Origin of the sequence: Methylobacterium sp. BE186 (assembly GCF_031457035.1) — a bacterium.
Classification (GTDB): domain Bacteria; phylum Pseudomonadota; class Alphaproteobacteria; order Rhizobiales; family Beijerinckiaceae; genus Methylobacterium; species Methylobacterium segetis.
Map to the genome: position 1 here is coordinate 1 of NZ_JAVDVV010000006.1, position 230,686 is coordinate 230,686.

The following is a 230,686-nucleotide window of genomic DNA, read 5'->3' on the forward strand; positions in this document are numbered from 1 at the left end:
CGCCCCCTTCACCGAGGTCCAGAAGGTCCTCTCCGCCTTCTCCGCCGCCTCCGGCCCCATCAGCGCCGCCGCCGCCACATACGCCTACACACGGTGAAGCCAGGGCGGCGCGTCAGTTCAGGGCGCGCCGCCGCTGAGCCTTCTCGAGGCGGGCGAGTTCGCGGCCGATCTCGTAGAGGGCCACGTCGATCAGGGTCTGCAGGACGGAGTTGCTGCCCGCGAGCGCCTGGCGGGCGGCCATGCAATGGTCGGCCGCGCGCTCGAGCGGATGGGCGTTCGGATCCTCCATCGTCGCCACGTAACCCTGGCCGTCCGCCCGGCTTTCCGTGATGTCGATCAGGATGCCGTGGCCGAGGACCGGCTGGCCGTCCGCGTTGCGCTCGATCCGGCCCCGGCTGAGCAGCCAGCGGTCCTCTCTGCCGGGCGGCCTGACCCGGTACTCGCAGAGGAACAGACCACCCGCGCTCCCAGCGTTGCGGATGTAATCCGCGACCCAGGCTTGATCGTCCGGATGGATGCAGGTCGTGACCTCGTCGATGGTCAGCGGCCTGCCCGCAAGGCGGGAATCGCCCGCAATCAGCCCGGCTGCGCCGTCATCGAGGATCACGCGATGGCGAAGCAAGTCCCATTCCCAGACGCCGACGACGCCCGATGCGTGCAGGGCGGCCCGCAGATCGGTGTCGGAGGTGCGCGCCCGATCCGTCGCTCCTGAACTCCCCATGTCCGCTCCCATCCGCAACCCTGACCCATCGCGGACCAAGATTGCTCATCATAACAGGATCGGGAAGAACAGAGAGCAAAATTTGTGTATCTCGCGGCACCCTGGCGCTCGCTTTTGGTAGAGCCGGCCCAGGAAACAGCATCAGATGCATCATTTCGGCGCCCTCGGACGTCCGATGGCAAAAAGTGATCACATGCGATTGCTGGTTGCAATATTGCTGGCGCCGGCGGAGGGCCGCGGCGAAGCCAAAGCTTCGGCGAAGCTCCGCGCCCCCTTCCGAATACACGCATAGGTAGAAGATTCGTGGCCGCACCGGTCATGCGGGGGCCAGGGGCATCCCGAGGCCGGACCCGGTTCGGGTGCCGGCCGATTCGGCTCCGGCACCCGAATCAGCGGAGCCTTCGGGCTCGATCCGCCCGGCGCTCAGCCGCGCTTGGCGAGAAGCTGCTCGATCAGCGAGCCGCCCTTCTCCATCTCCGCGAGTTCCTCGGCGATCGCGTGGACGGTCGAGCGGATCTGCTCCTCCGTATGCTCGGAGGTGAGGAAGAAGCGCAGGCGCGAGGCCCGCTCCGGCACCGCCGGGTGGATGATCGGCTGCACGTTGATGCCGCGCTTGAACAATCGGTCGGACAGCGTCACCGACTTCAGCGAGTCGCCGATGATCACGGGGATCACGGCGAGCCCGAGGCTGGTGCCGACATCGACCCCGCGGGCCTTCGCGCAGGAGAGGAACAGGCTGCCGTTGCGGCGCAGCCGCTCCACCCGCTTCGGCTCGGCATGCATCACGGCGAGGGCAGCCTCGGCGGCCGCGGCGAGGGGCGGCGACATGCCGACGCTGTAGACGAAGCCACCCGCCGTGCACTTAAGGTACTCGACGAGGGCGCCCGGGCCGCAGATGTAGCCGCCGCAGGTGGAGAGCGTCTTCGAGAACGTGCCCATCCAGATGTCGACGGCGCTCGGGTCGACGCCGCAATGCTCGAACAGGCCGGCGCCCGTCGCGCCGAGCACGCCGAGGCCGTGCGCATCATCGACCATCAGCCACGCGTTGTAGCGCTCCTTCAGCGCCACGAACCCGGCAAGGTCCGGCGCGTCGCCGTCCATGCTGTAGAGGCCCTCGATCACGATGAGGGCGCGGCGGTGCTCGTGGCGGGTCGCGGCGAGCAGGCTGTCCAGCGCGTCGAGGTCGTTATGGGCGAAGGAGCGGCGCTGGGCGCCCGAGAGCTGCGCGCCGGTGACGATGCTGTTGTGGATGAGCGCGTCGTGGAAGATGACGTCGGCCGGCTCCAGGATCGCGCCGATCGTGGTGACGTTGGTGGCGTGCCCGCTCACCATCACGACGCAGCCGTCGGTCCGGTAATGCTGCGCGAGCGCCTTCTCTAGGGCGATGTGGCCCGGCCGCTCCCCGGCGACCACCCGACTCGCCGAGGCCGAGGTGCCGTAGGCGTCGATGGCCTCGCGAGCCGCGGCATTGATCGCCGGGTGCCCGTTCAGGCCGAGATAGTCGTAGGACGAGAAGTTGACGAACTCGCGCCCGTCGATCCGCGTCGTGGCCCCGGCCTTGGCGTCGTGGACGCGGAAGAACGGATTGCCGAGGCCGATCAGGTCGGCGGCCGAGCGCTGAAGCTTCAGCTCCCGGTAGCCGGGCAGTGTCTCGAAATCCTGGACACCCGCATCCCCCGATTTCGGGCGCGGTTGCCCCTGCGCCGGCCGCGCGGGAGCGCGCCCCATCCGGTTGGTGACGAAGCCTGCGAGCGCGGCGCGCCCGTCGTCCGGTCGAACCGGCTGGGTCATGGCAGGATCTCTTTGATCTCCAGGCTGTTCTGCTCGACGAGCGTCTTGAACGGCTCCAGCTTCTCCGCGTCGATGTCGCCGACGTGCTTCTGCGCGAGGCTGAGGGCGACGCCCGCCGCCTCGTCAACCGGCGCCGAGATCGACTGGATCAGCGTCTCCGAGAGCTCGTTGACGGTCAGTCCCGACGAGATGCCGGCCGGCGGCGCGTCGAGGGCGAAGCGCTCCTGCAGGCTCGCGCCGAGCTCGACGCCCATCAGCGAGTCGAGGCCGATCTCGGAGAGCTGGCGCACGCGGCTGATGTCGTCCTTCGGCAGGCGCAGGATGCGGGCGATGTCCTCGACGATGGCGTCGGCCACCGTCTTGCGCACCGTGTCGATATCCTGCGTCTTGAGGAGGCTCGCGATGTCGATCGTCGCGACGCCGCCGGCCTCCGCCTGCTGGTCGGAACCGAGATCGGCGTAGCTCGGCGAGCGCATCGTGGCGAGGCGCTCGCGCGCCTTGCCCCAGTGCATCGCCGCGATGGCGACGACGGCCTCGTCCGGGCTCGAACCCTGGCCTTCCAGCGCCTCCTGCATCAGGTCGAGGCAGCGGCGGGCCTCCATCGGCGTCACGCCGACCCGGCCGGCGAGCGTCTCCATCACCGCCTTGTTGCGGGCGAGGACGCCGACATCGCCGATGGCGCCCCAGGCGACCGCCATGGCGGGCAAGCCGAGGCGGCGGCGCTGGCGGGCAAGGCCCTCCATGAAGCCGTTGGCGGCCACGTACGCGCCCTGGCCGGGATTGCCGATGAAGGTCGTGGCCGAGGAGAACAGCACGAAGTAGTCGAGGCTGCGGTTGCGGGTCGCCGCGTCGAGGTGCTGGGCGCCGACCACCTTCGGCTGGATCACCGCGTCGAGCGCCGCGGCGTCGAGGTTGGCGATCAGCCCGTCCTGCAGGACCATCGCGCCGTGGATGATGCCGGCGAGCTTGCGGCCGCCCCGCTCCACCTCAGCGAGCAGGGCGTCGACCGCACCGCGGCTCGTGATGTCGCATGCCTTCGCCTCGACGGTCACGCCCCGCGCCGTCAGCTCGGCCACGAGGGCCTTCGCCTCCTCGCTCGTCGCGCCCTTTCGGCCGACGAGGACGAGGTTGCGGGCGCCCTTGTCGGCGAGCCAGCGCGCCGCCTCGATGCCGAAGCCGCCGAGGCCGCCTGTGATGAGGTGAACGCCGTCCTGAGAGATCGCGAAGTCGCGCTTGGCGTGGGCGAGCACCCGGCCCGGGGCCGGCGGCGCGATCACGATCTTACCGACATGCCCCGATTGCTGCATGAGCCGGAACGCGTCCGAGGTCTCCTCGGCCGTGAAGGGCTGGTAGGGCAGGGGCTTGAGCCCGCCGTCGTCGAACAGCGACATCACCTCGCGGAAGAGGCGGGCCCCGTCTTCGCCCTGGTGCTGCAGCACTTGGTCGAGATCGACACCGAAATAGGTCAGGTTCCGGCGGAACGGCCGCAGGCCGATATGGGTGTTGGCGACGTAGTCGCGCTTGCCGAGCTCGACGAAGCGGCCGAACGGCTTGAGCGCGTTGAGCGAGCGCTCCATCGCCTCGCCGAACAGGCTGTTGAGCACCACGTCGACGCCCTCGCCGGTGATCCGGCGAACGTCGTCCACGAAGGCGAGCGAGCGCGAATCGAGCACGTGCTCGGCGCCGAGAGCCTTGACGAGCGCCCGCTTCTCCCGGGAGCCGGCGGTGGCGATGACCCGCGCACCCTTGAGCTTGGCGATCTGGAGCGCCGCGAGGCCGACGCCGCCCGCGCCGCCATGGACCAGCACCCACTCGCCCTTCTTGAGGCGCGCGAGGGAGACGAGGCCGTAATAGGCGGTGAGGAAGGCGACCGGCACGGTCGCCGCCGCGCGCGGGTCGAGCCCGGGCGGGCTCGGCGCCACGACGAGTTCGGGCACCACGATGTGGGTCGCGAAACCGGATTGCGCGAAGGCAACGACGGGATCGCCGACCTTGAAGGCGCGGACACCCGGCCCCACCGCGACGACGCGACCGGCACATTCGAGGCCGAGGCGAGGACCGGCGAAGCCGTCCTCCAGGATCTCCTCGGGCAGCATCGAGAGCGCCCAGAGAACGTCGCGGAAGTTGAGGCCCGTCGCCTCGACCGCGATCTCGACCTCGCCCTGGCCGGGCTTGCGGCGCTCGGCCGGCCCCCAGACCATCTCGTTGAGGCCGCCCGTGTTGCTGCGCTCCAGCCGCGCGGCCGGGGCCGCCACGGCATCGGCGGAGGCGCGGCGCGGCGCGATGCCCGGCGCGAAGCGGATCACGCGGGTCCGATCCTCGTCGAGGACGATCTCCGTCTCGGGCGTGCCGGAGAGGATCAGGTCGCAGAGCCGCTCGGCCGCCCGCTTCGAGAGCATGGCGGGCGAGAGATCGATCCGGCGGACGTCGAGATTGGCGATCTCGTTGGCGAGCGTGCGGGTGAAGGCCCAGACGCCGGCTTCGACGGAGGCTGTCGAGCCGCCGCGCTCGCGGGTCGCCCCCGGCGCCACGACCCAGAGGCGGGTCTGGCGGCTGCCGAGATGCTCGACGCAGCGCTTGAGGCTGAGGCAGCGGTCGCGCAGCCGCTCGGCCGCGTCCCCGCCGCGTGTGAAGGCGCCCGCGAGGAACACCACCGTGTCCGGCGTCTCGCGCTCCAGCTCCAGCAGGGAAGCCTCGGAATCGAGGATGATGGAGACGTGGACGCCGTTCGCCACGAGGAGCGTCGCCAGAGAGGAGGCGGTCTCCGCGGCGAATTCGTCGTCGGAGCCGATCACGAAGGCGAAGCTCTGGGCCGGGGCCGGCTCCGGACGCTTCGGCGCCTCGGCCGTCAGCAGCAGGTCGTTGCCGTTGCCGGTCTTCGCCTTGTCGGCGGATACGCTCACGAGACCGCTCGCGCTGAGCGAGCGCTGCCAGCCGGTGACGTCATCGAGGCGGCCAACCGGCATGTCGTCGGCGGCCGTCTCGAACCAGCCGGGGGTGAGGCCGAAGACAAGGTCGCGGAACAGCGAGGCACCGGGCTCCACGGCCACGAGCACGCCGCCCGTGGCGAGCGCCTCGGCGAGCCGGCCCATCGCCTCGCGCGGCTCGCGGTGCAGCACGCCGCTGGCGACCACCACATCGAAGGAGGCCGCACCCAGAGCCTCGGCCTCCTCGACCACCGCGACTCCGCGGGGCAGGGCGAGGCGGGCGCGCTCGGCAAGGCGCCGGTCTGTCTCGAACACGGTGAGGCGCGCTTCCGCGCCTTCCGCGAAGGCGGCGGCCTGGGCAGAGAGAGGCCCGAAGCCGACTTGGAGCAGGCGGATCGCCCGGTCCTTCGGCAGATGCTCGACGCTCTCGGAGAGGATCGCGGCGGCGACATCCGCGGAGGCGCGGGCGGTGGCGCTGCGCAGGGTGAAGGCGTCGAGCGCATTCTGCGGCAGGGAGGGGGCCTCGGTCAGTTCGCCCGCGAGCAGCCGGTCGACCAGCGCACCGACATCGGCGATGAGCACGAGCTCGGCCGACAGATCCGGATGATCCGCCGCGATCCAGCGCATGATCTCGTCCGGCGCGGGCAGGGTCACGTCCTGGCGCAGGGTCCAGGTCCGGCCCTTCAGCTCGGCGAGCCCGCTGCTCTCCAGCCCGTACAGGGCGTTGATGAGCCATGCGCTCATCTCTCGGGGCACGCGTTCGTTGATCGCGATCATGCCGCCTCGTTCCAGCCCCTTGGCGAGCCGGTAGGCGAGGGAGGTCGCCCAGCCCTCCAGAAGCAGGTGGCCGGGCGAGAGCGGCGCATCGGCCGGGGCACGGGCGGCACGCGCGCGCGCGCCGATCGCGGCGGCGATGCCGGGACCGCGCTCAGTCGGGATCGCGGTCGGCTCGGTCGCGAGTTCGGGCCGCTGCGTGATCGCGTAGGCGGCGAGCTCGTTGCCGCTCTTGGCGCGAAGCGCCTGGAAGCGGCCCTCGCGGATCGTCGCGATGACCTCGCCCTCGGCGTCGAGCACCGAGAAGTCGGCCAGGATGCTGCGCTCGTTGCAGCGGCGGGTGCGGATGACGGCCTTGGCGATCACGGCGCCGGGGCGCAGGAGGCGCACCTCGCCGAAGCGGACCGGGATGTAGGCCTTGGTCGAGTTCTCGCCGAGAAGGTCGGTGAACAGCAGGATCAGGCCGTGGAAACAGGCATCGAGCCTCGCCGGCACGAGGCCGTAGCGCGGGTCGGCATCGGCAGGAACCAGCTCCGAGACGATGGTGGTGTCGTCGAGCCTCGCGCTCAGCGCCACCTGCCGGAAGCTCGGGCCGAAGCCGAGGCCGGCGGCGACGGCGCGGGCATAGAGCTCCTCGCCCGTCACCGCGTGCTCGGCCGGGATCTCGACATCCTCGCGGGCCGGCAGGGCGTAGGTGCCCTCGACGATCTTGGCGGAGGCGTGCAGTTGCCAGGGCGCCTGGGTGAGGCGCGGGCGGCTCAGGATCTGGAGTTGGTTGCCGCTGCCGGAGAGGCGGATTGTGGCCTCGCGCAGGGCCTCCTCGCCGAACACCATCGGCCCGTGGATCTCGAAATCGGCGAGCACCACGCTGTCGCTGCGCTGCGATTCGCGGGCGACCGCGAGCGCCATCTCGACGAAGCCCGCGCCCGGCATGATGGGCTGGCCCTCGATGCGGTGATCGTCGAGTTCCGGCACCGTGACGACGTCGACGTAGCCGTGCCAGTCGAGGCCGTCCGCCGCCATGCGTGAGCCGGCAAGCGGGTGGTAGGGTCGGGGAGCGGTCCCGCCGACACCCTCGTTGGTCTCGGCGAGGCGGAAGCTGCGGCGCTGCCAAGGGTAGGACGGCAGGCTGACCGCGCCCTTCGGCGCGTCGCCGAAGACCCGGGTCTCGTCGACCGCCGCGCCCTGGACGAGGGCGGCAGCGAGCGCCTTGCGGATCGGATCGCCGCCCGCGGCCTTGCGGTGCATGACGCCGACCACGGCGTTCTCGATGCCGAGCGGCTCGATCGCGTCGCCCACATGCGACATCAGGGTGGCGCGGGGACCGACCTCGACGAAGACGCGGGCGCCGAGGCGGGTCGCCTCCTGTACGGCGGCGCAGAAGCGCACCGGCTCACGGATGTTGCGCCACCAGTAGCCGGCACCGAAGGCGTCGCCTGCCAGAACCTTGCCGGTCACGGTCGAGACCATGGCGGTGTGGCCTGCGCCGGGCTTCAGCCCGGAGAGATCGCGCAGCAGCGGCTTCTCGGTCGGATCCATGATCCGGCCGTGGAAGGGGTAGGCGAGATCGAGCTTGCGGCCGCGGCGGCGCTTGCGCGAGGCGGCCTTGAGCGCCGCGTCGATCACGGCCTGGGGTCCGGCGATCGTGATCGCCTTCGGGCTGTTATAGGCCGCGATGTCGAGGGTCGGGTAATCCTTGAGGAAAGCCTCGCTCTCCTCGACGGGGGCGAGCATCACGGCCATCGTGCCCTGGCCGCGCGTCGTCTCCTGATGGTGGCTGCGGTAGAAGATGACCTTCACCGCCTGTTCCAGGCTCAGGATGCCGGCGGCTTCGGCCGCCGCGATCTCGCCGACGCTGTGGCCGAGGACGTAGGACGGCTTCAGACCTTGCGCGCGCAGCGCCGTGGTGGAGGCGCTCTGGATCGCGAAGATCAGGGGCTGCGACACGCTCGTCAGGATCAGGCGCTCGTCGAGATCCTCGGCGAACATCGCGTCCTTGAGCGACCATTGAGAGAGCGGCTGGAAGAGCGCGTCGATCCGGTCGAAGGCCTCGCGGAAGGTCGCGTTCTCGGCATAGGCCTCCTGGCCCATCCCGGCCCACTGGCTACCGTTGCCGGAATAGACGAAGGCGACCTCGGCCGAGCGGTCGACGGCGGTGCCGACGAGGGCCGCATCGGTGTCCTCGGCCTCGCCGATGGCGCGGAGAGCCGCAACCACGTCGGTCTTTCCGTCGAGGGCGACCGCCGCGCGGGCCGGCAGGCGCTCGCGCCGATGCGCCGCGGCGGCCGCGATGCGGGCGGATTCCTCGCAGGAGGCCGCCTCGAACCGGTCGGCATAGTCGAGGGCGAGCTCGTTCAGAGCCGCGCGGCTCTGGGCGGAGAGAAGCAGCATCTCCGGCGCGCGGTCCGGCGCGGCGTCGGCCGCCACGGGCCGCCCGTCCGTCAGCACGACGTGAGCGTTGGTGCCGCCGAACCCGAAGGAGTTCACGCCGGCGAAGCGCTCGCGGGAGCCGCGCTCGATCGGCAGCGGCTTCTGCAGGACCGAGAGGTTCAGATCGCCGAACGGGATCTCGGGGTTCAGTTCGGCCGCGTGCAGCGAGGCCGGCACGAGGTCGTGCTCGAGGGCGAGGCTCGCCTTGAGGAGGCCCGCGAGACCCGAGACCGGCTCGGTATGGCCGATATTGGTCTTGATCGAGCCGATCGGCAGCGGCGCCTGGCGCAGGCGCCCGAGCCGACCGCCGATGGCGCTGGCCTCGATCGGATCGCCGACCGGCGTACCCGTGCCGTGCGCCTCCACGAAGGCGACGTCGTCGAGCGGGATCTCCGCCTCGCGGTAGACCTTCTCGAGGAGCGCACCCTGGGCGTAGCCGGAGGGCAGGGAGATGCCGGTGGTGCGACCGTCCGAATTGACGCCGCTCGCCGCGATCACGCCGCGGACCGTGCTGCCCTGGCGCTGGGCGGCCTCGGCCGATTGCAGCACGAGGACGACGCCGCCCTCGGAGCGGACATAGCCGTCCGCGCTCGACGAGAAGGCCTGGCAGAGGCCGGTCCGGGAGAGCATCTGCGCGTTCGAGAAGCAGATGAAGTTGAAGGGGCTGGCGAGGAGGTTCACACCGGCCACGACCGCCGTGTCGACCCGCCCCGCACGGATCGCCGCCACGGCGGCGTCGAGGGCGACGAGGGAGGAGGAGCAGGCGGTGTCGACCGTGAAGCTCGGACCCTTCAGGTCGAAGATGTAGGAGATGCGGTTGGAGAGGATCGAGAGCGTATTACCGGTGGCCGCGTAGGCGTCGCCCGACGAGGCGTCGAGGATGCGCAGGTTCCCGTAATCGAGGGAGGAGGCCCCGACGAACACGCCGATGTTCTCGCCCGCGACCGCGGACGGGCGCAGGCCCGCATCCTCGAGCGCTTCCCAGGTCAGTTCCAGCAGGAGCCGCTGCTGCGGATCCATCTGCTCGGCCTCGCGGGGCGAGATGCCGAACACCGCCGGATCGAAGGACCAGATGTCGTCGAGAACACCCGCCGCCCAGGTGTAGCTCTTGCCCCGCTCCTGCGCCCGCGGATGCCCGAACCGGTCGAGCGACCAGCGGTTGTCGGGAATACGACTGACGGCGCAGCGCGCCTCGGTCAGGAGTTGCCAGAGCCCGTCGACGCTGGGAGCGCCCGGGAGCCGGCACGAGCGACCGACGATCGCGATGTTGGCACGTTGTGTCACGTTCGATTCGCACACGCTCGTTGACGGGGGACGATTCGGATTGCCGACGACGGAACAATCAGGTCCACCCTTAGTATGGCACTATCGTGGTGTCCAACCTGCCACCGGTACATCCGCATGACGCGGTTGAGATGGCAGCAGGCTGTGGCACGTATTCATCACACCCGGCTGATCACGACCCTGCGGCATCGGAATGTTTGCCGCATGTGATCTCCACCCAATCCACAGTTCAGCACCCAGAAAACGCCACAATTCGCATCCGGCTGATGGAACTGGATTTGTCCGCGGCTTCGTGCGCTGCACGTCACCTTGTCAGAGCCTGGAAATTCGGTCCGGCCACCCGCTCATCATCGATGGAGCTGTGTACCGGATCGTACAGCCTCTTTCGGGAGGCCCGCTTTATCCATCGCTTTCGGGCAGCAACGCGGCGTCATCCGGGCGGATCGGCACAATCAATCTGTCCGATCCTGGGCGCGCCCCACGCTCACGTAGCGCAGGCCGCGCCTGGCCATATCCTCCGGCCGGTAGACATTGCGCAGATCCACAACCACGGGTGCGGACATGATCGTCTTCAGCCGGTCGAAGTCGAGCGCCCGGAAGGCATCCCACTCGGTGATCAGCACGAGCGCGTCCGCGCCCTCCGCGCAATCGTAGGGGTCCGACGCGTAGGCGATGTCGGGCAGGAGCGCTCGCGCCTGCTCCATCCCTTCCGGATCGTAGGCCCGCACCCGGGCGCCCGCATCCTGCAAACCCGCCACGATCGAGAGGGAGGGGGCGTCGCGCATGTCGTCGGTGTTCGGCTTGAAGGTCAGGCCCAGCAGCGCGATCGTCCGGCCCCGCACCTGACCGCCGCAGGCGGCGATCACCTTGCGCGCCATGGCGCGCTTCCGCTGGTCGTTGACCGACACCACGGTCTCGACGAGCCGCACCGGGGTGCCGGCATCCTGCGCCGTCTTGACCAGCGCCAGGGTGTCCTTCGGGAAGCACGAACCGCCGTAGCCCGGCCCCGCATGCAGGAACTTGCCACCGATCCGGTTGTCGAGCCCGATGCCGCGGGCGACCTCCTGCACGTTGGCGCCGACCTGCTCGCAGAGATCCGCGATCTCGTTGATGAAGGTGATCTTGGTGGCCAGGAACGCGTTGGCCGCGTATTTCGTCAGCTCGGCCGTGCGCCGGCCCGTGACCAGGATCGGGGCGGCGTTGAGGTACAGGGGGCGGTAGACCTCCCGCATCACCTCGGCCGCGCGCTCGTCCTCGGCACCGATGACGATGCGGTCGGGCCGCTTGAAGTCGGAGATCGCCGCCCCCTCGCGCAGGAACTCGGGGTTCGAGACCACCGCCACCTCGGCGCGCGGTGCCACCTCGCGGATGATGCGCTCGACCTCGTCGCCCGTGCCGACCGGCACGGTGGATTTGGTGACCACCACCGTGTAGCCTGACAGGCTCTCGGCGATCTCGCGCGCCGCGGCGAACACGTAGGAGAGGTCCGCGAAGCCATCGCCGCGCCGGGACGGCGTGCCGACGGCAATGAAGACGGCGTCGGCGCGGGCCACCGCGTCCTTCAGCTCGGTCGCGAAGGTGAGGCGCCCCTGCCGGACGTTCTCCGCGACGAGCGCCTCGAGCCCCGGCTCGTAGATGGGGATGCGGCCGTCCTTCAGCGCGGCGATCTTGGCGGGGTCCTTGTCGACGCAGACCACGCTGTGTCCGAAATCGGCAAAGCACGTGCCGGACACCAGCCCGACATACCCAGATCCGATCATCGCGATGCGCACGGATGTCATCCCCTGCCGGCCCCGACCTGACCGGAGCGCGTCTTCGCTGCATTGCACCCTTAGCGGGGATTCACGTGGGGGGAAACCGAGGCGCGCTATCCTTGACAGGTGATCTCAACCGCTGAGGTTGCCGTCGTCGCCCGTCTGCGTGCCCTCCCGGCCGGCCGGACGCGTCGCGCAGAGGGAGATGGCCGGACCATTCCCGTGGGTCCGCCAATCATAGTGGATCGTGATCTCGAAGGACGAGCCCAGTCCCCGGCGGCATCATCGTGAGACACTCGCCGGCGAACAGGTCGAGGACATTCTCATGGGAGGGGCGGACATCGACGAAACGACGCCACGACATCGCCGGCGACACGATGCCTGTCGACCGACACAGCGCCGCGCCCGATCGTCATCGCAGCAGCGGGCGTGATCCAGAACCGGATGATGTCGCCACGGTCGAAATCGACGAGGAATCGCATTCCCTCTCACTGCTGTTTCGGCTGATCTGACCCGCCCCATCGTGGCCGGGCGGGTCAGCGCCTTAGCGCATTTCGCGAGCCGTTGCAGCGGTCACGCGACGGGCGGACGAGACGTGATGCGAAATCACCGATCTTCGGCTTGCGCACCCACTCGCCAGAAGCTATAGCCGCGGCCTCACCGGAGCGGAACGGCTTCGGACGGGCGCGTAGCTCAGCGGGAGAGCACTACCTTGACATGGTAGGGGTCACAGGTTCGATCCCTGTCGCGCCCACCATCCAAGTTTCCGATGTCACAGATTTCGATCTGCGGAGACTTGAACAGACTTTCGATACATCCCCGGCTCAGAGAACGACACCGCGAGCCGAACGGACGCTCGGCCGGGATGCCAATCCGGTTCGGCCACTCTCGGTATCGTGACGCCCGCGGCCGGCGCAGGGCCGCCTCCCGCTCGGCGAGGCCGGTATCGCCCCCCCGCACAGATGAGGTCGGGGGTAGGGCCGCTTTGTATGATGCGAAGGCGCAGGCCCGATCGTTCGAGCGTCAGCCTCCTCGCCGCATCCAGAACGCCCCGGCATGCCGCGACACACCCTCGAATTCCGGCGCGTCGAACAGATCCGCGAGTTCGCCCGCCCGCTGCACGGAGGCATGCAGGCCCGGAAACACCACCGCGTCGCCGTCGGCCCCTCCCAGCAGATAGGCGATGAGCAGGTATTGCTCGTTGTAATACCGATCGAGCCATTGTTCCGGGTAATCGGCCGGAAGGAAGATGTCGTGGATACCGTAATAGGCGCCGGCCGGCAAAGCCGGCAGAAGCTCCGTGAAGAAGACGGTGACATCGGAGTTTTGAAACGCACGATGTGAGTTGTCGATATAGACGACGTCGCCCTCCTTCAGCGTCGGGAGGTAGCGATCGATCGGAACATCCTCGAAGGGTTGGCGAACGACATCGTCGCAGAGAGCATCGACGACGGCCCGGGGATAGGGATCGATCGAGATGATCCTCGTGCTGAGGCCGGCGTCGCGGATCGCCTTCGCGACGAACTTCGTCGAGTTCCCGGATCCGACCTCGAGATAGGTCGCGGGTTTCAGCCGCCGGATCATCGCGTAGAGCAACATCCCGTCGAGGCCGGGAATCATGCCGTTGTTCCAGTAGGGTTCGGGGGCCTCCGGATCTCCGGAGAAGGAGATCGCGCGCAGGGCGGGAAGATGGTCGCGCACGGTCGTGAGCCAGCCGGATACGGACTCGTCCGCGCCATCGCAGAGGGCGCGAATTCGGCGCCCCCCCGCACTCTCGGAAAAAGCCCGCACCCGCGGCCGGATCGGGTAGTCCGTGACGATCACCCGTCCTTCGGCAGCGGCCCGAGCAATCGCACCAGCCTCCTCCTCGCTGCGGGCAACCTGAGGCGCAGAGGATGGATCGAGCATATCGAGGCTCCCAGATGCTTGATCCAAGGCCGAGAACTCGCCACGAATGGCACAGCTGCCGGTTTGCGCCATCCCTGGACGATCTGCAAGCCGAGCGGACATTGCGCGGCCGGGGACGAAGCCCCGCAGCCATTGCAACACTGACCTCATCATCCCTCTACAAGTCCGGCTTATCCAAGCAGGTTAGCACCGAATGATCTCCGTTGAAGAAATCCGGATCGCGCTCCAGCGGCGAGATGCGTCGCTCGCCGATCGGCTTCGCCAGCGCAGAGATGCTGGAAACCTCCATGAATTCGACGTCGGCATCATCGATGCGCAACTGATCGCCTTCGATCTGAGAATCGAGGAAGCCCGAGATTATCTGACCGCGCTCGCCGATCGATTTGAGCTGGCCAAGCTCTCATGGGCGCACAAGCGGGTTTTTGCGGCGGCCTGCATGGTGTGCGGGTGCCCGGAACTCGGCATGGACGCACTGAAAGCCGATCTCGGCATCGATTTCGATGTCACGTGGACCCTCGATTATGTCAGCCCCTTCAAGCACCGGGAGGCTGTCCACGTCACGCTCGGCGCCGGGCCGGCCTGCGTCATCGCCGTCAACCAGCATCTCTACAGCTTCGTTCATGCCGATGAGATCTTTGGGCGATTGATCGACTGGCTTCCGATCATCCAATCCACGATCTCCAAGGTCGAGGCGGCATCGACGGCCGTATTCGCCCTCGGAGACGCCAGCATGCCCGGCGCGATCTCGGGGTGTTCGAACGACAGGAAGACGTTCTTAATCCCCGATCCGATCTTCATGTACAATCGCGCCTACCAGAACTTCCGAACCATCGTGCACACCAAGGCTCTGGATTGGGCCGAACGCCGGGACGTGGTGTTCTGGCGCGGGTCCGATACCGGCCTTGGCCATATCTGGCAGGAACTTCCCCGCGTCGTCCTGTGCCAACGCGTCGACGAGGCGAATCGGCCCGACATCTTCGACGTCGGGATCTCGCAATTCGTTCAGGTACCGGGTGCTTCGCGCGATGCCATCATCGCCAAAGGCTACCACAAGCCTTACGTGAGCAACGAGGAGCTGATCAACTATAGATACCATATCGACATCGACGGCAATACGAACTCCTGGCCGGGTCTCTTCCTGAAGCTGCTCTCCGGCAGCCCGGTGTTCAAGGTCGCCTCCCCGCACGGATTCAGGCAGTGGTATTACGATCGGCTCGAGCCCTGGATCCACTACGTCCCGGTCGAACCCGAGATGAGGGACTTGGTCGAGAAGGTTCTCTGGCTGCGACAGAGGGAGGATCGGGCGCGCTCGATCGGCCAGCGCGCTCAGCAACTCGCCTTCGGGATGACATTCGAGACGGAAGTGCAACGGGGCAGCGAAGTGGCCGTGGCGGCCTACCGCGCCCATGCCGGGCTCGCGCTCGCCGATCTACGGTTCGGCGCGGAGGGCAATGCGCGCGCATCCCTTCGCCAAGGGTGGGCAGGGGACGCCTCGACCACCTACGAATGGACGCTCGACGATCACGCCGTCATCGAACTCGCGAAACCGCCCTTCCGATCGGACTTGATCCTCCATCTTCAGGCTTTCGGGAATGTCGGACCCGACCTTCCCGCACAGCGAGTAGCCGTCATCGTGAACGGACATCATCTGAAGGAGATCAGTGTCGCGCACGAGGCGAGTTTCACGATCCCGATTCCGAGCGGCGTCGTCGAGGCTCGACCCAGGCTCACCCTACTTCTCGTGATTCCCGATGCCGCGAGTGCGAACCGGACGGGGCGTTGGGACGATCTCCGCATCCTCGGCATCGCCGTTCAGCGATTGCGTCTCACCGTCGCGTAGCCGGATCGAGCGGACGAGGCGTGGCCGGGGCGCGGCGCTCGCGTTCTGCCCGCCGACGGACGCTCACTCCCCGCCGCGGCTGTCGATCGTCAGCTTCTGCACGCCGCGAGAGGACAGGACGGGCTTTCTGGCGCTGATGATGCGCGAGTTCACCCCCGTCCAGCCGATCTCGCCCGACAGGCGTCCGTACTCGATCTTCGGACAGCGATTCATCACGACGGTGAGGCCCCGCGCCTCGGCACGGGCCGCGGCGGCGTCGTTGCGCACGCCGAGTTGCATCCAGATCACCCCCGGCGGATCGGGCAGCGACAACGCCGCGTCGACGAGGGGACCGGCGGCCTGCGCGTTGCGGAAGATCTCGACCATGTCGACACGGCGTCCGAGATCCGCGAGCGAGGCGACGACCCGCCGCCCGAGGAGCTCCTGGCCGGCCAGTCCGGGGTTGACGGGTACGACGTCGTAGCCGCGGTCGAGGAGGTATTTCAGCACGATCCAGCTGGGTCGCGCGGGGTTCGCCGAGGCGCCGACGAGCGCGATCGAGCGCGCCTCGCGCAGGATTTTCCGGATCAACGCATCCGGGTAGCTGTCGTGGCGGGTCGGGAGGCCCTCGGGCCGCGCATCGGGAGTCGGGATCATGGCGGGACTTGTCGGCCATCCCCGCCCATGCTGCAAGGCGGCCCTGGACAGCGACGGCGCTCCGCGCGAGCGGCGCAGGGCAGGGGTGAGGCGGGGATGTCGGGATTGCGCGAAGTGGAGGGCGGCGAGCCGCGCATGTCCCTGGCCGAGGTCACCGCCTTCCTGGAGCGCGAGTTTCCGCAGATCCATCACGGCGGACGCACCTATCACCTGGAGGCGGTGGGCCGCCTCTCGGCGCGCATGCGGATGGACCATCACGAGCGTCACCTGCGCCCCGGCGGCACGGTGTCCGGGCCGTCCATGATGGCGCTCGCGGATCTCGCCCTCTACGCGGCGATCCTCTCGCAGATCGGCCCCGTCGGTCTCGCGGTCACCACCAATCTCAGCTTCAACTTCCTTCGGAGACCGGGGCCGGCCGGGCTCGTGGCGGAGGCACGGCTGATGAAGCTCGGCCGGCGTCTCGCCGTCGGCGAGGTGCTCATCACGGCGCGGGACTCGGACGATCTCGTCTGTCACGCGACCGGAACCTACTCGATCCCGCCCGGATCTGCGGTATCATGATACCGCAATGACGAAGCACCTCTGAAATCTCGCGTTTTCGGCTCTTGGCTGCCCGCAATTGCCTTGACGCGGGGCGAAGAGACCCGTATGGGAGCCGCCGTACGCCGCTGCGTTCCCCCGAACGTGGCGGCACTCGTTTTCGAGACACCCCACGTCACACCCCCAAGTCACGGGTTCGGCCATGAAAACAACTTCGCTGAAGCCCGCCGACGTCGACAAGAAGTGGGTCGTGATCGATGCGGAGGGCTTGGTCGTCGGCCGGCTCGCCTCCATCGTCGCGATGCGCCTGCGCGGCAAGCACAAGGCCGCCTACACGCCCCACGTCGATTGCGGCGACAACGTCATTGTCATCAACGCCGAGAAGGTGAAGTTCACCGGGCGGAAGTACAACCAGAAGGTTTACTACCACCACACCGGCTATCCGGGCGGCATCAAGGAGCGCTCGGCCAAGTTCATCCTCGAGGGCCGCTTCCCCGAGCGCGTCGTCGAGAAGGCCGTGGAGCGCATGCTCCCGCGCGGCCCGCTCTTCCGCCAGATCCTGGGCAACCTGCGGGTCTACAAGGGCACCGAGCACCCGCACGAGGCCCAGCAGCCGCAGTCGCTCGACGTCGGCGCCCTCAACCGCAAGAACGTGAGCGCTTGATCATGGCGACCCTTCAGTCCCTCGCCGACCTCAACCGGACCAACACCGCCTCGGACAACCAGAGCGACGCTCCGGTCCATGTCCAGAAGCTGGATGCCCAGGGCCGGGCCTACGCCACCGGCAAGCGCAAGGACGCGGTCGCCCGCGTCTGGATCAAGCCGGGCTCCGGCAAGATCGTCATCAACAGCCGCCCGGTCGACACCTACTTCGCCCGGCCCGTGCTGCGCATGATCCTGCGTCAGCCGCTCCAGGTGGCCAACCGCGTCGACCAGTACGACATCACCGTGACGGTGGCGGGTGGCGGCCTCTCGGGCCAGGCTGGCGCGGTGCGCCACGGCCTCTCGAAGGCCCTGACCTACTACGAGCCGGAACTGCGCTCGCCGCTGAAGCGCGAAGGCTTCCTCACGCGCGACTCCCGCGTCGTCGAGCGCAAGAAGTACGGCCGCAAGAAGGCCCGCCGCAGCTTCCAGTTCTCGAAGCGCTGACGGCGACGTCGGCTTCGGCGAACGAACAGGGCGGGCCCGCGAGGGTCCGCCCTTTTTTCTTGAGGTTGGCCGTGCGCCCGGGACGCCGGCACGGCGGTTTCAGGCGTGGAGCGCGCGCTCCAACTCGCCCTTGGACATCTTCGAGCGTCCGGGAATGTTCTTGGCCTGCGCCTTCTTCATCAGGTCCGCTTTCGTGGAGCCGGAGGCGCTGACACCGCTCTTGCGCGACGCTGCGCCCTTGCGCGACGCTGCGGCTTTGCGGGCCACGTCCTTCGGCTGCTTCGAGAACTGCTTGCCCTTCGCCGTGTCGGCCCTCTTCTTGTCCGAGGAGCGCGCGTACTCGGCATCGGACAGGGTGTTGCGGGTCTTCTTCGGCAGGTAGCGCTCGCCCGTATCGGCACTCTTCCGACCGGATTTCGTGCCCCATTCCTCATCCGTCCATTGTTTGAGGTGGTTGTCGCCGCCCTTCTTGCCGGCGTAGCCGCCGCCCTCCTTCTTGTACTCGGACGTCGCCATCTGTGCCTTCCGGGCGGACCATTGCCCCGGCTTCCCGCCCTTCGAGGATTGGGTGACGCGCTTCTTGACCGTCTGCCACAGCTTGGGGTCGGTCTTCTCGGCAGTCTCCGACATGTCACTCGTCTCCGAATATTGAGGATTGGGCGGTCAACCGGAGGCGGAGAGGGGAGTTCCGGCCTGCCGGCCGCGACATCGGGACAGCCTGTGGACGAGGGCCGGCCACGACGGATTGTCATGTTCGTCCGGCAACATTGACTTGCGCACCGCTCCCCTCCACCTCGCGGGGCAGCGACAGCGCGGGAAGGCGACAGGCGATGGCGGACCGGACCAGCCCGGACAGGAAAAGGGTATTCATCGACGGCGAGGCCGGCACGACGGGTCTCGGCATTCGTGAGCGCTTGGAGCGGGACGGGCGCGTCGAACTGCGCAGCATCCCGCACGAGAGCCGAAAGGACGTGGCGGCCAAGCGCGCGCTCCTCGGCGAGGTCGACCTCGTGGTGCTCTGCCTTCCCGACGACGCGGCACGGGAAACCGTGGCGCTCGCGGACGGCCTCCCCGGGGGCGGCCCCCGCATCCTCGACGCGAGCACCGCGCACCGGGTCAGCCCGGGCTGGGTCTACGGTTTCCCGGAACTCACGCGGGAGCAGGCCGGCGCGATTCGGGTGAGCCGGCGTGTGGCCAATCCCGGCTGCTACCCGACCGGGGCGATCGCGCTGCTGCGCCCGCTCGTCGACGGCGGGCTGATCCCGCCCGACTTCCCGATCAGCATCAACGCGGTCAGCGGCTATAGCGGCGGCGGCAAGAGCATGATCGAGGCCTACGAGAGCGGCGCCGCTCCCCCGTTCCAGCTCTACGGCCTCGGTTTCGCGCACAAGCACCTGCCCGAGACGCAGACCTATAGCGGACTGAGCAGGCGGCCGATCTTCGTGCCCTCCGTCGGCAATTTTCGGCAGGGGATGCTGGTCAGCATCCCGCTGCATCTCGGAAGCGTGCCCGGCACCCCCGATGCGAGCGACCTCGAATCCACGCTCCGCGACTGGTATGCCGGGCAGAACCTCGTCCGGGTCGTTCCCGGCGCGGCCACCGGCGCGCATCGGGAGCGCCTGGAGCCGGAAGACCTCAACGATTCCGATCTTCTCGAATTGCGGGTCTTCGGATCGGACGAGCACGCGCAGGCCGTCCTGGTCGCCCGCCTCGACAATCTCGGCAAGGGCGCGTCCGGCGCGGCCGTGCAGAACATCGGTCTGATGCTCGGCCTCGACTGATCCGCGCACGCCAACGCTGCAGACACACGAGAGGCGGCACCGGCAGGGCTCTGCCGGACGATGCCGTGCGCGCCGACGAATCATACCGCGCGGTCGAGCCGAGCGGCACCGTCCGGTCGAGGGCGCGCCGGCACGCCGCCGGCGTTTCGAGAAATGTCGATGGCCCTGCGCTGTTGAGCGGCGCCTCGCTCGTCCCCGAACCTCGCGCTGAGCTTCGGAACTCAGGGTTCAAGCCTGAAGATCGATGCGCGTGAGCGTGCGGGCCATGAAGAGCTTTTGCGCAATCCTGATAAGACCTTGCCCGGCATCAGCCCGCGCAGAACTCGCATCCGGCGATTTCGGTGATGCGTTGGAAAAGCGCGCACGAAGTTCGAGTCCGGACGGTCTTTCGGGCCGGCAGCCTGCAAAATCGGTGGTAACCATCCACATTTATCGTCGTTTTTCGGACGTTCTCGTCCCCAAAACATCTTGCCGGTTGCCGGTGCTGAGCTTACGGTCGAGAATATCATCAACGCACGATAATATGGCCAATGAGCATGAGCGAGACAGAGACCGACAAGGGGCACCTCATCACCCTCGCGGCAGACATCGTTTCGGCTTACGTCAGCAACAATCATGTACAAAGCGCGGAGCTTCCGAAGCTCCTCAGCGACGTACACGAGGCGATCCGCACCGTGTCCGGGAACGGCCGGGCGAGTGCTGAAGCGGGTCCTCCGAAAGCGACGAGTCAGGAGATTCGCCGTTCGGTCACGGCCGACTATCTGATCAGCTTCGAGGACGGCAAGCAGTACAAGACCCTGAGGCGGCACCTCACCTTGCGCGGGCTGACGCCGGAACAGTATCGTGCGAAGTGGGGTCTCGCGCCCGACTATCCGATGACCTCGCAGAGCTATTCGGAGCAGCGCTCGGAGCTCGCTCGCGCCCTCGGCCTCGGGCAGCAGCGCCGCAAGTCCCCGGCAAAGGGCGCCGCGGACGAGACCGTCGAGTCGGCTCCCGCCGAGACTGCCGAAGCGTCAGCGGACGAGGGCGAGAAGAAGCGCCGGCCCGGGCGCCGGAAGAAGGAGGCCTGAGGGCCGCAGGCAGCCCGCGCTCGGGCGCACTCTCGACGGTGGCGGCATCGGATGACTCGTCCCATGCCCTCTGTTAGAGAGGCGCCGGCCGTGGCCCCGTAGCTCAGCTGGATAGAGCAGCCGCCTTCTAAGCGGCAGGTCGTAGGTTCGAGCCCTACCGGGGTCGCCACGCCGGATTCGGCCAGACAGGGATACGGGACACGTCACCGTGCGGACCTTCCGCCGCTCCGAACGCCCGCGGGGCGGTCATGAATCATGATGGAGAGAGACCTCTGGATCTCGCTGGATCGGGGCGTGTCTCCCGTCGTCCTGTCGGCACGCGGAGCGGCACTCGGCCTGCGCGGCTTCGTCCACGATCGCGCTGAGCGCGTCGCCTCCCTGCACCTGCGCCTCGTTCAGGGTGGCCGGACCGTCGAGGCCAGCCGCCTCTTCCTCCAGGACGGTCTGCTCGGGCCGACGGAAGCCGGAATCGGCGATCGCATCGACGGCGGCTTCTACCTCTCGGCGGTGTTTCCGCCGGACCCGGGCCTGAGCAACGGGGCGGCGTTTCTCGAAGCGACCGTGCATTGGGGTGACGGAGCTTCGAGCGAGATCCGCCTCGCCGCGGTCGATCTGATCAGGGCCGAGCCGGTTGCGGAACCCACGGGAGAGAACCGCGCGCTGGGACGGGTCGGCATCGCCATGGCGACCCACAACCCCGATCCCGCCCTGTTCGCCCGGCAGATCGCATCGATCCGCGCGCAGACCCATCGCGACTGGATCTGCGTCATCTCGGACGATCAATCGAGGCCGGATGTGCTGCGCGCGATCGCCGAGACGATCGGCGGCGACTCGCGGTTCCACCTCCTGCCGCCCGGCCCCAGGCTCGGCTTCTATCGCAATTTCGAACGGGCCTGCGCGTCCCTTCCGGACAGCTGCGGGTTCGTCGCCTTCAGCGATCAGGACGACGTCTGGCTTCCCGAACGCCTCGCCCGCCAGGTCGCGGTTGCGGAGGGCGTCGATCACGCCTGCTGCTACTCGGATATGGAGGTCGTGCGGCCGGACGGCAGCCTCATCTCGCCGACCTACTGGGTGCACCGGCGGCCTCGATATGGAAGCCTCGGCGGCCTCCTGCTCGCGAACGTCGTCACCGGCATGACGATCCTTGCGCGGCGGGAATTGATCGAGGAGGCGCTGCCCTTCCCGGCCGCACCCGGGCTGACCTATCACGACCATTGGATCGCCCTGCTGGCTGCCCGCCGCGGCAGCCTGCGCTACCTCGCCGAGCCGCTGGCGCGCTACGTCCAGCATGGAAGCAACCACACCGGAGCCCTGGTGCGGTGGAAGAGCTCGCGCACCGTGCTGCGCGAGAGCCTCGCCCGTGTCTCGCGATTCACGCGGCGCGGCATCTTCGGGCATCGTCTGCGCAGCGCCGCGAGCGAGCCCGGCATCGTGAAATGGATCGACACGGAGCCGGTGCGACTGCGCATCCTGGTCGACCGCCTGACCGAGATGCCAGGCGGCACCAAACGGTCGGACCGGGCCCTGCGCCGCCTGAGCCAGAGCTTCGGGCCCTTGCGCCTGCTCGCCAGCGGCGCCGATTGGAGCGACCGGTACCGGAGAGGCATCGCGATCGAACTCGTCCTCGGCGGCCTGTTGAAACGGGTCCTCAACCGCAGCCGGCGCGCCATGCGGGTCGCGTCCGATGGCCCGGAAGCCGATCGACGCGCGGCCTGAGCCGACGGCGCCGGTTCACCCCCGGTTGAAAAGCCGCTAAGCCGCGCCTGGAAGTCGGCGTTCACGGGTCGGACAAGGGCATTGCGTCTCGTCAAGAATCTGAGGAGCCTCGCGACGGGCGGGCAGCGGTGGCTCGCGGCGCGCTCCGCCGCACGCCCGTGGTTCACCCTCTACGGCAGCGGCGTGCTGGTCGGCATGCCGGCCGCTTCGCCGAATGCGGAGGTCCGGGTGTCGCTGCGCGCGCCGGGAGAACCGACCCGCACGTTACCGACGGGGCGCACGCTCACGCTCGGGGGCACCCGCTACGCGCACGCACTCTTCGATCCTGCTCTTCTTGCCGGCCACAGCACGCTCACGGTGAGCGTCGCGATCGGCGCCCGCACGCTCCGCCGCAACTTCGAGGTCGGTCCCGGCCGCTATGCCGGCCGCATCGACGGCGTGCGCAACTACGCGGTCGAAGGGTGGGTCTCGCCGCTCTTCGCGCCACGAGGAGGGGAGCCGCCCCCTCTCGTGCGCCTCCTCGTCGATGGGGTCGAGGATGGGGCGACGTCCCCGGACCAATTCCGGCGAGAGCTGATGTTCGGCGGCGTGTGGGGCGGCTGGAACGGGTTCCGGCTGCCGGTGCCGCCCGCGGCTCTCGACGGTGTGCCGCATCACCTCTCCGTCCGCGTCGCCGACACCACGATCGAGTTCGGCCCATGGGCGGCCAAGCCCAAGTTCCACATCGACGCCGCGAGCCCGAACCGCGTCGCGGGCTGGTTCTTCGATGCGGCCTCCCTCGATGCCCCGACCTCGATGCGGCTCGTCTCCGGTGACGACACCCTGGCCGAGGTCGCGACCCATTTTCGGCCGGACCTGAAGGCCGCGCACGGGCGCGAGGCGACCGGTTTCGCCTTCTACGACCTCGAGATCGACGGAGACCTCGACCTCGTCGCAGGGCCGAAGGACGGGGGCGTGCGCATCGCCCGCTTCGCGACGCGGACGCTCGCCGCGCGGATCGCCGAACGGCGGGCCGAAGCGCGCGCGGCGCTCCTGTCCGAGCCCCTGCCCGAGACCACGCTGGAGACCCGGCGTGCGGTCCGCGCGAAGATCGTCGAGGTGGAGCGGGCAGACCCGGAGGTCCTGCTGGCCGAGCGGCGCGACGCGGCGCCGCCGGCTCCGCGGAGCCTCGCCCCTGCAACCCCTCCGCCGGTCTGTGCCATCGTGCCCGCCTATAACGGGCTCGCCGACCTGAAACTCTGCCTCGCCTCGCTGATCCCGCACTTGCGGCCGGGCCGGATCCGGGCGCTCGTGATCAACGACGGCTCGCCGGACGCGGCCGTCGGCGCCTATCTCGCGGAGGTCGCGGCGGCGGCCCATCCGGGCCTGACGATCCTCGAGAACCCGCAGAACCTCGGCTTCATCGCGACGGTCAATCGCGGCTTCTCGCTGCTGGACCCGGGCGAGGACGCTCTCCTCGTCAATGCCGACACGATCCTGCCGCCCGGCGTCGTCGAGCGGCTTTCGCGGCACTGCCACGCACGGCCCGGCATCGCCAGCGTCACGCCCCTGTCGAACAACGCCACGATCCTGAGCTTCCCGAGCGTCACGGCCGTCAACCCGCCGGCCTTCGGGCTCGACGTTGCGGAGATCGACCGGGCCTTCGCGGAGACGGGGGCGCCGCCGGTCGAGCTCCCGACCGGCGTCGGCTTCTGCATGCACCTGAACCGGGCGGCCCTCGACGAGGTCGGGAGCTTCTCGCCCGATTGGGGACGCGGCTATTGCGAGGAGGTCGATTGGTGCCTCACGGCCCGCGATCTCGGCTGGATCCACCTCGCTGCCCCCGACGCCTACGTCGTGCACGAGGGCTCCGTCTCCTTCGGCCCCGCCAAGCGGCTCGAGATCCTGGCCACGAACCATGCCCGGCTGGAGGCGCTCTACCCGGAATACGTTCCCGAGGTCGAAGCCTTCGTGAAGGCCGACCCGCTCGCACGGACGCGGATCGCCGTGGCGCAGCGGCTGCTTGCGGGCCGCTTCGATCGGCTGACCCTGCATGTCAGCCACGGGCGGGGCGGCGGCACCGAGCGCTACGTCCGGGACATGCACGGCCTGTCCCGCGATCCGCGTCACGCGCTAGCCGTTCTCGCCCCGCTCGACGACGAGGGTGAGGATCCGCGCCTGGAGATCCGCTTCGACGAGGACGGATTCGCCCTCACGCTCGGGACGGCACAGGTCGAGGATTTCCTGAAGGGCATCGAGGCGGCCGGCGTCGCCATCGAGTTGCACATCAACTCCCGGCTCAATTTCGACAGCGGTCTCCTGCGCTCGCTGGTGGCGTCGCGCCCCTACGACGTCATGCTCCACGACTTTCAGTGGTTCTGCCCGCGCGTGCACCTGATCGACGGGCGCGACTTCTACTGCGGTGAACCGCCTCCCCAGGTCTGCCAGATCTGCGTCACGGGTGGCGTACCCTACAGTTTCGGCGATCAATCGGCGCTCATCGAGGACGACCTCGCGACGTGGCTCGGGTTCAACGCCGGGATCCTGCGGGGAGCCCGTCGCCTGATCGCGCCCTCCCGCGACACCGCCGCGCGCTACGTCCGCCGCTTCGGCCTGCAATCGGTAACGGCCCTGCCGCACCCGGAGCCAGAGCCGAAGGGAACCACCCGGGTGATCGGTCGGCGCGCCGAGGGCGCCCGGGCCCTCACGCTCGCGGTGGTCGGCGCCATCGGCTGGCACAAGGGCTACAACCTGCTCCTGCGCACGGTCCAGCAGGCGGCTCTGGAGCGGGCGCCGCTGCACGTCACCGTCGTCGGCATCACCGCCGACGACGCGCGCTTCATCCGGCACGGCAACGCCGCGGTCTCGGGGCGCTACCGGCCCTCCGAATTGCAGGCGCGCCTGACGGCCATCGGGCCGGATTTCGTGCTCCTGCCGAGCGTCTGGCCGGAAACCTACTCCTACGTCCTCTCCGAGGTCTGGGAGGCGGGCTATCCGGTGGCGGCCTTCGATTTCGGTGCGCCGGCGGAGCGGATCCGCGCGGAGGGCGGCGGCTTCCTGATTCCGCCGACGAGCGATCCGCACGAGCTTCTGGCTCATCTCCTCGCCGCCCGGGGGCGCCTCGCGAGCGTGCAGCCCCACGCGCCTGCGCGGCGAGCGCCGCTGACCCTCGCCGACTATGCCCGCGCCGGCGAAGCGGTCACGCAGAGCGATGTGGCCGAGATCCTCGGGGTTTCCGACGGACGAAGGTCGCATTGACGCGGGAGCCGAAAACCGCCTCCTCTGCCGGACCGCACCCGCTTCGCGAGAGGAACGCCCGTATGACCGACCTGAAAACCCTGCGCGACCTCTCGGGGCTGGGCTCGAGCCCCGGCACCCTGAAGGGCTCGGCCCTCGTGCTGATCGATCTCCAGAACACCTACCGCGAGGGGGTGATGCGGCTCGACGGCGTCGAGGCGGCCGTCCGCGAAGCGCGGGAACTCCTGGACCGGGCCCGGGCGGCCGGCATCCCGGTCATCCACGTCCGCCACGATGCGGGACTGGGCTCGCCCTACGACGTGACGGCGCCGATCGGCCAGATTAGCGACGAGGTCGCGCCGCAGGGCGACGAACCCGTGATCACCAAATCCTATCCGAGTTCGTTCGTCGGCACCGACCTCCAGGCTCGGCTGGAGGCTGCGGGCGTGAAGGACGTGGTGCTGGCGGGGTTCATGACGCATATGTGCGTGAATTCGACCGCCCGCAGCGCCTTCAACCTGGGCTTCCGCCCGACCGTGGTGGCTGCCGCCACCGCGACGCGGGATCTGCCAGCGCCCGACGGCAGCGTCGTGCCCGCGGCGCAGCTCCAATCCGCGAGCCTCGCCGCCCTCGCCGACCTCTTCGCGGTCGTGGCGCCGCGCGCCGCCGACCTGAAGGACTGAGCGCCCACGCACCTTCCGCAACGCAGCGGAACACGGCTCCGCTTCATCGGTTCGGACAGGAGCGCATGCCGAGCCGGGAACCGGGCCATGACCATCCACAACGTCGCCGATCTCGTCGTCGAGACCCTTCAGGAGATCGGCGTCGCCCGCATTTACGGCGTCGTCGGCGACAGCCTCAACGCGATCACGGAGGCGATCCGCTCGCGCGGCCGGATCGAATGGATCCACGTCCGGCACGAAGAGGCCGGCGCCTTCGCGGCGGGAGCCGAGAGTCAGATCACGGGCGGGCTCGCGGTCTGCGCGGGGTCCTGCGGGCCGGGCCACGTCCACCTGATCAACGGCCTCTACGATTGCCATCGGACGCGCACGCCGGTGCTCGCCATCGCGGCTCACATCCCCTCGGCCGAGATCGGCTCCGGCTACTTCCAGGAGACGGACCCGAAGCACCTGTTCCGCGAGTGCTCGCATTACTGCGAGACGGTCTCCGACCCCTCGCAGCTTCCCTTCGTGCTCGAGAATGCCCTGCGGGCCGCCATCGGCCAGAGGGGCGTGGCCGTCGTCATCATCCCCGGCGACGTCGCGGTGAAGAATGCGCCCGTCCGCGCGGTCGGACCCATCCGCGGCCTCATTCCGCCCAAGCCGGTCGTGCGGCCGGCCGAGGCGGAGCTCGACGCGCTCGCCGACCTCCTCAACGGCTCGAAGCGGATCACGCTGCTCTGCGGGCGTGGTTGCGCCGGGGCGCATGCGGAGCTTCTTCGCCTCGCCGAGACACTCAAGAGTCCGATCGTGCACGCGCTCGGCGGCAAGGAATTCGTCGAGTACGACAACCCCTATGACGTCGGCATGACGGGCCTGATCGGCTTCTCGTCGGGCTACGCCGCGATGCATGCCTGCGAGACCCTGCTGATGCTGGGCAGCGACTTCCCCTACAAGCAATTCTATCCGAGCGGCGCCAAGGTCGCGCAGGTCGACCTGCGGCCGCAGCAGCTCGGCCGGCGCTGCCGGCTCGATCTCGGCGTCGTCGGCGACGTCGCCGCGACGATCGAGGCGCTCCTGCCGAAGCTTCAGGTGAAGAGCGACCGGAGCTACCTGGACGCGAGCCTGAAGCACTACGCCAAGGCGCGGGAGGGGCTCGACGAGCTCGCGACCGGCAAGCCCGGCCGCAAGCCCATCCACCCGCAGTACCTCGCCAAGGTGGTGAGCGACGCGGCCGCCGAGGACGCGATCTTCACGGCGGATGTCGGTACGCCGACGATCTGGGCCGCGCGCTACCTCCGGATGAATGGGCGACGCCGGCTCCTCGGCTCCTGGGTGCACGGCTCGATGGCGAACGCCATGGCGCAGGGGCTCGGCGCACAGGCCGCGAACCGCAAGCGCCAGGTCGTCTCCCTCTCCGGGGACGGCGGGTTCGCCATGCTGATGGGCGACCTGCTGACACTGCGGCAGGAGAAGCTGCCGGTGAAGATCGTCGTCTTCAACAACGGCTCGCTCGGTTTCGTCGAGATGGAGATGAAGGCCGCGGGCTACCTGGAGACCGGGGTCGAACTCGAGAACCCGGATTTCGCGAGCCTCGCCCGCGCCGCGGGCATCCACGGCGTCCGCGTCGAGGATCCGGGCGAACTGGAGGGTGCCGCCTCCGAGATCTTCGCCCATGAAGGCCCGACGCTTCTCGACGTCGTGGTCAACCGGCAGGAACTCTCGATCCCGCCCAAGATCGACGGCCAGCAGGTCAAGGGCTTCAGCCTCTACGTGCTGCGGGCGGTCATGAGCGGGCGGGGCGATGCGGTCCTCGACCTCGCCAAGACGAACCTCATCCGCTGAGCGGCAACGCCCGCGGCGTTACGATCGGTGCCGCCTCTCATCGGTCGGGGCGGTTTGGGGTGGCAGAAGCGCCGCGTTCTGCGTAGACCCACAGCCTGACCTTTGAAGAGTTCCAGTCTGGCGCGATTCCGTTCCGCCGGACAGCGGTGAGACGCTCCCATGCGCATCGGACTGTTCGTGCCGTGCTACGTCGATGCCTTCGAGCCGGAGGTCGGCATCGCGACGCTCGAGCTCTTGGAGCGCCTCGGCCTCGACGTCGAGTACCCCTACGACCAGACCTGCTGCGGCCAGCCGATGACGAATACCGGCTGCCACGCCGAGGCGGCAGCGACCGAAGCGCTGTTCGTGAGGAATTTTTCCGGCTTCGACCACATCGTCGTGCCCTCGGGCAGCTGCGCCCATCAGGTCCGCGCCCACCTCACCGCGATCCCGCAGACGGACGAGGTTCGGCACGTCCGGGCGAACACCTACGAACTCGTCGAGTTCCTGCACGACGTGCTCAAGGTCGAGGCGTTTCCCTGGGCGGAATTCCCGCACAAGGTCAGCTACCACTCGAATTGCAACGCGCTCCGCGGCATCGGCCACGCCCGCCCCAGCGAGATCAACGCACCCTTCTTCTCGAAGCCGCTCGATCTCCTCGCCAAGGTGAAGGGCCTGGAGGTCGTCGAGATCGCGCGGCCGGACGAGTGCTGCGGCTTCGGCGGCACCTTCTCGGTGTTCGAGCCCGCCGTGTCGGCCAAGATGGGCTACGACAAGGTGAGCGACCACGCCCGGGCCGGCGCGGAATACGTCGTCTCGGCCGATTCCTCCTGCATGATGCACCAGAAGGGCTGCGCCGAGCGCCTCGGCGTGCCGCTCAGGTTCATCCACATCGCCCAGGTCCTGAACGGAGCCGCCGCATGAGCGAGCCAAACGACCTTCGCGTCCATGACGGCGCGAGCCAGCGCGGCGGCCTGATCCATCCGGACGTCCGCCAGCCCTCCGACGAGAGCGAGCGCGGCCAGGATGGCGGCCGGCTGCAGCACGCGGAAGCCGCTTCCCAGCCGATCAGCGCTGCGCCCAAGGCGGCCCGCACCCGCGAGCCGCAGCCGCGGGGCGCCAAGGTCAAGGGCAACCGGCCGATCGATCAGGCGGAGGCCGCCGAGCGCTTCATCGCGGCGCCCCTGCACCTCAAGGCCCACGACGAGCGCCTGTGGGACCTGCGCAAGAAGCGCGACACGGTCGCCCACGGCATCCCCGAATGGGAGGCGCTGCGCGAGCTCGCCTCGCAGATCAAGGCGCACACCCTCTCGAACCTCGACCGCTACCTCGAGGAGTTCGAGGCCAATGCCAAGGCGAACGGCGTCCACGTCCACTGGGCGGCGGATGGCGCGGAGCATAACCGCATCGTCCACGGCATCCTGAAAGACCACGGTGCGAGGACGCTCATCAAGTCCAAGTCGATGCTCACGGAGGAATGCGGCTTTCGGCACTACATGGCCGCACAGGGCATCGAGATCATCGAGACCGACCTCGGCGAGCGCATCCAGCAGCTCGACAACGAGGACCCGAGCCACGTCGTCTGCCCGGCCGTCCACAAGACCCGCCTCGACGTGGCGGAGGTCTTCGCCCGGACGCTCGGCACCGATCCCGAGAACGACGACATCCACTATCTCGCCGAGAGCCAGCGCGAGACGACGCGCCCGCACATCCTCACGGCCGATGCCGGGATGACGGGCTGCAACTTCGCGATCGCCGAGACCGGCACGGTGGTGACCTGCACCAACGAGGGCAACGCCGACCTCTCGGGCAACGTGCCGAAGCTGCAGATCCACTCGATCGGCATCGAGAAGCTGATCCCGCGGATCGAGCATCTCGGCGTGTTCATCCGGCTGCTCTCCCGCTCCGCTCTGGGCTCGCCGATCACCCAGTACACCTCGCATTTCCGCGGGCCCCGCAAGGGCACCGAGATGCACATGGTGCTCGTCGATAACGGCCGCTCGGCCCGCCTCGGGATGGAGGAGTTCTGGACCTCGCTGAAATGCATCCGCTGCGGGGCCTGCATGAACACCTGCCCGGTCTACCGGCGCTCGGGCGGCCTCTCCTACGGGGCGACCTATTCGGGACCGATCGGGCTCATCATCGACCCGACCTTCAACAAGCGGAAATACTCGACGCTGCCCTTCTCCTCGACGATGAACGGCTCCTGCACCAACGTCTGCCCGGTGAAGATCAACATCCACGAGCAGATCTTCGCGTGGCGCAAGGTACTGGCCGAGGAGCACGAGATCCCGCTCGTCAAGAAGGGCATGATGAAGGCCGCGGGCCAGGTGCTGAGCCGCCCGGCCGCCTACCGGGCCGCGATCGGCGCGGCGGATTCGGCCCTGCGGGTGCTGCCGCGCTTCGCCGTCTACAACCCGGTCAACACCTGGGGGAGGGGACGCGAGATGCCCCACACCCCGCGCCAGAGCTTCCACGCCTGGTACCGGCAGAACCGCATGAAGGCGGACAAGACGGGAGGCGAAGCGTGAGCTCGCGCGAGGCGATCCTCGGGGCGATCCGGCAGAACCGCCCCGCGGGCGCCTATCCCCTGCCGTCCCTGCCGGATTTCGCGCCCCTCGTCGGCCCGGATCTCGTCGCCGAGTTCGCGGACCGCCTGAAACGCATGGGCGGGCGCGTCGCCGAGGCCGAGCCCGGCCGTGATCCGCTGGCGCCGGTGCGCGAGCGCCTCGCCGCCGCCAGGGTCGTGGCCTCGGCTGTGCCGGAGGTGCAGGGGAACCGGGATCTCGCGCAGGTGGAGAACCCGGCCGACCTCGCCGATGTCGACGTCGCGGTGGTGCGCGCGGTCTTCGGCGTCGCGGAGACGGGCTCGGTGCTGTTCACGCAGGACGAATTGCGGGTCAACGCGGTGGCCTACCTGGCCCAGCACCTGATCGTGCTGCTCGATCCCCAGGACATCCTCGTCAACATTCAGGCGGCCTACCGGCGACCGGATTTCGCGGGAGCGGCCTATGCCGTGCTGCACACGGGCCCCTCGGCCACCGCCGACATCGAGGGCGTGCTGATTCACGGGGCGCAGGGCGTGCGCTCGCTGACCGTGGTGCTGATGCCCCGGACTTGAGGACACCTGCGCCCGACATTCGGGGAGGGCTTGCTCGATCCCCAGAATCGCCGGGCGCGGTCCTTGCACCGGGCCTGTCGTCCCCCCGCGCAAGGAGCCGCCGGTGCGCTACACCCTGGGCTGCAGCCTCTCCTACGAGATCCTCTCGGACACGCTGTTCATCTTCAATCTCGAGGTGGCGCGGCTGAAGAGCCTTCACATCGTCAGCGAGAGCCTGACCCTCTCGCCGGACCTCGCGCGGCGCATCTACGTCTCGCCCGACTTCCAGAACCGCTATCTCGGCGTGACCGTGCCGACCGGGGCGTTCTCGCTCGAGTACAATGCCGAGGTCGACCTCACCGTTACCCGGGCGGACCCGGCCGGGATCGACGAGACGCCGCTCGCCGCGCTCCCACTCGACATCCTCCCCTTCCTGCTGCCGAGCCGCTTCGTCTCCTCCGACCGGCTCACCCCCTTCGCGCAGGCCGAGTTCGGTGGCCTTTCCAAAGGGCATCAGCGGGTGAACGCGATCTGCAATTGGATCCACGACCACATCGCCTACGTGCGCGGCGCGAGCGACGAGGAGACCACCGCCGACGAGACCCTACTCGCCCGTGCCGGCGTCTGCCGGGATTTCGCCCATCTCGGCACCGCCTTCTGCCGGGCACTCGGCATCCCGGCCCGCTTCGTCTCCTGCTACGCCTACGGCCTCGTGCCCTGCGACTTCCACGCCGTCTTCGAAGCCTATCTCGACGGACGCTGGTGGTTGTTCGACGCAACGCGGCAGGCGAACCTCGACGGCCTCGTGCGCATCGGCGTCGGCCGCGATGCGGCCGAGATCGCCTTCTCGACGCCCTACGGCAACATGCAGCCCAAGGGCATGCAGATCCGCATCGACCGTGCGGACGGGCGGGACGAGACGGGCCAGCGCACGGTCGACGCGATCTCGACGGAAGAGCCCGCCCCGCATGCGGGCGCGGCCTGACCTCTTCCGGGATCACGGGATCGCCTGCGCTTTGACATAACCGCGCCGTCGCGCATCCTCTGCCTGTCGTGACCGAGCCGGAAGACCTCGCGGGATGGCCTATCGCCACATCGTCGGACCACGGACCTGGGCCTTCGCCGATCTCGCGACCTTGATGGCCAAGGCGACGCCGCCGCGGTCCGGCGACCGGCTCGCCGGCATCGCCGCCGAATCGGCCGAGGAATGCGTGGCCGCCCGCTGGTGCCTCGCCGAGGTGCCCCTCTCGGAGATCCTCGCCCGGCCGCTGATCCCCTACGAGGAGGACGACGTCACCCGGCTCATCCTCGACACTCATGAGGCCAAGGCATTTTCCGAGATCGCGCATCTGACCGTCGGTGATTTCCGCGAGTTCCTGCTCGGCGCCCCGCCCGAGACGCTGACGCGGATCGCGCCGTCGGTCACGCCCGAGATTGCGGCGGCCGTCTCGAAGATCATGCGCAACCAAGACCTGATCCTGGTCGCCCGCAAGGCCCGCATCGTCACGCGCTTCCGCAACACGATCGGCCTGCCCGGGACGCTCGCGGCCCGGCTGCAGCCGAACCACCCGACCGACGACCCGGCCGGCATCACGGCCTCGATCCTCGACGGGCTCAGCCTCGGCTGCGGCGACGCCGTGATCGGCATCAATCCGGCCTCGGACTCGCTCCAGGCGCTGGGTCGGCTCCTGCACCTCCTGGACGACGTGATCCGGCGCCTCGACATCCCGACGCAGGGATGCGTGCTCACCCACATCACGACGACGATCGAGGCGATGAACCGGGGTTGGCCGGTCGACCTGCCGTTCCAGTCGATCGCGGGCACGCAAGCGGCCAATGCGAGCTTCGGCGTCACCCTGGCGCTCCTGAAGGAGGCCCGCGAGGCGGCCGTCGCGCTGAGGCGCGGCACGCTTGGGCAGAACGTGATGTATTTCGAGACGGGCCAGGGCTCGGCGCTGTCGGCGGACGCCCATCACGGCATCGATCAGCAGACCTTGGAGGCCCGGGCCTACGCGGTGGCCCGCGCCTACGAGCCGCTCCTCGTCAACACGGTGGTGGGCTTCATCGGGCCCGAATACCTCTACGACGGCAAGGAGATCATCCGGGCGGCCCTGGAAGACCATTTCTGCGGCAAGCTGATGGGCGTGCCGCTCGGCGTCGACGTCTGCTACACGAACCACGCCGAGGCCGACCAGGACGACATGGACACGCTCCTGACGCTGCTCGGGGCGGCCGGCTGCACCTACATCATGGGCGTGCCCGGCGCCGACGACGTCATGCTGAACTATCAGTCCACCTCCTTCCACGATGCGCTCTACCTGCGCGAGGTGCTGGGGCTGCGCCGCGCGCCCGAATTCGAGGCCTGGCTCGCCCGGATCGGGCTCGCGGACGCGGCGGGATCGCTGCTGCCCGGAGACGGGACCCCGAGGCTCGTCGCGGCAGCGCCGGGGCTCGCTTCATGAGCCGACCCGACGATCTCTGGAGCCGCCTCTCGGCGCTCACCCCCGCCCGGATCGGCCTCGGGCGGGCCGGCAACGGGTTGCCGACGCGGGAGGTGCTGCGCTTCGGCCTCGCCCATGCCCAGGCGCGCGATGCGGTCCACGCGCCGATGGAGGCCGCCGCCGTGGCGGACGCCATCGCGGCCCTCGGATTGCGGACCCTGACGGTCGCCTCGCGAGCGCCGGACCGAGCGACCTACCTGCGCCGGCCGGATTACGGAAGGCGCCTGTCGGAGGAGGGGGCGTCCGCCCTCGCCGCCGCGGCGGGCCCGCCCGCCGACCTCGCCCTCGTCGTGGCGGACGGGCTCTCGGCCCGCGCCGTGCACGAGAACGCCGCCCGCCTGATCGCCGCCTTCCTGCCCTATGCGGAGGCGGCGAGCTGGCGCCTCGCGCCGGTGGTCGTTGCGGAACAGGCCCGGGTCGCGCTGGGCGACGCGATCGGCGCGGCGCTGCAGGCGCGGGCGGTCGCCGTGCTGATCGGCGAGCGGCCGGGCCTGTCCTCGCCCGACAGTCTCGGCATCTACCTGACCTTCGACCCGAGGCCCGGCCGGTCGGATGCGGAGCGCAACTGCATCTCGAACGTGCGCGAAGCGGGGCTGCAGCCCGCGGACGCGGCCTTCCGGCTGAGCTGGCTGCTCGGGCAGGCGCTTGCCCGGGGGCTGACCGGAATCGGCCTGAAGGACGAGAGCGACCGGGCGCTGGAAGGGCCGGAAGCGGCGGCGGGCTTGCCCGCGCGCTGAGACGGCGCGGCTCCCGCCCGGCGTGCCGGCGCCATCCTGGGCCCCCTGTCAGGATCCCCCGAACGCACATCCGAGCGATCACGTTTCGGCATAGGCAGACGTAGATCGCGATCATCGCCTTACCGACCGGAGAGCGCGTCCGGGATACCGTCCCGCGGCTGCCCGAGGCCCGCGCGAGCGGCCCGGCACCGCCCCCCCGGCATCGGCCGCGAAGCGTGGCTGTGGCGGGGTCGCAACACCGTAAAACCATCCCGAGTTTGCCCCGAGACACGCCCTCATCCGCCGCGATCCCGCCATAAACCGGGACCACCTCAGGATCGGCGGTAAAGGGCAGTTCCGACAACGATTTACCGTCTCGTTCCGTGGTCTTTCCGTGAGCGTCAGAAGCCCTCGCCGTGCGCCGCCCCGAGCGGTTCGCGGGGCGATCTCGAACGTTGTTGCGGAAGGGTGCGGGGTCGGGATTTCGGGATCGCGAGATACGGGTATGGACGCGCGTTTGAACGACAAGTCGAAGCTGCCGAGCCGCCACGTCACGGAGGGGCCCGAGCGGGCGCCGCACCGCTCCTACCTCTACGCGATGGGCCTGACCCGCGAGCAGATCCATCAGCCCCTCGTCGGCGTCGCCTCCTGCTGGAACGAGGCCGCGCCCTGCAACATATCGTTGATGCGCCAGGCCCAGGCCGTGAAGAAGGGCGTGGCGGCGGCGAACGGCACCCCGCGCGAATTCTGCACCATCACCGTCACCGACGGCATCGCCATGGGCCATAGCGGCATGCGGGCGTCGCTGCCGTCGCGCGAGGTGATCGCGGATTCGGTCGAGCTCACCATCCGCGGCCATTCCTACGACGCCCTCGTCGGCCTTGCCGGCTGCGACAAGTCGCTGCCCGGCATGATGATGGCGATGGTGCGCCTCAACGTGCCGTCGATCTTCATCTACGGCGGCTCGATCCTGCCCGGCACCTTCAAGGGCAAGCCCGTCACGGTGCAGGACCTGTTCGAGGCGGTCGGCAAGCACGCCGTCGGCGACATGAGCCTCGAGGACCTCGACGAGCTCGAGCAGGTGGCCTGCCCCTCGGCCGGCGCCTGCGGCGCGCAGTTCACGGCCAACACCATGGCGACCGTCTCCGAGGCGATCGGCCTCGCGCTGCCCTACTCGGCGGGCGCGCCGGCGCCCTACGAGATCCGCGACAAGTTCTGCGCCGCGGCCGGCGAGAAGATCATGGAGCTCATCGCCAGGAACATCCGCCCGCGGGACATCGTCACCCGCAAGGCGCTGGAGAACGCCGCCACCGTGGTGGCGGCCTCGGGCGGCTCGACCAACGCGGCGCTGCACCTGCCCGCCATCGCGCACGAATGCGGCATCGAATTCTCGCTCTTCGACGTGGCGGAGATCTTCCGGCGCACGCCCTACATCGCGGACCTCAAGCCCGGCGGGCGCTACGTCGCCAAGGACCTGTTCGAGGTCGGCGGCATCCCGCTCCTGATGAAGACGCTGCTCGACCACGGCTTCATGCACGGCGACTGCCTGACCGTGACCGGCCGGACCATGGCCGAGAACCTGGAGAAGGTGGGCTGGAACCCGGACCAGGACGTGGTCCGCCCCGCCAACGCCCCGATCACGCCGACCGGCGGCGTCGTCGGCCTCAAGGGCAACCTCGCCCCCGAGGGCGCCATCGTGAAGGTCGCGGGCATGCCGCTCGACCGGCAGGTCTTCACCGGCCCGGCCCGCGTCTTCGACAACGAGGAAGCCTGCTTCGAGGCCGTGCAGACCCGCACCTACCAGCCCGGCGACGTGCTGGTGATCCGCTACGAGGGTCCGAAGGGCGGCCCCGGCATGCGCGAGATGCTCTCGACCACGGCCGCCCTCTACGGCCAGGGCATGGGCGACAAGGTCGCGCTCATCACCGACGGGCGCTTCTCCGGCGCCACCCGCGGCTTCTGCGTGGGCCATGTCGGCCCCGAGGCGGCGGTCGGCGGGCCGATCGGCCTCCTGAAGGACGGCGACCTCATCACCCTCGACGCCATCAAGGGCACGCTCGACGTGGCGCTCTCGGACGCGGAACTCGCCGAGCGCCGCAAGGCGTGGACGCCGCGCGGCAACACCGCGACCTCGGGCTACCTCTGGAAATACGCGCAGACCGTGGGAGCCGCGGTCAACGGCGCCGTCACCCATCCGGGCGGCGCCAAGGAGACGCAGACCTATGCGGACATCTAGGACTGACCTTTGCCGGCCGCTCGCGCGGCCGGTCGGGGCCGATCCGGATCGGCCGGTCGCCTCGCGCGCGCGCGCGCGAGCGTTGGCGGCCGTGCCCCTGGCGGGCCTGCTCTTCCTCCTCGCCCTGCCGGTGACGGCGCCCGTCGAGGCCCTCGACGCGGCCGCGCGCACGCCCGTGGCCGAGAAGAGCTATCGCTCGGCCAAGGACGCGCTGCGCACCGGGATGCGCGAGTACAATGCGGGCGACAAGGAAGGCGCCGCCCGCGCCCTCGAATACGCGGCCGGCCAGGGCCACGCCCTCGCCCTCTGGAAGCTCGGCCGCATGTACGCGGACGGGGACGGCGTCCCGCACGACGACCTCAAGGCGTTCGAGTACTTCTCACGGATCGCCGACGACAGCAGCGACGACGGGCCGGACGCGCCGAATTCGGGCGTGGTCGCGAGCGCCTTCACGGCCCTCGGCAGCTACTTCCTCGACGGGATCAAGGGCACCTACGTGCGCGCGAACCCGGAGCGGGCCTACGACATGTTCAACTACGCGGCCTCCTATTTCGGGGACCCGAACGCGCAGTACAATCTCGCCCGGCTCTACCTCGAGGGGACGGGCGTCGAGGCCGACGCGCGCCAGGCCGCCCGCTGGTTCAACCTCGCGGCCGAGAAGGGACACCGGCCGGCTCAGGCGCTGCTCGGCGACCTCCTCGTCAACGGGCTCGGCGGCGTGCCGGTGCAGCGGGCGCGCGGCCTGATGTGGCTCTCGCTCGCCCGCCAGGGCGCGGAGGGGCGCAAGGACGACTGGATCGTCTCGCTCTACGAGAAGAACTGGGCGGCGGCGAACGAGGACGATCGGGCCCTGGCCCAGAACGAGGCCCAGACCTCGGGAACAGGCCGGCGCCGCCGCTGAGCGGCGCCGCTCACCCGTCCGACAGCTCCACCGTCACCGGCACGTGGTCGGAGGGCTTGTCGAGGCCGCGCAGGTGCTTCTGCACCGAGGCCGAGACCAGCCGGTCCGCCCCTTGCGGGGAGAGGAGCAGATGGTCGATGCGGATGCCGAAATTCCGCGGCCAGCTGCCCGCCTGATAGTCCCAGAACGTGTAGAGCCCGGCCCGGGGGTCGCAGGCGCGCAGGGCGTCGGTCAGCCCCTCGGCGAGGAGCATCCGGAAGGCGGCGCGGGACTGGGGCAGGAACAGGGCATCGTTCGCCCAGGCGGCCGGGTCCGCCGCATCCTCGGGATCCGGGATGACGTTGTAGTCTCCCGCGAGCACGAGGGCCGTCTCCGCCTGCATCAGCCCCCGCGCATGGCGGCGCAGCCGCTCCAGGAAGGCGAGCTTGTAGGGGTATTTCGCGCTCGCCACCGGGTTGCCGTTCGGCAGGTAGATCGAGGCCACGCGCACGGGCGCCACGCCCTCGGCCGCGACGACCCCCTCGATGTAGCGGGCCTGCTCGTCCTCCGCGTCCCCCGGCAGGCCGCGGCGCACCTCGCTCAGGCCGAGCGGCGCCCGTACGAGCAGCGCGACGCCGTTATAGGCCTTCTGGCCGTGCGTCTCGACCGCGTAGCCCGCCGCCTCGATCTCGGAGCGGGGGAAGGCCTCGTCCTGGCACTTCAATTCCTGCAGGCAGACGACGTCGGGCTTCGCCTCGTCGAGGAAGGCGAGGAGATGGCCGACCCGCTGCTTGATCGAATTGACGTTCCAGGTGGTGATCCGCATGGACTTCGTATCCCGAGGAGGCGCGACCGTCATCGGGCCTTCGCGCCGGCCTGACAAGGCGGGGTGCCGCAATCGGGACGGGACGGAGGGGGGATGGCGGGAGCGTGGTTCGAGCCGATCCGGGCCTATTGCGAGCGCACGGATCCCGGCTTCTGGGCGGAGCCGCTCAACGCCGCGACGAACGCCGCGTTCCTGGTCGCGGCGGCGCTGGCGGGCTTGCGCGCCGTCGCGGGGGTCGGGACGGGCGCGGGAAACCTGTCCGGCCCTCGCTCGATCCCGCCCGCGATCGTCGACCCGCCCGCGCTCGCCCTCGCGATCCTCGCGGCCTGCGTCGGGGCGGGGTCGTTCCTGTTCCACACCCTGGCGCTGCGCTGGTCGATGCTCGCGGACGTGATCCCGATCGCGCTGTTCATCTACGCCTACTTCCTCCTCGCCATGCGCCGATTCCTCGGCCTCGGCATCGCGGGGGCGACCACGGCGACGCTCTGCTTCGCCGGCGCGAGCCTCGCCCTGGAGCCGGTGCTGAGCCTTCTGGCCGGGCGGGATCTCGGGGCGGCCACGAACGGGTCGATCGACTATGTGCCGGCCCTTCTCGCCCTCCTGGGTGTCGGCGCGGCGCTGCTCGCATCCGGCGCCGCCCCGCATCGCCGGGAGGCGGGACGGCGGATCCTCGCGGTCGCGGCCCTCTTCCTCGCGTCGCTCGCCGTCCGGACGCTCGACCGGGCGGCCTGCGCGAGCCTGCCGCACGGCACGCATTTCCTCTGGCACCTCCTCAATGCGGGCGTGCTCTACGCGCTGATCCTGACGGCGCTCCGCTTCCGCGCGGCGCAGGCGCGGGCGAGGTGACCCTGCGGCGCGGCCCGTTCCTTGCGCCCCTCCGGAAATCGTTGCAGAAGTGCCCGCCGCGCGGATCGGCGGGGCCGCGGTCTCGAGCCTCGCGCCCGCACCGCGCGTCGAGCCGCCGGCGGCCCCAGAGCGGGCACGGCGTGGGATAGGCCGGGGAACAGATCATGACACAGAGCTTCCGCCTCGGCGTCGCCGGTCTCGGGACCGTCGGCGCCGCCGTCGTCCGCATGGTCGTCCGTCGGGCGGACGCGCTCGCCGCCGCCACGGGCCGCGAGATCCGCGTCACCGCCGTCTCGTCCCGCGACCGGTCCCGCGACCGCGGCCTCGACCTGGCCGGTGTCCAGTGGTTCGACGATCCGGTGGCGCTCGCGAGCGCCGCGGAGGTGGATTGCGTCGTGGAGCTGATCGGCGGCGCGGAGGGCGCGGCGAAGGCGGTGGTCGAAGCGGCGATCGCGGCCGGCAAGCACGTGGTCACGGCCAACAAGGCGCTGCTCGCACGCCACGGCGCGGCGCTCGCCCAGGCGGCCGAGGAGCGCGGCGTCGCCCTGGCCTTCGAGGCGTCGGCGGCGGGCGGCATCCCCGTCGTCAAGGCCCTGCGCGAGGGATTGCCGGGCAACGCGGTCGCCCGCGTCTACGGGATCCTCAACGGCACCTGCAACTACATCCTGACCCGGATGGAGCTCGAGGGCCTGACCTTCGAGGATTGCCTCAAGGACGCGCAGGCGCTCGGCTACGCCGAGGCCGATCCGACCTTCGACATCGAGGGCTTCGACACCGCCCACAAGCTCGCGATCCTGACGAGCCTCGCCTTCGGCACCGAGATCGACGCGGAGGGCGTCTCGGTCGAGGGCATCTCGGCGATCCAGCCCCTCGACCTGACCATGGCCAAGGAACTCGGCTACCGCATCAAGCTCCTCGGCGTGGCCCAGCTCTCGGACGCCGGCGTCGAGCAGCGCGTGCACCCGACCATGGTGCCGAAATCCTCCGCCATCGCGCAGGTGATGGGCGTGACGAACGCGGTGACGATCGACGCCGACGCGGTGGGCGAACTGACCCTGATCGGCCCCGGCGCCGGCGGCGAGGCGACGGCCTCGGCAGTGGTCGCCGACATCGCGGACGTGGCGTCCCGCATCGTGCGCCCCACCTTCGGGCGCCCGACCGCGCGCCTGCGCCCGTCCTCGCGGGTCGAGATGCAGCGGCACGAGGGCGGCTACTACATCCGGCTGACCGTGCACGACCGCCCCGGCGTCGCGGCCGGCGTCGCCACCCGCATGGCCGAGCGCGACATCTCGCTGGAGAGCATCCTGCAGCGCCGCACCGAGAGCGCGGCCTCGCAGGATCCGCGCGGGCGCTCGGGCCGGCCGGTCCCCCTCGTTCTCATCACCTACGCGGCCACCGAGGGCACGATCCGCGCGGCGCTCGAGGCCATCGCGGCGGACGGGCTCCTCGCCGAGGCGCCCCAGCTTATCCGGATCGAGCGCGAGTGAGCCCGGCACCGGGCGCGAGTCCTGGGCCGCGTGAGGCAAGACCGTGTGAGGCAAGACCGCGGGGGCAAGACCGCGTGAGGCTTGAGGATATTCGCACGCGGCACGACTCCGCGGCGGAGAAACGCGCTACAACACGGCGATAGGCGCGCCGGGCCGGCTTGTTCGGGAAGCGCCAGGCCGACGAAGCGGCCGCACGTGGGCGAGGAAGGCATGACCGAAGCGAACCCGGAGGCTCCGCGGGGCGGCGTCGTCCGCACCCTCACCCTCGAACTCGCCCGCGTGACCGAGCGCGCGGCCATCGCCGCCGCCCGCCTGCGCGGCCAGGGCAACGAGAAGGAGGCCGACCAGGCCGCCGTCGACGCCATGCGCCGCGAGTTGAACCTGCTGCCCGTCGACGGGACCGTGGTGATCGGCGAGGGCGAGCGCGACGAGGCGCCGATGCTCTACATCGGCGAGCGGATCGGCCGGGGCGGGGGCGCGGAGGTCGATCTCGCCGTCGATCCGCTGGAGGGCACGACGCTCTGCGCGAAGGACATGCCGGGCGCCATCTCCGTGATGGCCATGGCCGAGCGCGGATCCCTGCTCGCCGCACCCGACGTCTACATGCAGAAGATCGCGATCGGCCCCGGCTACCCGCCCGGCCTCGTCGATCTCGACGCGAGCCCGGCGGACAACATCGCGGCGCTGGCCCGGGCCAAGGGGGTGCATCCCGCGCAGATCACCGCGATCATCCTCGACCGGCCGCGGCACATGAACCTCGTCAGCGCCGTGCGGGCGACGGGGGCGGGCATCCGCCTGATCTCGGACGGCGACATCGCCGGCATCATCTTCACGACGAGCCCCGATGAAACGGGGGCCGACATCTATCTCGGCACCGGGGCGGCGCCGGAGGGCGTGATCGCGGCGGGCGCGCTGCGCTGCATCGGCGGCCAGATGCAGGGCCGGCTCATCCTCGACAGCGCCGACAAGCGCGACCGGGCCGCGCGCATGGGCATCTCGGACCCGAACCGGAAATACGAGCTCACCGACCTCGCCCGCGGCGACGTGATCGTGGCGGCGACCGGCGTCACCGACGGCGCGCTCCTGAAGGGCGTGCGCTTCAAGCCCGGCCTGATCCAGACGGAGACGGTCGTCTACCGCTCCTCGACCGGCACCGTGCGCCGGATCCTGGGCGAGCACCGCGCCGAGCGCTTCGAGGCTTGAGGGCCGGGCGCGTGCCGCTCCCCGGCGGGGGCTGACCGGCCCGCCCAATGAAAAGGGCGGGCGCCTCCCGGCACCCGCCCCGAAACGATCCGCGACCCCGAGCCCGTCAGTTGAACAGGGAGCCCACGCCGCCCTGCACGCGGCCGAGGCCCTGCTTGGCGATCGGGTTGCCCGGCTCGATCTGGGCGGCGCGCTGGTAGCTCTCGGCCGCCTCCTTCTTGCGGTTCGACTTCTCGTAGGCGAGACCGCGATAGGCCCAGGAGGTGGCGTCCTTGTTGTTGACGTTGAGCGCCGCGTTGTAGTCCTCGATCGCCTTGTCGTACTGGTTCGTGGCGATCAGGCTCTGGCCGCGGGCGGCGTAGGGCGCGCTCACGAACGGGTTCCGGTCGATCGCGGCGTCGAAATCGGCGATGGCCTGCTGGTTCTGGCCCTGCTTCTGCCGGACGAGCCCGCGGGCGTGGTAGGCCTCGGCCGATTCCGGCATCATGCGGATCGCCATGTTGAGGTCGCTGAGGGCGCCGTCGAGGTCGCCCTGCGCGCGCAGCACGTTGGCGCGGCCGATATAGGCGGGTCCGTAATTCGGGTCGGCGGAGACCGCCTTCGAGAAATCCTGCAGGGCCGCGTCGTTGCGGCCCGTCTGGCGGTAGGCCAGGGCCCGGTTGTTGAAGGCCGAGGCCGAGTTCGGGTCGATCTGGACCGCCTTCGTGAAGTCGGTGATCGCCTCGCCGAACTGCCCGGCCCGGGCATAGGCCGCGCCGCGGGTGTTGTAGGCCGCCGCGTCGTTCGGGTTGCGCTGGATCACCTCGGACAGGGAGGCGATGTTGAGGTTCGTCGCGCCCGTCGTGTCCGCCTCCAGCACCGCGTACTGCTTCGGGCCGGCGGCGCTGCCGACCGTCTCGCATCCGGCCAAAGCCGCGGCGGTCAGCGCCACGGCCGCGACCAGCCCGGCCTTCCGTCCCGCCAAGCTCAATGACGTCATCGCCCCGCTCTCCCTGAGCCCCCGCGCCGTCCGCGCGCCGGGCCCTCGTCCATCCGCCCGTGCCCGCGCGCCCTCGGCGCCCGGCTCGCCCCGGTCTCGACCTGCAGGCGATGAGCCGGGGCACTCTCCCCGATCGCGGTGAACGCCCGCTTAAGGTCGAGGATGATGTCCGCTGAAACGGGTGGATGTGGCGAAGGTATGGCCCCTGCGGGCGGGCCCTGGAAATCAGGCCCCGCCCGTCTCACGCGGCGCTCCGGTGTGGCGGGAAGGACCCAGATCGCGGGGCCGGCCGAGCCCGGCGGCGGCTCAGGGAATCAGGCGCGTGACGTGGCCCATCTTGCGGCCCGGCCGCGCCTCGCCCTTGCCGTAGAGGTGCAGGTGGGCGCCGGGGCGGGCGAGGATCTCGGCCCAGCCATCGGCCTCCGCACCGATCAGGTTGTGCATCTCGACCGCCATGCCGCCGGTGCGCGACGCATCGCCGAGCGGCCAGCCGCAGACGGCGCGCACGTGCTGGGCGAATTGCGAGGTGAGCGCCCCCTCGATCGTCCAGTGGCCGGAATTGTGGACCCGCGGCGCGATCTCGTTGACGACGACCCGCTCCGAGCCGCCCTCCCGCACGAGGAACATCTCGACCGCGAGCACGCCGACATAGTCGAGCGCCTCGGCGATGCGCCGCGCGATGTCGATCGCGCTCCGCGCCGTCTCCGGCGCGATGCCGGTCGCGGGCACGCGGGTGACCGCGAGGATGTGGTCGCGGTGCTCGTTCTCGCAGAGGTCGAAGGCGGCAAAGGACCCGTCCGACGAGCGGGCGGCAACCACCGAGACCTCCCGCTCGAAGGGCACGAAGCCCTCGAGGATCAGGGGCGCGCCGCCGAACTCCGCCATGATCGACGAGCGGTCGACGGGCCCGTCCGCGCGGATCATGCGCTGGCCCTTGCCGTCGTAGCCGAAGCGGCGGGTCTTCAGCACGGCCGGCCGGCCGATGGCGGCGATGGCCCGGTCGAGGTCGTCGCCGCTGTCGACGGCGCGGAACGGGGCGGTCGGGATGCCGAGGTCGTTGATGAAGGTCTTCTCGGCGAGCCGGTCCTGCGTGGTCGCCAGGGCGTGCGCGCTCGGGTGGAGCGGCGCGCCGGCGGCCAGGATCTCGGCGGTCTCGCGGGGGATGTTCTCGAATTCGTAGGTGACGGCGTCGACGCTCTCCGCGAAGGCCTTCAGCGCCGCCGCGTCGTCGTAGGCCGCGACCGTCCGCGCCGCGGCGACGTCGAAGGCGGGGCTGTCGGCATCGGGCGCGAAGACGTGCACGATGAGCCCGTAATTGGCGGCGGCCAGCGCGATCATGCGGCCGAGTTGCCCGCCCCCGACGATGCCGAGGGTCGAACCGGGTGTCAGGATAGGCGAGGTCACGGGTTGATCTCTGTCTCCGGCCGCTCCGCCACGGCCTCGCTCTGCGCCTGCCGCCACGCCTCCAGGCGCGCGGCGAGGCCCTCATCCGTCAGGGCCAGCACCGCGGCGGCGAGGAGGGCGGCGTTGACGGCGCCCGCCCGGCCGATCGCCAGCGTCCCGACCGGGATGCCGGCGGGCATCTGGACGATCGAGAGCAGGCTGTCCTGGCCCGAGAGCGCCTTCGACTCCACCGGCACGCCGAAGACGGGCAGGCTCGTGAGCGCCGCCGCCATGCCGGGCAGGTGGGCGGCCCCGCCCGCACCCGCGATCACCACCTTGTGGCCCGCGGCCCTGGCGCCCTTGGCGAAGGCGTAGAGCCGGTCCGGCGTGCGATGGGCCGAGACGATGCGGGTGTCGTGGAGAACGCCGAGGGCGTCGAGTGTTTCGGCCGCGTGCCGCATGGTCGCCCAGTCGGACTGGCTCCCCATGATGATCGCGACCGGAGGCGCTGCCGCCATCGTCGTCCCGTCCGTGCTGCGAGAGGGCGCCGCCGGCCCGCGGGCGGGCGTTCAGGCGCGATCCCGCCGAATACAGGGGTGCCGCCGGCCGGGCAAGCGCAGGGCGGCGATCGAGGCGGGACAGCGCTCAGGCGATGATGTCGGGGGTGATCTGGTCTTCGAGGTAGGAGATGCGGTCCCGGAGCGTGAGCTTGCGCTTCTTCAGCCTCTGGATCTGGAGCTGGTCGCCGGCCACGTTCCGCTCAAGCGCGTCGATGGCACTGTCGAGGTCGCGGTGCTCCTCCTTGAGCCGCGACAGCTCACCCACGAGATCGACCTGCCCATCCTCGACCAACTCAACAGACATCGTCGCTTGCAATTCCCGGGATGCGCTCGCCACGAGACCATGCGTCACGGCCGAGCTTGCGGCAAGGGGCGGCGCGATGCGCCTGTCCCGAAGCCTCGAGCAGCCTCTCAAGTCCGGCCGGCGAGCGCAAGGTTTCGTGAGGCACGCCGGCCCGAATCGCTTCGACAGCCGGCTCATCCTGTGTCAGTCTACCCGAGTCGGAACGATGACAGGAGACACGACTCATGTCGCTGCAGACGCATCTGAGCCAGCTCACCCGGAAGCACGAAGCCCTCGAGCGTGAGATTCAGGAAGCGATCCTCAGTCCCTCCGAGGACGATCTGCACATTGCCGAACTCAAGCGACGCAAGCTCCACCTCAAGGACGAGATCAACCGCCTCCAGGCCGCATCGGACGAAACGCTGCACTGACCCCGTCCAGCCCCAGATTTTTCCGTTCTGAGTTCGTGGCCGCCGCGCTGGGTCGACAGCGCGGCGGTTTTGTTTCCGGTGCCCGCGCCGACAGGGCCAACGGCTCTGCTATGATCCCCAGGCACGTCAGCCCGGCGCACGGCCGCGAGCGGGCGCCCGAGGACACAGCATGAGCGCCACGCCAGCCACGCCCCTGCCCGGACGCTACGGAGAGGTCTACGCCGCCTCCCTCGCCGATCCCGAGACCTTCTGGCTGGCCGCGGCCCGCGCCATCGCGTGGGAGACCGCGCCGGCCCGCGCCTTCGACGCCGAGGCGGGCGCCTATGGCCGCTGGTTTCCGGATGCGCGCCTCAACGCCTGTCACAACGCGGTCGATCGGCACGTGGCCGCCGGCCGCGGCAGCCAGGCCGCCATCATCCACGATTCCCCCGTCACCGGCACGAAGCGGCGGATCACCTATGCCGAGCTGCTGGACGAGGTCTCCGCCCTCGCCGCCGTTCTGTCCGACCTCGGGGTGGGGAAGGGCGACCGGGTCGTCCTCTACATGCCGATGGTGCCCGAGGCCCTCGTCGGCATGTTCGCCTGCGCGCGCCTCGGGGCGGTCCACTCGGTGGTCTTCGGGGGCTTCGCGGCGAACGAGCTCGCCGTCCGGATCGAGGATGCGAGCCCGAAGGTGGTGCTCGCCGCCTCCTGCGGCATCGAGCCGAGCCGGGTCGTCGCCTACAAGCCGCTCCTCGACGCGGCGATCGAGGCCTCGCGCCACAAGCCCGATGCCTGCCTGATCCTGCAGCGCCCGCAATGCGAGGCCGCGCTCGTCGCGGGCCGGGACCGGGACTGGGCCGAGACGGTGCGGGCCGCGAAGGCGGCGGGGCGGCGGGCGCCCTGCGTCACGGTCGCGGCGACCGACCCGCTCTACATCCTCTACACGTCCGGCACGACGGGAAAGCCGAAGGGCGTGGTGCGCGACACCGGCGGCTACCTCGTGGCGCTCGCGTGGTCGATGGCGAACCTCTACGACGTGGCCCCGGGCGAGGTCTATTTCTGCGCCTCCGACATCGGCTGGGTCGTCGGCCATTCCTACATCGTCTACGCGCCCCTCGTGCACGGCTGCACCACGGTGCTCTACGAGGGCAAGCCGGTGGGCACGCCCGATGCCGGCGCCTTCTGGCGCGTCGCCTCCGAGCACGGCGTCGCCTGCCTCTTCACGGCACCGACGGCCCTGCGCGCGATCAAGAAGGAGGATCCGCGCGGCGAGCGGGTCGCCGGCTACGATCTCTCGCGCTTCCGCAGCCTGTTCCTCGCGGGCGAGCGGGCGGACCCGGATTCCGTCGCCTGGGCCGAGCGGACGCTGGAGCGGCCCGTCATCGACCATTGGTGGCAGACGGAAACGGGCTGGGCGATCGCCGGCAATCCGGTCGGGCTCGGTCAGCTGCCGGTCAAGCACGGGAGCGCCTGCGTGCCGATGCCGGGCTACGCCGTGCAGGTGCTCGACGAGGGCGGCAGGCCGGTCGGCCCCGACACGATGGGCACCATCGCGATCCGCCTGCCGCTGCCGCCCGGTTGCCTGCCGACGCTGTGGGGCTCGGAGGAGCGCATGCGCCGGAGCTACCTCACCACCTTCCCGGGCTATTACGACACCTCCGACGCAGGGCTCCTCGACGCGGACGGCTACGTGACCGTGCTCGGGCGGACCGACGACATCATCAACGTGGCCGGCCACCGGCTCTCGACGGGCGGCATGGAGGCGGTGCTCGCCTCCCACCCGGACGTCGCCGAATGCGCCGTGATCGGCATCCGCGACGACCTCAAGGGCGAGGCGCCCTGCGGCTTCGTGGTGCTCAAGGCGCAGGTGGAGCGCGATCCGGCCGAGATCGAGCGCGAGCTCGTGGCCCTGGTGCGGGAGCGGATCGGCCCCGTGGCGGCCTTCAAGCTGGCCCTGACCGTCCCGCGCCTGCCGAAGACCCGCTCCGGCAAGATCCTGCGGGGCACCATGAAGCGCATCGCCGACGATGAGCCCTGGACCATGCCGCCGACGATCGACGATGCCGGCGCCCTCGACGAGATCGGCGAGAGTCTGCGCGCGCGGGGCATCGGCGGCTGAGCGAAGGCTGGCCAATCGGGATCTTTGCGCCACATGGCCCCCACTCGATGGCCCCCTCCCGGCCCCGGAGACCCGCATGACCGCGCGCCTGTTCGAACCCCTGCAGCTCGACGAGCTGACGCTTGAGAACCGCATCCTGATCGCGCCGATGTGCCAGTACTCGGCCCGGGCCGGCGAGGCCACGGACTGGCACATGATGCATCTCGGGCAGCTCGCCATGTCGGGGGCGGGCCTGCTGACGCTGGAGGCGACCGCCATCTCGCCCGAGGCCCGCATCACGGCCTGGGACCTCGGCCTCTACGACGACGGCACCGAGCGGGCGCTGGCGCGGGTCCTCGGCGCCGTGCGGGACTACGCCCCCGTTCCCGTCTGCATCCAGATCGCCCATGCGGGCCGCAAGGCGTCGAGCGAGGCGCCCTGGATGGGGGGCTCGCAGATCCCGCCCGAATCCCCCCACGGCTGGCGCACCGTGGCCCCCTCGGCGATCCCGCACGGGGAGGAGGAGGTGCCCCCGCACGCCCTCGATGCCGCGGACCTGCGCCGCATCCTGTGCGACTTCGTGGCGACGGCACGCCGGGCCATGCGCCTCGGCATCGACGCGGTGGAGCTGCACGGGGCGCACGGCTACCTGCTGCATCAATTCCTGTCGCCGCTCTCGAACGAGCGGACCGACCAGTACGGCGGCAGCCTCGCCAACCGGATGCGCTTCCCGCTGGAGGTGTTCGAGGCGGTGCGCGAGGTCGTGCCCTCGGGCAAGCCCGTCTGGATGCGGGTCTCGGCCACCGACTGGGTGGAGGAGGGGTGGGACCTCGACGAGACCGTCGAGCTCGCCCAGGCCCTGAAGGAGCGGGGCGCCGCCGCCATCCACGTCTCCACGGGCGGCCTGTCGACCCGGCAGGCGATCCGCCTCGGGCCGGGCTACCAAGTGCCTCACGCCGAGCGGATCAAGGCGGCGACGGGGCTGCCGACGATCGCCGTCGGGCTCATCACCACGCCGGCCCAGGCCGAGGCGATCCTGCAGGAGGGCCGGGCCGACGCGGTCTCGCTGGCCCGCGCCATGCTCTACGACCCGCGCTGGCCCTGGCACGCGGCGGCCGAGCTCGGCGCCCAAGTGCGGGCTCCGAAGCAGTACTGGCGCTCTCAGCCGCGCGAGTTCAAGGACCTGTTCAAGGACACGAAATTCGGCCAGCGCTGAGGCCGCGCGCGGGGGCGGAGCCGTCTCCCGCAGGGCGGGCGGCCGCCACGCGATCGGGCGGCCCATTGGGAATGCCCGTGCCCGGGCCGCGCTCACACGACCCGCAGCGGCTTCTCCAGCACGGAGAGCACCCGCGCGAGGTCGGTGCCGCGCTTCATCACGCGGCCGCTCGCCGCCACCACCGCGTAGGCGCCCTGGCGGCGCGCGAGTTTCGGGTCCTTCTCGACCCGGTAGAGCGGCATCTCGGAGGCGCGGCGATAGACCGAGAAGACGGCCTTGTCGCGGCGGAAGTCGAGGGCGTAATCCCGCCACTCGCCCTCGGAGACCATGCGTCCGTACAGGTTGAACAGGACGCGCAGCTCCTCCCGGTTGAACGCGATCTGCGGTGCGGTCGAGGGGGCGGGGAAGGGGACCACGTGGGCGGTGGTGGCGGCTGCAATGTCGTTCGGTCGTGGCTCGGCGCTCGTCCGCTCGCTCATCGTCGCTCCGTTCTCGGGCCGGTTCGGTTAGCCGGATGATGGGCCGCCGCGCTGCGGCCCGCAAGGGCGGGGCGCGTTGCCCGGAAGCCACGCCCGAGAAACAAAGCATCACGATTTCGCCGCTTTCGCGCCTTTCGCGGGCCTTGTTGCAAGGAGACAACGGTGGGTGAACCTCGTCGGGTCGTGCCCGGTGCGGCGCCCGAAACCCGAGCTCCCCAGCCCTCGGTCGCCGCCTCCGGACTCCACGCCCGACACTCCAGAGGTTTCGAGACCCAAGGACTTCAGGCCGCCGCCCAGGCGGCCTTTTTTCTGCGCTTCGTCCCGGAACAGGCTAGGGAGACCGCTCGCGGACCTCCGCGGCGCGGAACCTGTGACCTGACCGACGTGCCCGCCTTCGACGCATCCTTCCGTGAGACGCTCGCCGAGCTGTTCGCCTGGCGCCGCGACGTGCGCCGCTTCCGGCCCGAGCCGATCGCGGAGGCGGATCTGCGCGCCTGCCTCGATCTCGCGCATCGCAGCCCGTCCGTCGGCAACAGCCAGCCCTGGCGGTTCGTGCGCGTGTCGGACGCTGCGCGGCGGGCGGCGGTCGTCGCGAGCTTCGAGCGCTGCAACAGCGCCGCGGCAAGCGCCTATGCCGACGAGCGGGCCGCCCTCTACCGGACGCTCAAGCTCGCGGGCCTGCGCGAGGCCCCGGTGCACCTCGCCGTGTTCTGCGACGAGGCGACCGGGACCGGGCACGGCCTCGGCCGGGCGACGATGCCCGAGATGCTGCGCTACTCCGTGGTGGGCGCGGTTCAGGGCTTCTGGCTCGCGGCGCGCTCGTTCGGGATCGGGGTCGGCTGGGTCTCGATCCTCGACCCGGATTGCGTCAGCCGCAGCCTCGACGTGCCGACGAGCTGGCACCTCGTCGCCTATCTGTGCGTGGGATACCCGGTCGAGGAGCATCTCGACCCGGAACTCGTCCGCCACGGCTGGCAGGGACCCGACCTCGAAGCCTGCTGCCTGTTCGAGCGCTGAGCGCTATCCTGAACGCCGCCTTTCCCGAAAGGCTCGGGATCGACGCATCCGGGAGGGGCCGTCTTCACCCAGCGAATCAATTCGTCTGCACAAGCTCGACAAAAGCGCAAGCGTCAACCGGAACGGAGGGGTCGGGCGCCGAATTATCGTCCTGCGTATGGTCACGCTTGCGAGGACGGAAGGCGATGTTCGGGAAGTCGGTATGGCGCGGGGCGGCCTTCGGCACGCTGGCGGCGGCAATGGCGGGCGGCGCGATGCCGGCGCAGGCGCGGGAGGTGGTGCCCTACGGCGACCCGAGCGTCGCGCCGGGCTCCGTCGTGATCAGCATCTCACAGCGGCGCCTGTACCTCATCAACGGGGACGGCACGGCGATCCGCTACCCCGTGGCAGTGGGTCGGCCCGGCAAGCAATGGGTCGGCGCCACGCAGATCGACGGCAAGTACGTCGCGCCGGCCTGGTCGCCGCCGGCGGAGGTGAAGCGCGACAACCCGCGCCTGCCGAACCTGATCGCCGGCGGATCGCCCAGCAACCCGATGGGGGCCGCGGCGATGACGCTCGCGGGCGGCCAATACGCCATCCACGGCACGAACCGCCCGAGCTCCGTCGGCACCTTCGCCTCCTATGGCTGCGTGCGGATGTACAATCAGGACGTGGTCGATCTCTACGGCCGGGTGAATGTCGGCACGCAGGTCTACATGACGCGCTGAGCCGGCCCGCCAGGCGACGCTCAGCCCGCGGGCGGAGCCGTCGCCTCCACGGCGGTGAAGGGTTCGAGGATCCGGTAGGTGTGCTCGACGCCGGCCGGAACGACCCAGGAATCGCCCGCCTCCAGACCGATCGTCTCGCCCTTCAGGACGAGTTCGGCGCGCCCGGAGATGACGAAGCCGACCGTCTCGTAGGGCCGGCTGCCCGCGGGCTTGTCATCGGTCGGCGGCTCGTCGCGCCACATCCGCATGGACAGGCGCTCGCCCCGGGCGAGGCTGACCTCGCCGTGCTCGCCCTTCGCCGCGTCCCGGCTCGATACCTTCGTCGCCATCGCCCGCCTCCCGTGCTCGATCGCGTGCGCGCGCACGCAACGAGGAGCCAACGGCGGCTCCGCCGGCGGCGTTCCCGGTCCGCCCCCGCTCAGAAGTCGACGGCGATCCCCTTCACCTCCCAATCCTCGTAGCGCACGGGCTCCAATCCGCCGCGCCCCTGCCTCTCGCGCTGCGCCGCGATCCCGGCAGCGCGCGCGTCGACGGCGGCGCGGCGCTCCGCGGCCTCCGCGAGGGCGCGCTCGGCCGCGGGTGTCAGGGGGCGGCGGGCTTGCTTCTCCGCAGGCGCCTCGGGTTCGGAACCGTTCGAAGGGTCGCGGCTGTTTGGCTCTTGCATCGCGTCGGCTCTGGTGGAAGGGCGTGGCGGCCGGGCCGGACGGCCCGGCCTGGGATGACGGGAAGTTAGGTTTCATGGCGACACGCCGCAACGCGCCGGACGCGGCGGAGACGGGCGGGCCGGTTCCGGGGCTCGCCGCGCGACGGGTCGCGCAGGCCGCGGTGGCCGACCTTCTGGGCAAGGGCCGCGCGCAGGCGCTGGAGGACGTGCTCGCGCAGGGCGCGCGGGCCGCGGGCCTCGACGCGGCCGACGCCGGGCTCGCCCGCGCCATCGCGACGGCGACCTTCCGCCGCCTCGGCCTCCTCGAGCGGGCGCTCGCCGCGCGCATGGCGCAGGGCCTGCCGCGCAACGACCCCCGCCTCGTCGCCCTCCTGGCCACCGGCGCGGCGCAGATCCTCGACCTCAACGTCCCCGACCACGCCGCGGTCGATCTCTCCGTGCGCCTCGCCAAGGCGGAGAGCGGCCTGCAGCATCTCGGCGGGCTCGTGAACGCCGTGCTGCGGCGGATCGTGCGCGAGCGCGCCGCGATCCTCGCCGAGCCGGTCGAACCGCTGGCGGACAACACGCCGGACTGGCTCGCCCGGCGCTGGCGGGCGGCCTACGGGGACGAGCAGGCCGCCCGCATCGCCGCGGCGCATCTGCGGGGCGCGGCGGTGGACCTCACCGTGCGCGGCGATCCCGCATCCTGGGCCGAGCGCCTCGGGGCGATCGTCCTGCCGACCGGCTCGCTGCGGTTGCGCGACGTGCGCGTGCCGGTGGCGGAGCTGCCTGGCTACGAGGAAGGCGCCTGGTGGGTGCAGGACGCGGCCGCCGCCATCCCCGCGCGCCTCGTCGGCGCGGCTCCCGGCGAGGCGGTGGCGGATCTCTGCGCGGCACCGGGCGGCAAGACGGCGCAGCTCGCATCGGCAGGCGCCCGCGTCACCGCGGTCGACCGCTCGCCCGCACGCCTCGAGCGCCTGCATCGGAACCTCGCCCGGCTCGGGCTCGAGGCGGAGGTGGTGGCCTCCGACGCCCTCGCATGGCCCGAGGAGGCCCGCTTCGACGCGGTGCTCCTCGACGCGCCCTGCTCGGCGACCGGAACCATCCGCCGCCATCCCGACGTGGCCTGGACGAAGGGCGAGCCCGACCTCGCGCGGCTGACCGCCCTGCAAACGCGCCTGCTCGACAAGGCGGCCACCCTCGTCCGGCCGGGCGGCCGGCTCGTCTACTGCACCTGCTCCCTGGAGGCGGAGGAGGGGGAGGCGCAGGTTGCCGCCTTCCTCGCCCGGCATCCGGCCTACGAGCGGGTGCCCGTTGGGGCGGAGGAGGTGGGCGGACAGCCCGAGCTGATCGACGGGCAGGGCGACCTGCGCACCCTGCCGGCGCATCTCGGCGGAGGCTCGCCCGAAGGTCTGGGCGGGATGGACGGGTTCTTCGCGAGCCGGCTGCGCCGCACCGCCTGAGGGCCAGCCGCAGGGTCGAGCGCACCGGATTCCGGCTCGGTCGGAGGCGAGGCGGTGTCGAAGAGGGTCAGAGCAGGCCGAGCTGCCCGCTCGGACCGCTCGGCCCGCCGCGAGCGGCGGTCGCCCCGACGATCACGCCGGCTCCGGATACGGAGGCCTTGAACGCCGCGATGTCGGCATAGGCCTGGACCTGTGTCCGGAAGCGGACGGGCGAGCACAGGACGGCGCCGGACCGATCGTCGATCAGGGTCCAGTACCAGAGGCCGCTCGCATCCTCGGTGATGTCGAAACGCATCGCAGGAAACCCACGCGGGGGATGCGAGCAGCCATATCGCGGAATGCCCTCCGAGGGGTAAAAATCACGGGCCCAGCGGGAGTTAGCCGGCATCAAGGGCCCGATTCGCCATCGTTGTCCCCGCAATCACCGCACTTCACATGCCGCAACGCACGAGAAAATGCCGGGGCGATCGGCCACGGGGGCGGAGATCGCGCGGGTTGCAACCTTGGAAGCGATGAGAAGTTGAAAGCCTTCGTGCCGGACATTCGCCGGCAAGGAGATTTCATGAACAAGTCCATCGTCATCGGCGCTCTCGCGCTCGGCCTCGCCACGCCGGCGCTCGCTCAGGATCGCGCGGTCGCGCCCAATCCGTCACCCTCGGGAACCGTCATCCAGGGCCAGTCCAACACGACGGGCAACAGCCGCGACGTGATCATCGCGCCGGGCGCGACGGGAGCCGAGACCATCACCACGAATTCGGCCGCCGGGGGCAATGCGGGGCAGCCCTCCCGGGCGGTGCCCCAGGGCAGCGCCGGCAGCAGCGGCGGCACGAGCGGCGGCCAGTAGCGCTCCCGCCTCTTCCGACTGCGCGGGCGGCCCGGGATTCTTTCCGGGCCGCTCCGGAGCGCATCTCCAGGGACAGCCTCACGCCTCGATCGCGTCGAGATCGCGCAGGCCGGCCCAGAGTTTCCACTGCTCCCAGGCCTCCGCGAGGCAGGCCGCCGCCTCCTCCCGCGAGCCGGCGACGCCGCCGCGGCGAAAGGGCAGGGCGCCGATGTCGAGGCTCATCCCCCAGCCCCATTGCTCGGCCGCGGGCGCGGCGCTGATGCAGTCGATCCGACCGACGATGAGGGCGCCGCTCGTGGCGAAATAGGTCTCCCGGGGATGGTCCTGCAGCCGGGTATAGACGAGTGCCGCCATGCTGATCCCGATGCCGATGCCGATCCCGATTCCCGCGTGGATCGGGCCCGATGGGTCCGGCGCGGCAAACAAGCGCCCCATGACATAGCGTAAACGGACGGTTAAGAGGCCGGTTCTAGCTTCATTCGTCAGAGAGACCGGCCGGGCGCATCGCGCGCTTCGCCGCCCGGTGAGGAGAACGCGTGCTCGGGGGGCCTGATCGCTGGCGCTTCTATCGGCTCGTCGGGCGCGAGGCCGCGCGTTCGGTGCGCGCCGCCTCGGCGCGCCTGACCGCGCCGCCGGACATCCTCGCCCGGGTCCGTGTGACGGGCCTCATCATCGCGCCCCACGACCTGCGCACCAGCGACGCCACCTTCGCCGACGACATCTATGCCGGCCTGTTCGTGTTCGCGGGCCGGTCGCTCGCCGTCAGCGGCGGCTCGCCCTTCGACTACACGCCGCCCTCGCCGGAATGGGCGGAGGTGCTCTACGGGTTCGGCTGGCTCAGGCACCTGCGCGCCGCCGACACGGCCCTCGCGCGCGCCAACGCCCGCGCCTTCGTCGCGGATTTCATGGCGGGACGCGGCGATCCGGCGCTCGCCCGCCCGACGCCCGTGGCGGCGCGCCGGCTGATCGCGTTCCTCAGCCAGTCGCCCCTGGTGCTCGAGGGCGCCGACCGGGCCTTCTACCAGAACTTCCTGCGCACGCTCGCCCGGAGCGCCCGTGAGCTCGAGCGGGACCTGCGCCGGGGCGTGCCGCCCTCCTGGCGGCTGCTCGCCGCGGTCGCGCTCTGCTACGCCGGGCTATGCTGCGACGGGATCCAGCCGATCCTGAAGCGGGCGACGCGGATCCTCTCGCGCGAGCTCGACCGCCAGATCATGACCGATGGCGGCCACCGCTCCCGTGATCCGCGCTTCGCGATGGAACTGCTTCTCGACCTTCTGCCGCTGAGGCAGAGCTACCTCAGCCGCAGCGTCGATCCGCCGGAGGCCCTCCTGAGGGCGATCGACCGGATGCTGCCGCTCCTGCGCCTCCTGCGCCACGCGGACGCCTCGCTGAGCCACTTCAACGGCATGGGCGCCACGGCCGCCGACCATCTGGCCACGCTGCTGGTCTACGACGGCACCCTGGCCCAACCGCTGATGCACGCGCCGCATTCCGGCTACGAGCGCCTCGAGGGCGGCCGCATCGTCGTGGTGGCCGATGTCGGCAAGCCTCCGCCGCTTCCCTTCTCGCGCAACGCCTGTGCCGGCACCTTGTCCTTCGAGATGTCGAGCGGCCCGCAGCGCATCGTCGTCAATTGCGGCATGCCCGAGAGCGGGACCGAACTCCGGCGCCTCGCCCGCAGCACGCCCGCCCATTCCACCGCCTCGGTCTCCGGCGCCTCGTCGAGCCACGTTCTGGCCGGAACCGGCTTCTGGGGCGAGCGCGCCGCCGCCGAGTGGGTCTGCCACCGCCTCGGCCCGATCCTGCTGCACGGTCCGTCCGAGGTGAAGTCGGAGCGCTTCACGGACGGGCCGGCCGAGGTGCTCGCCGCCCGCCACGACGGGTACGTGCGCGATCACGGCATCGTGCACGAGCGGCGCTGGCGCCTCCTGGCCGCGGAGGGCCGCCTGGAGGGGGAGGACGCCTTCCTGCGCGCCGGGGCGAGGCACCGCCCGCAGGAGGTCGCGATCCGCTTCCACCTGCACCCGTCCATTCTCGTGGGGCCGGGCCCGGACGGCGGGCTCTCGCTCGGCCTGCCCCTCGGCGAGGTCTGGGATTTCCGGGCCGAGGGCGCCGCGATCGCGATCGAGGAGAGCGTCTACTTCGCGGGTCTCTCGGGTGCGCGCCGCACCGACCAGATCGCCCTCCATCTCGAGGTTGCCGAGGGCGCGCGCGTGGCCTGGTCCTTCACCCGCCGCGGGCTCGCCCCTGCCGCGTGAGGGGCGCGCTGGCCCGCCCGACCGGATTCATGCTACCGGCGCCGCGACGCCGCCCGACTGCCTGTACGAGTTTCCGATGTCGCATGACCAAGTGCGGATCACCCGCGCGCTCCTCTCCGTCTCCGACAAGACGGGCCTCGTCGAGTTCGCCCGCGCCCTCGGCGCGCGCGGCGTCGATCTCGTCTCCACCGGCGGCACCCACCGCGCGCTGCGCGAGGCGGGCCTGCCCGTCACCGAGGTCGCCGACCTGACGGGCTTCCCCGAGATGATGGACGGGCGGGTCAAGACCCTGCACCCAGCGGTCCATGGCGGCCTGCTCGCCGTGCGCGACAACCCGGAGCATCAGGCGGCGCTCGCCGCCCACGGGATCGGCGCGATCGACCTCCTCGTCGTCAATCTCTACCCCTTCGAGGCGACGATCGCGGCGGGGCGCGGATACGACGATTGCGTCGAGAACATCGACGTGGGCGGCCCGGCCATGATTCGCGCGGCGGCGAAGAACCACGCCGACGTCGCCGTGGTCACCGACGTCTCGGATTATGCCGGCCTCCTCACGGAGCTTGAGGGGGGAGGGGGCGCGCTGAGCGCAGCCACGCGGCGCCGGCTCGCGCAGAAGGCCTTCGCCCGCACCGCCGCCTACGACGCTGCGATCGCCAACTGGCTGGCCGGGGAGATCGAGGCGAACGGGACCCCCGCCTTCCGCGCCTTCGGCGGCAGCCTCGCGCAGGGCCTGCGCTACGGCGAGAACCCGCACCAATCCGCGGCCTTCTACCGGGCTCCCGGGATCGTCCGGGCGGGCATCGCGAGTGCCCGCCAGCTCCAGGGCAAGGAACTCTCCTACAACAACTTCAACGACACGGACGCGGCCTACGAATGCGTCGCCGAGTTCGATCCGGCCCGCGCCGCGGCTGTCGCCATCATCAAGCACGCCAATCCCTGCGGGGTCGCGGAGGGGGCCAGCCTGCTGGAGGCCTACGAGCGGGCGCTCGCCTGCGACCCGACCTCGGCCTTCGGCGGCATCGTGGCGCTGAACCGCCCCCTCGACGCGGACGCCGCGCGCAGGATCGTCGAGATCTTCACGGAGGTGATCATCGCGCCCGACGCGTCGGAGGACGCGATCGCGATCGTCGCGGCCAAGAAGAACCTGCGCCTGCTCCTCGCCGGCGGCCTGCCGGACCCGCGGGCGCCCGGCGAGACCGTGCGCAGCCTCTCGGGCGGGCTGCTCGTCCAGGGCCGGGACAACGCCGTCGTGGACGACATGCCGCTCACCGTCGTGACGAAGCGGGCGCCGAGCGAGGCCGAATCCGCCGACCTGCGGTTCGCCTACCGGGTCGCCAAGCACGTCAAGTCGAACGCCATCGTCTACGCGAAGGGCGGCGCGACGGTCGGCATCGGCGCGGGGCAGATGTCGCGGGTGGATTCCTCGCGCATCGCCGCCTGGAAGGCCGCGGAAGCGGCCAGGAGCCTCGGCCTCGCCGAGAGCCTGGCCAAGGGCGCCGTGGTGGCGTCGGACGCCTTCTTCCCCTTCGCGGACGGCCTGCTCGCGGCGGCCGAGGCCGGCGCCACGGCGGTGATCCAGCCCGGCGGCTCGATGCGCGACGCGGAGGTGATCGCGGCAGCCGACGAGGCCGGGCTCGCCATGGTGTTCACGGGGCACCGGCACTTCCGGCACTGAGGGGCAGCAGCCCTCGCATCCCGGGGAAACGGCCCCGCCACGCTGCCGTGGCGGGGCCGCCTCCCGGCCGGTCAGAGGATGAAGCGGCTGAGATCCGCGTTCGCGGCGAGGCTCTCCACGCGGTCGCGCACGTAGGCGGCGTCGATCGTGACCGTCTCGCCCGAGCGGTCGGTCGCCGTGAAGGAGATGTCGTCGATCACCCGCTCCAGCACCGTCTGGAGGCGGCGGGCGCCGATGTTCTCGACCGAGGAATTCACCTCCACCGCGACGCGGGCGAGCGCGTCGACCGCATCCTCCGTGAAGGCGAGGGTGACGCCCTCCGTCTCCAGCAACGCCACCGTCTGCTTGAGCAGGCTCGCCTCGGTCGTGGTGAGGATCTGCTTGAAATCCTCGACCGTCAGGGGCGCGAGCTCCACCCGGATCGGCAGGCGGCCCTGCAGCTCCGGCAGGAGGTCGGCGGGCTTCGAGACGTGGAAGGCGCCCGAGGCGATGAACAGGACGTGGTCGGTCCTGACCGGCCCGTGCTTGGTGGCGACCGTGGTGCCCTCGATCAGGGGGAGGAGGTCGCGCTGCACGCCCTCGCGGGAGACGTCGGCGCCCGAGCGCCCCTCGCGGGCGCAGATCTTGTCGATCTCGTCGAGGAAGACGATCCCGTTGTCCTCGACCTCGCGGACGGCCTCCTGGATCAGGGCGTCGTTGTCGACGAGCTTGTCGGATTCCTCGGCGAGCAGCGGTGCGTAGGCGTCGCGCACGGTGACGCGGCGCGGCTTGCCCTTCGCGCCGCCGAGCGCCTTGCCCAGCATGTCGCCGAGGTTGATCGCCCCCATCGAGGCGCCCGGCACGCCGGGGATGTCGAACATCGGCAGGCCGGCGGGCGGGCCGGAGGCGAGTTCGAGCTCGACCTCCTTGTCGTCGAGTTCGCTGTTGCGCAGCTTCTTGCGGAAGCTGTCGCGGGTCGCTTGGCTCGCGGTCGGGCCGACGAGGGCGTCGAGGATGCGGTTCTCGGCGGCCGCCTCCGCCTTGGCCTTGACCCCGCGGCGCTTCTCCTCGCGCCGCAGGCCGATGCCGACCTCGACGAGGTCGCGCACGATCTGCTCGACGTCGCGACCGACGTAGCCGACCTCGGTGAACTTGGTGGCCTCGACCTTGAGGAAGGGCGCGCCCGCGAGCCGGGCGAGGCGGCGGGCGATCTCGGTCTTGCCGCAGCCGGTCGGCCCGATCATCAGGATGTTCTTGGGCGCGACCTCGTCGCGCAGCGGGCCCTTCAGCTGCTGGCGCCGCCAGCGGTTGCGCAGGGCGATGGCGACCGCGCGCTTGGCATCGTGCTGGCCGACGATGAAGCGGTTGAGTTCGGAGACGATCTCGCGGGGGGAGAAGGTGGTCATCGGGCTCCTATCGGGTGCGGCAGACGGGCCGCGAGCGAGGGGGGAAGCGCGCGCAGCGTGAGGCGGCGCAGGTCCTTCCAGGCGATGCTCAGGGCCAGCACGAACAGCCCGAGGACGAGGAGGCTGTAGGGCAGGGCCCCGTTGGCGAAACCCGCCTCCCGGATCAGCGTCCCGAGCGCCACGCTCGCGTAGACGAGGCCCGAGACGAGGATCGCCCGCCTGTCGGTGACGAGGGCGACGAGGGCGAGGACCCAAACGAGGGCGAGGACGAGGGAGGCCGTGGCCGGACCCGTCCCGCCCGCCTGGATCAGGCCGAGCACCGGATGGACGATGAGAGGCGCCGCCAGGAGATGCAGCCAGAAGGCGATGTCCGTGCGGCGCGTGACCCGGCCCGGGTCGGACAGGTCGAAGCGCATGGCGAGGGCGAAGACCGCGAGGCCGAGGGCCGCGGCGAGCCCGGAGCGCCCCGCCCCGCCCCAGTCCGGCCGGACCGCGTCGAGGAGGCCGAAGGCGCCGACGACGAGGATCGCGACGCCGGCGGCGACGGTGATCGGGACGCGAAAGCGGCGATAGAGGAGGGCGGCGAGCGCCCCGGCCGCGAGCGCGGCCCAGATCTGGGCGAGCACGCCCGCCTCGGTCGCCGCCGTGCGGCCCGTGACGACGCTCCAGAATCGCAGGTCGGGCGAGATCGCGCTGCCCACCGCCATGAAGGCGGCACCGACGAAGGCCGCGAGGAGGACGATGCTCGGCAACGCCATGCGGCGGCGGCGGGAGAACAGCTCCGCGAGCCCCCAGGCCAGCCCCGCGACGAGGGCCGATCCCGCGGACGGCCCCAGGCGTGCGGTCGCGAGGGAGGCCGTCGTGCCGAGCACCAGGAGGATGCCGATCGTCACGAAGATGTCGGAAAAGCCGGTGACGAAGCGCACGCGCTCGTCCTCGTCGGCGAGATCGGACGATGCCGGGCCGCCCTCGCGGCGGAGCGCGGCGAGGGCGGCCGCCTGCGCCTCGCTCACGATGCCGCGGGCCACCGCGCGCTGAAGGAAATCCGAATCGTCCACCGGCCAAGCCCCTGCCCGCCCTCCCGCGCCGGGGTGGCGGCCGTCCTGCCGGGGATTTAAGCGTCCGCGGCCGGCCCCGAAAGGCACGGCCGCGTCTTTTCGGCCGGGCTCAGGCCGCGCGCACGCCGCTCACGAAGCCGTCGACCTCCCGGCCGAGGGTCTCCGACTGGCGGCTGAGGTCGCCCGCCGCGGCGAGGACCTGCGTCGCCCCGCTGCCGGCCTGGAGCGCCACGCGCTGCACCTGGGCCATCGTCTCGGTGACGGCCTGCGTGCCGCGCGCCGCATCGTTGACGCTGCGGGCGATCTCCTGGGTCGCGACCTGCTGCTCCTCGACCGCGGCGGCGACGCCGAGGGCGATCTGGTGCACCGTGCCGATCGTGTCGCTGATCTCGCCGATGGCGCTGACCGTGTCCCGCGTGGCGTCCTGGATGGTGGCGATCTGCGCCGTGATCTCGTCGGTGGCGCGCGCGGTCTGCGAGGCCAGTTCCTTCACCTCGGCGGCGACGACGGCGAAGCCCCGTCCCGCCTCACCGGCCCGCGCCGCCTCGATCGTGGCGTTGAGCGCCAGCAGGTTCGTCTGGCCGGCGATGTTCGAGATCAGGGCGACGACCTCGCCGATGCTGGAGGCGCTGCGGGCGAGCATCTGCACGCGCTCGTTGGTGCGGCGCGCGCTCTCGACGGCGCCGGACGCGGCCTGCGAGGTCTGGGTGACCTGCATGCCGATCTCGTTGGCGGTGGCGGCCAGTTCCTCCGTCGCGGTGGCGACGGCCTGGACGTTCATCGAGGTCTCGTTGGCCGCCGCCATCACGGCGCTCGATTGCCGGTTCGTCTGCTCGGCGTTCGAGGCCAGGGTGCGGGCCGTGTGCTCCAGCTCGGAGGCCGCGTCCGCGAGGGTGCGCACCAAGCCGCCGACGCTGCCCTGGAAGCGGTCGGCGAGGCCGTTCATCTCGACGCGCTTGCGGGTGCTCGCCTCGTTGCTCGCGAGGTCCTGGTTGCGGCGCAGATCCGCCGTCTCCTGCATCGAGGCCGCGAAGACCTGCATGCTGCGCCAGATCGCACCGATCTCGTCGCGGGTGGGGCTCACCGGCGGCAGGTTGTGATCGCCCTCGGCGAGCCGGCGGATCGCCGCCGCGACGCCCGCCAGCGGCCGCGAGATCTGCCGGTAGCCGACGAAGCCGCCGAGCGCCGCGCAGGCCAGCGCGCCGCCGACGGCGATGAGCAGGAGGAGACGCAGCCGCTCCGCGTAGAGGTCATCGGTCGCCTTGTCGATCGCCTCGACCTGGGCCCGGCTCCTCTGCACGAGGGAATCGACGCCGGCCTGGAAGGCCTTGCGGTTCGCCCGGTTCTCGTCGTTGAAGCCGAGTTCGGTCGCAGCCTTGGGCGACACCTCGACGCCGCGCTTGGCCAGCTCGGACCGCAACGCCGTGAAGGCGGCCGCGTCCTTGAGAACCTGCTCGAAGACGGGCCGGTCGGCGTCGGAGACGAGGGGCGTCCATTCCTTGAGGAGCGCGTTCAGCGCGGCGAGGCTCTTCATGAGCCCGTCGGCGTATTTCCTCGCTTCGGCCGTGTCCGCGGAGGCGTAGATGCCGCGGGATTCCACCACCACCTCGGTCACGAGCCGGTTGAGATTCGCCCCGTTGAGCGCGTGCACCGACGTGCGCTTCACATCCGTGATCGCATCGTTGAACGTGTGCAGCGTGGTGATACTGACCGCCGCGCCCGTGAGCGTGACGAGCGTGCAGGCTCCGACGAAGCCGAGGATCTTGGTCTTGATCTGCATTTTGCAACCTACAGGCGCATTCCCTCCTGCGGACGTTGCAAGAAACTGCTCAAGACACGGTTAACGTGACTAAAAATCAGTCAGTCGCCGTATCGAGCGCTTCGATGACGAGGTTGCCGTTCGTGTAGACGCAGATCTCGGCCGCGATGCCGAGCGCGCGGCGCACGATCGCCTCCGCATCGTGCGCGCTGTCTTCGAGCGCCCGCGCGGCGGCGAGGGCGAAATTGCCACCCGAGCCGATCGCCATGACGCCCCCCTCTGGCTCCAGCACGTCGCCGCTGCCCGAGAGCAGGAGGCCGACATCCTTGTCGGCGACCAGCATCATCGCTTCGAGGCGGCGGAGATAGCGGTCGGTGCGCCAATCCTTTGTCAGCTCGACGCAGGCGCGGGTGAGCTGCCCCGGATATTGCTCGAGCTTGGCCTCCAGGCGCTCGAACAGGGTGAAGGCGTCGGCGGTCGCGCCCGCGAACCCGCCGATCACCGCGCCCTTGGCGAGCCGCCGCACCTTGCGGGCGTTGCCCTTCACGATGGTCTGGCCGAGGCTCACCTGCCCGTCCCCGCCGATGACGACGCGCCCGTTCTTGCGCACCATCAGGATCGTGGTGGCATGCATCTGCGGCGGCTGGCCGGATTCGGGATGGGGCACGGAACGCTCCGGTCGGGGACATCGATACCGCGCTCAGGTAGGCGCTCCGGAGCGGCGCTCCAACCCTATCCCGGGAAGCGCCCGAAGCGGGGCAGCGCGTCGAACCGCTCGAACCAGCCGGGCGCCTCCGCGGTCTGGATTCGGGCCTGCGGGGGCAGGGCATCGGGATCGTCGAGGGTCGCGGTCTGAACGTCGACCTGCCCCGGAAAGATGGATTCGTTCCGGTAGAAGAGCCCCGTGCCGCAGGTCCCGCAGAATTCCCGCAGCGTGCCGGGCGAGGATTCGTAGCGCACGGGCTCGCCGGTGATCGCGAGGCGCTCCTGCGGGAACAGCGCCCAGGCCACCATCGGCGCCCCGGCCGAGCGGCGGCAATCGGCGCAGTGGCAGAGGGACGAATGGGCCGGCGCGCCCTCGGCGGCGTAGCGGACCGCGCCGCAGCGGCAACCTCCCGTCAGAACCATCGCCGATCCTCCTCCCCGCCTGTGTGGCATGCCCGCCCGAGGCCCGGCAACCCGGGCTCAGGTCACGACGGTGATCGCCTGGGCCGCGCGCGTCAGGCCGGTATAGAGCCAGCGGGCGCGGTGCTCGCGGAAGGCGAAGGATTCGTCGAAGAGCACCACCTTGTCCCATTGCGAGCCCTGCGCCTTGTGCACGGTGAGCGCGTAGCCGTAGGTGAACTCGTCGGTCTCCCGGCGCAGGAAGGCCGGGATCTCCTCCTCCGAGCCCTCCATCACGGCGCGCAGGACCTTGATGTCGGTCGGGCGGCGGCGGAGCGCCGGGTCGTCCTCCGGGACCACGTCGAGGCGGACCGTGTCGGGGCGCGGCGGGGCGCGGAGCGCGTGCACCGTCCAGGTCGAGCCGTTGAGGAGCCCCTTCGTCCGGTCGTTCCTGAGGCAGACCAGCTTCTCGCCGACCGCCGGCATCGGGTCGGTCTGCCCGCCGAGTTCGCGGATGCGGTTGTTGTAGAGGCGGCGCGTCTTGTTCATGCCGACCAGGACCTGATCGGATTCGAGCACCATCATCGGGTCGAGATCGCGCCGGGAGATCACGCGGCTCAGGCCGTAATCGCCGCGATCGAGCCGCCCGCCCTCGCGCACCGTCATGGCCATCCGGACGATCGGGTCGTCGGCGGCCTGGCGATGGACGTCGGTCAGCATCACGTCGGGCTCGGCCTCCGTGAAGAAGCCGCCGCCGCGCACCGGGGGCAACTGGGCCGGGTCGCCCAGCACGAGGACCGGCTTGTCGAAGGAGAGGAGGTCGCTGCCGAGGTCGGAATCGACCATCGAGCACTCGTCGATGACGATGAGCTCGGCCTTCGCCGCCGGGCCGGAGCGGTTGAGGGTGAAGGTCGGGCCGCCCTCGTCCGTCTCCTTGGTGCGGTAGATCAGGCTGTGGATCGTCTGCGCGTCGTGGCAGCCCTTCTGGCGCATCACCGAGGCCGCCTTGCCCGTGAAGGCGCCGAACACGACCGGGCCGTCGACATCGTCGGCGATGCGGCGGGCGAGCGTGGTCTTGCCGGTGCCGGCATAGCCGAACAGGCGGAAGACCTGCGCGCCGCCCCCTCTTCGCCACGCGTCGATGGCCTTCAGCGCCGCGTCCTGCTGCGGGGCGAAGCGCGTCGGCAGGTCGCTCACGGCCAGCGGACGGTGGGCGGCAGCGAGGACAGGATCGAGGCGACGTTGCCGCCGGTCTTCAGGCCGAAGATGGTGCCGCGATCGTAGAGCAGGTTGAACTCCACGTAGCGCCCGCGCCGCACCTGCTGCTCCAGCCGGTCGGCCTCGGTCCAGGGCGCGGCGAGGTTCGCCCGCACGATCTCGGGATAGACCTTGAGGAAGGCTTGGCCGACGTCGCGGGTGTAGGCGAGGTCCGCCTGCGGGTCGCCGGTCCAGTGATAGTCGTAGAAGATGCCGCCGATGCCGCGGGGCTCGTCCCGGTGCTTCAGGTGGAAATACTCGTCGCACCACGCCTTGTAGCGGGCGTAATCCGCGGCCGGGGCATGCGCCTCGCAGGCCGCGCGGAGCGCCGCGTGGAAGGCCTTCGCGTCCGGGTCCTCCTGGCTGCGCCGCCGGTCGAGCACCGGGGTCAGGTCGGCCCCGCCGCCGAACCACGCCTTGGTGGTCACCACGAAGCGGGTGTTCATGTGCACCGTGGGCACGTTCGGGTTCCACGGATGGGCGATGAGCGAGATGCCCGTCGCGAAGAAGCGCGGGTCCTCCGCCGCGCCCGGCATCTGCGCCCGGAACTCGGGCGCGAACTCGCCGTGAACGGTCGAGATATGCACCCCGGCCTTCTCGAAGACCCGGCCCTTGATCATCGCCATGACGCCGCCGCCGCCCGGCGCGCCGCTGTGGTCGGTCCGCTGCCAGGGCGTCTTCTCGAAGCGGCCCGCCTCGACCGGGGCGTCCGGATGGAACGGTCCCGACGCCTCGTCCTCGATCGCCTCGAGGGCGGCGACGATCCGGTCGCGCAACGTGGCGAACCAGGCGGCCGCCTCGCTCTTCAGGGCGGTCAGATCGCCCTCGGAGGGCAGGGGGGCGGGCTTCGGAATCGGGGCGTCCGTCATGGGATCAGGCTTTCCCATCCGGCGGGCAAGCCGTCAATTCGGCGGAGCGAGGTTCCGCCGCGACGTGCCAAGTCAGGCCGGCCCCTGGACGATGACGCCGTACCAGCCCTGGCCGCGATAGGTCTCGTAGCCGGGCGTGCGGTGGAAGGCGGTGACCGCGCCGCGCGGATCGGTCGCGACGCCGCTCGCCCGGTCTCCCGGCGCGAAGGGGAGGGTCTCGGACAGAGCCCCGCGCTCGTCCGAGGCCGCGAGCACCCGGCGATGCGCGTCGACCAGCAGCACGCGGGTCCGCCCGCGATCCTCGGGCGCAAGGCGCACGCCCTGCACGATGGCCCGCGCCTGCGGTTCCCAATCGAAGTGCACGGCGAGAACGCCGAGCGTGCGCCCCTGTGCCCGCCCGCCCTCGCGCACGCCGGCCGCAAAGGTGGCGACGGGAGCCCCCCCGAGGCGCGCCTCGCGGGCCACGTCGGCGCAGACGTAGGAATCGCCGTCGCGAAGGCCCGTGGCCTCCCGGAACCACGGCTCGTCCGCGACGCGCGCGCCCCGGACGCGGGGGTAACGGTCGGGCCGGCCGTTGGCGAGCACCGTCCCGTCGGCGTCGCAGAGCCAGATGTCGAGGTAGACCGTGTAGGCGGACAGGATCACGCCGAGGCGCTCGCCCGCATGCGCGGCGGCCTCGGCACAGGGGCGCGCGGCGCAATCCGTCACGGCCGCGTCGGTCGCCCACCAGCGCACGTCGCAGGTCCGTTCGTACAGGTTGCGGTCGATGAGCTCGACCGCGTTGAGCGCCAGATCGACGAGCCGGTCGCCCTGCGCCCGCACCGCCATCGCCCCGACAGCCCGCTGCAACTCGCCGATGCGTCCGGAGAGGTGGGTCTCGAGTTCGCGGGCGATGGCCTCGACCTCCGCCCCGACAGCCCGCACCTCCTGGGCGACGACCGAGAAGCCGCGCCCCTGGTCTCCCGCCCGCGCCGCCTCGATCAGCGCGTTCAGCGCCAGCATCTTCGTCTGGGAGGTGATCTGCTGGATCCGGCCGATCTTCTCGCAGGCGACGCGGTTCACCTCCGCGGTGAGGCGCGAGATGGTCGTCAGGCCCGGCGCCGGGGCGTCGATCGGTGCGATGCCGGCGTCGAGCAAGGGCGCGCCCTTCAGGTCAGACGGCGTGTCTCTACTGCTCAGATAAGCCGTTCATTGACTAAAAATCAGATAACGCCCGCAGTGATTGCTGACTCTGCCTACATTATGACCGTCCAGCCCGCGCATCTTGATCAACTGAGATCGCCGGAACTGTTCAGACCTGACCTTTTCGCTCTCACGCTCCGGCTCCCCCCGGGCCAAGGCGTCGGCAGCACCGCGACGCGTGGTTCAGGTCGTGCCCGGAGGACTGGGAGCGCCCTCCGCGCCCATCTGCCCGCCCGGCCGGCCGCCCGTCTGCCGGATCGCCTCCCCGAGGATCATCGCGGCGCAGACCGCGACGTTGAGCGAGCGCAGCCCCGCCTGGATCGGCACGACGATGCGGGCATCCGCCGCCGCGTGGACGCTCTCGGGCACGCCCGCCGATTCGCGGCCCATCAGGAGGCAGTCGCCGGGGGCGAAGGCGAAGTCCGTGTAGGGCAGGGCGCCGCGCGTGGTGGCGAGGACGAGGCGGTGCCCGGCCCCGCGCCGCCACGCCTCGAACGCGGCCCAGGAGCGGTGGCGGGTGATCGCCACGTGATCGAGATAGTCGAGGCCGGAGCGGCGCAGGTGCCGGTCGGAGACGTCGAAGCCGGCCGGCTCGATGATCTCGACGGCGAGCCCGAGGCAGGCCGCCATGCGCAGCATCGTGCCGGTGTTCTGGGGTATGTCGGGCTGGTAGAGGGCGAGGCGCAGCATCGAACCGTCACGAGGCAGGGACCCGTGCGGCATGGCCGCCCGGTTGGCAGAGCGTCAAGAGCGCATACATCGGGGGGCTCACCCGGAAACCGGTCCAGCCCCATGTTCCTCGACTGGCTCGAGCGCCGCATCGACCCGTTCGCGCCCTTCGACGAGGGGCGCATGCCGCCGAAGACCGTGCTCGGCTTCGCGGCCTTCTACCTGCGGCCGATCCGGGCGGCGCTCCTCGTGCTACTCGTCATCTCCCTCGTGGCGGGCACGATCGAGGCCTCGCTCTACCTGCTGATGCGCTGGTTCATCGACCTGATGAGCACCGCCGACCGGGCGAGCGTCCTGCACGAGCACGGCCTCGCCATTGTGGCGGCGTTCGTGCTCGTGGGGGTGGTGCGCCCGATCTCGATCTGGCTGCACGAGGCCGTCTCGAACCAGCTCGTCGTGCCCCAGGCCACGAACCAGGTCCGCTGGCGCGCCCATCTCTACACGCTCGGCCACTCGCTCTCGTATTTCCAGGCGGATTTCGCGGGCCGCCTCGCCAACCGGGTGGTGCAGGTGGGGCCGGCCGTGCGCGAGCTCGCCGTCGTCTTCATCGACACGCTGCTCTACGTGGCGATCTACGCCGTCACCGCGGTCGGCCTGTTCGGCTCGATCTCGCCCTGGCTGGCGCTGCCGGTCGTCGCCTGGGTCGTGGCCTACGCCGCGCTCACGGCCTGGTTCGTGCCGCGCGCCCGCAAGCGCTCGCACGCCACCGCCGACACCCGCTCCACCCTCGTCGGGCGCGTGGTCGACAGCTACACCAACATCCTCACCGTCAAGCTCTTCGCCCGCACGCAGGAGGAGCGCGCCGCCGTGCGCGAGGCGGTGGACGTCCACACGAAGGCCTACCTGCACCAGTTCCGCCTCGTCACGGCGACGACGGGGCTGCTCGGCATCCTCAACAGCCTCCTGATCCTGGCGACGGGCAGCGTCTGCTTCCTGCTCTGGCAGCGCAACGGCCTGACCACGGGGGAGGCCGCGGCCGGCCTCGCCCTGGTGCTGCGCCTCATCGCCATGTCGGGCTGGGTGATGCAGACGGTGCGCGGCATCTTCGAGAATGTCGGCGTCATCCAGGAGAGCATGCAGACGGTCTCGCGCCCGCACGCGGTCGTCGACGCCGCCGACGCCGGGACGCTCCGCGTGACCGGCGGCGAGATCCGCTTCGAGGGCGTCGACTTCCATTACGGCCGGAGCGACGCCGACGTCATCGAGGACCTGAACCTCACGATCCGGGCGGGCGAGAAGGTCGGCCTCGTCGGCGTCAGCGGCGCGGGCAAGACCACGATCACCTCGCTGCTCCTGCGCCTGCACGACCTCGAGGGCGGCCGCATCCTCGTGGACGGGCAGGACATCGCCGGCGTGAGCCAGGATTCGCTGCGCTCGGCCGTCGCGGTCGTGACGCAGGACACCTCGCTCCTGCACCGCTCGATCCGCGACAACATCGCCTACGGCCGGCCCGAGGCGAACGAGGCCGAGATCGAGCGGGCGGCGCGCCTCGCCCATGCCGACGGCTTCATCCGCGACCTCGCCGACCACAAGGGCCGGCGCGGCTACGAGGCGCAGGTGGGCGAGCGCGGGGTGAAGCTCTCGGGCGGCCAGCGCCAGCGCATCGCCATCGCCCGGGTGATCCTGAAGGATGCCCCGATCCTCATCCTCGACGAGGCGACCTCGGCCCTCGACAGCCAGGTCGAGGCGGCGATCCAGGAATCCCTCGACACCCTGATGGCGGGCAAGACCGTGCTCGCCATCGCGCACCGCCTCTCGACCATCGCCGCCCTCGACCGGCTCATCGTCATCGACGAGGGACGGATCGTGGAGGAGGGGACGCACGCGGAATTGATCCGCCGTGGCGGCCTCTACGCCCGCCTCTGGGAGCGGCAATCGGGCGGCTTCCTCGCCGACCGCAAAGGCGACGGTTCCGGGGACGGTCCGGGAGACGGGCCGGGCGACGCGCAGGAGCGTCGAATTCCTGACGTGGTCCGGCGCTAGACCCTCCGGCCATCGACGCACGCAACGAATCGACGGGCCGGAGCGCCGCCCGCACGCCATCTCGGGATCTCGGACATCATGTCGGCACTCGGCCTCGCGGCGCCCGGCGCGCGGGAACGGGCGATCCGTCGCCCCCGCGGCACGGAGCTTCGCGCCACCCTCGCGCTCGCCGCCCCCCTCGTCCTCACGAACCTCGCCCAGCACGGCCTCGTGACGAGCGACGTGGTGATCCTCGGCCGCCTCGGTGCCGGGCCGGTCGCCGCGGGCGCGCTCGCGACGAGCCTGTACTTCGTGCTGTTCATCTGCGGCATCGGCCTGACCATGGCGGTGGCGCCCCTGATCGCGGAGACGCGGGGGCGGGCGCGGACGGGCGCGGCCGCGGCCGGGGACGCGGACGAGGTCCGCCGGATCGTGCGGGCCGGGTTCTGGGCGGCGACGATCGCCGCCTTACCGCTGATGCTGCTCCTCTGGCACACCGGCGCGCTGCTGCACGCGCTCGGCGAGCCGGCCGAGCTCGCGGACGCGGCCGGCACCTACATGCGCGGCCTGCAATGGGCGATGTGGCCGGCCCTCCTGTTCCTCGTCCTGCGCTCGACCCTGACCGCCCTGCAGCGGCCGGGCTGGCCGCTCGCGGTGAGCCTGTCGGCGCTGCCCGTGAACGTGCTCCTCGCGGTCTCGCTCGCCTTCGAGGGGGGCCTGGGGCTCGGCCCGGTCGGGGTCGCGCTCGGGACCACGCTCACCGCCTTCCTCAGCCTCGCCGCCCTCTGCGCCGTGGTCGTGGCCGATCCGGGCTTCCGGCGGCACCGGATGCTGCACCGGCTCTGGCGGTTCGATCCGGCGCGATTGAAGATGCTCGCCGGCCTCGGCGTGCCGATGGCCGCGACCGGCCTCGCCGAGGCCGGCCTGTTCGAGGCGGCGGTGCTCGGCATGGGCCTGTTCGGCACGGCGCAGCTCGCCGCGCACGCAGTCGTGATCCAGATCGCGGCCTTCTGCTTCATGGTGCCGAACGGCATCGCGCAGGCCGCGACCGTGCGGGTCGGCCTCGCCTACGGCGCCCGGGACGCGGCCGGAATCCGCCGCGCGGGGCTGGTGGCGCTCGGCCTCGCCCTCGGCTTCATGGCGCTGTGTGCGCTGGTGCAGGTGAGCCTGCCCGAGACCCTGATCGGCCTCTTCCTCGACCTCTCGGCCCCCGAGAACGCCGCGGTCCTTCCCACCGCGATCGGCTTCCTGCTGCTCGCCGCCCTGTTCGCGGTGTCGGACGGCGTGCAATCGGCGGCCCTCGGGATGCTGCGGGGGCTCCAGGACACGCGCGTGCCCATGCTGATCGCGCTCGTGGGCTACTGGGGCATCGGGGTGCCGGTCGGCGCCGGCCTCGCCTGGGGCGCGGGGCTCGAGGGAAAAGGCATCTGGCTCGGCTTCTGCGCGGGCCTCCTCGTGGTGGCCTGCCTCCTCGTCGCCCGCTGGTTCCGGCTCACCGGGCTCCGGCGGCCGGGGCGGGCCATCGGGACGGCCCGGTAGAGGCGCCTCGACGCGCCGCGCCGGGCCCGCCACGCGCCCGGAATGCGGCGCCCTCGCCCGGGAGCGGGGGCCGCGGCCACAATCCTGCCGATTGTGCACCGCTGCGGCGCGGGTCAGCTTGACTTCGGGCGACGCGCGGTCGCATTGCACACTTTAGAACGATAATGCTTCGGTCCCCCACGGGCTGGCGTTCCTCACGAGCCTCATAGGTCCCGGCCGCCGGTCAGACGCGGCCGGACCCGTCGTTTGCATGCTTGGAGTTTCCGACCTTGGCAGACACCGCGGCCACAGGCGTTGCCGCCCCGCACGGGGCTGACGGAACGCGACGCGATTTCCTCTTCCTCGCCACCGGAGCGGGCCTCGCCGTGGGCGTCGGCGCCGTGGCGTGGCCCTTCGTCTCCTCGATGGCCCCGGACGCCGCCACCATCGCGGCCGGCGCGCCGATCGAGGTCGATCTCGCCCCGATCCAGGACGGCCAGATCATCAACGTCTTCTGGCGCGGCAAGCTGATCTTCGTGCGCAACAGGACCGAGAAGGAGATCCAGGATCTCCGCGCGGTCCCGATGTCCGATCTGATCGATCCGCAGACCGACGCCGCTCGCACCAAGGAGGGCCACGAGAAGTGGCTCGTGGTCTACGGCAATTGCACGCATCTCGGCTGCGTGCCGGCGGGCCATTCGGGACCCTATGACGGCTGGGCCTGCCCCTGCCACGGGTCCCTCTTCGACGCCTCCGGCCGCGTGCGCCGCGGCCCCGCCCCGAGCAACCTGCCCGTCCCGCCCTACGCCTTCCAGTCCGACACCAAGATCCGGATCGGCGAAGAGGGCGGCGGCAAGGCCGCGGCCTGACCTGAGGGAGATGCGGGTAGCACCATGAGCGCTCACGCCACCACCTACGTCCCGAAGAGCCGCTTCGCGAAGTGGTTCGAGTCGCGCCTGCCGATCGCGGGCCTGATCCACTCCTCGTTCATCGCGTTCCCGGTGCCGCGGAACCTGAACTACTTCTGGACCTTCGGCGCGATCCTGATCGCGATGCTCGGCATCCAGATCGTCACCGGCGTCTGGCTGGCGATGCACTACACGGCCACCGCGACCGAGGCGTTCAACTCCGTCGAGCACATCATGCGCGACGTGAATTACGGCTGGCTGCTGCGCTACGCGCACGCCAACGGCGCCTCGATGTTCTTCGTGGCGGTCTACATCCACATCTTCCGCGGCCTCTACTACGGCTCCTACAAGGCCCCGCGCGAGGTGCTCTACATCCTGGGCGTCATCATCTACCTGCTGATGATGGCCACCGCCTTCCTCGGCTACACCCTGCCGTGGGGCCAGATGAGCTTCTGGGGCGCGACCGTCATCACCAACATCCTGGCGGCGATCCCCGTGGTCGGCGACACGATCCAGAGCCTGCTCTGGGGCGGCTACTCGGTCGGCAACCCGACCATCAACCGCTTCTTCTCGCTGCACTACCTCCTGCCCTGGATGATCGCCGGCGTCGTCGTGCTCCACGTCTGGGCGCTCCACGTCACGGGGCAGAACAACCCGACCGGCATCCCGATCAAGTCCGGCAAGGACGCGGTGCCCTTCACCCCCTACGCGACGATCAAGGACGTGTTCGCCACGGTGGTGTTCATGATCCTGTTCGCGTGGTTCATCTTCTACCAGCCGAACTACCTCGGCCACGCCGACAACTACGTGCCCGCCAACCCCGCCGTGACCCCGGCCCATATCGTGCCCGAATGGTACTTCCTGCCGTTCTACGCGATCCTGCGCGCGGTGCCGGACAAGCTCGGTGGCGTCATCCTGATGTTCGGCGCGGTCCTGATCCTCGCCTTCGCCCCCTGGCTCGACACTTCCCGCGTCCGCTCGACCAACTACCGGCCGATCTACCGGCAGTTCTTCTGGCTGTTCGTGATCGTCTGCATCGTGCTCGGCTGGCTCGGCGCGAAGCCCCCGGAGGGCGGATACGTCCTCGCGGCGCGCATCTGCACCGCCTACTACTTCGCCCACTTCCTCCTGGTGATGCCGCTGGTGGGCCTGTTCGAGACGCCGAAGGCGCTGCCGGGCTCGATCCTGGAGAGCGTCACCGGGCCGGGCAAGCAGGTGAGCGGCTCGGGGCTGCCGGCGGGTGCCGCCGCCGCGCCCACGACCAAGGGTTGAGGACAGGGGACACGAGAGAGACATGAAGACGACACGCGTCCTCGCCGCCTCCCTGTTCGCGGCCCTTCTCGGCGCCTCCGCGCTCCCCGCGCTCGGCGCCGAGGCGCCGCAGCCTCCGCGCGAGAAGTGGAGCTATGCCGGGGTGTTCGGCCGGTTCGACCAGGCCCAGCTCCAGCGCGGCTTCCAGGTCTACAAGGAGGTCTGCGCCGCCTGCCACAGCATGAAGCTCGTGGCCTTCCGCAACCTCTCGCAGGAGGGCGGGCCGGGCTACAGCGCCGCTCAGGTCAAGGCGCTCGCCGCGACCTATCAGGTCAAGGACGGGCCGAACGATTCGGGCGAGATGTTCGAGCGCCCGGGCCGCCCGGCCGACACCTTCCCGCCGCCCTTCCCGAACGACCAGGCGGCCGCCGCGGCGAACGGCGGCAAGGCGCCGCCGGACTTCTCGGTGCTGGCCAAGGCCCGCACCTACGAGCGCGGCTTCCCCTGGTTCATCTCCGACGCGCTGCCCTTCGTCGGCTACAGCGAGCAGGGCGTGGACTACATCCACGCGCTTCTCAACGGCTACGAGGATCCGCCCGAGGGCAAGGAGGTGCCGGCCGGCACCTACTACAACGAGTATTACCCGGGCCACCTGATCGCGATGCCGAAGCCGATCAGCGACGGGCAGGTGACCTACCCGAAGAACGACAAGGGCGAGCCGGTCGTGCCGGAGACGGTCGACCAGTATTCGAAGGACGTCGCCGCCTTCATGGCCTGGGCGGCCGAGCCGCACATGATGGCCCGCAAGGCGCTGGGCTTCCGGGTGATCCTGTTCCTGATCCTGCTCTCGGGCCTGCTCTATTACGTCAAGAAGCGGGTCTGGGCGGATGTCGGCGGGGAGGTTCACGGCCTCCAGCCGGAGCTGCACAAGACCTACTGAGGCGCGCGGCCACGCGAACCTTGCCGGACGGGCCCCGCGCGGGGCCCGTTCTCGTTTGAAGGCCGCCCTTGCGGCGCGCCCCGCGCGCGTGCAGGGTCGCCGGCGCGGGCCGCCGCTCCCGTTCGGGAGAGGCCGGTTTCGCGGGACGCGGACCGGGCGAGGCGTGCGACCTCTCCGGACAGGCTTGATCCCTCACCCCAGCCCTCTCCCGGACGGGAGAGGGGGCGCCACCCGCCTGTCTCATCCGGCGCGGCGCAGGCCACGGGCGCGCGGCGCCCCTCACGAACGGACTCGACGGCATGACGGCAGCGGTGCTCGGGGTGATCGGCGGTTCCGGCGTCTACGACCTGCCGGGCCTGGAGGAGGTGCGCGAGGAGCGGATCGGCTCGCCCTGGGGCGAGCCCTCGGACGCCCTGCGGATCGGGCGCATCGGCGAGACCCGGGTCGTGTTCCTGCCCCGGCACGGCCGCGGGCACCGGCTCTCGCCGTCCGGCATCAACTACCGCGCCAATATCGACGTGCTGAAGCGGGCCGGCGTCACCGATCTCGTCTCGCTCTCGGCCTGCGGCTCGTTCCGCAACGAGCTGCATCCGGGCCTGTTCGTCCTCGTCGACCAGTTCGTCGATCGCACGCATGGCCGCGCCTCGTCCTTCTTCGGCAATGGCTGCGTCGCCCACGTCTCCCTCGCCCATCCGGTCGGGCCCGGGCTGCAGAGGCGGATCATCGCGGCGGCCGAAGCCGAGGAGATCCTGGTCCATCGCGGCGGCACCTACGTCTGCATGGAGGGGCCGCAATTCTCCTCGCTGGCGGAATCGAAGTTCTACAAGGCGCAGGGCTTCGACGTGATCGGCATGACCAACATGCCGGAGGCCAAGCTCGCCCGCGAGGCCGAGATCACCTACGCCACCATCGCCATGGTGACCGATTTCGATTGCTGGCACCCCGGCCACGACGCCGTCGACGTCGCCTCCGTGATCGCGGTGGCCCGGGCCAATGCCGACCGGGCGGCCCGGCTCGTGGCCCGGCTCGCCCGCGACTTTCCCGCCGCGCGCGAGGATTGCCCCGTCGGGTCGCACAAGGCCCTCGACGGCGCCATCATGACGGGGGCGCAGCACCGCGACCCGGCCCTGGTGGCCAAGCTCGACGCGGTGGCGGGCCGCGTCCTGCGCGCCTGAGCGGCGCGTCCCCGCCTTTTCGCCGGCCGCCGATGTGACAGGCGGCCCTTTGATGCTTAGAAGGCGCGAGCCGGCCCTCCTGCCGGCTCCGCGAACCCCTTGAAGGCACGATGCGCGCTGCCAGCCTCAGCCGCCGGACGGCGGAGACCGACGTCACCGTCTCGATCGACCTCGACGGGACCGGCAAGGCCGACATCGCCACCGGCGTCGGCTTCCTCGACCACATGCTGGACCTGTTCGCCCGGCACGCCCTGTTCGACGTGACCGTGAAGGTCGAGGGCGACCTCCACGTCGACCAGCACCACACCACGGAGGATGCGGGCATCGCGCTCGGCCAAGCCTTCGCCAAGGCGCTCGGCGACAAGCGCGGCATCGCGCGCTACGCCGACATCCACCTTCCCATGGACGAGACCCTGAGCCGGGTGGCGCTCGACATCTCGGGCCGCCCGTTCCTCGTCTTCCGGACGCAGTTCCGCGTCGAGAAGATCGGCCAGTTCGACACCGAGCTGGTGCGCGAGTGGTTCCAGGCCTTCGCCATGAATGCCGGGATTACCCTGCACGTCGAGACGCTCTACGGCGACAACGCCCACCACATCGCCGAGAGCTGCTTCAAGGGGCTGGCGCGGGCGCTCCGCGGCGCCGTCGCCGTCGATGCGCGCGAGGAGGGCCGCGTGCCCTCGACCAAGGGCTCGCTCTGAGGCGTGCCGCCGCCCCGCGGGGCAGGAGGACGGGACATGCGAAGCTACACGCTGCACCTGCCGCGGGATGCGAGAGCTGGCGAGTCGCTCGGGCTCGACCGGGCGCAGATCGTGCCGGACGGGTTCTCCTGGGGCGCCTTCGCCTTCTCCGCCCTGTGGTTCTTCTATCATCGCCTCTGGCTCGCGGGGCTCGGCGTGCTCGCCGGGCTGGTCGCGGTGGCGGTGCTGGGTCGCGTCCTCGGCCTGTCGCCTTTCATGGGTTCCCTCGTCACGCTCCTCGTCTCGATCCTGATCGGCCTCGAGGCGTCGAGCCTGCGCCGCTGGACGCTCGCGCGCCGCGGCCGGCCGGTGCGGGACGCGGTCGTCGCGGGCTCGGTCGCGGAGGCCGAGAGCCGCCTGATGGCGCGCTGGCTCGATCCCGTCGCGGCGCCGTCCCGGCCCGTGGCCCCCGCCTTCCCGGCCGGGCCGAGCCGCGGGACCGAGCGGGCCATCGGGATGTTTCCCTTCCAAGAGGGCCGCCGGTGAGCGGCCGCGCGAGCATGAGGACGTGTCCAGCGTGAGCGAGGAGACCGTCGCGATCATCGATTACGGCTCGGGCAACCTGCATTCGGCGGCGAAGGCTTTCGAGCGCGCCGCCCGCGAGGCCGGGCTCGACCGCACCCGCATCGTGCTAACGAGCGAGCCGGATGTCGTGGCGGCGGCCGAGCGCGTCGTGCTGCCGGGCGTCGGCGCCTACGCCGATTGCCGGCGCGGCCTCGACGCGGTGCCCGGCATGGTCGAGGCGATGACGGGGGCCGTGCACGGGCGCGGGCGGCCCTTCCTCGGCATCTGCGTCGGCATGCAGCTGATGGCGACCCGGGGGCTCGAATACGAGACCACCGCCGGGCTCGACTGGATCCCCGGCGATGTCGGGCCGATCCGCCCCGCCGACCCGGCGCTGAAGGTGCCGCATATGGGCTGGAACACGCTCCACCCGGACAGGCCGCACGCGCTCCTCGACGGCATCGCGACCGGCGAGGGCGGCCTGCACGCCTATTTCGTGCACAGCTACGCCCTCAAGGCGGACCGGCCGGAGGAGGTCGTCGCCCACACCGAGTACGGCGGTCCCGTGACGGCGATCGTCGGGCGCGACAACCTCGCGGGCACGCAGTTCCACCCCGAGAAGAGCCAGCGCCTGGGCCTCGCTCTCATCGCCAACTTCCTGCGCTGGCGGCCCTGAGCCGGCGGCCCTCACACCGAGACGAGTCCCCGAACCGTGATCCTGTTCCCCGCCATCGATCTCAAGGAAGGGCGCTGCGTGCGCCTCGTGCAGGGCGACATGGCCCAGGCGGTCGTGTTCAACGACGACCCGGCGGCGCAGGGCGCGGCCTTCGAGGCGCAGGGCTTCTCCTGGCTGCACGTGGTGGATCTCGACGGCGCCTTCGCGGGCGCGCCGATGAATGCGGCGGCCGTCGACGCGATCCTCGCCCGGGTGAGGCTGCCGGTGCAGCTCGGCGGCGGCATCCGGGACATGAAGACCCTGGAGGCGTGGCTCGCCAAGGGCGTCAGCCGGGTCATCATCGGGACGGCGGCCGTGCGCGACCCGGCCTTCGTGCGGGAGGCCGCCCGCCTCCACCCGGGCAAGATCGCGGTCGGCATCGACGCCAAGGACGGGCGCGTCGCGGTCGAGGGCTGGGCGCAGACCTCCAGCATGACGGCCGAGGAGCTCGGGCGCCGCTTCGAGGACGCGGGCGTCGCCGCGATCATCTACACCGACATCGCCCGCGACGGCATCCTGAAGGGGCTCAACATCGAGATGACCCTGGCGCTCGCGCAGGCCGTCAGCATTCCCGTCATCGCGTCCGGCGGCCTCGCCTCGATCGAGGACGTGCACCGCCTGCTCCAGCCGGATTGCGCGATGCTCGCCGGCGCCATCACCGGCCGCGCCCTCTATGACGGCCGCATCGACCCGGCGGCGGCGCTCGCCGCGATCCGCGCGGCGGAGCGGGGGCCGCACTGAGACGGTAGGGAGGCTCTCGTGCTCAAGACCCGCATCATCCCCTGCCTCGACGTGAAGGACGGGCGCGTCGTGAAGGGCGTGCAGTTCCTCGAACTGCGCGATGCCGGCGACCCGGTCGAATCCGCCAAGGCCTACGACGCGGCGGGCGCGGACGAGCTCTGCTTCCTCGACATCACGGCGAGCCACGAGGCCCGCGGCACGCTCCTCGACGTGGTGAGCCGCACGGCCGAGGCCTGCTTCATGCCGCTCACCGTCGGGGGCGGCGTGCGCACGGTCGAGGACATCCGCACCCTGCTGCTCGCCGGCGCCGACAAGGTCTCGATCAACACCGCGGCCGTGAAGGACCCCGACTTCGTGGCCCGCGCCGCGGAGAAGTTCGGGAGCCAGTGCATCGTCGTGGCGATCGACGCCAAGCGCACCTCCGCGCCGGGCGAGCCGGCCGCCTGGCAGATCTTCACCCATGGCGGGCGCACGCCCACCGGCATCGACGCGATCGAATTCGCCCGCACCGTCACGGCCAGGGGCGCGGGCGAACTCCTCGTCACCTCGATGGACAAGGACGGGACGCGCTCGGGCTACGATCTCGGCCTGACGCGGGCGATCGCGGACGCGGTGAGCGTGCCCGTCATCGCCTCGGGCGGCGTCGGCGGGCTCGACGATCTCGTGGCCGGGGTGCGGGACGGGGGCGCCAGCGCCGTGCTCGCCGCCTCGATCTTCCATTTCGGCGAGGCGAGCGTCGCGGAGGCCAAGGCCCACATGGCCGCCGCCGGGCTCGCGATGCGCCTCGGTGTGTAAAGGCCGCCGAGTGTCAGCGGCCGCGCTTGCCGTGCGTCCGGCGTTGACGCAGTTTCGCGCAACATCAGGTGACGACGATGCGCCCCGCAGCCCTGGCGACATGACCGCGACATGAGCGATTTCACCCTCGACGACCTCGCCGCCCTCGTGGCCGACCGCGCCGCGGCGCCGGTCGACGAATCCTACACGGCGAAGCTCCTCAGCGGCGGCCCGGCCAAGCCCGCCAAGAAGCTCGGCGAGGAGGCGGTCGAGGCGGCCATCGCCGCTGTGCAGGGCGACCGGGCGGGCCTCGTCTCGGAAGCCGCCGACGTGCTCTACCACCTCGTCGTGCTGCTGCGGGCCGGCGGCGTCGGGCTCGACGAGGTGATGGCGGAACTCGCAAGGCGCACGGCGCAGAGCGGCCTCGCCGAGAAGGCCGCGAGGCGCCACACGTGAACGCCGTCTTCGGGTCGCAGAATCCGCTCCCCGAGCCCGATCCCGGCCCCGGTCAGGACCCGGTGACGGGGGAGGGGCCGCAGAGCCTCTCGCCCTACCGGCTGTTCAAGCGGGAGGAATGGGCGCAGCTGCGCGCCGACACGCCGCTGACCCTGAAGGCCGAGGACATCGAGCGGCTGCAATCGATCAACGACCCGATCTCGGTGGAGGAGGTCGTCGCGATCTACCTGCCGCTGTCGCGCCTGCTCTCGCTCTACGTCGCGGCCACGCAGGGCCTGTTCAAGGCGACCCAGCGCTTCCTGCTCGCCGAGCGCGAGACCAAGGTGCCCTACATCATCGGGCTGGCGGGCTCGGTGGCGGTGGGCAAGTCGACGACGGCGCGCATCCTCGCCGCGCTGCTGGCCCGCTGGCCGAACACGCCGAAGGTCGATCTCGTCACGACGGACGGGTTCCTCCTGCCGAACGCGGAGCTCGCCCGCCACGGGGCAATGGACCGGAAGGGCTTCCCGGAGAGCTACGACACGGCGGCGCTCCTCCAGTTCCTCCACGATGTGAAGGCCGGCCACAAGCGGGTGACGGCCCCGCTCTACTCGCACCTCGTCTACGACCGGGTGCCCGGGGAGGAGCGGGTGGTGGAGAGCCCCGACATCCTGATCGTCGAGGGCCTGAACGTGCTCCAGCCGGCGCGCCTGCCGCGGGACGGCACCGCGATTCCCTTCGTCTCGGACTTCTTCGACTTCTCGATCTACCTCGACGGGCACGAGGACGACCTGCACCGCTGGTACGTGACCCGCTTCATGAAGCTGCGCCAGACGGCCTTCCGCGACCCGCGCTCCTACTTCGCGAAATACGCCGAGGTGCCGGAGGAGGAAGCGCTGCGCATCGCCGACCACCTCTGGACCTCGATCAACCTGCCGAACCTGCGCGAGAACATCCTGCCGACCCGGCAGCGGGCGAGCCTGATCCTCGCCAAGGGCGCGAGCCACCGCATCGAGAGCGTGGCCCTGCGCCGGCTGTGAGCCCCGCCGCTCACGCGAACGGGAACACCGCCTCCGTCACGTAGGGTCCGCCCCCGGTCGATTCTCGCGCCGAGAACAGCGCGACCCGTGTCGCGGTGAAGCGCAGGGGCTCGAAGATCGGGGCCTGGGAGAGATACATCGCCACCGCCTCCGGGTTCGCCTCCCGGCGCAGCCGCGCCAGCGTCACGTGCGGCGTGAACTTGCGCCGCTCCGGCTCGGCCCCGGCGCGGCGGGCGATGCGCTCCTGCTCGGCCTGCAGGTCGAGAAGATCCAGCCCGGGGGCCACGGCCGCGAACAGGGCCCGCGGCTTGTCGCCCCCGAAGCTCGACAATCCTTCCAGCGTGATCGGGATCGGCCCGCGCGGGCGCGCCTCCGCGAGCCCCTCGCAGAGATCCTCCGCGGCCGCGCCGTCGACGTCGCCGAGGAAGCGCAGGGTGATGTGGTAATCGACGGGCTCGATCCAGCGCGCGCCGGGCAGGCCGCCGCGGAAGCGCGCCAGCGCCTCGCCGATCTCGGGCGGGATCTCGAGCCCCGTGAAAAGCCGCGGCATGGGCGCCTCACTGCGAGGAGGGTTTCAGCTGACCCAGGAAGCTCTCGACGGTGGGCAGGATTCCGGCGACGACGGCCTCGACGCCCTTGGCGTTCGGGTGCATCCCGTCCTCGAGGCTGAGGCCGCGCTCGCCGGCGACCCCCTGAAGAAAGAACGGGTAGAGCGTGGCCCCGTATTTCCGGGCGAGGTCGGGAAAGATCGCGTCGAAGCGGGCGACGTAGTCCGGCCCGAGATTGGCCGAGGCGCGCATCCCGGCGATCAGGACCGGGATGTTGCGCTCCCTCAACCGGCCCAGGATCGCGTCGAGGGCCTTGCGCGTCACAGCCGGATCGGTGCCGCGCAGCATGTCGTTCCCGCCGAGTTCGAGGATCACGCCGTCGGTGCCGTCAGGAACCGACCAGTCGAGCCGGTCGAGCCCGGCCGTGGTGGTGTCGCCCGAAACCCCCGCATTGGCGACCGTGACCGCGTGGCCCTTGGCCCGCAGCGCCCGCTCCAGGGCGGCCGGAAAGGCGGCGTCCGCCGGCAGGCGGTAGCCCGCGGTGAGGCTGTCGCCGAAGGCGACGAGGGTGAGCGCGCGCTCGGCCGGCGCGGCGGAGAGCCCGGCCGGGAGCGCGCCGAGTGCGGCAAAGAGCACCAGCAGCGTCGCCGCGCGCCGCCCGACTTGGCGTTCCGGCCGGGGGCGGCCCATATCCTCCCGGCGTTGCCGCGTCGCCGCAAGACGTGCCAAAGCGCACCGAATCATCCGCTCCGAACCCCGACCTTCGTTTCATGCCCGCTCCCGCGCACAGATCGGACTCCCGCTGATGTCCGGCAAGGCCGTCGCCCTCTCGCAGGTGGATCTGAGCCTCGGCCGGGGCCCCGCCCGCGTCCACGTGCTGCGCGGCATCTCGCTCGACGTCGCGGGCGGCGAAGCGGTGGGCCTCGTCGGTCCCTCGGGCTCGGGCAAGTCGACTCTGCTCATGGTGATGGCGGGGCTCGAACGGCCGGATTCCGGCACCGTCGCGATCGAGGGGACCGATCTCGGCCGGCTCGACGAGGACGCCCTCGCCCGCTTCCGGGGCCGGCGCATCGGCATCGTGTTCCAGGCCTTCCACCTCGTGCCGACCATGACGGCGCTGGAGAACGTGGCCCTGCCCCTCGAACTCGCCGACAAGGCCGACGCCCATGCGCGAGCCCGCAGGGAATTGGAGGCGGTCGGGCTCGGCCACCGGCTGCACCATTACCCGGCCCAGCTCTCGGGGGGCGAGCAGCAGCGTGTCGCCATTGCCCGCGCGGTGGCGCCGGACCCGGCGATCCTGGTGGCCGACGAGCCGACCGGAAACCTCGACGAGGCGACGGGCCGCCAGATCATCGACCTGCTCTTCGCCCTGAAGCGCGACCGCGGCGCGACGCTCGTCCTCGTCACCCACGATCCGGGGCTCGCCCGCCTCTGCGACCGGACCGTGCGCCTGCGCTCGGGCCGCATCGAGGAGCCCGTGGCGGCGTGACCGGCAAGATGAGACCCACTGCGCCGCACCTCTCCCGTTCGGGAGAGGTCGAGTCCGCGATACGCGGACCGGGTGAGGGATCCAGGTTCTTCCGGAGAGGTCGCACCCCTCACCCTGTCCCTCTCCCGAACGGGAGAGGGGACCTGCGCCTCACGCACCGCGGAGCTGCCTGATGCACGGCACCCTTCCGCGAGCGGTGCCCGAGCGGCGCGCCTCCCCCCGCGCCGCCAGCCTACCGCTGACGCTGCGCCTGGCGCTGCGCGAATTGCGCGGCGGCCTGAGGGGTTTTGCCGTGTTCCTCGCCTGCATCGCCCTCGGCGTCGCGGCGATCGCCGGCGTCGCCTCGATCTCGCGCTCGCTCAGCGACGGGCTCGGGCGGGAGGGGCGGCGCATCCTCGGCGGCGACCTCAGCTACAACCTGATCAACCGCGAGGCGACGGTGCCCGAGCGCGCGGCGCTCGCGGCCGAAGGCCCGGTCAGCGTCGTGGCCTCGCTGCGCGCCATGGCGGTGGCGCCGGGCGAGAAGGGCGCCGCCCTCGTCGAGCTGAAGGCGGTGGATGCCGCCTATCCGGCCGCGGGCGAGCTCTCGACCGAGCCCCAGGCGCCGCTTCCCGACCTTCTGGCCTCGCAGGACGGCGCCGACGGCGCGGTCGCCGACCCGGCCCTGCTGACGCGGCTCGACCTGAAGGTCGGCGACCGGATCACGCTCGCGGGACGCCCCTTCGCGATCCGCGCCAGCCTCGTCTCCGAGCCCGACAAGATCGCCAACGGCATCGGCTTCGGCCCGCGCCTGATCATCTCCGAGGCCGCGTTGCGGGCGACCGGCCTCGTCCAGCCGGGCAGCCTCAACCGCTGGAGCTACCGTCTGCACGTGCCGGGTGCGGGCGATGCCGACCTCGTCGCCGCCCTGGAGCGGGTGGCGAAGGCCGCCCCCGACGCCGGCTGGGAGGTGCGCTCCCGCGTCAACGCCGACCCGCGCTTCGCCAAGAGCATCGAGCGGTTCACCCAGTTCCTGACCCTCGTCGGGCTGACCGCGCTCATCGTCGGCGGGGTCGGCGTGGCGAACGCCGTCCACGCCTTCGTCGAGCGCAAGCGCGGCTCGATCGCGACGCTCAAGAGCGTCGGCATGCCGGGCTCGGGCGTGGTCGGTCTCTACCTGACGCAGGTCATGCTGATCGCGGGCCTCGGCACCGCCATCGGGCTCCTCGTCGGCGCCGCGCTGCCGTTCGGGCTCGACGCGCTGTTCCGCGCCGACCTGCCGCTGCCCCTGAACCCCACCCTGGCGCCGGCCGAGCTCGCGCTCGCGGCCGCCTACGGGCTTCTCACCGCGCTCGCCTTCGCGATCACGCCGCTCGGCCGCGCGCACGACATCCCCGTCTCCGGCCTGTTCCGCGACGCGGTCGACCCCGCCCGCAACGGCGTGCGCTGGCGCTACCGGGCGATCCTCGCGCTGGCGCTCGCGGCCCTCGTCGGGCTCGCCCTCGTCACCGCCTTCGACCGGCGGGTCGCCCTCATCTTCATCGCGGCGGCCGGCCTCGCCTTCGGGCTTCTGCGCCTCGTGGCGCTCGGCCTGATGGCGGGCGCCGCGCGGCTGCCGCGGCCGAGGCGGGCGGCGCCCCGGATGGCGCTCGCCAACCTCCACCGGCCCGGCGCCCTGACCTCGGCGATCGTGCTCTCCCTTGGCCTCGGCGTGACGCTCCTCGTCACCCTGAGCCTGATCGACGCCAACGTGCGCCGCACGCTGACGAGCACGCTGCCCGCCCGCGCCCCGAACCTGTTCTTCCTCGACATCCCGGCCGCGGAGGCGGACGCCTTCCACGCCTTCCTCGGCAAGGCCGCGCCGGGCGGCAAGATCGAGCGGGTGCCGATGATGCGCGGGCGCATCGTCTCCCTCGACGGGCGTCCCGCCGGGAGCATTCGCGCGCCCGACGACGCCGCCTGGGTCCTCGACGGGGACCGGGGCATCACCTACGCCGAGGACGTGCCGGACGGCTCGGCCATCGTCGAGGGCCGCTGGTGGGCGGCGAACGAAGCCGGGGAGCGCCTCGTCTCCTTCGATGCGGAGCTCGGCCGGGCGCTCGGGCTGAAGCTCGGCTCGAACGTCACCGTGAACGTGCTCGGGCGCAACGTCACGGCGCGGATCGCCAATTTCCGGAAGGTGGAGTGGCGCTCGCTGGGGATCAACTTCGTGATGGTGTTCTCGCCCGGCACCTTCCGCGGCGCGCCGCATTCGGACCTCGCCACCCTCACCCTGCCCGGCGGCACCGACGCGCGGGTCGAGAACGCGATCCTGCGCGACGTGGCGCGGGCCTACCCGTCCGTCACCAGCGTGCGGGTGAAGGACGCGCTGGAGGCGGTCAACGACCTCGTCGGCAAGCTCGTCCTGGCGATCCGCGGCGCCAGCGGCATCGCGGTGGCCGCGAGCCTGTTCGTGCTCGCCGGCGCCGTGGCCGCCGGCCACCGGGCGCGCCTCTACGACGCGGTGGTGCTCAAGGTGCTGGGCGCGAGCCGCGGGCGCCTCCTCTCGGCCTACAGCCTGGAATACGGAGCCCTCGGCCTCGCCACGGCCCTGTTCGGGCTGATCGCCGGGTCGCTGGCCGGCTGGGTCATCGTCGCGAAGGTGATGCGCCTCGACTTCGCGCTCGATCTCTCCGGGGCGCTGCTCGCGGCCGGGCTCGCCGTCGCCTTCGCGGTGGTGATCGGGCTTGCGGGAACCTGGCGGATCCTCGGGCAGAAGCCCGCCCCCTACCTCCGCCAGTTCTGAGCGCGGCGCGCAGATCGCCCCCGGTTGGACCGTACAATCCAGGGGTGGGACAAACCAATGTTACGCAGTTTTAATCCCTGATTTAACAAAGAAATTCCGCCCCCTTGCGGCGGAAAAACCGCCTCTCGAAGCTCGACCGGCCTCTTGTGTGCGCGAGCGCGACGCAACATATTCAGACCCGAGGCGCCCGTGGGGCGCCAGAGGTTTTGCGTGAGCCTCGTCCTCAACCCCACGCTGAGAGAGCTTCCAAAGGAAACTCCCATGGCATTCGACAACTCTCCCTTCCGGTACGGCGCGCAGGCCCCCGGGTACGCCGGCACCCAGGTCGAGGTCGACCAGGGGCTGCGTGCCTTCATGCTCGGCGTCTACAACAACATGGTCATCGGCCTCGGCATCTCGGGCCTCGTGGCGCTCGGCCTCAACATGGCCGCCACCGCGCAGACCTCGGCCGGCCAGCTCGCGCTGACGCCGTTCGGCCAGATGCTCTACCAGAGCCCGCTCAAGTGGGTGCTGATGCTCGCCCCGCTCGCCTTCATCTTCATCTTCTCGATGCGGATGGACCGGATGTCGGCCTCCTCGGCGCGCCTGACCTTCTTCGCCTTCGCGGCGGTGATGGGCGCCTCGATGTCGACGCTGCTGCTCGTGTTCACGGGCGCCAGCGTGGTGCGGGTGTTCTTCATCACGGCGGCGACCTTCGGCGGCCTGAGCCTCTACGGCTACACCACGAAGCGCAGCCTGTCGGGCATGGGCTCGTTCCTGATCATGGGCCTGATCGGCCTGATCATCGCCTCGCTGGTGAACATCTTCCTGGCCTCCAGCGCCCTGCAGTTCGCCATCTCGGTGATCGGCGTGCTGATCTTCGCGGGGCTGACCGCCTACGACACGCAGAAGCTGAAGGAGATGTACCTCTACAGCGGCTTCGACGCGGAGGGCGCGGCCAAGATGTCGGTGAACGGCGCCCTGACGCTGTATCTCGACTTCATCAACATGTTCCAGTTCCTGCTCTCGCTGATGGGCGACCGTCGCTGAGCGACCCGGAACCGGACGAGCGAGAGACCCCGGCGCGCGAGCGCCGGGGTTTTTCTTTGCGCCCGCCGCGCGTCCGCGACGTGCTGCACGTTAGTGCGGGCGTCCCGAGTTGATGGCAGAGTACCGGCCCGCCGCAGGAGGACGGATCGTGCCGCGCTACTTCTTCGACGTCGTGGACGGCGGGCCGCATCGCGACGACACGGGTTCCGAATGCGCGACCTTGGACGAGGTGCGCGACGCCGCCATCCAGGTGCTTCCCGACATCGCGCGGGAGCAGATCCGCGCCGACGGGGACCGTCGCTTCTTCACGGTCGTGGCGCGCGACGAGGAGGGACGGGCGATCTACACGGCCACGCTCGGCTTTGCCGGCCTGTGGCTTCACGAGCGCCCCTGACGCCCGCGGGCCGGGCTCGTCAGCGGCTCAGGGCGCCGACCATCGGCCCGAGCGGCCGGCTCAGGTCCGATCGGTTGAGGGAGGGCGCGTAGAGGCTCGAGACGCTCCCGTCGAGGAAGAGCGCGTTGCGGCAGCCGAGATCGTCCCGGAACAGCCGCGCGAAGGACCCGAAGCTGACCGGGCGCTCCGAGATCGCGAAGACGGCAACGCGCCCGTCCTCCCGCACGCCGACGCCGTTGCGGATCTTCTGGGAGGGGCCGTCCGCGGAGATCTTCGGGTGAACCTGCCCCTCGATCACGAGCATCGGCCCGGATTGCGTCGCGAAATCGGGCTTGATCTTCGCCTTCAGGTAGCGCCCCGTCTCGGCGACGCCGGCCTTGTCGCCCTTCACGTAGAAGATGCCGTTCGGCTTCAGGTGGAAATTGCCCGGGCCGTTGGCGGTCGAGACGCCCTTCATCTCGCGCCCCTCCTCGACATAGAGCCCGACCGGCGCCTGCCCCTTGTCGTACATGCCCGCATTCATCGCGAAGCTGAGGCGCCCGCCCTGCTTCTCGGCGAGGTTCGAGAGGGAGGAGTAGGGCAGGCCGTCCGATCCCAGCCAGAACAGGCGCAGCCGCTGCCGCTTCAGATCGACGATGCAGACCGTATAGGCCTCGCCCTCGGCCTGGACGGCGCGGCAGGGCCCGGCCTCGGGGGCGGGCTCGGCGTGCACGGCCGTCGCGGCGCTGATCAGGCCCGCGAGCAGGGTCGCCCGCGCGAGACGTAACATCATCGTGAGATCCCGAGGTGAGCCGACGGTCCGGACGGGCCGGGGGGCGTTTCCTCGCCCGAAAACGGGTTCATTTTCAAGCGGGGCGGAGCACCGACGGCGCTCGTACCGCGGAAACGCGGCCGGGGACCGTTTTCTCAATCCGGGCGTTTCTGCCAAGCGGGGGCATGGGTGTTGGGAGATCCTGAGATGATGCGCGTTGCATTGGCATCGGTCGCCCTGGCCGGGGCGCTCGCACTGGTGCCGCTGACGGCCGACGCACGGCCCGGCGGGTTCGGGGGCGGCGGCTTCCGCGGCGGCGGCGGGTTCGGCGGAGGCGGCTTCCGCGGAGGGTTCGGGGGCGGCGGCTTCCGGGGCGGCTTCGGCGGCGCCCGCTTCGGAGGGGCTGGCCTCGGCGGCGGATTCGGCGGATACCGCGGCGCGGGCTTCTACCGCGGCGGCTGGGGCGGGGGCTATCGCGGAGGCTACTGGCGCCGCGGCTACGGCTACGGCCTCGGCGGGCTGGGGCTCGGCGTCGGCCTGGGCCTGGCCGCGGGCGGCCTCTACGGCGGCTATTACGGCTATCCGGGTTACGGATACGGCTACGGATACGCGCCCGCCGGCTATTACGGCGGCTATGGCGCCTACGATTACGGCTACGGCTGCTACACGGTCCCGCGGGTGCGCTGGACGCCCTGGGGCTACCGGCGGGTCTTCGTGCAGCGCTGCTACTGAGCGGCAGGGGCGGGGCGGCTTCGAGCCGCCCCATCTCGCCCCGTCTCGCTCAGCGCCACCTCTCCCGCGCCTCGTCGCGCCGCATCGGCATCGCGTCGATCGTGGCGAACAGGCGCTCCGGCGGGATCGGTTCGGCCGATTGGAGCTTCGCCCCGCCATCCTTGCCGACGAGGACCGCACGGAAGGCGTCGGCCGGCAGGTTCAGCCGACGCCGCAGGGAGGCGGCCTCCACCGAATTGCCCACGGCCTCCAGCGTGACGAGATCGCGCTCGCCCGCACCCGCCCGCGCTGAGGCGAGCGCTTGGCGCTGCGCGCGCAGGCCGGGATCATCGGGGCCCGGCCCCGAGACGACGAGGACGCGCCGCGTCCAGAGATGGGCCGCCAGCGGATCCTCGCCGGCCCTCGCGCCGCCGGCGCCGCCGGCCATCGCGAGGGCGGCCATCGCCATCCGGAGGGGGTGTCGCATCGTCGGTCTCCCACAAGTCTCCCGCTCAACGCGCCAGACCCTCGCTCCGACCGCACCGGGACGATCAACAGGCGATGATCATACGGGCGGTGATCATGCGGGCGATTGCGGGGTCGGCGCCTCCGCCCCATCTCGCCGGAGGAGGAACCGCGAAACACCCGCAGAACCCATCTTCGAGCGCCCGCAGAACCGGAGCCCGCCATGGCCGCCGTGAACCGCCGCATCGTCCTCGCCTCCCGTCCCCACGGGGAGCCGACGCCAGCGCATTTCCGGTTGGAGGAGGGGCGCGTGCCGACCCCGCGCGAGGGCGAGATCCTGCTGCGCACCCGCTGGCTCTCCCTCGATCCCTACATGCGCGGGCGGATGAGCGCCGCGAAATCCTACGCGGAGCCCGTCGCGATCGGAGCCGTGATGGTGGGGGAGGTGGTGGCCGAGGTCGTTGCCTCGAACAACCCGGACTTCGCCGTCGGCGAGCTCGTCGCCGCCTTCTCGGGCTGGCAGGATTACGCCGTCGCCTCGGGCCGGGGCCTGCGCCGGGTCGACCCGAACCTCGCCCCCGCGACGACGGCGCTCGGCATCCTCGGCATGCCGGGGATGACCGCCTATACCGGCCTCCTCACCATCGGCGACCCGAAGCCCGGCGAGACCGTCGTCGTCGCCGCGGCCTCAGGCCCGGTCGGCTCCCTCGTGGGACAGATCGCCCGGCTCAAGGGAGCCCGCGCGGTCGGCATCGCCGGCGGGCCGGAGAAATGCGCGTATCTGCGTCAGGACCTCGGCTTCGACGCCGCGATCGACCATCGCGGCGAGGACCTGCCCGGCCAACTCGCCGCGGCCTGCCCGGACGGCATCGACGTCTATTTCGAGAATGTCGGGGGCGCCGTGTTCGACGCCGTCCTGCCGCTCCTCAACGGCTTCGCCCGGGTGCCCGTCTGCGGCCTCGTCTCCGGCTACAACGCCACGGAGCTTCCGCCCGGGCCCGATCGCTCCCCCGCCCTGATGCGGGCGATCCTGACGAAGCGGCTGCGGCTGCAGGGCTTCATCGTCTCGGATTTCGCCGATCAGGCGAGGACCTTCGCCCGCGACGTCGGCGGCTGGCTGAGGGAGGGACGCGTGCGCTACCGCGAGGACATCGTCGAAGGCCTGGAACAGGCGCCGGACGCCTTGATCGGCCTGCTCAAGGGGCACAATTTCGGGAAGCTGATCGTCCATGTCGCGTGAGCGCGGGGATGGCGTGTCGCGCGCACGGACGTGGGTCGGCCCTTGCGCCGGGCATGGAACAAAGGTAGAACGAACGGCGGATCGCGGCGCGCGTTCCCCAGGTGTGTTTTTCGTGGACCGGCAGCGCACCCGCATTGCGGGCGGCGGCTCACGGCCCCAGAACCTGAGGATGGGCATGCGCCGGTCCGCGACGGCCCAGTGAGATCGACAGCAAGGAGAGAGCGATGGCGGGCAGCGTGAACAAGGTCATTCTGGTCGGCAATCTCGGGCGCGACCCCGAGACGAGGCGCCTCGCCTCCGGCGACCCGGTGGTGAACCTGCGCTTGGCGACGTCCGAATCCTGGAAGGACAAGGCGTCGGGCGAGCGCAAGGAGAAGACCGAGTGGCACTCGGTCGTGATCTACAACGAGAACCTCGCTCGCGTCGCCGAGCAGTACCTGCGCAAGGGCTCAAAGGTCTACGTCGAGGGCCAGCTCCAGACGCGCAAGTGGACCGACAATTCCGGCGTCGAGAAGTACACGACCGAGGTGGTGCTGCAGCGCTTCCGCGGCGAGCTGACGATCCTCGACGGGCGCGGCGGCGGGGCCGAGATGGGCTCCGACGAGGAGGGCGGCGGCCAGATCAGCCGCGGCGGCGATTTCGGCGGCGGCTCGCGGGGCGGCGATTACGGCGGCGGCCGCTCGTCCAGCTCCGAGCGGCGCCCGGCCTCGACCGGCGGCAACGGGAACGGCGGCAGCGGTGGCGGCGGCCGGGGCAATTACGACCTCGACGACGACATCCCGTTCTAGGATCGGATCGTTCCGCATCGCCCGGCGCGCCGCGCCCCCTCTCCCGTTCGGGAGAGGGCCGGGGTGAGGGGTGCGATCGCTCCGGACGAGGCGCATCCCTCACCTGATCCGCGTTCCGACAAACCGACCTCTCCCGGATGGGAGAGGGGATCAGGGCTCCATCCCTTGCGCGGCCCCGCCCCCGCGCCCCATATCGCAAAAAGAACATATCACGAACGGAGCCGCCATGCGGACCGCCGACAAGCAGATCGCCGACATCCTCGTGCGCTACGGCGAGCCCTTCGGGGGCAATGTCTGGCGCGTGCAGGGCACGGCCGTCATCTACCACAAGACGCTGGAGCGCATCGCCGCGCAGGCCGGGATCGTCTTCGATCCGCCCACCCTCATCCGGGCCGAGCGGGACGAGGCCGTGATTCTCGTCACCGGCCGGCTGCCGGGCACCAAGCCCGGGACGGAGCGGGTCGAGTGGTCGCTCGGCGAGGCGCTCGTCAACGTGAACTACCGGGTCTCCGGCAAGCAGGCGGCCTACGTCTACGCGATGGCCGAGAAGCGGGGGAAGGACCGGGTCATCCTCAAGCTGATCGAGCTGCACGGCCTCGTCTACAGCGAGGAGGAGGCGGACGAGTTCCGCCAGTCCCAGGGCGTGCCGATCCGCGCGGTCGACGAGGATTTCGAGGCGGCCGACCCGTTCGACGAGGTCACGGAGGCCGAGGGCGACCTGAAGCGGCGGATCGACGAGGCGGACAGCGTCAATGCGGTGACCGACCTGATGCTCGATGCCGAGACGCAGCGGATCCTGAACGGCTTCCCCGCGGGCACCCGCGACGAGGTTCGCGACTACGCCAAGGCCCGTCTCGTGGCCCTCGGCTGGCCGGGCAGGAAGGGTCGCGGCCGCGCCGCGTGAGGCGGATGCCGCCCGAGGTGGTATCGTGAACCGCATGGTGCGGCCTCAGGACCTGAACAGCGACCGCGGCACGGGCGCGCCCGCCGAGATCCTGGCCGGCACGGTCGAGCGGGTGACGTTCCACAACGCCGAGACGGGGTTCTGCGTCCTCAAGGTCGGGGTGCGGGGCAAGCGCGACCTCGTCCCCCTCGTCGGGCACGCGCCCGCGATCGGCGCGGGCGAGTGGATCACCGCGACCGGGCACTGGGTCTCGGACCGGGCGCATGGCCTCCAGTTCAAGGCGACCTCGTTGACCGCGACGCCGCCGACCGGCGTCGAGGGCATTGAGCGCTACCTCGCCAGCGGCCAGATGCGCGGCATCGGCCCTGCGATGGCCAAGCGCATCGTCGCGCTCTTCGGCGCAGACACGTTCGAGATCATCGAGGCCGAGCCGGGGCGCCTCACGGAGGTGCCCGGTATCGGACGGAAGCGCGCCGAGCGGATCGTCGCCGGCTGGGCCGAGCAGAAGGCCGTGCGCGAGATCATGATCTTCCTGCACGCGCACGGGGTCGGCACGGCGCGCGCCGTGCGCATCTTCCGCACCTACGGGCATGATTCGATCGCCGTGATGACGGAGGACCCGTACCGGCTCGCCCGCGACATCCGCGGCATCGGCTTCCGCACGGCGGACGCGATCGCGATGCGGCTGGGGATGGAGAAGCACGCGCCCCAGCGCCTCGCGGCCGGGATCAGCTTCGCCCTGCAGACGGCGATGGACGAGGGCCATTGCGGCCTGCCCGCCGAGCAGCTCACCGCGCTCGCCGTCAAGCTCCTGGAGGTCGAGGCGGAGGCGGTGCGCCTCGCGGTGGCGGGCGCGGTCCGGGCGGCCGAGGAGGTGATCGCCGACGACCTCGACGGGCAGCCCTGCCTGTTCCTGAAGGGTCTGCACGGAGCCGAGCGGGTCATCGCCGAGCGCCTGCTCGTGCGCGCCGCCGGCACGCCGCCCTGGGGCGGGATCGACCTCGAGAAGGCGCTGCCCTGGGTCGAGGGTCGCACCGGCAAGACCCTCTCGCCCTCCCAGCGGGAGGCGGTGCGGCTGGTGCTCGCCTCGAAGCTCGCGATCGTCACGGGCGGCCCCGGGGTCGGCAAGACATCGACCCTCGACTCGATCCTGCGCATCCTCACCGCCAAGGGCGTGCGGGTCCTGCTCGCCGCCCCGACGGGCCGCGCCGCCAAGCGCATGAGCGAGCAGACCGGGCTCGAGGCGAAGACGATCCACCGCCTCCTCGAGATCGACCCGCGCAACGGCGGCTTCACCCGCAACGCGGAGAACCCGCTCGACGGCGACCTCCTCGTCATCGACGAGACCTCGATGGTCGACGTGCCGCTGATGAACGCGCTCCTCAAGGCGGTGCCGGAGGACGCGGCCCTCCTCCTCGTCGGCGATGTCGACCAGCTCCCCTCCGTCGGTCCCGGCCAGGTGCTCGCCGACATCATCGCCTCGGGGCGGGTGCCGGTCGCGCGCCTCACCGAGGTGTTCCGGCAGGCGGCCGAGAGCCGGATCGTCGTCAACGCCCACCGCATCAACCGGGGCGAGATGCCGGAATGGCCCCGCCGGGGCGAGGCGAGCGACTTCTACTGCGTCGAGATCGAGGATCCGGAGGAGGGCGTCGAGAGGCTCGTGGAGGTGGTGACGCAGCGCATCCCGAAGCGCTTCGGCCTCGACCCGGCCCGCGACGTGCAGGTGCTGACGCCGATGATCCGCGGCTCGCTGGGCTCGCGCAACCTGAACCACGCCCTGCAGCGCGTCCTGAACCCGGACCCGCCGACCGAGGTCGAGCGCTTCGGCTGGCGCTTCGCCCCCGGCGACCGGGTGATGGAGACCCAGAACGACTACGACCGCGAGGTCTTCAACGGCGATCTCGGGCGCGTCTGCGGCATCGACGCGGAGGAGGGGGTGCTGAGCGTCGATTTCGAGGGCCGGATCGTGGAGTATCCCTTCGCCGAGCTCGACACGCTGGTGCCGGCCTTCGCCACCACGATCCACAAGAGCCAGGGCTCCGAGTACCCCGCCGTCGTGATCCCGGTGACGACGCAGCACTGGACCATGCTCGCCCGCAACCTGCTCTACACGGGTGTCACGCGCGGCCGCAGCCTCGTGGTGCTGATCGGCCAGCGCAAGGCCATCGCGATGGCGGTGCGGGGCACCCGGGCGCGGGCGCGCGTCACCAAGCTGAGGCGGTGGCTGGAAGCGGGAGAGGGCGATCTCCGGCTCGGCTGACACAGTTCAGGGTTGAGTAATTCTCCAAAAAAACAACCAAAACTCTAGGTAACGACCGCGACATCGACAGTGATTGTTTAGATCGGCCATCGTATTCTTGCTCCATCGGAGGAGAAGCCGACAATGGCCGGAGACCCTCGACCGGTAGTGCCAGAGATCGACGCGCGACGCATCGAGGACCATCTGCGACGTCCCTAGCATCGGCTTGCCTTCGATCCGGAGCTCGAGCACGCCTTCCGCGCGTCGAGCCTCGCCGCGAGCCGGCGGCACATCATCGTCGAGATCGCGATCCTGGCGACGATGTGCCTTGCCGTGGCTCCGATCGATTACGCGGAGCACCCCGCCTGGCCGCTCGCCCTGGGACTTCGCCTCGGAATCCTGTTCCCGATCCAGCTCCTCGCGATCGGCATCGCTTGCCGCGCGCGGAGTCACGCCGCGCTCGATCTCGCGGGAGCGCTCTCCTTCTGCGTCGCCATGGCGGTGATCACACTCCTCGCCAGCACGGCGGGCGGCGAGACAGCCACGCGCTACCTGACGGTTCAGGGCGGGCTAATCCTCGTCTACGGGGCCCTGACCGGGCAGCGCCCCCTGGCCACGCTGCTTTCGATCGGATTCGCGGTCGCCGCCTATGACGGGGCGGTGATCGCGATGGCGGAGGCGGGCGAGGAAGGCCGGCTCCCCTACGCCGCCTTCGTGACGGCGTTCAGCCCGGGCTTCCTGGCGGTTCGCATCCTCCTGTTCGACCGCACGGAGCGGACGCACTTCCTGCATCGCCAGCTCCAGGCCTGCCTCAACCGCGACCTGACCCGGCTGACCCGGGAATTGGCGACCCTGGCCGGCACCGACCCGCTGACCGGCCTGCTGAATCGGCGCGGCCTCGACGCGTATCTCGGCCCCGCCTGGGCCGCGGCGGGAGAGCGGTGCGCGTGGATCGGGGCCGCCCTCGTCGACATCGATTACTTCAAGGCGTTCAACGATGCCGCGGGGCACGAGGCGGGGGATGGCTGCCTCGGGGCCGTCGCCGGCCTGATCCGCTCCGAGATCCCGCTCGGGATCGGGCGGACCGCGCGCCTCGGCGGCGAGGAATTCGTCGTGGTCATGCCGGATACCGGCCCCGAACGCGTTCTCGAGATCGGCGAGCGCCTCCGCGACGCGATCGAGCGGACGGCCCTTCCTCATCCGGGGCGCTGCGCGCCGGGCCACGTCACGGTCAGCGTCGGCGTGGCGAGCACCATCCCCTGCGCGACCGCCCGCCCGGCCGACCTGCTGCGGGCCGCCGACCGCGCGGTCTACGAGGCGAAGCGCCAGGGCCGCAACCGCGTCTCGGCCGGCCTCGTGCGGGACCCGGACGTGCACCGCGCGGACCTCTCGGCGGCCTGAACCCGGAACGGGCTCAAATCCTTGCTGAATCGGTGTAATCCGGGCCGGCCGCGACTTGCGCGCGAGGCCCGTGATGATTAATTAACCACCTGATATCATTCGTATTCCCGAACGTCCGGCAGCTCCTTCGGAGAGTGCCGCCGCGGCGCTTCGCGGCTCTGATAGGCGGCCCCGGCTCGGGCCCGCGCGAGACGGAACAGAAACTTGGCAGATAACACCGATCAGGGTGCCGGCGCGCCCCCGCCCGCCACGGACATCAAGCCCGTCTCCATCACCGACGAGATGCGCCGCTCCTACCTCGATTACGCGATGAGCGTGATCGTGAGCCGGGCGCTGCCGGACGCGCGCGACGGCCTCAAGCCGGTGCACCGGCGCATCCTCTACTCGGCCTTCGAATCCGGCCACCTGCCCGAGCGGAAATACGTGAAGTCCGCCCGCATCGTCGGCGACGTGATCGGTCTCTACCATCCGCACGGGGACCAATCGATCTACGACGCCCTGGTGCGCATGGCCCAGGACTTCTCCATGCGCCTCATGCTCATCGACGGGCAGGGCAATTTCGGCTCCGTCGACGGCGATCCGCCGGCGGCCATGCGCTACACCGAGTCGCGCCTCGCCAAGCCCGCCACCGCGCTCCTGACCGACATCGACAAGAACACCGTCGATTTCGGGCCCAACTACGACGAGTCGCGCGAGGAGCCGTCCGTTCTCCCGGCGCGCTTCCCGAACCTCCTCGTCAACGGTGCCGGCGGCATCGCGGTCGGGATGGCGACGAACATCCCGCCCCACAATCTCGGCGAGTTGATCGATGCCTGCGTCGCGCTCTTGGACGATCCGGCCATCACGGTCGAGGGCCTCAACGAGATCGTGCCCGGCCCCGACTTCCCGACGGGCGGCCTGATCATCGGGCGGGCCGGCACGCGGCAGGCCTACGCCACCGGGCGCGGCTCCATCATCATGCGGGCGAAGTCCCACGTCGAGGAGCTGCGCAAGGAGCGCGAGGCGCTGATCTTCACCGAGATCCCCTACCAGGTTAACAAGGCGACGCTGATCGAGAAGATCGCCGAGCTCGTGAAGGAGAAGCGCGTCGAGGGCATCTCGGACCTGCGCGACGAATCCGACCGCGACGGCATGCGCATCGTGGTCGAGCTGAAGCGCGACGCGATGGCGGACGTCGTGCTGAACCAGCTCTACCGCTACACGCCGCTGCAGACCTCGTTCGGCGCCAACATGGTGGCCCTGAACGGCGGGCGGCCGGAACTCCTCAATCTCAAGGACCTGCTCCAGGCCTTCGTGGATTTCCGCGAGGAGGTCGTCTCCCGGCGCACCAAGTTTCTGCTCGGCAAGGCCAGGGAGCGCGCCCACGTCCTGTGCGGCCTCGCCATCGCGGTCGCCAATATCGACGAGGTGATCCGCCTGATCCGCACCTCGCCCGACCCGAACACTGCCCGCGAGGCCTTGATGGCCCGCGACTGGCCGGCCCACGACATCGCGCCGCTAATCGCCCTCGTCGACGACCCGCGCCACCGGGTGGCCGATGACGGCACCTACCGCCTCTCCGAGGTGCAGGCCCGCGCGATCCTCGATCTGCGCCTGCAGCGCCTGACCGCCCTCGGCCGCGACGAGATCGGCGACGAGTTGAAGACGCTCGCCGACGAGATCGCGGACTACCTCGACATCCTGCGCTCGCGCGCCCGCATCCAGGGCATCGTGAAGCACGAGCTCGCCGAGGTGCGCGCGCAATTCGCCACGCCCCGCAGGACCGAGATCGTCGACTACGATTCGAGCGTCGAGGACGAGGACCTGATCCAGCGCGAGGACATGGTCGTCACCGTGTCCCATGCGGGCTACGTGAAGCGCGTGCCGCTCTCGACCTACCGGGCCCAGCGGCGCGGCGGCAAGGGCCGCTCCGGGATGAGCACCCGCGACGAGGATTTCGTGACGCGGCTGTTCGTGGCCAACACCCACACGCCGGTGCTGTTCTTCTCCGACCAGGGCCAGGTCTACAAGGAGAAGGTCTGGCGCCTGCCGATGGCGGCCCCGAACGCCCGTGGCAAGGCGCTCGTGAACATCCTGCAATTGCAAGCGCAGGGCGAGCGCATCACTACGATCATGCCGCTGCCGGAGGACGAGGCGTCCTGGGAGGCGCTCGACGTGATGTTCGCGACCGCCTCCGGGAGCGTGCGCCGCAACAAGCTCTCCGACTTCGTGCAGGTGAACCGCAACGGCAAGATCGCCATGAAGCTCGATGCGGGCGACCACATCGTCCATGTCGAGATCTGCCGGCCCGACCAGAACGTGCTCCTCACCACCGCGGACGGCCAGTGCATCCGCTTCCCCGTCGAGGACGTGCGCGTCTTCAAGGGCCGCGATTCCACGGGCGTGCGCGGCATCAACCTGGGCAAGGACGATCGGGTCATCTCGATGACCATCCTCAACCACTTCGAGGCGTCCCCGGAGGAGCGGGCCGGCTATCTCAAGATGCGCCGGGCCATCATCGGCGACGGGGCCGAGGCCGAGGAGGGCGAGGACGAGGGCTTGGCGGAGGCCTCCGCCCTCTCGCCGGAGCGCTACAGCGAGATGAGCGCCCACGAACAGTTCGTGCTGACCTTGTCGGAGCGCGGCTTCGGCAAGCGCAGCTCCTCCTTCGAGTACCGGGTCTCCGGGCGCGGCGGCAAGGGCATCACGGCGATGCGGGTCAACAGCCGCAACGGCAGCCTCGTCGCCTCCTTCCCGGTGGAGACCTCCGACCAGATCATGCTCGTCACGAATGCCGGGCAGCTGATCCGGGTGCCGGTGGACGACATCCGCATCGTCGGCCGCGCCTCTCAGGGCGTGACCGTGTTCAACACGGCCAAGGACGAGCGCGTGGTCTCGGTGGAGCACATCGAGGGCGAGGACGAAGCCGAGGACGAAGCGGCAACCGGCTGAGGAGGGGCGAGATCCGTGCCGCCGCTCCCGCGCCCGCGAGGCGGCGGCACAAATGGGAGGCGTGCCGAATATTGAGGCAGACCCCGGAGTCCGCTTCCCGGTTTCGTCAAAGGATTCTCTACGAATTGCCGTTATTGCACTGCGTTATGAACGGGCGCGGAGATGACCGCGCTCTTCGTCCCAGACGCAGCGCACAGGATCGGCTCACGTGTATTTCCAAGTCAGCGCCACCGATCGATCCCGCTCCGTGACGTTCCAGCGCGCGTCGATGACGGAGGCTCTCGAGAAGGCCCTGGCGCTCCTTGTCAGCGGTCTCACCGACGTCATGGTCACGAACCCGGACGGGGCGCGCCACACGCCGACCGAGTTTCTCGCCGCCTACCGCTCGGCGCAGGAGCAGCGCCCGGTCCGGCCCGCCCTGCGCGCCCGCGCCGCCTGAACGGCGCGCCGCCCGGAACCGGCGGCGCCTCGCGCCCTTTCCTGCACGGCTCCTGCATGGGGCGGGGACACGGCGAAACGAGGCCCGTCCATGAAGCTGTTCCGATGCCAGTCCTGCGGCAACATCCTGTACTTCGAGAACAAGACCTGCGAGCGCTGCAAGCACAGGCTCGCCTATCTCCCTGAGACCGGCACCCTCTCCGCCCTCGAGCCCGCTGGCGGCACGGCCTGGACGCCCCTCGCGGTCCCCGACCGGCCGAGCCTGTTCTGCACCAATGCCGGGCACGATGCCTGCAACTGGCTGGTGCGGCCGGGCTCGAACGACGCCTTCTGCCTCGCCTGCCGCCACAACGGCACCATCCCCGACGTGAGCATTCCCGCCAACCTGCAGGCGTGGCAGCGGATGGAATTCGCCAAGCACAGGCTGTTCTACACGCTGCTGCGCTGGAACCTGCCCCTGAAGACCCGTGCCGAGGACCCGGAGCACGGCCTTGTCTTCCACTTCCTCGCCGACCCGCCGGCCGAGGGGCCGAAGGTGATGACGGGCCACGAGAACGGCGTCATCACGATCGCCCTCGTCGAGGCGGACGATGCCGAGCGCGAGAAGCGTCGCCACGCCATGGGCGAGCCCTATCGAACCCTGATCGGCCATTTCCGCCACGAGGTCGGCCACCATTACTGGGACATCCTCGTGCGGGACGGGGGGAAGCTCGACGCCTGCCGCGCGGTGTTCGGCGACGATTCCGAGGATTACGAGGCGGCCCTGAAGCGCCACTACGCTCAGGGGACGCCGCCCGACTGGCAGGAGCGCTTCGTCTCGGCCTATGCCACCACCCACCCCTGGGAGGATTTCGCCGAGACCTGGGCGCATTACCTCCACATCGTCGACACGTTGGAGATGGCCAGCGCCTTCGGCCTCGAAGTGAACCCGGCCGTCGACACGCAGCGCGAGATCTCCGCCAAGATCGACTTCGATCCCTACGCGGCCGAGAGCATCCAGCAGATCGTCGATGCGTGGCTGCCCTTCGCCTTCGCGATCAACGGGGTCAACCGCGCCATGGGCATCAGCGACCTCTATCCCTTCGTCCTCGCGCCCGTCGTGGTGGGCAAGCTCGGCTTCATCCACGACCTCGTGCACGGGCGCGCCTGAGGGTCGCGGCGAGACGAGGGCGGCGGGAGGACCCGCGACGGTTCCGTTCGCGGACAAAATGCTCTACGCCCACGGGCGATGATCCGAACCGCCCTCTATGCCGGCTCCTTCGACCCGGTCACGAACGGCCACCTCGACGTGGTGCGGCAGGCCTGCCGGCTGGTGCCGAACCTCGTCATCGCGATCGGGGTGCATCCGGGCAAGGCGCCGCTCTTCTCGGCCGAGGAGCGCGCCGAGCTCCTGCGGGAGACCTGCGCGCCCCTCGCCGCCGAAGCCGGCACCGCGCTTGAGATCGCGACCTTCGACGACCTTGCGGTGAGCGCGGCGCGGCGGTTCGGCGCGAACCTGTTCATCCGCGGCCTGCGGGACGGAACCGACCTCGATTACGAGATGCAGCTCGCGGGCATGAACGCCGCGATGGCGCCCGAGGTGCAGACCGTCTTCCTGCCGGCCTCGATCCATGTCCGGCCGATCACGGCGACCCTCGTCCGGCAGATCGCCGCGATGGGAGGGGACGTGGCGCCCTTCGTCCCGCCGAGTGTCGCCGACCTCCTGAAGGCGCGCTTTTCCGGGGCGTAAGCCTCGGCATCACCGAACCGACAACGACGATCCTGGGAGAGATTTCGCCGATGAACCGCCGGAACGCCGTCCTCGCGCTCGCACTGAGCGCGTTCCTCGGGGCCGCCCCAGCGGCCCGCGCCGCCGATGACGACACCGTCTTCCTCGACACCAAGGACGGGCGCGTGACGATCCAGCTGCGGCCCGACCTCGCGCCGAAGCACGTGCAGCAGATCAAGACGCTCGTCGGCCAGGGCTTCTACAACGGGCTGAAGTTCCACCGCGTCATGGAGGGCTTCATGGCCCAGACCGGCGACCCGAACGGCAACGGCACCGGCGGCTCCAGCCTCCCGAACATCCCGGCGGAGTTCTCCTCCACGCCGTTCACCCGCGGCACCGTCGGCATGGCCCGGTCCAGCGATCCGAACTCGGCGAACTCGCAATTCTTCATCTGTCTCGCCGACGCCCCCTTCCTCAACGGCAAGTACACGGTGGTCGGCACCGTCACGAGCGGCATGGAGGCGGTCGACAAGATCAAGAAGGCGGAGCGCAACGCGGCGGGCGGCGCGGTGCAGAACCCGGACAAGATCGTCACGATGCAGCTCGCCGGGAAGGCGCGCTAGGGCCGGGGGTGAGGACGGCGCTGGCGCTCCTGCTCCTCGGCACGAGCCTGCCGGGCGCCGCCCTCGGCCAGAGCGCGGAGATCCTGCAGCCCCCGCTCACCCTGCCGGAGACGCTGCGCGGCACCGTCCGGGTGCCCCTGGCGGAGCCGCCCTCCGGGATTGCGGACACGCTGCCGGCGCTGTTTCCGGCGCTCGCCGCCTGCTGGGCCTTGCCCTCGGGGCTCGACGGGCTGAAGGACCTGCAGATCACGGCGCGCTTCGCGCTGCGCCGTGACGGAACACTGATCGGGACGCCCCGCATCACCTTCACGGCGGGCACGCCCGACGCCGCCGCCCGGTCGAGCCTGGTGCGGGCGACGCTGACATCGATCCGGCGCTGCACGCCGGCTCGCATCACTCCCGCCCTCGGGCGGGCCATCGCGGGGCGCCCCCTGGCGCTCCGCCTGATCGATCGGGGACCAGAGAGGTAGAGGAGTACCCATCATGACCGACAACGAGACCATCGTCCTGGAGACCACCAAGGGCCGCGTCGTGATCGCGCTGCGCCCCGACCTCGCGCCGAACCACGTGGAGCGCATCAAGACGCTCGCGGGACAGGGCTTCTACGACGGCGTGCCGTTCCACCGGGTGATCGACGGCTTCATGGCCCAGACCGGCGACCCGACGGGCACGGGCTCCGGCGGCTCCGAGCTGCCGGACCTGAACGCCGAGTTCAACAGCGAGCCGCACGTGCGCGGCACCTGCTCCATGGCGCGCACCAACTTCCCGCACTCGGCGAACTCGCAGTTCTTCATCTGCTTCGGCGACGCCCGCTTCCTCGACAAGCAGTACACGGTCTGGGGGAAGGTCGTCGAAGGCATGGAGGTGGTCGACACGATCAAGCGCGGCGAGCCGGTGCGCGATCCCGACCGCATCGTGAAGGCGACCGTCGCGGCGGCCTGAAGGCTGGCGGCCGCGCCTCCGCGCAATGTCTTCCGGGAATCTGCGAAGGCGGACCCCGGGAGACGGGCCGCATCACGCTGTCCCGTTGGCCAAGAGGTGACGCGTCCCTACCCCTCGGCGATGCGCGCCAGCAGGGCCGTGGCGAGGTCGAGATCCTCCGGCGTGTTGATGTTGAGGAACGGGTCGATCGGTTCGATCGGCCAGTCCACCGGTACGGCGCCGTGTCGGCCGAGATAGGCGCCGACGCGCCGCTCGTCCCGCTCGATCAGCGCGGCGCGCAGATCATCCACGAGCGAGACGGACCAGAGCGCGACCGTGAAATGCTGGCGCCCGCCCGAGGATGCCACCGCGATCGGCGCCCCGCTCCTGCGCCGGGCCGCGGCGAGGCGGGCCACGAGGTCGTCCGGTAGGAAGGGCGCGTCGCCGGTCACGCTCGCGACCTCGACCACCGCCGGATGATGCGCCCGCGCGTGTTCGAGCGCGGCGAGGATGCCGGCAAGCGGCCCTGGATGACCTAGCACCCCATCCGGCACGATCGCGCCGGGAAAGGCTCCGAACCGGGCCGGATCGCCGTTGGCGTTGAGGATGAGCCCGGCCGGACATTGCGGACCGAACCGGTGCACCACCCGGTCGAGCAGCGTGCGGCCGGCGAGCCCCCGCAGCGGCTTGTCGCCGCCGCCCATCCGGCGGGACAGCCCGCCCGCCAGGATGACGCCGAGCGTCGTCACCGGCTGCCTCCGCGCGTCGTCACCGGATCACTCGATGACGATCTTCGGAGCGGTCCGTCCCGCGGACGCGCCCGACAGGTTGCCCCAGAGCCGGCTCGCGATCTCGCGGTAGACCTTCGCCTGCGGCCCGTCCGGATCGGTCGCCACGACGGGGCGGCCGGAATCGGAGGTCTCGCGGATCGTCATGTTGAGCGGCACCTCGCCGAGGAAGGGCACGCCGAGGCGCTCGGCCTCCTCGCGGGCGCCGCCGTGGCCGAAGATGTGCGACGCCTGCCCGCAATGGGGGCAGACGAAGGTCGCCATGTTCTCGATCACGCCGAGGATCGGCACCGCGACCTTCTTGAACATGGTCACGCCGCGCCGCGCGTCGATCAGCGCGAGATCCTGCGGCGTCGAGACGATGACGGCGCCCGAGAGCGGCGTCGCCTGGGCCATGGTGAGCTGCGCGTCGCCGGTGCCGGGCGGCATGTCGACGAGAAGCACGTCGAGCTCGCCCCAGGCGACCTCGCGCAGCATCTGCGTGATCGCGGATTGCACCATCGGCCCACGCCAGATCATCGCGGATTCGGGCTCGATCAGGAAGCCGATCGACATCACCTTGAGGCCGTAGCCCTGCATCGGCTCAAGCGTGCGCCCCTCGATCACCCGCGGCTTGCCGGACAGGCCGAACAGCTTGGGCACCGACGGACCGTAGATGTCCGCGTCGAGGAGCCCGACCCGCAGCCCCTGCGCCTGCAAGGCGAGGGCGAGGTTGCAGGCCGTGGTCGACTTGCCGACGCCGCCCTTGCCGGAGGCCACCGCCACGATGTGGCGCACGCCCGGCAGGGCCGGCCCGGGGCCGGGCGCCCCGCCCCGCGGCGGGGGCGTCGCGGGGCGCTGCGGCGCAGCAGCGGGGGCCGGCGCATCCGCGCCGCGCTCGGAGGTCAGGCTCGCGAACACGCCCGTGACGCCGGGCATCGCCAGCACGGCGCCCTCGGCCCGGCGACGGACGGGCTCGAAGCGCTCCGCCTCGCTGGGATCGACGAGGATCGAGAACATGACCCTCTGGCTCGGATCGACGACCACCTGCGAGAGGCGGCCGGAACCGGGCAGGGTGGTGCCGCCGGCATCGACCGTCACGGTCGCGAGCGCCTTCAGCACGTCGTCGCGGGTAATCGGCAAGGGCAGGGCTCCTGAAAGACGCGCCGATGGCGGGGCCGCCTCGCCCCGCCGCCGTCCCTGTCCATGTACGCGCCCGCGCCGGAAACACCAGCCCGCACGGCGGCTGGGCCGCTCCGAAACCATCGCGGGCCTTGCCCGTTGTCGACACGATCTCGGGGCGCCCAGGACGCGCCCCGCTACGTTGGAGACATCCCCCCATGCATCAAGGCAACCATCGCGACCACGAGGGCGCGAAGAAGCTGTTCGAGCTCATCAAGGACATCAAGGTCGCGATGATGACCACCGCCGACCCGGACGGGAAACTCTACAGCCGCCCGATGTGGAGCCAGGACGCGGACGAGGTCGGCGACCTGTGGTTTTTCACGCGGCTCCACTCGCCGAAGACGGCCGAGATCTCCAAGGACAACCAAGTGAACCTCGCCTATTCGGACCCGAAGACGCAGACCTACGTCTCGGTGGCGGGCAAGGCCGAGATCGTCACCGATCAGGCGGTGATCGACGACAAGTGGAATGAGAGCCTGAAGACCTGGTTCCCGAACGGGAAGGACGACCCGGAGGTCGCCCTCATCCGCGTGCACCCGGAGAAGGGCGAGTACTGGGACAGCCCGAACGCCACGATGCTGCACCTCTACGGCTACGTGAAGGCCGCCGTGACCGGCGAGAGCCCGAAGACGGAGAGCGCGAAGGTCGATCTGGGCTGAGCCTCGCATCCCGCAACTGCTCGAGCGGGCGGCGCTTCCCCGGCGGAGGCGCCGCCCGCTTCGTGATGGCGCGATTGACTTTGCGGACGCGCTTGAGGCCACTCGGAGGCTGCCTTGGCAACGGATTGGCCCCGGACGGACATGATCGACCTCGCCGCGCGGGTCTACAACCACACCTGGAAGATCGACCCGATCGTCCGGTCGCTGCTCGACACGGATTTCTACAAGCTCCTGATGGCGCAAACGATCCTGCGCCGCCATCGCGACACGCACGTGACCTTCGGCATCCAGAACCGCTCGCGCAGCGTGCGCATCGCCGACATCGTCGACGCGGGGGAGTTGCGCGAGCAGCTCGACCACGCCCGCTCGCTGCGCCTGACCCGGGGGGAATCGACCTGGCTCCGGGGCAACGCCTTCTACGGGCGGCGCCGGATGTTCTCCGCCGAGTTCATCGAGTGGCTGGAAGGATTCCGCCTGCCCGAATACGAGCTCGAGGCACGGGACGGGCAATACGTGCTGACCTTCCACGGGCCCTGGCTCGAGACCACGATGTGGGAGGTGCCGGCCCTCGCGATCCTGAACGAGCTGCGCTCCCGCTTCGTGCTACGCGGCATGGCCAAGTTCGAGCTGCAGGTGCTCTATGCCCGGGCCATGACGCGGGTCTGGAAGAAGATCGAGCGCCTGAGGAAACTTCCCGACCTCTCGATCGCGGATTTCGGCACGCGCCGCCGGCACGGCTTCCTCTGGCAGGATTGGTGCGTCGAGGCGATGAGCGCGGGGCTCGGGCCCCGCTTCCTCGGGACGTCGAACTGCCTCATCGCGCTGCGCCGGGAAGTCGAGGCGGTGGGCACCAACGCGCACGAACTGCCGATGGTCTACGCGGCACTCGCCGAGGACGACGAGGCCCTCGCCCGCGCGCCCTACGACGTCCTGCGGGACTGGCAGCAGGATTATGCGGGCAATCTGCTGGTCGTGCTGCCGGACACCTACGGCACGGCGGGATTCCTCGCGAACGCGCCCGATTGGGTGGCGGACTGGACCGGCATGCGGATCGACTCGAAGGAGCCGATCGCGGGCGGCGAGGAGGCGATCGCGTGGTGGCGCGATCATGACAGCGACCCGGCGACGAAGCTCGCGATCTTCTCCGACGGGCTCGACATCGCGGACATCGAGCGCATCCACGCCCATTTCCACGGCCGCCTCCGCATCGGCTACGGCTGGGGCACCCTGCTCACCAACGATTTCCGCGGCCTCGTGCCGGGCGGCGGCCTCGATCCGATCTCGATCGTCTGCAAGGTCATCGAGGCGAACGGGCGCCCGGCCGTGAAGATCTCGGACAACCCGACCAAGGCGATCGGCCCCGCCGAGGCGATCGCGCGCTATCAGCGCGTGTTCGGGACCGGCGGGCAGGTGGCGGCGCCGGTGGTGGTCTAGGATCACGCGATGCGCATCGACCTCAACAGCGACCTCGGGGAGGGCTTCGGCCCCTGGCGCATGGGGGAGGATGCGGCCATGCTCGACATCGTCACCTCGGCCAACGTCGCCTGCGGCTTCCATGCGGGCGATCCCGGCATCATGGTCGAGACGGCGCGGGCGGCGAAGGCGCGGGGCGTGGCGCTCGGCGCGCATCCGGGCTTCCGCGACCTCGAAGGCTTCGGGCGCCGGGTGATCCCGCAGAGCCCGGCCGAGATCGAGCAGGCAATCGCCTACCAGATCGGGGCGCTTCAGGGCTGCGCGGCGCTTGCCGGCCACCGCGTCAGCCACGTCAAGGCGCACGGGGCGCTGGCCAACCTCGCCAATGTCGAGGATGGGGTCGCGGCGGCGATCGCCCGCGGGGTGCGCGCGGTCGATCGCGGCCTCGTCCTCATGGTCATGCCCGGCCTGCCTGCCGAGCGGGCGGCGCTCGCCCTCGGCCTCGCGGTCTCGCGCGAAATCTACGCCGACCGCGCCTACGGGGAGGATGGAAGGCTCGCGCCGCGCTCCGAGCCCGGCGCCGTCATCCACGAGGCGGAGGCCGCGGCCGATCGGGTCCTTCGCATGCTGGAGGCCGGCGCCGTCGAGACGCGCGGCGGCCGGCACATCCCCGTCGCCATCGACACGATCTGCGTGCACGGCGACAATCCGGCCGCCGTCGCGATGGCGCGAACCGTCCGCGCACGTCTCGAAGCCGCTGGCCACGTGCTCGCGCCCTTCACGACCTGAGGTTTCCGGACCCGGCCGCCACGGCAGGCGCTCACGAATCCGTGAGAACCGCAGCTTCATCCAGGGATCGATTGCGGCCTCCCGCCGTTCCTCACGCTGCGATGCCCGCCCTGGCGGTGCAGCGCAGGCGTCGCGTTCGAGGCGAGACCGGAATGGCCAGGAATTCGAGCCCCGAGGCGCCCCTCATCCCACCGCGCCCGACACGGATCGCCGCCGCCGAGACGCCGAAGGCGGCGCTCGCCTCGCCGGTCGTGATCGCCGGGGTCATCGTCGCCGCGCTCTATGTCGGGCGCGAGATCTTCATCCCCATCGCCATCGCGGTGCTGTTCTCCTTCGTGCTGGGTCCGCTCGTCGACCTCCTGCGGCGCCTGCGTCTCGGCCGGATCATGGCGGTTGCGATCGCTGTGATCACCGCGCTCGGAATCGTGGCGGCGCTGACCACGCTGATCGGCGTCCAGGTCGCCGATCTCGCCGGCGACGTCCCGCGCTACCGCGACACGATCGAGCGCAAGGTCGAGGGCCTGAAGGACAGCGCGCTGGGGCGGGCGACGGACTACGTCGCCAATATCGGCCGGGCGATCCATCAGGCCGGCAGCGAGGGGGAGGTGGGCAACAAGCCGGCGCCCTCCGCCGCCGGCCCGGAGAAGCCGGAGGAGAAGGCCGTCTTGGTCGAGATGCGCGAGCGTCCCCCGGGCCCGATCGAGACGGCCGGCACGCTGCTCTCGCCGGTGATGAAGCCGCTCGCCACCACCGGCATCGTCTTCGTGGTGCTGCTCTTCATCCTGATGCAGAAGGAGGACCTGCGCGATCGCATGATCCGGCTCGCCGGCTCGAGCGACCTGCACCGCACCACGGTGGCGATGGACGACGCCGCGCGGCGCCTGAGCCGCTACTTCGTGGTGCAGCTCGCCCTGAACGCCGCCTTCGGGATCGTCATCGGCGCCGGCCTCTACCTGATCGGGGTGCCCAATCCGGTCCTGTGGGGCATCTTCTCCGCCCTGATGCGCTTCGTGCCCTATGTCGGCGCCTTCCTCTCCGCGCTGTTCCCGCTGGCGCTCGCCGCCGCGGTCGATCCCGGCTGGAACATGGTCGTGGCCACCGCGACCCTGTTCGTGGTGCTGGAGCCGATCGTCGGCCACATCATCGAGCCGATGCTCTACGGGCAATCGACCGGGCTCTCGCCCTTCGCGGTGCTGGTCTCGGCCCTGTTCTGGACGTGGCTGTGGGGGCCGGTCGGGCTCCTGCTCTCAACCCCGCTCACCGTCTGCCTCGTGGTGCTCGGCCGCCATGTCGACAGGCTCGAGTTCCTCGACGTGCTGTTCGGCGACCGGCCGGCGCTGACCCCGATCGAGAACTTCTACCAGCGCATCCTCGCCGACGACCCGGAGGAGGTGCAGGAGCATGCCGACCTGATCCTGCAGGAATGCTCGCTCTCCGCCTATTACGACGAGGTCGTGCTGCGCGGGCTGGAACTCGCGGCGCGGGACGCGGCACGCGGCGTGCTGACGCCGGAGCAGAAGACCGCGATCCGCGCCTCGGTGACTGAACTCGTCGAGGAGCTGTCCTCCCGCGCCGACGAGACGCCGGAAGCGCCGGCGGCGGCCGCCCACCGCCTCGTCACGGGCGGCGAGCGCAACGCTCCGGCCTGCGGCCGCGAGCCGATCACGCCTGCGCCCGGCTCGGTCGGCGAGGCTTGGCGGCGCGAGGGGGCGGTGCTCTGCGTCGCCGGGCGCGGCTTCGTGGACGGGGCCGCCGCCGCGATCCTGGCGCAGCTCCTGGAGAAGCGCGGCATCGGCACCCGGATCGTGCCCTTCTCCGAGGTGGCGCGCGCCCGCATCGACGCCTTCTCGCCCGGTCCCGCGCGGATCGCCTGCATCATCTCGCTGGCGATCAGCGGGGAACCGACCCACCTGCGCCGGCTCGTCGGGCGGCTGCGCCGGCGGATGCCCCAGGTGCGGATCGTGGCCGGCCTCTGGCGGGCCGACGACGAGATCCTCGGGGACGCCGCGCGCCTCGCCGCCCTCGGCGCCGACGAGAACGTGATCTCGCTCCGCGCGGCGGTCGAGGCGGTGCTCGCCGCGGTCGAGGCCGAGCCGCGCGCCCTCTCCTCCGGACGGGTGACGGCGCTCTCGGCGAGCGGGCGCACCGAACCCGAACGGGCGAACTCCGATCTCGCGGGGGCTTGACGCCGCCGCTCCGAGCCCGCTTCCGTCATCGGAAACCGGGGCCCGCGCGCCGCCGACAGAGGGTGCCTTGCCGATGAGCGTCGTCGATCTCGCGCGGTTCATGGACGATCTCGCCACCCAGTCGGGACAGGCGATCCTGCCCTTCTTCCGCGCGCATTTCGGCCTCGACGACAAGGCGCGGGGCGGCGCCGCCTTCGACCCCGTCACCGAAGCCGACCGGGCGGCGGAGGTCGTGCTGCGCAACATGATCCGTCAGACCTTCCCGACCCACGGCATCCTCGGCGAGGAGTTCGGCTCGGAGCGGCTCGACGCGGAGTGCGTCTGGGTGCTCGACCCGATCGACGGCACCCGCGCCTTCATCGCCGGCCTGCCGACCTGGGGCACCCTGATCGGGCTGACGCGCGGAGGCATGGCGGTGCGCGGGCTGATGCATCAGCCCTTCCTCAACGAGCGCTTCTTCGGCGACGGCGCGAGCGCGAAGCTGCGCCATGCCCGCGGCGAGCGCACGCTCCGCACCCGCCGCTGCGAGAGCCTGAAGGAGGCGATCCTCGCCACCACCGACCCGCGGCTCTTCGCCGAGGGCGAGGAGGCGGAGCGCTACCGGTCGATCGAGGCCAGCGTCCGGATGGCCCGCTACGGCGCCGATTGCTACGCCTATTGCATGCTGGCGGCCGGGCAGATCGACCTCGTGGTCGAGGCGGGGCTGAAGCCCTACGACATCGTCGCCCTGATCCCGATCGTCGAGGGCGCAGGCGGGGTCGTCACGGCCTGGGACGGCGGCCCGGCGACGCAGGGCGGTCGCGTCGTGGCGGCCGGCGACCGGCGCCTGCACGCGGCGGCGCTCGCCGCGCTGAACCCCTGACGAACCTTACCACCGGTTGAACCGAACACGGCGCGCCGCCGTTGCCTGAGGGTGGCCAAGCTTCGCCCCGCCTCGAACCCTCGGCCGTCCCGCCTTGCTCCTCGCCGCGCTCCTCGTCCTGACGACCCTGACGCCTCGGATCGAGGCGGGGCTGGAGGCCGCGCGGGCCGGAGGTGAAGCGGCGCGGCTCGCCCTCGTGATGCCGTCCCCGGCACCGGTACCGCCGCGCTTCGCGGCCGAGGCCCGGGCCGTCACGAACTGGCGTCAGGAAGCGGGCGCGGCGCTCCGCCCCGCCTCGCTGGCGCTGGTCGCGCGCTTCTCACGGACCGAGCCCGCCTTCGTGGCGCGCTGCGTCAAGCTCAACAATTACTGGTGCATCAAGCAGGCCCGCTGGTCCGGCGAGCTCGGCGGCGATGGGGAGGGCCACACGGGCTTCGCCACCGCCGCGGACGGGGCGGACGCCGCCGCGCAGCTCCTGCGCCGCTACTACCGTGAGTACGGGCGGCGCACGGCACTCGCCATCGTGCGCCGTTGGGCTCCCGCCTCCTGCGGGGTGCCGGCGGCCACCGTCCAGCGGAGCTCTGTCCCGCGCACGCCGTCCGTCTCGACGGCCCTCGCGCCGCAGGGCATCGGCCGGACGCTCCGCGCCCGCTTCCTCGCCCGGCATGCCCGAGGGGGCGCGCCCCGGCGCGCGACGGCCTCGGCGCAGCCCCGCCGCGCTGCCGCCGCGGCGCGGCCGGCCCTGCGCGTCCAGCCCTGGTCGCCGCTGGCGCGGATGGCCGGCAACCCCGCCAGGCGTCCCGGCCGCGCACCGCTCCCATCCCTGCGGCCCGTCGCCGACATCGCGGCCGGCGTCACGGCGGCGCCGGAGCGATCCGCCGCCCGCACGCCGCTGCGCGGGGCCGACAACCCCGCCGCGCTGCTCACCCGCTCCAGCCTCTCGCCCGACCGGCTCGTCGCGGAATCGGCCGCCCTCCCGGCGATCGCGGCGGGCCTGCCGCTCCTCGACCTGCGCCTGCCACCCCCCCTCTGCGGCAACGACGAGGTGCGCATCGCGAATTACGCCGCCCGCATCGCCGGAAGCGTAGGGCTGAAGCCGGGCGATGACCTGAAGCTGTTCGACGAGGCGGGCGGGCCGCTGCCGAACCTCGCACCCGTCATGCTCGCCATGTCGGGGGTCGAACTCGGCACATTGCGGGCCGGGCCGGACCTCGTGCAGGCCGCGATCGCCCGGCTCTCCGCCTCGACGGTGCGCGTCGCCCCCACCGCGGAGGCCGGCCGGTAGGCACCCAAGCCTTGCGGCTGGCCGGCCGGCGCGCCACCTCAGCGGCCGGTCACATCATCCCACCGAGCTCGCCTTGCCCCTGAACAGTTTCGCCGCGCGCGCCGGATCGGCCGTGAAGGCCTTCGCCGAGGCCTCCAGCGACTTCCTGATCCAGCCGACATTGCGGCTCGGCGTCACCGGGCTCGCACGCTCGGGCAAGACCGTGTTCACGACGGCCCTGATCCACCATCTCGTCGAGACGCACGCACTGCCCGCCTTCGCGCCGACGCAGGAGGGGCGCCTGCGCCGGGCCCGCCTCGTGCCGCAGCCCGACGACGACGTGCCGCGCTTCCCCTTCGAGGAGCATTTCGCGGCGCTCACCGAGGAGCGGCGCTGGCCGCGCTCCACAGACCGGATCAGCCAGTTCCGCCTCGCCATCGAGTACGAGCGGGCCGGCGGCTGGCGCTCGGGGCCGGGCAGATTGATGCTCGACGTGGTGGATTATCCGGGCGAGTGGCTCCTCGACCTCGCCTTGATCGAGCAGAGCTACACGACGTGGTCGCGCGCCACGATCGCGGGGACGCGCCGGGCCGGCCGCGCGGGAATCGCCGCGCCCTGGCTCGCCATGCTTTCCGGCCTCGATCCGAACGGCCCCCTCGACGAACCCCTGGCCGAGCGCGCGAGCGACGCCTTCAAGGCCTATCTCGCCGGCCTCCGCGCCGGTCCCGAGGCGGTGGCGACGACCCCGCCCGGCCGCTTCCTGATGCCCGGCGATCTCGCGGGCTCGCCCGCGCTCACCTTCGCGCCCCTCGACCGGCTGCCCGAGGCGCTGGCGCCGGATAGCCTCGCGGGCCTGATGGAGCGCCGCTTCGAGGCCTACAAGGCGAAGGTGGTGGAGCCCTTCTTTCGCGACCATTTCCAGCGGGTCGATCGGCAGATCGTGCTCGTCGACGTGCTCGCGGCAGTCGATGCGGGGCCGGCCGCCCTGGCGGAACTGGAGGAGGCGCTCGATTCCGTGCTGCTCAGCCTCAATATCGGGCGCAACTCGCTGCTCTCCCGGCTGTTCGCGCCCCGCGCCGACCGCGTGCTCTTCGCCGCCACCAAGGCCGACCACCTCCACCAGACGAGCCACGACCGCCTCGACGCCCTCCTGCGCCTCCTCGTCTCGCGGGCGATGCGCCGGACGGAGGCCGCGGGGGCCCGCGTCGGCACGGTGGCGCTCGCCTCCGTGCGCGCCACCCGCGAGACCACCGTGCACGAGGGCGAGGCCACCTTCCGCGCGGTCACCGGCACGCCGGAGGCGGGCGAGGTGGTGGGCGACGAGACCTTCGACGGGCTCGGCGAGGCCGCGATCTTCCCCGGCGAACTGCCCGCCCGGCTGGAGGCGGTGCTCGAGGGCGCGGTCGAGCCCGGCTCACTCCGCTTCCCGCGCTTCCGCCCGCCCCTCGTGCGGCCCGACGGCCTCGGCCGCCCCGGCCACCTGCCGCAGATCCGGCTCGACCGGGCGATGCAGTTCCTGATCGGGGACCGGCTGACGTGAGAGCGGCGTCCGCCTCGCTCCCCGTGGCCAGGTCTCAGACCGGCCGCCCCATTGTCTCGGGATTCGTCGCATGAGCTCCTCCCAGCGCCCGCGCGCCTTCCGCATGCCAACGCCGGGCGCTGCCCCGGAGGCCGGCGCCGCACCGCCCGTCGCGCCTCCCTCCGAGGTCCGGATGGTCGAGGAGCCCTTCGAGATCGTCGACGCGGCGGACGGCACGCCCGTGCCGGTCGCCGGCCGGCGCCGTGCACCCTGGCTCGGCCTGCTCCTCTCCGCCCTCGGCGGGCTCGTGGCCCTGGGGATCGGCCTGTCGGTCGAGCGGCTGATCGCGGACCTGTTCCAGGCCGCACCGTGGCTCGGCGGCGTCGCCCTCGCGCTCCTCGCGCTGGCGGCTTTGGCCTTCCTGGCGATCGTCGGCCGCGAGATCGGGGGTCTCTGGCGCGAGCGGCGGATCGAGAAGCTGCGCGAGGCCGCGATCCAGGCGATCGCGACCCGGGATCATACCGGCGCACAGGCGGTGGTGCGGGATCTCGCCGCCTTCTACGCCGACCGGGCGCCGCTCGCGGAGGGACGCCGGCGCCTCGACACGCTCGGCGATGCGATCCTCGACGTGGAGGACCGGATCGGCATCGCCGAGCGCGAACTCCTCGCGCCCCTCGATGCGCAGGCGCGCGGCGCCATCGCCACGGCCGCCAAGCAGGTCTCGGCGGTGACGGCGCTGAGCCCGCGGGCCATCGTCGACGTCGCGTTCGTCGTGTTTTCCGCGGTGCGGCTGCTGCGCCGGATCGCCGCGATCTACGGCGGGAGGCCGGGCTTCCTCGGCTTCCTGCGGCTCGCGCGCGCCGCCTTCGCCCATCTCACCGTCACCGGCGGCATGGCGGTCGGCGACAGCGTGGTGCAGCAGGTCCTCGGCCTCGGCATCGCCGCCCGCGTCTCGGCAAAGCTCGGCGAGGGCGTGCTCAACGGCCTGATGACCGCACGCTTCGGGCTCGCCGCCATCGCGGTGTGCCGTCCGCTGCCCTTCACCCGCGAGGCGCCCCCGCGGCTGGCGGACGTCGCGGGAGAGTTGCTGCGTCCCGCCCGGGAGGAGCAGAGCTGAGGCCTACTGCCCCGTCACCAGCGTCCGGGCGGGTGCGGCCGGCGCGGCATTTCTGCGGTTCTGGATGCGGCTGAACATGTTGCCGGTATACTCGGCCGGCTTCGGCTTGTCGGCGACGGCGACCTGTGCCTCGAACGCCTCGATGCGCTTCAGGAGCGCCGCGTCGTTGAAGATCGAGCTGTTGAAGCTCGTATTGGCGCGGGGGCCGAGGGCCGCCTGCACGGCGTCGAGGCGGGCCAGAAGCTCTTTTCTCGTCATGATTCCTCGCACTCTGCGGACGGGTGGGTCGGCACCATCGAGCGCGAGGATGGTAAACGAGGGGTTAAGAGCGCGCCCGGAAACGAGAAAGCCCCCGCATTCCTGCGGGAGCATTCCGACCCGGCGCGGGCCTGCGCGACCTCAGCGGTAGCTCTGGCTCAGGCCGCCCGCATCCTTGGCCTCGGCGAGCTTGCCCCGGCAGGCATCGTCGCCCTTGGCGTCGAGGGCGCGCGCCTCGGCGAGGAGGTTCTTGGCCCGGCTCTCACCGCTGTCGGCGTTGCCGGCCGCGGCGGGGTTCGCGACGGCCGTCGGCTTGCCCTCCTGTTGCCGGCGCACGTCAGCGGCGGAGGTGGCGCGGTCGGCGGCCGCCGCATTCACCTCGTCGTTGCCGCCGACGCCGCCCGTCCTGCCATCCTTGTTGAGGCTCGGGGCGCTCTCGGTGGTGGCGGTCTTGTCGCGGGACGTCCTGGCATCGGACTTCGTCTCGGCGACGCTGCCCGAGACCGAGCCCGTCACGGCCGCGCCCGCGGCGGGGCTGCTCTCCAGCTGCTTCGCCACAGCCGCGATCTGCTCGGTGCAGGGGCCCGCAAGAACGGGAGTGGTCAGGCACGCGAGCGCGAGGCCGGCGAGAATCCGTCCGTTTTGCATCTGGTTCTCCGTGAAATCGCAAGGATAGCGCGGCCCCCGGCGGAGCGCCGCGGCCTGCTTTCGCGGATGAAACCAGTTTAACCTGGATCAGTTCCCGAATTGTCCCGGGCCGACATTCTCGCGCAGCGCGCGGCCGCCTGCCGACACGGCAAAGCGAACAGGGTATTGAACGACTGATCAGAGGTTCTTCAGAAAACCCGCGAGGCGCATCAGGCCCTCCGGCCAAGGCCCGTGCCCGCTCGCCACGTTGATGTGGCCCGATTCGCCCGCATCGACGATCACCGCGCCCCAGGCATAAGCGAGATCCTCGGCGCGCTCGTAAGTGCAGTACGGATCGGTCCGGCTCGCCACGACGAGAGCGGGGAAGGGCAGGGGCTCGCGCGGGATCGGCGCGAAGGCGCGCACGCTCTCGGGCAGGTTCGGCGTGCGCTCGATGTCGGGCGGCGCGACGAAGAGGGCGCCGCGCACGACGCCCGGGGGCAGGGCGGGTGCGACGGCGACGCTCGCGATGACGCCGAGGCTGTGGGCGATCAGGACGACGGGTCGGGTCGACGCCTCGACCGCCTCCCGGATCCGGCCGCACCAAGCCTCAGGCTCCGGCCGATCCCAATCCGCCTGTTCGACGATGCGGGCGGTGGGCAGGCGGCTCGCCCAGCGGGCCTGCCAGTGCTCCTCCTCGGAGCCGGCGAGCCCCGGGATGACGAGGATGTCGCAATCGGCTGTCTTCATGGAGACTCGCGATAACGGCTCGCGGCAGCGCCGTCGACCCGCCTCCTCACGCCGCCGCGACGGCGAGGGGAGCGAGCGAGCCGGAGATCTGCGCCGCGATGCCGACCGAGGCGAGGTTCTTGGATTTCGCCTCGATCTCGAAATCCGTCCAGGCGAGGTGGCGGCCGACGAGGGCGTTGAGGGCCCGGTTCCACATCAGGTCGGAATGGGCGGCGAGATCCCGCCACGAATGCCCAGACGCGCGCAGGGCCGCGAAGTCGGGCAGCCGGTCGGGATCGTGGTCGGGCAGGAGCGTCTCGCGCGAGACGCTGATGTGAGAGACGGGACGCACGCCTCGCCAGGAATCGCGGACCCGCGCGATGCGGAGATCGTCTGGCTCGATGTACTCTCCCCCGCTCTCGACCCAGTGGTGATGGATGTCGAGGACGACGGGTACGAGGTCGCTCAGGGTCAGCACCGCATCGAGCCCGAAGGAGGATTCGTCGTTCTCCACCGTGACGAGGTCGCGCGCGACACGGCTGACCTTCGGCAGGTTCGCGCACCAGCCCTCGGTGCCGGGGTCGCGGGCGCCGACATGGATGTTGATGTGGGCGCCGTGCGGGTGCCAGCCGGTGCCGTAGCCCATCATGTCCATGATTTCGGCGTGGTAATCGAGCTCCTCGATGCCGTTGCGCAGGGCTGCCTCGTTGCGCGAGGCGAGGATGCAGAAGGGCCCGGGATGCAGGCTGAGGCGCACGCCGAGGATCCGTGCCCGCTCGCCGATCTCGGCTAGGCCGGTCTCGACGGCCGCGCGCAGGTCCGGTTCGGCATAGAAGGGCTTGACGACGGGGTGCGTGTAGCCGGGCAGGATCGAGCTCGCCATCCGCAGGAGCCGCTCCAGCGGAGGCCGCGCGCCGACCCACTCCACCTGCCGAGCGAGTGCGGTGAGGTTGTGCCCGACGATGTCGCCAAGCTTCGCCTGCGCCGCCGCGGGCGGTTGGCGCTGGAGATAGGCCATCGTCACGCTGGTGACGTTCATGGCGAGCGCCGCCTCCTTGGCCGCCTTGACCGTCTTGTGGGTGCCCGGCGGCTCGTCCGGGATGAATTTGCAGCAGAAGCCGAGGCGGGGCGTGCCGGTGGTCTCGTCGGTCGGGGCGTCGCTCATGGGGCGACAACGCGGACGGTGCGGATTCGACGCAAGCTTGGCCGGTCGCGGTGTCAGGGCGCGAGGGCATCGACGGCATCGCCGGCGAGGTTCGCCTCCATCAGCCGCTCCTCGCGGGAGGTGACCGGACCGAGTCGCCCCGCCAAACCGGCCTGCAGCGCCGCCGCCTCGCGGGCGAGGGCGACCGCACGATCCACCGAGACCGGCGCGAAACGCAGAGGCTCGCCGGGTCGGCGCTGGGCGACGCGACGCAGATCCGCCGAGATCACGGTGGCGATCTTCGGGTAGCCGCCCGTGGTCTGGCGGTCGGCCATCAGGATGATCGGCAGGCCGCTGCCGGGCACTTGGACCGAGCCCGGGACGGTCGCGTCGGAGACGATGTTGAAGCCGCGCCCCCCGTGGCGGATCGTCTGCCCGTCGAGTTGGTAACCCATCCGGTCGGCCCGGTTCGACACGGTGTAGGCGGCGGCCAGGAAGTCCGCGACGGCCTCGTCCGGGAAATGGTCGGCCTGAGGACCGAGGACGACGCGGACGGGCTCGTCGGCGTCGAGGGGTACGGGAACGAGCGCCCGGTCCGGCGGCGCGTCGGTGCAGGTCGCGACGGGCAGGCGGTCGCCCGCCCGCAGATTCCGGCCCTCGAGGCCTCCGAGTGCCGCCCGGAGATGAAGGGCGCGGCTTCCGAGGCTCTCGGGCACGTGGATGCCGCCGGCCACCGCGAGATAGGCGAACAGGCCCCGACGCGGCGGCCGGAGCACCAGCGTCGCGCCGTCCGGCACCTGGAACGAGCGGTGATCGCCCACGGCCTCGCCGTCGACCGAGAGCCCGAAGGGTGCGCCTGCGAGCGCGAGGCGCACGCCGCCTCCAGCCGCGCGCAGGCGAGCGCCGGTGAGGGCGAGTTCGAGGGCCGCCACGCCCGGCGCGTTCCCGACGAGGGCATTGGCCGCAGCGAGGGCGAGGCGGTCCATCGGGCCGGAGCCCGAGAGGCCCTGGCGCTGGTAGCCCGGCCGCCCGCCATCCTGCAGGCCGGTGGCCGGCCCGCATTCGAGCACGAGGAGATGGGCGCGGCTCACGCATCACGCTCCACGCGTTCCGCCACCCACTCGCCCGCGGCGGCGGCCCGGTCGAGGGCGTCCCACCGGCAGGGATCGGTCGGCATGAAGCGGATCGCGTCGCCGGGCTCGAACAGGAAGACGGGCTCCCGTCCCGGCGCGAAGCTGCGTACCGGGGTCCGCCCGAGGAGATGCCAGCCGCTCGGCGCCGCGATGCTGGCGACGAGCGCCTGTGCGCCGCCGATCGAGATCGAGCCGGCGGGTGTCACCGGCCGCGGGTTCGGGCGGCGGGACAGGGCGAGCCTAGGATCGAGGCCCGCGAGATAGGCATAGCCCGGCAGGAACCCGAGCATCACGACCCGATATTCAGGGGCGGCATGTCGCTCCACGACCTCCCGGGCCGGCATGCCGTGATGCTCGGCGACCCCGTCGAGGTCGATCCCGTGCTCGCCGCCGTAGACGACCGGCACGCGCCAGAGTCGTCGCCGCGCCGGGACGGGGAGGGCACCGCGCGCGAGTTCCCGCACCGCCTCCTCGACGGCGGCCGGATTGGTCTCGAGGGGATCGATGTGGAGCGTGAGCGATCGGTAGGTCGGCACCGTCTCGACGAGGCCGGCTGGGCGGGCCGCGAGGATCCGGGCCTCCAGCGCGAGCACGGCCGCATTCAGGGCGGGGTCGATCGCCTCTCCGAACTCGACCGTGAGCGCCGTGTCGCCGCAGGCGAGGACGCGGAAGCTGGGTTCGGTCAAGGGCATCGAGGCATTGGCCGGCGTCAGCGGCGCGGATCCTAGCACGATCCGCGCCGCTCACGGTGTTCCGGGGACAGGATCCTGCCCCGGCATGTGTTCTCAGAGCCGGTGCGCCGCCCGCTCCTCGCCCTGGTAATCCGAACCCGGCTGGACTCCGGCGCGCTGAGCAGTCGCGTTGAGATTGTCCGGATCGAGGGCGTTCTCGACGAATTCGCGGCCTCGGTCGGCGAAATCCCGGGCGTAGCGCAGGCCCTGCCCACGCAACTCGTCCGCGTAGGGTCCGAGATTGCGGTCTTCGCTCCGGGTACGCGGCAGCAGGGCTCCGAGGAGCAGACCTGCCGCCAAGCCGACCACGCCGACGAGGAGCGGGTTCTCCTGCACGAAGAGCTCCGCGCTGGAGCGGTGCTGGCGCAGCCGGTCCTGGCCGCGGGCCGCGAGATCCTCGACGCGGCGGCGCTGGTCCCTCTGCATGTCGGAGATCCAGGTCCGGGCGTCGTCGTAGGCTTCGGAGGCACGCTCGCGGACGTCGTCCGCCGCGCCGCGCAGCCGGTCGCCGGCCCCGCTCGCGAAGTCCGATGCGCGGTCGCGCGCCTGTCCCGCGAGGTCGGAGGCTTGACCGGCGGCCTGGGACGCGGCGCCTTGCGCGCGGCCCGCCGCGTCGCCCGCGGCGGAGCGCGTCTCCTGACCGGTCAGGCCTGCATGGCCGCCCGGATCGCGGCTCCCCCCGGCATCGGGGCGGAAGGAAAAGTCCTGCGGCTTGGCATGGGGATCGGTGCGCGCGGCCCCGAGCGGATCGTGGGCGCCGGTCGAGTCGGGGCGCAGGCTGAAATCCTGGGCCTGCGCGTGCGGGTCGAGGTTGCCGCCCGTGGTCCCGCCGGCGCCTCCGCCGGCGTGCTGGCTCCGCGCGGCGCCGGGGCCGCTCGGCATGCCCGCCGCCGCGGCGATGTCGTCGGGCAGGCTGCGGCCGTCCTTCTGGGGATTGCCCGATTCACTCATGGCGATACTCCTCTCGTCTCGTGTCCGGTGCCGCGTCGCGCTCAAGACGCGCGAAGGCGCCGTCAGATCTGTGTTTCCTCGGCGAGTTCGCGGGCCGGCCGGCCGGGTGGCAGGTCGGGGTCGTAGACGCGTGCCGCGCCGGTATTCAGAACGGGAACGCGGTCGGCCGAGCGGCGCGCCCGGCGCAGGCGCCCGGCCCGCGCCGCATCGTCCTGCATGCGGTAGAGGAGCCATCCGAGACCGGCCGCGATCAGCATCACCGGCACGGGATTGCGGCGCACAGCCTCGAGGGCGCCGTCGTAGGCGCCGTTGAGCGGCGTCCGGCGGGCACTGCCCAGCATCTCGTCGACGAGGCTTGCCGGGGACAGGCGGTTCTGGATGCGGTCGATCGTGCTGTCGAGGCGCGCGCGGCTCTCCTCGATCTCGCGCTCCAGCTCGTTCATCGAACTCATCCGGAAACCCTCTCAGACAGGGCGCGGGCATCCTGGCGGACTTGGCGCGTGGTGCGGGTCGGCGCGAGGGTGGAGAGCGACATCGCGCTCCGGCCCCAGAGCGCCAGACCCACCGCGACGATGAGGAGGACGCCGCCGACGATCAGCGCCGAGAGCCATTCCGAGCCGACGATCGTCGCGAGCCATTTGACGAACGCGTCGATCAGCACGAGCAGCGCCACGACCGCGAAGACCGCTGCACCCACGAGGCAGGCCAGGCCGATGAAGAGGGAGCGCACGTTGCTCGCCATCTCGGCGCGGAACAGGGCGATCTCCTTGCGCGCGAGCTCGTTCGTCTCGCGCAGGGCATCGCCGACGAGGCTCTGGATGCTCGTCGGCGCGCCGTTCGGATGGGATCCATTCGACATCTCGCGATCCCTCAGGAGGTGCGGCCGTCGTACCGATCGCGGCCGAAGCGATTTTCCGCCGGCAGGCTCGACGACTTGATGAACCGGGCCGCGATGAAGCCAGCCACGAACGTGCCCACAGCGACGGCGACCGGCGCGCGGCGCGCGAAGGCCTCGGCATCCTCGTAGAAATCCGAGAAGCTGCGGGCATCGATCGAGCCGCCGAGCTGCTCCAGCCCCTCCGCCGCGCCATCGAAGAACGCCTTGATGTTCGGTCGGTCGTCGAAGGTCTTGCTCGAATCCCGGATCGTCCGGGCAAGATCGTTGACGGATTGCGCGGCATCGGACTTGCGGCGCTCGACGTACTCCTGCGCCTGGGCGCGGGCGGCGTCCATGAGGCCGCGGCCGCGCTCGACCGCGGTGTCGCGGATGTCCTCGACATCGTCCTTCAGGGTGCGCCAATCGGCCGGATCGCCCGTGCCCGCCGGCCCGTCGGATGGATTGGGAGACGCGTTGGCGGCCATGGGCTTACTCCTAGCACTGCAGGGCGGAGGGGCGTGTCGGCTGAGTAACCGCCCCGGTCGCCCCCGGTTCCGCCGCACCCCCTGCCGCCGTCGCAGCCGCGGTGCCGGCCTCCGTGCCGTTGCGCCATGGCGGCTCAGCCTTCGTTCAGGCAGGGCGGGGCAGGATTGTCGGGCTTGGCGGCACGGCTGGATTCCGGGGCTTGACGGGACATGAGAGAGGCCGCGATCCGAGGACGGCGATGCGGGACGACCCGCGGCTTTCTTCGTGCACCTGCGAAAACTGCATCTTGACCCGAAGGGGCCGATCGCGCTTGGCTAGTGCCAACGGATCGCGCTTGGCTTCCGCGCGTTCACCCGAGGAAACGTTATGGCCGGGCGCGGGCACCCTCGCGCCCGCGTTCTGAGGACCGGAGCCGGCTTCGTGGCACGCCTTGTCATCGTATCCAACCGCGTTGCAGTCCCCGAAGAGGGCGGCAAGGCGGTCGCAGCCGGCGGCCTCGCCGTCGCCGTGAAGGAAGCGTTCACCGCCTACGAAGGTCTCTGGTTCGGCTGGAGCGGCAACATCGCCGACGATCCCTCCGAGGAGCCGACGCTGATCGACCGGGGCCGCGTCCAGTACGCCGTCGTCGACCTCTCACCGCAGGATCACCGGGAATACTACGCCGGCTTCGCCAACCGGGCGCTGTGGCCGATCATGCATTACCGGCTCGGGCTCGGCGCCTTCTCGCGCTCGGATTACGCGGGCTATTGCCGGGTCAACCGCATCTTCGCCCGCCAGCTCGCCAAGCTGATCGAGCCCGACGACATCATCTGGGTGCACGATTACCACCTGCTGCCGCTCGCATCCGAGCTGCGCGGCCTCGGCATCGCCAACCCGATCGGCTACTTCCACCACATCCCGTGGCCCGCCGCCGATGTATTCAACTCACTGCCCGCGAGCGGCGACCTCCTGCGCGCCATCGCCGATTACGACCTGATCGGCCTGCAGACCGACCCGGACGTGCAGAACCTGCACCGCAACCTCTGCGACACGCTGCGGGCGATCCCCCTCGGCGGCGGCTCCCTGATGGTGGACGGGCGCCGCACGCGCATCCGCTCCTTCCCCATCGGCATCGACGTCGCGGGATTCAGGGAGGCGGCCGAGCGGGCCGGCTCCAACAAGGTCGTGCGGGACACGATCGCGGGGCTGCGCACCCGCAAGCTGCTGATCGGCGTCGACCGTCTCGACTACTCGAAGGGTGTGCCCGAGCGCATGGAGGCGGTGAACCGCTTCTTCGCCTCGAACCCGGACCAGCGCGGCAACGTCGTCTACATCCAGATCACCCCGAAATCCCGCAGCGAGGTGCCGGAATACGAGCAGCTCTCGCGGGAGGTGAACGAGACGGTGGGCGAGATCAACGGCTCGCTGGGCGAGCCCGCCTGGACGCCGATCCAGTACGTCACCAAGGCCTATCCCCGCACCGTGCTCGCCGGTCTCTACCGGGCGGCCCGGGTCGGCCTCGTGACACCGATGCGCGATGGCATGAACCTCGTCGCCAAGGAATACGTCGTCGCCCAGAGCGAAGAGGATCCGGGCGTGCTCGTCCTCTCGAAGTTCGCGGGCGCGGCACGCCAATTGCCAGAGGCGATCCTCGTCAACCCGTACGACCATTTCGAGGTCGCGGAGGCGATCCGCACCGCACTCTACATGCCGCGGGGCGAGCGGCTGGAGCGCTGGAGGCCGATGGCCGAGCGGATGACGCGCGAGGACGTGGATTGGTGGGCGCGCAACTTCCTCTCGGAACTCGAGAATTTCCGCACCGTCGAGCGCGAGCCGCCGACGGCCGCTGCGGCGGCGGAATAGTCCGGCGCACGCCGCCGCCTGGCTTCTGAGCGCGCCCCGATGATCGGCCTCGACGACGGCGTGCCCGCTCCCCTCGGAGCGCATTTCGATGGCCGCGGCGTCAACTTCGCGCTGTTCTCCGAGCACGCCACCGCGGTCGATCTCTGCCTGTTCGAGCCGCACGAGCGGCACGAGACCCGCACGATCCGGCTGCCCTGCCGCACGGACGATGTCTGGCACGGATATCTGCGCGGCGTGCTGCCGGGGCAGCTCTACGGATACCGCGTCCACGGGCCCTGGGACCCGGCAGCCGGGCACCGGTTCAACGCGGCCAAGCTCGTCCTCGACCCATATGCGCGGGAGATTTCGGGCCGCATTCACTGGCACGATTCGCTCTACGGCCACCGCCGCGGCCTGCAGCGGCCCGACCAGATCGACCGTCGCGACAGCGCGCTCCACATGCCCAAGGGGGTCGTCACCGCGCCCGAGGTGTCCGACCTCGCCCTCCAGCCCCTGCGCCGGCCGCTCTCGGAGACGGTGATCTACGAGGCGCACGTCAAGGCGCTGACGGAGATGCATCCGGACGTGCCCGAGGCCGAGCGCGGCACCTACGCCGCGCTCGCGCACCCCGCCATCATCGAGCATCTGTGGAAGCTCGGCGTCACCGCGCTGGAGCTCCTGCCGATCCAGGCCTTCGCCGACGACCGCTTCCTCGTCGAGCGCGGTCTCGTCAACTTCTGGGGCTATTCGCCGCTCAACTATTTCGCGCCCGATCCGCGCTACCTCGGCGAGGCCGGCATTCCCGGCCTCAAGGCCGCGATCCGGGAGCTGAACGCGGCCGGTATCGAGACCATCCTCGACGTGGTCTACAACCACACGGCGGAGGCCGACCACACGGGGCCCACGCTCTCCTTCCGCGGCATCGACAACGCGAGCTACTACAAGCTGAACCCGGAGGATCCGCGCCGGGAGATCGACTGCACGGGCTGCGGCAACACCTTCGACGTGGCGCACCCGCGCGTGCTGCAGCTCGTGCTCGATTCGCTCCGCCACTGGGTCACGGCCTACGGCGTCGCGGGCTTCCGCTTCGACCTCGCCTCGTCGCTCGGCCGCGCGCCGCACGACTTCTCCCCCCGCGCCGCCTTCTTCCAGGCGGTGGCGCAGGACCCGGTTCTGGCCCGCGTGAAGCTCATCGCCGAGCCCTGGGACATCGGCATGGGCGGCTACCAGCTCGGTGGCTATCCCCGCGGCTGGAGCGAGTGGAACGACCAGTTCCGCGACAGTGTGCGCGGCTTCTGGCGGGGTGATCGCGGCGAGTTGCCGAAACTCACGCAGGGGCTCGCGGGCTCGCGGGAGATCTTCGCACCCTCCGGTCGCTCGCCGCTGGCGAGCATCAATTTCGCAGCGAGCCACGACGGCTATACGCTCGCCGACGTCGTCGCCTACGAGGAGAAGCACAACGCCGCGAACGGCGAGGAGAACCGCGACGGCCACGGCCACAACGTCTCGCGCAATTACGGCGTCGAGGGTGCCACGGAGGACCCCGAGATCCTGGGCCTCCGCGCCCGGCAGGTGCGCAACATGCTGGCGACGATCTTCCTCGCGCAGGGCGTGCCGATGCTGCTGATGGGCGATGAGCGCGGCCGCACGCAGGGCGGCAACAACAACGCCTACTGCCAGGACAATTCAACGAGCTGGATGGACTGGGCGCAGGATCCGGATCCCGATCTCGGCCTCTTCGTGGCGAACCTGACGCGGCTGCGCCGCGAGCAGCCGGGCCTGCGCCGCCGCAGCTTTCTCGACGGAGCCCGCCTCGATCCGGACGAAGCCCTGCGTGACGTGCACTGGCTCGCTCCGACCGGCTCGGAGATGGAGCCCGAGGATTGGGCCGACGCGGATCGTCAGGCTTTCGGCATGCAGATCGGCAACGACCACGAGCACGGCGACCGTCTGCTCATCCTCGTCAACGGCGCCGAGGAGGGCTGCGCGTTCCAGCTCAGCGCGGCGATCGGCGGTCCGTGGAGGCCGATCTTCGACACGGCTTCGCCGACCGGCGCCGTGTCGAAGGCTCATCCTGCCTACCGGGAGGCAGCCCTCGTCGATCTGCCCGCGCGCACGATCCTCGTCCTCGCAGCGCCGAACGGCGCAGGGACTGGCGGCGCCTGAATTTTGAGCCTGGACCATTCCGGGCCACGGTTGCCGACCGTTGCGGACGCCTTAGTTGCGGTGCGGGGAACCAGACCGCTCGGGGCAAGCTTCTCAGGAAGGCGGAGCCCGACACGCCAGCTTCAATTGCGAGAGACGAGGATGGTGGCCTGATGCGGCGCGCCCACACGATGGCCTTTGGCAGCGAGATCGTCCCGGACGGCGTGCGCTTCCGTCTCTGGGCGCCCACGGCGCAGGACGTCGTCCTCGTCGCCGACGGGTCCGATCACGCGTTCCCGGACGTGGGGGAGGGCTGGCGCGAGGCGACGCTGCGTGACGCCCGGGCCGGCGCCCGCTACGGCTTCCGCGTCGATGGCAATCTCGTGGTGCCGGATCCCGCCTCGCGCTTCCAACCCGACGACGTCTCCGGCCTCAGCGAGGTGATCGATCCGGCTGCCTTCGCCTGGAGCGACGGCGCCTGGACCGGCCGCCCCTTCGAGGAAGCCGTGATCTACGAGGTCCACGTCGGCACCGCGACGCCGGAGGGCACCTATGCGGGCCTCGAGAAGCGCCTGGAGGAGTTGCGCGATCTCGGCGTCACCGCGATCGAGCTCCTGCCGATCGCCGACTTCAAGGGCAGCCGCAACTGGGGCTACGACGGGGTGCTGCCTTATGCGCCCGACGCCGCCTACGGCCGGCCGGAGGACCTGAAGCGGCTGATCGACCGGGCGCACGCCCTCGGCCTGATGGTCTTCCTCGACGCGGTCTACAATCACTTCGGCCCGGCCGGGAACTATCTCCACGCCTACGCCAAGACCTTCTTCACCGAGCGCCACCAGACTCCCTGGGGCGCGGGCATCAATTTCGACGGCGCCGAGAGCGGCCACGTGGTCCGCCAGTACTTCCTCCAGAACGCCCTCTACTGGCTGGAGGAGTACCATTTCGACGGGCTGCGCTTCGATGCGGTGCACGCGATCCTCGACGATTCCGAGCGCCACTTTCTGGCCGAGCTCGGCGAGACCGTGCGGGAGCGGCTGCCGAACCGGCATATCCATCTCGTTCTCGAGAACGAGGCGAACCAGGCGCGCTGGCTGGAGCGCGACGACAGCGGCACGCCCCGCCAGCACAGCGCGCAATGGGCGGACGACCTCCACCATTGCTGGCACGTGCTGCTGACGGGCGAGGATGCGGGCTATTACGAAAGCTTCAGCGACCGCCCGGTGGAGCACCTCGCCCGATGCCTTTCGGAGGGCTTCGCCTTCCAGGGCGAACCCTTCAAGACGCTCGACAACCACCCGCGGGGCGAGCCATCCGGCCACCTGCCTCCCTCGGCCTTCGTGACCTTCCTGCAGAACCACGATCAGGTCGGCAACCGGGCTCTCGGCGAGCGCCTGAGCGAGCTTGCCGCCCCGGACCGTCTCGCGCTCGCCAGAGCGGGCCTCCTGCTCGCGCCGCAGATCCCGATGCTCTGGATGGGGGAGGAATGGTCGGCCTCGACGCCGTTCCTGTTCTTCGTCGATTTCGCACCGGACGAGGACCTGAACAGGGCGGTTCGCGAGGGCAGGCGGCGCGAGTTCAAGAGCTTCGCGGCATTCGCCGACGATACCTCCGTGATCCCGGACCCGACCGAGGCGAAGACCTTCACGGATTCGAAGCTGGATTGGTCCGAGCGCGAGCGCTCGCCGCACCGCGAGGTTCTGGCCGATACGACGCGCCTGCTCGCCCTGCGCAGCGAGGTCGTGGTGCCGCTGACGAAGACCCGATACCTCGGCGCGACCGCCACGCTTCCGCGGCAAGACGTGGTGGATTGCACTTGGCGCTTCACGGGCGGCAGCTACCGCTTCGTCGCCAATGTCGGCTCGGAGCCCTTCGCGGCCGATTTGGCGGGCGGGCGCGTGTTCTGGACGAACGCCCCGGACGAGAGCGGGCATCTGCCCGGCTGGACCGGGATCTTCCTGAGAGGGAGCGAGGCGTGAGGGACGGGAGCGTCTTCGCCGCTCCCGACGGGACGCGGCGTGTCATCGTCTCCGGTTCGGGAGAGGGTGACGGCGCGGACGCCTGCACTTCCGATTTTCCGATGCGCGAGATGGACCTGATACTTTGACCGGCAACCTCGAACGGCTCGCAGACCTCGTCGGCGTCGCGGCGGGCTACACCGACGCTTTCGGGCAGCGGGTCGAGACATCGCTCGACGCGCGGGCCGGCCTGCTCGATGCCCTCGGCTTCGCCGTCGGCGACGACGCGGAGATTGCCGGCAGCCTTCGCCGGGTCGAAGCCCTGCGCCGCGGCCTGATCCCGCCGCTCCTGCCCGTCGAGGCGCGCCGCAGCCATCGGGTGCCGGTACAGGCGGGAGAGGGGACGCTCGTCGACGGGATTCTCGTCTGGCGCCTCGTCGACGAGCGCGGACAGGCGCGCGAGGGTCGCGTCACGCTCGGTGGGTCGGATCCCACACTGGAGCTGCCGCCCCTGACGCCGGGCTACCACCACCTCTCCGTGACGCTCGGCGAGCGGAGCGCCGATTCCTGGGTCATCGCGGCACCCCAGCGCTGCTGGCGCCCGCGGGCCTATGCCGATGAGGGCGCCCGCGACTGGGGCCTCGCCGCGCAGCTCTACGGCCTGCGCTCGCCGGGCAATCTCGGCATCGGCACCTACGCCGACGCCGGCCGGGCCGCCAACGATGCCGGCCTGCGGGGCGCCTCCTTCCTGGGGCTGAGCCCGGTCCACGCTCTGTTCGAGAGCGACCGGACCAAGATCTCGCCCTATTCGCCCTCCTCCCGCCTGTTCCTGGAGACGCTCTTCATCGAGCCCGGCGCGCTGCCGGGCTTCAAGGGCTCACGCGCCGAGGCTCTCCTCGCGGAGCAGGGCAAGCGCGTCGAGGCCCTTCGCGACGCCGCCCTCGTGGACCATGCCGGGGTCTGGGAGGTGCTCTCGCCGGTTCTGCGCACCCTCTGGGCCGATTCGCCCGCTCGCGCCGGGACGGACCCCGGCTTCAACGCCTTCCGGGAGGAGGGCGGCGAGGATCTGCGCTCGCACGCCGTCTTCGAGGCCCTCTCCGAGCATTTCCGGGGGCAGGGCGCCCACTGGCTCGGGGATTGGCCGGAGGAGTATCGCCGCGCTGAGACCGAAGCCGTGCGCAGCTTCGCCGATTCGCAGGCCGACGAGGTGGCCTACCATGCCTGGCTGCAATATCTCGCCGACCGGCAGCTGGAGGAGGCGTCCGCGGCAGCCCTCAAGGCCGGCATGCGGATCGGCCTCTATCGGGATCTCGCCGTCGGCGCCGATCGCGGCGGGTCGGAGGTCTGGTCGCATCCCGAGCGCTTCGCCAACCGCGTCTCGATCGGAGCGCCGCCGGACCTTTTGGCGCCGAAGGGCCAGGATTGGGGCCTGCCGGCCTTCGATCCCCTGGAAATGGAGCGCGACGGGCTCGCGGCCTTCCGCGCGCTGGTGCGGGCCAACATGCGCCACGCCGGAGCGATCCGGATCGACCACGCCTTCCAGCTCGCCCGGCTCTACCTGATCCCGCTGACGGGGAGCGCGCGCGAGGGCGCCTACGTCGCCATGCCCTTCGAGCCCATGCTCGCGGTCCTGCGGCTCGAGAGCCACCGCAACAAGTGCCTCGTCATCGCCGAGGACCTCGGCACGGCGCCGGAGGGCTTCTCGGACGCGCTGATGCAGGCGGGCGTCCTGAGCTACCGCATCCTCGCCTTCGAGCGCGAGCACGAGGGCCGGTTCAAGGCACCGGACGCCTATCCCCGCGACGCGCTCACGGCCATCACGACGCACGATCTGCCGACCTTCGTCGGCTGGTGGCGGGGCGTCGACACGGACACCCGCCAGTCCCTCGGCCTCTACGATTCCGATCGGGCGGATGCCGAGCGCGCGGAGCGCGTGAGCGAGCGCGCCCGCCTCACCGAGGCGCTGGCCGGGGAGCAGCTCCTCGCCTCCTACGACCCGCCGGAAGCCGCGCCCTTCGAGGCCGCCGCGCGCTATCTCGCCCGCGCGCCCGCCATGCTGACGGCCGTGCAGTACGAGGACGTGGTCTCGGAACTGAGCCAGGCCAACGTGCCGGGCTCGACCGAGGGCTACCCGAACTGGCGGCGCAAGCTCGACCGCAACCTCGACTCCATCGCGGCGCCCGGCGGTCCGCTGGCCAAGCTCGCCGCCTCTCTCTCGGCGGAGGATCGCGGACCCCGCTCGGGCGCGGCACGCCTCGCCTCCGAGCCGCCGCGGGCAACCTATCGCCTGCAATTCCACAAGGACTTCACCTTCGCGGACGCGGAAGCCATCGTGCCCTATCTGGCGCGGCTCGGCATCAGCCACGTCTACGCCTCGCCGCTGCAGAAGGCGCGGCCCGGCTCGACCCACGGCTACGACATCGTCGATCACGGCGCGATCAACCCGGAACTCGGCGGGGAGGCGGGCTTCGTGCGCCTGTCCGATGCGCTGCGTGCCAACGGGTTGAGGCTCCTCGTCGATATCGTGCCGAACCATATGGGCGTCGGTGGCGCGGACAATCCGTGGTGGCTCTCGGTGCTCGAATGGGGGCCGCTCTCGCCCTTCGCACACGCCTTCGACATCGACTGGGAGCGACAGGGGGCGAACCGCAACCTCGTCATACCCTTCCTCGGCGATCGCTACGGCGAGGCCCTGGAGAAGGGGACGCTGGAGCTGAAATTCGACGCGGCTGCCGGCGCCTTCAGCGTCTGGCACTACGAGCACCAGTTCCCGATCCGCCCGCTCAACTATCCGACGATCCTCAACCGGGTTCTCGCGGCGCTCGGCGAGGTCGGCGACGACGCCTCGGCCGAGCTGCTCACCATCTCCGAGCGGCTGCGCCGCATGGGCGAGGAGACCACGCGCGAGCGCCGCCTCGCCTTCCCGGAGGAGGCGGAGGGGCTCAAGCAGCGGCTCGCGAAGCTGGTCCGGGGCACGCCCGCCATCGGCGACGCGGTGACGCGCACCCTCAAGCTCCTCAATGGCTTCAAGGGCCATCCAGAGAGCTTCGGGCCGCTGCACCGGCTTCTGGAGAGCCAAGCCTACCGCCTCGCGCATTGGCGGGTGGCGTCCAGCGACATCAACTACCGGCGCTTCTTCGACGTGAACTCGCTCGCAGGGCTTCGCGTCGAGAAGTCCGACATCTTCCACCGCTCCCACGAGACGATCTTCCGGCACGTCCGCGAGGGCCGCATCGACGGATTGCGCATCGACCACATCGACGGGCTCGCCGATCCGCTCGGCTACGCGAGGGCGCTTCAGGCGGCGGTCGGCCCCGGCTTCTACGTGGTGGTGGAGAAGATCTTGGAGCCCGGCGAGCGGCTGCGGCCCTGGCCGGTCGCAGGGACCACCGGCTACGACGTGCTGAACCAGCTCGACGGTATCCTGGTCGACAAGGAGAAGCGCGCGAGGATCAAGCGCCTCTACGAGTGGGCGACGGGCTTCGATGAGCCCTACGGCTTCCAGCTTCGCGCCGCCAAGTCCGAAATCCTGGAGATCAGCTTCGCGAGCGAACTCGAGGTGCTGACCGCCGATCTCAAGGAGATCGCCGATTCCGACCGGCGCACCCGCGACTTCTCCCTCAACGCGATCCGCCGTGCGCTCATCGAGATCATCGCGCGCTTTCCCACCTACCGCAGCTACCTGCCGCCCGATCTCGACGAGAGCGAGGTGGAATCCGAGGACGTGCGCCTGATCGAGGGGGCGGTCGCCAAGGCCAAGCGCTGGAGCGCGCTGCCCGACCGCTCGGTGCACGATTTCGCCGCCAATGCCCTCCTCGGGCGCGTCGACACGTCGGGGCCGGGCCGGCCGGACCCGCGCGTCGTGCTGCGCTTCCGCCGCCGCTTCCAGCAGCTCACCGGGCCGGTGATGGCCAAGAGCCTGGAGGACACGCTCTTCTACCGCTACGCCATGCTGCTGGGGCTGAACGAGGTCGGCGGCGATCCGGGCGAGTACGGCATCGACGCGGAGCATTTCCACGCGCTCCAGGCGGCCCGCGCCCGCGACTGGCCGAACGCCATGATCACCACGGCGACCCACGACACCAAGCGCGGCGAGGATGCCCGCACGCGTCTCCTCGCCCTCTCGGAGCTGCCGGAGGAGTGGGCCCGCGCCTGGGACATCTGGCGGGAGGCCGCAGGCCCCCATCTCGGCAGCCTCGACGACGAGCCGGCACCCGACCCGAACGACCAGTGGATGTTCCTGCAGGCGATCCTCGGTGCGTGGCCCCTCGAACTCCTGGAGGGCGACGACGCAGAGGCCATCGAGGATTTCCGGGCGCGGCTCACCGCCTATTCCGAGAAGGCGATGCGCGAGGGCAAGCGCCGGTCGAGCTGGGTCAACGTCGACGAGGCGTATGAAGGCGCGGTGCGCGCCCTGTTCGAGGCGATCGTCGCACCGGGCTCGGCCTTCCTCACGAAGCTCCGCCCCTTCGCACGGCGCCTCGCCCATCTCGGCATGATCGCGAGCCTCGGGCGCACGGTTCTGAAAGCGACGCTGCCCGGCCTGCCCGACACCTACCAGGGCACGGAGTTCTGGGACTTCTCCTTCGTCGATCCCGACAACCGCCGTCCAGTGGATTACAAGGCTCGCGCAGTGGCTCTCGAGACGGGCCGGGCGGCGGCCGACCTGCTGCCGAACTGGCAGGACGGGCAGGTGAAGCAGGCCGTGCTGGCCGCCCTCCTGCGCGACAGGGCGGAGCGCGCGGGCTTCTACGCCGAGGCCGGCTACGAGCCCCTCGCCGCGAGCGGCGCGCACGCGGATCATGTCATCGCCTTCACACGTTCCGATGGCACCGCTGAAGCCGGCGAACTGCTCGTCGCGGTCCCACGCCTCGTCTCGAAGCTGATCGGGGAGGGGCCATGGGCCGGCGAGACGCTCGCCGGCACGGGGCTCGACGCGCCGGGGGCGTGGCAGGATCTGCTGACGGGCGAGCGTCACGCGGGCGGCCGGCTCGATCTGGGGCGCCTGTTCGCGCACCTCCCCTGCGCCGTCCTGCGGCGCGTGGGTTAGGGCGAAGCAGGCCGGCTCGCGCCGAACGACATCATGAGAGACACGCCGAGGGCAGCATGAACGCACCGACCACAGCCACGGGGACCCACAAGGCGACCGGCGCGAAGGCCGTCGCGCTGCCGGCGGGCCTCGCGCCGCGCGCGGAGGGCCCGCGGATCTACAACCTGTTCCCGCTCCTCGTGGGCCGGGTCTCGGATTGGACCCGCGAGTTGCCGCGGATCGCCCGTCTCGGCTTCGACTGGATCTACCTCAATCCGTTCCATCAGACCGGCGGCTCGCGCAGCCTCTACGCGGTGGCCGATACGGACGCCCTCGACGAGCGCCTGCGCGACCTCGACGGGACGCCCGACGACGAGCAGATCCGCCGCTTCTGCGCGGCCGCCCGCGCGGAGGGCCTGCGGGTGATGACAGACCTCGTCGTCAACCACACGGCCAATGACGGGCGCCTCGCCCGCGAGCGGCCGGACCTCTTCGTGAAGGACGAGACCGGCCAGCCCGCCAGTCCCTACGCGGTCGATCCCGACGACCCGACGAAGCGCACCATCTGGGGGGATCTCGCCGAGCTCGACTATCATTCCGAGCAGGCACGCCGCGAGTTGACCCGGATCTGGGACGAATACGTCGCGCGCCTGCAGGGGCTCGGGGTCGCGGGCTTCCGCTGCGACGCCGCCTACAAGGTGCCGCCCGACGTCTGGCGCGGGCTGATCGGCGGGGCGAAGGCGCGCGACCGCGCCTGCCTGTTCGCGGCCGAGACGCTCGGATGCACCTTCGAGGAGGCGAGGGCGACGGCGGGCGCGGGCTTCGACTACCTGTTCAACTCCTTCGCGTGGTGGGACCTGCGGGCGCCCTGGGCTCTCGAGCAGTACGAGCGGCTGCGCACCATCGCGCCCTCGATCGCCTTCCCCGAGAACCACGACATGGCCCGGCTCGCCGCCGAGCTGCCGGGTGAGCCGGACGCCGTCGCGAAGGGCCTCCTCAACCGCTATGCGCTGGCCGCCTTCTTCTCCGCCGGCGTGCTGATGCCGATCGGGTACGAGTGGGGCTACCGGCGGGCGCTGCACGTGGTCGACACGAACCCGAGCGACCGCGAGACCGAGAGCGGCCTCGACATCTCAGCCGGAATCGCCGCGATCAATGCCCTGCGGGCGGAGCTGCCCGCCGCCAATGTCGAGGGCGCCCAGGCCCGGATCTCGGCGCCGGATGCGGGGTTCCTGGCCCTGGCGCGCTTCGACACGGGGCATCCGGCCTCGGCGCGCCACGCGATCCTCGTCCTGTTCAACCCCGGCTCGCGCCCGGTCCCGGTCGATGCCGGCGCGCTGATCGCCCGAACCGGCGGTCAGCTCGGCACCTTCGTCGACCGGACGCCGCAGGCCGAACCGATCGCCTTCCATCCGGGCTCCGCCATCGACCTCGTGCCGGGCGAGTTCCGCATCCTCGCCGCCGACCGGGCCGTCGTCGCAGAATTGCCGAGCCGCGGCACCCCGCGGGGCGAAGGCCGTGTCGTGATCGAGGCCGTGAGCCCCGAGATCGACGGCGGCCGCTCCCCCGTGAAGCGGATCGTCGGCGAGAGCCTGCAGGTCGAGGCGGACATCTTCTCCGACGGGCACGAGATCATCAACGCCGCGATCCTCTCGCGCCCCGTCGGCGAGAGCGCGTGGCGCCGCGACCCGATGGTGTTCATCGACAACGACCGCTGGGGCGGCCATTTCCCCCTGGAGCAGAACGGCCGCTACGAATTCACCATCGAGGCGTGGCGGGACGGCTTCTCGTCCTGGGTCCGCGACACGCTGAAGAAGCGGGATGCCGGCATCGACGTGACGCTGGAGACGATCGAGGGCATCGCCATCGTCGAGGCCGCCGCGAGCCTCGCCACGGGCCGCGACCGGGAGCGCCTCGCCGCCGTTGTCTCGGCGCTCGGCGCCGAGGAGACGGGCTCGGCCGCGCAACTCCGGCTGATCCTGGAGCCCGAGACCACGAAGCTCATCCGCCGCAATGCCGAACGGGTCAACGCCTCGCGCTATCCCGTGACGATTCCGGTCATCGCGGATCGGCTCGCGGCCCGCTTCTCGGCCTGGTACGAGATCTTCCCCCGCTCGCAATCGGGCGATCCGAACCGCCACGGCACGTTCGACGACGTGATCCGGCGTCTGCCGGAGATCCGCGAGCTCGGCTTCGACGTGCTCTATTTCACGCCGATCCACCCGGTCGGTCGCACCAACCGCAAGGGCAAGAACAACACGCTCAAGGCAGAGCCGGGCGATGTCGGCTCCGTCTACGCGGTGGGCTCGGAGGAGGGCGGCCACGAGGCCGTGCACCCCGATCTCGGTACCTTCGCCGATTTCGAGCGCCTCGTGGCGGCCAGCCACGCTTACGGCATGGAAATCGCCCTCGATTTCGCGATCCAGTGCTCGCCCGACCATCCCTGGATCAAGGACCACCCGGAATGGTTCGAGTGGCGCCCGGACGGGACGCTCAAGTTCGCCGAGAACCCGCCGAAGAAGTACGAGGACATCTCGAACGTCCATTTCTACGGCGGCGCGCTGCCCTCCCTCTGGATCGAGCTTCGCGACATCGTGATGGGCTGGGCCGAGCGGGGCGTGCGCATCTTCCGCGTCGACAACCCGCACACCAAGCCGATCCCGTTCTGGGAATGGATGATCGGCGAGGTGAACGGGCGCTATCCCGACGTGATCTTTCTGGCCGAGGCCTTCACCCGGCCGAAGATGATGAAGAAGCTCGCCAAGGCCGGCTACCAGCAGAGTTACACATACTTCACGTGGCGCAACACGAAGCAGGAGCTGACCGACTACGCCCTCGAGCTCGCGGGCGAGATGGGCGAGTATTACCGGCCGAACTTCTTCGCCAACACGCCGGACATCAACCCCTACTACCTCCAGACCAGCGGCCGGCCGGGCTTCATCGTGCGGGCGACGCTGGCCGCAACGCTCTCCTCCGTCTACGGCATCTACAACGGCTTCGAGTTGTGCGAGGCCGCGCCCTATCCGGGCAAGGAGGAATACCTCAACTCCGAGAAGTACGAGCTGAAAGCCTGGGACTACGACCGGCCCGGAAACATCCGCGAGCACATCGTCAAGCTCAACCGCATCCGCCGCGAGAACCCGGCCCTCTGGGACTTCCGGAATGTCGTCTTCACGGGCGCCTTCAACGATCAGATCATCGCCTACGCGAAGATGTCGCCGGAAGGGGACAATTGCATCTTCGTGATGGTCAACCTCGACCCGAAGAACCGCCAGGAATGCACCTATGAGGTGCCGCTCTGGCTGTTCGGGCAGGGCGATCACGGGGCCGTGGCGGTGGAGGACCTGCTGCAGGGCTACCGGTTCGAACTCTACGGCAAGTCGCACCGCATCGCCCTCGATCCCGCCGAGCGGTCCTGCATCGTCTGGCGACTCAGCCTGCCGCGGCGGGTTGCGGAATGAGGGCGTCGGTGTCACGAGATCGCAGCCGCGCGGCGCCCGTCGTCGCGCTGTCGCCAAGATGATGGGGTGGAAACCCCACCGAACGTTCACGGACCGACCGACCCCGTCGTGCGGCAGCCAGCGAACATCCAAAGTTCCGTTTCATGAGGCAGCGACGCGATGATCGATCGCAGCGATCCGCAGTGGTACCGTGACGCCATCATCTACCAGATCCACGTCAAGTCGTTCTTCGACTCGAACAATGACGGGATCGGCGACTTCGAGGGGCTCACCCAGAAGCTCGACTACGTGCGCGATCTCGGCGTCACCGCGATCTGGCTGATGCCGTTCTATCCCTCGCCGCTGCGCGACGACGGCTACGACATCGCGGATTACCGGGACATCAACGCCTCCTACGGCGACATGGACGCGTTCCGGCGCTTCGTGGAGGCGGCGCACGAGCGCGGCCTTCGCGTCATCACGGAGCTCGTGATCAACCACACCTCGGACCAGCATCCCTGGTTCCAGCGTGCCCGCGAGGCGCCTCCCGGCTCGCCGGAGCGCGACTTCTACGTCTGGTCGGACACGGACGAGCCCTACGCCGACACGCGGATCATCTTCCTCGACACGGAAGCCTCGAACTGGACCTGGGACCCGGTCGCCAAGCAGTACTTCTGGCACCGCTTCTACTCGCACCAGCCGGACCTCAACTTCGACAACCCGAAGGTGCTGGACGCCGTCATCGAGGTGATGCGCTACTGGCTCGACATGGGCGTCGACGGGCTTCGCCTCGACGCGATCCCCTACCTGATCGAGCGCGACGGCACGAATTGCGAGAACCTCGCCGAGACGCACACCGTCATCAAGAAGATCCGCGCAGCGCTCGACGCGAGCTATCCGGACCGGATGCTGCTGGCCGAAGCCAACCAATGGCCGGAAGAGACGGCGCAGTATTTCGGCGACGGTGACGAGTGCCACATGGCATTCCACTTCCCGCTGATGCCGCGCATGTACATGGCGATCGCCCGCGAGGACCGGCACCCGATCACCGACATCATGCGCCAGACCCCGGAGATCCCGGAGGGCTGCCAGTGGGCGATCTTCCTGCGCAACCACGACGAGCTAACGCTCGAGATGGTCACGGCGGAAGAGCGCGACTACCTCTGGTCGTTCTACGCAGCCGAGCGCCGCGCCCGCATCAATCTCGGCATCCGCCGCCGCCTCGCGCCGCTGCTCGAGAACGACCGGCGCAAGATCGAGCTGATGAAGTCCCTCGTCCTGTCGATGCCGGGCACGCCCGTGCTTTATTACGGCGACGAGATCGGCATGGGCGACAACATCTATCTCGGCGACCGCGACGGCGTGCGCACGCCGATGCAATGGGGGCCGGACCGGAACGGCGGGTTCTCACGGGCAAACCCGCAGAAGCTGTTCCTTCCTGCGATCCAGGACCCGATCTACGGCTTCGACGCGATCAACGTCGAGGCGCAGACTCAGGCGCAGACAAGCCTGCTCAACTGGACGCGGCGCATGATCGCGATCCGCAACAACAGCGTCGCGCTCGGCCGCGGCACGATGCAGTTCCTCTACCCGTCGAACCGCAAGGTGCTGGCCTGGATCCGCGAGTTCGAGGGCGAGCGGGTGCTGTGCGTGGCAAACCTCTCGCGCGCGCCCCAGGCCGTTCAGCTCGACCTCTCCGAGCTGCGCAGCGCCGTGCCGATCGAGTTGACGGGCGGCACCGAGTTCCCGCCGATCGGCGAGCTGCCCTACCTGCTCACGCTGCCCTCCTACGGCTTCTACTGGTTCACGTTGAGCGCCGCGAATACCGGCGCGGTCGGACCCCAGCCCGAGGCGCCGGAACTGTTCACCCTCGTGCTCACCGGCGGCATCGAGACCCTGATGGCGGGGCGCGAGCGCACGGCCTTCGAGCGCACGGTAGTGCCGCCCTTCCTGGCGAGCCGCCGCTGGTTCGGCGCCAAGGGCTCGCGCATCAAGGCCGTTCAGGTGACGGATACCGCCGCCCTGAAGGACGGTTCGGGTGAGGCCAGGTTCCTGCTGCCGCGGGTCGCGGTGCAGCTCGCGAACGGCGAGCGGCAGGAATATTTCGTCCCCGTCGGCGTCGACGAGGGCCGCGAGGACGAGGGATTGATGCCGCATGCGGTCGCCCGCGTCCGCCGCGGTCCGCGCCTCGGCCTCCTCTACGGCGCGGCCGCCTCGCCCGCCTTCGCGATCAGCCTCGTCGAGAGCATGCGCGCCGGCCGCGAGATCCCGACGGAGACGGGCACTCTCGTCTTCACGGCGACCTCCGCCTTCGATCCCGAGATGCCCTTCGAGGAGGGCGAGGTGCGCCGCCTCTCGGCGGAGCAGAGCAACACGTCGATCGCCATCGGCGCCAAGATGATGCTGAAGCTGCTGCGGCGGCTCCAGCCCGGCACGCACCCGGAGATCGAGGTCGGGCGCTTCCTCACCGAGAAGGCGCATTTCGCCAACACGCCGGCCCTGCTCGGCACACTGGAACACGTCGCGGCGGACGGGACCCGCACGGCGCTCGCTCTCCTGCAGCGCTATGTGCTCAACCAGGGTGATGCGTGGACCCTGATGCTTGAGGGATTGCGCCGCGACTTCGACACGGTGGTCCTCGCTCCCGAGAGCGAGGCGCCGACGCCGGACGAGGCCTTCAACGCCCACCTGCGTTGGGCCGACCTCCTCGGCCGCCGCACGGCGGAGATGCACAACGCCTTCGCCCTGGAGACCGACGACCCGGCCTTCGCGGCGGAGCCCTTCACGAGCGAGGATCTCGACGTGCTCGGGCGCGACGCCCGCCATCAGGCGGAGCGGGCCTTCCGCGGGCTGTCCGCGATGGCCGATCGCGGCCTCGATGCCGGCCGGCCCGCGAGCGCGGCTCTGGCTGCCCGCCGGGGCGAGGTCGAGGGGTTGATCGAACGTCTCACGGCCGAGCCGCCGCGGGGCGCCTGGAAGACGCGCATCCACGGCGACTATCACCTGGGCCAAGTGTTGGCATCCGAGGGCGACCTCGTCATCGTGGATTTCGAGGGCGAGCCCTCCCGCCCGGCGGACGAGCGCCGCGCCAAGTCGACGCCCCTGCGGGACGTGGCCGGCATGCTGCGCTCCTTCGCCTACGGCGCGGAGACCGTCACCCGCGAGATCGCGAGCCGCTTCGCCGATTCGGAGGAGCGCGCCCGAAACGCCTCGATCGCGTGGCGCGGCATGATCGATGCAGCCTTCCTGGACGGCTATGAGACCGCCGTGCGCACGAGCCGGGCCGCCGTGACCGATCCGGAGACCCACGCGCGGCTGCTCAAGCTCTGCGTCCTCACCAAGGCGCTCTACGAGGTCGACTACGAGGCGAACAACCGGCCGGACTGGATCGAAATCCCGGCCCGTGGGGTTCTCAACATTCTGGACGAAGCCAAGAGAGGCATGTGAATGACGGGCATCGACGAGACCTTCGCGACCAAGGCCGCTCCAGCATCGGGCGCGGCTCGTGCCACCGAGGTCCCGCCCACCGCCCCGAAATCCGCGACGACGACCGATGAGGCCAAGACAGTCCACAAGGACGCCGTCGCCGCCGTCATGGCGGCGAACCACGGCGACGCCTTCGCCGTGCTCGGTCCTCACCAGATCGGGCCGAAGGCCTGGGAGGTGCGCGCCGTGCTGCCCGAGGCGAAGGGCGCGACGCTCGTCGTCGGCGACGCGCGCATTCCGTTCGAGCGCCGCCATCCCGACGGGTTCTTCGTGGCCAAGGTCCCGAGCGAGGGCCGTCCCCTCTATGAGATCGAGGTCGAGCTCTGGGACGGGCAGAAGCGGCGCCGACACGATCCCTACAGCTTCGGCTCCTCTCTGGAGCAGCACGACGTCAACGCGCTCCGCGAGGTCGGCACCAACGTCGTCTACCGGATTCTCGGCGCGCAGGCCGGAAAGCTCGACGGCATCGACGGGTTCCGCTTCGCGGTCTGGGCTCCGAACGCCAAGCGCGTCAGCGTCGTCGGCGAGTTCAACGACTGGGATGGCCGCCGCCACCCGATGCGCCTGTGGCGCGACGGCGGGATCTGGGAATTGTTCGTCCCGGGCCTGAAGGCCGGCGCGACCTACAAGTACGAGGTGCGCGGACCGGACGGCGCCCTGCTGCCGCTCAAGGCCGATCCCGTCGCCTTCGCGGCCCAGCAGCCGCCGGAGACGGCCTCCGTGCTGCACGGCCTGGGCGAACCGGACTGGCGGGACGCGGCGTGGATGGAGAGCCGCGGCCGGAAGGACCCGCGTCACGCGGCGATCTCGATCTACGAGGTCCATCTCGGCTCGTGGGCCCGGGTGCCCGACGAGGGCAACCGCTACCTGACCTACAAGGAGCTCGCCGCCCGTCTCATCCCCTACGTCAAAGAGATGGGCTTCACCCATATCGAGCTTCTGCCGATCACCGAGCACCCGTTCGACGGGTCGTGGGGCTACCAGCCCGTCTCGCTCTTCGCCCCGACGAGCCGGTTCGGCTCACCGGAGGATTTCGTGCACTTCGTGAACGCGGCGCACGAGGCCGGCATCGGCGTCATGCTCGACTGGGTGCCGGGCCACTTCCCGCTGGACGCGCACGGGCTCGGCCAGTTCGACGGCACGCACCTCTACGAGCACGCCGACCCGCGCCAGGGCTTCCACCAGGATTGGGGCACCTACATCTACAATTTCGGCCGCACGGAGGTCTCGACCTTCCTCGCCGCCAACGCCCGCTTCTGGCTGGAGCATTACCACCTCGACGGTTTGCGCGTGGATGCCGTCGCCTCGATGCTCTACCTCGACTACTCGCGGCGCGCGGGCGAGTGGATCCCGAACCAGTACGGCGGCAACGAGAACCTCGACGCCATCCACTTCCTGCGCAAGACCAACGAGGCGACCTACAGCCACGCGCCAGGCACCCTGACGGTAGCCGAGGAATCCACCTCCTGGCCCGGCGTCTCGCACCCGACCTACACGGGCGGTCTCGGGTTCGGCTTCAAGTGGAACATGGGGTGGATGCACGACACCCTGCAGTTCATCTCGAAGGAGCCGGTCCATCGGCGCTATCACCACCACGACCTCACCTTCGGCCTGCTCTACGCCTTCTCCGAGAACTTCATCCTGCCGCTCTCCCACGACGAGGTGGTGCACGGGAAGGGTTCGATGCTCGGCAAGATGCCGGGTGACCGCTGGCAGAAATTCGCGAACCTCCGGGCCTATTACGGCTTCATGTGGGGCCACCCGGGCAAGAAGCTGCTCTTCATGGGCGGCGAGTTCGGCCAGGAGCGGGAGTGGAACCACAACCAGTCGCTCGACTGGCACCTGCTCGACGATCCCCTGCACAGGGGCGTCAAGGACGTGATCCGCGACCTCAACCACCTCTACGTATCGACGCCGGCCCTCTACAGCCGCGACGTCGAGGCAAGCGGCTTCCAGTGGCTGGTGGCAGACGACCAGGACAACAGCGTCATCGCCTGGGCGCGCAAGGGCAAGCAGCCGAACGAGATCGCGATCGTCGTCTCGAACTTCACCCCCGTGCCGCGCGAGGGCTACCGCATCGGCGTGCCAGCGCCCGGCTTCTACCGGGAGGCGTTCAACTCCGACGCCGCGGGATATGGCGGCTCGAACGTCGGCAACATGGGCGGCCTCCACGCCGACGGCAGCGAGAGCCACGGTCAGGCGCAGTCCCTCTGCCTGACGCTGCCTCCGCTCGGGACGATGATCTTCGTGCTGGAGGCCTGAACTCGGCGGGGGTTCGGGACCTCGGAGGCGATCCTCGGCCACCCGAGGCCCGACCCGCGCTGGGCTGATGCTCCTCGTCACGACGCCTCAGGGCGGGGGATGCGGCAGTGCCGGCAGGCGTCGGCCTTCAACTGGTCGAGGAGCGGTCAGCGTTCAGGCCGCGCGCACTTCGGCCAGGAAGCGCGCCACCTCAGTGCCGAGATGCTCGGCTTGGCGCGACAGGCCGGAGGCCGAACCCAGCACCTGCGCCGCCGCCGCTCCGGTCTCGCCGGCCGCATCGGCGACGCCCGCGATATTCCGCGTCACCCCACCCGTGCCCGAGGCGGCCTGCTCGACGCTGCGCACGATCTCCCGGGTCGCCGCACCCTGCTCCTCGACCGCCGAGGCGATCGTCGTCGCCACCGTGCTCATCTCCTCGATGCGGGCCCCGATGCCGCCGATTGCGGCCACGGCCTGACGGGTCGCGTCCTGGATACCGCCGATCTGACGCGAGATCTCGTCGGTGGCCCGCGCCGTCTGGCTCGCGAGTTCCTTGACCTCGGCGGCGACGACGGCGAAGCCGCGGCCCGCCTCACCGGCCCGCGCCGCCTCGATCGTCGCGTTGAGCGCCAGAAGGTTGGTCTGCCCGGCGATGGCCGAGATCATCGCCACCACGTCGCCGACCTGCGTGGTCGAGTTGCTGAGATCGCCGATCAGAGCCGCGGTGCGGCCCGCCTCCGACACGGCCGCTCTCGCGAGAGTGGCCGATTCCTCCACCTGTCGCGCGATCTCATCGACGGAGGCGCCGAGCTCTTCGGCCGCCGAGGCCACGCTCTCCACGTGGGCGGACGCCGCCGAGGCCGCCGAAGCGACGTCGGCGGACCGGCCGGTCGTCTCGGCGGCCGTCTCGCTCATGCTCCGGGCCGTCGATTGGAGTTCGTCGGCGGAGGCCGCGAGCCGCCCGACGATCGTGCCGATCGTCGCCTCGAAGGCGTCCGCCATCGCGGCGGTGCCGGCACGCCGCGCACGCGCCTGCTCTACCCCCTCGCGCAGGCGCCGCTCCTCCTCGGCTCGGATCAACCCCTGCTGGAGCGCTTCCAGGCGCCGGGCCATGTCGCCGACCTCGTCGGAGCGCTCACGCCCCGGAACCGCGTGCTGGTAATCGCCCTCTGCGACCGTGGCCATCGCCGCTCCCACGGCCGCGTAGCCGCCCACAAGGGCCCGGTAGGCGAAGAAGCCCAGCGCCAACACGGACGCGATCGTGAAGGCGAGTGCCCCGAGCACCACCCGGGACCACAAGGCCGCATCCGCCTCGTAGCGCGAGACGGTCTCCGTCGTACGGACTTGGAGGAGCACGTAGAACTCGTCCAACGGCCGCATGATCGCGGCCTTGAAGCGATGGTACTCTCCCGAATGAACGAGAGCCGCCGCGCGCGTCCGTGCCGCCTCGCGGTCCAACTGCGCGAGGGGAGCGCCCTGGGCATCCTTGCCCTCGACGAGGTTCATGGCCTCGACCTCAAGTCTGACGAGGCCGTCCGAGTTGCGCACGGCCTCCGCCAGCTTGCTCGTCTCCTCGGCGGTGAAGCCCAGCCGGTCCATCAGGGTGCCGATGGCGACCGCCTCGCCGTCCGGGCGTGGCCTCGCCTCGCCGCCGGCCACGAGGTCCCAGTAGATGCGGTGATAATCCGTGGGCCGCGGGCGCCGCCCCGCGCGGATGGCCAGCACATCCTCATAATGCTGCTTCCAGACGGGATCGCCCGTGACCACGTAGGTCCGGCCGAGGCGCGTCAGGTCGTCGGAACTCTGGCGGATCTCGTCGGCGAGAAGGAGCGATTGGAGCCGGGTCTCGTGAGCCCGCACCACGCGCGCCACGGCCGCCTCATTCTGGTAGATAGCTCCCGCCAGAGTTGCGCCCGCGATTATACTGACAACGCACAGTGCAGAAAATGATCTGACCAGCTTACCCACGGCATTCCCCCCAAGATTGTGAGGAATAAGACAATATACCCGTCAACAAACGCTTAGGATACGGGGCCGGCGGAGAGACCGCCGGATGGCCCCTCGGATTGGTCCGCCTTCTTCCGTACTGGAGGGACGATGGCCGGGCCGCTCCCAGGCTCTCCCGAGCCGATGCGCCTGCTCCCTGCGAACCGTGAGCCTCGTCGCTCCGGAGTATCCCCAGACGTCGCGGAGGAGGGTGAGGAGTTCCGCCGCGAGCGCCGCGTCGGCGATCTCGTCGAAGCCGTAGGTCCGCCAATCGTTCAGGGCTCGTCCCGGCGGCGCGAAGCCCGCTGCGCAGGCGTTCCACCCTATCGGGCGTCAGGAGCCTTGTTGCCGTCCCAGAATGTGTCGTGGCCGACCCGCTTCTCTCGGACGATCGCCGTGACGTTTTGCGGGGCCTCGTCGATCAGGGCGTCCGCCTCGGCGCAGAGGGCAGAGGTCTCTTGCGAGCGCCGCGAGAAGTCGAGCACCGGCCGGAGGATGGGAAACCGCATGACGGGAATGTCGCGCTCCGCCTGGGCGGGAACCGCGGCAAGGCCGGGAGCGGACGCGCACCTGCTCGCTCCGGCGCCGAGAACCGGCGACGCGGGAGCGGACAAGAAACGTTCGGGTGAACGAAGGAGCGAATTCCTCAGGGCGATCGGAGGATCGCGGATCGCGATCTAGGCCGCGCGCCAGCGCACGGCCGCGTTGTTGCCGAAGGCCCGCGTGTAGAGCGACGTGTAGCTCGTGGCGGCCTCGTCCCAGCCGAAGGTCTTCGCCATCGCGTTGCGCCGCATCGCGTTCAGGCGCTTCTTCTCGCCGAAGGTGTCGAGGGCCCGGCGGACGGCGCCGAGGAAGCCCTTCGGCGACGAATCGGCGAAGGTGAAGCCCGTCACCCCGTCCTCGACCGTGTCGGCGAGGCCACCCGTGCGGCGCACGATCGGCAGAGACCCGAAGCGCTGAGCGTACATCTGCGCGAGGCCGCAGGGCTCGAAGCGGGAGGGCATGAGCAGGAAGTCGCTGCCCGCGAACATGCGGCGCGCATCGGTCTCGGCGAAGCCGACATGGACGCCGACCGAATCCGGATGGAGCCGGGCCAGACCGCGCAGGGCCTCCTCGAACCGGCTCTCGCCCTGGCCGATCACGACGAGCTGCCCGCCCTCGGCCACGATGGTCTCGGCGGCCTGGATCGAGAGGTCGATGCCCTTCTGGTGCACGAGGCGCGAGACGATGGCGAAGAGCGGGCCACGTGAGACGGCGAGGCCGAACTGGTGCCGCACCGATTCGGCGTTGGCGCGCTTGCCCTTCCAATCGTCGGCCTCGAAGCGCGTGACGAGGTGCGGGTCCGTGCGCGGGTCCCAGGTCTCGTCGATGCCGTTGAGGATGCCGGTGAGCCGGCCCTGGCCGGCGCGGGTCCGCAGGAGTCCGTCGAGGCCGCAACCCGATTCCGGGGTCATGATCTCACGGGCGTAGGTCTCGCTCACGGTGGTGACGTGCGACGCGTAGTAGATGCCGGCCTTGAGGAAGGAGAGCTGCCCGTAGAACTCGACGCCGTCGATCTGGAAGGCGTGCTCGGGCACGCCGAGGCGGGCGAGGTTGTCCCGCGGGAATAGGCCCTGATAGGCGAGGTTGTGAATCGTCAGGACGCTCGGCACCCGCAGCTGGCGCCAGGCGAGATAGGCCGGGGCGAGCGCCGCCTGCCAGTCGTTGAGGTGGAGAAGGTCCGCCGCCCAGGCGGGGTCGGCGCCGAGCGCAATCTCGGCCGCCGCGAGGCTGAGTCGGGCGAAGCGCAGATCGTTGTCGGGGAAGTCGCCGGCCCCATTCCCGTAGGGCGTGCCGTCGCGGTCGTAGAGGTCAGGGCTGAGCAGTACGTAGATACGCAGGCCGTCGCCCGTCTCGACGAGGCCGAGGTCGCAGGGCGGCACGGCTGCCTGGGCCTCGAGGCGCGCCACGACCGGGATCTCGGTGAAGGCGTCGACCACCTGCCGGTAGCCGGGGATGAGCACCCGGACATCGAAATTGTTGCGCAGCGCCCGGGGCAGGGCGCCCGCGACCTCGCCGAGTCCACCGGTCTTCACGAAATCCGCCATCTCGGGGGTCGCGTAGAGGATGCGGGGCTGAAGGGAAGTTCGGAGGTCGGGGAGGGAAGCGCGGAAGTCGGCAGGCGGAACGGGCGCTCCGAACCTCGGAGCGTCCGCGAAACCGGCATAGGCCATCAAAGCGTCCCCACGGCGAGCGATTGGCTCGTGACGGGCGCCCCTGCCCGCGACCGACGTCGTCATCGTCAACGTTCCTGTGCCGCACTCGTTCCGCTGCAATGCACAAGTCAGGCCACGATGTCGGTTAACGCTTCCTTGATGCGAGGGCAACCTGCATCGCATTGCAGCAAGAAGGGCGCCTGCTCTCAGGACAGCAGCAGGAGGACACCCTCAGAGGGCTCCAGAACCAGATCGTCGCGGAGCCGCGTGCCGGCCTGCCCGGCCCGGCTCGACAGGAGCACCGTCCAGCCCGTGCCCTCAGGCAGCGGCAGGCGGTGGGCGGCTTCGCCGAAGTTCAGGATCACGCGGATCGTCGTGCCGTCCTCGAAACGCTCGTAGGCGAAGACCTCGTCGACGCCGAGGGGCACCGTCCGATAGCTGCCCACCGAGAGGGCGGCATGCTCGCGGCGCAGGCCGAGGAGCCGGCGGTAGAGGGTCAGGATCGAGTCGGCGGCGTCGCGCATCTCTTCGACGTTGCGGGAGACCGCGTCCGCCGAGAGCGGCAGCCACGGTTCCACGGTCGAGAAGCCCGCATACGGCCCGTCGTCCCACTGCATCGGCGTGCGCTCGGGGTCGCGTCCATGCCCGGGCTCGTTGCGCTCCCAGGGGTCCTGCACCCGGTCCGGCGGGATCGAGACGTGGTCTAGGCCGATCTCGTCGCCGTAATAGAGCGTCGGCGTGCCCCGTAGCGTCAGCAGAAGGATCGCCGCAATCCGCGCCTGCGGCAGGCCGATCCGCGCGGCGATGCGGGGCTGGTCGTGGTTGCCGAGCACCCAGTTGGGCCAGCCGCCCGGGGGGAGTGCCGCCTCGTAATTCTCGACGAGGTCGGCGACCGCGTCGGCGCGCCAGGGCGTCTGGATCAGCTGGAAGTTGAAGGGCAGATCCGCGCAGTCGAGGTCGGGGCCGTAATAGGCCACGAGCCGCTCCATCGGCAGGTAGATCTCTCCGATCAGCACCCGGTCGCCGTAGGGCGCGAGGACGCGCCGCATCTCGGCGATGACGTCGAAAACCTCCGGCCTGTCGGCGGAGTAGACCTGCGCGAAGCGGTTGATCTCGGGCTGGTGGGGCAGGAAATCCGGGTTCTCCGGATTGTCGCGGAACCCCTCGTCCTTGATCAGGTGCCAGATCACGTCGACGCGGAAGCCGTCGACGCCGCGCTCCAGCCAGAAGCGCAGCACGTCGTGCATCGCCGCCCGCACGGCGGGGTTGCGCCAGTTCAGGTCCGGCTGCTCGCGCAGGAAGGCGTGATAATAGTACTGGCCGGTCGCCTCGTCCAAGGTCCAGGCCGGGCCGCCGAAATTGCTGAGCCAGTTGTTGGGCGGCCCGCCATCCGGGGCCGGGTCGCGCCAGATGTACCAGTCGCGCCGGGCATTGTTGCGGGACGCGCGGGCCTCGGTGAACCAGGGATGGGCGATCGAGCTGTGGTTCGGGACGAAGTCGAGGATCACCTTGAGGCGGCGGCGATGGGCCTCCGCGACGAGCTCGTCGAAATCGTCGAGCGTCCCGAAAATTGGATCGATGCCGCAATAATCGGCCACGTCATAGCCGAAATCGGCCATCGGCGAGGGGTAGATCGGCGAGATCCAGACCGCGTCGACGCCGAGCCAGGCGATGTAGTCGAGCCGGCGCGTGATGCCCCGCAGATCGCCGATCCCGTCGCCGTTCGAGTCCTGGAACGAGCGCGGATAGACTTGATAGACGGTGCCGCTCCTCCACCAGACCGTTGGGCTGCAGACGGTGCCGCTCATGCGTCGTCTCTCCAGTAGGAAGCAGGCCCGGCGGAGGTTGCCTCATTCAGCTTCTCTTCAAGACCGGCGCGCCAAATTGATGACGGGTTTTGCAGGCAGGCTCCGATCTGTGTCCACGCGGTCACAGGCGCGGGGCGGACCGCTCGTCGCCGCGGGCGGACGCCGCTTCGGCACTCGACAGGGCGGCCGCGCGAACTCACGATGTCTGGTTTCACATCCCGGGTCGACCGCCGCCGGAAGAAGCGGGCGGGGCCTGGACTGGATGCTCGAAGAGCAGCCGCGAATTGGGGGTTTCCCGTGTTGAACGACCTTCTGACCGCTACCGACAAGGCCGAGGACAAGAGCCCCGCCGCGTCCCGCCCGCCGGAAGCGAACGCGGTCCCGGCCTGGAGCGCCCCCGTTCGCGCCACCTCCGGCGACGCCGTGGCCGACCTGCGCGAGGCGATCCTCGCCAAGCTCGCCTACGGGATCGGCAAGAGCCCGACGACCGCCCGCGAGCGCGACTGGTTCGCCGCGACCGCCCTGGCGCTGCGCGACCGGATCGTCGATGCCTGCATGGGCGCGGGCCACGCGGTACCGAACAAGCGCGTCTATTATCTCTCCCTCGAATTCCTGATCGGACGCCTGCTGTCCGACGCCATGAACAATCTCGGCCTCGTCGAGACGACGCGCGCGGCGCTGGCCGATCTCGGCATCGATCTCGGCACCGTCGAGGGCGCGGAGCCGGACGCGGCGCTGGGCAATGGCGGCCTGGGGCGCCTCGCCGCCTGCTTCATGGAGAGCATGGCGAGCATCGGCATCCCGGCGATCGGCTACGGCATCCGCTACGACCACGGCCTGTTCCGGCAATCGCTGGAGGACGGCTGGCAGCGCGAAGCGCCGGAGACCTGGCTCGCCGAAGGCAATCCCTGGGAGTTCGTGCGTCCCGAGGCGACCTACACGGTGGGCTTCGGCGGGCACGTCACCATGTCGGCGGTGTCCGAGGGCGTGATCCGGCGGCAGTGGCACCCGGCCGAGACGGTTCGGGCCGTCGCCCACGACGTTCCGGTCGTTGGCTGGCGCGGAGCGCACGTGAACACCCTGCGCCTCTGGAAGGCGGAGGCCGAGGCGCCGGTCGATCTCGCCCAGTTCAACGGCGGCGACCATGTCGGCGCGGTCTCGAGCCGTTCCCGGGCCGAGGCGATCTCGCGGGTGCTCTATCCGAGCGATTCCTCGATGGCCGGCCAGGAGCTGCGCCTGCGCCAGGAATACTTCTTCACCTCCGCATCCCTGCAGGACCTGATCCGCCGCCACGTGGCGGAGCGCGGCGATGTGCGCAGCCTGCACGATCACGCCGCGATCCAGCTCAACGACACCCATCCCGCCATCGCCGTTCCGGAGCTGATGCGCCTCCTCCTGGAGGATCACCACCTGTCCTGGGAGGATGCGTGGCACGTCACCTCGAACACGCTGCACTACACGAACCACACCCTCCTGCCCGAGGCGCTCGAGACCTGGCCGGTCGAGCTGATGGAGCGGCTGCTGCCGCGCCACATGCAGATCATCTACCTGATCAACTGGATGCACCTTGAGGAGCAGGGCAAGCACGGGCGGCACGATGCGGCCCATCTCGCCTCCGTCTCGCTGATCGACGAGAGCCACGGCCGGCGCGTGCGCATGGGGCATCTCGCCTTCCACGGCGCGCGGCGCGTCAACGGCGTCTCGGCCCTGCACACGGAGCTGATGCGCTCCACGGTGTTCCGGGACCTGCACGCCCTCGAGCCCGAGAAGATCGTCAACAAGACGAACGGCATCACCTTCCGGCGCTGGTTCCACAACGCCAATCCTGGACTGACGCGCCTCGCCGTCGAGGCGGTCGGGTCGCGCGTCCTCGACGATCCGGAGGCCCTGCGCGACCTCGAGCGCTTCGCGAGCGACGCGGGCTTCGTCAGGCGCTACGCGGCGGTGCGCCGGGACCGCAAGGAGGCCCTCGCGCAGATCGTTTCCGACCGCACCGGGATCGACATCGATCCGTCGGCGCTCTTCGACGTGCAGGTGAAGCGCATCCACGAGTACAAGCGCCAGCTCCTCAACGTCATCGAGACGGTGGCGCTGTACCAGGCGATCAAGGCTGAGCCGCACCGGGACTGGACGCCGCGCGTTAAGATCTTCGGTGGCAAGGCGGCCCCGAGCTACACCCAGGCGAAGCTCATCATCAAGCTCGCCTGCGACGTGGCGAAAGCGGTCAACGACGATCCCGAGGTGGCCGACCGCCTCAAGGTCGTGTTCATGCCGAACTACTCGGTGAGTCTCGCCGAGGCGATCATCCCGGCCGCCGACCTCTCCGAGCAGATCTCGACCGCCGGCATGGAGGCGTCGGGCACCGGCAACATGAAGTTCGCGCTGAACGGCGCGCTGACGGTCGGCACGCTCGACGGCGCCAACATCGAGATCCGTCAGCATGTCGGCCCGGAGAACATCTTCATCTTCGGCCTCGACGCGGCCGGAGTGCAGACCCGGATGGCGGTGCCGAACTACGCCCGCGACGCGATCTGGGCCTCGCCGCGCCTCGCGGCCGCCCTCGACATGATCGCCTCCGGCCGGTTCTCGCCCGAGGAGCCGAACCGCTTCCGGCCTCTCGTCGACGATCTGCGCCACCGCGACCAGTACCTGCTCACCGTCGATTTCGACGATTACTGGCGCGCCCAGCGCGAGATCGACGCGGCCTGGGCCGACCCGGCCGGATGGTGGCGCAGGGCGATCCTCAACACCGCCCGGATGGGCTGGTTCTCCTCCGACCGCTCCATGCGGGAATACGCCGACGAGATCTGGCGGGTCCGGCTCGGCTGAGGCCGCGCGGGGGCGGGGCGACACGCTCGCGTCCCCGCGAACCGTTCCGCTCGGGCGCCGGCGCTTCCACCTAATCGCTCGGCGGCCAAGCTTCTCAGTGCAGGGTCTTCCCCTCGGCTCCGGCACTCTCGCGCGCGCCTATCTTCCGGCCGATCAGCCAGAGGGCGGTTCGGATCAGGGAATCCACCGCAGGGTCGCCGTAGGCGGCGCTGTGCTCGCACGCATAGGCCAGGCCGTCGATGACGCCCTCGACCGGATCGTGCGGTTCGGAGATGAGCAGGCTCTTCAGGGAAGTCCGGCCGGCCTCGCCGCGGGCCTCGGCGCGCGCCGCGATGGCGCGCGAGGTCTGCACGGTGGCGCGCAGCTTCTCCGTGAGGTCGTGCAGATCCCTCACAAGATCACGGGTCCGTCTGGCTTCGGAGAGATCGAACGGCACGGAGGGCTCCCGCCACGCGGCCCGAAAGGTGCCCCGCCTTGGCCGTAGGGTCAATCGCGCGAGATTCCTCGGCCAGCCCTCATGCGCCGGGGACGAGGAGCGGATAGCAGCGCGCTCCGGCGGCAGCCGCGAGGACCTCGACGGCGCCGACCGTCGAGCCCGATCCGGCCACGTGCACCACGTCGGTGGTCCGCAGGGGCGGCACGTGCGCGGTGAGGGGTCCCGGGCGCACATCCGGCGGTCGCTGGCGGCTCCGGTCGGCCACGAGGGTAATCCGTCCGATGCCGGTTGCGCGCAGCCAGTCGATGGACGGGCGCATGTAGAGGTCGAGCGGGTCGCGGGCGCCGATGACGAGTGCCATGTCGCGGGCGGGCTCGATGTAGCGCGCGGCCCGCGCCACGGCCCAGACGGGTGCGAAGCCCGCCCCGTCCGAGACGAGGATCAGACGCCCGCCACCCGGCCGGTACTGAGCGCGCCCGACAGGGCCCCGCACCTTGGCGGCGGCGCCGACCGCGATGGAGGCGGCCGGTCCCGGTGCGGCGGGATCGTGCGGAAGGTGGAAGACGAGTTCGTTCAGCTCCGCGGAACCGTCCACGCGCAGGGTCGGGGAGAGGGTCAGCGGCTCAAGCCCATCGAGCGCGAGGACGACCTGATGGCCGGGCTCGAGCGGCAGGCGCCGGGTCACCGTGACCACCATCTCGATCACGCGGGGCGAGAGCGCGCGCATCTCCGTGACCGTGCCCGTGCGCTTGACCGGCGCAGTGGCCGGCACGGCCGGCAACGTGATCGCGGGCTGCGGCCGGGGCAGCGGCAGCTTCGTCATGTCGGGCCGGTGACCGCGTCCGGGCATCCGTCGCGCTGCCGGCGCGGCGTGGCCGGGCGCTGCGGCCCCGTGCATCCCTTGCGGGGACGCGATCATACCCTCGGCGAGCGCGGCCTCCAGAGGCGTATCGCCGGTGGAGACACGCACGGACTTGCCGTTGACGACGAGTGAGCAGCGGGCGCTCATGGTCGTCTCCTGGTTCTTGTCGATGATCGGTGCGGGTCAGCGCTGCGCGTTCAGGATGCCGTCGACGAGCGTCGCCCAGCGGTCGCGGACGGCGCGTGCCTCCTCGCCGACCGGCTCGGGGCCGGTGACGCTCCGCACCGTCGCCCGAAGCTTCGCCGTCTCGCGACGTTCGGCGTCGAGGACCGCCTTCATCACGGTCATCTCGGCCCGCAGGCGAACGAGATCGCCGGGCTCGTCGGAATCCTCGTCCATCGGCGTCGCCGCCGGCGAGGCTACCGGGACCGGCACGTGCCGCGCGACGTCGAAGCGGATCGGCCGCGCGATCAGCCGCCGCACGAGGTCGGACCCGCCGCCATCACGTACCCGCCGCGCCACATCGGCCATCACGCGTCTCCCACAGGGCCGGACTCCGCAGACGGACGCCGCGACCGAACCGAGATCCAGTCTTCGACCATCATGGTTAAGGGAGGTTTAAATGCATCGCTCAAGATGCCAGTCACCGCGGCCTGAAGGTTCCGCGAGCCGGCAAAAATAAATCTCGCGCCGCGCCTCCTGCCGTTCCCGCAATCGCGTTGACGCGCCCGGTTGCCGGCCGCATCCTGACCCGGCAGCGCGGCGGTGCTTCGGCAGTGGCCAAGAGGCCGCGACGCGGCGCTGTGCAAACCCCTATCGCACGACATGGAACGAGCCGCGGCTCGCTCAGGCGCCTGTCTGGGAGCGATCGATGTTGACTGGCCGAAAGGTCCTCATCGTCGAGGACGAGATCCTGATCGCGATGGAACTGATGGACATCGTCGAGGACGTGAACGGGTGCGTGGTCGGCCCCGCGCGCACGAACCGCGACGCGATCCGCCTGATCGAGGCGGAGCGCCTCGATGCCGCCATCCTCGATCTCAACCTCGCTGACGGAGAGGCGACGCCCGCGGCCCACCGGCTCATCGCGGCGGGCATACCGGTGCTCATCTGCACGGCCGGCATCCTGCCGCGCGAGATGCGCCTCGCGTGGCCGGACCTGCCGATCCAGCGCAAGCCGGTCGAGGCCCGCCGACTGGTTGCGGCCCTGGCCTCGCTCTGCGCGCGCGCGCCGGCCTGAACCTCAGGCGGCTTCCGGCGCCGCGCCGACGAGTTGGCGGGCCTGATGCATCGTCATCGGCTCGCCGAACGCGTAACCCTGCGCATACTCGCAGCCGAGTTCGGCCAGCGCCTGCGCGTCGGCCTCCGACTCGGCGCCCTCGGCGATGATGGCGAGGCCGAGCTCGGTCGCCATCTTCACGATCGAGCGCAGGATCACGCTCTTGCCCGAGGCCATCTGGCGGACGAACGACTGATCGATCTTGATCGTGTCGAAGGGGAAGCGCTGCAGGTAGGACAGCGCCGAGTAACCGGTGCCGAAATCGTCGAGCGACAGCCCGGCGCCGAGGTCGTGGATCCGCGCCAGCATCTGGGCGGCATATTCGGGGTTCTCCATCACGAGGCTCTCGGTGAGCTCGAGCTTGAGCGAGCCCGGCAGCACGCCGGAGCGGGCGAGCACGGTCTTCACGTCGTGCAGGAGATCGTGCCGAAGGAGCTGGCGCGAGGAGACGTTGACGCTCGCGAAGATCGGCGGCTCGACATCGAGCGAGCGTTGCCAGGCAGCGAGTTCGAGCGCCGTTCGCTCCAGGGCGAACACGCCGAGATTGACGATGAAGCCGCTCTCCTCGGCGATCGGGATGAAGGTCGAGGGCGGGATCCGGCCGAGTTTCGGGTGGTCCCAGCGCAGCAGCGCCTCGAAGCCGGCCACCGTGCGATCCTCGAGCCGCACGATCGGCTGGAACAGGACCTTGATCTCGTTGCGCTCGATCGCCCGGCGCAGGTCGCTCTCCAGCATCAGCCGGTCCGAGCGCTCGTTGCGCATATGGGCGCGGAAGACTTCGAGGCGGTCGCCGCCGCCGCGCTTGGCCTGGACCATCGCGATCTCGGCGTTCTTGAAGACCTCCTCGCGCTTCTGCGCCGCCCCGGTCTCGTGCAGCGCGATGCCGACCGAGACGGTGAGGAAGATCTCGCGGTCCGCGTAGGTGATCGGGGTGGCGATCGTCCGCCGGATCATCTCGGCGAAGGCGAGGATCCGGTCGGGATCGCGCTCCGAGACTAGGATCACGGCGAACTCGTCGCCTGCGACCCGGGCGAGGGTGTCCTGCGGGCGCAGCAGGCGGCCGAGGCGGCGGGAGAGCGTGAGCAGGATCGAATCGCCGGCCGAGAGACCGATCGCGTCGTTGATGGCCTTGAACCGGTCGATGTCGAGCACGATCACGGTGGGCTTCAGGCGCGGGTCCTGGCTCGCGAAGGCGAGCGCCGCGTCGAGGCGGTCACCGAACAGCTCGCGGTTCGGCAGGCCCGTGAGGCTGTCGTGGACCGCGTCGTGCAGGAGCCGTTCCTCGGCGGTCTTGAGCTCGGTCACGTCGGCGATGGTGCCGACGATGCGGATGACCTCGCCGTCCGAGCCGATCACGGGCCGGGCCTTCAGCCGGTACCAGTAATAGGCACCCGAGGCCGCGCGCAGGCGGAAATCGTGGACGATGCGGCCGCGCCGCTCCTCGATCACCGTGTCGAGGGCCGCGGAGTAGCGCTCCACGTCGAAGGGGTGGAGGAGGTTCAGCCAGTTGGCGGCCGGACCCTCGAGGGCGCCCCGCTTGAGGCCGAGCTGGCCCTCGATCTCCTGGCCGGCGAAGACGCGGTCGCCCGGCACGTCCCAGTCGAACACCACGTCTCCGGCACCTGTGAGCGCGAGCGCCCGCCGCTCGGTGTCGGAGACGAGGGCGTGGGTGAGGCCGCCACCCGCGAAGGCGTGCTGCATCACCGTGAAGCCGATCAGCATGACGACGAGGACGAGGCCGCCGATCAGCGCCGGCTGCACGAGGTCCGATCCGATCTGCCCCGTGATGGCGAAGCCCGCCGCCACCACCCAGACGAGAAGGAGCGCCCAGGTCGGGACCAGGAGGATCGCCCGGTCGTAGCCGTTATGCGCGGCGAGATAGACGATGAGCAGCAGGCCGACGCCGGCGACCGCTGCCATCGAGATGCGGGCGACGCCCGCCGCCACCGGCGGATCGAACACCGCGAGCCCGACGAGCCCGGCGAGGAAGGCGAGCCAGAAGAAGGCGACGTGGCTGTAGCGCACGTGCCAGCGGGCGAGGTTCAGGTAGGCGAACAGGAAGACGAGGAGCGTGGCGCCGAGGATCGCCTCGGCGGAGGCCCGGTAGACCCGCTCCGCCACCTCGGTGACGGGAAAGACTCGCTGCAGGAAGCCGAAATCGATGCAGGCATAGGCGAGCACGGCCCAAGCGAGCGCGGCCGCGGCGGGGAAGATGATCGCGCCCTTCACCACGAAGATGATCGTCAGGAACAGGGCGAGGAGCCCCGCGATGCCGATGATGATGCCCTTGTAGAGCGTCAGGCCCGTCGACTTCTTGCGGTAGGCTTCCTGGTCCCAGAGGTAGACCTGCGGGATGTTCGGCCCTCTCAGCTCCGCCACGAAGGTGACGGTCGTGCCGGGATCGAGGGTAATGACGAACTGGTCGGCTTCCGGGTTCTCGTCCCGCTCCGGCCGGATGCCCTGGCTCGCGGTGATGGCGGCGATGCGCGAGCCGCCGAGATCGGGCCAGACCACGCCCGAGCCGACGAGGCGGAAATGCGGGGCGACGAGGAGCCGGTCGATCTGCTCGTCGGTGTCATTGGTGAGGGCGAACACCATCCAGTCGGGCCGCGCGCCCGCATCGCGCGCCTTCACCACGATGCGGCGAACGATCCCGTCCTTGCCCGGCGCCGTCGAGATCTGGATCAGGTCGCCGTCCGAGCGGTAGCGCTCGATCATCGGCGTCAGGTCGATCACGGGGGAGTCGAGGGTGACGCGGACCGCCTCGACCGCGCGCGCCGGAGCGCTGAGGAGCAGCGATCCGACGAGAGCCGTGACGAGGGCGGCGAGGACGGTGGCGAGGATGCGCAACGGGCGTGAATTCCGGCCGGGCGGCGGCAACGATACGGCTCAGGTTCCGGGCAGTGGTAAAGGCCGCCCCCGCCAGCGGCAAGGCGAGCAGCCCGGGCCGGGAGAGGGCGCCCACCGCTTCCTGCCGCGACACCGGGGGAGTCGATCGCGCGCTTTTGCGGCCAAAACAAGTTGGGGACGGGAGGCGGATTCCGCTTCCCAGCCGGGGCTCAGGCCGCCTTCAGCTGCGCGGCGACCCGATCGAGACTCGGCAGCTTCGCGATCGGGCCGATCGCGGCAAGGGTCGGCGCGCCCCCGAGGAGCGCGCGACCGGCTGCCCGCACGTGGTCGACCGTGACCGCATCGACCTTGGCGATCACCTCGTCGGAGGGGATCACCCGGCCCCAGGCCAGAAGCTGGCGGGCGTTGCGCTCGATGCGCCCGCCCGGAGTTTCCAGCGCCGTGAGCAGGGCGACCTTGAGCTGCGCCTTGGCCCGGGCGAGTTCAGCCGAATCGAGGTCGCGCGTTGCCCGCACGGTGGCGTCCAGCGTCACCTCGACGAGTTGCGGCAGGTCGCGGGCCGAGGTGCCCGCGCCGATGCCGAACAGGCCGCAATCGGAGAAGGGCCAATGGAAGGCCTGGATCTCGTAGGCGAGACCCCGGGTCTCGCGGACCTCGTGCCAGAGCCGCGAGGTCAGGCCGCCGCCCAGCACCTGCGCGAAGATGTGGAGGGCGTAGTAATCGTCGTGGCGGAAGGAAAGGCCGGGCAGGCCGAGGACGAGGTTCGCCTGCTCCAGGTGGCGCTGCAGGCGCCGCTCGCCGCCGCCATACACGCCCGGCGCCGCCTCGGGCGCGGTCGCGCCCCCGAGGCCGCCGAAATGCCGCTCGGCCGCCGCGACGATCTCGTCGTGCTCGACGGCGCCCGCCGCGGCCAGCACCATCCGGTCCGGCGTGTACTCGCGGGCGAGATATCTCTCGATGGCACCGCCGTCGAAGCTCGCGATCGTCTCGGGGCGACCCAGGATCGGGCGGCCGATCGGCTGGTCGGGGAAGGCCGCCTCGGTGAAGGCGTCGTAGACGACGTCGTCCGGCGTATCCTCGACGGCGGCGTATTCCTGCAGGATCACGCCCTTCTCGCGGGCGAGCTCGTCCGCGTCGAAGACCGAGTTCGTGAGGATGTCGCCGATCACGTCGAGGGCGACGCCGGCATCCTCGCCGAGGACGCGGGCGGTGTAGCTCGTGCTCTCCGCGCTGGTGGCCGCGTTGATCTCGCCGCCGACATTCTCGATATCCTCGGCGATGACCCGGGCCGAGCGGCTGCGCGTGCCCTTGAACGCCATGTGCTCGAGGAGGTGGCTCAGCCCGTGCTCGTCGGCCCGCTCATGGCGGGAGCCTGCGCCGACCCAGACCCCGAGCGTCGCGGTGGCGACGCCGGGCATCGCTTCCGTGGTCACGGTCAGGCCGTTGGCGAGGCGGCTCACCTTCAGGCCGGGGGAGGCTCCGTGCGTCGCGAAGTGCCGGTTCATCGCTCAGGCCCCCTTCGTGATGCGGGCGCGCTCGCGGATGAAGGCCTCGACCGACGCTTGGTCATTGGCGACCCGCGACAGGCGTTCCGGACGATCCATGAGGTCGGCGAGGTGGGGCGGCAAGGCGGGCCGGCCGGCGCCGGTCGCCCTGACGACGGCGTCGGGGAATTTCGCCGCGTGGGCGGTCGCCAGCGCCACGACCGGGGTCGCGGGGTCCTTCTCCAGAAGGCGGCGGCCGGCGCGCACGCCGATGGCGCTGTGCGGATCGAGCACGATTCCGGTCGCCGCGTAGGTCTTGGCGATCTCGTCGGCAACGTCGGGCTCGGGCACGGCAACGGCGTCGAACTCGGAGCGCACGGTGGCGAGCACCGCCTCGTCCAAGGTGAAGCCGCCCGATTGCTTGAGGCCGGCCATCAGTCGGCTCAGGGTCGAGGCGTCGCGGCCGAGGGCCTCGAACAGCAGGCGCTCGAAGTTCGAGGAGATCTGGATGTCCATCGAGGGCGAGGTGGTCGGCTCGACGCCGCGGACCTCGTAGGCGCCATGCTCCAGCGTGCGGGCCAGGATGTCGTTGGCGTTGGTGCCGATCATCAGGCGCCCGACCGGCAGGCCCATGCGCTTGGCGACCCAGCCGGCGAGGATGTCGCCGAAATTACCGGTCGGCACCGCGAAGGAGACGGGCCGGTGCGGCGAGCCGAGCGCCACCGCGCTCGTGAAGTAGTAGACGGCCTGCGCCGCGACCCGGGCCCAGTTGATCGAGTTGACGCCGGACAGCCGCACGGCGTCGGCGAAATCGGCATGCTGGAACATGCCCTTCACGATGTTCTGGCAATCGTCGAAGGTGCCGTCGATGGCGATGGCGTGAACGTTCGCATCCGCCACCGAGGTCATCTGGCGCCGCTGCACCTCGGAGACGCGGCCGTACGGGAACAGCACGAAGACATCGACCTGATCGAGCCCGCGGAATGCTTCGACCGCGGCCGAGCCGGTGTCACCGGACGTTGCCCCGACGATGGTGGCGCGCGCATTGCGGGCGCGCAGCACGTGGTCCATCAGCCGCCCGAGGAGCTGCATCGCCACGTCCTTGAAGGCGAGCGTCGGGCCGTGGAAGAGCTCGAGCAGGAACAGGTTGTCGTCGAGCTGCGTCAGCGGGCAGACCGCCGGGTGGCGGAAGGTGGCGTAGGAGGCCTCGATCATGGAATCGAGGGCCGCGTCGTCGATCTCGCCGTCGATGAGGGGACGCAGGACGCGCTTGGCGGCATCCGCGTAGCGAACTCCGGCGAGCCCGGCGATCTCGCCCCGGCCGATCTGCGGCCAGCTCTCGGGCACGTAGAGGCCGCCGTCGCGCGCAAGGCCGGCCAGCAGGGCATCGGAGAACGAGAGCGGCGCGGCGGCGCCGCGGGTCGAGACGTGAAGCAAAGGGGCCTCCGGAGAAGGCGCTCCCTCTACACGAAGCGGGCGCCCCTGTCGAAGCCGGGTTGCGAGGGGCAGGTCCTCAGAGCGACGTACCCGGCGCCTTCGTCAGGCGGCAGCCCGTGATGCGCCACTCGCCGTCTGCCTGGCGCTGCAGGCTGTAGGAGGCCGTCCAGTCGACGCCGTAGGCATCCTGGATCGCGACATCCTGTGAGAGGCCGGTCTCGCCATCCTCCCGCGCCTCGCCGAACACGAAGCGGCGGTGTCGGTAGATCGCGCCGTAATTCGTGCGCACCATGCCGATGAACACGTCGGGGGTCGGGAACAGGGCCTGGATCGCCGGGGCGGCGACCGCATAGGCCGCGGGCGCGTCGTCGCGGCCGAGTGCCTCGACCTGCCGGGTGATCGCGGCACGGGCAGCCTCGCGCGAGGCCTCGTCGGCGGCGAGGGCCGGGAGCGTCAGGAACGCCAGGACGAGACAGAGGATCGCGCGCATCGAAAGCCACTCCGCTCCGGAGGAGAGGAGTGTAAGGCGCGGACCGGCCGCGGCAAGCTCCGCAATTCAGGCCGGTGGCCCGTCCTGAAGGCGCCGCCAAGCATAGACGGAGAAGACGCCGACGAGGCATCCGGCAATGCCGAACCACGTGAACGCATATTGCAGGTGGTTGTTCGGCAGGTCGACACGCAACTGGCCGCCCCGCGGCCAGCTCGTCTGGCCCGGCACCGCATCCGCCTCGACGAGGAAGGGCGCCGCGTCGGCGAGGCCGCGGGAGGCCGCGATCCCCGCGACGTCCCGGTTGAACCACTCGCCGCGAGCAGGATCGGGGGCGGGCACGAACATCGAGCGCGCCTCGCTCGCCCGCAGGATGCCGGTCACCGTGGTCTCACCCTCCACGATCCCGTTCTGACGGTCCTCGGGCCGCTTCAGCTCCGTTGGCACGAAGCCGCGATTGACGAGAACCGGACCGCCCTCCGCCCGCACCAGGGGCGTGATCACGTAATATCCCTGCAGCGCCCGGCCCGGCGTGTCGCCCGCCGCGAGGCCGTGCACCAGGGTCTCTTGATCGTTGAGGAATCGCCCCGTGACGCGCACATGCCGGAACTCGTCGCGGCCCGAATCCCAAGCACCCGGGGCGGGGAGGGGGCCGGGCTCGGCTTTCGAGCGGGCGACGATACGCCCGATCAGCGCCTCCTTCTCGGTCTTGCGCCCCACCTGCCATGTGCCGAGGCCGAGCAGGATCGCGAGCGCGACGAGAGAGGCGAGCCCCGGCGCGAGAAGATCGCGCCAGGCGGCATGGGGAGCGGCACGGGGAGCGGCCTGCGTCACTGGCGGAAGCGGCCCTCCTCGGCCTTGTTGGCGAATTGCAGGGCGATCAGCAGGCCCTTCAGCGGGCGCACCAGCAACAGGCTGAGGCCGATCGAGAGCGAGCCCGCGACCAGGGCATGGACCCAGATCGGCGGCTCGTAGGTGATCTCGAGGAAGAGGGCGAGCCCGACGACGAGAAGCCCGACGATCGACATGACGAAGAAGGCCGGCCCGTCCGCAGAGTCGAAACTCGAATAATCGAGGCCGCAGGCCTCGCAGGAGGGGCGCAGGGTCAGGAATCCCTGGAACAGGTGGCCGTCGCCGCAGCGGGGGCAGCGACCGCGCAGGCCCGTCGGGATCGGAGGCGGCAGGCTGTGAGTATGGTCCAAGACGGCTCCTCGGATTCCTCAATCGCACGCGAGGCCGCGTGCCCGCATTCCCCCCACCCGCCGATATGGGGTTTCGGGCGACGGCGCGCATGAAAAAGGGCGGCTCGCGCCGCCCTTCCCCTGCATGCCTTGCATGCGGACCCGGTCAGTGGGCGGCGTGGCCGACGCCCGAGCCCCAGACGTAGATGGCGGCGAAGAGGAACAGCCACACCACGTCGACGAAGTGCCAGTACCAGGCCGCGAACTCGAAGCCGAGGTGCTGTTGGGGGGTGAACTGGCCGGCATAGGCGCGGAACAGGCAGACCGCGAGGAAGATCGTGCCGATGATCACGTGCGCGCCGTGGAAGCCGGTCGCCATGAAGAAGGTCGACGAGTAGATGCTGCCCGAGAAGCCGAAATGGGCGTGGCTGTACTCGTAGGCCTGGCAGGCGGTGAAGAGCACGCCGAGGATGATCGTCAGCCACAGGCCGTATTTCAGGCCCTTGCGGTCGCCGTGCAGGAGGGCATGGTGCGCCCAGGTCACGGTGGTGCCGGAGGTGAGCAGGATCAGCGTGTTCAGGAGCGGCAGGTGCCAGGGGTCGAACGCCTCGATGCCCTTCGGCGGCCAGACGCCGCCCGTGAAGCCGACGCGGGTCGCCTGGATCGGGTCGGCGGTGTAGAGGGCCGCCTCGAAATAGGCCCAGAACCACGCGACGAAGAACATCACCTCGGAGGCGATGAACATCATCATGCCGTAGCGGTGGTGCAGCTGGACGACGCGGGTGTGATCGCCGGAATTGGCCTCGTGGACGACGTCCTTCCACCACGAGAACATGGTGTAGAGCACGCCGATCGCGCCGGCGCCGAAGATGTAGGGGCCGACGGCGAGATTGCCGATCGAGAGGCTCTTCATCCAGAAGACGGCGCCGAACGCCATCAGGAAGCCGGAGAAGGCGCCGATCAGCGGCCAGGGGCTCGGGTTGAGGATGTGATAGTCGTGATTCTTGGCGTGCGCCTCGGCCATCTGTCGTTCTCTCCTCACCCCCGGCCCTTCGCCGTTCCCGGCCTAGGCCCTTGTTGTCGCGACCCGGAGGGCGGAACTCTCCGAACCCTCAAGCTTGGAACCCATTAGGTGCGCGGCGTGCCCTTGTCACGCGCACGCGATCAGAAATTCGACTTCTTGCCCGCCTCTCCGCCGGTCGCAAGCGCGGCCGTCGCAGGCGCGCCATTCTTCGAGGGGAAGTAGGTGTAGGAGAGTATCATCTCACTGAGATGGCTCGTGTTGGAATCCTGGCGCATCGCCGGGTCGATGTAGAACACGACCGGGAAGTCCATGGTCTCGCCGGGCTGCAGCGTCTGCTCCTTGAAGCAGAAGCATTCGACCTTGACGAAGTAGCCGCCCATCAGGCCGGGCTGCACGTTGAAGGTCGCGATGCCCGTCGAGGGCGTCGGGCCCGTGTTCGTCGCGCGGAAGAACACTGTCGTCGTCTCGCCGAGGCGCGCCTCGACCTTGCGGGTCTCGGCCTTGAACGACCAGGGCAGGCCGCCGCCGACATTCGTGTCGAAGCGCACGACCATGCTGTCGTCGACGGAGGGAGCCGCAGCGCTCCGGCGGACACCCTGGATCGGCGTCCCGTCGAACCCGGTCGCCTTGCAGAACGCGTCGTAGAGGGGGACCGACGCGAAGGCGAGCCCGGTCATGCCCGCGACGAGAGCGGCGCAGGCGAGCGCCGTGCAGTTGGCTTTCCGGTTCGAGTTATTTTGCGGGTCGGACATGGTTTCCGAGGTCGAAGCTAGAGCGGCCGGTTGAGGACCTGCGGCCCGAGCTTGGCGATGGTCAGGACGAAGAAGATGAGGACCATGGCGCCGAGCGCGAGGGCGATGGCGATGGAGCGCTTGCGGCGGCGTCGCTCCTCCTCCGGAGTCAACGGCCGGTAGCCGGGTAGGGGATCCTGCATCGGGAACTCAAACACTCAGGCGAACGTCACGGGCCGGAACAGGCCGAGCCCCTGCTCGGCGAGGAGCGCCGAGAAGAGCAGGAACAGGTAGAGGATCGAGAAGGCGAACATGCCCATCGCCGCGCGCTTCTCCGCCTCGCCCGCGCGATGGCGGAACACTTGGACGCTGAAGGCCAGCATGCCGAGGCCGCCGAGGGCGCCGACGATCGCGTAGAGCAGGCCGCCGAAGCCGAGGAAGACCGGCGCGAGACCGAGCGGCGCCAGCAGCAGGGTGTAGTAGACGATCTGGCGGCGGGTCGATTGTGGGCCCGCCACGTTCGGCATCATCGGGATGCCGGCCTTGGCGTACTCGCCGGCCTTCACGAGAGCCAGCGCCCAGAAATGGGGCGGCGTCCAGATGAAGATGATCAGGAACAGCACGATCGATTCGATGCCGACCGTGCCCGAGACCACCGCCTGACCGATCACCGGGGGGAGGGCGCCGGCGGCGCCGCCAATGACGATGTTCTGCGGCGTCGCCCGCTTCAGCCACATCGAGTAGATCACGGCGTAGAAGACGATCGTGAAGGCGAGGAGCCCGGCGGCGAGCCAGTTCGCGGCGAGCCCCAGGATCAGGACCGAGCCGACCGACAGGGTCAGGCCGAAGGCGAGAGCCTCGCCGGGCTGGATGCGGCCGTCCGGGATCGGTCGCTTGGCGGTCCGGGTCATCACCGCGTCGATGTCGGCGTCCCACCACATGTTGAGGCAGCCCGAGGCGCCGGCCCCGACCGCGATCATCAGGAGCGAGATCGCGCCGATGGCCGGGTTCACGTGGCCGTGCGAGACCACCATGCCGACCAGCGCCGTGAAGATCACGAGGACCATCACGCGGGGCTTCAGGAGGGCGAAGTAGTCCGGCACGTCACCGCCGACGATCGACGGGGCGTGGGCGAAGCCCTGGGCCTCGGCGCCGACGGGCAGGCTGTTCGTCAGGCTCGTCATGGTACTCGCGGGTCTCGGTTCAGGTGGCTCGCTTCGCGCCATCCGCGGCGCCGCCCCTTGCCGGATACCCCCGAAGCGGGGCCGTGAGGGTATCCGGGAAAGAGCGAGGACCGCCGGGGCGGTCCTCGCGAGGGTTTCTCGACGGATCGGATCCCGACCGTCAGTGGTGGCCCGGCTCGTCGACGATGCGGGGCAGCGTCTCGAACTGGTGGAAGGGCGGCGGCGAGGACAGGGTCCATTCCAGCGTCGTCGCACCCTCGCCCCAGGGGTTGTCCGCGGCGCGGGTCTTCGAGCGGAAGGCGAGGACGACGCCGATCACGAAGACGAACATGCCGAGGGCGAAGATGTGGCCGCCCCAGGTCGCGACCTTGTGCCAGCCGGCAAAGGCCTCCGGATAGTCGGCGTAGCGGCGCGGCATGCCGGCCAGTCCCAGGAAGTGCATCGGGAAGAACAGGACGTTCGCGCCGATGAAGGCCAGCCAGAAATGCAGCTTGCCGGCCCATTCCGGGATGACGTGGCCGGTCATCTTCGGGAACCAGTAGTAGACGCCGGCGAAGATGATGAACACGGCGCCGAGCGAGAGCACATAGTGGAAGTGCGCCACGACGTAGTAGGTGTCGTGCAGGTACTTATCGACCGCGGAGTTCGCGAGCACGACGCCGGTGACGCCGCCGACGGTGAACAGGAAGATGAAGCCGACCGCCCAGTGCATCGCGGCGGTGAAGCGGATCGAGCCGCCCCACATCGTCGCGATCCACGAGAAGATCTTCACGCCGGTGGGCACCGCGATGACCATCGTGGCGAAGACGAAGTAGGACTGCGTCTGAAGCGAGAGGCCGACCGTGTACATGTGGTGGGCCCACACGACGAAGCCGACGACGCCGATCGCGACCATCGCGTAGGCCATCGCGAGGTAGCCGAACACGGGCTTGCGCGAGAACGTGGCGATGATGTGCGAGACGATGCCGAAGGCCGGCAGGATCATGATGTACACTTCGGGGTGGCCGAAGAACCAGAACAGGTGCTGGTAGAGGATCGGGTCACCGCCGCCGGCCGGGTCGAAGAACGTCGTGCCGAAGTTGCGGTCGGTGAGCAGCATCGTGATCGCGCCGGCGAGAACCGGGAGCGACAGGAGCAGCAGGAAGGCGGTGACGAGCTCGGCCCAGGCGAAGAGCGGCATCTTGTGCAGCGTCATGCCGGGGGCGCGCATGTTGAGGATCGTCGTGATGAAGTTGATCGCGCCGAGGATCGAGCCGGCACCCGAGAGGTGCAGGGCGAAGATCGCGAAGTCGACGGCAGGGCCGGGATGGCCCACGGTCGAGAGCGGCGGGTAGACGGTCCAGCCCGTGCCGGCGCCGCTGGCGCCCGGTGCGCCCTCGACGAAGAGCGAGCAGAGCAGGCTGCAGAAGCCCGCCACCGTCAGCCAGAACGAGATGTTGTTCATGCGCGGGAACGCCATGTCCGGCGCGCCGATCATGAGCGGCACGAACCAGTTGCCGAAGCCGCCGATGAGCGCCGGCATCACCATGAAGAACACCATGATGAGGCCGTGGCCGGTCACGAACACGTTGTAGGTGGCCGGGTTGGAGAAGTACTGCAGGCCGGGCTCCTCCATCTCCATGCGGATGCCGAAGGAGAGGAACGCGCCGATGATGCCGGCGCTGAAGGCGAACAGCAGGTAGAGCGTGCCGATGTCCTTGTGGTTCGTGGAGAGGAACCAGCGCGCGAAGAAGGAGGGTTTGTGATCGGCGTGGGCGTCATGCCCCGCATGTGCTGCGGCGGTAGCCATCGATGCTGACCTTGCTCGTTTCTCGTAATCTCTCGAATGGGTGCGATCGGAGCCGGCCCCGCCGGCCCCGATTGGGCCGGGCCGTTAGCGGGCGTCGGCGAGCTTGGAGCCGTCGTCGATGCGGGCGTACTTGGTCTTCGCCTCGGTGAGCCACTGGGCGTAGGCCTCGTCGCTCACGACGCGGACGGTGATCGGCATGTAGGCGTGGCGCTGGCCGCAGAGCTCGGAGCACTGGCCGTGATAGGTGCCCTCGCGCTCGGCCTTGAACCAGAACTGGTTGAGGCGGCCGGGCACGGCGTCGATCTTGAAGCCGAAGGAGGGCACGGCCCAGGAGTGGAGCACGTCGGCGGCGGTGACCTGGATCTTCACCACCTTGTTCACCGGCACGACCATGTCGTTGTCGGTGCCGAGCAGCTTCGGCTGCTTGTCCTCGTCGAGGTTGGCGTCGAAGGTGAAGCCGCCGCCCTGGTCGGCCGGGTACTCGTACGACCAGTACCAGGCGTGGCCGATGACCTTCACGAGCACGTCGGCCTTCGGGTCGGAGAGCTGCGTGCGCAGAAGGCGGAAGGAGGGGATCGCGACGGCAACGAGGATGAGCACCGGGACGATCGTCCACGCCACCTCGATCAGGGTGTTGTGCGTGGTCTTCGAGGGGGTGGGGTTCGCCTTCGCGCTGAAGCGGAAGACGCAGTAGAGGATCAGCGCCAGCACGAAGAGCGAGATGCCGAGCGAGAGCCAGTGCAGGGCCACCTCGAAGTTCAGGATGTCCCGGGCGTTCTCGGTGACGGGCACCTGGCGGTCCATCTGCCACGGCTCCGGCTGGCCGATGCCGGCCGCGAGCGCCGGGGAGGTCGAGGCCAGGATGGCGCCGAGCGCGGCGCCCCCCCAAGTTGAGCGAGTGTGCGTCTTCGCCGTCCGCATGTGCCTTCCCGTGGCTCCCCTTGGCTTGGCCTCGATGGCCGACCGCGCGCGCCCCGATTGTCCCGGGGTCTGCGCGCTGCTGTCGTGACGTGGCAGGACGTCGGCGGGTGCGTGAACCCGGCCGGCCTCCGATCGCGGTGTCAGACCACAAGGAACGTCAAGGTGCAACCGCAACAGCGTCGCATCGGCTGTTTTCTTAGGCTCGTTCCAGGGTTTCGGGCCGTTTCCAGGCGCTCCCGCAAAGCCGCCTCTGCTTGGGCGGGACACGGCGTCGCACGCGGATCAGGATAGCCGGAGCATCGCCGCGCGCCCGTTGCTATATGTCCGCCATCCCTCTCGATCCCGCGACGGACCCGCATGCCGCCCATCGAACCGAGCCCCGCCGCCGAACCCCTCCTGCCCGATCCTGCGATCCGCGTCCCGACGCAGGTCATCGCCTACGAGGAGGCGGAGCCGCGGACCGATGCGCGTCCGCTCGCCGTCGAGACGCCGGTCAATCTCGTCTACGGCAGCGTGCCCTACGCGGTCATGATGACGAGCCCTTCGGACCTGGAGGATTTCGCCTACGGCTTCAGTCTGACCGAAGGCATCGTCGCCTCGGCCGGAGAGATCCGCTCGGCCCGGGTGGAGGAAGGCGAAGGCGGATTGCGGCTCCTCGTGGACCTCGTGCCGGGGCGCCTGCGCGAGCACCTCGCCCGCAAGCGCGCAATTAGCGGGCGCACCGGCTGCGGCGTCTGCGGCATCGACGATCTCGCATCGCTCCCGGTGGCCGAGCCCCGCGAGGCGCCGCGCACCCGGGTCTCGATGCGGGCGATCAGCGCCGCGCTGACCGCGCTCGGCCCCGCTCAGACCCTCAATCGGGAGACGCGGGCCGTGCACGCCGCGGCCTGGGCGCGGCTCGACGGCAGCCTCGTGGCGGTGCGCGAGGATGTCGGCCGCCACAACGCCCTCGACAAGCTGATCGGCGCGCTGATCCGCACCGGCACCGATCCGGCCGAGGGGTTCCTCGTCATCACGAGCCGCTGCTCGTTCGAGATGGTGGAGAAGGCGGCCCATCTCGGGGCGGCGGTGCTGGTGGCGATCTCGGCGCCGACCTCCCTCGCCCTCGACCGGGCGAAGCTTCACGGCATGACGATGTGCGCCATCGCCCGCTCGGACACGCTGACCGTGTTCACGGGCGCCGAGCGCCTGATCCTCGAAGGGGCGTGATCGGGCTCACGCCGCCGATCGCATCAGCCGGTCGACGCGTCGCGCCGATAGCCCTCGACGGACGTTTCTTTCGCTCAGTCCGTGCTGCTGGCCTCGCCCGAGGGTCGCGTCACGACGGTTGCACCGCCGATCACGCGGACGTTGCGCTTGCCCTCCGGGGGGTCCTGCCAGCCGGAGGTGCCGGGCTTGTGCTCGGCCTCGGCGGCCTTGACCTCGGGAGCCTTGAGCTCGGAAGCCTTGGCCTCCGCGGGCTTCGTCTCGGCCGGCTTGATCTCCTGAGCCTTCTCGGCGGCTTCCTTCGGCGGCGGCTGCACGGCGGCGGGCGCCTGGGGTGCCGGCGCGGCCTTCGGCGGCTCGACCGCCGCGACCGGCGCCTCGCGGGTCTCGGGCTTCGCCTGCTCCGGCGCCCTGGGAGCCTCCTTCGCGGCTTCGGCCGGCTTCAGGCTCGGCTGCGGCGCCTCCGGCGCGGTACGGGCCGCCGGCCGCGTCTCGGCGGGCTTGGCCGCCGGGGGAGGCGCGAGGCGCGCCGTGCGGCGCTGAGGCTCGGGCCGGGCCTTCGCGTCCGGGTTCACGCCGAGGGGATTGCCCTCCTGCAGGTCGCGGCCTTGCATGTCGCGGCCTTGCATGTCGCGGCGCGGCGCGGGCGCCCCCTCGGTGCGGCCATAGAGTTCCGGCCGGGGCGGCAGGATGCGCCCACCGGGCTGAGGGATATCGGCCGGGGGAACGAGGCGGGCATCGGCCTCGGTCCAGCCGTAGCCGGGCGCCGGCCGCACGAGCCGCGCGACGGGGGCCGCGTCCAGGCGCTGGCGTCCGACGATCGCCCCGTCGCGGGCATCGACGAAGAGGCGCACCCGCGCCCCGTTCGGAGCGAAGGCCTCGACCACGTAATCCTGCCCGTCGAAGCGTGGCCGCGAGAACCCGCTGAAGCCGCGATCGGTGAGGCGCCATGCCACGGCGCGCGGCGAGAGAATCGCGTCCTCGTAGAGGTATTGCGCCTGCGCGGCGCCGGCCGTCAGCAGGAGGGCGCCTGCCGCGAGCCCCGCCCGAAGGTGGCGGGCGATCTCCTGCGCAGTGCCGTTGGCTTGCCCGTGGGCTCGTGCCGCCATGTCGCCTCGTCCCGTTGCTGTCGGGGGCGACCTCTCGGCCGGGGTCAGGGTGCCGCGCCCGTGTTCGGACGTCGCGCCCGGCGCGTGCCGAAGGCCCGCTTGTCCCGCGGGTCCTTCGGCTGTCCCGGCGAGGTCGTTGCCCCGCATGCCGCTTGTGCTCGGCAAGACTTTGTTAACGCAAGGATTGGGGCGAGATTGCGGGCCGATCCGGGCGAGACCCGTTCGAAGCTTGCTGTCGAGATGCGGCGTTTGATCTCCGTCCCGCAGGGGCGCCATGCGCCGGATTCGCGCGTTCACGCCTGCGCAGCCCCTTGCTGGAACGGTTGAAATCTGTCACGTTCCGGCGTTAGGACAGTATGACTGTCCCATTTTTCGGTTGGGCGCGCCTCCTGGGAACAAGACCCGGCGGGCTGGGGATTTCGGCACGTGACGATCGTGACGTCGAAACGAGATCTGAAGCCGGTCGCCATCGCGGCGATCCGGGCCCACGCCGGCTGAGCGGAGCCGGCGTCGAGCCCGCGGGTTGGCGGGCGCTTCCTCACCGAAGACCCGGCTGAACCCGACGAAAATGTTACCTGGACCCCGGCATCGGTTGATGGCCGGGCACGAAACATGCTCGCATGCGGGCAGGGTCGGCAGACGAGGGATGAAGAGCGTGGCTGCATCTGAAGGCTTCGGGACCGTTCCGGCATCCATCCCGGCCACCCGTGACACCGGCAAGCCGCTGACGGTGCGCGACCCGGCCCTGCCGAAGGCGCAAGGGTCCTACGATCCCGCCCAGGAGCGCGACGCCTGCGGCGTCGGCTTCGTCGCGGACATGCACAACCGGCAGAGCCACGCGATCGTCCAGCAGGGCCTGAAGATCCTGGAGAACCTCGACCATCGCGGCGCGGTGGGCGCCGATCCGACGATGGGCGACGGTTGCGGCATCCTCGTGCAGATCCCGCACGCCTTCTTCGCGGAGGAATGCTCGCGCCTCGGCTTCGAGCTGCCGGCCGCGGGCGAGTACGCGATCGGCCAGTTCTTCATGCCGCAGGAGGCGGATGCGCGCCGGACGATCGAGGAGATCGTCGAGAAGGCGCTCGCCGACGAAGGGCTGCCGCTCCTCGGCTGGCGCGACGTTCCGGTCGATTCGGAGGATCTCGGCGCCGCCGTGCGCAAGACCGAGCCGCATCACCGCCAGGTCTTCATCGGCCGTCCCGCGTCGATCGCCGACGCCGATGCGTTCGAGCGGCGCGTCTACGTCGCCCGCAAGGTGATCTCGGGCAAGGTCTACGGCGCGCAGGACGAGCGCCTGATGGAGTTCTACCCCGTCTCGGTGTCGAGCCGGACCATCGTCTACAAGGGCATGGTGCTGGTGCACCAGCTCGGGCGCTACTTCCTCGACCTCAAGGACGAGCGTTTCGTCTCGGCGCTGGCGCTCGTGCACCAGCGCTTCGCCACCAACACCTTCCCGACCTGGCGCCTGTCCCACCCCTATCGGATGGTGGCGCATAACGGCGAGATCAACACGCTGCGCGGCAACGTGAACTGGATGGCCGCCCGCCAAGCGAGCGTCGATTCGGAGCTGTTCGGCAACGACATCTCGAAGCTCTGGCCGATCTCCTACGAGGGCCAGTCCGACACCGCCTGCTTCGACAACGCGCTCGAATTCCTGGTGATGGGCGGCTACCCGCTCGCTCACGCGATGATGATGCTGATCCCGGAGGCCTGGGCCGGCAACCCGCTGATGAGCGAGGAGCGGCGCGCCTTCTACGAGTATCACGCCGCCCTGATGGAGCCGTGGGACGGGCCGGCCGCCGTCGCCTTCACGGATGGCCGCCAGATCGGCGCCACCCTCGACCGCAACGGTCTCAGGCCCGCCCGCTATCTCGTCACCGACGACGGGCTCGTCGTGCTCGCCTCCGAGATGGGCGTGCTGCCGATCCCCGACGAGAAGATCGTCCAGTCCTGGCGCCTGCAGCCGGGCCGGATGCTGCTGATCGACTTGGAGAAGGGCCGCATCGTCTCGGACGAGGAGATCAAGGGCGAACTCGCCGCCGCGCATCCCTACCCCGAGTGGCTGAAGAACACCCAGATCGTGCTGGAGGACCTGAAGCCCGTCAGCCCGCGCGCCTCGCGCTCGGACGTGTCGCTCCTCGATCGCCAGCAGGCCTTCGGCTACAGCCAGGAGGATCTGAAGCTCCTGATGCAGCCCATGGCCGTGACCGGCCAGGAGGCGGTCGGCTCGATGGGCTCCGACACGCCGCTCTCGGCGCTCTCGGACAAGCCGAAGCTCCTCTACACCTACTTCAAGCAGAACTTCGCGCAGGTGACCAACCCGCCGATCGACCCGATCCGCGAGGAGGCCGTGATGAGCCTCGTCTCGTTCATCGGGCCGCGGCCGAACCTGCTCGACATGGAGGGCGCCTCCCGCAAGAAGCGGCTCGAGGTCCGCCAGCCGATCCTGACGAACGGCGATCTCGAGAAGATCCGCTCGATCGGCCATTTCGAGGACCGCTTCGACACGAAGACCCTCGACATGACCTACCCCGCCGAGACGGGCGCGGCCGCCATGGAAGGCGCGCTCGACCGGCTCTGCGACCGGGCCGAGGTCGCGGTGCGCGGCGGCTACAACATCATCATCCTGTCCGACCGCGCGGTCGGCCCGGACCGGATCCCCATCCCGGCGCTGCTCGCCACCGCGGCCGTGCACAATTACCTGATCCGCAAGGGGCTTCGCACCTCGGTCGGCCTCGTGGTCGAATCGGGCGAGCCACGCGAGGTGCACCACTTCGCGTGCCTGGCCGGCTACGGCGCCGAGGCCGTGAACCCCTATCTCGCCTTCGAGACCCTGATCGCGATGAAGGACGAGTTCCCGCCGGACCTCACCGACGACGAGATCGTCTACCGCTACATCAAGTCGATCGATAAGGGCCTGCTGAAGGTCATGTCCAAGATGGGCATCTCGACCTATCAATCCTATTGTGGCGCACAGATCTTCGACGCGGTCGGCCTCAACTCCGACTTCGTGGCGCGCGACTTCTTCGGCACGGCGACCACCATCGAGGGCGTCGGCATGGCCGAGGTCGCCGAGGAGACGGCCCAGCGCCACTGCGACGCCTTCGGCGACGCGCCGGTCTACCGCAACGCCCTCGATGTCGGCGGCGAGTACGCCTACCGGCTGCGCGGCGAGACCCACACCTGGACGCCCGACACCGTGGCCACGCTGCAGCACGCGGTCCGCCTCGGCGTGCCCGAGCGCTACCGCGAATACGCGCGCCTCGTGAACGAGCAGGAGAACCACCTCAAGACGCTGCGCGGCCTGTTCCGGATCAAGGGCGCCGACGAGATCGGCCGGAAGCCGATCGACCTCGCCGAGGTGGAACCGGCCTCCGAGATCGTGAAGCGGTTCGCCACCGGCGCCATGTCGTACGGCTCGATCTCGAAGGAGGCGCACGAGACGCTGGCGATCGCCGTCAACTCCTTCGGCGGCCGCTCGAACTCGGGCGAGGGCGGCGAGGAGGTGGAGCGCTTCAAGCCGCTCCCCGACGGGCGCTCGCGCCGCTCGGCCATCAAGCAGGTGGCCTCGGGTCGGTTCGGCGTCACGACGGAGTACCTCGTCAACGCCGACATGATGCAGATCAAGGTCGCGCAGGGCGCCAAGCCCGGCGAGGGCGGCCAGCTGCCCGGCCACAAGGTCGACGCCAAGATCGCCAAGGTCCGCTACGCCACACCCGGCGTCGGCCTGATCTCGCCGCCGCCCCATCACGACATCTACTCGATCGAGGATCTGGCCCAGCTCATCTTCGACCTGAAGAACGTGAACCCGGCCGCCGACGTCTCGGTGAAGCTCGTCTCCGAGGTCGGCGTCGGCACGGTCGCGGCGGGCGTTGCCAAGGCGCGGGCCGACCATATCACGATCTCGGGGTTCGACGGTGGCACGGGTGCTGCCCCGCTCACCTCGATCAAGCACGCGGGCGGCCCCTGGGAGACGGGTCTCGCCGAGACGCAGCAGACGCTCGTCCTCAACAACCTGCGCGGCCGCGTGGCGCTGCAGGCGGACGGGGGGCTTCGCACCGGCCGCGACGTGATGATCGCCGCGCTCCTCGGGGCCGACCAGTTCGGCTTCTCGACCGCTCCGCTCATCGCGGCGGGCTGCATCATGATGCGCAAGTGCCACCTGAACACCTGCCCGGTCGGCGTCGCGACCCAGGACCCGGTGCTGCGCAAGCGCTTCAAGGGCACGCCCGAGCACGTGGTGAACTACTTCTTCTACGTGGCCGAGGAGGTGCGCGAGCTCATGGCCGCGATGGGCTTTGCCAAGCTCGAGGATCTGGTCGGGCGCTCCGATCTCCTCGACAAGGTGGAGGCGATCGCCCACTGGAAGGCGCGCGGCCTCGACTTCTCGAAGCTGTTCCACCGTCCGCAGGTCGGGCCGGAGATCGCGATCCGCCACGTCGAGACGCAGCACCACCCGATCGAGCACGTGCTCGATCGGCGCCTGATCGAGGGTGCCCGGCACGCCATCGAGACCGGCGAGGCGGTGACGCTGCGCGACACGATCCGCAATTCGGACCGGGCCGCGGGCGCCATGCTCTCGGGGCTCGTCGCCAAGGCGCACGGCCATGAAGGCCTGCCCGACGACACCATCGTGGTGAAGCTCTCCGGCACCGCCGGCCAGAGCTTCGGCGCCTGGGTCGCGGCGGGCGTCACGATCGAACTGACGGGCCACGGCAACGACTACGTCGGCAAGGGCCTGTCCGGCGGCAAGCTGATCATCCGGCCGAGCGACGAGCTGAAGGCGTCGCCCAGCCGGACCATCATGGTCGGCAACACCGTGCTCTACGGAGCGATCGCGGGCGAGTGCTACATCCGCGGCTCGGCGGGCGAGCGCTTCGCCGTGCGCAATTCGGGTGCCATCGCGGTCGTCGAGGGCATGGGCGACCACGGCTGCGAGTACATGACCGGCGGCGTCGTGGTGTCGATCGGCGAGACGGGGCGCAACTTCGCGGCCGGCATGTCCGGCGGCATCGCCTACGTGCTCGACGAGGACGGCTCGTTCTCGGCGCGCTGCAACCTCTCGATGGTCGACCTCGAGCCCGTGGAGGAGGAGGACGATCTGATGCGCCGCTTCCACCAGGACGGCGACCTCGAGACCAAAGGCCGCGTCGACATCCTGGCCGACATGTCCGGCCACGACGAGGAGCGGCTCTCGCAGCTCATCACCAACCACCTGAAGTATACGGGCAGCCCCCGCGCGCAGGAGATCCTCGACAATTGGTCGGCCTACAGGACCAAGTTCGTGAAGGTGATGCCGGTGGAGTACCGCCGTGCGCTGCGCGAGATGGAGATGGCCCGCATGCCGGTGGCGGCGGAATAAGAACGACAGAGGCGGCCGGCGCGGAAGCCGGCCGCTCCGATCAGGGCGACGACGCAAGGGGGCCGGATCGGGTGATCCGCCATCCCAGGGACGGATCGATGGGCAAGGTCACAGGCTTCCTCGAATACGACCGGCAGGAGCAGAAGTATCAGCTCGCCGCCGACCGGGTTCGGCATTTTCGCGAATTCACGCTGCCGCTCGACGAGCACGACCTGAAGAAGCAGGCGGCGCGGTGCATGGATTGCGGCATCCCGTTCTGCCACGGCCCGACCGGCTGCCCGGTCCACAACCAGATCCCGGACTGGAACGACCTCGTCTTCCAGTCGGATTGGGAGGAGGCGATCCGCAACCTCCACTCGACGAACAACTTCCCCGAATTTACCGGCCGCGTCTGCCCCGCCCCCTGCGAGGAGGCGTGCACGCTCAACCTCGAGAACCAGCCGGTCGCGATCAAGACGATCGAGCAGGCCATCGCGGACCGCGCCTGGAACATGGGCTGGGTGAAGCCAGAGCCCGCCGAGACGCGCACGGGCAAGCGCGTGGCGGTCGTCGGCTCGGGCCCGGCCGGCATGGCCGCGGCCCAGCAACTCGCCCGCGTGGGCCACGACGTCCACGTCTTCGAGCGGGAGCCGAAGGCGGGCGGCCTGCTCCGCTACGGCATCCCCGACTTCAAGATGGAGAAGCGCCACATCGACCGGCGCGTGAAGCAGATGGAGGCCGAGGGCGTCGTCTTCCACTACAACCAGAATATCGGCGTCACGAAGTCGGTCGAGGAGCTCACCGCCGAGTTCGACGCGGTGCTGTTCGCGGGCGGCGCAGAGGACCCGCGCAACCCTCAGTTGCCGGGCCAGGACATGGAGGGCGTGCACTACGCCATGCCCTACCTCGTCCAATCGAACCGGCGCGTCGGCGCCGAGCCGATGCCGGGCAACGGCGAATTGCCGATCTTGGCGAGCGGCAAGAACGTCGTGGTGATCGGCGGCGGCGACACGGCCTCGGACTGCGTCGGCACCGCCTTCCGCCAGGGCGCGCTCTCGGTGACCCAGCTCGACATCCGCCCGCGCCCGCCGGAGCGCGAGGACAAGCTGACCGTCTGGCCCTACTGGCCGACCAAGATGCGCACCTCCTCGAGCCAGGCCGAGGGTGCCGAGCGCGAGTTCCAGGCGGCGACGCTGCGGCTCGAGGGCAAGAAGGGCAAGGTCACGGGCGTCGTCTGCGCCCGGGTCGATGCCAAGCGCCAGCCGGTCGAGGGCACCGAGTTCGTGCTCCCCGCCGATCTCGTCTTCATGGCGATCGGCTTCGCGGGCTCGGTGCGCAAGGGCCTGCTGGAGCAATCCGGCGTGGCCATGGACAAGCGCGGAAACGTGACGGCGAACGAGAACGATTACCGCACCTCGCACGAGAAGATCTACGCGGCGGGCGATATGCGGCGCGGCCAGTCCCTCGTGGTCTGGGCGATCCGGGAAGGCCGCCAGGCGGCCCGCTCGATCGACGAGGCGCTGATGGGGTCGAGCGTCCTGCCGCGCTGATATAAGGGAAGCGGGCCGTTTCGCGCTGGCCCGATCGCCTGTTGGGGCAAGGCGGATTCCGGTTCGCGGGACGGATCGGCGCCGGATCAGACAGGTGGAGCGTGGCCGGCGCCTGAGGCGCCGGCCACGCTCGTTTCGTGCGGGCGGAGCCCGGATCGGGAGCCGCTCAGGCCAGGAAGGTGCCGTCGTCGACGGCGGCGCGCCCTTCGTAGAACCCGTATTGCAGGTAGTGCGTCATCGGGTTGATTCCCGCCGATGCGACGTCGCCATTGGCGGCAAGGTAGCCCGACGTGTCGAAGTTCGCCGCCGGGTCCCGGCCCTCGCGCCAGCCGAACGCGTTGTAGTGGGACAGCGGGTTGATCCCGGCGGCCGCCACGTCGGCATAGGCCGTGAGGTAGCCGCTGGTGTCGAACACCGCGTTCGGGTCGCGCCCCTCGTTCCAGCCGTAGGTCTCGTAGTGCTGGGCCGCGTAGGCAAAGCTGCTTCCGCCGGCCGCCCGGGCGGCGTCGGCGACGTCCCCGTTGGCCAGGAGGTAGTATTCCGCGTCGAACCCGGCCGGGGTGATGTCATTTGTCCGGCCGATCGCGGGCGAGGCCGAGCGCCCCTCCTCCTGCCCATTGGCGAGGAAGTGCGCGAGCGGATTGATCCCCGCCGCCGCCACGTCCGGGTTCGCCTTCAGGTACGCTTCGTTGTCGAAGTTGACGCCCGGGTCGCGGCCCTCGCGCCAGCCGAACTGGGCGTAGTGGTCGAGCGGGTTGATCCCAGCCCTGGCCACGTCCGGATTGGTGGCGAGATAGCCGTCCGTCGAGAAGAACGCGTTCGGGTCGCGGCCTTCCCGGGCCCCGTAGGCCGCGTAATGGGCCTCGGGGTCGAGCCCGGCCGCGGCCACGTCTGGGTTCCGGATCAGGTAGAACAGGTCGTCCACCAGAGGCGACCCGTCATTGACGTCGATGGTGCGGTCGCTGAACTGGAACTGCTCGATGCCCCGGAAGGTATCGGTCCCCTCCGTGCCCGTGATCGTGATGGCACCGTCCGCCGTCACGCCGATGCTCGCCGCATTCAACGCGAAGGAGAAGATCGAGCGGTCGGTGCCGGCCCCGCCGGAGATGACGTCGTTGCCGGCTCCGCCGATGAAGCTGTCGTTGCCGGCCCCGCCCGAGAGGGTGTCGCTGCCGGCTCCGCCCACGAGGAAGTCGTTGGCCGTGCCACCGGTGATGGTGTCGTTCCCCTGGCCGCCGTTGATGTAGTAGGAGCGCGAGCCCTGGACGGCCGTCAGAATGTCGCCGGCCTGCGTGCCGAGCGTGACGACCTCGAAGGCGTCGCCCCGCTGCACGCCGGAGACGAGGTCCCGCACGTCGAAGGTCGTTCCGGCCGCGGCCACGAAGGTGATGCCCTCGTCGTCGAACCGGCTGACGAGGCCCGCGAGGGCGCCGGCCGCATCCTCGGCCTGAAGCCGCACGGCGAGGCCGCCATCCTGGTTGGTGCCGGTGCCGGCATCGCTCGGGTTGTTGTTGCCAACCTCGGCCGAGGTGAAGGTCAGGCGGATCTGGCCGGCCGACGCCGCGGAGACGTTGACAATGTCGTCGCCCGCGCCGAGATCGACCGCGTCGCTGCCGTCCGTCGACACGTTGAAGATCGCGGTGTCGTTGCCCGCGCCACCAAAGATGGCGTCGGTGCCCGCCCCGCCGATGAAGCTGTCGTTGCCGTCGAGGCCCGAGAGGGTGTCGTTGCCGGCGCCGCCCACGAGGAAGTCGTTGGCCGTGCCGCCGGTGACGATGTCGTTGCCCTGGCCAGCATTGATGTAGGTCGGCCGGGCCGGGTCGAGGGCCGTGATCGTGTCCGATTCCGAGGTTCCAAGGGTGACCACCTCGAAGCGGTCGCCCCGCTGCACGCCCGAGACCAGATCCCGCACGTCGAAGGTCAGGCCCGGCGTCGCCGAGACAAAGCTGATGCCCTCGTCATCGAACCGGCTGACCGGGCCGGCCAGTGCGCCGGATGCCTCCTCCGCCTGGAGGCGCACGGCGAGGCCGCCATCCTGGTTGGCGAGGGTGGCGGAATCGTTCGGGTTGTTATTCCCGACCTCGGCCGAGGTGAAGGTCAACCGGACCTGGCCTGCCGCAGCAGCCGAAACGTTGATCCGATCGTCGCCTGTTCCATAATCCGTATTAATGGCGGAATCCGTCGATACGTTGAAATCTTCCGTATCGTTACCGGGCGTCGCTGGCATTGACTGTCTCCGTCACACTTGATGATCTCACTGGGAAGTGCCAGTCCTTCGACGTCTTCTTATTAGGTTGATTTTCCTGATCGTATTTTTTTATGCGCAACAAACAATAGCGCGCCATCAATCCACGAAAAGAAGCGTGGCGATAATTTTTTTGGGCGAAAATCCTTCAGCGAATGCCGAACGAGCGCGCGTGAAAACGTGGAGCATCCCGAACATCTGCGGGCACGCTGCCTGAAACGTCTGACGATGATCGCCGAGGAGACGTCGAGACCTGGGGAGTCCCTTGCGATGCACTCCGTCGTTCGGCGTCCGGCACCATGGTCGCGCCGAACGGAGCCTCTACGCGAGAGTGCAACGAAAGGTTTCGTGCGGGTCCGGACGGAGTTCAGATCGCTCGCCGCACGGGCGAGGGTCCGGCCCGTCCGAGGTGGAGATCGGCCGCGCCGAGGCTCCGACGCGCACAGGACGCGGGGGGCAGCCTTCCTCTCGAAAGCGACGGCCTAGCCCGGCGGCCAGCGGAAATCGTCGGCCCGGCCCGGCTGCGGCGTCGCGGGTGCGCCGCGCTGGAGAACGCGCTCGACGGTGCCGGAGGTGTCGCCGTCGCGGGGGCGGCCTGTCAGGAGGCTGCCGCCGGGCGAGGTCTCCGGACGTCCGAGCGGCACGACCGGGCCCGCGAGCGGCTTGACGGGCAGGGCCGGGATGCCGGGCGGCTCAGGCAGGCTCGGCAGCATCGCGGTGATCTGGCGATCGATCGCCGCGGTCTCGTCGAGCCGGGGCACGGTCCCGTCGAGGCCGGGGCCGGGGGTCGGTGCCTGGGTCGCCACCGGCTGGTCCGGGGTCGCCGGGCCTGCGGTGCCCATCATCCGCTTCAACTCGACGTCGGCGAAGTGGGCGAGCTTGCGCGCGCCGGCATGGGTGAAGTGCACGCCATCCGAGGTCCGCAGCTTCGCGTTCTGCCCCTCGAGGTCGGGGCCGGCGGCGGTGTAGCGGTTGCGCTCGTCAACGAAGCCCGGCCAGATGTCGACATAGGTCCCGCCCGCGCGGGTGACGCGCTCGCGCACGATGTCGTTGATCGCGGCAAGGTCCGTCGTCAGGGCCTCGCTGCGCATCGGCGGCGCACCGACCCAGATCAGCGGCAGCTTGCGGTCGGTGAAGACCTTCACGAGGGCGTCGACGCGGTCGCGGTAGATCTCGCGCCAGCGGTCGGTGAGCGGATCGAAGCTCTGATCGCCCTCGCGGATCGGCTGCCGGTCGTTGGCGCCGACCATCACCAGGGCGTAGGAGACCTTCGGGTTCGCGGCGAGATACTCCTCGGCGGCCTTCGGCCAGTCGACGACGTCCCGGCGCACGAGGCCGCTGTCGCCCTTGGCACGGTCGATGACGGCGACGTCGGCATTGTCCTCGAAGACGTCGTCGAGGCCCTTGCTCAGGTGGTCCGCCAGCGAGTCGCCGAAGACGGCGATCTGCGTCGAGGGCTCGGTCTTGGCCAGGGCCGGCTTCGGGGGTGCAGCGGCCGGGGCGGGCCGGGCGGCGCGGCGCTTCTGCGCGCGCGGGGCGTCGGCGACCGCGGGCGGTCGGGGGCGCGAGGGGCGGTACCCCTGCTGCGGCTGCGGCTGTGCCTGTTGCGGCCGGTCCTCCCAGGGCCAGTAGAACTGGCGCGGCGCTTCCTGCGTCTGGGGCTGATAGCGCCGGTTCGGGCGGGCATAGGCCCCGTCGTCCCGGTAGTAGCTGTCGCGGTAGCGGCGCCGCGGCACGGCGTAGTCGTTGGGCTGTTCGTAGGTGTCGCCCCATTGCGCCAGGGCGGGGGGCGCCTCGAACAGTGCGAGAACTGCGACGAGCGCGGCGCAGCCGAGTTGCACGAGAAGCCGCATGGGGTGCCGCGCCCGTTCCGCCGTCGCCATGCAGCACCTCCGACCCGCTACGCCCGCCCGGACCATACAGGAGGACGCGGCACGCGTCTGCTCCCCGGGCCCGGCGGCCCGGGCGGGCGATCCGGCCCGACCGGGATGAGGCTCAGCGCCCGTCGATCCGCGCGAGGAGGGCGGGCGTCGCGTAGCCGTCGGCCGGGAGCCCCTCGGCGATCTGATAGCGGCGGACGGCCTCGCGCAGCTTCGGGCCGGCACGCCCGTCCGCCTCGCCCGCATAGAGCCCGCGGGTGGCGAGCCCCCGTTGCAGGGCCTGCAGGCCGGCCTTGTCGAGGCGGCTCGCATCGCTGGGCCACGGGGCGGAGAGCGCGGGGCCGCCCATCAGGCGGTCGGCGAGGTGGCCGACGGCGAGCGCGTAGGCATCGGACGTGTTGTAGCCGCGGATCGCCTCGAAATTGTCGGTGATGAGGAAGGCCGGCCCGCCGAGCCCACCGGGCAGGAACAGGCTGGCCCGGCCCGCCTGCGGGAGCCTTCCGCCATCGGTGCGGCGCACGCCGCGGCGGCTGAACTCGCCGAGTTCGCCCGTGTAGGCCGTGAGGTCGAAGCCGGCCGGCAGGGCGACCTCGTAGCCCCAGGAGAGGGCCGGGTTCCAGCCGAGCGCCTTCAGGTAGGCCGCGATCGAGGCGAGGCTGTCGGCCTCGGAGGCCCAGATGTCCCGGTGCCCGTCGCCGTCGAAATCGACCGCGTGCGCCAGGAAGGTCGAGGGCAGGAACTGGACCTGCCCCATCGCTCCGGCCCAGGAGCCCTTCATGCGCTCGGGGGCGATGTCCCCGCGCTCCAGGATCGTCAGGGCCGCCAGCAACTCGTCCCGGAACAGGGTGCCGCGGTGGCGCGCCTCGGCGAGCGTCGCCAGCGCCCGGATCGTCGGCACCGAGCCGCCGCTCGCCCCGAAATCCGACTCGACGCCCCAGAAGGCGAGGAGCACGCCCCGCGGCACCCCGTAGCGCGCCTCGATCCGGTCGAGCGTCCCGGACAGGGCCGCCGCCCGGGCACGCCCGCGCGTGATCCGGCCCGTGGAGACGGCACCGACGAGGTAGTCCCAGACGGGCCGGGCGAACTCGCCCTGGCGGCGTGTGCGCGCCAGGATGTCGGGGTCGGGCTGCGCCACGCCGCGGAAGGCGGCCGCGAAGGTCGCCTCCGAGACGCCGCGGGACAGGGCGTCCGGCTTCAGGGCCGCGATGAAGGCGGCGAAGGCGGCGGGGCGGGCGGCGGGCGGGTTCGTGTCCGGGACGGGCGCCGCCGCGACCGGTACGGACAGGCCCGCCGCCAGTGCCGCGGCGAGCCCCCGAGCGAGGGCGCGCACCGGGCTCAGACCCGGTTGCGCTTGCCGAGGGAATCCTCCCAGGCGAGCGCCTGCCCGACGATGCCTTCGAGATCGTCGTGCTTCGGCACCCAGCCGAGGCGCTCGCGGATGCGGTCCGCGCCCGCGATGATCTGGGCCGGGTCGCCCGCCCGGCGCGGGCAAAGCCGCACCTCGAAATCGCGGCCGGAGACGCGCTTGACCACGTCGATCACCTCCAGGACCGAGTAGCCGCGCCCGTAGCCGCAATTCAGGGTCAGGCTCTCGCCGCCGGAGCGCAGATGGGTCAGCGCCACGCGGTGAGCCTCGGCGAGGTCCGAGACCTGGATGTAGTCGCGCAGGCAGGAGCCGTCCCGGGTCGGGTAGTCGGTGCCGTAGACGTCGAGATGGGTGCGCTGGCCGAGCGCGGCTTGGGTCGCCACCTTGATGAGATGCGTCGCGTTCGGGGTCGACTGGCCGGTGCGCCCGCGCGGGTCGGCGCCCGCCACATTGAAGTAGCGCAGGATGACGTAGCTGAAGCCGTGGGCCTGAGCCGCGTCCTGGATCATCCACTCGCTCATCAGCTTCGAGCGGCCGTAGGGGTTGATCGGGGCCGTGGTCAGGTCCTCGGGCACCGGCACGGTCTCGGGCTCGCCATAGACGGCCGCCGTCGAGGAGAAGATGACGTGCTTGACGCCCGTGCGCACGGCGGTCTCGATCAGGGCGCGGGTCTTGACCGTGTTCGAGAGGTAGTAGCCGAGGGGGTCGGCCACCGAATCCGGGACCACGATCTTGGCCGCGAAATGGGCGAGGGCGTCGATGCGGTGCTGCAGGATCGTCTCGGTGACGAGCGCCTGGTCGGCGATGTCGCCGACGACGAGCTTGACCTCCGGCGGGAGGGCCCAGTCGAAGCCGGTGGAGAGGTCGTCGAGGACGACGATCTCCTCGTGTCCCGCGTCGAGCAGCGCGAGCACCATGTGGCTGCCGATGTAGCCGGCGCCGCCCGTGACCAGAACCGCCATTGGAACTCCTTCGATACCGCGACTGGGTGCGCATCCTAACGCAAAGGCCGGGCCCTGTTGACGGAACAATGGGCTTGTCGGCCGTTCAGGAGGCTTGCAGCTTCTCCCTGCTTACTATCTGAGGCATCGACACCCGTCCGCCGCCTCAAACTGCCAGGTTCCGCTCGATGAAACGCATTCGCAAGGCTGTCCTCCCCGTCGCCGGCCTCGGCACGCGGTTCCTGCCCGCCACCAAGGCGGTCCCGAAGGAGATGCTGACCGTGGTGGACCGCCCGGTGGTGCAGCACGTGGTCGACGAGGCGCGCGAGGCGGGCATCGAGCATTTCATCTTCGTCACCGGCCGGGGCAAGGCCGTGATCGAGGACCATTTCGACATCGCCTACGAGCTCGACCGCACCCTGCAGGAGCGCGGCAAGCAGGCGGCCTACGAGGAATTGAAGAAGGATCTGCCGAAGGCGGGCCAGACGAGCTTCACCCGCCAGCAGGCGCCGCTCGGCCTCGGCCACGCGGTCTGGTGCGCCCGCGAGATCGTCGGCGACGAGCCCTTCGCGGTGCTGCTGCCCGACATGCTGAGCCGCGGCTGCATGGGCCAGATGCTCGCCGCCTACGAGCGGCACGGCGGCAACGTGATCGCCGTCGAGGAGGTGAAGCCGGAGGAGACGCACCAGTACGGCATCGTCAGCGTCGGCGAGACCTTCGGCCAGACCTTCGAGATCACCGGCATGGTCGAGAAGCCGAAGCAGGGCACCGCGCCCTCGAACTTCATCATCTCGGGTCGCTACATCCTGCAGCCGGAGGTCTTCGAGATCCTGGAGAAGGGCGAGACGGGCGCGGGCGGCGAGATCCAGCTCACGGACGCGATGATCAAGCTCGCCGAGAGCCAGAAGTTCTTCGGGCTGCGCTACGAAGGCCGCACCTATGACACCGGCTCGAAGCTCGGCTTCCTCACCGCCAACCTTGCCTACGCGCTGGAGCGCGAGGATCTGGCGGGCCCCCTCAGGGCCGAGATCGCGCGCCTGCTCGAGGGCTGATCCCGACGCCCCCAACTTGATTGCGCCCGACGCGCTTGTGCCATGCGCCGGGAGCACGGATCGGGGCCATTTCGGCCTTGCGTTTTGTGCGGCGCACTTTACTTTGTGCATTGCGAGATCGCGATGGCGTCGCGGTCCCGCAGCCCTTCTTGGGCGTTTCCTCCCTAGACTTCGGGCCGCTCCTTCGGGAGTGGCCTTTTTTCTTGGGCTGAACACCTCGCGCCCGAAGCGGCTCGCGGGGGCGGATCAAGCGGGCGCTTCAGGTTCGCGCAGACGGCGCCGCTCGCGATCCAGCCCTCTCCCGCCCGGCAAGAGGGCGCGGATCCCTATTCCGCCGCGATGCGCCGGGGCTCCAGATCCGCCATCTGCCCGGCGACCGCGACGATCACCTCCCGCAGGCCCGTGAGCAGGGTGCCGAAACCCGGCGTGACGGCAAGCGTCGCCTCGTTCATGTAGAGGGCGCGGTTGATCTCGACCTGCAGGGCGTGGCGGCCGACATTCGGCTCCCCGTAATGCTCGGTGATGAAGCCGCCCGCGTAGGGCTTGTTACGGATGACGCGCAGGCCGCGCCCGCGCAACTCGCTCTCGAACAGATCGACGAGGAAGGGCGCGCAGGCCGTTCCGAACCGGTCGCCCAGCACGATGTCGGCCTTGCCCTCCGGCTCGCGGCCGAGGCTGGAGGAGGGCATCGAGTGGCAATCGACCAAGATCGCGCAGCCGAACTGGCGGGCGGTCCGCTGGATCAGGCCGCGCAGGGTCCGGTGATAGGGCTTGTAGAGCCCCTCGATCCGGGCCACCGCCTCGTCGACGGGCAGGCGCCCGCCGTAGATTTCCTGCCCGTCGGCCACCACTCGCGGCACCGTGCCGAGTCCGCCCGCGACGCGCATCGAGCGCGTGTTGGCAAAGGGCGGCAGGCGGCCCTCGAACATGCGCGGGTCGAGCTCGTAGGGCTCGCGGTTCACGTCGAGATAGGCGCGGGGGAAGTTCGCCCGCATCAGGGGCGCGCCGAGCCCGACCACCGAGGCGAACAGGCGCTCCACATGAGCATCCTCGGAGCGGCGGAGTGCCAGCGCGTCGAGGCGGGAGGACGCGAGGAAGCTCGCCGGATAGACCGAGCCGGAATGGCCCGTGTTGAACACGAACGGGATCCGGTGCGCCTCGGGCTCGTCCACGGCGAAGGCCGGCGCGAAGCCGAAAGCGTCGGTCTGGTCCGGCTGGGGCACTGTCATCGCGGCGAGGGCGCCCTGTGTCGATGGCGGAGGATCGGCCTCCACATTGGGGCGCCCGGCCCCGCCTGTCCACTCCGGCAAGGGCGGTGGCACGGCCGCATCGGTGCGCGGCGGCACCCCGCCCCGGACCCGATCCCTAACACTCTGTTTACCAACCTGTCCCTTTATGGAATGAACACAGCGACTCAAGGGCTCGGAACCGTCCGATGAAGATCCTCCTGGCGGAAGACGACAACGACATGCGCCGCTTCCTCGCGAAGGCGCTGCAGAACGCCGGCTACGACGTCCTCTCCTTCGACAACGGCCTCTCCGCCTACAACCGCCTGCGCGAGGAGCCCTTCGAGCTCCTGCTGACCGACATCGTGATGCCCGAGATGGACGGCATCGAGCTGGCGCGCCGCGCCACCGAGCTCGACCCCGATATCAAGGTGATGTTCATCACGGGCTTCGCCGCCGTGGCCCTGAACCCCGATTCCAAGGCCCCCAAGGACGCCAAGGTCCTGTCGAAGCCCTTCCACCTGCGCGACCTCGTCAACGAGGTCGAGAAGCTTCTCGCCGCCTGAGCGGCGCCCCCGTCAGCAATCCGTCCGAGACCCGTGGCGGCCCGGCAATAGGAAGCGGCGTGCCGTTTGCCTATATGCAGGCCGTCACCCACGGGGCTCGTCGACGCGCATGCAACCGGTCACGATCTACACGACTGCCTGGTGTCCCTACTGCTCGGCGGCGAAGAGCCTGCTGAAGGAGAAGGGCGTCGCCTTCCAGGAGATCGACGTCGAGAAGACGCAAGGGGGCCGCGCCGCGATGGTGCAGCGGGCTGGCGGGCGCACCAGCGTGCCGCAGATCTTCGTGGGCGAGCGGCATGTGGGCGGCTGCGACGACCTCTACGCCCTCGACCGCGCCGGCAAGCTCGATCCGCTGCTGAACGGGGCCGGCAGCGCCGCGGTGGGCGTCGCCGATGCCTGAGGACCGCTTCGTCGCCGCCTGCGTGCAGATGCGCTCGGGCCGCGAGCCGCTGGCGAACCGCGACGCGGCGGTGGCGGGCGTGCGCGAGGCGGTCGCGGCCGGCGCGCGCTACGTGCAGACGCCGGAGATGACCTCGCTGGTCGAGCGCAGCCGCACCGCGATGTTCGAGAAGGTGAGCACGCAGGACGACGACCCGACGCTCGCCGCGCTCCGCGCTGTCGCGCGCGAGACGGGAGCGGTGGTGCAGATCGGCTCGCTGCCGATCCGCAACGGCGAGAAGATCGCCAACCGCGCCTTCCTGATCGACGGGCAGGGCGAGATCGTCGCGGCCTACGACAAGCTCCACCTCTACGATGTCGATCTGCCGAACGGCGAGCGCTGGCGGGAATCGGCCACCTACACGGGCGGCGCCTGCGCGGTCGTCGCCGAGACGGCGCTGGCGGGAATCGGCCTCGGCATCTGCTACGACATCCGCTTTCCGGCCCTGTTCCGGGCGCTCGCCGAGGCGGGGGCCAGCATCCTGACGGCGCCCGCCTGCTTCACGCAGCAGACGGGCGAGGCCCATTGGCACGTGCTGCACCGGGCCCGCGCCATCGAGACCGGCTCGTTCATGATCTCGGCCGCGCAGGGCGGCCGCCACGAGGACGGGCGCGACACCTACGGCCACTCGATCATCGTCGACCCCTGGGGCCGGGTGATCGCGGAGGCCGAGGGCGCGGAGCCCGGCGTGATCCTGGCCGAGATCGACCTCGAGCGCGTCGCAGAGGCGCGGGGCCGCATCCCGGCCCTCCAGCACGCGAGGCCCTTCAGGGTCGAGCGGGTTGGACGTTCTTCATAAGTCGCGCGTTACCCTGGCATCATGATCCGCTACGCCCTCGTCTGCGAGGCCGGCCACACGTTCGAGAGCTGGTTTCCCTCAAGCGATTCCTTCGACGACCAGAGCGCGCGCGGCCTCGTCAGCTGCCCGCTCTGCGGCTCGGCGAAGATCGGCAAGGGCCTGATGGCGCCGAGCGTCGCCCGCACGGACCGCGGGGAGAGGGCGCCGGCGCCGGCAACGGTCGCCGAGTCACCCGCGCCCGTTCCCCTGCCGATGATCGCCGAACCCGAGCGCAAGCTCCGGGCCTTGCTGCGCGCCGTGCGCGAGCACGTGACGCAGACGGCCGAGCATGTCGGCCCCCGCTTTCCGGAGGAGGCCCGCAAGATCCATTACGGCGAGGTCGAGGAGCGGCCGATCTACGGCGAGGCGAGCCCCGAGGAGGCGCGCGCCCTCATCGAGGAGGGCATCGACGTGGCGCCCCTGCCGCCGATGCCGGACGACCGGAATTAGGGCAGGTTCGGGCCGGGTCCCCGATGAGGCGCGGGTTCCCGCTCGCTCCGAGAGAGTGAGGGTGAGGGGGCGCCCTCACGGGAAGGGCCGGTCTCCCTCACCCCAACCCTCTCCCGAACGGGAGAGCGGGCGCGTCGCGCCGGATCGCCGCGCTGCCCGCGAGCGCGGCGAGGGCGGCCGCGATGAGCGCGTTCCAGCCCGCGAGCGAGAGCCCGAGGAAGCGCCAGGCGGCGGTCGAGCAATCGACCACCCGCGTCGTCTTGAGCCGGTCGAGGAAGTCGCTCATCGCCTCGGGGTTCGCGCCCGCGCCCCCGCCGCAATCGGTCGGGCCGGGCCAGAAGCCCCACTCGGCGCCCGCGTGGTAGATTCCGAGACCGGCGCCGTAGAGAAGGCCCGCCGCCGCGAGCCCGAGGGCGAGGCGGGCGAGGCGCCGGGGCAGGACGAGGGAGAGGAGCGCGAGGGGCACAGCCGCGTAGTAGGGGATGCGCTCGGTCAGGCAGAGCTTGCAGGGCACGTAGCCGAGCCCGTGCTCGAACACGAGGGCGCCTCCGACGGTCAGCGTTGCGCCAAGCGCCACGAGCAGGGCGGCTCCGCGCAGGCTCAGCAGGTCGGCCGCGCGCATCACAGCACCAGCTTGAACAGCACGAAGCCGAGCACGATCACCGCGACGGAGATCGCCGCGACGGCGTTCAGGTGCCGGTCGAGCACGCCGCGGATCTGCACGCCGTAGCGGCCGAGGAGCCCCGCCAGGAGGAAGAAGCGCGCGCCGCGGGTGACGATCGACAGCACCGTGAACCAGAACAGGCTGTAATGGGCGAAGCCCGAGGTGATGGTGACGAGCTTGTAGGGGATCGGCGTCAGACCTTTGAGCAGGATCACCCAGTGGCCGTACTGCGCGTAGGATTCCTGGAAGGTGTGGGCCGAGTTCTCCAGCCCGTAGAGCCGGATCAGCCACTGGCCTAGGGAATCGAACAGCAGAGCCCCGATCGCGTAGCCGACGAGGCCGCCCGCCACCGAGGCCACCGTCGCCACGAGGGCGTAGAACCAGACCCGGTCGGGCCGGCTCACCGCCATCGGCACCATCATGGCATCGGGCGGGACGGGGAAGAACGAGCTCTCCGCGAAAGCCACGGCGCCGAGCGCCCAGGGCGCCGAGGGCTTGCCGGCGAGCGCGAGTATCCACTCGTAGAGGCCGCGGATCATCGGGTCCTTGTCCGGTCGGGGAGAGGCGCCGACCTTTGAGCACAGGCGGGCGCCCCTGGCCAGTGAAGGCGGGCCGCAGCCGCCCCGCAAAAGTCCTTGGCCGCCGGGGCGAACCTGTGCGATGAGGCGCGGGACGCGGGTATGGCGGAATTGGTAGACGCGGGCGACTCAAAATCGCCAGCCGCAAGGCGTGGGGGTTCGATTCCCTCTACCCGCACCAAGCAGCCTCACACATCATCGAGAAAGCGCCGGATCCAGCCGCCCACCCGGCCGGAATCGTGCGGCCCGTCGAGGGAGGCGAGCGCCGCCGCGGCGCGCGCCGGATCGGACTCCGCGGCGCGGTGCCCCTCGGTGAGGGCGCGGGCGAAGGCGGGCTCGAATTCCGGGTGGCACTGGAAGGAGAGGGCGGCCCGGTCCCGGTAGCCGAGGACGGCGTACGGGGTGAAGGCGCTGGCCGCCAGCACCCGCGCGCCGGGCGGCAGGGCCACGACCTGGTCCTGATGGCTTGCGGGCACGCGGATCGCGTCGCCCCCATCCATGAAGGGCGCGGGCTCGACGACCTCGTAGCGGTGCAGGCCGAGGCCCCAGCCCTTCTCGGACTTCACGACCCGTCCGCCCCAGGCCTGGGCCATCACCTGATGGCCGAAGCAGATCCCGACCACCCTCCGCTCCGGCGCCAGCGCGCGCAGAAAGGCGATCAGCGCCGCGATCCAGGGATCGGGGTCGTAGATTCCGGCGGGCGAGCCGGTGATGAGATAGCCCGCATGCGCGTTCGGAACGGGGAGAACCCCGGAATCGGCGAGGAACGTCTCGTAGGCGTGGCCCGGCCCGACGAGGCTGCGGACCATCTCGCCGTAGCCGGGATAGCGCCCGCCGAGGCGGGCCGGCGGCCGGCCGGTCTCGAGGACGGCGATCTTCATGGGGGAGGGCGGATCCTCGCGCGTCGAGAGAGGGGCGTGGCGCTCGACCCGAGATGTAGATCAGGCGCCCCTGGCCGGGGAAGCCGGCCTCACGCGGCCCTGACCCGCGGGCGCAGGGGCCCCGCCTCCTTCGGGCGGATGTCCATGGCGTTGCCGCGCCAGACGATGGCGCTCTGCATCCAGGCGCCGGCCCAGAGCGCCGGCAGCATCGCGTCCCGCGCCAGGAAGGCGAGGACGAGGCGCGGCGAGCGGTGCCAGCCGGCGTGGACGGCGAGCCGGTATTCGGCGCCGTACCAGAGCGCGGCCATGGCGGCGAGTGCCAGAAGGGCGGGCGCGCCCTCGACGACGGCGGCGCCGAGGCCGAGGGGAAGGAGGGCGCCGGTGCCGATCTCGGGAGCGAAGAAGAGCGGGAAGGTCACCCGCCGCAGCCGCGCCCAGCGGAGTTGGCGCGACCAGACCTCCGTGAGCGTCCGCCGCCCCAGAGGCTGCTCGAAGGGCGCGGCGACGAGATGGACGCGCCGGCCCGCCGCCCGCACGAGCTTCGTGGCGGCGGCATCCTCCGCGATCTCGGCGGCGAGCGCGCGGATGCCGCCGCGAGCCTCCAGGAAGGGCCTGTGCCAGAGCATGCTCTTGCCCTGCGCGAAGCCGAGCCCCAGGGCCTCGCCGGCATATTGCCAGCGCGCCTGCAGGGTGTTGAGGAAGGCGCACTCGATCTCGGCCGGGAAGCCCCACGGACACGCGCCGATCGGGGTGGAGCAGACGAGCCCCGTCTCCGCCCGCCAGCCCGCCTGGAGCCGCTGCAGGTAGTCGCCCGGCATCAGGACGTTCGAATCGGCGAGCACGACCCAGTCGTGCCGGGCCGCCTCCCAGCCGCGCACGCAATTGTTCAGCTTCGGGTTGTCGCTCACGCGCTCGTCGCCGACGATGAGGCGGGCCGGCACGCCGGGATGGGCCGCGATCAGCCCGTGGAGGAGCGGCAGGATGGGATCGCCCGCATCCGCCACGCAGAAGATCAGTTCGTAGGCCGGGTAGTCGAGGCGGAAGCCGCGGGCGAGCATCTCCTCGCTGAAGGCCTCGAGCCCGCAGACCGGCCGCACCAGGGAGACGGGGGCGCCGGCCGGGAAGGCGGAGCCCGGCCGCGCCGCGCCGATGCGGCGCCCGGCGAGCGTCAGGCTCGCGAGGTTGGCGAGGGTCACGAGGGCGCAGAGCGCCAGGGCGATCAGGGTGCCGCTCGCGAAGGCGCCGTCCATGGATGTCCGCTCCCCGGACGGGCCGGTCCGGCCCATCCCGGACAGGGCCCCTAACAGGCGCCCCGTATCAGGCGTATGACAGGCCGGAACGCGCAGGATCGCGGCGGGCGCGCCGCCACGAGGAGGGGTCGGGTGACGCCGATCGTCTATCACCCGGCCTATCAGGCGAGCCTGCCCGCGGGGCACCGCTTCCCGATGGGCAAATACGGACGGCTCGCCGAGATCCTGTCGGCCCGCGGCCTCGCGCCGTCGGGCTTCGTGGTGCCGGAGCCCGCCCCGGAGGAGACCCTCTGCCTCGTCCACGACCGCGCCTATGTCGAGGCCGTGCTCGCCTCCGCCGTGCCCCGCGCGGTCGAGAAGGCGATCGGCCTGCCGATCGATGCGGGCGTGACGCGCCGCGCCCGTGCCTCGGCCGGCGGCACGCTGGCGGCGGCGCGGCTCGCCCTGGCCCACGGCCTCGCGGGGAGCGCGGCGGGCGGCAGCCACCACGCGCGGCGGGAGCAGGGGGCGGGCTTCTGCGTGTTCAACGACGTGGCGGTGGCCGCCCGCGCCCTGCACCGGGAGGGCGCGATCGGCCGGGCCCTCGTCGTCGATTGCGACGTCCACCAGGGCGACGGCACCGCCGACTGCCTCTATGCCTGCCCCGACCTGTTCACCCTCTCGCTCCACGCCGAGAAGAACTACCCCGCCCGCAAGATCCCGGGCGACCTCGACATCGGCCTTCCCGACGGACTGGACGACGCGGCCTATCTGGCGGTGCTCGCCGCGCGCCTGCCGCCACTCCTCGACGCCCTGCAGCCCGACCTCGTCTTCTACAATGCCGGCGTCGACCCGCATCGGGAGGACCGGCTCGGGCGCCTCGCCCTCACGGATGCGGGGCTCGCGGCCCGCGAGCGCCTCGTGGTCGGGGCGGCGCGGGCACGCGGCATCCCGCTCGCGGCGGTGATCGGCGGCGGCTATGGCCCCGACGTCGACGCGATCGCCGCCCGCCACGCCCTCGTCTTCGAGGCGATGGCAGGGGCGGAGGGGCGCGGCCCGGCGCCGTGAGGCCCGAAGGCAAAAAGAACTTGTGGCTCGACCAAAAATAAATTGTCACAGAGCGGAGATGGAAGGTGAGAAGGACTCTGTGATTGTAAGTCCCGTCGACGGGCGGTAGATGGTGGCAGGCTTCACCCAGCAGGGTCGTCACAGCACAGTGTAAGACCCGGCCGACGTCGCTCCCCAGCCTGGGCGAATACCTGTCGAAGACACTCGGCAGGCAGGGATTGGGGCAATAGAGAACAATCCAACAGAACACACAGGGAGAGAAAGCGTGGCGCGCAACATCTTGATCCTCGGAGCGTCCTACGGCTCCCTGCTCGCGACGAAGCTGCTGATGGCCGGTCACAACGTGACCCTGGTCTGCCGGAAGAAGACGGCCGACCTCATCAACCGCGAGGGGACCGAGGTGCGCATCCAGCTGCGCGGCGAGGAGACCCACCGGTCGATCTTCTCGCGCGACCTGCCGGGCACCCTCGACGCGACGCCGCCCGAGGACGTCGACGTGTCCCGCTACGACCTCGTCGGCCTCGCGATGCAGGAGCCGCAATACACCAACCACACGATCCGCGTGCTGATGATCAAGATCGCGGCGGCGAAGCTGCCCTGCCTCTCGATCATGAACATGCCGCCGCTGCCCTATCTCAAGCGGATCCCGGACCTCGCGGGGATGGACCTCGAGGAGGCCTACACCAATCCCGGCGTCTGGGAGCGGTTCGAGCCGGGTCTGATGACGCTCTGCTCGCCCGATCCGCAGGCCTTCCGGCCGCCGGAGGAGGGGGCGAACGTGCTCCATGTCGGCCTGCCGACGAACTTCAAGGCGGCGACCTTCGCGGACGAGGCGCACAACCGCCTGCTCCGGGAGCTGGAGGCCGACATCGACGCGGTCAGGCTCGACGGCCAGGACGTACCGGTGAAGCTCAAGGTGTTCGACTCGCTGTTCGTGCCCCTGGCCAAGTGGTCGATGCTGCTGACGGGCAATTACCGCTGCATCACGCCGAACGAGCCCCAGTCGATCCGCGAGGCCGTGCACGGCGACCTGAACCTGTCTCAGTCGATCTACGAGCACGTCGACGCCCTCGCCCGGCGCCTCGGCGCCGATCCGGAGGATCAGGTGCCCTTCGGGAAATACGCCAAGGCGGCGGAGAGCCTGCTCAAGCCGTCCTCGGCGGCGCGGGCGGTGGCGAGCGGGGCGCCCTTCATCGAGCGGGTCGACCTGCTGGTGAAGCTGATCGCGCACCAGCTCGACATGCCCAACGCCGAGATCGACCGCACGGTCCAGGTCGTCGACCGGAAGCTCAGCGAGAAGATCTTCGCGGGCGGGTCGGACGGGATCTGACGCGCTCCGATCACCCCGCCGGATCGCGACGCGCGGTCCGGCCGCCTCGCCGGGCAGGCGCCCGCGTGCCGGGCGGGCCGGGCTGCGCGTCCCCGACACGATCCCGCATCGGCCCGGACCGGTGCGGGAGCAAGGGCCGGATCATTCCTCCGGCAAGGCCCGCGCCTGCGCCTCCAGCGCGCCGAACAGCCGGTCGAGCTCTGCCCCGTCGAGTTCGTGGAAGCCGAGCGAGCGGCTCATCATCAGCCCCAGGATCGCGAACAGGAAGGCGGCGCCGGCCCCCGGCCGCGCCTCGATCTCGGCTAGATCCCGCAGGCGCTCGGCGAGGAAGGCCCGGAAGCCGGCGGCCGCGTCCGCGTTCTCGGCGCTCGCGATGAGGAGCGAGTCGGGAAAGCCGGACTCCTCGGCATAGACCTCGCGGGCATGCCCGATCATCGCAAGCGGCATCCGCGCCCGCGTCTCCGCGAGCGCCGCGGCGTGCTGGCCGATGCCGGCCCGCAGGCGCTCCACCTTGCGGGCGGCGAGCGCGGTGATCAGCGCGTCCTTCGAGGCGTAATGATGCAGCACCCCGCCCTTGCTCAGCTCCGCCTCCGCCGCCACCGCGTCGATCGTGAGCGTGCGGCTGCCGGAGCGGCGCAGCAGCGCCTCGGCGGCGTCGAGGATGATCTCGGGACGGTTCTCCCGTCGGCTGCGCGCCTTCGCCATACCCCAACTCACTAAAAACCGTCTGGACGGTCGGTAAGGTAGCGGATATGGCTGCCTGGCGATAGGCCGAATCGGGGGCTTGCCCGAGAAGCTGCCCAGGAAGCCGCCCCAGAAGCTGCCCGACACGATGCCCGAGAGGCTGCCCGAGATGTTGCCATGACGGGGCGTCGACCGACGCCATTACGCCTCTGCACCGCCCTTGTGGCCTGCGCGCTCGCGGCACCGCCCGGCCCGGCTCGGGCGGAGCCGGAGACGCCGCTCGCGGCGCGGACCTTCGTGCGGACGGTCGCGGCCGCGCGCACGATGATCGCCGCCGACATCGTCATCACCGGCGACATTCAGGCCCAGGCGCAGACCAACGTCTCCTTCCGCACGAACGGCAAGGTCGGCACGCGCCTCGTCGAGGTGGGGGATCATGTCGAGGCCGATCAGGTCCTCGCCCGGCTCGACCCGCAGGAGCAGCGGGCGAACCTCGACAATGCCCGGGCGGCGCTGACCTCGGCGGAGGCGCAGCTCACCCAGGCGAAGCTCAGCTTCAAACGCCAGGAGACGCTGCTGGCGAGCGGCTACACGACGCGGCCTGCCTACGACAATGCCGAGCAGCAACTCCGCACCACCCAGGCCGCGGTCGACTCGGCCAAGGCCGCGCTCGGCACCGCGCAGGAGCAATTCTCCTACACGGAGCTGCGGGCGGGCGTCGCCGGCATCGTGCTCAGCCGCTCGCTGGAGACGGGGCAGGTCGTCCAGGCCGGCCAGTCCGTGCTCGTTCTCGCGCAGGACGGGCCGCGCGACGCGGTGTTCAACGTCTACGAGGCGCTGCTCGCGACGCCGCCCGATTCGAAGACCGTCGAGGTCGTGCTCCAGGCGGATCCCGGCGTCGTCGCGGTGGGAGCCGTCCGCGAGATCGCTCCGAGCGTCGATCCGGCCTCCGGCACCGTGCGGGTGAAGGTCGGGCTCGACCGGACGCCGCCGCAGATGGGCCTCGGCGCGGTCGTGATCGGGCGGGGCAAATTCCGGCCGCAGGCCGCGATCGTGCTGCCCTGGTCCGCGCTCTACCGGTGGAAGAGCCAGCCGGCCGTCTGGGTGCTCGACCCGAAGACGGGCACCGTCGCGCCCCGCACCGTCACGGTCGAGCGCTACGGCGCCGACACGATCGCGCTCGCCGCCGGCCTGGAGCCGGGCGAGCAGGTCGTCACGGCGGGCATCCAGTTCCTGCGCCCCGGCCAGACCGTGACGGTGGCGGCCGGTGGGGAGGGCGGCCGATGAGCGCGACAGGGATGCGGTCTGCCCACCTCTCCCGTTCGGGAGAGGTCGAGTCCGCGGCACGCGGACCGGGTGAGGGGTGCGACCTCTCCGGAAACGGCGCCCCCCTCACCCCGACCCTCTCCCGAACGGGAGAGGGGGCAGGGCGCGCCTGTCTCCTCGCCCTGTCCCTCCTCCTCGCCGCCTGCCAGCCGGGCCAGGAGAAGGCCGAGGCGCCGCCCGTCCGGCCCGTGCTCTACACCCTGGCCAAGCCCGTCGACCGGGTCATCTTCGGCCCCTTCGCCGGCACGGTGGAGCCCCGCTACCAGTCGCAGCTCGGCTTCCAGATCGGGGGGCGGGTGGTCGCCCGCGACGTCACGGTCGGCGACATCGTGACGAAGGGCCAGCGGCTCGCTGCCCTCGATCCCGTCGTGCCCCGATTCGCCCTGGTCCGGGCCGAGGCCGACGTCGCCGACGCCCGGGCGCAAGCCGAGAATGCGGTGGCCACCGAGGCGCGGACCCGCCGCCTCCTGGAGGGCGCCAACGTGACCCAGGCCCAGCTCGACGCCGCCGTGGCCAACCGCGACACCGCCCAGGCTCGCCTCGCCCAGGCGCAGTCCAGCCTGCAGAAGGCGCAGGACCAGATCGGCTACACCGAGCTGAAGGCGGATTTCGACGGGGTGGTGACGCAGCGCAGCGCCGAGGTCGGGCAGGTTCTGAGCGCCGGCCAGGCCGTGGTCACCGTCGCGCGCCCCGAGGAGCGCGAGGCCGTCGTCGACATCCCCGAGGATCTGGCCGGCGCGATGCCCAAGGACGGGCGCTTCGCGGTCTCGCTCCAGAGCGCCCCCGAGGTCACGGCGGCGGGCCGGGTCCGCGAGGTCTCGCCCTTCGCCGACCAGTCGACGCGCACCCGGCGCATCCGGATGACGCTGGAGGCCCCGCCCTCCGCCTTCCGGCTGGGCGCCACCATCACCGTCTCCCTGTCTCGGCCGGTCGAGCCCCGCTTCCCGCTTCCCGCCACCGCGATCCTCACGGAGAACGGGCGGGATTCCGTCTGGATCGTCAACGCCGCCGGCAATGCGGTCGCGCGCCGCGATGTCGCTCTGGCCGAGCGCGGCCCCGAGCGCGTCACCGTCAGCGGGGGCCTGAGCCCGGACGAGCGCGTCGTCGTCGCCGGCGTCCATTCCCTGCAGGAGGGCCAGACGATCCGGCTCTCGGACGAGGCCCACTGATGCACGCACCGAACGAGATCCGCGGCCAGGGCTTCAACCTGTCGGATTGGGCGCTCGGGCACCGCTCCTTCGTCTGGTTCCTGATGGCCGTCAGCCTCGTGGCCGGCGCCATCGCCTATCGCGGCCTCGGCCGCGAGGAGGACCCGCCCTTCGCCATCAAGACGATGGTCGTCCAGGCGAACTGGCCGGGCGCGACCATCAAGGACACGCTGGAGCAGGTCACCGACCGGATCGAGAAGGAGCTCCAGCAGATCAACGCCCTCGACTACGTGCGCAGCTACACGACGCCGGGTCAGGCGACCGTGTTCGTCAACCTGCGCGACACGACGAAGCCGGGCGAGATCCAGCCCGCCTTCTACCAGGTGCGCAAGCGTCTCGGCGACATCCAGAACACCTTCCCGCAGGGGGTGCAGGGGCCGTTCTTCAACGACGAGTTCGGCGACGTCTACGGCAACGTCTACGGCTTCACCGCCGACGGGCTGACCCACCGGCAATTGCGCGACTACGTCGAGGGCGTGCGCACCGAGATCCTGAAGGTGCCGAACATCGGCAAGACGCTGCTGCTCGGCACCCAGAAGGAGACGATCTACCTCGACTTCTCCACCCGCAAGCTCGCGGGCTACGGCATCGACATCCAATCCCTGATCAAGACCCTGCAGAGCCAGAACGCGATCTCGCCCTCCGGCGTCGTGCAGGCGGGGCCGGAGCGGGTCTCGGTGCGGGTGAGCGGCCAGTTCACCTCGGAGGAATCGCTGCGCGACATCAACCTGCGCTTCAACGACCGCTTCTTCCGCCTCTCCGACGTCGCCGAGATCAGCCGCGGCTACGAGGACCCGCCGGCCGCGATGTTCCGGGTCGACGGCAAGCCGGCGATCGGGCTCGCCATCGCCATGCGGCCGAACGCCAACCTCCTGCATTTCGGCGAGGACCTCAGCGCGCGCATGCGCCAGATCGAGGCGAAGCTCCCGATCGGCGTCGGCATCCACCTCGTCTCGGACCAGCCCAGGATCGTCGAGGAGGCGGTCGGCGGCTTCACTCAGGCGCTGGTCGAGGCGGTCGTCATCGTCCTCGTCGTCAGCTTCATCAGCCTCGGGCTGCGGGCGGGCCTCGTCGTGGCGATCTCGATCCCGCTCGTCCTCGCCATCGTCTTCGTGATCATGCAGATCATGGGCGTGACGCTGCAGCGCATCTCCCTCGGCGCGCTCATCATCGCGCTCGGGCTGCTCGTCGACGACGCCATGATCACCGTCGAGATGATGGTCGCCCGCCTGGAACTCGGCGACTCGCTGAAGAAGGCGGCGACCTTCGCCTACACCTCGACCGCCTTCCCCATGCTCACCGGCACCCTCGTGACCGTGGCGGGCTTCCTGCCGATCGGCTTCAACGGCTCGGCGGCGGGCGAGTACACCTACTCCCTCTTCGTGGTCATCGCCGCCTCGCTCCTCGTCTCCTGGGTGGTGGCGGTGCTGTTCGCGCCGCTCATCGGTGTGGCGCTGCTGCCGAGGACCATGAAGGCGCATTCCCACGAGGGCGGCCGGCTGACCCGCCTGTTCCTGCGCGCCCTCAAGGTCGCGATGCGCTTCCGCTGGACGACGGTGCTCGCCTGCGTCGCGATGATGGGGCTCGCGATCTTCGGCATGACGAAGGTGCAGCAGCAATTCTTCCCGGCCTCCGACCGGGCCGAAATCCTCGTCGACATGACCCTGCCGCAGAACGCGACCATCACCGAGACGAAGGCTCAGATGGACCGCTTCGAGGTGGCGCTGACGGGCGATCCCGACATCGAGCGCTGGTCGTCCTATGTCGGGCAGGGGGCGGTGCGCTTCTACCTGCCGCTGGACCAGCAGCTCGCCAACGCCTTCTTCGGGCAGATCGTGATCGTCACGAAGTCGCTCGAGGCCCGCGACCGGGTGATCGCCCGCCTCGACGCGTTCGGAAAGCGGGACTTCGTCGGCACGGACGTCTTCGTGAACCCGCTCTCCCTTGGCCCCCCTGTTGGCCGGCCGATCCAGTACCGGCTCGGCGGGCCGGACCTGCAGGTGGTGCGGGAGAACGCCCTCAAGCTCGCCGACATCGTCGCGAAGAACCCCCATGTCGGCGTCCCGACCTTCGACTGGAACGAGCCCGGCAAGGTGCTGCGCGTCGAGATCCTGCAGGACAAGGCGCGCCAGCTCGGCGTGACGAGCCAGGACATCGCCTCGATCCTCAACAGCGTCGTCGGCGGCTCGGCGATCACGCAGGTGCGCGACTCGATCTACCTCGTGAACGTGGTCGGCCGCGCGCGGACCATCGAGCGGACCTCGCTGGACACGCTCCAGAGCCTTCAGGTGACGCTGTCGAACGGGGCCGTGGTGCCGCTCCTCGCTTTCGCGAAGATCGACTACGACCTCGAGCAGCCGATCGTCTGGCGGCGCGACCGGGTGCCGACGCTGACCGTCAAGGCGCCGATCATCGACGCGACGCAGCCGCCGACCATCGTGGCGGCCCTCCAGGCCGAGATCGACGCCTACACGCGCGCACTCCCGGAGGGCTACACGCTGGCCACCGGCGGCGCCGTCGAGGAGGCCGCCAAGGGCCAGGGGCCGATCGCGGCGGTGGTGCCCGTCATGCTGCTCACGATGGCGGTCTTCCTGATGATCCAGCTCCAGAGCGTGCAGAAGCTGTTCCTCGTCTCGAGCGTCGCGCCGCTCGGGATCATCGGCGTGGTCGCAGCGCTCCTGTCCTCGGGTAAGCCCATGGGATTCGTAGCGATTTTAGGGATTCTGGCCTTGATCGGGATCATCATCCGCAACGCCGTCATCCTGATCGCGCAGATCGAGGAATGCGAGGCCGAGGGGCTCGGTCCCTGGGACGCGGTGGTCGAGGCGACGCGCCACCGCATGCGGCCGATCCTGCTGACGGCCGCCGCCGCCAGCCTCGGCATGATCCCGATCGCCCGCGAGGTGTTCTGGGGTCCGATGGCCTACGCCATGATCGGCGGCATCATCGCCGCCACCTTCCTGACCCTGTTCTTCCTGCCGGCCCTCTACGTCGGCTGGTACCGGATCAAGGCGCCGCCGCGCGGGCGCGCGGGCTGACCGCGGCGGCGAAGGCCTCGCCCGGCGCCTCGTCCGGGATCGGGCCGGCCGCCACGCGGGGCGGCGGGATCGCCACCGGCTTCTGGAAGGCGCGCAGGTTGCCGATCAGCTTGCGCAGGAGGCGGATCGCGGCCTCGGTCTCCTCGTTCGTCAGCGCGGACAGGAAGTTGCGCTCGCGCTCCAGCGCCACCACCGTGATGCGGTCGTGCAGGTCGTGGCCGGCGGGCGACAGGGCGACGAGGCGGCGGCGGGCGTCGGTCTCGTCCCCGCGCACCAGCACCAGCCCGCGCTTCTCCATCCAGGCGAGGCTGCGGCTCACCACGCCCTTGTCGAGCTGGGCCGCGTTGCAGATGTGGTGGGCCGTCACCCAGGGCTCGGAGGCGAGCCGGTACATGATCCGCCAGTCGGTGATGCCGACCCCGAAATGGCGCCGATAGAACGTCGAGGCGGTGCGCGTCAGGTTGTTCGAGAGGGTCGTGAGCAGGGCCGGCACGTAGATGTCGGGATCGATCGTGTCGCGCTCGGCCGCACCGCTTGCGGGCTCGCGCAATGCCTTCGTCGTTCGACCCATCGATGCCCCTCGCGGCCGCACGCCGCAGCGCCGGATTCATCCTGATGAGAACATACTAGAGCACATTTTGTTCAGAACGCTGCGACATTCCGGGCACAGCGGGAGCATCCCGCAAAAAGTGCCTATTCGGTGCGCCTCGCGCGGACAGCCTCACGCCGAGCCGCTTCCGCGGCCCGATCGATCGACCAGCGCCTCCGGCCGCGAGTCGGTGCTGGCGTAGTAGGGCTTGATGTCCACGAGCGGCGTGCCGTCGAGGCAGTCGAGCCCGCGCACTTGGAGGGTGCCGCCGTCGCGCCGGATCAGCTCGACCACCGAGAGCGCGACAGGGTTCGGCCGCGCAGGCGAGCGCAGCGAGAAGGTGCCGCGGCTGCCGTCGGCGTGGCGTGGCCGCTGGCGCACGAGGTTCCGGGTGGCCCGGTCCATCCAGTAGAGCAGGATCAGGTGCGTCGCCCCCTCCACGTTCTGCAGGGCCGGGACGAAGGCCGGATCGACGCGCACGGTGCAGACGGCGTCGGTCTGGCGGCCGTTCTTGGGGCAGTCGGCGCGGCGGGTCCAGGGCGTCGAGATCCGGCCGATGAAGTAGAGGCCCGCATCGAACGCGGCCGGGAGCGCGACCGTCTCCTCGCCGGGCCGGCACTCGAGCCCGTCCTCCGACGCGCCGCCCTCGTTGCTCATGGCGCCCCTCCCGTTCGTCCACGCCCGCACCGCCCCCCGGTTTCGGACAGGGCGGCCCCGTCGCGCAAGTCTCGTCGCGCACGTCTCCCGGCGGACGGGCGTCGCGCCCGGAGGCCCATCGGTGTAGAGCCGGAGGGGGGATCCCACCCGGGTTCGGAGGCCGCTGCGTGATCGACGACGAGTTGCGACCGATGGAATCGGTGCCCGACCCTTCCGCAGCGGTCGACCGGCTCGCCGAACTCCACGCCGGGGCCACCGGCGCTCTCCGCGCGGCGCTCGACCGTTTCCTCGACGGCGGGCCGCCGCCCGACCACGCCGAGCGGCTCCGCTTCCGCTACCCGGAATTGCGCGTCACCTACCGCCCGGCCGGGCCCGTGCCGCGGATCAGCCGGGCGACGGCGAAGCTCCAGCTGGCGGGCACCTACGCCACCACCGTGACCCAGCCGGATCACTTCCGGCCCTATCTGATGGCGCAGCTCCAACCGCTGGTAGAGGATTACGGCGTCAGCCTCGAGGTCGGCCTCAGCGGCCAGGAGATCCCGTACCCCTACGTCCTGGAGCCCGGCGCCGACCTGACGCGCGGCGGGATCGGCCCGGCCGAGCTCGCGACCTACTTTCCCGTGCCGCTCCTCTCGGTCGTCGGCGACGAGATCGCGGACGGGACGTGGCAGCAGGCCGCGGACGCGCCGCGCCCGCTGGCCCTCTTCGACGCGATCCGGGTCGATTATTCCCTGCGCCGGCTCGTCCACTACACGGGCTGCGACTGGCGCCACGTCCAGCCCTGGATCCTGCTGACGAACTATCACCGCTACGTCGACCGCTTCGTTCGCCACGGGCTGGAGCGGCTCGCGGCGGGCGAGGACGGGCTGGAGCAGATGATCCTGCCGGGCGGTATCGCCGTGAGCCGCGCAGAGGCGGCCGGCGCCGATCCGGCGGCCATCGTCGCCGCCTCGCCCTGGCACCGTTTCCAGATGCCCGCCTACCACCTCGTGGCGCGCCGTCCCGACGGCTCGATGGAGGGCACCACCCTCGTCAATATCGGCGTCGGACCCTCCAACGCGAAGACGATCACCGACCACCTCGCCGTGCTGCGCCCCCATTGCTGGCTGATGGTCGGCCATTGCGGCGGCCTGCGCCAGTCGCAGCGCATCGGCGACTACGTCCTCGCCCACGGATACCTGCGGCGCGACCGCATCCTCGACGAGCTCGTGCCGCCCGACGTGCCGGTCCCGGCGCTGGCCGAAGTGCAGCTCGCGCTCCAGGCCGCGGCCGCCCACGTCACCGGCGAGCAGGCCGAGACGCTGAAGAGCCGCCTGCGCACCGGCACCGTCGTCACCTACGACGATCGCAATTGGGAACTGCGATTCTCGCAGGAGCGCCGCCGCATCAATCTCTCCCGCGCGATCGGGGTCGACATGGAGAGCGGCACCATCGCAGCGCAGGGCTACCGGCTGCGGGTGCCCTACGGCACGCTGCTCTGCGTCTCCGACAAGCCGCTGCACGGCGAGATCAAACTGCCGGGCGCCGCCAACGCCTTCTACGAGCGGGCGGTGGCCGAGCATCTGCTGATCGGCCTCGCCGCGCTGGACGCGTTGCGCGCGGACCGGCAGGGCCTTCACTCGCGCAAGCTGCGCAGCTTCGACGAGCCCCCATTTCGCTGACGCGACGCCCGGGTCAGGATTCGAGAGGGGCCGCCCATCGAATCAGCACGATCTCGGCCAGACTTGGACAACAAAAATTGGTCAGAAATCGAGACCGACAAGTATAAAAGATCAAAATCTGTCCAAAATATCGATTAAATCATCGTTATTATTTTCCGATCAGGATCCCGGAAGCTTTCACTCGGGGACGTCGATTCGCGACGTCTCCAGACAACGCATGCGGGATCTCGATGTCGTCACGCCTCGCCAATCTGTCCATCGCTGCCAAGATCGGCACGACGCTCGCCGGCCTCCTCGTCGTGGGTCTCGGCATCTCCTTCGTTTCCCTGCGCAACCTCGGCACGATCGAGGATACGAACCATTGGACCGCCCATACCCATGCCGTGCTCAGTGAGGTCGACGACACCGTCAGCGCGATGATCAACCAGGAGACGGGCCTGCGCGGCTATCTCATCTCCGCCGACGACGCCTTCCTGGCCCCGTACCGCGAGGGCCTCAAGGCCTTCTCGGATTCTGCGGCGAAGGCACGCCGGCTCACGGCCGACAATCCCGCGCAGCAGAAGCGGCTCGCGGACCTCGAGGCCCAGGCCCAGCGGTGGCGGGAAGTCGCCGAGCGCGAGATCGCCCTGATGCGCGCCCCCGAGACGCGCGAGGAGGCGCGGCGGATCGAGGCGTCCGGCGCGGGCAAGTCCGCGATGGACGCCCTGCGGGCTACGGCGAGAGACCTGATGGCGGCCGAGCGCGCGCTCCTCGGCGAGCGGAGCGCTGCGGCGCTGGCGGCCGCCTCCTCCTCGCGCTTCGCGACCGCCCTCGGCCTCGCGGTGATGGTCGTCGCAGCCCTAGGCTCCCTCGTCCTGCTGCATCTCGGCATCAGCCGGCCGATCCGGGGCATGAACGGGGTGATGGGGCGGCTCGCGGGCGGCGACCTCACGGCTGCCGTGCCGGGCCTCGGCCGCAAGGACGAGGTCGGCGGGATGGCCGACGCGGTGCAGGTATTCAAGGACGGGCTCATCCGCGCCAGGGCCCTCGAGGAGGAGGCGGCGCTCGCCCGGGCCGGCGCCGAGGCGCAGCGGAAGGCCGCGATGCGGGATCTCGCGGACGGGTTCGAGCGCGCCGTGGGCGGCATCGTGCAGGCGGTCTCGACCGCTGCGAACGATCTCCAGGGCACCGCCGATTCGATGAGCGCGAACGCGGCCTGCACCGCCGATCAGTCGACCGGGGCCGCCGCGGCCGCCGAGGAGGCCGCCGCCAACGTCTCGATGGTGGCGGCCGCCGCCGAGGAGCTCGGCAGCTCCGTCAACGAGATCGGGCGCCAGGTCCAGGGCTCCGCGAGCCTCGCCGCCTCCGCGGCCGCGGAGGCGGGGACTACCGCAGGGCTCGTCGAGGCCCTGAGTGCGGGCGCCACCCGGATCGGCGACGTCGTCAACCTCATCTCCAGCATCGCGGGTCAGACGAACCTGCTGGCGCTCAACGCCACGATCGAGGCGGCGCGGGCCGGTGAAGCGGGCCGAGGCTTCGCCGTCGTCGCCGCCGAGGTGAAGGAACTGGCCTCGCAGACCGCGCGCGCCACCGACGAGATCTCGCGACAGATCGGAGAGATCCAGGGCGCCACGGATCAGGCGGTGGCCGCGATCCGCTCGATCGCCGAGCGCGTCGAGGAGATGAATTCCATGACCGGCGCCATCGCCGCGGCGGTGGAGGAGCAGGGCTCCGCGACGCAGGAGATCGTGCGCAATGTCGGTCAGGCGGCCGCCGGCACCGACGAGGTCACCCGCACCGTCACCCGGGTGGCGGGGGCGGCGGGCGAGACCGGCGAGGCGGCGGGCCGCGTGCTCGCTTCCGCCTCGGGCCTCACCGCGCAGGCGGACCATCTCGGCGCCGAGGTCCGGCGCTTCCTCAACGAGGTGCGCGCGGCCTGACGGGAGCGCTCAGCGCTCCCGCCGCCACAGGCCGACCCGCTCGGAGCGGGCCTGCTCCTCGGCGGAGAGGAGATCGGCGGGCGCGTCCTCGCTGGCGCGGGCGCCCCCGGCCGCCAGGATCAGGGCGGCGAGATCGTCACCGTCGATCCGGCAGCGAAGCGCCGCCGAGCCCGGCTGTGCGTCGGCACCGGGGCTGCAGGTGACCTCGCGGCGCCGGAGATAGCGGGCGAGCTGGCGGGCGAGGGCGCCCCCCTCGCCGTCGACGCCGAGGAGCCGCACCACCCGGCCCCGGAAGGCGAGGGTGCCGGTGTCGATCACCTCCGGCACGCCGCGCAGCTCCGCCCCCGGAGGCGCCGCGACCGGTGCCGCCGGGGCAGGCTCGGCCCGCGCCGCCGAGGGGCGCTTGGCGCGGCCCTTGGCCATCTGCGCGGAGGCGCGCTGCACGAAGTCGCGAAAGATCGCGGCCGGCATGTCGCCGCCGCTGACCCGGTTCATCGCGCTGTTGTCGTCGTTGCCGACCCAGACGCCGACCACCATGTCGGGCGTCACCCCGACGAACCAGGCATCCCGGTATTCCTGCGTCGTGCCGGTCTTGCCGCCGACCGGAATGCCGGAGACCCGCGCCGCCTTGCCGGTACCGCCATCGACCACCGCCTGAAGGGAATCGAGCATCATCGCCCGCGTGTCGCCGGGCAGCGCGGCCGCCGCCTTCGGGTCGGGATGGACGTAGAGCGGCTGGGGCGTCCCGCCCCGGATCGCATGGACGCCGTAGGCATCGAGCGGCATCCGGTTGGCGAGCACCCCCGCGTAGGCGCGGGTCATCTCGAGGAGCGTCACCTCCGCCGAGCCGAGTGCGAGGCTCGGCACGTTCGGCAACTCCGACGTGATTCCGAGGCGGCGGGCGGTCTCGATCACGGCGGGCACGCCGACCTCGTCGGCGAGCTGCGCCGCGATCGTGTTGATCGAGAGAGCGAAGGCGGTCGAGAGCGGCACCGCGCCGCGGAAGCGATTGTTGGAATTCTGCGGCTCCCAATCGCCGATCTGAACCGGGCGGTCGACGAGCACGCTCTCGGGCGAGTAGCCCTTCTCGTAGGCGGTGAGATAGACGAACAGCTTGAACAGCGAGCCCGCCTGGCGCTTGGCCTGCGTCGCGCGGTTGAACTGGCTGTCCTCGTAGTCGCGCCCGCCCACCATGGCGAGGATCGCGCCGTCCTTCGAGAGCGCCACGAGGGCGGCCTGACCGGCCTTCTTCTTTCCGCCCTCCGCATCGAGCCGGCGGGCGACGACGCCCTCGGCGAGGCTCTGCAGGTCGAGGTTGAGCGTCGTGCGCACCGTCACGTCGCCGGGCGTGTCCGCGAGGCGCTTGGCGTCGCCCGCCACCATGTCGAGGAAGTAGTTGGTGCCGGGCGGCGTCTCGGGAGGTGTACGGAGCGTGATCGTCTGGGCGCGGGCCTTGTCGGCGGCCTCGGCCGTGATTGCGCCGATCTCGACCATGGTCTGCAGCACGACGTCGGCGCGCTCCTTGGCACCGCCGAAATTGCGGGTCGGGGCGAGTTGCGAAGGGGCCCGAACGAGCCCTGCCAGCATCGCCGCCTCGGGCAGCGTCAGGGCCTTGGCGGGCTTGCCGAAATAGCGCCGGGCCGCGGCGTCGATGCCGTAGGCGCCGGCCCCGAAATAGGCGGTGTTGAGATAGCCGAGCAGGATCTGGTCCTTCGACATCTCGCTCTCGACGCGGAGCGCCAGGAACGCCTCCTGGACCTTGCGGCGCAGGGTCTTCTCCTGCGTCAGGGAGGTCAGGCGGACATATTGCTGGGTGATGGTCGAGCCGCCCTCGCGCACGCCGCCGCCGACGGCGTTGCGCCAGGCCGCGCGGAAGAGGCCGCGCAGGTCGACGCCCCAATGGGAGTAGAAGCGCCGGTCCTCGATGGCGATGATCGCCTGGGCAAGGTGCGGCGGCAGGTCGGCCGCCGTCAGCGGCTGCCCGCGGAAGGCCCCTCGGGTGGCGAAGACGCGCCCGTCATCGGCCTCGACGGTGAGCGCCCGCTGGCCGGGGTCGAGGGCCGCGCCGCCGAGAGGGGGCAGGGTGAGGAAGCTCGTGACGACGAGGGCCGCCAGGCCGAGGACGGGAAGCGCGACGAGGGCGAGGAGAGCGAGGCGGAGGGGGCTGCCGGCGATGCGCCCGCGCCAGCCGCGCGGGACGGGCGCGGGATCCCCGGCAGCCCGCGCCCCCGTCGCGAGGCGGCCGGGACGCGGCCGGCGCAGACGCTCCGACAGGCCGCGCAGGAGCGGCGCGGTGCCCTCCGCCGCGGCCCGGGTCCGCGCCCCGGCGCCCCGGGCGGCGCCGGCCGCCAGGATGCCGAGCTGGCGGCCGAGGAGCCGCGCCGCAGCCGCCGCCTCGCGGGCGGCGGCGCGGGTATCCGGGGCGGGGCCGTCCTGCGGGCGGTCCGGTTCATGAGGCGGCATGGCTGATCGTTCATCCGGCGCGGGCCGGCCAGAGGTCTGCGGGGCCGCCTTTCTAGACCGGATGGGACGGACGGCGCTACGCGGCCGGCGCGTTCGGCCTCGCTCCGCCCGTCGCGCCCGGCATCGGCCGGCCCGCCTCCTCGTGCCGGCCGCGCAGGCGGAAGGCGAGGATCAGGAGCATGATGCCGAAGGCGACGGCATAGCCGCCCATCCACCACGTCAGCACCACCGCCGACATGCCCGGATTGATCAGGAGCGCGATCCCGAACAGGATCGAGATCACGCCGCCGAGCGCCAGCCACCAGCGCCCGTAATCGAGGTGGAGCTTGAACGCGGCGGCCACCATCAGCCCGCCGGTGATCAGCGCCCAGAGCGCCACGAGATAGACGAAGGCCCAGACCGCGGCCGCTGGCATCAGGAAGGCGACGACGCCGACCACGATGTCGAGGAGCCCTTCGAGCAGAAGCAGGCCCCAGCGCTCGTGGCGCTGCGCCGACCGCACCGCGGCGACGATGTCGACCACGCCGTCCACCAGCATGTAGGCCGCGAAGAAGATCACGAGGGTGAGGATCGTGGCGAGCGGCGCCACGAGGCTGATCACCCCGAACAGGATGGCGCATAGGCCGCGAAGCGCCACCAGCCACCAGTTGCGCGCGAGAACCACGCTCATCGCATCGAGGCGGGCATCGCCGACGAGGGTTGGTCCGGCCGGACCCGCACCCGCCGTCTGGGGAGGGATGATGGGGTTGCCTGTCGTCATGGCTGAAGCTCCTCCGAGGGGGCGAGACGGGGTCGCAAAGCCGGAGCCCGGCGGCTGAACCCGCCGCGCCGGCGGCGGTTTCGGCAGTCCAGCCCTGCTGAAGCGGGGCGGAACCTTGCGCCCCCTTCTGTCTTTGCAGGGACGAGGCGGGTTATCGAGGGTTTCGGGTCGTTCGCGCGGCTTCGGAACGTTTGCGGACGATGGACGATGCTTGCTGACCGGCAGGGCGCGCCGCGGGACGGCGCGCGACCGCACGATGCCGCGCGCGCAGGCCGCGACGTCCTGGACCTCGACGCGACCGAGGCCCGTCACAGGCCCGACGGCGGATCCCGGCCCGCTTCCGGCGAGAGCCGGTCAGAGGACGGGCACGGGCATGACGGGCACGGGGATGACGGGCAGGCGGATGAGAGCCGCCCCAGCGTGCTCCGCCGCCACCCGATCTGGTTCGGCCTCGGAGCCCTCGCCGTGCTCGCCCTCGGCGTCGCGGGCTACGTCTACTGGCTGACCTACCTGCACCCGTACGAATCGACCGACGACGCCTTCGTGGACGCGCGCCAGTTCACGATCGCACCGAAGGTCTCCGGATACGTGGTCGACGTGCCCGTCACCGACAACCAGCACGTCGAGGCCGGCACCACCCTCTTCCAGATCGACCGGCGCGACTACGAGGTGGCCGTCGGGCAGGCACAGGCGCAGATCGCCTCGGCGCAGGCCTCGATCCGGAACGCCGACGCGCAGATTGAGGCACAGAAGGCGCAGATCGACGTCGCCAAGGCGCAGGTGACGCAGACCCAGGCCGCCCTCGACTTCGCCAAGGCCGACGCCGCCCGTTACAAGGACCTCGCGACGCGGGGCGCCGGCACGGTGCAGCAATCGCAGCAATCGACCTCGAACCTGGAGCAGCAGGAAGCCTCGCTGCAGCGGGCGCAGGCGAGCGTCATCGGAGCACAGAAGCAGATCGGCTCCCTGGAGGCGCAGAAGGCGAGCGCCGAGGCGAGCCTCGCCACCGCCCGCGCCCAGGCCGCCCAGGCGGACCTCAACCTCGGCTACACGACGGTGACCGCCGCGCAGCCCGGCCGCATCGTGCAGCTCTCCGGCGCCAAGGGCCAGTTCGCCCAGGCCGGGCAGGCGCTCGCGACCTTCGTGCCCGACGAGAAATGGGTGACCGCGAACTACAAGGAGACGCAGATCACCGACATGCGCCCCGGCCAGGACGCCGACATCGAGATCGACGCCTATCCGGATCGGAAGGTCCACGGCCGGGTCGATTCGGTGCAGCCGGGCTCGGGCACCGCTTTCAGCCTGCTGCCGGCCCAGAACGCCACCGGCAACTACGTGAAGGTCGTCCAGCGCATCCCCGTGAAGATCGTCGTCGACGACTGGCCCCGCGACGTCTCGATCGGCCCCGGCATGTCGATCGTCCCGACGGTGCGCGTGCGATGAGCGCGGGCGCCGCCGCGGCGGGCGGGGGCAGACCGGGATCGAGATCCGGCGCGCTGCCCAGGGCGGCGGGCGGCCACAGCCCGTGGGCGATCGCCCTCGTCGTGTCGCTGGCGACCTTCATGGAGGTGCTCGACACGACGATCGCGAACGTGGCGCTCCGCTACATCTCGGGCGGCCTCGCGGTCGGGCCCGACGAGGCGGCCTGGGTGGTGACGAGTTACCTCGTGGCCAACGCCATCGTGCTCACCGCCTCGAGCTTCCTCGCCAAGCGCTACGGCCGCAAGGCGTTCTTCATGTGGAGCGTGGCGCTCTTCACCGTGGCCTCGGTGCTCTGCGGCTTCGCCTGGAACCTGCAGTCGCTCCTCGTCTTCCGGGTGCTGCAGGGGCTGGGCGGGGGCGGCATGGCGCCGCTCGCGCAGTCGATCCTCGCCGATTCCTTCCCGCCGCAGAAGCGGGGGCAGGCCTTCGCCCTCTACGGGCTCGCGGTGGTGGTGGCGCCCGTGGTCGGGCCGACGCTGGGCGGCTGGCTCTCGGACAACGTGTCCTGGCACTGGTGCTTCCTGATCAACGGACCGATCGGCCTCCTCGCCCTCGGCCTGATGTACCTCCTCCTGGAGGACCCGGACTCGGCCAAGCAGGAGCGTCGCCGGCTGCGGCGCGAGGGCGTGCGCTTCGACCTCATCGGCTTCCTGCTCGTCGCCACATTCCTCGGCTCGCTGGAAGTCGTCCTCGACGAGGGCCAGCGCGAGGATTGGTTCGGCTCGAACCTGATCGTCACCTTCGCGATCCTCAGCCTCGTCGCCTTCGTGCTGATGATCCCCTGGGAGCTGACCCGCAGGAATCCGGTCGTCGATCTGCGGCTCCTCGGCAAGCGCCAGTTCGGGGCCTGCTTCCTCGTGATGCTCGCCGCCGGCGCGATCCTGATCGCGACGACGCAGTTCATCCCCCAGATCGTGCAGGATTATTTCGGCTACACGGCGACGCTCGCCGGCCTCGCCCTGGCGCCGGGCGGACTCGTCACGGTGTTCATGATGCTCGTGATCGGCCGCGTCTCGGGCAAGGTACAGCCGAAATACCTGATCGCCCTGGGCGCCACGATCGTCGCCTTCGCGATGTACGATCTCACGCGGCTCTACGGCGACAGCACGTTCTGGTTCTTCGCGTGGTCGCGCATCTACATCGGCATCGGCCTGCCGATGATCTTCATCTCGATCACGGCCGCCTCCTACGAGGGCATCGACCGGTCGCAGACGGATCAGGCCTCGGCGCTAATCAACGTCGCCCGCAACGTCGGCGGCTCGATGGGCGTCTCCCTCGCGCAGAACATCCTCGCCTACCGCCAGCAATTCCATCAGAGCCGGCTCGTCGAGCACGTCACGCCGACCGAGCCCGCCTACCAGGAGACGCTCGCACGGGCGACGCGCTACTTCGCGCAGCACGGGGCGGCCGGCGTCGACGCGCAGGGGCAGGCCACCGCCTGGATCGGCCAGCAGCTCGCCCGGCAGGTCGCCTTCTGGGCCTATATCGACGTTTTCTGGGCGCTGGCCCTGGTCTCCGCCTCGGCGGTTCCCCTCGCGATGATCCTGAGCCGGGTCAAGCGCGGGGGCGATGCGACGGCCGGCCCCTGAGCGGCCGCCGGCGCGCAGCCTCAGCGGAGCTCGGGCAGCGAGGCGTCGGTGACCTTCACGCGCCCGTCCTCGCGCTCCTCCCGCATGAGGGTCCCGGCAAGCGCGGCGACGCCCTCGTACTGGTTCAGACGGCGGTCGATCATGTCGTCGATCTTGTCGTAGACCTCGGCGACCGTCAGGCCGCGGCGCCCCTTGCCGGCCTTCTCCGTGAACAGGGACCGGTTGGCCCGGGCCGCGCTCCGGAATTCCTTCGAGGCGACCGTGCCTGGCTGCTCGGCGCTCAGCGCCAGGAAGCGGCCGGCGCTCGACGTGCCGAAGAAGTGGGCGAGGTAGAGTTCCGAGGTCTTCAGGTCACGTCCGATCCGGGCCTCGATCCGGGCGCGATCCCGCTTGATCAGCTCCGCCGCCATCAGGCAGGCGACGTAGGGGTCGCGGCGCAGGCGCAGCACCCGCTCGCGCATGCCCTCGCCCGAGACGGTGATGGCGGCGCCGCGCCCGGTGACCGCGGCGGCCTCGTCCTCGTACCCGTAGCGGGCACCGAAATCGCGGATCATCTCCAGCCAGGTCGCGGTGACGAACTGGAACAGGCCCTCGGCCGACGAGGTCGCGGCCTTGGCGCGCGCCGAGAAGCTCGATTCCTTGTCGGCCAGCGCCATCATGTAGACGGGATCGACCCCGGCCTCCGCCGAGGCCCGCAGGATCGTCTCGACGATCGCGCGCGGCACGCTCATCTCGCCGAAGCGCAGCACCTCGTCACCGGCTCCGGTGCGGGGCTGGGGCAGGCTGGCGAGATCGCTCACGATGAGAGCCGTGGTGGCGGGCTCCTGCTCGAGGAGCGGCACGCCGCCCCAGTCCGCCGGCCTCTCCGGCGCCGTCCGGCTCGCGAGATCCCGGGCCGCGACGGCCCGCTCGTCGATGCGATCGTGAGCGGAGGCGGGCGCCAGCGCGCTCTGCGGCAAACTGAAGCCGACGAGGCCAGCCAGCAAAGTCGTCAGCAGACGACGGCGAATATTGGCATGGCGCCGGCCCTGTCTTTTCGGCTCGGCTCGCAGCAGCCACGCTACGGTCTGATCTTGATCCACAGTCTCGCTCAGCACGAGACGGCTCGCGTCGTCGGCGCAAAGCGCCGGCTCCGGGAAAACCCCCATCATTCTTCCTTTTTCGTGCCGCGGCTTGCTTGGGCGCGGCTTCGATCAAGTGGCGGCTATGTCGCCGCCCCCTGTGTCCACAATGGGACGACCCGGTGATCCAACCGTGGCACCCTTAAGGGCCGGTTAACCCTGCGTTTTTACGGATTTTTAACGATCCGTTCGGGCGCGGTTCAGGGGAACGGGGGCAGAAATTTGTCCGAGCGGGGCTTGGAACGAAGCCTGACCGAGCCAGTTACCTAGTCCCACGCGGGGCTGGCTCTCCTGGCCCGTCCGACGCCCCCGCGTCTTCACAGCAAGGAAGTTCGGTTCCGATGAGCATGCAGACCGGTCGCCGCGTCGGCGTTGCGTTCGTTGGCATGGGTGGCGCGGTCGCCACCACAGCGATCGCCGGCATCGAGATGATCAAGTCGGGGTCGAACAGGCTCGACGGCCTGCCGCTCGCCAACGTTCCGGTCGCCGGCATGGCCGACTACAAGGATCTCGTCTTCGGCGGCTGGGATCTCAACGGCGACGACCTCGCCTCGGCCGCGACGGGCCACGGTGTGCTCACCAAGCAGGATATCGAGAACGGCGCCCAGGTCCTGAAGGGCATCACGCCCTGGCCGGCGGTCGGCAGCGCCAAGTTCTGCAAGAACATCGACGGCGGCAACCGCATCGTCGCCAAGGATCACCGCGAGACGGTCTCCATCATCGCCAACGACCTGCGGCGCTTCCGCCAGGAGAGCAACCTCGACGAGGTGGTCGTGGTCAACCTCGCCTCGACGGAGCGCTGGCCCGATCTCAGCGAGCCGGTGCTGAACTCCTCGGCCGCCTTCGAGAAGGGGCTCGACGCGAGCGACGAATCGATCAGCCCGGCGATGCTCTACGCCTACGCGGCGATCAAGAGCGGGGTGCCCTACGCGAACTTCACGCCGAGCGTCGCCGCCGACGTGCCGGCGCTGCTCGACCTCGCGCGAGAGCTCAACGTCCCGGTCGCGGGTAAGGACGGCAAGACCGGCCAGACCATGATGAAGACGGTGCTGGCGCCGGCGCTGAAGGCGCGCGCGCTGCACGTCGACGGCTGGTTCTCGACGAACATCCTCGGCAACCGCGACGGTCTCGCCCTCAACGATCCGAGCTCGCTGCAATCGAAGCTCAACACCAAGGGCACGGTGCTCGACTCGATCCTCGGCTACCCGGTCGAGGACCACCTCGTGCACATCCACTATTACCGCCCCCGCGGCGACGACAAGGAAGCCTGGGACAACATCGACGTGACCGGCTTCCTCGGGCAGCGCATGCAGATCAAGGTCAACTTCCTCTGCAAGGACTCGATCCTGGCCGCGCCCCTCGTCATCGAGATCGCCCGCGTGCTGGACCTCGCCAAGAAGCGCGGCGACGGCGGCGTGCAGGAGCAACTCTCGACCTTCTTCAAGGCGCCGATGGTCAAGAACGGCCACGGGCCGGAGCACGCCTTCGGCAAGCAGGAGCAGATGCTGCTCGACTGGCTCGGCGTGCACTGATGCCGGGCCCGTCGGAGGGCGCCGCAGCACCCGTCGCGCTCCGCGAGCTACTCGTCGAGCTGAACGACCTCAAGCGCGTCCGCTCGGCCGGGCGCGCGGGCTCGGTCGCCGAGCGCCTGTTCGCGCAGGGGTGGAGCGCCCTGACGGGCGGAGCCGCGCCCGAGGCCGTGGCCCTCGAGATCACGGCCAAGACGCTCGCCGCCTGCCGCCTCTGCGACCTCGACGCCCCTTTCCTGGCCTCGGCGGGCCTCTCCGAGGCGGCCGTGGGCGACGTGCTCGTCGCCGGCTTCGACGCGGTCACGCCCGAGCTGGAAGCCGGCCTTCGCGGGCGGCTGCGGGAGCGGCTCAGAAGCCGGGAAGCGCTGGAGGCGGGTTCGCTACCGGGTTTCGTCGCGGCGCTGGCGCAGCAGCCGCGCGCGGGCGTGACCTGCCCCGGCAAGCCCCGCATCCTCCTCGAGCCGCCGGAGAACCACGCCGAGCACTGCCTGATGGTCGCCGTCTACGGCGTCGTGCTGAGCCCGTTCTACCGGGCGGACCCGACCACCGTGTTCCTCGCGGCGATGGCGCACCACTTCCACAACGCGGCGATGCCGGATGCCGGCTTCACCGGCGAGATGCTGCTCGGCGATCATCTCGGGCCGATCATGGCGCGCACCACGCAATGGGCGCTCGACGAACTCGACCCGCCCCTGCGCGCGACCGTCGAGCGGGCCCGGGCCGTGCTGCCCGACGACGCCACCGCGGAGGGCCGCGCCTTCCACGCGGCGGACGCGATCGACCGGGTGCTGCAGATCGCGCAGCACCTGCGCGCGGCCTCGCTCACCATGGGCACCGTGCTCGACGAGATGGAACTCGTCCATGCGGGGCCGGTGAAGGGGTTCCATGATCGGGTGCTGAAGGATATGCGCATCCCGTGATCGCACACGCGACGGGGGCGGGTAGCAGAGCATGATCCCCTTCACCCTGACCTCCCCCGAGACGGGCAACGCGCTCCGTTCCGACACGCCGCATTCCCTGCGCGACGCCGAGACCGGCGCCCGCTGGCCGGTGATCGACGGGATCCCGTACCTGCGCATCGGCCGTGAGGCTCTCATTGCCGAAGTGCTGGCGCATCTCGACGATGCGGAGGCAGCGAACGGCCGCGAGAAGGCTCTCGTGGCCCTCCTCGCCGACCAGGACGATTGGTGGAACGGTCCGCCAGCGGACCGGGCCGACCTCGAAGCCCTTGTGCACGGGCGCGAGGAGGCCAGCCTGCGCGACGCGATGCGCCTCCTCGGCTGGGGCCGCGTCGGAGACTACTTCCTTCACCGCTGGAGCGATCCGACCTTCCTGGCCGGGCTTGCGCTGCTGGAGGCGCATTGGAACGAGCCCGCCTGCGTCTTCGAGTTCGCCTGCGGCATCGGGCATTACCTGCGCGAGTTGCAGCGCCACGGCGCCAAGGTCGCGGGCGCGGACGTGGTCTTCGCCAAGCTCTGGGTCGCCCGCCACTGGGTGGTGGGGAAGGGGGCGCAACTCGTCTGCTTCGATGCGGCCTCGCCCCACTGGCCGGTCGGCGGCGCGCCAGTCGATCTCGTCGTCTGCAACGACGCCTTCTACTTCCTCGACGACAAGGCATCTCTGCTCGAATGCCTCCGCCAGAACGCGGGGGACGACGGCTGGCTGGCCCTCAGCCACATCCACAACAGCGACCGGCCGGGTTTCTCGGCGGGCCGGGCCGTCTCGGCCGAGGAGATCGAGGAGCTGTTTCCGGACGCCCTCGTCTATGACGACGCCGAGCTGACCCGGGCCCTCGTGGAGACCCGCGCCCCCGCGCCCCGGCTGCCGGCCGAGATCCGCGGCTGCGAAGCCTTCTCGGTGGTGGCGGGGCCCGGGATGCGCCCGGCGCCGCGCGCGATCATCGACGGCCTGACGCTGCCCCGCGAGGGCACGCATCTGCGCCTCAACCCGCTCTACGCACCCGACGGGGCAGGGGATTACGAGATCCGCTGGCCGTCCGAGCGCTACGAGCAGGAATACGCAGCCGCCGTCACCTACCCGATGCGCTCGGACGGACCGGACGCGCTCGACTGGGTCGGCCCCCCGACCGCTCCCGAGGCCGAGCGTGTGCGGCGGCGGGAATTCGTCGATCTGCCGGAGCGCTGGTGATGACCGACGGCGTCGCCTGGGGCATCGTCGGCTACGGCTGGGTCGCGCGCGACTACATGGCGCCCGGCATCCGCGCCGCCGGGCATCGCCTCGTCGCCGTCTGCGACCCAGGGGAGGCTTCCCGCCGGGCGGCGGAGGCGGAAGGAGCGCGGGCCTACGCGACACTCCCAGACCTTCTGGCCGATCCCGAGATCGAGGCCGTCTACGTCGCCACCCCGAACCATCTGCACCGCGAGGCGGTCGTGGCCCTGGCCGCGGCCGGCAAGGCCGTGCTCTGCGAGAAGCCGATGGCGGCGCAACTCGGCGATGCCGAGGCGATGGCCGAGGCCGTGCGCGGCGGCGGCATCTTCTACGGCACCGCCTTCGACCAGCGCCACCATCCCGGCCACCGCGCCATGCGGGCCCTGATCGAGGCAGGCCGGCTCGGCACCGTGACCGCCGTGCGCATCGTCTATGCCTGCTGGCTCGATCGGGGCTGGGCCTCCGTCGAGGGCCTCGACAATTGGCGCATCGACCCTCTCCAGGCGGGGGGCGGCGCCCTGATGGACCTCGCGCCGCACGGGCTCGACCTCGTCGATTTCCTCACCGGCGAATCGATCACCGAGATCGTCGCCCTGACGCAGGCCCGCGCGCAGGATTACGCGGTCGATGACGGCGCCCTGCTGATCGGGCGCACGGGCGCGGGCGTGCTCGCCAACCTTCACGTCGCCTACAACTGCCCCGACGCTCTGCCGCGGCGGCGGCTGGAGGTGGTGGGCACCAGGGGCATGCTCACCGCCATCGACACGATGGGGCAGGTGGCCGGCGGCACGGTGACGTTGACCGACGGCGCCAGCGGGCGTGCGGAGGAGATCGCCTTCGACACGCAGGCCTCGCCCTTCCTGGAGCAGGTGCGCGCCTTCGGCTCGGCCCTGCGCCGTCCGGAGGAACGCGACGCCTACTCGGTCGAGCGCGACCTGCACACGATGCGGCTCGTGGTGGAAGCCTACGAGAGCGAGCGCCGCCGGGACGGGCCGCGGGCGGGCCGCTGAGGGCACGGCACCGGTCGGACGGCGATGCGGAACGGGATGAATCGAAGACCATGACCGAGCTTGATCAGGACGACCGCGCCCGCCACGCCCGCCTGAAGGCGCCGCGCGCCTATCGGTTCGGGCAGAAGCGCCGGATCGAGGGCCTGCCGGACTCCCTGCCCGAGCCCGTGCGCGCCTATCTCGACGTGCTGCCCGAAGGGCGCATCGTCGGCTTTCCGCTGGCGCCCCTCGACCGCACCGGAATCCCGGTCTGGTTCGTCTCGCTCTTCCTCGACGATCCCTATTTCGTCGGCGCCATGCCGAGCGGCATCGGCTACGGGGCGACCGACGACGAGGCGATCATCGGCGCGGTGGCCGAGATCGCCGAGAACCTGATGCCCTCGCTCGCGCTGATCCCGCGCCGGAAGGAGCGGGGATCCTACACCGATCTCGTGCGCGTCCATGGCGCCCGCTCGGTCGCCGACCCGCTCACGCTCGGCCTCCCCGCAGGCTCGCCCGTGGACCGCGACACCGTGCTCGAATGGACCGCCGCCACCCGCCACCCGACCGGCGAGACGGTGCTGATGCCCCTCGACGTCGCGGCGACGGATTATTTCGAGCTGTCTGAGGGCTACAAGCCCTTCACGAACCTGATCACGAACGGCCTCGGCGCAGGGCCGGACGTGCCCTTCGCCCTCGGCCACGGCGTTCTGGAATTGCTGCAGCGGGACGGCAACGGCCTCCTGTTCCGGGCCCTCGACCAGGGCGTGATGCTCGATCTCTCGCAAGGGCTTGGGCCCGAAACCTCAGGCATGCTGGCAAGGCTGGAATCGCTCGGCATCCGGGCCCTGCCGAAATTCGCCACCGACCAGTTCGGCCTGACGAACCTCTACGTCGTCGGCTACGACCGGAATCCCTCCGACGCGCCGGCGCCGATCGCCCTCTCGGCCTGCGGCGAGGCCTGCGACCCGGACCGGGAGCGGGCCCTGCGCAAGGCGCTCCTCGAATTCCAGGCGGCGCGGGTCCGCAAGGCCTTCGGGCACGGCCCCCTCTCCTTCGCCGAGCGGGTCACGCCGCCGGGCTACGTCCGCGACTTCATCGAGAAGGCCCTGCCGAGCCTCGACCTGGAGGAGAGCCGGGCGCTGAAGGCCATGCTCGAATGGATCGTGCTGCCGCCGGAGGAGCTGCACACGGTGCTCGCCGACACCGTCTATTCCGAGCGCACGACGAAATCCTTCGCGGATCTGCCGACGACGCCGGCCGCCGACGGGCACGCGCGCGGCGCCATCGCCTGCGAGCGTCTGTCCGAGGCGGGCTTCGACATCCTCTACGTGGATTGCTCGCCGCCCGGCGGCGGGGTCGGCGTCGTCAAGGCGATCGTGCCGGGGCTCGAGGTCGAGACCATGAGCTACTACCGGATCGGCGAGCGCAACGCGCGCAAGCTCATCGAGCGCGATCACCCCCTCGTCCGCTTCGGCACGCCCAGCGAGACCCTGCGCCCGATCCGCCTGACGCCCGAGGCGATCGAGCGCTTCGGCGGCCAGCCGCTCTTCGACGTGGCCCTGGCCGAGGAGATCGTCGGCAGCCATTATCCCCTCTATCGCGAGCCGGAATCGCACCACGCGCCGTTCCGGCTGGAGCAGAGGGGACGGGCCGCATGAGTCTCCGCTTCGCCTACAACACCAACGGGGCCGCCAATCACCGCCTCGACGATGCGATCGACCTCATCGCCGGTGCCGGCTACGACGGCATCGCGCTCACCCTCGACATCCACCATCTCGACCCCTTCGCCGAGACCTGGGCGCGGGAAGCCGAGCGGGTCGCCAGCCGCCTGGAGCGCCTCGGCCTCGACTCCGTCATCGAGACGGGCGCCCGCTTCCTCCTCGACCCGCGGGCCAAGCACGAGCCGACCCTGGTGACGGCCGACGCCACGGGGCGCGCCCGCCGGATCGGCTTCCTGAAGCGGGCGATCGAGATCGGCGCGATCCTGAAATCCGAGGCCGTGTCGTTCTGGGCGGGCGTGCCGAAGCCCGGCATCGACCCTGCGGAGGCGCGGCTCTGGCTCACTGAAGGCCTCAACGAGGTCGTGGCCTATGCCCGCGAGAATGGCATCGTGCCCTGCCTGGAGCCCGAGCCCGGCATGCTGATCGAGACGCTCGACGACTTCGCGGCGCTCCAGGTCGAAGGCCTGTCCCTCGCCCTCGACACCGGCCACTGCCTCGTCACGGGCGAGCGGGAGCCGGCGGCGGCGGTCGCCGAGTTCGCGCCCCGCATCGGCACCGTGGCGATCGAGGACATGGCGCGCGGCGTCCACGTGCACCTGCCCTTCGGCGAGGGCGACATGGACGTGCCGGGGGTGCTCGACGCCCTCGAAGCGATCCATTTCGGCAAGCTGATCTGCGTCGAGCTCTCCCGCGAGAGCCACCGAGCCGACGCGATGATCCCGAAGGCGCTCGAATACCTGAAGAATTGCCGGCGGCCGGGCCCGGAACTGCCGCCGCCCGACACGAGCGTACGGGAAACCCCTGTCCGATGAGGATCTGCTTCGTCAGCCGGCGCTACTTCCCGGCGATATCCGGCATGAGCGTCTACGCGCAGAATCTCCTGCGCGAACTCGTCGGCGCCGGCCACGACGTGACGATGATCAGCCAGTACCGGGGCGACGCGTTCGGCACCCGTGTCTACGGCGGCGGCCCGCCCCCGCCCGTCCCGGGAGTCCGGGTGATCGGCCTCGAGCAGCTCGGCGAGCAGGAGGGCGGCGATTTCGAGCGCGACGTCGGGACGATGGTCGAGACGATCGCGGCCGAGCATGCGCGCGCGCCCTTCGACGTCCTGCACGCCCAGTACGGCTACCCGACCGGCTGGGCGGTCCTTCTCGCCTCCGCCAGGCTCGGCGTTCCGAACGTGGTCTCGATCCAGGGCGGGGACGGCCACTGGGTCGGCTCCTGCTGCGAGACGCACCGCCGGGCCATGTGCGCGGTGCTCGACCACGCCAACGCGCTCCTCATCGGAGGCCGCTCCTTCGTGGCGGAAGTCTGCGAGCGGCTCGGCACCGACCCGGGCCGCTTCACCATCGTGCCGGGCGCGGTCGACACCGCGCGGTTCGCGCAGACGACGGAGGAGGGGCTGCCCGAGCCCCATGCCGGCCCGGTGCGCCTCCTCTATCACGGCCGCGTCGACCGCCGGAAAGGCGTGCTCGACTTCATCGACGCGCTCGGACACCTGCGCGATCGCGGCACGCCGTTCTCCGCGACGATCTCCGGCATCGGCCCCGATGTCGAGGCGTCGCGGGCCCGCGCGGCCGAGCGCGGCCTGCCCGAGGCGGCGCTCCGCTTCACGGGATACGCCGACTACGCGACGGTGCCCGACCTCTACCGGCAGGCCGACGCTTTCGTCTCGCCGACCTACGCGGAGGGGTTCTCGAACACCATCCTGGAGGCGATGGCGGCGGGGCTCGCGGTGGTCTCGACCCACTCTGTCGGCGTCTCCGACTGCCTGCGCGACGGCGAGAACGGGCTCCTGACCCAGCCCGGCGACGTGCCGGCACTGACGGACGCGCTCGCCCGCGTGATCGCGGACGCGGACTTGCGCCGCCGCATCGCCCGCGCCGGCCTGGAGGAGTGCCGCCGCGTCTATTCCTGGGAGACGGTCGGCCGCCAGATCATGGGGATCTACGCGACGATCGCGGGTGCGCATCCGGACACGCGCTTCTCGCCCGATCTGCCCGTCGATCCCGCCTGCCGGTTCCGGGCGGAGCCGCACCTCCTCTAGGTCGACACATGCCCACCGCGCTCGCCCTCTCGCCGCATCTCGACGACGCCGCCTTCTCCTGCGGCGGCACGCTGGCGATGCTCGCCGAGGCCGGCTGGCACGTCGTCATGGCGACCCCGTTCACGGGCAGCGTGCCCGAGCCCCGGGGCTTCGCGCTCGCCTGCCAGCTCGACAAGGGATTGCCGGCGGAGGTCGACTACATGGCGCTCCGCCGCGAGGAGGACCGGGCGGCGGCGATGGCCCTCGGCATCTCCGAGCCGCGTCACCTGCCGTTCCGGGAGGCGCCGCACCGCGGCTACGGCTCGGCGCCCGAGCTGTTCGGGCCGACGCGGGCCGATGACGGGATCGTCGGGACACTCGCCCCGGCACTCCGCGACCTCGTCGCGGAATTGCGGCCCGATCTCCTCGCCGCGCCGCAAGCGATCGGCGGCCACGTCGATCACGTCCAGATGGTGCGGGCCCTCGACGCCATCGAGACCGGGCTGCCGGTGCTGTGGTGGCGCGATTTCCCCTACACGGTGCGCAGCGCCGATCCGAAGGAACCGCTGCGCACGCGCTTCGCGGATCTTACGGAGCGAGAGATCCGCCTCACGCCGGAGGCCGAGGCCCGCAAGGAGGCCGCCTGCGCGGCCTACGCGACGCAGATCGGCTTCCAGTTCGGCGGCCGCGAGGGATTGTCCCGGCGCCTCGCCGAGGAGCGCGGCGTCGAGCGGTTCCGGGTCTCCGGGATCCTGCCGGCCGGCATTCCGGGGGCCGATGGCGCCTGAGCCCGCCGCTCCGAAAAGCCTCGCCGATCCGGCGGCGCTCGCGGCCCGGCGCGCCCTTCTCGGCTCGCCCCACCTGGCACCCCTGCGGGACCTCGCCCGGACCATCGCCGCGGAGCGGCAGGCGCCCGTGCCGGATCCCGATCCGCTCGATGGCGGCGTCGGGGCGCGGCTCCTCCTCCTTCTCGAGACGCCCGGCCCCGCGATCTTTCGCACCGGCTTCGTCTCCCGCGACAACGCCACGGGCACAGCCGCCAACCTGTTCCGCTTCCTCGCGGGCGCCGGCATCGCGCGGCGGGACACCCTGATCTGGAACACGGTGCCGTGGGTGATCCACGCCGAGGGCGCCCTGAACCGGGCGCCGCGACGGGGCGAGGCGAAGGCGGCCGCCGCCTATCTGGAGCCGCTCCTCGACCGGCTGCCCGACCTGACCGTGGCGGTGCTGGCCGGCCGTTTCGCGGGCGAGGCCAGACCCGCGCTCCAGGCGCTGCGCCCGGCCCTGCCCGTCGTCGCCATCCCGCATCCGAGCCCGACCTATGTCTGCACCTCGCCGGCCGTCGCCGAGCGCATCCGCCAAGGCTTGGCCGCGGCCGCCGCCCATCTCGCAGGCCCCGGATTCACGCAACGGTGATCTGCGCTCACCGTGCGCAGGGACGAAAACGGATGGGAAGGGACCGCCGGATTCGGACGGCCTCGCTGGCCTTTGACGGCCATTGCCCCTAAATGCCTCGCCAACGGGCCGCGGTCCGGCACAGGCTCGGGGAATGATTCACCGCCCGCTTCGCGCCGGGCGGGGCACCCGGCGGAGGCGAACGCCGAACGTATGAATTTTGTCGGACAGCATCAGAAGGCGCTCGACGACGCCGAGGCGATCGAGGCCGACCGGACGGCGGAAGCCGCCGGCGTGCCGCAGGTCGCCCGGTCGTCCGGGATGCGGAGCCGCTACGCCTGGATCGGCACCGCCGCGAGCGTGATCCTCTTCGCCGTCTCGATCGGCGTCCTGTGGAAACTCGTCCAGACCGTCACCTGGGCGGAGCTGCACGCGGCCTTCACGGCGGCGACCTCGAAGCAGCTGGGCCTCGCTTTCCTGTTCGTCTGCGTGAGCTACCTGTTCCTCACCGGCTACGACGCGCTCGCCCTGCGCCAGCTCAAGGTGAAGGTCCGTTACCGCATCACGGCGCTCGCCTCGTTCACGAGCTACGCGGTGAGCTTCACCCTCGGCTTTCCGCTCTTCACCGCGGGAACGATCCGCTACTGGATCTACTCCCGGGAGGGATTGTCGGCCCCCAAGATCGCCGCGCTCACGGTGATCGCGGGCTTCACCTTCTGGCTCGGCATGGGCGTCGTGCTGGGCCTCAGCCTCATCGTGGAGGCGGGCCAGCTCGCGGGATTGACCTTCACCTCGATCCGCCTGAACCAGGGCGTCGGCCTCGCCGCCCTCGTCGCGGTGCTCGGCTATCTGGCCTGGGTCTCGCTCAAGCGGCGCAGCGTGAAGGTGAAGGGCTGGCGGCTCGAGCTTCCGGGCGCCTCCGTCTCTTTCAGCCAGATGCTCGTCGGCATCGGCGACGTCTGCGCCGCGGCAGCCGTCCTCTACCTCCTGCTGCCGCCGGGCCTGACGATCGGCTTCACCACCTTCCTCGCCGTCTACGTCCTCGCCGCCATGCTCGGCATCGCGAGCCACGCGCCGGGCGGCCTCGGCGTGTTCGAGGCGACGATCCTCCTCGCCCTGTCGAGCCTGCCGCGGGACCAAGTGCTCGGCTCGCTGCTCCTGTTCCGGGTCTGCTACTACCTCGTTCCCTTCGTGCTCGCCCTCGCGATGCTCGGCGCCTACGAGATCTTCAAGCGGGCGCAGCAGGTACGCCGCGGCGCCGATCCGGACGGGCGGCCGTGACGCCTCCTGCCCGCCGCTGAGGGCGCCGTTCTCGATGGCCGGGATCCTCTGATGGCCGAGGGCGCGCGCCGGGCCGCCTGGACGGGGGCGGGCGTGGCGGCGGCCTCCCTCCTCGCCGTCGCCTGGCTCGACGGCTCCCTCGACCTCGCCCTCACCGCCGCCGCACTCGCCGCGGCCGGGCTCGGAGGCTCGATCGGCGGGCGCCACCGGCCCCCCGTCGCGGCGCGGACGGAGGCCGCAAGCCCGGCCCGCCACGCCATCGCCGAGGCGCTGCTCGCCAACATTCCCGATCCCGTCATCCTGATCGATCGCCGCTCCGTCGTCCTCGAGGCGAACCCCGCCGCGCGCGCGCTCCTCCCGAACCTGAAGCTGCGCCACCCGCTCTCCTTCGCGTTGCGGGCACCGGAGATCCTCGACGGCATCGAGGAGGTCCTGCGCACCGGCCTGCCGCTGAAGACCGGCTACGCCACCCGCGTGCCGACCGAGCGCAGCTTCGAGGTGCAGATCGGCGCCCTGCCGATGCCGCAGGCGGGCGGCCAGCCGAACGTGGTGCTGTTCCTGCGCGACCTCACCTCGGCGCAGCGCCTCGAAGCGATGCGCGTCGATTTCGTGGCCAATGCCAGCCACGAGCTGCGCACGCCGCTCGCCTCGCTCCTCGGCTTCATCGAGACCCTGCAAGGGCCGGCCCGCAACGATGTCGCCGCCCGCGAGCGCTTCCTCGCCATCATGCGCACGCAGGCGCAGCGGATGACGCGGCTCATCGACGACCTGCTCTCGCTGTCGCGGATCGAATTGCGCGAGCACGTCGCCCCGACCGAGACGGTCGATCTCGGCCAGATCGCGCGCCAGATGGTGGATGCGCAGGCACCGCTCGCCGCCGAGCGCGGCGTCGGCGTGGCCGTGCAGGCGGAGGAGGGCGCTTATCCCGTTCTGGGAGAGCGCGACGAGTTGCTGCGCGTGGTCGAGAACCTGATCGAGAACGCGGTGAAATACGGCGGCACCCAGGTCACGGTCTCGCTCGCCCGCGCCGTGCAGGGACGTCTCGGCGAGCCCGAGACCGAGCTCGCGGTCGCCGATGACGGCCCCGGCATCCCGCCCGAGCACCTCCCCCGATTGACCGAGCGCTTCTATCGGGTCGACGTCACGTCGAGCCGCCAGCAGGGCGGGACGGGGCTCGGCCTCGCCATCGTCAAGCACACGCTGAACCGTCACCGCGGGCGGCTGACGATCGAGAGCGAGATCGGCCGCGGCACCGTCGTCCGCGTCAGGCTGCCCGAGCCGCCGCCGGGCGAGACGGGGACGGGGCGCTGATCCGGCCCACCGGCTGCCGCGAGGATGGCGGCGCGAGCCAGCCGTCCCGCCCTTGACCTTCCCATCATGGGAAGCCCCACATGAGGGATCCTGGATAGGCAGACGCGATCCTCTCCCATGTCCGATACCGCTCTTCGACCCCGTATCCTGAGCTTTCCCGTCTCCGGCCTGTCCTGCGCATCCTGCGTCGGTCGCGTCGAGCGGGCGCTCGCGGCCCTGCCCGGCGCCCGCGACGTCTCCGTGAACCTCGCCAGCGGCCGTGCGAGCCTCGTTCTCGGGGCGCCCGGGGCACCGGGCGAGGCCGCCGAGGCCGTCGCCGCGGCGGGCTACGCGATCCCTCAGGCGGAGACGGTGCTGCGGGTCGAGGGGCTGACCTGCGCCTCCTGCGTCGGCCGCGTCGAGCGGGCGCTGGCCTCGGTGCCGGGCGTCTCGGCCGCGAGCGTCAATCTCGCCACGGCGGAGGCCCAGGTGCGGCACGCGGACGGGCTCGTCTCGGCCGAGGACCTCGTCGCCGCCGTCGAGGCGGCCGGCTACGCGGCGAGGGCCGAGCCCGCCGCAGCCTCGATCGACCCGACGGACCGGCATGCGGCGGAGGCGGCCCGATTGCGGCGCGATCTCATCGCCGCAGCGATCCTGTCGCTGCCGATCGTCGTGCTGGATATGGGCGGCCACCTCCTGCCCGGGTTCCATCACGCCGTCTCCGGACTGGCCGGAGCGCAGGCGCCCTCGCTCCTGCAGGCGGCGCTCGCGACGCTGGTCCTGGTCGGCCCGGGTCGGCGCTTCTTCGCCCGCGGCGTGCCCGGGCTGCTGCGCGGGCACCCGGACATGAATGCGCTCGTCGCCCTCGGGGCGGGCGCGGCCTACCTCTACTCCCTCGTCGCGACGCTGGCGCCGGGCTGGCTGCCGGCGGGCAGCGCCCATCTCTATTTCGAGGCGAGCGTCCTCATCGTCACGCTGATCCTTCTCGGGCGCTTCCTCGAAGCCCGCGCCAAGGGCCGCACCGGCGCGGCCATCGCCCGTCTAGTCGGGCTGGCGCCGAAGACCGCGCGCATCATCCGCGACGGCGCCGAGACCGAGATCGGCCTCGATGCGCTGCGGGTCGGCGACATCGTGCGGGTGCGGCCGGGCGAGCGCGTCTCCGCGGACGGCCTCGTGGTGGCCGGCGCGAGCTTCGTGGACGAGAGCATGGTCACGGGCGAGCCCGTCCCCGCCCGCAAGGAGCCGGAGAGTTCGGTCGTCGGCGGCACGCTCAACGGCCCGGGCGGGTTCGATCTGCGGGTCGAGCGGGTCGGAGCCGAGACGGTGCTCGCGCAGATCGTGCGGATGGTGCAGGCGGCGCAGGGCGCCAAGCTGCCGATCCAGGCGCTGGTCGACCGGGTGACCGGCCGCTTCGTGCCGGCCGTAATCGCGGTCGCGGCCGCCACCTTCCTGGCCTGGCTGATCCTCGGCCCCGAGCCGGCCCTCGGCCACGCCCTCGTCAACGCCATCGCGGTGCTCATCATCGCCTGCCCCTGCGCGATGGGCCTCGCGACGCCGACCTCGATCATGGTCGGCACCGGCCGCGCCGCCGAGCGCGGCGTGCTGTTCCGCAACGGCGCCGCCCTCCAGGCCCTGCGCGGCGTCCGCGTCGTCGCCCTCGACAAGACGGGCACGCTGACCGAGGGCCGCCCGCGCCTGACGGATCTCGTCGCGGCGGCGGGGATCGCGGAGGACGAGGTGCTGGCCCTCGCGGCCGGCGTCGAGGCGCGCTCGGAGCACCCGTACGCCGAGGCGGTCACCCTGGCCGCGCGCGAGCGGGGGCTCACCCTCGCCGCGGTCGAGGATTTCGAGGCGGTGCCCGGTTTCGGCGTCACGGGCCGGATCGGCGGGCGCCGCGTTGCCGTCGGCGCCCGGCGCTACCTGGCGCGCCTCGGCATCGACACGGGGACGCTCTCTGCGGAGGCCGGGCGCCTCGCCGCGGCCGGGCGCAGCCCGCTCTACGTCGCCCTCGACGGGCATCTCGCGGCCCTCATCGCGGTGGCCGATCCCGTCAAGGCAGGGGCCGCGGAGGCCGTGGCGGCGCTGAGAGCGCGCGGCATCGCCGTCGCGATGGTGACGGGAGATAATCGGCTCACGGCGGAGAGCGTCGCGCGGGACCTCGGTATCGCGGAGGTCGCGGCCGACATGCTGCCGGCGGGCAAGGTCGAGGCGGTGCGCGCCCTTCGCGCCGCGCAGGGCGCGGTCGCCTTCGTCGGGGACGGCATCAACGACGCGCCGGCGCTGGCCGAGGCCGATGTCGGCATCGCGATCGGGACAGGCACGGACATCGCGGTCGAGAGCGCCGACGTGGTCCTGATGTCGGGTGCCCTCGACGGCCTCGTCACCGCGCGCGACCTGTCGGGGGCGGTGATGCGCAACATCCGCCAGAACCTGTTCTGGGCCTTCGCCTACAACGCCGCCCTTATCCCGGTGGCGGCGGGCGCGCTGACCCTCATCGGCGGACCCGCCCTCTCGCCGGTGCTCGCGGCCGGCGCGATGGCCCTGTCGAGCGTCTTCGTCGTCGGCAATTCCCTGCGGCTGCGCCGGTCCGGCGGGCGCGCCGCGCCGGGGCGTGCCGGTACGGTTCCGGCGGAGCGGCCGGCATGAAGGGGCGCGAGCCGGGCCGGATCACCATCGGGGAGGCGGCGCGGCTGACCGGCGTCTCGGCCAAGATGATCCGCTATTACGAGTCGATCGGCCTGCTGCCGGCACCGATCCGGGCCGAGAGCGGCTACCGCACCTACGGCGTGGCGGATCTGCACACCCTGCGCTTCGTGCGCCGGGCCCGGGACCTCGGCTTCTCGATGGAGGCGATCGGCGGTCTCCTCGCCCTGTGGCGGGACCGCAGCCGGTCGAGCGCGCAGGTGAAGGCCATCGCCCTCGATCACGTCGCCGCGCTCCGGCGCCGGATCGCCGAGCTCGAGGGCATGGCGGGCACGCTCTCGGACCTCGCGGAGCGCTGCTGCGGCGACGAGAGGCCCGATTGCCCGATCCTCGACGATCTCGCCGAGAGGCCGGATGCGGGGACCTCCCCGCGCCCCTGACCGTTGACCCGGCGGTTGGCCTCCTGTTTGCTGGCCGAAAGCCCGGTGCGCACGGCGAGAGCTGCGGGCCGCGCCCACCGGCCGGACGGCCCGTCCGCCCTTCACATCGCCAGACCCTCCGAGAGCCATGCCCGTCGTCGACCGCATCGGCGCCTTCGCGGACGAGATCACCGCGTGGCGCCACGACCTGCACGCCCATCCGGAGCTGCTCTACGACGTCGAGCGGACGGCGGCCTTCGTCGCCGAGAAGCTGAGCGGCTTCGGCTGCGACGCGGTCGTCACCGGCATCGGCCGCACCGGCGTCGTCGGCGTCATCCGCGGGCGCGGCACCGCCTCGAACCGGGCGATCGGCCTGCGCGCGGACATGGACGCCCTGCCGATCCAGGAGGTTCGGGATCTGCCCTACCGCTCGACGGTGCCGGGCCGGATGCATGCCTGCGGGCACGACGGGCACACGGCGATGCTGCTCGGCGCCGCCCGATACCTCGCCGAGACCCGCGCCTTCGACGGGACCGCCGTGATGATCTTCCAGCCGGCCGAGGAGGGCGGCGGCGGCGGCGAGGCGATGGTGCATGACGGGCTGATGGAGCGTTTCGGCATCGAGGCGGTCTACGGCCTGCACAACATCCCGAACCTGCCGGTCGGGCGCTTCGCGATCCGGCCCGGTCCGATCATGGCCTCGACGGACCGCTTCACCATCACGATCCGCGGCCGCGGCGGGCACGCCGCCCTCCCGCAGCACGCGGTCGACAGCGTGCTGGTGGCGAGCCACGTCATCGTCGCCCTGCAATCGATCGTGTCACGCTCCGTCGATCCGCTGCAATCGGCGGTGGTCTCGGTCTGCGCGCTCGAGGCCGGCGAGGCGTTCAACGTCCTGCCCGACAGCGTCACCCTGCGGGGCACCCTGCGTGCCCTCTCGCAGGAGGTGCGGGGCACGATCAAGGACCGGGTTCGGGAAGTCGTCCGGAACGTCGCCTCGGCCTTCGGCGCGGCGGGCGAGATCGATTTCAGCGGCAGCTACCCGGTGACGGAGAACCACCCGGCCGAGGCGCAGTTCATGGCCGATGTGGCGGCGCAGGTCGTCGGAGAGGCACAGGTCGACCGGGCCGTCGCGCCGCTGATGGCGGCCGAGGATTTCTCCTACATGCTCGCCCACCGGCCCGGCGCCTACATCTTCATGGGCAACGGGCCGAGCGCGGGCCTGCACCACCCCGAATACGATTTCTGCGACGCGGCCGCCCCCTACGGCGCCTCGCTCTGGGCCCGCCTCATCGAGAGGGGGCTGCCGCTGCAGGGGTGAGGGCGCGCCCGATCACCCCCCGTAGCGATCCTTCAGCAGCCGGTAGACGAGGCGCGCCGTCTGCACCTCGCCGCCCTCCGGACGCCCCGGCTTCGTCGAGGGGTTCCAGCCGTACAGGTCGAAATGGACATGCGCGCGGGTCTTCGGCGCGAAGCGGCGCAGGAACAGGGCCGCCGTGATCGCCCCCGCGAAGGGGCCGCCCGAGACGTTGTTGAGGTCGGCGACCTTCGAGTCGAGCAGGCTCGCGTAGGGCGCGTGCAGCGGCAGGCGCCAGACGGGATCCGCCGCCTCGAGGCCCGCCGCCGCGACCGCGCCGGCGAGGGCCTCGTCCTCCGTGAAGAAGGCCGGCAGGTCAGGCCCGAGCGCCACCCGGGCCGCGCCGGTCAGGGTCGCGAAATCGATCAGGAGGTCCGGCTCCTCGGCATCGGCGAGGGCGAGCGCGTCCGCGAGGATCAGGCGCCCCTCGGCATCGGTGTTGCCTATCTCGACCTTCAGGCCCGCGCGGCTCGCCAGCACGTCGCCGGGCCGGAAGGCCGCGCCCGAGACGGCGTTCTCGACGGCGGGAATGAGGAGGCGCAGCCGCAGGTTCAGCCCGGCCCCCATCACCATGTCGGCAACGGCGAGCGCGGCGGCCGCTCCGCCCATGTCCTTCTTCATCAGGAGCATGCCGGCGGAGGGCTTGATGTCGAGGCCGCCCGTGTCGAAGGCCACGCCCTTGCCGACGAGGGTGACGCGCGGCGCGTCCGGCGACCCCCAGGTCAGGTCGATCAGCCGGGGTGCCCGCACGGAGGCGGCACCGACCGCGTGCACGAGCGGGAAGTCGCGCGCCAGCGCCTCATCCGCGATGATCGCGATCAACGCGCCGTGGCGCCGCGCGAGATCGCATGCGACCGCCGCGATCTCGGCCGGGCCGAGATCGTTCGCCGGCGTGTTGACGAGGTCGCGCCCCATCGCGACGGCGCCCGCGATCCGCCCGATCTCGGCGGCGTTGACGCCGTCCGGTGCGACGAGGCGGGGCCTGTCGCCCGTCGCCTCCCGGTAGCGCCCGAAGCGGTAGCTGCCGAGAAGCCACGCGAGGGCGGCCTCGGCCGGGTCGATCCCGCCCTCCAGGCGGTAGCTGCCGGGCGGCAGCAGCCCCGGCAGCCGGCCGGCGGCCAGCCGGTCGCGGCCCGCTCCCTCCGCCTCGCCGAGGCCGAACAGCACGCGTGCGATCGAGCCGTCCTCGGCCGGCAGCAAGGCGAGGCGGCCCGGCTTCGGGGCGAAGTCCGTCGCCCGCAGGTAGGTTCTCTGGGCAGAGGAGAGGGCGGCCTCCGTCTCGGGCCAGCCCGCGGTGCCGACGCAGCGGATCGGAATGGCACGGCTGCCGGCGGGCAGGAATTCGGGCGAGGCTGGGTTCGTCATGCGTCCGAAGGGGAGGGGCCGAAGCCTTAACCGGGGATTAGGGTTAACGCTCTATCACCGGCGGGGCGAGCCCGTGAAGCGGGCGGCCGCGACCCTGTCCGGAGCGTAGCATGATCACGGCGCACTCGACCGCCCCTACGGCCTCTGCGAAGGCGGGCCGCCCGGCCGGAAGCATGCGCCGAAGCCCGCTCGCCGCCGCCCTCCTGGTCTCCCTGCTGGCGGCCGGGTGCCAGTCGCGCTCCCCGGAGACGACCGGCTCGATCGGGGGCCTCCCGTCCCTCGGGCTCGGCGGCTCTGGACCCGAGCGGACCATCTCCCGCCGCGAGGTCGAGGCGCTCGGCGCGAGCTACGCCTCCGATCCGAACGATCTCAACACCGCCATGCGCTACGCCCAGGGCCTGCGCGCCGTCGGTCAGCGCACGCAGGCCGCGGCGGTGCTGCAGCAGGCCGCGCTCCGCAATCCGAAGAACGTCGCGGTGCTCGCCGCCTACGGAAAGACCCTGGCCGAGGTCGGCCGGTTCGAGGAGGCGGCCGAGGTCCTGCAGAACGCGCACACGCCCGCCCAGCCCGACTGGCGGGTGCTGTCGGCGCAAGGGTCGGTCGCCGACCAGCTCGGCGACCACGCCCGCGCGCAAGGATTCTACGACGCGGCCCTGAAGATCCGGCCGAACGAGCCGATGGTCCTGTCGAATCTCGGCCTGTCCTACGCGCTCTCCCGCCAGCTCGACCGGGCTGAGGAGACCCTGCGCCTCGCCGCCGCGCAGCCGGGGGCCGATCCCCGCGTGCGCCAGAACCTCGCGCTCGTGCTCGGCCTCAAGGGCCGCCTCCCCGACGCGGAGGCGGAACTGCGGCGCGACCTGCCGCCGGAGGAGGCGGCCGCCAACGTGCAGGCCCTGCGCTCCTTCGCGACCCGATCGGGTGCGGCGAAGGCGGACCACGCCGCCCGCAAGCCCGCCCCGCGCGGGTGAGAGGCCGGAGCGGTCGCCGCTCCCTACCGGAAGACCTGGATCAGGGCCGGCGTCAGGATGACGACGAACAGGACCGGCAGGAAGAACAGGATCATCGGCACGGTGAGCTTTGGCGGCAGCGCCGCCGCCTTCTTCTCCGCCTCGTTCATGCGCTGGTCGCGGCTCTCCTGTGAGAGCACCCGCAGCGCCTGCCCCACCGGCGTTCCGTAGCGCTCCGCCTGGATCAGGGCGGTGCTCACCGACTTGACCGCCTCGATGCCGACGCGGGTCGCGAGGTTCTCGTAGGCCATGCGCCGATCCGGCAGGTAGGACAGCTCGGCCGTCATCAGGGCGAGCTCCTCCGCGAGCACGACGGATTGCGCCGCGATCTCGGTGCTGACGCGCCGGAAGGCGTTCTCGACCGCCATGCCGGATTCGACGCAGATCAGGCTCAGGTCGAGGGCGTCCGGCCAAGCCAGGCGGATCTCCGCCTGGCGCTTCTTGGCCTTGTTCATCAGGTAGAGTTCCGGTGCCTTCATGCCGAGCAGCGCGGCCAGGATCACGATGCCGACCTGCACGAGGAAGGGCTGGTCGAGAACCTCCAGGACGAACAGGTAGAAGGCCGTGCCGAAGCCCAGCGTGATCGGCGCGACGAGGCGGAAGAACAGGAAGCCCGTCTCGGCGCCCACGCCGCGGTAGCCGGCCATCATCAGCTTGCGCTTGGCCGTCTCGGTGCCGAGCCAGCGGTGAAGGTCGAATTGCTCGACGACCCGCTTCATGTAGGCTTTCGGCTCGATGCGCAGGGTGGCCTTGCTGGAGAGGCGCTCCCGCTCGCGCTTGCGCATCAGCTCCCGCTCGTCGCTGACGAGCTTCATGCGCTTGGCCAGGACGTCCGGCTCCAGGAAGGGCTGCAGCACGGCGAAGGCGGTCGCGGCGACCGCGATGCCCGTCAGGACCATGCCCACGAAGCGGGGGTCCATGAGCTTGCCGACGATGATCTCGACCATGATGGGCTCTCTGCGGCTGCTCTCGTCCGCTCGACCTCCCCGGCCGGTCCGCCCGCGGTCTCGGCGGGGCCGGGGGCGGGGTCAGAAGTCGAAATGGATCATCTTCTTCATCGTGAACACGCCGATCGACATCCAGACGGCGCAGCCGGCCAGCGCGAGACGACCGATATCCGTCGTCCAGAGAAGGGAGATGTAATCGGGGCTGGTGAAGTAGGTGATCCCGGCGACGACGAAGGGCAGGCAGGCGATGATGCCGCCGGACGCCTTCGCCTCCATGCTCATCGCCTGGACCTTGGCGGCCATCTTGCGCCGCTCGCGCAGCACCCGCGAGAGGTTTGTGAGCGCCTCCGAGAGGTTGCCGCCCGATTGCTGCTGGATGTTGATTACGATCGCGAAGAAGTTCACCTCCGGCACGGGCACGCGGTCGTAGAGCCGCAGCACCGAGTCGCTCAGCGACAGGCCGAGCGTCTGCGCCTCGATCACCTGCCGGAACTCGCTGCGCACCGGCTCATCCGCCTCGCGGGAGACGATACGAAAGCAGTCGTTGACCGGGATGCCGGTCTTGATGCCGCGCACCACCACGTCGACGGCGTTGGGCAGTTCCAGGATGAACTTGTTGATGCGCCGCTTGCGCAGGTATTTCAGCAGCCAGAGCGGCAGCCCGACCCCGCCCGCGAAGGCGGCCCCGAGCCCGGCGAACGGGTTCTCCGTGGCGGTCAGGATCACCAGGCCGATGACGAGGCCGAGCAGCGCCGAGATCGCGAAGTAGGTCCGCCGGCTCCAGGTGAGGCCCGCGCGGGCGATCTTCAGTTCGAGGGTGACCTTGGTTCCCCGGCTCTTCGCGTCGATCTCGTTGAGGGTCTTGGCCACCTGCTCGCGGCGATTGACCGTGACCCCGCGGGTAGCCGAGGCCGAGACCGAGGCACTGACGGCCTTGAGGCGCTGAGCCGCACGCCGCTCCCCGCTGAGAAGGGGCAGGATGACCGCGTAGGCGACGGCGCCCGCGGCCAAGGCGCCGAGCCCGGCGGCGATGGGGAGGTTGACGGCGCCCATCAGAGCGCGGGCCCGGCCTGGTCCGCGGCGGCGTCGAGGGCGGCCGCCAGGGCGCGCTCCTCGCCGTAATAGCGGGCGCGCTCCCAGAATCTCGGCCGGCCGACACCGGTCGAGCGGTGACGCCCGATCAGCTTGCCGTTCGCGTCCTCGCCGAGGATGTCGTACAGGAAGAGGTCCTGCGTCGTGATGACCTCGCCCTCCATCCCGAGCACCTCGGTGATGTGGGTGATGCGGCGGGAGCCGTCGCGCAGGCGGGTCGCCTGGATGATCACGTCGACGGAGCCGCAGATCATCTCGCGCAGCGTCCGGGCGGGCAGGGAGAAGCCGCCCATCGTGATCATCGACTCGATGCGCGAGAGGCACTCGCGCGGCGAGTTCGCGTGCAGCGTGCCCATCGAGCCGTCGTGGCCCGTGTTCATCGCCTGGAGGAGGTCGAAAGCCTCTGGGCCGCGCACCTCGCCGACGATGATCCGTTCGGGCCGCATGCGCAGGCAGTTCTTGACGAGATCGCGCATGGTG

General features: G+C 70.7%; 192 protein-coding genes and 3 tRNA genes (1 of these 195 cut by a window edge). 112 read left to right on the top strand and 83 right to left on the bottom strand.

The window, feature by feature from the left end; genetic code table 11:
• Positions 1-112: 112 nt before the first annotated feature.
• From J2X36_RS08425 to J2X36_RS08445, 5 genes are all read right to left on the bottom strand, one after another.
• Positions 113-721, bottom strand: a complete 609-nt coding sequence (locus J2X36_RS08425; RefSeq protein ID WP_310348367.1) for a PAS domain-containing protein — start codon at positions 719-721, stop codon at positions 113-115.
• 423 nt (positions 722-1,144) lie between these two features.
• On the bottom strand, positions 1,145-2,512 hold the full coding sequence (locus J2X36_RS08430; protein ID WP_310348369.1) for an aminotransferase class I/II-fold pyridoxal phosphate-dependent enzyme: 1,368 nt from the start codon (positions 2,510-2,512) through the stop codon (positions 1,145-1,147).
• Complete coding sequence (locus J2X36_RS08435; protein ID WP_310348372.1) at positions 2,509-9,927, bottom strand: SDR family NAD(P)-dependent oxidoreductase; 7,419 nt, start codon at positions 9,925-9,927, stop codon at positions 2,509-2,511. The genes J2X36_RS08430 and J2X36_RS08435 overlap by 4 nt, the downstream gene beginning before the upstream one ends.
• A gap of 452 nt (positions 9,928-10,379) precedes the next feature.
• Positions 10,380-11,699, bottom strand: coding sequence for a UDP-glucose/GDP-mannose dehydrogenase family protein (locus J2X36_RS08440; protein WP_310348374.1), 1,320 nt, complete (start codon positions 11,697-11,699; stop codon positions 10,380-10,382).
• A gap of 305 nt (positions 11,700-12,004) precedes the next feature.
• Complete coding sequence (locus J2X36_RS08445; RefSeq protein ID WP_310348376.1) at positions 12,005-12,163, bottom strand: hypothetical protein; 159 nt, start codon at positions 12,161-12,163, stop codon at positions 12,005-12,007.
• A gap of 200 nt (positions 12,164-12,363) precedes the next feature.
• Here J2X36_RS08445 and J2X36_RS08450 point away from each other — a divergent pair.
• A tRNA-Val gene (locus tag J2X36_RS08450) sits at positions 12,364-12,438 on the top strand.
• Positions 12,439-12,704: 266 nt separating this feature from the next.
• Here J2X36_RS08450 and J2X36_RS08455 read toward each other — a convergent pair.
• Positions 12,705-13,661 carry a class I SAM-dependent methyltransferase gene (locus J2X36_RS08455; protein WP_310348378.1) on the bottom strand — a complete coding sequence of 319 codons (957 nt, stop codon included), beginning with the start codon at positions 13,659-13,661 and terminating at the stop codon, positions 12,705-12,707.
• A 121-nt stretch (positions 13,662-13,782) separates the two neighbouring features.
• Between J2X36_RS08455 and J2X36_RS08460 the strand changes: the two genes are divergently transcribed.
• Entirely contained in the window at positions 13,783-15,429 is a 1,647-nt protein-coding gene (locus J2X36_RS08460) for a glycosyl transferase family 90 (RefSeq protein WP_310348380.1), read from the top strand.
• A gap of 63 nt (positions 15,430-15,492) precedes the next feature.
• Here the strand turns inward: J2X36_RS08460 and J2X36_RS08465 are convergent, their stop codons facing one another.
• Positions 15,493-16,065, bottom strand: a complete 573-nt coding sequence (locus tag J2X36_RS08465; protein WP_132255539.1) for a CoA-binding protein — start codon at positions 16,063-16,065, stop codon at positions 15,493-15,495.
• Positions 16,066-16,161: 96 nt separating this feature from the next.
• Here J2X36_RS08465 and J2X36_RS08470 point away from each other — a divergent pair, with 96 nt between their 5' ends.
• From J2X36_RS08470 to rpsI, 3 genes are all read left to right on the top strand, one after another.
• A complete protein-coding gene (locus J2X36_RS08470; protein ID WP_310348382.1) occupies positions 16,162-16,626 on the top strand; it encodes a PaaI family thioesterase in 465 nt (154 codons plus the stop codon).
• 181 nt (positions 16,627-16,807) lie between these two features.
• Positions 16,808-17,269 carry a 50S ribosomal protein L13 gene (rplM, locus tag J2X36_RS08475; RefSeq protein WP_132255540.1) on the top strand — a complete coding sequence of 154 codons (462 nt, stop codon included), beginning with the start codon at positions 16,808-16,810 and terminating at the stop codon, positions 17,267-17,269.
• Positions 17,270-17,271: 2 nt separating this feature from the next.
• A complete protein-coding gene (gene rpsI / locus J2X36_RS08480) occupies positions 17,272-17,754 on the top strand; it encodes a 30S ribosomal protein S9 (RefSeq protein ID WP_132255541.1) in 483 nt (160 codons plus the stop codon).
• A 99-nt stretch (positions 17,755-17,853) separates the two neighbouring features.
• On the opposite strand, the gene J2X36_RS08485 is transcribed toward rpsI, so the two are convergent.
• Positions 17,854-18,384 (bottom strand): hypothetical protein, encoded by a 531-nt coding sequence (locus tag J2X36_RS08485; RefSeq protein WP_132255542.1) that lies wholly within the window; start codon positions 18,382-18,384, stop codon positions 17,854-17,856.
• Between the two features lie 200 nt (positions 18,385-18,584).
• On the opposite strand from J2X36_RS08485, the gene argC reads away from it, so the two are divergent.
• A complete protein-coding gene (gene argC / locus J2X36_RS08490; protein ID WP_310348389.1) occupies positions 18,585-19,535 on the top strand; it encodes an N-acetyl-gamma-glutamyl-phosphate reductase in 951 nt (316 codons plus the stop codon).
• 228 nt (positions 19,536-19,763) lie between these two features.
• Here argC and J2X36_RS08495 read toward each other — a convergent pair whose 3' ends face one another.
• Positions 19,764-19,958 (bottom strand): hypothetical protein, encoded by a 195-nt coding sequence (locus J2X36_RS08495; protein WP_310348390.1) that lies wholly within the window; start codon positions 19,956-19,958, stop codon positions 19,764-19,766.
• A gap of 107 nt (positions 19,959-20,065) precedes the next feature.
• On the opposite strand from J2X36_RS08495, the gene J2X36_RS08500 reads away from it, so the two are divergent.
• The 14 genes from J2X36_RS08500 (at position 20,066) to J2X36_RS08565 (ending at position 37,474) form a co-directional block, all read left to right on the top strand.
• Entirely contained in the window at positions 20,066-20,605 is a 540-nt protein-coding gene (locus J2X36_RS08500; RefSeq protein ID WP_405029753.1) for a MucR family transcriptional regulator, read from the top strand.
• A 92-nt stretch (positions 20,606-20,697) separates the two neighbouring features.
• Positions 20,698-20,774, top strand: a tRNA-Arg gene (locus J2X36_RS08505).
• Between the two features lie 86 nt (positions 20,775-20,860).
• Positions 20,861-22,321, top strand: coding sequence for a glycosyltransferase (locus J2X36_RS08510; RefSeq protein ID WP_310348392.1), 1,461 nt, complete (start codon positions 20,861-20,863; stop codon positions 22,319-22,321).
• Between the two features lie 81 nt (positions 22,322-22,402).
• Positions 22,403-25,558 carry a glycosyltransferase gene (locus tag J2X36_RS08515; RefSeq protein ID WP_310348394.1) on the top strand — a complete coding sequence of 1,052 codons (3,156 nt, stop codon included), beginning with the start codon at positions 22,403-22,405 and terminating at the stop codon, positions 25,556-25,558.
• Between the two features lie 62 nt (positions 25,559-25,620).
• Entirely contained in the window at positions 25,621-26,220 is a 600-nt protein-coding gene (locus tag J2X36_RS08520; protein ID WP_310348396.1) for a cysteine hydrolase family protein, read from the top strand.
• 87 nt (positions 26,221-26,307) lie between these two features.
• On the top strand, positions 26,308-28,041 hold the full coding sequence (gene poxB, locus J2X36_RS08525; RefSeq protein WP_310348399.1) for a ubiquinone-dependent pyruvate dehydrogenase: 1,734 nt from the start codon (positions 26,308-26,310) through the stop codon (positions 28,039-28,041).
• Between the two features lie 159 nt (positions 28,042-28,200).
• Complete coding sequence (locus tag J2X36_RS08530) at positions 28,201-28,944, top strand: (Fe-S)-binding protein (protein ID WP_132254786.1); 744 nt, start codon at positions 28,201-28,203, stop codon at positions 28,942-28,944.
• On the top strand, positions 28,941-30,551 hold the full coding sequence (locus tag J2X36_RS08535) for a lactate utilization protein B (protein ID WP_310348402.1): 1,611 nt from the start codon (positions 28,941-28,943) through the stop codon (positions 30,549-30,551). The genes J2X36_RS08530 and J2X36_RS08535 overlap by 4 nt, the downstream gene beginning before the upstream one ends.
• The gene (locus J2X36_RS08540) at positions 30,548-31,141 is read left to right on the top strand and encodes an LUD domain-containing protein (protein ID WP_132254788.1); all 594 of its coding nucleotides are present in this window, start codon (positions 30,548-30,550) and stop codon (positions 31,139-31,141) included. The genes J2X36_RS08535 and J2X36_RS08540 overlap by 4 nt, the downstream gene beginning before the upstream one ends.
• Positions 31,142-31,244: 103 nt before the next feature.
• The gene (locus J2X36_RS08545) at positions 31,245-32,105 is read left to right on the top strand and encodes a transglutaminase family protein (RefSeq protein ID WP_310348407.1); all 861 of its coding nucleotides are present in this window, start codon (positions 31,245-31,247) and stop codon (positions 32,103-32,105) included.
• 94 nt (positions 32,106-32,199) lie between these two features.
• Complete coding sequence (locus J2X36_RS08550) at positions 32,200-33,582, top strand: ethanolamine ammonia-lyase subunit EutB (protein ID WP_310348410.1); 1,383 nt, start codon at positions 32,200-32,202, stop codon at positions 33,580-33,582.
• A complete protein-coding gene (gene eutC / locus J2X36_RS08555) occupies positions 33,579-34,358 on the top strand; it encodes an ethanolamine ammonia-lyase subunit EutC (RefSeq protein WP_310348413.1) in 780 nt (259 codons plus the stop codon). Before J2X36_RS08550 ends, eutC begins: the two co-directional genes overlap by 4 nt.
• Before the next feature lie 484 nt (positions 34,359-34,842).
• Complete coding sequence (gene ilvD / locus J2X36_RS08560; protein ID WP_310348416.1) at positions 34,843-36,573, top strand: dihydroxy-acid dehydratase; 1,731 nt, start codon at positions 34,843-34,845, stop codon at positions 36,571-36,573.
• Positions 36,560-37,474 carry a tetratricopeptide repeat protein gene (locus J2X36_RS08565; protein ID WP_132254793.1) on the top strand — a complete coding sequence of 305 codons (915 nt, stop codon included), beginning with the start codon at positions 36,560-36,562 and terminating at the stop codon, positions 37,472-37,474. The genes ilvD and J2X36_RS08565 overlap by 14 nt, the downstream gene beginning before the upstream one ends.
• Before the next feature lie 10 nt (positions 37,475-37,484).
• On the opposite strand, the gene xth is transcribed toward J2X36_RS08565, so the two are convergent.
• Complete coding sequence (xth, locus tag J2X36_RS08570) at positions 37,485-38,279, bottom strand: exodeoxyribonuclease III (RefSeq protein ID WP_132254794.1); 795 nt, start codon at positions 38,277-38,279, stop codon at positions 37,485-37,487.
• A 93-nt stretch (positions 38,280-38,372) separates the two neighbouring features.
• On the opposite strand from xth, the gene J2X36_RS08575 reads away from it, so the two are divergent.
• From J2X36_RS08575 to glpX, 3 genes are all read left to right on the top strand, one after another.
• Entirely contained in the window at positions 38,373-39,125 is a 753-nt protein-coding gene (locus tag J2X36_RS08575; RefSeq protein WP_310348421.1) for a hypothetical protein, read from the top strand.
• A 164-nt stretch (positions 39,126-39,289) separates the two neighbouring features.
• Entirely contained in the window at positions 39,290-40,612 is a 1,323-nt protein-coding gene (locus J2X36_RS08580; RefSeq protein WP_310348424.1) for a homoserine dehydrogenase, read from the top strand.
• Between the two features lie 210 nt (positions 40,613-40,822).
• Positions 40,823-41,815, top strand: coding sequence for a class II fructose-bisphosphatase (glpX, locus tag J2X36_RS08585; protein ID WP_310348427.1), 993 nt, complete (start codon positions 40,823-40,825; stop codon positions 41,813-41,815).
• Positions 41,816-41,921: 106 nt separating this feature from the next.
• Here the strand turns inward: glpX and J2X36_RS08590 are convergent, their stop codons facing one another.
• The 4 genes from J2X36_RS08590 to J2X36_RS08605 form a co-directional block, all read right to left on the bottom strand.
• Positions 41,922-42,794, bottom strand: coding sequence for a tetratricopeptide repeat protein (locus tag J2X36_RS08590; RefSeq protein WP_132254798.1), 873 nt, complete (start codon positions 42,792-42,794; stop codon positions 41,922-41,924).
• 306 nt (positions 42,795-43,100) lie between these two features.
• Positions 43,101-44,198, bottom strand: coding sequence for a 5-(carboxyamino)imidazole ribonucleotide synthase (locus tag J2X36_RS08595; RefSeq protein ID WP_310348430.1), 1,098 nt, complete (start codon positions 44,196-44,198; stop codon positions 43,101-43,103).
• A complete protein-coding gene (gene purE, locus J2X36_RS08600; RefSeq protein WP_310348434.1) occupies positions 44,195-44,695 on the bottom strand; it encodes a 5-(carboxyamino)imidazole ribonucleotide mutase in 501 nt (166 codons plus the stop codon). The genes J2X36_RS08595 and purE overlap by 4 nt, the downstream gene beginning before the upstream one ends.
• 127 nt (positions 44,696-44,822) lie before the next feature.
• Positions 44,823-45,041 carry a YdcH family protein gene (locus J2X36_RS08605; protein WP_132254801.1) on the bottom strand — a complete coding sequence of 73 codons (219 nt, stop codon included), beginning with the start codon at positions 45,039-45,041 and terminating at the stop codon, positions 44,823-44,825.
• Between the two features lie 224 nt (positions 45,042-45,265).
• On the opposite strand from J2X36_RS08605, the gene J2X36_RS08610 reads away from it, so the two are divergent.
• The 3 genes from J2X36_RS08610 (at position 45,266) to J2X36_RS08620 (ending at position 48,747) form a co-directional block, all read left to right on the top strand.
• Positions 45,266-45,451, top strand: a complete 186-nt coding sequence (locus J2X36_RS08610; RefSeq protein WP_132254802.1) for a YdcH family protein — start codon at positions 45,266-45,268, stop codon at positions 45,449-45,451.
• A 169-nt stretch (positions 45,452-45,620) separates the two neighbouring features.
• Positions 45,621-47,552, top strand: a complete 1,932-nt coding sequence (locus J2X36_RS08615) for a propionyl-CoA synthetase (protein WP_310348437.1) — start codon at positions 45,621-45,623, stop codon at positions 47,550-47,552.
• A 76-nt stretch (positions 47,553-47,628) separates the two neighbouring features.
• Positions 47,629-48,747: an NADH:flavin oxidoreductase/NADH oxidase gene (locus J2X36_RS08620; protein WP_310348440.1), complete on the top strand. Its 1,119-nt coding sequence runs from the start codon at positions 47,629-47,631 to the stop codon at positions 48,745-48,747.
• Between the two features lie 92 nt (positions 48,748-48,839).
• Here J2X36_RS08620 and J2X36_RS08625 read toward each other — a convergent pair whose 3' ends face one another.
• Complete coding sequence (locus J2X36_RS08625; RefSeq protein ID WP_310348441.1) at positions 48,840-49,226, bottom strand: DUF2794 domain-containing protein; 387 nt, start codon at positions 49,224-49,226, stop codon at positions 48,840-48,842.
• A 375-nt stretch (positions 49,227-49,601) separates the two neighbouring features.
• On the opposite strand from J2X36_RS08625, the gene bluB reads away from it, so the two are divergent.
• Both bluB and J2X36_RS08635 read left to right on the top strand, forming a co-directional pair.
• Positions 49,602-50,243, top strand: coding sequence for a 5,6-dimethylbenzimidazole synthase (bluB, locus tag J2X36_RS08630; RefSeq protein WP_310348874.1), 642 nt, complete (start codon positions 49,602-49,604; stop codon positions 50,241-50,243).
• Positions 50,244-50,482: 239 nt separating this feature from the next.
• Positions 50,483-50,950, top strand: coding sequence for a L,D-transpeptidase (locus tag J2X36_RS08635; RefSeq protein ID WP_310348876.1), 468 nt, complete (start codon positions 50,483-50,485; stop codon positions 50,948-50,950).
• A gap of 20 nt (positions 50,951-50,970) precedes the next feature.
• On the opposite strand, the gene J2X36_RS08640 is transcribed toward J2X36_RS08635, so the two are convergent.
• On the bottom strand, positions 50,971-51,279 hold the full coding sequence (locus J2X36_RS08640; RefSeq protein ID WP_132254807.1) for a cupin domain-containing protein: 309 nt from the start codon (positions 51,277-51,279) through the stop codon (positions 50,971-50,973).
• 89 nt (positions 51,280-51,368) lie between these two features.
• Positions 51,369-51,614: a DUF1674 domain-containing protein gene (locus J2X36_RS08645; RefSeq protein ID WP_310348443.1), complete on the bottom strand. Its 246-nt coding sequence runs from the start codon at positions 51,612-51,614 to the stop codon at positions 51,369-51,371.
• A gap of 74 nt (positions 51,615-51,688) precedes the next feature.
• On the opposite strand from J2X36_RS08645, the gene J2X36_RS08650 reads away from it, so the two are divergent.
• Positions 51,689-53,056 (top strand): RsmB/NOP family class I SAM-dependent RNA methyltransferase, encoded by a 1,368-nt coding sequence (locus J2X36_RS08650; RefSeq protein ID WP_310348445.1) that lies wholly within the window; start codon positions 51,689-51,691, stop codon positions 53,054-53,056.
• 67 nt (positions 53,057-53,123) lie between these two features.
• Here J2X36_RS08650 and J2X36_RS08655 read toward each other — a convergent pair whose 3' ends face one another.
• Positions 53,124-53,351, bottom strand: coding sequence for a hypothetical protein (locus J2X36_RS08655; RefSeq protein WP_132254810.1), 228 nt, complete (start codon positions 53,349-53,351; stop codon positions 53,124-53,126).
• Between the two features lie 267 nt (positions 53,352-53,618).
• On the opposite strand from J2X36_RS08655, the gene J2X36_RS08660 reads away from it, so the two are divergent.
• The gene (locus tag J2X36_RS08660) at positions 53,619-53,900 is read left to right on the top strand and encodes a hypothetical protein (protein WP_310348447.1); all 282 of its coding nucleotides are present in this window, start codon (positions 53,619-53,621) and stop codon (positions 53,898-53,900) included.
• A gap of 78 nt (positions 53,901-53,978) precedes the next feature.
• On the opposite strand, the gene J2X36_RS08665 is transcribed toward J2X36_RS08660, so the two are convergent.
• The gene (locus tag J2X36_RS08665) at positions 53,979-54,335 is read right to left on the bottom strand and encodes a hypothetical protein (RefSeq protein WP_132254812.1); all 357 of its coding nucleotides are present in this window, start codon (positions 54,333-54,335) and stop codon (positions 53,979-53,981) included.
• Between the two features lie 101 nt (positions 54,336-54,436).
• Between J2X36_RS08665 and J2X36_RS08670 the strand changes: the two genes are divergently transcribed.
• Positions 54,437-56,158, top strand: a complete 1,722-nt coding sequence (locus J2X36_RS08670) for a heparinase II/III family protein (protein ID WP_310348451.1) — start codon at positions 54,437-54,439, stop codon at positions 56,156-56,158.
• 76 nt (positions 56,159-56,234) lie between these two features.
• Complete coding sequence (purH, locus tag J2X36_RS08675) at positions 56,235-57,833, top strand: bifunctional phosphoribosylaminoimidazolecarboxamide formyltransferase/IMP cyclohydrolase (RefSeq protein ID WP_310348453.1); 1,599 nt, start codon at positions 56,235-56,237, stop codon at positions 57,831-57,833.
• A 71-nt stretch (positions 57,834-57,904) separates the two neighbouring features.
• Here the strand turns inward: purH and hslU are convergent, their stop codons facing one another.
• From hslU to J2X36_RS08720, 9 genes are all read right to left on the bottom strand, one after another.
• Positions 57,905-59,218 carry an ATP-dependent protease ATPase subunit HslU gene (hslU, locus tag J2X36_RS08680; protein ID WP_132254815.1) on the bottom strand — a complete coding sequence of 438 codons (1,314 nt, stop codon included), beginning with the start codon at positions 59,216-59,218 and terminating at the stop codon, positions 57,905-57,907.
• Positions 59,215-60,276, bottom strand: coding sequence for a hypothetical protein (locus J2X36_RS08685; protein WP_310348456.1), 1,062 nt, complete (start codon positions 60,274-60,276; stop codon positions 59,215-59,217). The genes hslU and J2X36_RS08685 overlap by 4 nt, the downstream gene beginning before the upstream one ends.
• Before the next feature lie 109 nt (positions 60,277-60,385).
• Positions 60,386-62,056, bottom strand: a complete 1,671-nt coding sequence (locus J2X36_RS08690; protein ID WP_132249718.1) for a methyl-accepting chemotaxis protein — start codon at positions 62,054-62,056, stop codon at positions 60,386-60,388.
• Positions 62,057-62,132: 76 nt separating this feature from the next.
• The gene (gene hslV / locus J2X36_RS08695; RefSeq protein ID WP_132249742.1) at positions 62,133-62,669 is read right to left on the bottom strand and encodes an ATP-dependent protease subunit HslV; all 537 of its coding nucleotides are present in this window, start codon (positions 62,667-62,669) and stop codon (positions 62,133-62,135) included.
• A gap of 98 nt (positions 62,670-62,767) precedes the next feature.
• A complete protein-coding gene (locus tag J2X36_RS08700; RefSeq protein ID WP_132249716.1) occupies positions 62,768-63,163 on the bottom strand; it encodes a GFA family protein in 396 nt (131 codons plus the stop codon).
• A gap of 57 nt (positions 63,164-63,220) precedes the next feature.
• Positions 63,221-64,342: an AAA family ATPase gene (locus tag J2X36_RS08705; RefSeq protein ID WP_310348880.1), complete on the bottom strand. Its 1,122-nt coding sequence runs from the start codon at positions 64,340-64,342 to the stop codon at positions 63,221-63,223.
• Positions 64,333-65,265: an oxygen-dependent coproporphyrinogen oxidase gene (gene hemF / locus J2X36_RS08710; RefSeq protein ID WP_310348461.1), complete on the bottom strand. Its 933-nt coding sequence runs from the start codon at positions 65,263-65,265 to the stop codon at positions 64,333-64,335. Before hemF ends, J2X36_RS08705 begins: the two co-directional genes overlap by 10 nt.
• A 72-nt stretch (positions 65,266-65,337) precedes the next feature.
• Positions 65,338-66,402, bottom strand: a complete 1,065-nt coding sequence (locus J2X36_RS08715) for a methyl-accepting chemotaxis protein (protein WP_310348464.1) — start codon at positions 66,400-66,402, stop codon at positions 65,338-65,340.
• Positions 66,403-66,630: 228 nt separating this feature from the next.
• A complete protein-coding gene (locus J2X36_RS08720) occupies positions 66,631-67,137 on the bottom strand; it encodes a tRNA (cytidine(34)-2'-O)-methyltransferase (RefSeq protein WP_310348466.1) in 507 nt (168 codons plus the stop codon).
• Positions 67,138-67,239: 102 nt separating this feature from the next.
• On the opposite strand from J2X36_RS08720, the gene J2X36_RS08725 reads away from it, so the two are divergent.
• The 13 genes from J2X36_RS08725 to coaA all read left to right on the top strand — a co-directional run bounded on the left by J2X36_RS08725 (position 67,240) and on the right by coaA (position 79,876).
• Positions 67,240-69,159, top strand: a complete 1,920-nt coding sequence (locus J2X36_RS08725; protein WP_310348469.1) for an ABC transporter ATP-binding protein — start codon at positions 67,240-67,242, stop codon at positions 69,157-69,159.
• Positions 69,160-69,237: 78 nt separating this feature from the next.
• A complete protein-coding gene (locus J2X36_RS08730; protein ID WP_310348471.1) occupies positions 69,238-70,677 on the top strand; it encodes an MATE family efflux transporter in 1,440 nt (479 codons plus the stop codon).
• A 269-nt stretch (positions 70,678-70,946) separates the two neighbouring features.
• On the top strand, positions 70,947-71,525 hold the full coding sequence (gene petA, locus J2X36_RS08735) for a ubiquinol-cytochrome c reductase iron-sulfur subunit (RefSeq protein ID WP_310348473.1): 579 nt from the start codon (positions 70,947-70,949) through the stop codon (positions 71,523-71,525).
• A gap of 24 nt (positions 71,526-71,549) precedes the next feature.
• Positions 71,550-72,836, top strand: a complete 1,287-nt coding sequence (locus J2X36_RS08740) for a cytochrome b N-terminal domain-containing protein (protein ID WP_132249704.1) — start codon at positions 71,550-71,552, stop codon at positions 72,834-72,836.
• Between the two features lie 22 nt (positions 72,837-72,858).
• On the top strand, positions 72,859-73,755 hold the full coding sequence (locus tag J2X36_RS08745; RefSeq protein ID WP_132249702.1) for a cytochrome c1: 897 nt from the start codon (positions 72,859-72,861) through the stop codon (positions 73,753-73,755).
• Positions 73,756-74,054: 299 nt separating this feature from the next.
• Positions 74,055-74,930 (top strand): S-methyl-5'-thioadenosine phosphorylase, encoded by an 876-nt coding sequence (locus J2X36_RS08750; protein ID WP_132249700.1) that lies wholly within the window; start codon positions 74,055-74,057, stop codon positions 74,928-74,930.
• 110 nt (positions 74,931-75,040) lie between these two features.
• Positions 75,041-75,628: an imidazoleglycerol-phosphate dehydratase HisB gene (hisB, locus tag J2X36_RS08755; RefSeq protein ID WP_310348480.1), complete on the top strand. Its 588-nt coding sequence runs from the start codon at positions 75,041-75,043 to the stop codon at positions 75,626-75,628.
• 36 nt (positions 75,629-75,664) lie between these two features.
• Positions 75,665-76,153 carry a DUF2628 domain-containing protein gene (locus J2X36_RS08760; RefSeq protein WP_310348481.1) on the top strand — a complete coding sequence of 163 codons (489 nt, stop codon included), beginning with the start codon at positions 75,665-75,667 and terminating at the stop codon, positions 76,151-76,153.
• Between the two features lie 31 nt (positions 76,154-76,184).
• On the top strand, positions 76,185-76,847 hold the full coding sequence (gene hisH, locus J2X36_RS08765; RefSeq protein WP_310348483.1) for an imidazole glycerol phosphate synthase subunit HisH: 663 nt from the start codon (positions 76,185-76,187) through the stop codon (positions 76,845-76,847).
• Between the two features lie 36 nt (positions 76,848-76,883).
• Positions 76,884-77,627 carry a 1-(5-phosphoribosyl)-5-[(5-phosphoribosylamino)methylideneamino]imidazole-4-carboxamide isomerase gene (gene hisA / locus J2X36_RS08770; RefSeq protein WP_132249692.1) on the top strand — a complete coding sequence of 248 codons (744 nt, stop codon included), beginning with the start codon at positions 76,884-76,886 and terminating at the stop codon, positions 77,625-77,627.
• Positions 77,628-77,645: 18 nt separating this feature from the next.
• Positions 77,646-78,422 carry an imidazole glycerol phosphate synthase subunit HisF gene (gene hisF / locus J2X36_RS08775; RefSeq protein WP_310348486.1) on the top strand — a complete coding sequence of 259 codons (777 nt, stop codon included), beginning with the start codon at positions 77,646-77,648 and terminating at the stop codon, positions 78,420-78,422.
• Positions 78,423-78,533: 111 nt separating this feature from the next.
• Entirely contained in the window at positions 78,534-78,857 is a 324-nt protein-coding gene (locus tag J2X36_RS08780; RefSeq protein ID WP_132249688.1) for a phosphoribosyl-ATP diphosphatase, read from the top strand.
• A gap of 62 nt (positions 78,858-78,919) precedes the next feature.
• Complete coding sequence (gene coaA, locus J2X36_RS08785) at positions 78,920-79,876, top strand: type I pantothenate kinase (RefSeq protein ID WP_132249736.1); 957 nt, start codon at positions 78,920-78,922, stop codon at positions 79,874-79,876.
• A gap of 10 nt (positions 79,877-79,886) precedes the next feature.
• On the opposite strand, the gene thpR is transcribed toward coaA, so the two are convergent.
• Together thpR and J2X36_RS08795 are read right to left on the bottom strand one after the other, a co-directional pair.
• Positions 79,887-80,426: an RNA 2',3'-cyclic phosphodiesterase gene (thpR, locus tag J2X36_RS08790; RefSeq protein WP_310348491.1), complete on the bottom strand. Its 540-nt coding sequence runs from the start codon at positions 80,424-80,426 to the stop codon at positions 79,887-79,889.
• A 7-nt stretch (positions 80,427-80,433) separates the two neighbouring features.
• Positions 80,434-81,114: an arylesterase gene (locus J2X36_RS08795; protein ID WP_132249684.1), complete on the bottom strand. Its 681-nt coding sequence runs from the start codon at positions 81,112-81,114 to the stop codon at positions 80,434-80,436.
• A gap of 115 nt (positions 81,115-81,229) precedes the next feature.
• Between J2X36_RS08795 and J2X36_RS08800 the strand changes: the two genes are divergently transcribed.
• The 4 genes from J2X36_RS08800 (at position 81,230) to J2X36_RS08815 (ending at position 86,100) form a co-directional block, all read left to right on the top strand.
• Positions 81,230-81,913 carry an ABC transporter ATP-binding protein gene (locus tag J2X36_RS08800; protein WP_310348495.1) on the top strand — a complete coding sequence of 228 codons (684 nt, stop codon included), beginning with the start codon at positions 81,230-81,232 and terminating at the stop codon, positions 81,911-81,913.
• 172 nt (positions 81,914-82,085) lie between these two features.
• Complete coding sequence (locus J2X36_RS08805) at positions 82,086-84,677, top strand: FtsX-like permease family protein (RefSeq protein WP_310348497.1); 2,592 nt, start codon at positions 82,086-82,088, stop codon at positions 84,675-84,677.
• A 261-nt stretch (positions 84,678-84,938) separates the two neighbouring features.
• On the top strand, positions 84,939-85,706 hold the full coding sequence (locus J2X36_RS08810) for a Bax inhibitor-1/YccA family protein (RefSeq protein ID WP_132249678.1): 768 nt from the start codon (positions 84,939-84,941) through the stop codon (positions 85,704-85,706).
• 148 nt (positions 85,707-85,854) lie between these two features.
• Positions 85,855-86,100: a DUF6894 family protein gene (locus J2X36_RS08815; protein WP_132249676.1), complete on the top strand. Its 246-nt coding sequence runs from the start codon at positions 85,855-85,857 to the stop codon at positions 86,098-86,100.
• A 19-nt stretch (positions 86,101-86,119) separates the two neighbouring features.
• On the opposite strand, the gene J2X36_RS08820 is transcribed toward J2X36_RS08815, so the two are convergent.
• Positions 86,120-86,872, bottom strand: a complete 753-nt coding sequence (locus J2X36_RS08820; protein ID WP_310348501.1) for a phosphodiester glycosidase family protein — start codon at positions 86,870-86,872, stop codon at positions 86,120-86,122.
• Positions 86,873-87,058: 186 nt separating this feature from the next.
• Here J2X36_RS08820 and J2X36_RS08825 point away from each other — a divergent pair, with 186 nt between their 5' ends.
• Positions 87,059-87,583 (top strand): hypothetical protein, encoded by a 525-nt coding sequence (locus J2X36_RS08825; RefSeq protein WP_132249672.1) that lies wholly within the window; start codon positions 87,059-87,061, stop codon positions 87,581-87,583.
• A gap of 49 nt (positions 87,584-87,632) precedes the next feature.
• Here J2X36_RS08825 and J2X36_RS08830 read toward each other — a convergent pair whose 3' ends face one another.
• The gene (locus J2X36_RS08830) at positions 87,633-88,049 is read right to left on the bottom strand and encodes a DUF4174 domain-containing protein (protein ID WP_310348503.1); all 417 of its coding nucleotides are present in this window, start codon (positions 88,047-88,049) and stop codon (positions 87,633-87,635) included.
• Between the two features lie 201 nt (positions 88,050-88,250).
• On the opposite strand from J2X36_RS08830, the gene J2X36_RS08835 reads away from it, so the two are divergent.
• The 12 genes from J2X36_RS08835 to J2X36_RS08890 all read left to right on the top strand — a co-directional run bounded on the left by J2X36_RS08835 (position 88,251) and on the right by J2X36_RS08890 (position 101,241).
• On the top strand, positions 88,251-89,267 hold the full coding sequence (locus J2X36_RS08835; protein ID WP_310348505.1) for an NADP-dependent oxidoreductase: 1,017 nt from the start codon (positions 88,251-88,253) through the stop codon (positions 89,265-89,267).
• A 224-nt stretch (positions 89,268-89,491) separates the two neighbouring features.
• A complete protein-coding gene (gene ssb / locus J2X36_RS08840; protein WP_310348508.1) occupies positions 89,492-90,055 on the top strand; it encodes a single-stranded DNA-binding protein in 564 nt (187 codons plus the stop codon).
• A gap of 226 nt (positions 90,056-90,281) precedes the next feature.
• Positions 90,282-90,959: a trna delta -isopentenylpyrophosphate transferase gene (locus tag J2X36_RS08845; protein ID WP_132249664.1), complete on the top strand. Its 678-nt coding sequence runs from the start codon at positions 90,282-90,284 to the stop codon at positions 90,957-90,959.
• Positions 90,960-90,993: 34 nt separating this feature from the next.
• On the top strand, positions 90,994-93,219 hold the full coding sequence (locus tag J2X36_RS08850) for an ATP-dependent RecD-like DNA helicase (RefSeq protein WP_310348883.1): 2,226 nt from the start codon (positions 90,994-90,996) through the stop codon (positions 93,217-93,219).
• Between the two features lie 312 nt (positions 93,220-93,531).
• Entirely contained in the window at positions 93,532-94,599 is a 1,068-nt protein-coding gene (locus tag J2X36_RS08855; protein WP_310348511.1) for a GGDEF domain-containing protein, read from the top strand.
• Positions 94,600-94,803: 204 nt separating this feature from the next.
• Positions 94,804-97,530 (top strand): DNA gyrase subunit A, encoded by a 2,727-nt coding sequence (gene gyrA, locus J2X36_RS08860; protein ID WP_310348514.1) that lies wholly within the window; start codon positions 94,804-94,806, stop codon positions 97,528-97,530.
• Positions 97,531-97,738: 208 nt separating this feature from the next.
• Complete coding sequence (locus J2X36_RS08865) at positions 97,739-97,969, top strand: hypothetical protein (RefSeq protein WP_132249658.1); 231 nt, start codon at positions 97,739-97,741, stop codon at positions 97,967-97,969.
• A gap of 90 nt (positions 97,970-98,059) precedes the next feature.
• On the top strand, positions 98,060-99,118 hold the full coding sequence (locus J2X36_RS08870) for a putative zinc-binding peptidase (RefSeq protein ID WP_310348516.1): 1,059 nt from the start codon (positions 98,060-98,062) through the stop codon (positions 99,116-99,118).
• A gap of 78 nt (positions 99,119-99,196) precedes the next feature.
• Positions 99,197-99,697, top strand: coding sequence for a pantetheine-phosphate adenylyltransferase (gene coaD, locus J2X36_RS08875; protein ID WP_132249654.1), 501 nt, complete (start codon positions 99,197-99,199; stop codon positions 99,695-99,697).
• 50 nt (positions 99,698-99,747) lie between these two features.
• Positions 99,748-100,299, top strand: a complete 552-nt coding sequence (locus J2X36_RS08880) for a peptidylprolyl isomerase (RefSeq protein WP_132249652.1) — start codon at positions 99,748-99,750, stop codon at positions 100,297-100,299.
• Between the two features lie 8 nt (positions 100,300-100,307).
• A complete protein-coding gene (locus tag J2X36_RS08885) occupies positions 100,308-100,769 on the top strand; it encodes a hypothetical protein (protein WP_132249650.1) in 462 nt (153 codons plus the stop codon).
• 13 nt (positions 100,770-100,782) lie between these two features.
• Positions 100,783-101,241, top strand: coding sequence for a peptidylprolyl isomerase (locus tag J2X36_RS08890; RefSeq protein ID WP_310348519.1), 459 nt, complete (start codon positions 100,783-100,785; stop codon positions 101,239-101,241).
• Positions 101,242-101,348: 107 nt separating this feature from the next.
• Here the strand turns inward: J2X36_RS08890 and mobA are convergent, their stop codons facing one another.
• Together mobA and J2X36_RS08900 are read right to left on the bottom strand one after the other, a co-directional pair.
• Positions 101,349-101,969, bottom strand: a complete 621-nt coding sequence (gene mobA / locus J2X36_RS08895; RefSeq protein ID WP_310348521.1) for a molybdenum cofactor guanylyltransferase MobA — start codon at positions 101,967-101,969, stop codon at positions 101,349-101,351.
• A gap of 27 nt (positions 101,970-101,996) precedes the next feature.
• A complete protein-coding gene (locus J2X36_RS08900) occupies positions 101,997-103,130 on the bottom strand; it encodes an Mrp/NBP35 family ATP-binding protein (protein ID WP_132249646.1) in 1,134 nt (377 codons plus the stop codon).
• A gap of 197 nt (positions 103,131-103,327) precedes the next feature.
• Here J2X36_RS08900 and J2X36_RS08905 point away from each other — a divergent pair, with 197 nt between their 5' ends.
• The 8 genes from J2X36_RS08905 to J2X36_RS08940 all read left to right on the top strand — a co-directional run bounded on the left by J2X36_RS08905 (position 103,328) and on the right by J2X36_RS08940 (position 112,981).
• A complete protein-coding gene (locus J2X36_RS08905; RefSeq protein WP_132249644.1) occupies positions 103,328-103,831 on the top strand; it encodes a pyridoxamine 5'-phosphate oxidase family protein in 504 nt (167 codons plus the stop codon).
• Positions 103,832-103,972: 141 nt separating this feature from the next.
• On the top strand, positions 103,973-105,265 hold the full coding sequence (gene pncB / locus J2X36_RS08910; protein WP_310348886.1) for a nicotinate phosphoribosyltransferase: 1,293 nt from the start codon (positions 103,973-103,975) through the stop codon (positions 105,263-105,265).
• Between the two features lie 9 nt (positions 105,266-105,274).
• Complete coding sequence (locus J2X36_RS08915; RefSeq protein ID WP_310348526.1) at positions 105,275-106,033, top strand: 5-oxoprolinase subunit PxpA; 759 nt, start codon at positions 105,275-105,277, stop codon at positions 106,031-106,033.
• 152 nt (positions 106,034-106,185) lie between these two features.
• Positions 106,186-108,219 (top strand): AI-2E family transporter, encoded by a 2,034-nt coding sequence (locus tag J2X36_RS08920; RefSeq protein ID WP_310348529.1) that lies wholly within the window; start codon positions 106,186-106,188, stop codon positions 108,217-108,219.
• 73 nt (positions 108,220-108,292) lie between these two features.
• Positions 108,293-109,081, top strand: coding sequence for a histidinol-phosphatase (gene hisN, locus J2X36_RS08925; protein WP_310348532.1), 789 nt, complete (start codon positions 108,293-108,295; stop codon positions 109,079-109,081).
• Between the two features lie 94 nt (positions 109,082-109,175).
• Positions 109,176-110,366, top strand: a complete 1,191-nt coding sequence (locus J2X36_RS08930) for a hypothetical protein (RefSeq protein WP_310348534.1) — start codon at positions 109,176-109,178, stop codon at positions 110,364-110,366.
• A gap of 73 nt (positions 110,367-110,439) precedes the next feature.
• Positions 110,440-111,885 carry a YcjX family protein gene (locus J2X36_RS08935; protein ID WP_310348536.1) on the top strand — a complete coding sequence of 482 codons (1,446 nt, stop codon included), beginning with the start codon at positions 110,440-110,442 and terminating at the stop codon, positions 111,883-111,885.
• A gap of 70 nt (positions 111,886-111,955) precedes the next feature.
• Entirely contained in the window at positions 111,956-112,981 is a 1,026-nt protein-coding gene (locus J2X36_RS08940; RefSeq protein ID WP_310348538.1) for a TIGR01620 family protein, read from the top strand.
• 3 nt (positions 112,982-112,984) lie between these two features.
• Here J2X36_RS08940 and J2X36_RS08945 read toward each other — a convergent pair whose 3' ends face one another.
• From J2X36_RS08945 to J2X36_RS08990, 10 genes are all read right to left on the bottom strand, one after another.
• Positions 112,985-113,239 carry a hypothetical protein gene (locus tag J2X36_RS08945; protein WP_132249630.1) on the bottom strand — a complete coding sequence of 85 codons (255 nt, stop codon included), beginning with the start codon at positions 113,237-113,239 and terminating at the stop codon, positions 112,985-112,987.
• 141 nt (positions 113,240-113,380) lie between these two features.
• On the bottom strand, positions 113,381-113,887 hold the full coding sequence (locus J2X36_RS08950; RefSeq protein ID WP_310348541.1) for a hypothetical protein: 507 nt from the start codon (positions 113,885-113,887) through the stop codon (positions 113,381-113,383).
• A 177-nt stretch (positions 113,888-114,064) separates the two neighbouring features.
• Positions 114,065-114,616 carry an alpha/beta hydrolase gene (locus J2X36_RS08955; protein WP_310348543.1) on the bottom strand — a complete coding sequence of 184 codons (552 nt, stop codon included), beginning with the start codon at positions 114,614-114,616 and terminating at the stop codon, positions 114,065-114,067.
• 46 nt (positions 114,617-114,662) lie between these two features.
• Entirely contained in the window at positions 114,663-115,760 is a 1,098-nt protein-coding gene (locus J2X36_RS08960; RefSeq protein ID WP_310348547.1) for a UV damage endonuclease UvsE, read from the bottom strand.
• A gap of 53 nt (positions 115,761-115,813) precedes the next feature.
• Entirely contained in the window at positions 115,814-116,830 is a 1,017-nt protein-coding gene (locus tag J2X36_RS08965; RefSeq protein ID WP_310348550.1) for a biotin-dependent carboxyltransferase family protein, read from the bottom strand.
• Positions 116,827-117,558, bottom strand: a complete 732-nt coding sequence (gene pxpB, locus J2X36_RS08970) for a 5-oxoprolinase subunit PxpB (RefSeq protein ID WP_310348551.1) — start codon at positions 117,556-117,558, stop codon at positions 116,827-116,829. Before pxpB ends, J2X36_RS08965 begins: the two co-directional genes overlap by 4 nt.
• A gap of 99 nt (positions 117,559-117,657) precedes the next feature.
• The gene (locus J2X36_RS08975) at positions 117,658-118,554 is read right to left on the bottom strand and encodes a hypothetical protein (protein ID WP_310348552.1); all 897 of its coding nucleotides are present in this window, start codon (positions 118,552-118,554) and stop codon (positions 117,658-117,660) included.
• 62 nt (positions 118,555-118,616) lie between these two features.
• Entirely contained in the window at positions 118,617-118,997 is a 381-nt protein-coding gene (locus J2X36_RS08980) for a DUF3618 domain-containing protein (RefSeq protein ID WP_132249618.1), read from the bottom strand.
• 5 nt (positions 118,998-119,002) lie between these two features.
• Positions 119,003-119,413, bottom strand: coding sequence for a phage holin family protein (locus J2X36_RS08985; protein WP_132249616.1), 411 nt, complete (start codon positions 119,411-119,413; stop codon positions 119,003-119,005).
• Between the two features lie 11 nt (positions 119,414-119,424).
• Complete coding sequence (locus J2X36_RS08990; protein ID WP_310348553.1) at positions 119,425-119,916, bottom strand: hypothetical protein; 492 nt, start codon at positions 119,914-119,916, stop codon at positions 119,425-119,427.
• 421 nt (positions 119,917-120,337) lie between these two features.
• Here J2X36_RS08990 and J2X36_RS08995 point away from each other — a divergent pair, with 421 nt between their 5' ends.
• The 7 genes from J2X36_RS08995 to glgB all read left to right on the top strand — a co-directional run bounded on the left by J2X36_RS08995 (position 120,338) and on the right by glgB (position 140,055).
• Positions 120,338-121,759, top strand: coding sequence for a trehalose-6-phosphate synthase (locus J2X36_RS08995; protein ID WP_132249612.1), 1,422 nt, complete (start codon positions 120,338-120,340; stop codon positions 121,757-121,759).
• 39 nt (positions 121,760-121,798) lie between these two features.
• The gene (glgX, locus tag J2X36_RS09000) at positions 121,799-123,904 is read left to right on the top strand and encodes a glycogen debranching protein GlgX (protein ID WP_310348556.1); all 2,106 of its coding nucleotides are present in this window, start codon (positions 121,799-121,801) and stop codon (positions 123,902-123,904) included.
• Between the two features lie 152 nt (positions 123,905-124,056).
• The gene (treZ, locus tag J2X36_RS09005; RefSeq protein ID WP_310348558.1) at positions 124,057-125,859 is read left to right on the top strand and encodes a malto-oligosyltrehalose trehalohydrolase; all 1,803 of its coding nucleotides are present in this window, start codon (positions 124,057-124,059) and stop codon (positions 125,857-125,859) included.
• Between the two features lie 124 nt (positions 125,860-125,983).
• Positions 125,984-130,888 (top strand): malto-oligosyltrehalose synthase, encoded by a 4,905-nt coding sequence (locus J2X36_RS09010; RefSeq protein ID WP_310348560.1) that lies wholly within the window; start codon positions 125,984-125,986, stop codon positions 130,886-130,888.
• A gap of 56 nt (positions 130,889-130,944) precedes the next feature.
• Positions 130,945-134,328 (top strand): maltotransferase domain-containing protein, encoded by a 3,384-nt coding sequence (locus tag J2X36_RS09015; RefSeq protein WP_310348562.1) that lies wholly within the window; start codon positions 130,945-130,947, stop codon positions 134,326-134,328.
• Between the two features lie 159 nt (positions 134,329-134,487).
• Complete coding sequence (treS, locus tag J2X36_RS09020) at positions 134,488-137,754, top strand: maltose alpha-D-glucosyltransferase (RefSeq protein WP_132249602.1); 3,267 nt, start codon at positions 134,488-134,490, stop codon at positions 137,752-137,754.
• Positions 137,755-140,055 carry a 1,4-alpha-glucan branching protein GlgB gene (glgB, locus tag J2X36_RS09025; protein ID WP_132249600.1) on the top strand — a complete coding sequence of 767 codons (2,301 nt, stop codon included), beginning with the start codon at positions 137,755-137,757 and terminating at the stop codon, positions 140,053-140,055.
• Between the two features lie 153 nt (positions 140,056-140,208).
• On the opposite strand, the gene J2X36_RS09030 is transcribed toward glgB, so the two are convergent.
• From J2X36_RS09030 to J2X36_RS09045, 4 genes are all read right to left on the bottom strand, one after another.
• On the bottom strand, positions 140,209-141,906 hold the full coding sequence (locus tag J2X36_RS09030) for a methyl-accepting chemotaxis protein (RefSeq protein ID WP_310348564.1): 1,698 nt from the start codon (positions 141,904-141,906) through the stop codon (positions 140,209-140,211).
• 437 nt (positions 141,907-142,343) lie between these two features.
• Positions 142,344-142,529, bottom strand: a complete 186-nt coding sequence (locus J2X36_RS09035) for a hypothetical protein (RefSeq protein ID WP_132249598.1) — start codon at positions 142,527-142,529, stop codon at positions 142,344-142,346.
• 168 nt (positions 142,530-142,697) lie between these two features.
• A complete protein-coding gene (gene glgA / locus J2X36_RS09040; protein WP_132249596.1) occupies positions 142,698-144,233 on the bottom strand; it encodes a glycogen synthase GlgA in 1,536 nt (511 codons plus the stop codon).
• A 188-nt stretch (positions 144,234-144,421) separates the two neighbouring features.
• Positions 144,422-146,023, bottom strand: coding sequence for an alpha-amylase family glycosyl hydrolase (locus J2X36_RS09045; RefSeq protein ID WP_310348570.1), 1,602 nt, complete (start codon positions 146,021-146,023; stop codon positions 144,422-144,424).
• 297 nt (positions 146,024-146,320) lie between these two features.
• Between J2X36_RS09045 and J2X36_RS09050 the strand changes: the two genes are divergently transcribed.
• The gene (locus J2X36_RS09050; RefSeq protein WP_310348573.1) at positions 146,321-148,852 is read left to right on the top strand and encodes a glycogen/starch/alpha-glucan phosphorylase; all 2,532 of its coding nucleotides are present in this window, start codon (positions 146,321-146,323) and stop codon (positions 148,850-148,852) included.
• A 94-nt stretch (positions 148,853-148,946) separates the two neighbouring features.
• On the opposite strand, the gene J2X36_RS09055 is transcribed toward J2X36_RS09050, so the two are convergent.
• The 3 genes from J2X36_RS09055 to J2X36_RS09065 form a co-directional block, all read right to left on the bottom strand.
• Positions 148,947-149,288, bottom strand: coding sequence for a hypothetical protein (locus J2X36_RS09055; RefSeq protein WP_310348577.1), 342 nt, complete (start codon positions 149,286-149,288; stop codon positions 148,947-148,949).
• Between the two features lie 79 nt (positions 149,289-149,367).
• Positions 149,368-150,297 (bottom strand): ferredoxin--NAD(+) reductase, encoded by a 930-nt coding sequence (locus tag J2X36_RS09060; RefSeq protein ID WP_310348580.1) that lies wholly within the window; start codon positions 150,295-150,297, stop codon positions 149,368-149,370.
• Positions 150,298-150,333: 36 nt separating this feature from the next.
• Positions 150,334-150,681, bottom strand: a complete 348-nt coding sequence (locus tag J2X36_RS09065; RefSeq protein ID WP_310348581.1) for a hypothetical protein — start codon at positions 150,679-150,681, stop codon at positions 150,334-150,336.
• 340 nt (positions 150,682-151,021) lie between these two features.
• Here J2X36_RS09065 and J2X36_RS09070 point away from each other — a divergent pair, with 340 nt between their 5' ends.
• Entirely contained in the window at positions 151,022-151,390 is a 369-nt protein-coding gene (locus J2X36_RS09070; RefSeq protein WP_310348583.1) for a response regulator, read from the top strand.
• A gap of 3 nt (positions 151,391-151,393) precedes the next feature.
• Here J2X36_RS09070 and J2X36_RS09075 read toward each other — a convergent pair whose 3' ends face one another.
• The 12 genes from J2X36_RS09075 to coxB form a co-directional block, all read right to left on the bottom strand.
• Entirely contained in the window at positions 151,394-154,279 is a 2,886-nt protein-coding gene (locus tag J2X36_RS09075; RefSeq protein WP_132249582.1) for an EAL domain-containing protein, read from the bottom strand.
• Positions 154,280-154,488: 209 nt separating this feature from the next.
• Positions 154,489-155,784 carry a pitrilysin family protein gene (locus J2X36_RS09080; protein ID WP_310348586.1) on the bottom strand — a complete coding sequence of 432 codons (1,296 nt, stop codon included), beginning with the start codon at positions 155,782-155,784 and terminating at the stop codon, positions 154,489-154,491.
• 3 nt (positions 155,785-155,787) lie between these two features.
• Positions 155,788-157,200 carry a threonine synthase gene (gene thrC / locus J2X36_RS09085; RefSeq protein WP_132249578.1) on the bottom strand — a complete coding sequence of 471 codons (1,413 nt, stop codon included), beginning with the start codon at positions 157,198-157,200 and terminating at the stop codon, positions 155,788-155,790.
• Positions 157,201-157,276: 76 nt separating this feature from the next.
• On the bottom strand, positions 157,277-157,690 hold the full coding sequence (locus J2X36_RS09090; RefSeq protein ID WP_310348587.1) for a DUF4864 domain-containing protein: 414 nt from the start codon (positions 157,688-157,690) through the stop codon (positions 157,277-157,279).
• A 66-nt stretch (positions 157,691-157,756) separates the two neighbouring features.
• Complete coding sequence (locus J2X36_RS09095; RefSeq protein WP_310348590.1) at positions 157,757-158,521, bottom strand: SURF1 family protein; 765 nt, start codon at positions 158,519-158,521, stop codon at positions 157,757-157,759.
• Positions 158,518-158,889 carry a DUF983 domain-containing protein gene (locus J2X36_RS09100; RefSeq protein ID WP_245516384.1) on the bottom strand — a complete coding sequence of 124 codons (372 nt, stop codon included), beginning with the start codon at positions 158,887-158,889 and terminating at the stop codon, positions 158,518-158,520. Before J2X36_RS09100 ends, J2X36_RS09095 begins: the two co-directional genes overlap by 4 nt.
• 145 nt (positions 158,890-159,034) lie before the next feature.
• The gene (locus J2X36_RS09105; RefSeq protein ID WP_310348596.1) at positions 159,035-159,892 is read right to left on the bottom strand and encodes a cytochrome c oxidase subunit 3; all 858 of its coding nucleotides are present in this window, start codon (positions 159,890-159,892) and stop codon (positions 159,035-159,037) included.
• Positions 159,893-160,032: 140 nt separating this feature from the next.
• On the bottom strand, positions 160,033-160,644 hold the full coding sequence (locus J2X36_RS09110) for a cytochrome c oxidase assembly protein (RefSeq protein WP_310348599.1): 612 nt from the start codon (positions 160,642-160,644) through the stop codon (positions 160,033-160,035).
• A 17-nt stretch (positions 160,645-160,661) separates the two neighbouring features.
• The gene (locus tag J2X36_RS09115; RefSeq protein ID WP_165937747.1) at positions 160,662-160,826 is read right to left on the bottom strand and encodes a hypothetical protein; all 165 of its coding nucleotides are present in this window, start codon (positions 160,824-160,826) and stop codon (positions 160,662-160,664) included.
• A 15-nt stretch (positions 160,827-160,841) separates the two neighbouring features.
• A complete protein-coding gene (locus J2X36_RS09120; protein ID WP_132249566.1) occupies positions 160,842-161,807 on the bottom strand; it encodes a heme o synthase in 966 nt (321 codons plus the stop codon).
• Positions 161,808-161,967: 160 nt separating this feature from the next.
• A complete protein-coding gene (ctaD, locus tag J2X36_RS09125) occupies positions 161,968-163,596 on the bottom strand; it encodes a cytochrome c oxidase subunit I (RefSeq protein ID WP_132249564.1) in 1,629 nt (542 codons plus the stop codon).
• A gap of 84 nt (positions 163,597-163,680) precedes the next feature.
• Positions 163,681-164,517 carry a cytochrome c oxidase subunit II gene (coxB, locus tag J2X36_RS09130; RefSeq protein WP_132249562.1) on the bottom strand — a complete coding sequence of 279 codons (837 nt, stop codon included), beginning with the start codon at positions 164,515-164,517 and terminating at the stop codon, positions 163,681-163,683.
• Positions 164,518-164,874: 357 nt separating this feature from the next.
• Here coxB and fdhD point away from each other — a divergent pair, with 357 nt between their 5' ends.
• Positions 164,875-165,726, top strand: a complete 852-nt coding sequence (gene fdhD, locus J2X36_RS09135) for a formate dehydrogenase accessory sulfurtransferase FdhD (protein ID WP_310348608.1) — start codon at positions 164,875-164,877, stop codon at positions 165,724-165,726.
• A 74-nt stretch (positions 165,727-165,800) separates the two neighbouring features.
• Here fdhD and J2X36_RS09140 read toward each other — a convergent pair whose 3' ends face one another.
• Positions 165,801-166,832, bottom strand: coding sequence for a hypothetical protein (locus J2X36_RS09140; protein WP_310348611.1), 1,032 nt, complete (start codon positions 166,830-166,832; stop codon positions 165,801-165,803).
• Between the two features lie 595 nt (positions 166,833-167,427).
• On the opposite strand from J2X36_RS09140, the gene gltB reads away from it, so the two are divergent.
• Together gltB and J2X36_RS09150 are read left to right on the top strand one after the other, a co-directional pair.
• Positions 167,428-172,194 carry a glutamate synthase large subunit gene (gltB, locus tag J2X36_RS09145; RefSeq protein ID WP_405029754.1) on the top strand — a complete coding sequence of 1,589 codons (4,767 nt, stop codon included), beginning with the start codon at positions 167,428-167,430 and terminating at the stop codon, positions 172,192-172,194.
• A 98-nt stretch (positions 172,195-172,292) separates the two neighbouring features.
• The gene (locus J2X36_RS09150; protein ID WP_310348617.1) at positions 172,293-173,723 is read left to right on the top strand and encodes a glutamate synthase subunit beta; all 1,431 of its coding nucleotides are present in this window, start codon (positions 172,293-172,295) and stop codon (positions 173,721-173,723) included.
• 166 nt (positions 173,724-173,889) lie between these two features.
• On the opposite strand, the gene J2X36_RS09155 is transcribed toward J2X36_RS09150, so the two are convergent.
• The 4 genes from J2X36_RS09155 to galE all read right to left on the bottom strand — a co-directional run bounded on the left by J2X36_RS09155 (position 173,890) and on the right by galE (position 180,176).
• Positions 173,890-175,824 (bottom strand): calcium-binding protein, encoded by a 1,935-nt coding sequence (locus J2X36_RS09155; protein ID WP_310348620.1) that lies wholly within the window; start codon positions 175,822-175,824, stop codon positions 173,890-173,892.
• Between the two features lie 626 nt (positions 175,825-176,450).
• On the bottom strand, positions 176,451-177,851 hold the full coding sequence (locus J2X36_RS09160; protein WP_310348622.1) for an SGNH family hydrolase: 1,401 nt from the start codon (positions 177,849-177,851) through the stop codon (positions 176,451-176,453).
• 112 nt (positions 177,852-177,963) lie between these two features.
• Positions 177,964-179,178, bottom strand: a complete 1,215-nt coding sequence (locus J2X36_RS09165; RefSeq protein ID WP_405029755.1) for a lytic murein transglycosylase — start codon at positions 179,176-179,178, stop codon at positions 177,964-177,966.
• A 5-nt stretch (positions 179,179-179,183) separates the two neighbouring features.
• Complete coding sequence (gene galE / locus J2X36_RS09170) at positions 179,184-180,176, bottom strand: UDP-glucose 4-epimerase GalE (protein ID WP_310348625.1); 993 nt, start codon at positions 180,174-180,176, stop codon at positions 179,184-179,186.
• Positions 180,177-180,343: 167 nt separating this feature from the next.
• Here galE and galU point away from each other — a divergent pair, with 167 nt between their 5' ends.
• Positions 180,344-181,207, top strand: coding sequence for a UTP--glucose-1-phosphate uridylyltransferase GalU (gene galU, locus J2X36_RS09175; RefSeq protein ID WP_132255260.1), 864 nt, complete (start codon positions 180,344-180,346; stop codon positions 181,205-181,207).
• 326 nt (positions 181,208-181,533) lie between these two features.
• Here galU and J2X36_RS09180 read toward each other — a convergent pair whose 3' ends face one another.
• Complete coding sequence (locus J2X36_RS09180) at positions 181,534-182,436, bottom strand: N-formylglutamate amidohydrolase (RefSeq protein WP_132255261.1); 903 nt, start codon at positions 182,434-182,436, stop codon at positions 181,534-181,536.
• Positions 182,437-182,642: 206 nt separating this feature from the next.
• On the opposite strand from J2X36_RS09180, the gene cpdR reads away from it, so the two are divergent.
• The 4 genes from cpdR to J2X36_RS09200 all read left to right on the top strand — a co-directional run bounded on the left by cpdR (position 182,643) and on the right by J2X36_RS09200 (position 184,726).
• On the top strand, positions 182,643-182,999 hold the full coding sequence (gene cpdR / locus J2X36_RS09185; RefSeq protein ID WP_003603128.1) for a cell cycle two-component system response regulator CpdR: 357 nt from the start codon (positions 182,643-182,645) through the stop codon (positions 182,997-182,999).
• A 109-nt stretch (positions 183,000-183,108) separates the two neighbouring features.
• The gene (grxC, locus tag J2X36_RS09190; RefSeq protein WP_310348730.1) at positions 183,109-183,399 is read left to right on the top strand and encodes a glutaredoxin 3; all 291 of its coding nucleotides are present in this window, start codon (positions 183,109-183,111) and stop codon (positions 183,397-183,399) included.
• Positions 183,392-184,237 (top strand): carbon-nitrogen hydrolase family protein, encoded by an 846-nt coding sequence (locus J2X36_RS09195; protein WP_310348731.1) that lies wholly within the window; start codon positions 183,392-183,394, stop codon positions 184,235-184,237. The genes grxC and J2X36_RS09195 overlap by 8 nt, the downstream gene beginning before the upstream one ends.
• Positions 184,238-184,258: 21 nt before the next feature.
• Positions 184,259-184,726, top strand: a complete 468-nt coding sequence (locus J2X36_RS09200) for a DUF1178 family protein (RefSeq protein WP_310348733.1) — start codon at positions 184,259-184,261, stop codon at positions 184,724-184,726.
• Positions 184,727-184,823: 97 nt separating this feature from the next.
• Here the strand turns inward: J2X36_RS09200 and J2X36_RS09205 are convergent, their stop codons facing one another.
• On the bottom strand, positions 184,824-185,348 hold the full coding sequence (locus tag J2X36_RS09205; protein ID WP_310348736.1) for a disulfide bond formation protein B: 525 nt from the start codon (positions 185,346-185,348) through the stop codon (positions 184,824-184,826).
• On the bottom strand, positions 185,348-185,929 hold the full coding sequence (locus J2X36_RS09210; protein ID WP_310348739.1) for a YqaA family protein: 582 nt from the start codon (positions 185,927-185,929) through the stop codon (positions 185,348-185,350). The genes J2X36_RS09205 and J2X36_RS09210 overlap by 1 nt, the downstream gene beginning before the upstream one ends.
• A 135-nt stretch (positions 185,930-186,064) precedes the next feature.
• Between J2X36_RS09210 and J2X36_RS09215 the strand changes: the two genes are divergently transcribed.
• Positions 186,065-186,149 (top strand) — tRNA-Leu (locus J2X36_RS09215).
• A 7-nt stretch (positions 186,150-186,156) separates the two neighbouring features.
• Here the strand turns inward: J2X36_RS09215 and J2X36_RS09220 are convergent.
• Both J2X36_RS09220 and J2X36_RS09225 read right to left on the bottom strand, forming a co-directional pair.
• Positions 186,157-186,849 (bottom strand): glutamine amidotransferase-related protein, encoded by a 693-nt coding sequence (locus J2X36_RS09220; RefSeq protein WP_310348742.1) that lies wholly within the window; start codon positions 186,847-186,849, stop codon positions 186,157-186,159.
• A gap of 89 nt (positions 186,850-186,938) precedes the next feature.
• Entirely contained in the window at positions 186,939-188,099 is a 1,161-nt protein-coding gene (locus tag J2X36_RS09225) for a ceramide glucosyltransferase (RefSeq protein ID WP_310348745.1), read from the bottom strand.
• 132 nt (positions 188,100-188,231) lie between these two features.
• On the opposite strand from J2X36_RS09225, the gene J2X36_RS09230 reads away from it, so the two are divergent.
• A complete protein-coding gene (locus J2X36_RS09230; protein ID WP_310348749.1) occupies positions 188,232-189,146 on the top strand; it encodes a histone deacetylase in 915 nt (304 codons plus the stop codon).
• Between the two features lie 265 nt (positions 189,147-189,411).
• Positions 189,412-190,476: a 2-dehydropantoate 2-reductase N-terminal domain-containing protein gene (locus J2X36_RS09235; protein ID WP_310348752.1), complete on the top strand. Its 1,065-nt coding sequence runs from the start codon at positions 189,412-189,414 to the stop codon at positions 190,474-190,476.
• 141 nt (positions 190,477-190,617) lie between these two features.
• On the opposite strand, the gene J2X36_RS09240 is transcribed toward J2X36_RS09235, so the two are convergent.
• The gene (locus J2X36_RS09240) at positions 190,618-191,181 is read right to left on the bottom strand and encodes a helix-turn-helix domain-containing protein (protein ID WP_310348754.1); all 564 of its coding nucleotides are present in this window, start codon (positions 191,179-191,181) and stop codon (positions 190,618-190,620) included.
• A gap of 156 nt (positions 191,182-191,337) precedes the next feature.
• Here J2X36_RS09240 and J2X36_RS09245 point away from each other — a divergent pair, with 156 nt between their 5' ends.
• Genes J2X36_RS09245 through J2X36_RS09255 form a run of 3 tightly spaced genes read left to right on the top strand, consistent with a single transcriptional unit; the run spans position 191,338 to position 196,732 of the window.
• The gene (locus tag J2X36_RS09245) at positions 191,338-192,447 is read left to right on the top strand and encodes an efflux RND transporter periplasmic adaptor subunit (RefSeq protein WP_310348756.1); all 1,110 of its coding nucleotides are present in this window, start codon (positions 191,338-191,340) and stop codon (positions 192,445-192,447) included.
• Entirely contained in the window at positions 192,444-193,655 is a 1,212-nt protein-coding gene (locus tag J2X36_RS09250) for an efflux RND transporter periplasmic adaptor subunit (RefSeq protein WP_310348758.1), read from the top strand. The genes J2X36_RS09245 and J2X36_RS09250 overlap by 4 nt, the downstream gene beginning before the upstream one ends.
• A complete protein-coding gene (locus tag J2X36_RS09255) occupies positions 193,655-196,732 on the top strand; it encodes an efflux RND transporter permease subunit (protein ID WP_310348761.1) in 3,078 nt (1,025 codons plus the stop codon). Before J2X36_RS09250 ends, J2X36_RS09255 begins: the two co-directional genes overlap by 1 nt.
• On the opposite strand, the gene J2X36_RS09260 is transcribed toward J2X36_RS09255, so the two are convergent.
• Together J2X36_RS09260 and tsaA are read right to left on the bottom strand one after the other, a co-directional pair.
• On the bottom strand, positions 196,701-197,303 hold the full coding sequence (locus J2X36_RS09260; protein ID WP_310348763.1) for a MarR family winged helix-turn-helix transcriptional regulator: 603 nt from the start codon (positions 197,301-197,303) through the stop codon (positions 196,701-196,703). The genes J2X36_RS09255 and J2X36_RS09260 overlap by 32 nt on opposite strands.
• 150 nt (positions 197,304-197,453) lie before the next feature.
• Positions 197,454-197,978 carry a tRNA (N6-threonylcarbamoyladenosine(37)-N6)-methyltransferase TrmO gene (gene tsaA / locus J2X36_RS09265; RefSeq protein WP_310348766.1) on the bottom strand — a complete coding sequence of 175 codons (525 nt, stop codon included), beginning with the start codon at positions 197,976-197,978 and terminating at the stop codon, positions 197,454-197,456.
• A gap of 167 nt (positions 197,979-198,145) precedes the next feature.
• Here tsaA and J2X36_RS09270 point away from each other — a divergent pair, with 167 nt between their 5' ends.
• Entirely contained in the window at positions 198,146-199,639 is a 1,494-nt protein-coding gene (locus J2X36_RS09270; RefSeq protein WP_405029756.1) for an AMP nucleosidase, read from the top strand.
• A gap of 230 nt (positions 199,640-199,869) precedes the next feature.
• The gene (locus J2X36_RS09275) at positions 199,870-201,558 is read left to right on the top strand and encodes a methyl-accepting chemotaxis protein (RefSeq protein ID WP_132255277.1); all 1,689 of its coding nucleotides are present in this window, start codon (positions 199,870-199,872) and stop codon (positions 201,556-201,558) included.
• 9 nt (positions 201,559-201,567) lie between these two features.
• Here the strand turns inward: J2X36_RS09275 and J2X36_RS09280 are convergent, their stop codons facing one another.
• Both J2X36_RS09280 and J2X36_RS09285 read right to left on the bottom strand, forming a co-directional pair.
• Entirely contained in the window at positions 201,568-204,021 is a 2,454-nt protein-coding gene (locus J2X36_RS09280) for a PBP1A family penicillin-binding protein (protein WP_310348774.1), read from the bottom strand.
• 76 nt (positions 204,022-204,097) lie between these two features.
• Positions 204,098-204,781 (bottom strand): HdeD family acid-resistance protein, encoded by a 684-nt coding sequence (locus J2X36_RS09285; protein WP_310348776.1) that lies wholly within the window; start codon positions 204,779-204,781, stop codon positions 204,098-204,100.
• Between the two features lie 207 nt (positions 204,782-204,988).
• Between J2X36_RS09285 and J2X36_RS09290 the strand changes: the two genes are divergently transcribed.
• Positions 204,989-206,224: an HlyD family secretion protein gene (locus J2X36_RS09290; protein WP_310348778.1), complete on the top strand. Its 1,236-nt coding sequence runs from the start codon at positions 204,989-204,991 to the stop codon at positions 206,222-206,224.
• A complete protein-coding gene (locus J2X36_RS09295; protein WP_310348782.1) occupies positions 206,221-207,852 on the top strand; it encodes a DHA2 family efflux MFS transporter permease subunit in 1,632 nt (543 codons plus the stop codon). Before J2X36_RS09290 ends, J2X36_RS09295 begins: the two co-directional genes overlap by 4 nt.
• A gap of 20 nt (positions 207,853-207,872) precedes the next feature.
• Here J2X36_RS09295 and J2X36_RS09300 read toward each other — a convergent pair whose 3' ends face one another.
• Complete coding sequence (locus tag J2X36_RS09300) at positions 207,873-209,000, bottom strand: transglycosylase SLT domain-containing protein (RefSeq protein ID WP_405029758.1); 1,128 nt, start codon at positions 208,998-209,000, stop codon at positions 207,873-207,875.
• 314 nt (positions 209,001-209,314) lie between these two features.
• Between J2X36_RS09300 and J2X36_RS09305 the strand changes: the two genes are divergently transcribed.
• The 14 genes from J2X36_RS09305 to J2X36_RS09370 all read left to right on the top strand — a co-directional run bounded on the left by J2X36_RS09305 (position 209,315) and on the right by J2X36_RS09370 (position 225,759).
• Positions 209,315-210,505 (top strand): inositol-3-phosphate synthase, encoded by a 1,191-nt coding sequence (locus tag J2X36_RS09305; protein ID WP_310348788.1) that lies wholly within the window; start codon positions 209,315-209,317, stop codon positions 210,503-210,505.
• Positions 210,505-211,422 carry a hypothetical protein gene (locus J2X36_RS09310; protein ID WP_310348792.1) on the top strand — a complete coding sequence of 306 codons (918 nt, stop codon included), beginning with the start codon at positions 210,505-210,507 and terminating at the stop codon, positions 211,420-211,422. The genes J2X36_RS09305 and J2X36_RS09310 overlap by 1 nt, the downstream gene beginning before the upstream one ends.
• Positions 211,423-211,453: 31 nt before the next feature.
• A complete protein-coding gene (locus tag J2X36_RS09315) occupies positions 211,454-212,650 on the top strand; it encodes a methyltransferase domain-containing protein (protein ID WP_310348795.1) in 1,197 nt (398 codons plus the stop codon).
• Positions 212,650-213,681 (top strand): Gfo/Idh/MocA family oxidoreductase, encoded by a 1,032-nt coding sequence (locus J2X36_RS09320; RefSeq protein WP_310348798.1) that lies wholly within the window; start codon positions 212,650-212,652, stop codon positions 213,679-213,681. Before J2X36_RS09315 ends, J2X36_RS09320 begins: the two co-directional genes overlap by 1 nt.
• 50 nt (positions 213,682-213,731) lie before the next feature.
• Positions 213,732-215,321 (top strand): YcaO-like family protein, encoded by a 1,590-nt coding sequence (locus tag J2X36_RS09325; RefSeq protein WP_310348800.1) that lies wholly within the window; start codon positions 213,732-213,734, stop codon positions 215,319-215,321.
• Positions 215,318-216,196 carry a sugar phosphate isomerase/epimerase family protein gene (locus tag J2X36_RS09330; protein ID WP_310348803.1) on the top strand — a complete coding sequence of 293 codons (879 nt, stop codon included), beginning with the start codon at positions 215,318-215,320 and terminating at the stop codon, positions 216,194-216,196. Before J2X36_RS09325 ends, J2X36_RS09330 begins: the two co-directional genes overlap by 4 nt.
• Positions 216,193-217,431, top strand: coding sequence for a glycosyltransferase family 4 protein (locus tag J2X36_RS09335; protein WP_310348805.1), 1,239 nt, complete (start codon positions 216,193-216,195; stop codon positions 217,429-217,431). The genes J2X36_RS09330 and J2X36_RS09335 overlap by 4 nt, the downstream gene beginning before the upstream one ends.
• A gap of 8 nt (positions 217,432-217,439) precedes the next feature.
• On the top strand, positions 217,440-218,198 hold the full coding sequence (locus J2X36_RS09340; RefSeq protein WP_132255084.1) for a PIG-L deacetylase family protein: 759 nt from the start codon (positions 217,440-217,442) through the stop codon (positions 218,196-218,198).
• Entirely contained in the window at positions 218,188-218,826 is a 639-nt protein-coding gene (locus J2X36_RS09345; protein ID WP_310348807.1) for a uracil-DNA glycosylase, read from the top strand. Before J2X36_RS09340 ends, J2X36_RS09345 begins: the two co-directional genes overlap by 11 nt.
• A 192-nt stretch (positions 218,827-219,018) precedes the next feature.
• On the top strand, positions 219,019-220,086 hold the full coding sequence (locus tag J2X36_RS09350) for a lysylphosphatidylglycerol synthase domain-containing protein (protein WP_310348810.1): 1,068 nt from the start codon (positions 219,019-219,021) through the stop codon (positions 220,084-220,086).
• Positions 220,087-220,137: 51 nt separating this feature from the next.
• Positions 220,138-221,397: an ATP-binding protein gene (locus J2X36_RS09355; RefSeq protein WP_310348812.1), complete on the top strand. Its 1,260-nt coding sequence runs from the start codon at positions 220,138-220,140 to the stop codon at positions 221,395-221,397.
• A gap of 117 nt (positions 221,398-221,514) precedes the next feature.
• The gene (locus J2X36_RS09360) at positions 221,515-224,022 is read left to right on the top strand and encodes a heavy metal translocating P-type ATPase (RefSeq protein ID WP_310348815.1); all 2,508 of its coding nucleotides are present in this window, start codon (positions 221,515-221,517) and stop codon (positions 224,020-224,022) included.
• Entirely contained in the window at positions 224,019-224,459 is a 441-nt protein-coding gene (gene cueR, locus J2X36_RS09365) for a Cu(I)-responsive transcriptional regulator (RefSeq protein WP_310348817.1), read from the top strand. Before J2X36_RS09360 ends, cueR begins: the two co-directional genes overlap by 4 nt.
• Positions 224,460-224,586: 127 nt before the next feature.
• Positions 224,587-225,759, top strand: a complete 1,173-nt coding sequence (locus tag J2X36_RS09370) for a M20 aminoacylase family protein (RefSeq protein ID WP_310348820.1) — start codon at positions 224,587-224,589, stop codon at positions 225,757-225,759.
• Positions 225,760-225,771: 12 nt separating this feature from the next.
• On the opposite strand, the gene J2X36_RS09375 is transcribed toward J2X36_RS09370, so the two are convergent.
• Positions 225,772-227,160 (bottom strand): leucyl aminopeptidase family protein, encoded by a 1,389-nt coding sequence (locus tag J2X36_RS09375; RefSeq protein ID WP_310348822.1) that lies wholly within the window; start codon positions 227,158-227,160, stop codon positions 225,772-225,774.
• Positions 227,161-227,270: 110 nt separating this feature from the next.
• Here J2X36_RS09375 and J2X36_RS09380 point away from each other — a divergent pair, with 110 nt between their 5' ends.
• A complete protein-coding gene (locus tag J2X36_RS09380) occupies positions 227,271-228,128 on the top strand; it encodes a tetratricopeptide repeat protein (protein WP_405029757.1) in 858 nt (285 codons plus the stop codon).
• A gap of 23 nt (positions 228,129-228,151) precedes the next feature.
• Here the strand turns inward: J2X36_RS09380 and J2X36_RS09385 are convergent, their stop codons facing one another.
• The 3 genes from J2X36_RS09385 to J2X36_RS09395 form a co-directional block, all read right to left on the bottom strand.
• Positions 228,152-229,114 carry a type II secretion system F family protein gene (locus tag J2X36_RS09385; protein ID WP_132255093.1) on the bottom strand — a complete coding sequence of 321 codons (963 nt, stop codon included), beginning with the start codon at positions 229,112-229,114 and terminating at the stop codon, positions 228,152-228,154.
• Positions 229,115-229,195: 81 nt separating this feature from the next.
• On the bottom strand, positions 229,196-230,167 hold the full coding sequence (locus J2X36_RS09390) for a type II secretion system F family protein (protein WP_132255094.1): 972 nt from the start codon (positions 230,165-230,167) through the stop codon (positions 229,196-229,198).
• On the bottom strand, positions 230,167-230,686 hold the final stretch of the coding sequence (locus J2X36_RS09395; RefSeq protein WP_310348826.1) for a CpaF family protein. The gene runs 914 nt beyond the window's last position; the window shows 520 of its 1,434 coding nt (coding positions 915-1,434); its start codon lies beyond the right edge, outside the window; its stop codon occupies positions 230,167-230,169. Before J2X36_RS09395 ends, J2X36_RS09390 begins: the two co-directional genes overlap by 1 nt.

Coding starts and splice junctions, on each gene's coding strand:
- J2X36_RS08425 (WP_310348367.1), bottom strand. CDS start 721: ATGGGGAGTTCAGGAGCGACGGATCGGGCGCGCACCTCCGACACCGAT.
- J2X36_RS08430 (WP_310348369.1), bottom strand. CDS start 2,512: ATGACCCAGCCGGTTCGACCGGACGACGGGCGCGCCGCGCTCGCAGGC.
- J2X36_RS08445 (WP_310348376.1), bottom strand. CDS start 12,163: ATGCGATTCCTCGTCGATTTCGACCGTGGCGACATCATCCGGTTCTGG.
- J2X36_RS08455 (WP_310348378.1), bottom strand. CDS start 13,661: ATGGCGCAAACCGGCAGCTGTGCCATTCGTGGCGAGTTCTCGGCCTTG.
- J2X36_RS08460 (WP_310348380.1), top strand. CDS start 13,783: ATGATCTCCGTTGAAGAAATCCGGATCGCGCTCCAGCGGCGAGATGCG.
- J2X36_RS08465 (WP_132255539.1), bottom strand. CDS start 16,065: ATGATCCCGACTCCCGATGCGCGGCCCGAGGGCCTCCCGACCCGCCAC.
- J2X36_RS08470 (WP_310348382.1), top strand. CDS start 16,162: ATGTCGGGATTGCGCGAAGTGGAGGGCGGCGAGCCGCGCATGTCCCTG.
- rplM (WP_132255540.1), top strand. CDS start 16,808: ATGAAAACAACTTCGCTGAAGCCCGCCGACGTCGACAAGAAGTGGGTC.
- rpsI (WP_132255541.1), top strand. CDS start 17,272: ATGGCGACCCTTCAGTCCCTCGCCGACCTCAACCGGACCAACACCGCC.
- J2X36_RS08485 (WP_132255542.1), bottom strand. CDS start 18,384: ATGTCGGAGACTGCCGAGAAGACCGACCCCAAGCTGTGGCAGACGGTC.
- argC (WP_310348389.1), top strand. CDS start 18,585: ATGGCGGACCGGACCAGCCCGGACAGGAAAAGGGTATTCATCGACGGC.
- J2X36_RS08495 (WP_310348390.1), bottom strand. CDS start 19,958: ATGGTTACCACCGATTTTGCAGGCTGCCGGCCCGAAAGACCGTCCGGA.
- J2X36_RS08500 (WP_405029753.1), top strand. CDS start 20,066: ATGAGCATGAGCGAGACAGAGACCGACAAGGGGCACCTCATCACCCTC.
- J2X36_RS08510 (WP_310348392.1), top strand. CDS start 20,861: ATGATGGAGAGAGACCTCTGGATCTCGCTGGATCGGGGCGTGTCTCCC.
- J2X36_RS08520 (WP_310348396.1), top strand. CDS start 25,621: ATGACCGACCTGAAAACCCTGCGCGACCTCTCGGGGCTGGGCTCGAGC.
- poxB (WP_310348399.1), top strand. CDS start 26,308: ATGACCATCCACAACGTCGCCGATCTCGTCGTCGAGACCCTTCAGGAG.
- J2X36_RS08530 (WP_132254786.1), top strand. CDS start 28,201: ATGCGCATCGGACTGTTCGTGCCGTGCTACGTCGATGCCTTCGAGCCG.
- J2X36_RS08535 (WP_310348402.1), top strand. CDS start 28,941: ATGAGCGAGCCAAACGACCTTCGCGTCCATGACGGCGCGAGCCAGCGC.
- J2X36_RS08550 (WP_310348410.1), top strand. CDS start 32,200: ATGGCCTATCGCCACATCGTCGGACCACGGACCTGGGCCTTCGCCGAT.
- eutC (WP_310348413.1), top strand. CDS start 33,579: ATGAGCCGACCCGACGATCTCTGGAGCCGCCTCTCGGCGCTCACCCCC.
- ilvD (WP_310348416.1), top strand. CDS start 34,843: ATGGACGCGCGTTTGAACGACAAGTCGAAGCTGCCGAGCCGCCACGTC.
- J2X36_RS08565 (WP_132254793.1), top strand. CDS start 36,560: ATGCGGACATCTAGGACTGACCTTTGCCGGCCGCTCGCGCGGCCGGTC.
- xth (WP_132254794.1), bottom strand. CDS start 38,279: ATGCGGATCACCACCTGGAACGTCAATTCGATCAAGCAGCGGGTCGGC.
- J2X36_RS08575 (WP_310348421.1), top strand. CDS start 38,373: ATGGCGGGAGCGTGGTTCGAGCCGATCCGGGCCTATTGCGAGCGCACG.
- J2X36_RS08580 (WP_310348424.1), top strand. CDS start 39,290: ATGACACAGAGCTTCCGCCTCGGCGTCGCCGGTCTCGGGACCGTCGGC.
- glpX (WP_310348427.1), top strand. CDS start 40,823: ATGACCGAAGCGAACCCGGAGGCTCCGCGGGGCGGCGTCGTCCGCACC.
- J2X36_RS08590 (WP_132254798.1), bottom strand. CDS start 42,794: ATGACGTCATTGAGCTTGGCGGGACGGAAGGCCGGGCTGGTCGCGGCC.
- purE (WP_310348434.1), bottom strand. CDS start 44,695: ATGGCGGCAGCGCCTCCGGTCGCGATCATCATGGGGAGCCAGTCCGAC.
- J2X36_RS08605 (WP_132254801.1), bottom strand. CDS start 45,041: ATGTCTGTTGAGTTGGTCGAGGATGGGCAGGTCGATCTCGTGGGTGAG.
- J2X36_RS08610 (WP_132254802.1), top strand. CDS start 45,266: ATGTCGCTGCAGACGCATCTGAGCCAGCTCACCCGGAAGCACGAAGCC.
- J2X36_RS08615 (WP_310348437.1), top strand. CDS start 45,621: ATGAGCGCCACGCCAGCCACGCCCCTGCCCGGACGCTACGGAGAGGTC.
- J2X36_RS08620 (WP_310348440.1), top strand. CDS start 47,629: ATGACCGCGCGCCTGTTCGAACCCCTGCAGCTCGACGAGCTGACGCTT.
- J2X36_RS08625 (WP_310348441.1), bottom strand. CDS start 49,226: ATGAGCGAGCGGACGAGCGCCGAGCCACGACCGAACGACATTGCAGCC.
- J2X36_RS08635 (WP_310348876.1), top strand. CDS start 50,483: ATGGCGGGCGGCGCGATGCCGGCGCAGGCGCGGGAGGTGGTGCCCTAC.
- J2X36_RS08640 (WP_132254807.1), bottom strand. CDS start 51,279: ATGGCGACGAAGGTATCGAGCCGGGACGCGGCGAAGGGCGAGCACGGC.
- J2X36_RS08645 (WP_310348443.1), bottom strand. CDS start 51,614: ATGCAAGAGCCAAACAGCCGCGACCCTTCGAACGGTTCCGAACCCGAG.
- J2X36_RS08650 (WP_310348445.1), top strand. CDS start 51,689: ATGGCGACACGCCGCAACGCGCCGGACGCGGCGGAGACGGGCGGGCCG.
- J2X36_RS08655 (WP_132254810.1), bottom strand. CDS start 53,351: ATGCGTTTCGACATCACCGAGGATGCGAGCGGCCTCTGGTACTGGACC.
- J2X36_RS08660 (WP_310348447.1), top strand. CDS start 53,619: ATGAACAAGTCCATCGTCATCGGCGCTCTCGCGCTCGGCCTCGCCACG.
- J2X36_RS08665 (WP_132254812.1), bottom strand. CDS start 54,335: ATGGGGCGCTTGTTTGCCGCGCCGGACCCATCGGGCCCGATCCACGCG.
- purH (WP_310348453.1), top strand. CDS start 56,235: ATGTCGCATGACCAAGTGCGGATCACCCGCGCGCTCCTCTCCGTCTCC.
- hslU (WP_132254815.1), bottom strand. CDS start 59,218: ATGACCACCTTCTCCCCCCGCGAGATCGTCTCCGAACTCAACCGCTTC.
- J2X36_RS08690 (WP_132249718.1), bottom strand. CDS start 62,056: ATGCAGATCAAGACCAAGATCCTCGGCTTCGTCGGAGCCTGCACGCTC.
- hslV (WP_132249742.1), bottom strand. CDS start 62,669: ATGCATGCCACCACGATCCTGATGGTGCGCAAGAACGGGCGCGTCGTC.
- J2X36_RS08700 (WP_132249716.1), bottom strand. CDS start 63,163: ATGGTTCTGACGGGAGGTTGCCGCTGCGGCGCGGTCCGCTACGCCGCC.
- hemF (WP_310348461.1), bottom strand. CDS start 65,265: ATGACGGACGCCCCGATTCCGAAGCCCGCCCCCCTGCCCTCCGAGGGC.
- J2X36_RS08720 (WP_310348466.1), bottom strand. CDS start 67,137: ATGCTGCGCCTCGCCCTCTACCAGCCCGACATACCCCAGAACACCGGC.
- J2X36_RS08725 (WP_310348469.1), top strand. CDS start 67,240: ATGTTCCTCGACTGGCTCGAGCGCCGCATCGACCCGTTCGCGCCCTTC.
- J2X36_RS08730 (WP_310348471.1), top strand. CDS start 69,238: ATGTCGGCACTCGGCCTCGCGGCGCCCGGCGCGCGGGAACGGGCGATC.
- J2X36_RS08740 (WP_132249704.1), top strand. CDS start 71,550: ATGAGCGCTCACGCCACCACCTACGTCCCGAAGAGCCGCTTCGCGAAG.
- J2X36_RS08745 (WP_132249702.1), top strand. CDS start 72,859: ATGAAGACGACACGCGTCCTCGCCGCCTCCCTGTTCGCGGCCCTTCTC.
- J2X36_RS08750 (WP_132249700.1), top strand. CDS start 74,055: ATGACGGCAGCGGTGCTCGGGGTGATCGGCGGTTCCGGCGTCTACGAC.
- hisB (WP_310348480.1), top strand. CDS start 75,041: ATGCGCGCTGCCAGCCTCAGCCGCCGGACGGCGGAGACCGACGTCACC.
- J2X36_RS08760 (WP_310348481.1), top strand. CDS start 75,665: ATGCGAAGCTACACGCTGCACCTGCCGCGGGATGCGAGAGCTGGCGAG.
- J2X36_RS08780 (WP_132249688.1), top strand. CDS start 78,534: ATGAGCGATTTCACCCTCGACGACCTCGCCGCCCTCGTGGCCGACCGC.
- thpR (WP_310348491.1), bottom strand. CDS start 80,426: ATGCCGCGGCTTTTCACGGGGCTCGAGATCCCGCCCGAGATCGGCGAG.
- J2X36_RS08795 (WP_132249684.1), bottom strand. CDS start 81,114: ATGGGCCGCCCCCGGCCGGAACGCCAAGTCGGGCGGCGCGCGGCGACG.
- J2X36_RS08800 (WP_310348495.1), top strand. CDS start 81,230: ATGTCCGGCAAGGCCGTCGCCCTCTCGCAGGTGGATCTGAGCCTCGGC.
- J2X36_RS08805 (WP_310348497.1), top strand. CDS start 82,086: ATGCACGGCACCCTTCCGCGAGCGGTGCCCGAGCGGCGCGCCTCCCCC.
- J2X36_RS08810 (WP_132249678.1), top strand. CDS start 84,939: ATGGCATTCGACAACTCTCCCTTCCGGTACGGCGCGCAGGCCCCCGGG.
- J2X36_RS08820 (WP_310348501.1), bottom strand. CDS start 86,872: ATGATGTTACGTCTCGCGCGGGCGACCCTGCTCGCGGGCCTGATCAGC.
- J2X36_RS08825 (WP_132249672.1), top strand. CDS start 87,059: ATGATGCGCGTTGCATTGGCATCGGTCGCCCTGGCCGGGGCGCTCGCA.
- J2X36_RS08830 (WP_310348503.1), bottom strand. CDS start 88,049: ATGCGACACCCCCTCCGGATGGCGATGGCCGCCCTCGCGATGGCCGGC.
- J2X36_RS08835 (WP_310348505.1), top strand. CDS start 88,251: ATGGCCGCCGTGAACCGCCGCATCGTCCTCGCCTCCCGTCCCCACGGG.
- ssb (WP_310348508.1), top strand. CDS start 89,492: ATGGCGGGCAGCGTGAACAAGGTCATTCTGGTCGGCAATCTCGGGCGC.
- J2X36_RS08845 (WP_132249664.1), top strand. CDS start 90,282: ATGCGGACCGCCGACAAGCAGATCGCCGACATCCTCGTGCGCTACGGC.
- J2X36_RS08850 (WP_310348883.1), top strand. CDS start 90,994: ATGGTGCGGCCTCAGGACCTGAACAGCGACCGCGGCACGGGCGCGCCC.
- J2X36_RS08870 (WP_310348516.1), top strand. CDS start 98,060: ATGAAGCTGTTCCGATGCCAGTCCTGCGGCAACATCCTGTACTTCGAG.
- coaD (WP_132249654.1), top strand. CDS start 99,197: ATGATCCGAACCGCCCTCTATGCCGGCTCCTTCGACCCGGTCACGAAC.
- J2X36_RS08880 (WP_132249652.1), top strand. CDS start 99,748: ATGAACCGCCGGAACGCCGTCCTCGCGCTCGCACTGAGCGCGTTCCTC.
- J2X36_RS08890 (WP_310348519.1), top strand. CDS start 100,783: ATGACCGACAACGAGACCATCGTCCTGGAGACCACCAAGGGCCGCGTC.
- J2X36_RS08905 (WP_132249644.1), top strand. CDS start 103,328: ATGCATCAAGGCAACCATCGCGACCACGAGGGCGCGAAGAAGCTGTTC.
- pncB (WP_310348886.1), top strand. CDS start 103,973: ATGATCGACCTCGCCGCGCGGGTCTACAACCACACCTGGAAGATCGAC.
- J2X36_RS08915 (WP_310348526.1), top strand. CDS start 105,275: ATGCGCATCGACCTCAACAGCGACCTCGGGGAGGGCTTCGGCCCCTGG.
- J2X36_RS08920 (WP_310348529.1), top strand. CDS start 106,186: ATGGCCAGGAATTCGAGCCCCGAGGCGCCCCTCATCCCACCGCGCCCG.
- hisN (WP_310348532.1), top strand. CDS start 108,293: ATGAGCGTCGTCGATCTCGCGCGGTTCATGGACGATCTCGCCACCCAG.
- J2X36_RS08940 (WP_310348538.1), top strand. CDS start 111,956: ATGAGCTCCTCCCAGCGCCCGCGCGCCTTCCGCATGCCAACGCCGGGC.
- J2X36_RS08945 (WP_132249630.1), bottom strand. CDS start 113,239: ATGACGAGAAAAGAGCTTCTGGCCCGCCTCGACGCCGTGCAGGCGGCC.
- J2X36_RS08950 (WP_310348541.1), bottom strand. CDS start 113,887: ATGCAAAACGGACGGATTCTCGCCGGCCTCGCGCTCGCGTGCCTGACC.
- J2X36_RS08955 (WP_310348543.1), bottom strand. CDS start 114,616: ATGAAGACAGCCGATTGCGACATCCTCGTCATCCCGGGGCTCGCCGGC.
- J2X36_RS08960 (WP_310348547.1), bottom strand. CDS start 115,760: ATGAGCGACGCCCCGACCGACGAGACCACCGGCACGCCCCGCCTCGGC.
- J2X36_RS08975 (WP_310348552.1), bottom strand. CDS start 118,554: ATGAGTGAATCGGGCAATCCCCAGAAGGACGGCCGCAGCCTGCCCGAC.
- J2X36_RS08980 (WP_132249618.1), bottom strand. CDS start 118,997: ATGAACGAGCTGGAGCGCGAGATCGAGGAGAGCCGCGCGCGCCTCGAC.
- J2X36_RS08985 (WP_132249616.1), bottom strand. CDS start 119,413: ATGTCGAATGGATCCCATCCGAACGGCGCGCCGACGAGCATCCAGAGC.
- J2X36_RS08990 (WP_310348553.1), bottom strand. CDS start 119,916: ATGGCCGCCAACGCGTCTCCCAATCCATCCGACGGGCCGGCGGGCACG.
- glgX (WP_310348556.1), top strand. CDS start 121,799: ATGATCGGCCTCGACGACGGCGTGCCCGCTCCCCTCGGAGCGCATTTC.
- treZ (WP_310348558.1), top strand. CDS start 124,057: ATGCGGCGCGCCCACACGATGGCCTTTGGCAGCGAGATCGTCCCGGAC.
- J2X36_RS09015 (WP_310348562.1), top strand. CDS start 130,945: ATGAACGCACCGACCACAGCCACGGGGACCCACAAGGCGACCGGCGCG.
- treS (WP_132249602.1), top strand. CDS start 134,488: ATGATCGATCGCAGCGATCCGCAGTGGTACCGTGACGCCATCATCTAC.
- glgB (WP_132249600.1), top strand. CDS start 137,755: ATGACGGGCATCGACGAGACCTTCGCGACCAAGGCCGCTCCAGCATCG.
- J2X36_RS09035 (WP_132249598.1), bottom strand. CDS start 142,529: ATGCGGTTTCCCATCCTCCGGCCGGTGCTCGACTTCTCGCGGCGCTCG.
- glgA (WP_132249596.1), bottom strand. CDS start 144,233: ATGGCCTATGCCGGTTTCGCGGACGCTCCGAGGTTCGGAGCGCCCGTT.
- J2X36_RS09045 (WP_310348570.1), bottom strand. CDS start 146,023: ATGAGCGGCACCGTCTGCAGCCCAACGGTCTGGTGGAGGAGCGGCACC.
- J2X36_RS09060 (WP_310348580.1), bottom strand. CDS start 150,297: ATGAGCGCCCGCTGCTCACTCGTCGTCAACGGCAAGTCCGTGCGTGTC.
- J2X36_RS09065 (WP_310348581.1), bottom strand. CDS start 150,681: ATGGCCGATGTGGCGCGGCGGGTACGTGATGGCGGCGGGTCCGACCTC.
- J2X36_RS09070 (WP_310348583.1), top strand. CDS start 151,022: ATGTTGACTGGCCGAAAGGTCCTCATCGTCGAGGACGAGATCCTGATC.
- J2X36_RS09080 (WP_310348586.1), bottom strand. CDS start 155,784: ATGAACCGGCACTTCGCGACGCACGGAGCCTCCCCCGGCCTGAAGGTG.
- J2X36_RS09090 (WP_310348587.1), bottom strand. CDS start 157,690: ATGCGCGCGATCCTCTGTCTCGTCCTGGCGTTCCTGACGCTCCCGGCC.
- J2X36_RS09105 (WP_310348596.1), bottom strand. CDS start 159,892: ATGGCCGAGGCGCACGCCAAGAATCACGACTATCACATCCTCAACCCG.
- J2X36_RS09110 (WP_310348599.1), bottom strand. CDS start 160,644: ATGTCCGACCCGCAAAATAACTCGAACCGGAAAGCCAACTGCACGGCG.
- J2X36_RS09115 (WP_165937747.1), bottom strand. CDS start 160,826: ATGCAGGATCCCCTACCCGGCTACCGGCCGTTGACTCCGGAGGAGGAG.
- J2X36_RS09120 (WP_132249566.1), bottom strand. CDS start 161,807: ATGACGAGCCTGACGAACAGCCTGCCCGTCGGCGCCGAGGCCCAGGGC.
- ctaD (WP_132249564.1), bottom strand. CDS start 163,596: ATGGCTACCGCCGCAGCACATGCGGGGCATGACGCCCACGCCGATCAC.
- coxB (WP_132249562.1), bottom strand. CDS start 164,517: ATGCGGACGGCGAAGACGCACACTCGCTCAACTTGGGGGGGCGCCGCG.
- fdhD (WP_310348608.1), top strand. CDS start 164,875: ATGCCGCCCATCGAACCGAGCCCCGCCGCCGAACCCCTCCTGCCCGAT.
- J2X36_RS09140 (WP_310348611.1), bottom strand. CDS start 166,832: ATGGCGGCACGAGCCCACGGGCAAGCCAACGGCACTGCGCAGGAGATC.
- gltB (WP_405029754.1), top strand. CDS start 167,428: ATGGCCGGGCACGAAACATGCTCGCATGCGGGCAGGGTCGGCAGACGA.
- J2X36_RS09150 (WP_310348617.1), top strand. CDS start 172,293: ATGGGCAAGGTCACAGGCTTCCTCGAATACGACCGGCAGGAGCAGAAG.
- J2X36_RS09160 (WP_310348622.1), bottom strand. CDS start 177,851: ATGGCGACGGCGGAACGGGCGCGGCACCCCATGCGGCTTCTCGTGCAA.
- galE (WP_310348625.1), bottom strand. CDS start 180,176: ATGGCGGTTCTGGTCACGGGCGGCGCCGGCTACATCGGCAGCCACATG.
- galU (WP_132255260.1), top strand. CDS start 180,344: ATGAAACGCATTCGCAAGGCTGTCCTCCCCGTCGCCGGCCTCGGCACG.
- J2X36_RS09180 (WP_132255261.1), bottom strand. CDS start 182,436: ATGACAGTGCCCCAGCCGGACCAGACCGACGCTTTCGGCTTCGCGCCG.
- cpdR (WP_003603128.1), top strand. CDS start 182,643: ATGAAGATCCTCCTGGCGGAAGACGACAACGACATGCGCCGCTTCCTC.
- grxC (WP_310348730.1), top strand. CDS start 183,109: ATGCAACCGGTCACGATCTACACGACTGCCTGGTGTCCCTACTGCTCG.
- J2X36_RS09195 (WP_310348731.1), top strand. CDS start 183,392: ATGCCTGAGGACCGCTTCGTCGCCGCCTGCGTGCAGATGCGCTCGGGC.
- J2X36_RS09200 (WP_310348733.1), top strand. CDS start 184,259: ATGATCCGCTACGCCCTCGTCTGCGAGGCCGGCCACACGTTCGAGAGC.
- J2X36_RS09205 (WP_310348736.1), bottom strand. CDS start 185,348: ATGCGCGCGGCCGACCTGCTGAGCCTGCGCGGAGCCGCCCTGCTCGTG.
- J2X36_RS09210 (WP_310348739.1), bottom strand. CDS start 185,929: ATGATCCGCGGCCTCTACGAGTGGATACTCGCGCTCGCCGGCAAGCCC.
- J2X36_RS09220 (WP_310348742.1), bottom strand. CDS start 186,849: ATGAAGATCGCCGTCCTCGAGACCGGCCGGCCGCCGGCCCGCCTCGGC.
- J2X36_RS09225 (WP_310348745.1), bottom strand. CDS start 188,099: ATGGACGGCGCCTTCGCGAGCGGCACCCTGATCGCCCTGGCGCTCTGC.
- J2X36_RS09240 (WP_310348754.1), bottom strand. CDS start 191,181: ATGGCGAAGGCGCGCAGCCGACGGGAGAACCGTCCCGAGATCATCCTC.
- J2X36_RS09245 (WP_310348756.1), top strand. CDS start 191,338: ATGACGGGGCGTCGACCGACGCCATTACGCCTCTGCACCGCCCTTGTG.
- J2X36_RS09250 (WP_310348758.1), top strand. CDS start 192,444: ATGAGCGCGACAGGGATGCGGTCTGCCCACCTCTCCCGTTCGGGAGAG.
- J2X36_RS09255 (WP_310348761.1), top strand. CDS start 193,655: ATGCACGCACCGAACGAGATCCGCGGCCAGGGCTTCAACCTGTCGGAT.
- J2X36_RS09260 (WP_310348763.1), bottom strand. CDS start 197,303: ATGGGTCGAACGACGAAGGCATTGCGCGAGCCCGCAAGCGGTGCGGCC.
- tsaA (WP_310348766.1), bottom strand. CDS start 197,978: ATGAGCAACGAGGGCGGCGCGTCGGAGGACGGGCTCGAGTGCCGGCCC.
- J2X36_RS09275 (WP_132255277.1), top strand. CDS start 199,870: ATGTCGTCACGCCTCGCCAATCTGTCCATCGCTGCCAAGATCGGCACG.
- J2X36_RS09280 (WP_310348774.1), bottom strand. CDS start 204,021: ATGCCGCCTCATGAACCGGACCGCCCGCAGGACGGCCCCGCCCCGGAT.
- J2X36_RS09285 (WP_310348776.1), bottom strand. CDS start 204,781: ATGACGACAGGCAACCCCATCATCCCTCCCCAGACGGCGGGTGCGGGT.
- J2X36_RS09290 (WP_310348778.1), top strand. CDS start 204,989: ATGCTTGCTGACCGGCAGGGCGCGCCGCGGGACGGCGCGCGACCGCAC.
- J2X36_RS09295 (WP_310348782.1), top strand. CDS start 206,221: ATGAGCGCGGGCGCCGCCGCGGCGGGCGGGGGCAGACCGGGATCGAGA.
- J2X36_RS09300 (WP_405029758.1), bottom strand. CDS start 209,000: ATGGGGGTTTTCCCGGAGCCGGCGCTTTGCGCCGACGACGCGAGCCGT.
- J2X36_RS09305 (WP_310348788.1), top strand. CDS start 209,315: ATGAGCATGCAGACCGGTCGCCGCGTCGGCGTTGCGTTCGTTGGCATG.
- J2X36_RS09310 (WP_310348792.1), top strand. CDS start 210,505: ATGCCGGGCCCGTCGGAGGGCGCCGCAGCACCCGTCGCGCTCCGCGAG.
- J2X36_RS09315 (WP_310348795.1), top strand. CDS start 211,454: ATGATCCCCTTCACCCTGACCTCCCCCGAGACGGGCAACGCGCTCCGT.
- J2X36_RS09320 (WP_310348798.1), top strand. CDS start 212,650: ATGACCGACGGCGTCGCCTGGGGCATCGTCGGCTACGGCTGGGTCGCG.
- J2X36_RS09325 (WP_310348800.1), top strand. CDS start 213,732: ATGACCGAGCTTGATCAGGACGACCGCGCCCGCCACGCCCGCCTGAAG.
- J2X36_RS09330 (WP_310348803.1), top strand. CDS start 215,318: ATGAGTCTCCGCTTCGCCTACAACACCAACGGGGCCGCCAATCACCGC.
- J2X36_RS09335 (WP_310348805.1), top strand. CDS start 216,193: ATGAGGATCTGCTTCGTCAGCCGGCGCTACTTCCCGGCGATATCCGGC.
- J2X36_RS09340 (WP_132255084.1), top strand. CDS start 217,440: ATGCCCACCGCGCTCGCCCTCTCGCCGCATCTCGACGACGCCGCCTTC.
- J2X36_RS09345 (WP_310348807.1), top strand. CDS start 218,188: ATGGCGCCTGAGCCCGCCGCTCCGAAAAGCCTCGCCGATCCGGCGGCG.
- J2X36_RS09350 (WP_310348810.1), top strand. CDS start 219,019: ATGAATTTTGTCGGACAGCATCAGAAGGCGCTCGACGACGCCGAGGCG.
- J2X36_RS09355 (WP_310348812.1), top strand. CDS start 220,138: ATGGCCGAGGGCGCGCGCCGGGCCGCCTGGACGGGGGCGGGCGTGGCG.
- J2X36_RS09360 (WP_310348815.1), top strand. CDS start 221,515: ATGTCCGATACCGCTCTTCGACCCCGTATCCTGAGCTTTCCCGTCTCC.
- cueR (WP_310348817.1), top strand. CDS start 224,019: ATGAAGGGGCGCGAGCCGGGCCGGATCACCATCGGGGAGGCGGCGCGG.
- J2X36_RS09370 (WP_310348820.1), top strand. CDS start 224,587: ATGCCCGTCGTCGACCGCATCGGCGCCTTCGCGGACGAGATCACCGCG.
- J2X36_RS09375 (WP_310348822.1), bottom strand. CDS start 227,160: ATGACGAACCCAGCCTCGCCCGAATTCCTGCCCGCCGGCAGCCGTGCC.
- J2X36_RS09380 (WP_405029757.1), top strand. CDS start 227,271: ATGATCACGGCGCACTCGACCGCCCCTACGGCCTCTGCGAAGGCGGGC.
- J2X36_RS09385 (WP_132255093.1), bottom strand. CDS start 229,114: ATGGTCGAGATCATCGTCGGCAAGCTCATGGACCCCCGCTTCGTGGGC.
- J2X36_RS09390 (WP_132255094.1), bottom strand. CDS start 230,167: ATGGGCGCCGTCAACCTCCCCATCGCCGCCGGGCTCGGCGCCTTGGCC.